Source organism: Amycolatopsis thermophila (assembly GCF_030814215.1).
In the GTDB taxonomy this organism is placed as follows: Bacteria; Actinomycetota; Actinomycetes; order Mycobacteriales; family Pseudonocardiaceae; genus Amycolatopsis_E; species Amycolatopsis_E thermophila.
In genome coordinates, this window is sequence record NZ_JAUSUT010000001.1 from 5,858,083 (window position 1) to 6,085,595 (window position 227,513).

The window sequence follows — 227,513 nt, forward strand, 5'->3', positions numbered from 1 at the left end:
CTCGACGGCGTCCGCCCCGGCCTCCAGGTAGCCGCGGTGGATGCCGCGCACCACGTCCGGCCGCGTCACGTTCAGGATCTCGTTGCAGCCCTCCAGGCCGGCGAAGTCGTCCAGCGACAGGTCGTGCGCCTGCAACGCGGTGCCCATCGCCCCGTCCGCCACGACCACACGGGCGGCGAGGGCGTCCAGCAGCGGTGACGAAGAGCGATCCGACATGACGTCCAGGCTACGGTCTCCCCGGTGCCCCGGGGGTCGTAGGCTGGGTGGGTGAGTGATCCAGCCGACGCGATTCCACAAGCGGAGCACCCCGATCCGGAGGGCACGACGTCCCGGGAACGGGTCATGGTCGTCGCCTTCGAAGGCTGGAACGACGCGGGCGACGCGGCCAGCACCGCCCTGGAGCACCTCCAGCTCAGCTGGGACGCCAAGCCGCTGGCCGAGCTCGAGCCGGACGACTACTACGACTTCCAGGTCAGCCGCCCGACGGTGCGGATGGTCGAGGGCGTCACCCGGCGCGTGGAGTGGCCCACGACCCGTCTGTCCATCTGCCACCCGCCCGGCTACGACCAGGACATCGTGCTGGTCACCGGCCCGGAGCCGAACATGCGGTGGCGCGCCTTCTGCGACGAGCTGCTCGGCCACATCGAGGAGCTCGCCGTGACCACCGTCGTCACGCTGGGCGCCCTGCTCGCCGACACCGCCCACACCCGCCCGGTCCCGGTCACCGGCACCGCCTACGACCCGGAGGCCGCCGCGCGGTTCGGGCTCGAGCGCAGCCGCTACCAGGGCCCGACCGGCATCGTCGGCATCCTGCAGGACGCGTGCGTGCAGGCGGGCATCCCGGCGATCTCCCTCTGGGCGGCGGTGCCGCACTACGTGTCCCACCCGCCCTCCCCGAAGGCGACCCTGGCGCTGCTGCACAAGCTCGAGGACGTCCTGGACGTCGAGGTGCCGCTGGGCGCACTGCCGGAGCAGGCCGAGGAGTGGCAGCAGACGGTCAGCGAGATGGCCGAGGAGGACGAGGAGATCGCCGAGTACGTCCGCTCGCTCGAGGAGCGCGGCGACGCCGAGATCGCGATCACGCTGGAGGAGTCCAGCGGCGAGAAGATCGCCGCCGAGTTCGAGCGCTACCTGCGCCGCCGCCGTCCGGGCGCGGAAGGACCGGGACCGGCCGGCCGGTGAGCGAGCGGCCTGCCCGGGCCGCGCTGTACGTCGGTGGCCTGCTCGGGGCCGGGGTGGTCTCCTCGATGCTGCCCGAACTATCGGCGAGCTTCGGTGTCTCGCCGGGCACCGCGGCGTCCTCGCTGACCGCGTACCTGCTGCCGTTCGCGCTGGTCATGCTCGTGTCCGGCACGTACGGGGCGCGCTGGGGCCCGGTGCGCACGATCCGGGTCGCCTACGCCGGCTACGTCCTGGCGGCGGCGCTGGCCGCGCTCGCACCGTGGTTCTGGCTGTTCCAGGTCACGCGGGGGCTGCAGGGCGTGGCCAACGCGTTCACCACGCCGCTGCTGCTGACCAAGCTGGCGTCGATCACCCCGTCCGACCGGCTGGGCCGCGCGCTGGGCGCGTTCGGCGCGATGCAGGCGCTCGGGCAGACCTCCGCGCCCCTGGTCGGCGGCCTGGCCGCGGAGGGCGACTGGCGCTGGGCGTTCGCCGGTATCGCGGCCGTCGCGCTGGTGCTCGCCCTGAGCCCGCTGCCGCCGGACGCCCCGTCCGGAGCCGTCGCCGAGCGGCTGCGGGACGCGTGGCGGCCGGTCGTGCTGTGGGCGGGCGCCGTGGTCTTCCTGGCCTGGGCGTGCCTGGCCGGGCTGCCGTTCCTGGTCGCCTTCCGGGTCGACGACCTGTTCGCCCTGCCCCCGGGCGTGCGCGGGCTGGTGCTCACCGCCTACGGCATCGCCGGGTTCGTCGCGGCGCGCCTGGTGGGTGCCGCGTCGGACCGGTTCGGGCCGCGCGTGGCGGTCGCCGCCGGGCTGCTGTTCGGCGCGGCGGCGATGGCCTCGATCGGGCTGTTCCCGGTCCTGCCGGCGGTGACCATCGCCTGGGCGGTGGGCGGGGTGTGCGGGCAGCTGATCCTGGTCGGGGTCAACGCGACGGTGCTCGGCGGGAACGGCAACGGGGGCGGTGGCGCGATCTCGGTGGTGACCGCGTTGCGGTTCCTCGGGATGTCCGCCTCGCCCGCCGTGTTCACCGGCCTCTACCACCGCAGCCCGGCGCTGGGGTTCCTCGTCGCGGCCGCGGCGCTGGCCCTGACGATCCCGCTGGTCGCGCTGAAACCCCGGTCAGAGGATGCGGCGTAGCGGGATCGGCCCGCGCTCGCGGCGGCGCCACTCGCGCGGGTAGCCCAGCGACACCTCTTCGAAGCGGACGCCGTCGGCCCAGGTGGTGCGCGGGATGTGCAGGTGGCCGAACACGGCGACCTCGGCGCGGTAGCGCAGGTGCCAGTCCTCGGTGCGGGTGGTGCCGCACCACAGCGCGAACTCCGGCCAGCGCAGCGGGCCGGTGGGATGCCGGTGCAACGGCCAGTGGGACATCAGCACCGTGCCGTGGCCGGAGGGGATCTGGTCCAGGCGCTGTTCGCTGACCTTGAGGCGGTGGGCGCACCAGTCCTGCCGGCTCGGGAACGGGTCGGGGTGCAGGTAGAACTCGTCGGTGCACACCACGTTCGCCTCGCGGGCCTGGTCGAGCGCCTCCGCCAGCGACGCGTTCTCCGCGCGCGGGGTGCGCCAGCTGTAGTCGTAGAGCAGGAACAGCGGGGCGATGGTGAGCGGGCGGTCCGCGTGGGTCCAGACCAGGTAGTCGTCCTCGGGGGTGCGGACGCCGATCTCGCGGCATCGCTGGACGAGGTGCTGGTAGCGGGCTTCGCCGCGCAGCTCGCCGCCGCCGCGCGGGATGGTCCACAGCTCGTGGTTGCCCGGCACCCACACCACCTCGGCGAAGCGGTCCTTGAGCGTGGCGAGGGTGCCGACGACGGCGTCGATCTTCTCGGCGACGTCGCCCGCCACGAGCAGCCAGTCCTCCGGCGAATCCGGGCGGATCTCGTCGATCAGCGGCGCGTTCCCGTTGTGGGTGACGTGGAGGTCGCTGGTGGCGTAGAGGAGGGGCACGGCTCCACCGTAGCCGGGCGGCGCACCAGCCAGACGACCCCGAGCAGCCCGGCGACGAGGTTGAGGCCGGCCTGGAAGTTCAGCAGTGCGGTCAGGCCGAACAGGCCGACGAGCGTGCCGGCGCCGAGCATGCCGGCGACCTGGGCCAGTGCCTGGACGGCGAACCCGGTGGCCAGGACCCGTCCGGTGGTGCCGGGCGAGCTGACCTCCTGCACGACCGACAGCAGACCGGCGCCCAGCACCACGACGGGGACGCCGATCGCGATGAACAGTCCGATGTAGACACCGAAGGCCGTGGTCAGGGCGGGCGCGTTCCAGATGACCGCGGCGGTGAGGCCGAACGCGACGGTGCCCCAGCTCAGCAGGCGCGCGGGTGCGGCGCGGCGGAGGGTGAGGACCAGGCCCGCGGCGAGCCCGCCGATCGCCTGGACACCGCGCAGCAGACCGGTTTCCGCCTCACCCCGGCCCAGCGGGCCGCTGACGAACAGGACGAACAGGACGACGAACATTCCCTGTCCCACCGACATGAGGGCCGTCATGGCCACGACGAGCCGGAGGCGCACGTCACGGCGGATCTCCGTGAACCCGTCGAGCCACGCCCGGAGCGCCGGGGCGTGCCGGGCCGGGCGGGGTTCGGCGAACCGCGGCAGCAGGACGGCGATCGCCGCGGCGAGGGCGCCCGCGTAGGCGGCGACGACGGCACCGAGTCCCGCGATCCCGAGGAGCACCCCGCCGGCCGCGCTGCCGCCCAGCCGCGCGACGCACGTGCCCACGCCGATCGCCCCGTTGGCCGCGGTGGTCTCCTCTGGTCCGGCGAGGGCCGGGACGAGCGCGCCGCGGGCGGGTTCGAACAGCGCCGCGAGACCGGACTGCAGGGCCATCACGAGGTAGACGAGCGGCAGTTCGCGTCCGGCGAACACCAGCGGCACGGCGACGAGCGCCTGGCCCGCGCACACCGCGGCGAGCAGGCGGCGGCGGTTCCACCGGTCGGCGAGCACACCGGCGACCGGACTGAGCGCGACGGCGGGCAGCACGCCGGCGACCATCGTCGCGGCGGTCGCCGCGGGCGAGCCGGTGAGCGCGAAGATGTGCAGGGGCAGTGCGACCTGCAACATCCACTCGGCGGTCTCGGCGAACAACCCGGCACCCCACAGCCGCGCGAAGGCCGGATTGCGGAGCGGACTAGGCATGAGTCCCCCGGTCCGGTGTGCCGGGTGCCGGGCGGGCATCACGCGCCCGGGTGCCCCAGATGGGAGCCGGTTCCCGGGAAGGGCTCCCCCGGCCCGGTGTGCCGGGTGCCGGGCGGGCACCGCGCGCCCGGGTGACCCAAGTGGGGGCCGGTTCCCGGGAAGGGCTCCCCCGGCCCGGTGTGCCGGGTGCCGGGCGGGCATCACGCGCCCGGGTGCCCCAGATGGGAGCCGGTTCCCGGGAAGGGCTCCCCCGGCCTGCAGCGCCGGGCGTCGGGCGGGCACCGCGCGCCCGGGTGACCCAAGTGGGGGCCGGTTCCCGGGAAGGGCTCCCCCGGCCCGGTGTGCCGGGTGCCGGGCGGGCATCACGCGCCCGGGTGCCCCAGATGGGAGCCGGTTCCCGGGAAGGGCTCCCCCGGCCTGCAGCGCCGGGCGTCGGGCGGGCACCGCGCGCCCGGGTGACCCAAGTGGGGGCGGGATTCCGGGAGCGGCTGGGTACGGTTCCCCGGCCTGGCTCGCCGGGCATCGGGCGAGCACCGGGCGCATGGGGGCCCGGCGCGGGGGCCGGTCCCCGGGAGGGGCTAGCCATGAGTCCCCCGGTCCGGCGTGCTGGGCGGGCGCCGTGCGCCCGGGTGCCGGGGGTGGCCGGATTCCGGGAGGGAATGGTCATGCTTCCCCGGGCTGGTTCGCCGAGGGCCGGGCGGGCACCGGGCGCCTGGGAGCCCGCCGCGGGGGCCGGTTCCCGGGAGGGACTGGGCGCGCTCCCCCGGCCTGGTTCGCCACGCTCCCACCGCACATCCGGCGCCGGCCGGCTGCCCGCACCGGGTGGCGCGCCACCGGGTCGCCGGGCGAAGTTCCGGATCCGCCCACGGCCGAGCCCGCTACCCCGGCCCGCCGGGCCGAGCGCCCTCCCCTGGCCCGTCGGGCGGAACGCCCGCACCCGGCTCGCGGGCCTGGACACCCGCCCGGCGGCGGGCGCCGCCGGGCCCGCGCTACTCACTGGGCCTCCCGCTCGCCTCGACGCGCGGGAACGCCCGCCAGCTGCCGTGGACCGGGCGGGCACCCTCCGGGGCGTCGGCGCGGAGGGTGGCCACGTAGGGGCGCACGAGCGCGTCGATCGCGTCGTTGAGGGCGGCCAGCTCCTCCGGGGTGATCCGCAGGGCGTAGGTGTTCAGCACCGACGCTTCCTGCCACGCCCGGTCGAACTCGCCGATCGTGTCCAGGAACCGCTGCCCCAGCACGCCGTCCTCGGTGAGGCGCGCGGCCGCCTCGGCCAGCTGAGCCGTCCGCACCGCGGGGTCGGTCGCGAACTCGCCGAAGTCCAGCCCGACCGGAACCGCCCGCCACGGGCGTTCCCGGCCGTCGGTGGCTTCGACCCGCTCGACCAGCCCCCACTGCGCCAGCTGCCGCAGGTGCCAGCTGCAGTTCGACGCCGACGACTCCACCGCCTCGGCACAGTCCGTCGCCGTGCGCGGCCCCACGGCCATCAGGTAGCTCAGCAACGCCGACCGCAGCGGATGCGCCAGCGCGCGCATCAGCTCCGCGTCCCGGACCCGCCGTCGCGGCGGCAGCTCGGCCATCACAGTCCCCGATCTGTGAAAGAATCCTTTCGAAACAACTCTTTCACGTCACCGCGGGGCCCGTCAACGGCAACGGCGCGGCCCCGCACCGGAGCCGCGCCGTATAGGTCGTTATACGCTGATCAGAGTTCGACGCCGAGCAACGCGTCGACCGCCACGCGGATCAGGCCCGGCGCGCCCGAATCGCGCCCGCCCTGCCGCAGCGCCTCGTCGGCCCACGCGTCGACCGCGCGCATGGCGTTGACGGTGTCCAGGTCGTCGGCCAGGTGGTCGCGCAGCCGGGCGACCGTGTCGTCGGCCTCGGGGCCGGTCGGCAGCGCCGCCGCCTCCCGCCACCGGGCCAGCCGGGCCTGCGCGGTGGTGAGCAGGTCGCCGGTCCACGAGCGGTCGCTGCGGTAGTGGCCGTCGAACAGGGCGAGCCGGATCGCGTTGGGGTCCACGCCGTCGGCCCGCAGCCGGGACACGAACACCAGGTTGCCGCGCGACTTGGACATCTTCTCGCCGTCCAGGCCGATCATGCCGGAGTGCACGTAGTGCCGGGCGAACGGGTGCTCCCCGGAGAGCGCCTCGGCGTGCGCGGCGCTGTACTCGTGGTGCGGGAAGATGAGGTCCGAGCCGCCGCCCTGCACGTCGAAGCCCATGCCGAGCCGGTTGACCGCGATGGCGCTGCACTCGATGTGCCAGCCGGGACGTCCCGCGCCCAGCTCCGACTCCCACGACGGTTCACCAGGCCGGGCGCAGCGCCACAGCAGGGCGTCCAGCGGGTCCCGCTTGCCGGGGCGGTCCGGGTCGCCGCCGCGCTCGGCGAAGAACTTCGCCATCGTCTCGGCGTCGTAGTTGGACTCGTAGCCGAAGCGGCCGGTGGCGGTGTGGTCGAAGTAGATGTCCGGGTACTCGGCGTCCTCGGCGCGGTAGGCCGCGCCGTGCGCCAGCAGCTTCGAGATGACCTCGACGATCTCCGGGATGCTCTCCACGGCGCCGACGAACTGCTTCGGCGGCAGCACCCGCAGGGCCTCCATGTCCTCGCGGAACAGGGCGGTTTCGCGCAGCCCCAGCACGACCCAGTCGTCGGAGTCCCGCTCGGCGCGCTCGAGCAGCGGGTCGTCGACGTCGGTCACGTTCTGCACGTAGTGGACCGTGTGGCCGCTGTCCCGCCACACCCGGTTGACCAGGTCGAACGCGAGGTAGGTCGCCGCGTGCCCGAGGTGCGTGGCGTCGTACGGGGTGATGCCGCAGACGTACATGCGCGCCGTCTTGCCCGGCGCGGTCGGGCGCACCTGACCGGTGGAGGTGTCGTACAACCGGAGTGCGCGTGGAGTGCCCGGCACGTAGGGCAGCGGCACCGAGGACCAAGTCTTCATACCCCAACCCTAGGTGGCGTCCCGCTGAACCGTCCCGCCCGGTGGGATCGGTTCGCCTCACGAAGCGGTCAGCGACCGCAGTTCGCCGGGGCCGCCGAAGAACGTGTCCTGGTTCCCGGGCAGCGGCCCGGCGACCGCCGACTGCCAGAACTTCGCCGTCCACCCGCCGGGCACCTCGCCCATCGACGTGTTGTAGCGGGCCAGCCAGAGGACGTGGTCGGCGGCGAAGGCGGTGCTGTTGCCGGTGCAGGCCCGCCACCACAGGTTCGTCGTGTAGATGATCGGGGTGTGGCCGGTGCGCCGCTGCAGTTCGGTGCTGAAGTCGCGGATCCAGGCGACCATGTCGGCGGGCGCGAGGCCGTAGCAGGGCGCCACGTTGGGCGTGTCCTCCAGGTCGAGCGCGGGCGGCAGCGTCATCCCGTCGGCGAACCACTTGCCGTCGTTGGTGTGGAGGTAGGCGGCCTGCTCGGCCCCGCCCGTCTTGTCCGGCCGCGCGTAGTGGTAGGCCGCCCGGTACAGGCCGGCGGCCTTGGCGGCCCGGAACTGCGCCAGGTAGTTCGGGTTGACGTACCCGACGCCGGCGGTGTCCTTGACGAACACGAACCCCGCGCCCGCCGCCTTGGCCGCGGCGAAGTCGGGCACGCCCTGCGAGGCGCTGATGTCGAACCCGGCGACCTGCGCCGCGGGCTGGGCGGACGCCGCGGGCGCGAAGCCGACCACCGCGGCGAGGGCGACGAGCACCGCCACCATCCGGAAGATCACTTTCTCGGCCACGTCCGGACCGTAAGTCCCGGTGTCCGCGAGCGCGCGGCGCGTGACCGCATCGGGTGACTCAGGCGCCGGGGAACGACGCGGCCCACATCGCGTCCAGCCCGGCCGTCAGCTGGTCCGACGTCGGCGCGCCGTCGGGGTCGAGCAGCCACTGCACGGCCAGCCCGTCGCAGATCGCGATCACGAAACTGGCCACCGCCCGGCAGCGCGGGTCGTCGGCCGGGGTGCCGTCGGCCAGCGACCGCGCGACCAGTTCGGCGACCTTCGCCCGGCAGCGGCGGTAGTGCTCGGCGAACTGCTCCCGCAGGTACTCGGTCCGCTCGGCCTGGGCCAGGGCCTCCACATAGGACAGCAGCAGCGCGCGGCTGGCGGGCAGGCTGTCCAGCATCGCCGCCCAGGCCCGGCGTCCCCGTTCGATCGGCGGCACGGCGGGCTCGGCCATCGCGATCCCGGCCAGCTTGTCGGTCCACTCCTCGAACACCTCGCCGATCGCGGCGTTGAGCAGCCCCGCCTTGGAGCCGAAGTGGTACCCGATCGAGTGCAGGTTCGTGTCCGACGCCGCGACCAGGTCGCGCGCCGTGATGTGCGCGTAGCCCTTCTCCTCGAGCAGCCGTCGCGCGGCGGCCAGCAGCTCTTCCCGGTGACCCACGGGAGCACCCTAGCTGGACACCGGTCTTACACGCCCGTATAAATGACAGGCCGGTCACGTCGAGGAGGTCGCGATGAGCGTCGAAGCCCCGTCCCGCACGTCCACCCTCCCGCTCCCGCCCGGCCCGCGGCTGCCCGCGGGTGTGCAGACGGTGCTGTTCGGCAACTTCCGGCACGTGCTGATGCCGTTGTTGCGGCGCCGCTACGGCGACGTGATCAGCCTCGACCTCTACCCGGAACGCCGCGTGGTGCAGCTGGCGAACCTCGACCACATCAGGGAGGTGTTCAGCGGCCCGGCGGAGGTCTTCCACGCCGGTGAGGGCAACGTGATCCTCAAGCCGCTGATGGGCGAGCACTCGGTGCTGCTCACCGACGAGGACGTGCACCTGCGGGCCCGCAAGCTGCTGATGCCGGCGTTCCACGGCGCGGCGCTGCGCGGCTACCGGGACATGATCACCACGCTGGCCGAGGCCGAGGTCGCCCGGTGGCGGCCCGGCCGGGTGTTCCCGTCGCACGAGCGGATGCAGGCGCTCACGCTGGAGATCATCCTGCGGGTGGTGTTCGGCGTCGCCGAGGGCCCGCGGCTGGACGAGCTGCGCGCGCTGCTCACCCGCATCGTCGACATCGGGATCCTCGAGCTGTTCGGTTGGCACAACACCAAGCTCCGCCGGATCGGCCCGTGGCGGCGGTACAGCCTGGCGCAGGACCGGGTGGACGAGCTGCTCTACGCCGAGATCGCCGACCGCCGCAAGGCCGGTGACCTGGACGGCCGCGGCGACGTGCTGTCCCGCCTGCTCACGGTGCCGGCGCACGACGACCGGCTCTCCGACGCGGAGCTGCGGGACCAGCTGATCACCCTGCTGCTGGCCGGGCACGAGACCACCGCGACGGCACTGGCCTGGTCGTTCCACGAGCTGGCACGGGACCCGGCGCGGCAGCGGCGGGCGATCGAAGCCGCCGACTCCGGCGACGAGAAGTACCTGGAGGCGGTCGCCAAGGAGGCGATGCGGCAGCACCCGGTGATCTCGGAGGTCGCCCGGCGGCTGACGAAGGACGTCGAGATCGGCGGCTACCGCATCCCGGCGGGCCACACCGTGATGCCCTCGATCGCCCTCGTCCAGGGCGACGCGCGGCACCACGAGTCGCCGGCGGCGTTCCGGCCCGAGCGGTTCCTCGACGGCGGCCCGGCCGCCGGAACCTGGTTCCCCTTCGGCGGCGGTGTGCGGCGCTGCCTGGGCGCTGGCTTTTCCCTGCTCGAGGCGACGATCGTGCTGCGCGCCGTGCTGACCCGGTTCGCGCTGGAGGCGGACCGCGCCCGCGGCGAGCGCGCGAAGCCGCGCCACATCACGATGGTCCCCGCCCGCGGGGCGCGGATCGCGGTCATCCCGCGGGCGTGAGGAGCAGGGCGGCCATCGCGACCAGCGCGAGCACCTTCACCGCCTCGAGCACGATGTAGGCCAGGTGCGCCCGTGACCGCGGCACCGTCTCCCCCGCCAGGACGCGGTCCGAGCGCCGGTTCAACGGCGGCCGGACCGCGACGAGCTGCGCGAGGAGCACGACCGCGGCGGCACCGCCGGCCAGGTACACCGGCCAGCGCACCGGCGACACCGCGATCCCGGCCGCGACCAGCACCGCCAGCACCACCTCGGCCCGGTTGAGCGCCCGGAACACCAGCCGCCCGATGCCGAGGCCGATCGGCACCGTCACGCCCGGCGCCCGGAACTTCAGCGGCGCCTCCAGGAACGAGATCGCGAGCACCATGCCCAGCCACAGGCAGGTGAGGCCACCGGCGAGCTCAGTCACGCACATCCTCCAGTTCGACCACGCACGCGTCGGGTTCGGCGAAGGGCAGCAGCGCACGGGCCCGCAGCGGCCCGCCCTCCAGCGCCCCGCTCACCATCCCCCGGTGCACCGAGCACACCGCGTCCCGGTGGCGGGCCGCCAGCTCCAGGAACGGGCAGTGCCGCAACCGGATCCGGTGCGGTTCCGCGGCCGGCTCCGGCGCGAAGCCCAGCTCGTCGAGCAGGCCCACCACCTCCCCGGCCGTTCCGGGACGGTCGGCCAGCCGGCGGCCCCACGCGACGCCCGCCGCGGCCGGATCACCGGGGCCGCCCAGCAGCACCTCGGCCAGCGCCTCGTAGCGCCGGTCGCGGCCGCGGGCCGTGCCCGGTGGCACCCGGTACTCCGCGGGGGGCCGTCCCGGGCCGGACGCCCGCCCGGGGACCCGCTCGACCAGCTCGTCGGCGACCAGCTGGTCGAGGTGGAACCGGACGCTGTTCGGGTGCAGCCCCACCTGCCGGGCCAGCTCCGCGACACCCACCGGTCCCGCCTCACGGACCGCCCGCAGCACCTGCTCGCGGCGCTGTGTCATCTCGCGGCCTCCCCTGCGGTTATGCTGGCCCCGAATTTATCCGAGAATTTCTCGTACTAACAGGGGGACGAGTGCACGACCACACCCCGAGCGAGGCCGTCCCGGCGAACCTGCGCGAACTGGCCACCGCGAACGGCGCGGACGGCATCCTGTGGCGGCTGCGCGAGGACGGCCGGCAGCTCGACGCGAACCTCGTCCGCCTGCCCGCCGGCGAGCGGATCGACACCCACGCCGAGCCCGACCTGGACGTCCTGCTGGTGGTCGTGGCCGGCACCGGCACCCTGACCACCGGCGACGGACCGCTCGAACTCGGCCCCGGCTCACTGGCGTGGCTGGCGCACGGCCAGGCCCGCGCGATCGACGCGGGGCCCGAGGGCCTGTCCTACCTGACCGTGCACCGGCGCCGCCCCGGCATGCGGATCGGGATCCGCTGACGCCGTCGCGCGCAGGTGGTCGTCGCTGCGCACCGGAGGTGCCACCCGCCGCGGCCGGGCCTGGGCTAACGCCGTCGCGTGCGCAGGTAGTCGCTGATCACCGCGGCGCCCAGGCCGTCCACCTCGGGCGCCACGACCCGTCCGCCGGACCGTCGCGCGATGAGGTCCACGAACACGGCCAGCCGCGGGTCGTCACCGAGCCGGAACACCGACACCGATGCCCCCATCTTCGCCAGCCGGTCCACTTCGGACAGGGTTTTGACCAGCGTGCGCGGCTGGGGCGGGTAGTCGAACTCCGCCGTGCCGTCCGGCTCCAGGTGCGCGGTCGGCTCGCCGTCGGTGACCATCAGCACCACCGGCTGCGCGTTGGGGTGCCGCCGCAGGTGCCGTCCGGCCAGCAGCAGCGCGTGGTGGGCGTTGGTGCCCTGCTCCCACACGCCCTCCAGGCCGACCAGCTCCGGCAGCTCGACCGACGTCGCGTAGCGGCCGAAGGTGATGAGCTGCAGCGCGTCGTTGCGGAACCGGGTGGAGATCAGCTGGTGCAGCGCCAGCGCGGTGCGCTTCATCGGCAGCCAGCGCCCCTCGGACACCATCGACCACGACGTGTCCACGCACAGCGCCACCGCGGCGCGTGACCGCAGCTCGGTCTCCACGACCTCCACATCGGACACGTCCAGCCGCACCGGCCCGCCGCCGGCCGAGGCCGTCCGCAGCACCGCGTTGCGCACGGTGCGGGAGACCTCCCACGGTTCCCGGTCGCCGAACTGCCAGGGCCGGCTCGCCCCGGTCGGCTCCCCCGCCGCGCCCGCGGATTCGGTCTGCCGCTCGCCGGTCTTGCCGCGCAGCGAGTGCACGATGTCCGACAACGCGGTCTCCCCCAGGCGCCGCAACGCCTTCGGGGTCAACCGCAGGGAACCGTCGGGCGCGCGTTCGAACAGACCCTGCGACCGCAGTTCACGCTCCAGTTCGGACAGCCGCCGCGCGTCGACCCCGGCGTCCGGCCCGAGCTGGCGCTCCAGCGTCTCGAGGTCGATGTCCTCCAGCCGCGCGCCCGGATAGGACTGGGCCAGCTGCTCGGCGAGCGCGTCCAGCTCGGCCAGGTCCTGCATCGCCTGCGCGCCTTCGCCCAGCCCCAGCGGGTCCTGCCCGCGGAACCGCGCCGAGGACGTCCAGTCCTCCCCCGGCCGCATCGCCTGCAGCCGGGCATCCAGGCCGGCCAGCTGCTGCCCGATGCGCGGGTCGCCGAACGCCTGCTGCGCCAGCTCGGCCAGTTCCGCCCGCTGCTCGGCCGACATCGAGTTGAGCATCCGCTGGGCCGCGGCGGCCCGCGCCGCGAGCGCGTCGATCAGCTCGTCCACGTTCCGCGGGTTCTCCGGGAAGAACTCGCCGTGGCGGCGCATGAACTCCGCGAACCGCTCGTCGATGTCGTCCACGCCGCGGGCGTGGGCGTCGAGCAGCGCGTTGAGGTCGGACAGCATCTGGTGAACGCGTTCGACGTCCTCCGGGCTGGTGCTCTGCAACGCCTCCTTCATGCCCTCGAACCGGGCGTCGAGCATCTCGCGGCCGAGCAGGTCGCGGATCTGGTCGTACTTCTCGCGGCCCTCCTCGGACCGCCACGGGTACTCGGACAGCTCCCGCACCGCGGCGGCCGTGCCCGGCGGCAGGGCGTCGAGCTGCGCCTCGGCGAACCGGGCGTCGTCGGAGGGGTCCGGGAACAGTGCCCGCCGCTCGGCGTCGAGCGCCTCGTCGAGCAGGCGCCGCACCTCCTGGAGGGTGCCGTCGAGCCGGTGCCGCCGCTGGATCTCCGCCCGGCGCTGCCACACGCGCCGCGTCATCTCGTCCAGGCCACGGGTGTTCGGCGTGCCGCGGCGCAGCAGCTCCTCCAGCGCCGACCGCGGCGAGGCCCCGTCCATCACCTCGCGGCCGATCTCGTCCAGCGCCTCACGCAGGTCGATCGGGGGTGCGAGCGGGTCCGGGCCCTCGTGCCAGGGGCCGTAGGACCAGCCGTCGGGTGCGGTGGTCACGGCCCGTACACCGTGGTCGCGTCGTCGGAGTCCTTGGCCAGCTGCCGGGCCAGGTAGAGCGACTCCAGTGCCAGCTCGACGGCCGCCGCGATGCGGCCGGGCTCGTCCGTGGCGGACGCCCCGGCCCGCTGGGCGACCTCGTGCAGCACCGGCAGTTCGGGCAGCGCGGCCAGCAGGTCGGCACCCGGCACGCGCTCACCGGTGGCGACCAGGTGCCCGTTCGAGACGGCCTCGACCAGCGGGCGCAGGTTGAGCCCGCCGAAGCGTTCCCGTGCGGTTTCGGCGACCGCGCGGCGCAGCAGGTGCACCAGGTGCTCGGTCTCGCGGCCCTCCTCGCCCGGCTCGAACTCGATCTTGCCGCGCAGCACGGCGGGCACGGCCTCCAGGTCGACCGGCCGGGCCACCGCGGGGTGCTCGCCGGTGAGGGCGGCCCGCCGCAACGCCGCCGCCGCAACGGTTTCCGCCGCCGCGACGGCGAACCGGGCCGACACGCCGGAACGCTGGTCGACCACGGTGGACTCGCGCAGGTTGCGCACGAACCGCGCCAGCACCTCCAGCAGCGGCTCGCCGACCTCGGCGACCAGGTGCGCCTCCTGGCGGACCACGTCGACCTCGGCCGCCACGGTCAGCGGGTAGTGCGTCCGGATCTCCGCGCCGAACCGGTCCTTGAGCGGGGTGATGATCCGGCCGCGGTTCGTGTAGTCCTCGGGGTTGGCGGTGGCGACGAGCAGCACGTCCAGCGGCAGCCGCAGGGTGTACCCGCGGATCTGGATGTCGCGCTCCTCCATCACGTTGAGCAGCGCGACCTGGATGCGCTCGGCGAGGTCGGGCAGCTCGTTGATGGCCACGATGCCGCGGTGCGCGCGCGGCACGAGTCCGAAGTGGATGGTCTCCGGGTCGCCCAGGCTGCGGCCCTCGGCGACCTTCACCGGGTCGACGTCACCGATGAGGTCGCCGACGGAGGTGTCCGGAGTGGCCAGCTTCTCCGTGTAGCGCTGGTCGCGGTGCAGCCAGGTCACGGGCAGCTCGTCGCCGAGTTCGGCGGCGCGGCGGCGCGAGGCCGGGGTGATCGGCTCCAGCGGGTGCTCGGCCAGCTCGGACCCCTCGATCACCGGGGTCCACTCGTCGAGCAGCCCGGCCAGGGTGCGCAGCAGGCGCGTCTTGCCCTGGCCGCGCTCGCCGAGCAGCACGACGTCGTGGCCGGCCAGCAGGGCGCGTTCGAACTGGGGCAGCACGGTCCGGCCGAACCCGACGATCCCCGGCCACGGGTTGCGGCCCTCGCGCAGCGCGGCGAGGAGGTTGTCGTGGATCTCCGTCTTGATGCTGCGCGGCAGGTACCCGGCGGCGCGCAGCTCCCCCGCGGTGCGCGGGAGGTTCTCGGGTGCGGGTGTCACGACTACGACGCTACGCACGTCTGGCGGTGCCGTCGACGTGGAGCAGCTCCAGCGGCCACGTGCCGTATTCTGGTTCGCCGTGTGCTGTCCCAGTGCGACCCTCACCGTGTGGGCCTCGGCGTGGCTGTCCGGTACCGCCGCGTCCGACGACGTCCTCGACGCCCTGCTGGCCTGGGGCGAGGCGCACGAGGTGGTGGCGGCCGACGCCGAAACCGCGGTGTCGCTGGACCTCCCGCTCGCCGGGGACTTCCCCGCCACGCCGGTCCAGCTGCTCGCCGCGCTGCGCGCCCACGGCGCCGGGCCGGCCCGGCTCGTGCTGCCCGCGCCCGGTGACGCGCGGGGCCTGGGCGGGGGCGGCTCGTTCACCGAGGCCGCGATGAAGGCCGGTGAGGCCGTGCTGCTGCCCGATCTCGGGTTCGGGCTGGTACCGGTGCCCATCGCCGAGGGGCTCGTGCGGTGGTCCGTGCACAAGATCCCGGTGGCCACGGGGCCCGACCACGTGGGCCTGAGCGAGGCCGAGCACGGACTGACCGACGCGATCCGCGACTCGGCGGGCGCGCTGCAGGCGCTGGACGTGGCACGGGACCGGCCGGGGGTGCGGGCCGAGCTGGCGGCGAAGCTGCGGGCGCGGCCGAACCTGCACTGGCCGGCCGGGACGCCCGGCCGCGCGCTGCGGGTGCTGCAGCGCGCCGACGAGGTGGGCGCGATCCTCGCGATCGCCGAGATCGACGACCCGGGCGGTGCCCTGTCGTCGTCGGCGGCCACCCGCCGCGCCGACGCCCTGCGGCCGCTGAACACCGCCGTCCGCACCGCCCGCTACGCCGCGGTCAACGAGGCGGTCCGGCAGCTCACCGAGCAGGCCGACCGGCAGCCCTGAACGGCGGCTCGATCACCGGTGAGGTCCGGAGCCGCGGCCGGGGCGTGCTGTTCGTCGCCACGGCCGGGTCGCCGGAGGCCGCGTCCCGAAGCGGCGGGCCGGCCCGTTCCGTGGTTTGATCTCCCGCGTCGTTTCCTGATCTCACGGGGGAGCTTCGTGGACTACCTGGACCCGGCCCGCAACCTGATCTCGTTCGGCACCGCCGCGGGGATCTTCGTGGAGTCCTCGCCCGCGCAGGCCGTCGACGCCTTCCGGCAGGCCTGGGAACGCGTCTCGGCCGAGCACGGCATCGAGGCCGGCCAGGTGACCCGCATCGAGGCGTACTGGCAGCCCTCGCACTGGGACGAGCGCTACCTGCGGCACACCTTCGGCGAGGTCGACCTGGAGTACGTCTTCGACCGGCCCGAGCCGGACGGCTGGCACGTCGCGCTCGACCGCGCGCGCGAGGTCCTCGACGAGGCGACCGCGATCGCCGACTGACCCGCACGCCGCCCGGGGTCAGGCGCGGGAGGGCCGCTTCGCCGGCTCGCAGCAGCCGATCGCGCACGGCGCGCCGTTCACCGTGCAGCCGCCGGCGGTGAACTCCGACAGCTTGCGCACCGGTGCACCGGTCAGGTGCTCGCGCACCAGCTCCACCACCAGCTCGGCGAACCGCGGGTCGCCGTTCGGGGTGGCGGCGCGGGCGAACCCCATGCCGTGCTCGGCGGCGCGGTCGGCCGCCTCGTTGTCCAGGTCCCAGATGACCTCGAGGTGGTCGGAGACGAACCCGACCGGGCACACCACGACCCCCTCGACCCCGCGCGCGTGCAGCGCGTCGAGGTGGTCGACGATGTCCGGCTCCAGCCACGGCACCTGCGGCGGGCCCGACCGCGACTGCCACACGACGTCGTACTCCGCCACCCCGGCCTGTTCGGCGACCAGGCGGGCGGCCTCGTGGATCTGCCGGGAGTAGCGGCGGCCGCCCTCCTCGGGCGGGCCGGCGGCCTGGTCCGCGCTCTCCGGCACCGAGTGCGCGGTGAACACGACCCGCGCACCGGGAACCTTGTCCAGACCGGCCCGCAGCGCGTCGGCGAACGCGCCGACGAACAGCGGGTGGTCGAAGAAGTGGCGCAGCTTCACCAGTTCCGGCGCGCCCTCGCCGACCGCGGCGCGGGCCCGCTCGATGTCCTCGTCGTACTGGCGGCAGGCCGAGTAGCCACCGTAGGCGCTGGTGGGGAACACCAGCGCGCGGCGCACCCCGTCGGCCGCCATGCGGCCGACGGTGTCCTCGACCATCGGCTCCCAGTTGCGGTTGCCGAAGTACACCGGCAGGTCGATGCCCTGCGCGGCCAGTTCCTTCTCCACCGCGGCGATCGCCTCGCGGTTGAGCCGGTTGATCGGCGACACGCCGCCGAAGTGCTGGTAGTGCTCGGCCACCTCGAGCAGGCGCTCGCGCGGCACCCCCCGCCCCCGCGTCACGTTCTCCAGGAACGGCATGACGTCGTCCGGTCCCTCCGGACCGCCGAAGGACAGCCACAGCAGCGCGTCGTAACCCACGGCGGTGATTCTGCCGTTGTGGCCGTCCCCACGCCTGGCCGGGTCACTCCCACCCGCCGGCCCGCCACCCCCCTCAACGGACACGCTTCGCGTGGCAGTCACAGTCCGAGGGCGTGCACCCCGCCGTCGACCATGATCATGGAACCGGTGGTGGCGGGCAGCCAGTCCGACAGCAGGGCGCACACGCTCTTGGCGACCGGCGTCGGGTCCTCGGCGTCCCAGCCCAGCGGCGCGCGGTCGCCCCAGCCGCCCTCCAGCTCACCGAAGCCCGGGATGGACTTGGCGGCCATGGTCTTGACCGGGCCCGCGGCCACGAGGTTGACGCGGATGCCCCGCGGGCCCAGCTCACGCGCCAGGTACCGGTTGACCGACTCCAGCGCCGCCTTCGCCACGCCCATCCAGTTGTAGGCCGGCCACGCCACGCGCGCGTCGAAATCCATGCCCACCACCGACGCGCCGGGAGAGAGCAGCGGCAGCGTGGCCTTGGCCAGCGACATGAACGAGTAGGCCGAGACCTCGACCGCGACCGAGACGTCCTCCTTGGGGGCGTCCAGGAACGGCGCGCCCAGGCAGGACTGCGGCGCGAAACCGATCGAGTGCAGCACGCCGTCGAGCCCGTCGACGTGTTCGCGCACCCGGTCGGCGAGCGTGTCCAGGTGCTCGGAGTTCTGCACGTCCAGCTCGATCACCGGCGCCTCCTGCGGCAGGCGCTTGGCGATGCGCTCGACCAGCGAGAGCCGGCCGAAACCGGTGAGCACGACCTTCGCGCCCTGTTCCTGGGCGACCTTCGCGGCGTGGAACGCCATCGACGCGTCGGTGATCACGCCGGTGATGAGCAGTCGCTTACCTTCCAGAAGTCCGGCCACGCCTGTCCTTTCGGTGTCTGTTGGGAGAAACTCAGTGACCCATGCCGAGGCCGCCGTCGACCGGCAGCACGGCGCCGTTGATGTAGCCCGCGTCGTCGGAGGCCAGGAAACGCACCGCGGCGGCGATGTCCGCGGTCTCGCCGTAGCGCCCGGCCGGGATCTGGGACAGCGCCGCGTTGCGCTGGTCCTCGGTGAGGGCGTTGGTCATGTCGGTGACGATGAACCCGGGTGCGACGACGTTGGCCGTGATGTTGCGCGACCCCAGTTCGCGCGTCAGCGAGCGCGCCATGCCGACCAGCCCGGCCTTGCTCGCCGCATAGTTGACCTGCCCCGCCCCGCCGGAGAGCCCGACGACCGACGAGATGAAGATGAACCGGCCCCACTTGCCGCGCAGCATGCCGCGGGAGGCGCGCTTGGCGACGCGGTAGGCGCCGGTGAGGTTGGCGTCCACGACCCGGGTGAACTGGTCCTCGCTCATCCGCATCAGGAGCGTGTCGTCGGTGATGCCGGCGTTGGAGACCACCACCTCGACCGGGCCCTGGTGCTCCTCGACCTGCTTGAACGCGGCGTCGATCTGCTCGCTGTCGGTGACGTCGGCCTGCACGCCGAACAGTCCCTCCGGCGCCCCGGACCCGCGGTGCGTGACCGCCACCTGGTGCCCGTGCTCGGCGAGGTCCCGGGCGATGGCCAGGCCGATGCCGCGGTTGCCGCCGGTGACCAGTACGGACCGTCCCACGTGACACTCCTCGTCGTGATTGCTCGCAGTTGCCCGGTGAGGTTATCCGGCGGCGCACCGGCCGGGCAGCACCGCCCGGCCGCTACCTCGAAGTAACCCGGTGAGCCCGGTCACGAGCACGTCCGGCTCGAGGATCGGCGGGCCGGGGGGTTCGCGGGCCACCGGCGGGTTCTCGCCGCCGTCGCCTGCCCGTGCGGTGCGCGATGACCGCGCGGTGGGCTCCGGCGTGTTGTCCGGCAGCGCCCGGCGAGCCCGCTCACGAGGCCTTCGGCTTAAGGGATTGTTAGCTCTCGGCCTCGGCTCTTGTCCGGGACCGGCCGCGCGCCCGAACGTGGTCGGCGGTCACGGACAAGGGAGTTTCGGATGACGACACGGATCGACACCGGCGGACAGCGGCGCGCGGGGCGCCGCGTGGTGAGCAACATCCTGCGCGGCTCGGTCGGCAACCTGATCGAGTGGTACGACTGGTACGCCTACACCGCGTTCAGCGTGTACTTCGCCGCCACCTTCTTCCCCAAGGGCGACTCGACCGCGCAGCTGCTCAACACCGCGGGCGTGTTCGCCGTCGGGTTCCTGATGCGGCCGCTGGGCGGCTGGCTGCTCGGCCGCTACGCCGACCGGTTCGGCCGCCGCGCGGCGCTGACCCTGTCGGTGAGCCTCATGGCGGCCGGGTCGCTGCTGATCGCGCTCACCCCCGGCTACGGCACGATCGGGATCGCCGCGCCGCTGCTGCTGGTGCTGGCGCGGCTGCTGCAGGGCATCTCGGTCGGCGGGGAGTACTCGACCTCGGCGACCTACATGTCGGAGGTCGCCACGCGCGGCAAGCGCGGCTACTACTCCAGCTACCAGTACGTCACCCTGATCGCGGGCCAGCTGGTCGCGCTCGCGGTGCAGATCCTGCTCCAGCAGGTGCTGACCACCGAGCAGTTGCACAGCTGGGGCTGGCGGATCGCGTTCGGCATCGGCGCGATCGGCGCGGTGATCGTGTTCTGGCTGCGGCGCGGGATGGACGAGTCGGCCGACTTCGAGGCCGCGAAGGCCGACCGCGACCACGCCGCGCACGGCACGCTGAAGGCGCTGGCGAAGCACCCGAAGGAGGTCGCCCTCGTGGTCGGCCTGACCATGGGCGGCACGCTGTTCTTCTACACCTACACCACCTACCTGCAGAAGTTCATGGTCAACACCAGCGGCATCAGCAAGCCGAACGCGGCGTGGATCAACTTCCTCGCGCTGGTGGTGTTCGTGCTGCTGCAGCCGCTCTTCGGCGCGCTGTCCGACCGGGTGGGCCGCCGTCCGCTGCTGATCGGGTTCGGCGTGCTGGGCACCCTGGTGACCGTGCCGTCGCTGACGCTGCTGGCGCACACCCGCAACCCGGTGTTCGCGTTCGTGCTGATGGTGGTGCCGCTGGCGGTCAGCGCGCTCTACACGTCGATCAGCGCGGTGGTGAAGGCCGAGCTGTTCCCGACCAACATCCGCGCGCTGGGCGTCGGGCTGCCGTACTCGGTGGCGGTCGCGGTGTTCGGCGGCACCGCCGAGTACATCGCGCTGTGGTGCAAGCAGGCCGGGCACGAGTCGCTGTTCTTCTGGTACGTCACGGTGGTCGTGTTCCTGTCGCTGATCATCTACGCGCGGATGCGCGACACCGGCAAGGATTCGGCGATCGACGCCTCCTAGAGTGAGGGCCGTGCGCGTGCTGCTGGTGGAGGACGACGACGGTGTCGCCGGCGCCCTCGTCGACTCCCTCGGCGCGCACGGCCACCGGCCCGTGCGGGTGCGGCGCGGTGCGGACGCCCTGCTGGCGCACCGCGACGCGGATCTGGCCCTGCTCGACCTCGGCCTGCCCGACCTGGACGGGCTGGAGGTGCTGCGGAAGCTGCGTGCGGTGACCGCGCTGCCGGTGATCGTCCTGACCGCGCGCGGCGACGAACGGTCGGTGGTGCGCGGGCTGCGGCTGGGCGCCGACGACTACCTCGTCAAACCTGTGCGGCTGAGCGAGCTGCTGGCCCGCATCGAGGCGGTGACCCGCCGGTCCGCCGCGGCCCGGCCGGAACCCCGGGTGGTGGTGGTCGGCGACATCGAGGTGGACCTGGATGCGCGGCGGGTCGTGGTGGGCGGCGCGGAGGTCGAGCTGACCGCGAAGGAGTTCGCGGTGCTGGCCGCGCTGGCCCGCCGGGCGGGCACGGCGGTGAGCCGGCAGCAGCTGATGGACGAGGTGTGGGGCGACGCGTACGTGGCGGTGTCGCGGTCGCTGGACGTGCACCTGACGCAGCTGCGCGCGAAGCTGCGGCGGCCGGAGCTGCTGACCACGATCCGCGGGTTCGGCTACCGGCTGGGCGCGTAGGTGCGCACCCGCGTCCTGGCCGTGCTGCTGGCCTTCGTCGTGCTCGCCACCGCGGGCTTCGCGCTGCCGCTGCTCACCGTGACCGCGACCGAGCGCACGCAGCAACTGCTGCTGGCCCGCACCGCGGATCTCGACCGGTTCGCGGCGCTGGCCGACCAGGCGGTGGCGGCGGGTGATCCGTCGGTGCTGCGGGCCGAGGTGAGCCGGTACACCGAGCTGTACGGCGAGGGGATCGTGGTGGTCACCGCGCGGCGAACACCGGTGGCCGAGACGGGCGGGCTGAGCGCGGCGGACCCGGCGATCGGCGCGCTGGTCGACGCCGCGCTGCGCAACCAGCCGAGCCAGCCGGCGGCGACGGTGCGGCCGTGGTCGCGGGCCCCGGTTCTGCTGGCCCGCCCGGCGGGGACGGGAACGAAGGTGTCCGGCGCGGTGGTGCTGCGGGCGTCGGTGACGGCGGCCGCCGAGGACGTGCGGCGCAGCTGGTTCGCGGTGCTGGCCGGGGCGGCGCTGGTGACGCTGGCCGGGGCGGGGCTCGCGCTCGGGGCGACGCGCTGGGTACTGGGGCCGATGCGCCGGCTGGACCGGGCCGTCGGGCGGCTGACCGCGGGGTTGCGCCCGGTGCACGCCGACCTGGCGGGACCGCCCGAGCTGCGGCAGCTGACCGCGGGGTTCAACCGGATGTCGGACGCGGTGACGGCGGCGCTGGACCAGCAGCGACGGCTGGTCGCGGACACCTCGCACCAGATGCGCAACCCGATGACGGCACTGCGGTTGCGCGTGGACGCGCTGCGGTCGTCGCTGCCCGCGTCGGCTTCGCGCACCTACGAGGGCGCGGTGGGCGAGCTGGATCGCCTGGAAGGACTGCTGGACGACCTGCTGACCCTGGCGACGGCCGAGCACCGGGCCGGTGAGCTGTCGTTGTCCGGCGACGGCGCCTGGTGCGACGCGGCCGCGGTCGCGGAGGCGCAGGTGCACCTGTGGCAGCCGGCGGCGGAGCGGGCCGGCGTGACGCTGCGGTTCTCCGGCCCGGCCGTGCGGGTGGCCGCGACCGCGGCGGAGGTGGCACAGATGCTGGACGTGCTGCTGGACAACGCGCTGAAGTACGCGCCGGGCGGGGAGGTGTCGGTGTCGTGCGGGGTTGCGCAGGCGTGGGCCGAGCTGGCGGTGCGGGACTTCGGGCCGGGCCTGTCGCCGGCGGAGCTGGCGCAGGCGCAGACCCGGTTCTGGCGCGCGGAGCGGCACCGCTCGCTGCCCGGGACCGGCCTGGGGCTGGCCATCGCCGAGCGCCTGGCGGCCGGACGGGGCGGGCGGATCGCACTGCAGGCGGCGGACCCGCAGGGCCTGCTGGTCCGAGTGCTGCTCCCCCGGGCGGCGGAGGTGCAGCGGTGAGCAGTGCTGTCGTGTCCCTCGCGGCCGGCGTCCGGACACCGCTCTCCCCTGGAGCCGTCATGACCCCCGAGCCGGCATGACCACCCGCCGCAGCATCCTCCGCGCCGGCGCGGCTCTCGTGGTGACCGGCGCCGCTCTCACCGCCGGTGCGCCACCGTCGGCCGGCGGGCCCGTCGGCCGCCTGCGGATCGCCACGGGCGAGGAGTCCGGGTTCTACCTCGCGTTCGGGCAGTTGCTCGCCGCGGAGACCGGCGCCGCCTACCCACGCCTGCGCACCGTCGCGATCCCCACCGAGGCCAGCGTCGCCAACCTGGAGATGCTCGCCGCGGGCAGCGCGGACCTCGCCCTCGCCCTCGCCGACATCGCGGCCGCCGCGGTCACCGGCACGGCCCCCTTCGGCCGCCGCATCGGGCTGACCGCTCTCGGCCGCGTGTACGAGAACTATTTGCAGCTCGCCGTGCGGGCCGACTCCCCCGTCGCCTCCGTCGCCGATCTCGCGGGTCGCACCGTGTCCCTCAGCGCCGCCCGCTCCGGCGCGGCCGTGCTCGGGGAACGGCTCCTCGCCGCCGCCGGGGTCAGCCCGGCCGTCCGCCACCTGCCGATGCTCGAGGCGGGCGAGGCGCTGAAGAACCGCACCATCGACGCCATGCTCGTCTCCGGCGGCGTTCCCCTCCCCGTGCTGTCCACACTGGACAGGGAGGTGGGCGTCCGGCTGCTGCCGCTGGCCCCCTACCTCCCGGCGCTGCACGGCTTCGGCTACGAGGCCGTCCAGGTGCCGGCCGGCGCGTACCGCTCCCCCGAGGTCGGCACCATCGGCGTCGCCAGCCTCCTCGTCTGCCGGCCGGACCTGCCCTCCGACGTCGCCGCCGCGGTCACGCGCGTGCTGGTCCAGCGCGCCGCCCAGCTGGTGCCCGCGCAGGCCGTCGCGACCCAGTTCCTCGATGTACGGTCGCTGATCGGAACCGGTAGCGTTCCCCTGCACCCCGGAGCCGTGGAGACGTATCGCGCACTGCACGGCTGAGCTGGAAGGAGCCGTGCCCGTGACCCAGGTCCGCCCGCCGGTGGTGGCGATGCCGCTGCGCGTCCGCTACCACGAGTGCGATCCGCAGGGCATCGTCTTCAACGCCCACTACCTGGCCTACTTCGACATGGCGTCGTTCGAGTTCTTCAAGGCGCTCTTCGGCTCCTACGACGACCTGCGCGACCGCGGCGTGGACTGCGTGGTGGCCGAGTCGAACCTGAAGTTCCGGGCGCCCAGCCGGTACGACGACGAACTGGTCGTCGAGGTCGCGATCGACCACCTCGGCACGACCTCGCTGATCCTGGCGTTCACGGTCCGCCGCGGCGACGACGTCGTCGCCGAGGGCACCAACCGCTACGTGTTCGTCGACGCGGCCGAGCTCACCAAGGCCGCCCCGCCGGAGGACGTGCGCGCCAAGCTGCTGGCCCACACCTGACGCGCACCTCCGCGGATCTCACGCCGGCTGGACGCCCGGACGGCCGTCCTCGACGACGTAGCTGGCGCGGGTGCTGACCGGCGCGCCCGGCTTCGTCACGTACGGCACCACGCGGAAGTCGCTCTGCCAGCGCTGCCGGTCGACGTTGACGCGCACGTAGCCGCGCTGCGAGTTGAAGAACTTCAGGTGCGGGTTGGCCGCGAGGAAGTTCTGCCCCTCGGCGGTCATGTCCGCGCCGTCGGCGCCGCTGGTGATCGAGGTGCCGACGAACTCGCTGCCGACGGTGGCCGAGGCCGGATCGGCGTAGTCGCGCTTGAGGTCCCACGCGTAGTTCTGGTGCCGGTCACCGGTGATCACCACGAGGTTGCGCACGTCGCGGTCCTGCGCCGCGGCGAGGACCTTGTTGCGCTCGGCCACGTAGCCGTCCCACGGGTCGAGGAACACGTTTACCGGGCCGCCCGGGTCGCGGTCGGTCTGGCCCATCGGCGCCTGGTTGCCCAGCACCTGCCAGCGCGCCCGCGAGTCCGCGAAGCCCTCGATCAGCCAGTCCCGCTGCGCGGGCCCGAGCAGGGTGCGTTCCGGGTCGAGCCGCTCGGTGCAGGTCGCCGAGCTGCCGTCGCCGCACGGCTGGTCGTCGCGGTACTGGCGGGTGTCGAGCATGGTGATCTCGGCGAGCGTGCCGAAGGACAGCCGCCGGTGCAGCCGGACGTCCGGGCCGGAGGGCATCTGCGTGTGCCGGTAGGGCAGGTTCTCGTAGTTGGCCTGGAACGCCTGCGCGCGGCGCTGGCGGAACACGGCCGGGTCCTGGTCGGGCTCGGTGTCGGCCTGCGAGATGTCGCCGGCCCAGTTGTTCTCCACCTCGTGGTCGTCGATGGTGTGGATCCACGGGAAGCGGGCGTGCGCGGCCTGCAGCGGCGCCTCGGCCTTGTAGAGCGCGTACTGCAGCCGGTAGCGGGCCAGGTCGAAGGTCTCGGTCGTGAACCTGTCGTCGACGGTGACCCCGCGCTTGTTGGTGCCCACGCCGGACTCGTAGAGGTAGTCGCCCAGGTGCACGACGAAGTCCAGGTCCTCGGCGGCCATGTGCTCGTAGGCGGTGTAGTAGCCGTCCTGCCAGGCCTGGCACGAGGCGAACGCGAAGTTCAGCTCCCGCGGCGAGGACCACCGCGCAGGCGCGGTACGGGTCCGGCCGGTCATCGAGATCTCGCCGCCGGCGCGGAACCGGTAGAAGTACTCGTGGCCGGGTGCCAGCCCGGAGATCTCCGGGTGCACCGAGTGGCCCAGCTCGGGCGTGGCGATCGCGCTGCCGCGGCGCACCACCGCGCGGAACCGCTCGTCCAGGGCGACCTCGTACTCGACGCGCACCGGCACGGCGGGCATACCGCCGGCACCGTCGGCGGCGAACGGGTCGGGCGCGAGCCGGGTCCACAGCACGACGCCGTCGGGCGCCGGGTCACCGGAGGCGATGCCGAGGGTGAAGGGGTTCGCCCCCTTCACCGGGCCGGCGTAGGCACCGGCTGCGGTCCAGGCGCCGGTGCCCAGCAGCACCGCCGCGGCTCCCGCCCCGCTGAAGCCGAGGAACCGGCGGCGGGACAGGTTGTTCGGGCGCACGACCATGCGAGGTCCTCCTGTGGTGGGATAGGGAGCACCAGGATGCTCGGCCCCGCAGGTGGCCGTCGGCAGCCGCACGGGCGAACCACACGTGAACGGAAACGATCAAAACCGATGTTCCGGATTCTCTTCTACCAACCGGAAATACCGCCGAACACGGGCAACGCGATCCGGCTCGCGGCCAACACCGGGTGCCAGCTGCACCTCGTCGAACCGCTCGGGTTCCGGTTCGAGGACAAGCACCTGCGCCGCGCCGGCCTGGACTACCACGACCTCGCCGACGTCCACGTGCACCCGGACCTGGGCAGCGCGTGGAAGGCTCTGCTGCCCGCGCGGGTCTTCGCCTTCAGCGCCGCCGCCACCCGCTGGTACACCGACGTGGCGTACCAGCCGGGCGACGTGCTGCTGTTCGGGCCCGAGTCGACGGGACTGCCGGCGGCGGTGCAGGAGGCCCCCGAGGTCACCGACCGCCTGCGCGTGCCGATGCGCCCCGGCGTCCGTTCCCTGAACCTCGCCAACACCGCCGCCGTGGCGGTGTTCGAGGCGTGGCGTCAGCACGGCTTCACCGACGGCGTCTAACGGTGCTCGGTCACCGGCGCCGTGGACAGCAGGTCGTCCCGGTACTCGGCGGGCAGCTGCTGGACCAGGTCGTCGAACTCGCCCTGGCTCACGCCGGCCTTGAGCGCCGCGACGACTGCGCGGGCGTGCTCGCGCGCACCGTCCTGGGTGCAGCCGCGACCTTCCTCGTCCATCACCCGGCGGTAGAACTCCTCGACACCGAAGCGGGCACCTTCACCGGTCGAGGGCAGTGCCTCCCGGATGCCGCCGGGCAGCTGCCCGGCGAGGTCGCCCGGCTCACCGCCGGCCAGCCGCTGTCCCAGCACGGTCAGCGTCGCCCGGGTGGCGGCCGCGGCGTGCTCGGCGTCCTCCAGACCCGCGGTCCGGCGCACGGCGGCGACGATCTCGTGTTCCTTCATCACACCTCCCGGTGACTCGTTCGTCCCGTGGGGCGCATACCCGGTCGCCGGGGACCTGACACGTCACCCGGCTTCCGGCGGCGGCACGGCGGGCAGCCCCCACGCCTCCCGGAACGCGCTGATCGTCAGCCAGGCGAGCCGGGCGTTCACGGCGAACAGCCGGCGCACCGAGGTCAGCGTGTCGAACGAGGCGTCACCGGCCTCGTCCCGGCCGCGGTCCAGGTCGCGCCGGGTGAAGCCGTCGCCGAAGACCTCCCGAATCGTGCCCAGGTAGTACAGGTATCCCAGGGTCTCCAGCTGGATCCGCCACAACGGGCCCCCGGCGTCGCCGATCGGCGGGTTGCCCGCGGCGCGCAGCAGGACCTGCGCGTCGGCGACCGCGTGCGCCTCGACGTGCCGCACCAGCTCACTGGCCTGCACGTGGTCGTAGGCCTCGCGCGCGACGACGGTGCGCAGCCCGGCGACCTTGCCCGCCAGATCGCCGGCGACCAGCTCGCGGGTGACCTCCCCGAGCGTGCCGCGGGCGGCGGTGACCAGCCGCGCGACGCGGACCAGCTCGCGCGGCAGCCCGCCGGACAGGCAGTGGCACAGGCACACGAACGGTTCGGGCAGCCCGAGCACGCGGGCGCCGAGCACCGCCTGCGCGTCCGGCAGGCTCAGGTACTCCAGCCGGAAGATCATGTCGAAGGCGCTGTCGAAGGCGTCGCGGACCGGCAGCCCGCGCCGTTCGAACGCGGCCAGGGCGTCCTCCGAAACCGACACCAGGAACAGGAACCCGGGCACGTCGAGGGTGAACAGCGCCTTGACCTCGTTGACGAAGTCCTGCGCCTCCTCCGGGGAGAGGATCTTGTCCAGCTCGTCGAGGATGATCACCAGGGACGGTACCGCGATGCCCGGCACCCGCTCGGCGCAGCCGATGGTGGCGCGGAGGAACTCGCCGAAGTCGTGCACGATCTGCGGGTAGCTGCGCGGCTGACGGGTCAGCTCCCGGGACCCGGTGAGCCCGGCTTCGGCGCCGAAGAGCAGCCCGACCTTGCCCGACCAGCCCGACGTGTGCTTCTGCTGGAACTCGATGCCCGCCAGCGTCTCCCGCGCCAGGTCCCGCAACTGCGCGAGATCCTCCGGGGCGCGGGCCGCGGCGGGTGCGGGCGCCGGCGCGAACCGCCACCGCCGGCTCAGGTACAGCACGCTGCCCGCGGCCAGGACGATCACGATCGGCCACCACATCGCCGACATCCAGTCGCCGAAGTCGCGGCGCTGCCCGGCCGCCGCCGCGCCCGCGAAACCGACCACCACCCACACCACGACGATGACCATCAGCGGCACGAACGGCCGCAAGCGGGCCAGGCGCGCCGTCCAGCGCGGTGGCGGGTCGCCGACGCGGTCGTCGCAGAACTCGATCACCGCGGCGCAGGTGCGGCCGAAGAGGTGCAGGACGAAGTCGCGCGCGTCGTAGCGGACCGGCACGCTCTCCAGGAGCGCGATGTGCTGGCGGCCGGGGCCGAGGAACCGGCCGGCCTGGTAGGCCTCCAGCAGCGTGGTCTTGCCCGCGCCGCGCGGGCCGGCGATACCGATCGCGCCGCCGGTGATCCCGCCGGTCAGGGCGCGCAGGCGGGCGAACGCGGCGGTGTCGACCATCCGGTCGCCGGCGCGCATCAGGCCCAGACCGCCGCGGTTGAGCCGCTCCGGCAGCGTGGTGGTGAACGCCGGGTGCACGGCCTCGTTGAGGTGCCGGGTCACGACCGGGCGCACCGCGGCCATCGCCGCGTCCCGCCAGCGGGCCTCGGCGGCCTCGACACCCGAGCGGAGCGCGCGGCGGTTCGCGGTCCACTTCGGGCTGCCGCGCCGGTCCGGGTCCGGCGACCACCGGGCCGGCACCAGCCCGGGCGAGAGCACCAGCGGCGCGGCACCCAGCATGACCAGCAGCGTCACCGCGTCGGCGAGCAGCCACACCTGCCAGTCCGCCCACGGCAGCGGCACCAGCCGCGACAGCAACACGTAGGCGGCCGCCCCCGCCACCACGACGGCCAGCAGGGTGCGCCGGGCGACCGCCCGCGGGATGCGCCGCCCGGGCTCCTCGTCCTTGCCCGCGTCCAGTGTCATCAGCCACACCGTCAGGAACACGAACGCGGCGGCCAGCACGGCCACACACCACACCACCGCCGACCAGATCTTGCCCATCGCCAGCTGGGAGCTGCCACCCAGGCGCCAGATCAGCAGCAGGAGGGTCACGGCCACCGCGATCATCACCGGCCACCCGGCGCCGGCCAGTGCCCGCTGCCCGGTGAACCGCTGCCCCGCCCGCGCCACCGCGAGGTAGGCCCACCGCAGCGCGACACCCGCGACCACCACGACAGCCGCGTAGACCCAGAACACGGCCGGGCCCGCCAGCGGGGTCTGGCCCAGCTGCCAGAACGCGAGCGGGAAGATCAGCCCCAGCCAGGCGGCGAAGCCGACCAGGGCGTGACCGGTGCGGTCCCGCGGCGAGGGCGGCCGCGAAGCCCGCGCGGTGCCGGCCCGTTCGTGGTCGGCGAGGACCCGGCGAGCCAGGCGCAGCGCGGAGATCTGCGGGTTGGTGACGCGCAGGATGTCCTCGCCGTCCCGCAGCGCCCGCGCCCGGACCTCGGCCCGCACCCGCTCCCGGTCGGCCTCGGCGACACCGCGTTCGGACTCGGCGATCTCCGGGGCGGCCAGGGCCTGGTCAACCAGGGCGGGCAGACGGCCGCGCAGCTCCTCGACCAGGTCGTCGGGCGCGGCACGGGTCGCCGGGGGGACGGACGTTTCCGGCAGGGCGGTCATGATCGGGAACTGTATCGGCGCACCCCCGGCGCCGTGCGCGTTTTCCGGATCAGGGCAGGCGCTGACCCACGAACAGGGACGTGCCCGCGGCCGCGACGAGGGCCAGGGTGCCGAGCAGCACCCAGGGGCGGCTGGCGTCGGCCTCCTTCATCTCGTAGCCGATCTGCTCGCCGAGGTCGGCGTAGACCTCCTTGAGCTGCTCGGCCGAGCCCGCCTGGTAGAACTGCCCATCGGACAGCCGCGCGACCTCCTGCAGCGAACCGTCGTCGACGTCCACCGGCACCTCGCGCCCGTCGATCTCGACCGTGCCGTGGCTGGTGCCGAAGGAGATCGTGGAGATCGGCACCCGCTGGTTACGGGCCTCCTGCGCGGCGGTGAACGCCCCGCGCGGCGCGTACAGGTCGTCCGGCACGGTCTGCTTCCCGTCGCTCATCAGCACGATGCGCGCGGGCGGCGGGCCCTCCGCGCCGCCGACGACGGCCGAGAACCCCTGGATCGACTGCAGCGCCGCGAAGATGCCCTCACCGGTGGCGGTGGACTGGGCCAGCTTGAGGTTGTCGATCGCGGTGACCACGCTCTGCCGCTGCGTCGTCGGCGCCACCAGCACCGTCGCCGTGCCGGCGAAGGACACCAGCCCCAGGTTGATGCCCGGGGTGAGGCCCTGCGCGAACTGGGTCGCCGCCTCCTGGGCCGCCTTGATCCGCGACGGCTTGACGTCGGTGGCCTCCATCGACAGCGACACGTCCACCACCAGCATCACCGTGGCGCGGTTGCGCGGCACCTTCTGCTCGGCGGTCGGCCCGGCCAGGCCCACGGTGAGCAGCAGCAGCGACACGATGATCAGCGCCGCCGGCACGTGCCGCGGCCACCCCTGCGAGCGGGGCGCGATGCGGTCGAGCAGCTCCAGGTTGGAAAAACGCATGGTGCGGCGCCGCCGGGCGCGCTGGGCCAGCACGTAGCCGACCACGACCGCGGCGACCACGAACAGCAGCAGGAACCACCACGGCGCGGCGAATCCGGACAGGCTCACGCCGCACCCCCGCTCCACCGCCGCTTGCGGGCCACCACGAACCGCACGGTGTCGGCGATCCAGTCGGAGTCGGTGCGCAGCACCAGGTGCGCCGCGCCCGCCTGGCGCAGGGCCCGCGCCACCTGGTCGCGGTGCGCCTGCGCGGCGGCGGCGAACTCGCGGCGCAGCAGCGCCGAGGCCCGCACCTCGCGTTGCTTGCCGGTCTCCGGGTCGGCCAGCACGATCGTGCCCACCTCGGGCAGGTCGACGTCGCGCGGGTCGATCACCTCGATGCCGATCAGGTCGTGCCGCGCGGACAGCGCCCGCAGCGGGCGCTGCCACTCGGTGCCGCCGAGGAAGTCCGACACCACGACGACGAGCCCGCGCCGGCGCGGCGGGCGGCGCAGCTGTTCGATCATCGCGACGAGGTCGCCGCGGGTGCCCTCGGCGGCGCGCGGCATCTCGGCGATCTTGCGCAGCAGGTTGCGGGCGTGGGCCCGGCCGCCGCGGGCCGGGATGCGCTCGGTCGCGTCGCCGTTGGAGAACACGGCGCCCAGCCGGTTGCCGCCCCCGCCGGTCAGGTGCGCGACGGCCGCGACCGCGCACACGACGAGGTCGCGTTTCTCGCACAGGGCGGTGCCGAAGTCGAGGCTCGCGGACAGGTCCGCCGCCACCCAGGTCTCCAGTTCGCGGTCGGCGACCGTCTCCCGGATGTGCGGCTCGGTGGTGCGCGCGGTGACCGCCCAGTCCATGCGGCGCACGTCGTCGCCCGGCTGGTAGGGCCGCGCCTCCCCCGGCTCCGAACCGGGGCCGGGCACCAGGCCGAGGTGGTTGCCCTGCAGCAGGCCGTCCAGCCGCCGCCGCACTTCGAGCTCGAGCATGCGCAGGCCGGCGTCGAGGCGCTCACCGCGCAGGACGGGCGGCGCCCACGCGGGCCGGGCGCTGCTCTCGCCGGTGTTTCCCGACTTGCCCACTACCGCCCCGGGGTCCCGTTCGGCAGCGGCTGGCCCGGGCCGCCCTGCGGCCGGGCGGACACCTGCGGCAGCGGCACGGTCTGCAGCACGCGGGTGATGATGTGGTCGAGCGGCACGGCGTCGGCCAACGCGTCGTAGGACAGCACGAGCCGGTGGCGCAGGACGTCCGGCACCACGTCGACGACGTCCTGGGGCAGCACGTAGTCCCGGCCGCGGACGAGCGCGAGGGCGCGGGCCGCGGCGATGGTGCCGAGGCTGGCGCGCGGGGAGGCGCCGTAGGACACCCAGCCGGCGACGTCGGTGAGGCCGTGCTCGGCCGGGGTGCGGGTGGCCAGGACCAGGCGCACGACGTAGTCGACCAGGGAGTGGTGCACGAACACCTTCGAGGCGGCCTCCTGCAGCCGGACCAGCTCGGCCGGGCTGAGGACCTCGTGCGGCTCCGGGGGCGTGACGCCCATCCGGTAGATGATCTCGCGCTCCTCCTCCGCGGAGGGGTAGTCGACGATGATCTTGAACAGGAACCGGTCGCGCTGCGCCTCGGGCAGCGGGTAGACGCCCTCGTTCTCGATCGGGTTCTGGGTGGCCAGCACGAGGAACGGGTCGGGCATCGGGAAGGTCTTGCCGCCGATCGAGACGTGCCGCTCGGCCATGACCTCGAGCATCGCGGACTGCACCTTGGCGGGCGCGCGGTTGATCTCGTCGGCGAGGACGAAGTTCGCGACCACCGGGCCGAGCTCGACGTCGAACTTCTCGCTGCCCTGCCGGTAGATGCGCGTGCCGAGGATGTCGGCGGGCACCAGGTCGGGGGTGAACTGCACGCGCGAGAACGAACCGCCGACCACGCGGGCGAGGGTCTCGACCGCGAGGGTCTTGGCGACGCCGGGCACGCCTTCCAGGAGGAGGTGACCCTTGGCCAGCAGACCCACCAGGAGCCGTTCGACGAGCCGGTCCTGCCCGACGATCACCCGCTTGACCTCGAACACGGTCCGCTCGAGCAGCTGGGCGTCCCGCGCCGGGGTCGCGGACTGCTGTTGCCCGTTCGCGCCCTCCGGGTAGCCGGGCTCGGTCACGATTCCCTCCTCGCTCGCGTCGACCTTGCGCTGCGACCGTACTAGCCGGCCGGGCACGGGAGGTCGCCACGGTAGTCAACTCGCTCAGCGGTGTGACGGCTGTGAACTCCACCCCCGGCGGTCCGGATCGTGCGGGGTGACGACGGCGCCGTCGCGTGGCCCGGCCAGGCGGTGCAGGTCCTCGGGCGTGTCGACGTCGGCGCACTCCCCCGGCGCGGCCGGAAGTCCGGCCACGACGAGGTGCCCGAGGACGCGCCGCAGCGCGGCACCGTGCGGGTCGGCGGGGAGCGCGCGGCGGAGGCTCGCGGTGCGCCAGACGCCGATGAGCCACTGCCGGCGGCCGTCCTCGTCGACGAGGACGGCACCGTCGGCACCGTCGGCACCGGACGTGGCCGCGCGCAGTCGCTCCACAGTGGACGGTGCGAGGCCGGCGAGATCGCCGGCCAGCACGGCGACGAGCGGTGTGTGAACGTGCCGGAGACCCGCGGCCAGCGCGGCGACCGGCCCGCCACCGGGCGGATCCTCCCGGGCCCACACCACCCCGGCGATGCCGTCCCGCTCCGGCCCGACCACGACAACCGGCGCGGCGCCGGCGACCGCGGCCAGCACGCGGTGCAGCAACGGCATCCCGCCGACGTCGAGCATGGGCTTGTCCACACCGGACAGGCGGCGCGCGGAACCCCCCGCCAGCACGACGGCGGCCAACTCGCTCACCGGCCCAGGCTAGCCCCGCCCGGCGGCACGCCGCGGACACCGGGAATCACCTTCCACAACATTACGCAAACATCCCTACCAACGAGCTGTTATGGTAAGAACATGGTCAAACAGCTCTACTCGGCGGAAGAGGTCGCCGAGCAGCTCGGACTCCACGTGCGCACCGTGCGCGGCTACGTCCGCGACGGACGGCTGCGCGCGGTCCGCATCGGCAAGCAGTACCGCATCACGCGCGAGGACCTCGAGGCGTTCGTCGGAGCACCGGTGACCGACCCGCCCGCGGCCCGCCGGAACCGGCACGTCGACGTCTCCAGCATCGTCGAGATCGACGCGGTCGCCCCGGAGACCGCGCACCGCGTCAGCACCCTCCTCACCGCCGTCCGCACCGGGCCGGGCGACCAGCCGCTGCACGTGAAGACCGCCTACGACGAGGCGCGGGGGCGCATGAAGGTGATCGTCCTCGGCGGCCTGGCCGACACCAAGCACGTGCTCGACCACCTGCAGGCGCTGCTGGAGTCGTGATCTTCAAGACCGACGAGGGCAGACGGGAGATCCTGCGCCGCTACCAGGAGACCCTCGCGCAGTGGCCCGTCCCGGCCGAGCACCTGCGCGTGCCGAGCGGCGAGGGCGACACCTTCGTCCTCCGCTGTGGCCCCGGGGACGCGCCGCCGCTGGTGCTGTTCCACGGCTCCGGCTCGAACGCCGCCATGTGGCTGGGCGACGTCGCGGCCTGGGCCCGGCACTTCCGCGTCCACGCGGTCGACCTGATCGGCGAACCCGGCCTGTCCGCCCCGTCCCGCCCGCCCCTGGATTCCGCGGCGCACGCGCGGTGGCTGGACGACGTCCTGGACCACCTCGGCCTCGATCGCGCCGCGATCGTGGGCGCCTCCCTCGGCGGATGGCTGGCGCTGGACTACGCGACCCGCCGGCCGGACCGGGTCACGAAGCTCGCACTGCTGTGCCCGGGCGGCGTCGGCCGCCAGAAGGCCGGTTTCCTCGTCAAGGCCCTGTTCTACCAACCGTTCGGCCGCTGGGGCACGTACCGGTCGATCAAGGCGGTCGCGGGCGTCGACGCGCGGCTCACCCCGGAGGTCGCCGACTACCTCGCGCTGACGTTCACGCACTTCCGGCCCCGCCGCGACCGGCTGCCGGTGTTCCCCGACGAGGCCCTGCGGCGGCTCACCATGCCGGTGCTGGCGATCGTCGGCGGTCGGGACGCGATCTTCGACTCCCACGCCACCGCCGAACGCCTTCGCCGCACGGCGCCGCGGGCCGATGTCGTCCTGCTGCCCGACGTCGCGCACTCGATCCCCGGCCAGACCCAGCCGGTTCTGGACTTCCTGCGACGCTAGCCGACCAGGCGCGTCGCGAACGGCAGGATGTCGCCGTAGCGCACCGGGGTCACCCGCACGACCATGCCGGACTGCGGCGCCTCGATCATCATCCCGTTGCCCAGGTAGAGCGCCACGTGGTGGATGCCGTCGCGACCCCAGAACAGCATGTCGCCACGGCGCATCTGCGCCAGCGGCACGCGGCGGCCCGAGGTGTACTGGTAGCCGCTGTAATGCGGCAGCGACGCGACCCCGGCGAAGGCGTAGATCATCAGCCCGGAGCAGTCGAACCCGACCTTGCGGTAGTCACCGTAGGCGTCGGCGACCCCGCCGTCCCGGATGCCCCGCGTCGGGCCGCCGGCGTTGCCGCCGCCCCACGCGTAGGGCATCCCGAGCTGCGCCATCGCCCGCGCGATGACCCGTTCGATGACCTGGGAGGACGAACCCGAGACCGCCGGCGCGGACGGCCGGTCGTGCCCGCCGCCACCGCCACCGCCGCTCGAGGAGTTCGCGGCCGCCAGTGCCGCCTGCCGCGCCTGTTCCTCGTCGTCGCGCTGCTTCTGCGCGAGCCAGTCGTCGTAGCGCTGCCGCTGGCCCTGCAGCCCGCTGACCCGCTGTTGCGCCTGGAACAGCTGCTGCTCGACGGTCGTCTTGTTCGCCTGCAGCTGCGCGGTCTGCGCGGCCTGGTTCTGCTGGGCCTGGACCGCCGCGGCCTGCGCGCCGTCGGCGGTGATCTTCGCCTGGGCGGCGCGGTCCTGCGCCTGCTGGGCGAGCTGCAGGGCCTGGCGCGCCGCCGCGTCCTTGTTGGACTTGTCGGTCTGGGCCTGCTGCATCATCTCCAGCGCGTTGAGCTGGCTGCCGCTGACGGCCTCGAGCAGCTGCGCGCGGGCGAGCAAGTCCTTCGGGCTGGACGCGCCCATGTAGGCCGAGATCGACCCGATGGTGCTGCCCTGCTGGTAACTGCTGGAGATGAACGCGTCGAGGTTGGCGCGGGCGGTGTCGATCTGGGCCTGCGCCGCGTCGGCCTCGCGCTTGGCCGCGTCGGCGTCGCGCTGCGCCTGGTCGGCCGCGTCCTGCGCGGTCTGCAGGTCGACCAGCGCCTTGTTGGCCTCCTCCATCCGCAGCTCGACCGTGCTCTGCAGCTCGTCCAGCCGCGACTCGGCCTCGGCGAGCTGGTTGGTGAGCTGCCCGACCTCGCCGGCCTTGGCGTCGGCCTCACGCCGGCTCGCGCTGATCTCGGAGTCGCTCGGGTTGGGCGGTGGCGGCGGCGTCGCGGCCGCCGGACCGGTCGCGATCGTCACGACGACGAGCGCCAGCGCGCCGATCCCCACCCAGCGGCGCGCCCTCCGGCCCTGGTCACCCACGCCCTCGACTCCCTCCAGGCAGACTTCCCCACTGCACCGAGGACTGTGCCACCGCAGTCACTCCCAGACCAGGTGTCACACGCTGCACATCCGAAACTTTCACCCCAACCGGGGATCCATCGGGCCCTCCGGCGCGTCGGAGGGGGCATGAACAGAGCCCGGATCGGCCCCCTCGTCGCGGCGCTGGGGGTCGCCCTGGTGGTGGCGGGGACGTTCCTGCCGTGGTTCCGGTCGGGGTCGGTGAGCCGGAGCAGCTACGCGGCCGCCGGGCTGGCCGACCGCCTGGCGCTGCTCGACGACCCGCTGGCGGGCACCGCGCTGCGCGCGTGGGTGGCGGTTCCGGCGCTGGCCGCGGTGTGCCTGGTGCTGCTCCTGTCCGGGCTGCCGCGCACCGGCGCAACGTTGACGGCACTTCTGGCGATTACCGGGGGAACCGTCGCGCTGCTCGCCACCGTCCAAGGGAGCGGAACCACGGGCGTGGTCGCCGTCTCCCCGAGCGGACCGGTGACCACGCTGTGCGGCTCCGCCCTCGCGCTGGCCGGCGCGGTCGGCACCTTCGTCACGGCGAGAGCAGGTAGGACACGGTGAGCATGCCACCGCAGGACGGCCAGTGGCCGTACCAGCAGAACCAGTACCCGCAACACCAGCAGCAGCCCTATCCGCAGCAGCAGTACCCCGGCCAGTACGGGCCGCCGCAGCAGCAGTGGACCCAGCCCTACCAGCAGGTACCGCCCCGGCCGCCGAAGCGGCGCAACCGCGGTCTGATCATCGGGCTGGTCGTCGCGCTGGTCCTGCTGCTGGGCGGCGGCGGGACGTGGTTCGCGCTGTCGCAGCGGGACTCCGTGGCCTCCGGCGCGGCCACACCCACCGAGGCGGCGCAGAACCTCGCGAAGGCGCTGAGCGGCAACGACGTCGTGGGCATGGTCGGCGCGCTCGCCCCGGCCGAGGCCAAGCTGCTCACCGAGCCGATCGGGCAGACCACCGACGAGCTCAAGCGCCTGGGCATCCTCAAGGCCGACGCCGACCCGAAGACCCTCACCGGCCTGCAGGTCAAGGCGGAGAACCTGGTCTTCGACGAGGCCGGGGCCGAGCGGGTCAACGACCACCTCACGATCACCAAGCTCACCGGCGGCACGATCACGGTGACCGGCGACCCCTCGAAGCTGCCGCTGGCGGATCGCTTCCGCGACCTGATGCCCGCGGACGAGGGCCCGCAAACCGAGACGATCGACATCGCCGACGAGGTCCGCGACTCCGGTGAGCCGATCCGCATCGCCACCGTCAAGGTCGACGGCGACTGGTACCCGAGCCTGCTCTACACGATCGCCGACTACGCCCTGCAGGACGAGCACGAGCCCTGGCCCACCACCTCGATCCCGGCTCGCGGCGCGAGCAGCCCGAACGAGGCGGTCAAGCAGCTGGTGCAGGCGGCACTCGACGAGGACGTGACGCGCGTGATCGAGCTGCTGCCGCCCGACGAGATGGCGGTCCTGCACGACGCGGGCCCGGCGCTGGTGGCCGCCGCCCGCGAGGACTCCGAGCCCAGCGGCGCGAAGCTGACCGACCTGCGCACCGAGACCAGCGCGGTCCCCGGCGGTACGCGCGCCACGATCACGCACGTCGAGTTCACCGACCCCAGCGGTGGGACGTACTCGGTCACCAAGAACGGCGACTGCTACGACGCCACCGGCGAGGGCCGCACGGAGCACCTGTGCGCCGACTACCTCGCGGACAACATCGAGAACGAGATCGGCTCGTCGGTGCCGGAGGAGGTCACGACCGTGCTGCAGCACCTGTCCACCGGTGTGCTGGACCAGGGGCTGGGCGTGGTCACCACCGAGGTCGGCGGCCTGCACTACGTCAGCCCGCTGCGCACCTTCAACGAACTGGGCCTGACCGTGCTGCGCAGCCTGCAGCCGGGGGACATCGACGCGCTGCTGCGGCTCGCCGAGTAGTCCCGGAGCCGGCCGGCGACGACGGCGCCCGCGACCCCACCGGTCGCGGGCGCCGTTTTCGCGTTCGGCCCACGTCACACCGCGCCCGCGGCGGGTCGCGTTGAACTCAAAAAAGGACAAGCGTACTGTTTGCCGTGTGGGAGCCTGCGCGCATCCCCGCGTCTGCGGGCGCGAGCCGTGTGCGCCAGACTCGCGATGACAACCCGAACCGAACTGACGGCGACGACCCTGCCCAGGGAGTTAGACGTGACCGCACCAGCCAGCAAGGACAGCTTCGGCGCCCGCGACACCTTGAAGGTCGGTGACGCCTCGTACGAGGTGTTCCGCCTGGACAAGGTCTCCGGCTCCGAGAAGCTGCCCTACAGCCTGAAGATCCTGCTCGAGAACCTCCTGCGCACGGAGGACGGCGCCAACATCACCGCCGACCACATCCGCGCGCTGGGCAACTGGGACCCGACCGCCGACCCGTCGATCGAGATCCAGTTCACCCCGGCCCGCGTGATCATGCAGGACTTCACCGGTGTCCCCTGTGTGGTCGACCTCGCGACCATGCGCGAGGCCGTGACCGACCTCGGCGGCGACCCGGACAAGGTCAACCCGCTCGCCCCGGCCGAGCTGGTCATCGACCACTCGGTGATCATCGACGTGTTCGGCCGCGCCGACGCCTTCGAGCGCAACGTCGAGATCGAGTACGAGCGCAACCGCGAGCGCTACCAGTTCCTGCGCTGGGGCCAGGGCGCCTTCGACGAGTTCAAGGTCGTCCCGCCGGGCACCGGCATCGTGCACCAGGTCAACATCGAGCACCTGGCCCGCACCGTCATGGCCCGGGGCGGCCAGGCCTACCCCGACTCGTGCGTCGGCACCGACTCCCACACCACGATGGTCAACGGCCTGGGCGTGCTGGGCTGGGGCGTCGGCGGCATCGAGGCCGAGGCCGCCATGCTCGGCCAGCCGGTGTCGATGCTGATCCCGCGCGTGGTCGGCTTCAAGCTGACCGGTGAGATCCCGGCCGGCGTGACCGCCACCGACGTGGTGCTGACGATCACCGAGATGCTGCGCCGCCACGGTGTGGTCGGCAAGTTCGTCGAGTTCTACGGCGAGAGCGTGGCCCAGGTTCCGCTCGCCAACCGCGCCACCATCGGCAACATGAGCCCGGAGTTCGGCTCGACCGCGGCGATCTTCCCGATCGACGACGAGACGATCCGCTACCTCAAGCTGACCGGCCGGTCCGCCGAGCAGGTCGCGCTGGTCGAGGCCTACGCCAAGGAGCAGGGCCTGTGGCACGACCCGAGCCGCGAGGCGTCCTACTCCGAGTACCTGGAGCTGGACCTGTCGACGGTGGTGCCCTCGATCGCCGGACCGAAGCGCCCGCAGGACCGCATCGAGCTGTCCGACGCGAAGTCGGCGTTCCGCAAGTCGGTGCACGACTACGTCGAGGAGCAGCACCCGACGCCGCACACCAAGGTCGACGAGAAGGTCGAGGAGTCCTTCCCGGCCAGTGACGCGCCGAGCCTGTCCTTCGCCGACGAGGACGCCGTCCCGGCCGTGGCCTCCGCCGCCAACGGCGCCTCGGGCCGCCCGTCCAAGCCGGTCACGGTGCGCTCGGCCGACCGCGGCGAGTTCGTGCTCGACCACGGCGCCGTGGTGATCGCCTCGATCACCTCGTGCACCAACACCTCCAACCCGTCGGTCATGCTGGGCGCCGCCCTGCTGGCCCGCAACGCGGTGGAGAAGGGCCTGTCGGTCAAGCCGTGGGTCAAGACGTCGATGGCGCCGGGCTCGCAGGTCGTCACCGACTACTACGAGAAGGCCGGCCTGTGGCCGTACCTGGAGAAGCTGGGCTACCACCTGGTCGGCTACGGCTGCACCACCTGCATCGGCAACTCCGGTCCGCTGCCCGAGGAGATCTCGGCCGCGGTGCAGGAGAACGACCTGACCGTGGTGTCGGTGCTGTCCGGCAACCGGAACTTCGAGGGCCGGATCAACCCGGACGTCAAGATGAACTACCTGGCGTCGCCGCCGCTGGTCATCGCCTACGCGCTGGCCGGCACGATGGACTTCGACTTCGAGACCCAGCCGCTCGGCCAGGACGGCGACGGCAACGACGTCTTCCTGCGCGACATCTGGCCCTCGCCGCAGGAGATCCAGCAGACCATCGACTCGGCGATCACGCAGGAGATGTTCTCCAAGGACTACGCCGACGTGTTCGACGGTGGTGAGCGCTGGAAGTCGCTGCCCACCCCGGAGGGCAAGACGTTCGCGTGGGACCCGGAGTCGACCTACGTGCGCAAGCCCCCGTACTTCGAGGGCATGCAGGCCGACCCGGAGCCGGTCACCGACATCAAGGGTGCCCGGGTGCTGGCCAAGCTGGGCGACTCGGTGACCACCGACCACATCTCCCCCGCCGGTGCCATCAAGGCGGACTCGCCGGCCGGCAAGTACCTGGCCGAGCACGGTGTGGACCGCAAGGACTTCAACTCCTACGGCTCCCGGCGCGGCAACCACGAGGTGATGATCCGCGGCACGTTCGCCAACATCCGGCTGCGCAACCAGCTGCTGGACGACGTGCAGGGCGGCTACACGCGCGACTTCACGCAGGAGGGCGCGCCGCAGGCGTTCATCTACGACGCCGCGCAGAACTACGCGAAGGCCGGCATCCCGCTGGTCGTGCTGGGCGGCAAGGAGTACGGCTCGGGTTCGTCGCGGGACTGGGCCGCCAAGGGCACCCGGCTGCTCGGGGTGCGCGCCGTGATCGCCGAGTCGTTCGAGCGGATCCACCGGTCGAACCTGATCGGCATGGGTGTCATCCCGCTGCAGTTCCCCGAGGGCGAGTCGGCCTCGTCGCTGGGGCTGGACGGCACCGAGACGTTCGACTTCGAGGGCATCACCAAGCTCAACGACGGTGAGACCCCGCGGACGATCAAGGTGACCGCCACGAAGGAGAACGGCGACAAGGTCTCCTTCGACGCGGTGGTCCGGATCGACACCCCGGGTGAGGCGGACTACTACCGCAACGGCGGCATCCTGCAGTACGTGCTGCGCAAGATGACCCGCGCCTGACGGTTCCGGACGAAAGCGCCGCGAGCCCCACGGGCTCGCGGCGCTTTTCGTTGGTAGGTCCGCGGCACGAGCCGCCGGTCAGAGCAGCGACTGGCGGACACGCCCCGCCGTATAGGTCGTTATACGGACTAGTGCCCGTGGTCGCCGGCCACGGCGCCGCTCACCGGGTCGAGCGTGACCGCCTTGGCCTTCGGACCGTGGAAGTCGAACAGGTTGTCCATCGTCCCGGCGCGGGTGTCGTAGGAACCGCCGCCGATGGTCCCGGTCGACCAGTTGTCCTCGATGAACTTCAGGATCGAGGTCTGGTCGGTGCGGGTGTGGTCGACGTAGTTCTCCTTGGCGTACGGCGAGATCACCAGCAGCGGCAGGCGCGGGCCGTACCCGCACCGGTCGGCGCCGCCGAGCCGGTTCGGCACGCCGGTGCAGATCGCGGAGTCCTGCGCGGCGTCGGACGACCCGTTGACCAGCGCGCTGACGTGGTCGTACCAGCCGTCGGAGTCGTCGTAGGCGAGCACGATCGCCGTCGAGTTCCACTCCTTGGACCGCTGGATCTTGTTGATCTCGTCCACCACGAACCGCTGCTCGTCGAGCGGGTCGGAGTTCGCCGCGTGCGCGTCCTGGTAGGCCGGGGCCTTGAGGAAGCTCACCGCGGGCATGCTGCCCGCCTGGAGCGCGGTGTCGAAGTCGGTGATGTCGTACTGGTGGTTGGCCTGGTCGGTCTGCCCGATCGCGGCGGGCGAGCTCGGCGGCAGGTGCTTCTCGTTGGCCGTCGACCGGTAGTACTGGAACGGCTCGTGGTGCGGGCTGTAGTCGGTGACGGTGACACCGCCGATGTTCTGGTGCGTCTGCCCGCACACCGCGTAGCCGCCCGCTTCGCCGGTGGGCCGGAACCCGCCCTGGAACCAGCCCCAGGTGACGCCGCGCGCGTTGAGCAGGTCACCGATGTTGGGGCCCTGCGCCTCGGCCAGGTTCGACGCGGCCTTGTGGTTGTTGTCGGAGCAGTCGTCGAAGGCGGGGTCGGGGTCGGCGATCACGGTGCCCAGCCCGGACGAGTCCGGCGAGACCGCGACGGAGGTGTCGGTGACCGGGTCGTGGGTCACCGAGGTGACCGGCTGGACGCCGTGGGTCTGGCCGGAGATCAGGTTGATCGCGCCGGGCGTCGACGGGCCGAACGTGGTGTTGAACGAGTTGTCGCTCATCGCGTAGTGCTGGGCGTAGTTCCACATCGCGGTGACCGTGTTGCCGTCGTAGTAGTCCATCACCAGGCCCGGCTCGCCGAACAGGATCGGCTGGCCGGTGCAGGTGTCCCTGCCGGTGTACTCGACGAACTTGTCCATGGCGCCGTTGTCGAACGCCTTCTGCTCGGCGCCGTAGCCGTGGTTCTGGTCGCAGGTCAGCGCCTGGTCCGGGCTCAGCCGCTTGGGGTTGTAGGCGTTGGGGTTGGCGGTCAGCAGCTGCGGCGACAGGCCGTCGACGGCCGGGGTGTTCCGGGCCGCCTGGAAGGGAGTTCCGTCGGTGTTGGCCGCGTGCGGGTAGGTGCCGAAGTAGTGGTCGAAGGAGATGTTCTCGCCGAAGATGACGACGACGTGCTTGATGGGTGTGGCGGTGTGCAGGCCGCCGGCCGGTTTGAGCGGCAGCGGCTGCGCCTGCGCGCCGCCCACCGCGGTGCTGACCGCGATCGCGACGCCGGCCGCGGTGACCAGCGCTCCCGCGCCGAGCAGCAGCGGTTTCCGCCGTCTCCGGGTGAACCTGGTGTCCACTGTGTCCTCCTGTGTGGTGGGAACCGGTCAGGCCAGCAGGGCCCGTCCGAAGTGGTCGCCTGGCCCGGTGACCCCGGGCAGGGCGAAGAAGTAGCCGCCGCCGAACGGCGAGATGTAGTCGGTCAGCGGTTCGTCGATCAGCCGCGTCTGCACGGCCTCGAACTGCCGCAGCGGGTCCTGCTGGTAGCAGGTGAAGATCAGGCCCATGTCGAGGTTGCCGTTGCCGTCGATACCGCGGTCGTAGTTGTAGGAGCGGCGCAGGATGCGGCTGCGGTCGGTGCCGGGGGTCCGCGGGTTGGCCAGCCGGATGTGGCTGGTCAGCGGGACCGCGGCGCCGGCCGGGTCGAGGGCGTAGTCCGGCTCGTCGTCCTCGCGGGAACCGTCCAGCGGCGCGCCCGAGTCGCGGCGGCGGCCGAAGATGTTCTCCTGTTCCGACAGCGAGACGCGGTCCCAGAACTCCACGAGCATCCGGATCAGGCGGATCACCTGGTAGCTGCCGCCCGCGGTCCACGCCGGTTCACCGCCGCCGGCCCAGACGAGTCCGGCCATTTCCGCGGGGTCGCCGGTGTCGGGATTGGCGGTGCCGTCCTTGAAACCCATCAGGTTGCGGGGCGTGCCGGAGGGCCGGGGCGGCGAGGTGAAGCCGGAGATCCGCCACCGCGGCTGCATCCCGCCGCGGGTGGCGCGGGCGAGGTCGCGGAGGGCGTGCAGCACGGTGTCGGCGTTGCCGGCGGTCAGCACCAGGCTGAGGTCGCCGTGGCACTGGGCGGGGTCGAGGGCGTCGTTGGGGAACATCCGCATCGGCGTCAGCCGTGCGGGTTTGCGGTCGGCGAGGCCGTAGCGGTCGTCGAACAACGACGCGCCGACGCCGACGGTGACGGTGAGCCGGTCGGCCGGGACGACGGGCCCACCGACGCCGGAGTCCGAGGGCGGACCGCTGATGCCGACGGTGTCCGGCGTGCCGCCGGCGGTCAGGAACCGGGCCCGGCCGGTGAGGGCCTGGAACAGTTCGGTGAGCTCGGCGCGGGTTTCGGCGATGACGTCGAAGGAGGCGACGACGGCCTGCCGGGCGCTCGGGAGCAGGATGCCGGCCTGGTGCGCGCCGTGGAACGGGACCGGGCCGTCGTCCTGCGCGGTCGCGGACGCGGCGAGCCCGGCGGTGGCTGCGGCGACCCCGGCACCCGCGATCGCGCCGCGCAGGAACGACCGCCGGGCGACGCTCACGACGTCCTCCGCGGCGCGGTGATGGCCGCGATGGGGGCGAGCTGTTCGGTCAGCTCGGCGACGGCGCCGTTGACGCGTTCGCGCTGGGCGGTCGTGAGCTGGGCGACCGGGACCCACGAGCCGTCGCGACGCTGTCCGGTGTGGAGCACCGTGCGGACGCGGGCGATCTGGGCGTCCACGTCGGACAGGGCAGGCATCCGGGTGGACAGCAGCGGCCGCAGGACGTCGAGGACGGCGACGGTGCCGTCGAGGTTGGCCAGTGTGGTCGCCAGGCCGGTGCCGCTGCCGTAGTCGGTGTGGCCGGTGAGTTCGGACTGCAGTGCGTTCTCCATGATCTCGTGGGCGCGCAGGCCCAGGTCGTGCTGGTCGATCTGGGTGTCCGGAAAGGACTCCCGGAGCCGGTGGACGGCGTCGTCGAGCTGCCGGGCCACGGCGGTGAGGGCGGCGGCCGGCTCGTCGTGCCAGAGGCCGTATTCGAGGCGGTGGAAGCCGGTGAAGCCCGGGTCGGCGATGCCGCCCGGGAGGCCGTCCGCGGTGCCGTTGATGGCGGAGTCCGCGTCGCCGAACGCGCCGTAGGCCGCGCCGAGCCGTTCGTAGGTGAGGTGGGCGGCCAGCCAGGCGGCGCGGGCGGCATCCCGGTTCCCGGTGCCGACGGCGGTGGCGAGGGCGTCGGTCTGCGCGGTGAGCGTGTCGAGGCCGGCGGTGGTGGCGTCGTGGTAGGCCTTGGCCGGGGCGATGAGGTCGGCGTAGGTGACCGGGATGACGGCCGGTGCCCGGCGGGCGGTGCCGCCGGTGAGGTGGACGACCGGGCCGGTGACTGCGTCGGCGTCGTCGGGGAGGCAGCGCAGGGCGTAGTCGCCGGCGTCGAGGGTGACGTCGAGCGCGCGGGTGGCCCCGGCGCCGAGGCCTTCCACCTCGCCGAAGACGGCGCCGGTGGCCGGGTCGACGACCTCGGCCTCGGCGATGACGGCCCCGGTGTTGCGCAGCAGGAGCGTCTGCGGCCCGGCCGGCGAGGGGCTCCAGCCGTGCCCGCAGGCGGACGCGGACACCTCGACGACGGTCTCCGGGGCGGCCGCGGGTCTCCCCCACAGCCACCAGCCGGCGCCGCCCAGAACCACCAGGGCGACCACCCCTGCGACGACCCAGCGCGACACGCCTCTCCTCACCCGGACGGTGGATCTTTGCCGAGCGGAGCGTAGGCACGACGGGTTCCGGCCCCGGTCCGATTTGCACGGTCCCGTCGAACGTTCACCGAGTGTTCGGGCGAGGTTTCGCCCAGATGAGCGAAAATGGGATATCGACACCTTTTCCACCGGCCGGCCCGGCCGCGTGCGGCTAGTTGTGGCGCCCTGTGAGGTTGTCCGCGCGGGTGAAGCGCTGAGCGGCACCGATCTCGGTGGCTCCGGCGCGGAAGGCGCGAGGGCGGCGGCAGGCCAGAGCGTTGTCGGTCATGACCCCTTCGACGGCCGGGATGCCGTGGGTGGCGAACACGGCGGCGGAGGAGGTCGGCGCAGGCGGCCGCGGTTTCTCGGGGTGGATCTCGGCGGGTGGGCGTGGTGTGCGGCCGGCTGGGCCGATCGGCCAGCCCGGCCCGGCCCTCCCCCCTGAACCGCGCACACCTTCACCCCACACGGAGGGCTTCCTCATGATCAACCGGACGCGCCGACCACACCGTCAACAACGCCCAGGGGCCACTACAGCTAGCGGCGGGTGAGCAGGAAGATCGGCAGCTCGCGGCCCGCGGCGAGGCGTTCCATCTCGTAGCCGGGCCAGAACTCGAGCAGGCGCTGCCACATTCGGTCGTAGTCCGCGCCCTTGACCGGCTGGGCGGTGACCGGGATTTCGCGGCCGCGCACGGCGACGCACGCGTCGGCGTGGGCGCGCAGGTTGTAGGTCCACCCCGGGTCGCGCGGGCGGCCCCAGTTCGAGCCCACCAGCACGAAGCCGTCCTGGTACGGGAAGTACAGCAGGTTCGTGCTGCGCGGCAGCCCGCTCTTGCGCCCGACCGTGGTCAGCCGCAGCGACGGCAGGCCCGCGATCCCCACCAGGCTCACCCGCCCGCCGAACAGGTGGTGCAGCCGCTTGTCGGACCAGATGATGACCTTGGCGAGCTTCATCAGCCACGGCCGGGTGCCCAGCCTGCGGGCCAGGAGGGGGAGCGGGTTCTTCACGAACCCCATTGGACCACCAGCCCGCTCCCCGCCCCGCCCAGGCCGTGCTGCGGTGCCGCTCACCCCACCTGGCTGACCGCCCGCGCCAGCGACACCCCGAACCGCCCCGCCGCATCGGTCCACCAGCGCTCCACCGCGAACCCGGCGTCGGCCATCTCCGCCGACACCCCGTCACGGCGGAACTTCGCCGAGATCTCCGTCCGGATGTACTCGCCGGCCTCGAACGACACCTCCATGCCCGCCCCCGGGATCGACACGCGCACCGCCTCGGGCGCGCGCAGCCGCATCTCGATCCACTCGTGGTCGGCGTCCCAGTGGGCCACGTGCTCGAAGGCGTCCGGGTCGAAGTCCGCACCCAGTACCTCGTTGATCACCCGCAGCACGTTGCGGTTGAACGCGGCCGTCACGCCGGCCGCGTCGTCGTAGGCGCGGACCAGCGTGCCGGCGTCCTTGACCAGGTCGGTGCCCAGCAGGAACCACTCGCCACCGGCCAGCACGTCCCGCACCGAGCGCAGGAACTTGCCGCGGTCGGCGGGCAGGAAGTTGCCGATCGTCCCGCCGAGGAACGCCACCAGCCGCGGCGGCTCGCCGGGCAGCAGGCCCAGGTGCTCGGTGAAGTCGCCGACCACACCCCGCACGTCCAGGCCGGGGTAGCCCGCCCGGATGGCCTCGACCGCCTCCGCCAGCGCCGACTCCGACACGTCCAGCGGGACGAACGTGCGCAGGCTCCCGTGGTCGCGCAGACCGTCGAGCAGCAGCCGGGTCTTCTCGCTCGACCCCGACCCGAGTTCCACCAGCGTGTGCGCGCCGGTGATCCGCGCGATCTCGCCGGCCTCCCGCGCGAGCACCTCGCGCTCCGACCGGGTCGGGTAGTACTCGGGCAGCGCGGTGATGTCTTCGAACAGCCTGCTGCCCGCCGCGTCGTAGAACCACTTGGACGGCAGCCACTTCTGCTCGGCCGACAGCCCCACCCGCACGTCCGCGCGCAGCGCTTCGGCCACGTCCACGGCGCTGCGGTGGATGTCCAGCTCGGACTCGGTCATGACACGACACTCCGATCGGCGTTGAGGGCGACGAGTTCGACGGCGCCGTGCCGGGCGGCCACCAGGTGCCGGTCCGGCACCTCCGACCAGCCCGGCGCGTCGTCGAGCGGTTCGGACGCGAAGAGGACGGCCTCGCCCTCGACCCGCGCCCACAGCGAGTGGGTCCAGGCCGTTCCGATGAGGACGGTCCCGTCGGTGAGCAGGAAGTTCAGCCGGGAACCGGGCGCGGCGCGCTCCACCCGGGTGATCAGGTCGGTGACGGCCGCGGCCGGCTCCTCCCCCGCGCGCAGCCGGTCGAGCAGCAACGCCCACAGCACGGCCGAATCGGTCGGCGCCGGCAGGGTCATCAGGTCGGTGACCGGCAGCTTGCCGGCGAGCTCGGCGAGGCTGTCCGGCCAGCCGCGCACCAGCCCGTTGTGGCTGAACAGCCACCGGCCACCGGTGAACGGCGCGCACGCGCCCTCGCCCGACGGCATCCCCGTGGTGCCGTTGCGCACCGCCGCGACGAACGCGCCGCTGCGGACCGACCGCGCCAGGCGCGGCAGGTCGGCGTCGCTCCACAGTGGAGCCGGACGCCGGTAGCGCACCGGCTCCGGCTCCCCGTCGTACCAGCCCAGCCCGAAGCCGTCGGCGTTCACCACGCCACCGCCGCGCATGTCGCGCGGTGCGTAGGTCTGGCGCAGCAACGAGTGCGGCGCCTCGAACAGCGGGTCCGCCGGCGTGCGCGGCGGACCCAGGTAACCGAGGTGGCGGCACATCTCAGGCCCGCTCACCCGGTGCGGCGTCGCGCGCGCACCGGAAGCCGGAGAAGATCTGCCGCCGGATCGGGTAGTCCCAGTTGCGGAACGTGCCGCGGATCGCGGCCGCGTCGGTGCCGAACGAGCCGCCGCGCAGCACCTTGTACTCCGGCCCGAAGAACACCTCCGAGTACTCGCGGTAGGGGAACGCGCGGAAGCCCGGGTACCCGGCGAAGTCGGTGCTGGTCCACTCCCACACGTCACCGATCAGCTGGTGCACCCCGAACGCCGAGGCGCCCTTCGGGTAGGCGCCGGCCGGGGCCGGCGAGAGGTGCCGCTGGCCGAGGTTGGCGTGCTCGGGCGTCGGGTCGTCGTTGCCCCACGGGTAGCGGCGGGACTCCCCCGTCGCCGGGTCGAAGCGGGCCGCCTTCTCCCACTCCGCCTCGGTGGGCAGCCGCTTGCCCGCCCACGCCGCGTAGGCCTCGGCCTCGTAGAACGAGACGTGCACGACCGGCTGGTCCACCGGGACGGGCTCGTGGACCCCGAACCGGACCCGCCACCAGCCGTCTCGCTCCCGGCGCCAGAACCGGGGCGCGGTGATGTCGTGCGCGCTGCGGTACTCCCAGCCCGCCGCGCTCCACCACTCCCGCCGGTCGTAGCCTCCGGACTCGAGGAACTCCAGGTACGCGCCGTTGGTGACCGGCACCGTGTCCAGGACGAACGCGTCCACCTCGACCTCGTGGGCCGGGCGCTCGTTGTCCAGCGCCCACGGCTCCAGCGACGTCCCCATCACGAACGAGCCCGCCGGGATGAACACCTCGCCCGGCAACTCCCCGGACCGGGCGGGCGGCGGCTCCGGCGCGTGCAGCACCGGGTCGCCCTGGCGCAGCTGGTGCGTGGCCAGCATGGTCTCGTCGTGCTGCTGCTCGTGCTGGGTGATCATGCCGAAGGCGAACCCGGCCTCGGTGAGCGGCCTGCCCGTCATCGGCGCGCGCTCCAGGACGTCGAACGCCTTGGCCCGCACTTCGGCCACGTACGCCCGCGCCTCGGCCGGGCCGAGCAACGGCAGCGACGGACGCGACGCGCGCGGGTGCTGGAAGGCGTCGTAGAGGTCGTCGATGTCGGGCCGCAGCGGCTCCCGGCCGCCCACGTCCCGCACCAGCCACAGCTCCTCCTGGCTGCCGATGTGCGCGAGGTCCCAGACCAGCGGTGACATCAGCTTCGAGTGCTGGCGCACCAGGTCGTCGTCGTCGACTACGCCGGTGAGCACCGTGCTGCGGGCCCGCGCCCGCTCCAGTGCCTCCGCCGCGCGGGAGCGCAGGCCCTCGGCGGGCAGGTCGCGCAGCGGGTTCGGCGCTTCGGTCGGTGAAGTGGGTGACACGTCGGTCATCTCATCCCCTCCCGGCGTGCGCGAGCCGCTGCACGCCTTCGCTGATCTGGTTGACGGTCTCCTCGGCCAGTCCGGTGCGGACCAGCTCGGCGCACCCGAGGTCGGCGACCGCGCGCGCCACCGCGGCGATCCGCGCGTCGGCCATGCCGGCGCGCGCGGCGCGCTCCCACTCGCCCGCGACCGGGGCGCACAGCTCGCGCACCCGGTCCACTGTGGACGGCCGGTCGAGCAGGGCGCTCAGCAGCGCCACCGGGTGCATCCAACGCTCCCGCGGCTGGGCGTCGAGGTAGCGGACCTCCAGGTAGCCGTGCGGCCGCACCGGGGTGAACATCGTGGTCAGGTGGTAGTCGAGATCGGCCAGCGTCGGAGGGCCCAGGACCCGGCCGGCGCCGCGGCCCGCCGCCCAGTCCGCGAAGGTCAGGTCCGGCGGCGCGTCCCACGGCCCGTCGCCGCGCCGCACGACCATGAGCGGGGTGTCCATGACCCGGCGCGCCCAGCTCGCGACCGGGTCGTCGTCGCACGCGGCGGCCGACGTCCGGCAGGTCTCGGTGTTCATCACCGCGAGCCACCGGGCCGACGCCGCGCCGGTGTCCCGGCCCGCGTGCCGGGGCGAGTTGGCGAACAGGGCCAGCAGGGGCGGCCCGAGTGCGTGCACCGCGGCCCACCGCGCGGCGAACTGGCCCGCTACCCCGGCGTCGACGCAGATCTGCAGGCCCGCGGTGCTGCACATCATCGTGACGCCACCGGTGCCCATCGGGGCGAACCGGCGTTCCATCGCCGCGTAGCGCGGGGTGCCCAGCAGCCGGGCGGGCGGGCGGTGGGCGTCGATGCCGTCGTCACGCAGGACGAACCCGTGGCGGGCGAGGAGACCGGAGAGGTACGACAGATCGGCGGCGACCACCGCGGCGAGATCGCGGAGCGAGGCCTGGGGCAGGGCGGAGATCTCGACCTGGCCGCCGGGTTCGAGAGTCAGGGGGGAGCCCGCCGGCAACGGCACGGCCGGGCTGTCGGGACGGAGGGTGCGCGGGGTGTGCGGACCGAGCGCACGGGCGAGGTCTTCGGCTTCGAGTGGTCTTCGCAGGTCTTCGGCGTAGTGCACGGTGTATTCGAGTTCCACGCCGAGCAGGCGCGGCGGGCCGTGCTTGAAGCACACGGACGCCACGTACGCCTCACCCTCGGCGCGGTCCGAGACCACCTTCGCCGCCACCGCCCCACCGGGGGCTGGGGACATGGGCCGGGCCGCTGTCATGTCGTGTCCAATCGCCGGGATCACTTGCTTTCGGACGCTACACGCGGGTACCGACAATTTCAGGTGTCCCGGCGGCCGTTCCGGCACGGCGCAAAAACCCGATCCTTGCAGTAAGTACGTACGGTTTGCGAGGCCCGGGCTCCGGATGTCAGGATCTAGCCATGCCCCGGGTCAGCCAGGACCACCTCGAAGCACGCAGGCGCCAGATCCTCGACGGGTCCCGTGTCTGTTTCGCCCGGTACGGCTACGAGGGTGCCACGGTGCGGCGGCTGGAGGAAGCCACCGGGCTCTCCCGCGGCGCGATCTTCCACCACTTCCGCGACAAGGAGTCCCTGTTCCTCGCCCTCGCGGAGGAGGACGCCGCGCGCATGGCCGACGTCGTCGCCGAACAGGGTCTGGTGCAGGTGATGCGCGACCTGCTCACCGAGGGCAGCGACCACCCCGCGGACTGGCTGGGCACCCGGCTGGAGGTCTCCCGGCGGCTGCGCACCGACCCGGAGTTCCGCGGCCGCTGGGCCGAGCGCTCGCAGCAGCTGACCGCCGCCACCCGCCAGCGCCTGCTGTGGCAGCGCCGGGCCGGCAACCTCCGCGACGACGTGGACGTCGACGTCCTCACCGCCTACCTGGAGCTGGTCCTGGAAGGACTGGTCTCGCACCTGGCGATGGGCCTGCCCGGCGACGACCTCGGCCCGGTGCTCGACCTCGTCGAGGAGAGCGTGCGCCGCCACCGGGCGCGCGCCGCCGTCGACTCCTGACACGCTCACCAGCGGCGACACCCTGGCCCGCCCGCGCGGGCAGGTATCATGGCGCACACGTTTCCAGCCACCTCCCAAGGAGTGACTTCTTTCGTGCGCGACGCGCAGTCACCTGGTGACAGTACGAAGCCGGGTGACGAACCCGGCGTTCCCGAGCACCTCCCCGGCGCGGCACAGGACCGTGACGGCCGATGATGGACGTGCTCCTCTCCGTTCTCGGAGTCCTGTTCTTCGTGTTGCTGACCGTCGGCACCGGTCTCGCGGTGGCCGCCGAGTTCTCGCTGACCGCGCTCGAGCGCAGCACGGTCGAGGCCAACGTCCGCCAGGTCGGTGACCGGCGCTCCCGCACCGTCCGCAAGGCGCATTCGACCCTGTCGTTCCAGCTCTCCGGCGCGCAGGTCGCGATCACGCTGACCACGCTGGTCACCGGGTACGTCGCCGAGCCGCTGATCGGCAACCTGGTCCGCCCGCTGCTGACCACCACCGGCCTGTCCGCGGGCGTCGCCGCCGGGGCCTCCGTCGTCGTCGCGCTGCTGCTGGCGACCATCCTGTCGATGGTGCTCGGTGAGATGGCGCCGAAGAACCTCGCCGTGGCCAAGCCGCTGGAGACCGCGCGCGCCGTGATGGGCTACCACTCGCGGTTCTCGGCGCTGTTCCGCTGGCTGATCACGCTGATGAACAACAGCGCCAACTTCCTGGTCCGCAAGTTCGGCATCGAGCCGCAGGAGGAACTGCGCTCGGCCCGCTCGCCGCAGGAGCTCGGCTCGATCGTGCGGTCCAGCGCCGAGAGCGGCACCCTGGACACCTCCACCGCGCAGCTGCTGGACAAGTCGCTGCGCTTCGGCGACCGCACCGCCGAGGAGCTGATGACCCCGCGCGTGCAGGTCCAGTCGCTGACCGTGGGCGACACGATCAACGACCTGGTGGAGCTGTCGCGGCGCACCGGGTTCTCCCGCTTCCCCGTCTACACCGAGGACCTGGACGACGTGCAGGGCGCGGTGCACGTCAAGCAGGCCTTCGCGGTGCCGGCCGCCGAGCGCGCGACGGTGAAGATCGGGTCGGTCATGCGGCCGGTGCCCACCGTGCCCGAGTCGCTGCCCGGCGACGCGCTGCTGTCGCGGCTGCGGGCCTCGCGCTTCCAGCTGGCGATGGTCGTCGACGAGTACGGCGGCACCGCGGGCCTGGTGACGCTGGAGGACGTGGTCGAGGAGATCATCGGCGACGTCCGGGACGAGCACGACACCGGCGAGGCCCCGTCGTCGCAGCGGGTCGGCACGGACGCCTGGCTGGTCTCCGGCCAGCTGCGCGCCGACGAGGTCACCGACATCACCGGGTTCCGGATGCCCGACGGGGACTACGAAACCATCGCCGGGCTGGTGCTGGAGCGGCTCGGCCGCATCCCCGGCCCGGGTGATTCCACCGTGGTCGACGGGTGGTGCCTGACGGTGTCCGAAATGGACCGCCACCGCATCGCCGAGGTGAGCCTGCGACCGCTCGATGACGCGCGGACCGGGGAGGTGGCGCGGTGAACGACTGGCTCGCCATCTTCCTGATCGTCGTCCTGCTGCTGCTCAACGCGTTCTTCGTGGGTGCGGAGTTCACCCTGATCTCGTCGCGCCGCGACCGCCTGGAGGCCCTGCTGGAACAGGGCAAGACGCGCGCCAAGATCGTGATCAACGCCAGCAGGCACGTGTCGCAGATGCTCGCCGGCGCCCAGCTGGGCATCACGATCAGCTCGCTGCTGCTGGGCCGCCTGGGCGAACCGGCGGTCGCGCACCGGCTCCAGGCGCTGTTCGAGCTGCTCGGCCTGCCGGACGTGGTGCTGCACGCGGTGTCGTTCGCGATCGCGCTGACCTTCATCACGATCCTGCACGTGCTGATCGGCGAGATGGTGCCGAAGAACCTCGCCATCGCCGAACCGGAGCGGCTCGCGCTGTGGCTGGTGCCGATCGCCGTCGGCTGGGTCAAGCTCACCAAGCCGTTCATCTGGCTGCTCAACGCGATGGCCAACTCGCTGCTGCGGCTGATCCGGGTGCAGCCCAAGGACGAGCTGGAGACCGCCTACACCTCCGATGAGCTGGCCGAACTGCTGTCGGAGTCCCGCCGCGAGGGCCTGCTCGAGCAGTCCGAGCACGAGCGGCTCAGCCAGACCCTGTCGTCGGTGGAGAAGACCGTCGGCGACGTCCTGGTGCCCACCGCCGAGCTCACCACGCTGTCCAGCACGCCGACGATGGGCGACGTCGAGGAGGCGGTGTCCTCGACCGGCTTCTCCCGCTACCCGCTGCGCTCCGAGGACGGCGAGCTGATCGGCTACCTGCACGTGAAGGACGTGCTCGACCAGATCGGCGACGCCCCGTCGAGCACCGTGCCGCGCGGCAAGACCCGGGCGCTCACCGACCTGCCGGTGCACGCCCGGCTCGACGAGGCGCTGTCCGCCATGCGGCGCGAGGGCAGCCACCTGGCCCGCGCGCGCGGCGACGACGGCACGGTGATCGGTGTCGTCGCGCTGGAGGACCTGGTCGAGGAGTACGTGGGCACGGTCCGCGACGGCACACACGTGACCGCGTGATGCAGGTCCTGGCCGAGGACGAGTGGCGGGCGCGCGAACGGCACCACGTCCCGCGCGTCCGCCGCTGGACCGCGCCCTACCAGCGGCGCCGGTCCCGCGGGGAGAAGCACCCCGTGCACGACTTCCTGTTCCAGTACTACCCGCACCGTCCGGCGCACCTCGAGCGGTGGAGCCCGGGACCGGGGGTGGTGCTGGCCGGTCCGGCGGCGCGGGAGTTCCTGGGGCGGCCGGAGTTCCGGGAGACGCGCGAGGGGGTGACGCTCGGGGACCTGCCGGTCAAGCGCGTCCCGGCGGTGCGGGCGCTGCTCGTGCTGCTGGAGGCGACGGCGTCGCGGCCGCCGCGGCTGAGCTGTTTCGGGCTGCACGAGTGGGCCATGGTGTACCGGCAGGCACCGGAGCAGGTGCGGCACAGCCAGCTGCCGCTGCGGCTCGGCCCGGCGGGCACCGACACGGTCGTCGAGTCGCTGGACCTGCGCTGCGGGCACTTCGACGCGTTCCGGTTCTTCACCGGGCCGGCGCGGCCGCGCAACGCGTGGCAGCCGACGCGGGAACGTCAGGCCGAGTTGGAGCAGCCCGGGTGCCTGCACGCCAACATGGACCTGTACCGGGCGGCGTTCAAGCTCGATCCGTTCGTGCCCTCCGAGCTCGTCGCGGACTGCTTCGAGCTCGCGGTGGAGATCCGCGAACTGGACATGCGCGCCAGCCCGTACGATTTGTCGGGGCTGGGCTACTCCCCCGTGCGGATCGAGACCGCCCGGGGGCGCGCGGAGTACGCGCGGGCCCAGGCGGCGTTCGCCGCCCGGGCGGAGCCGTTGCGCACTCGGCTGATCGAGCACTGCCGGACGCTCCTCGCGCAGCGGCAGTAACAGTCAGTCCTGCGATTTTCGTGGGTTCATCACGTTTCGCTAACGGCAAACCCCTGTTAGGGTGAACGTCGTTTGTCGGAGCGCACGGAGAGTTGAGGAAGAGCACGCATGGGGCGACACAGCAGGGGCGACGACCCCGCTCACGGCCGTCCTCAGGCTGGGGAGTCCACCGGGTACCGGCGTGCGGCCGCGCGGCCGGGCGAAGTCGTGGGTTCCTTCCCGGTGGATCGCGGCTCCGCCGGCGGTTACCAGCGCGTGCCGGGCAGCACTCCGGGCGAGACGACGGGCAGCCGCCGCGCCGTGGGCGAGTTCGCGGGCCCCGGCGAAGTGACCGGGAGCCGCACCGGGTCCCGGCCGGCGGGGCCGGGGTTGCGCGCTCCGGGCGAGACCACGGGCAGCCGCCGGGCGATCACGGCCGAGGCGGCCGACGGCCGCCGCGCGCCGGTGGGGGCGGGCGCCGCCGAGACCACGGGCAGCAGGCGTGCGATCGCGGGCGCCTCGGAGACCACCGGCAGCCGCCGCGCGGTGGGCGAGTCGACCGGCTACCGCCGGGCCGGGACGGGCGAAAGCACCGGCAGCAGCCGGATCCTCGGCGCGGACGGGCGTCCTCAGCTCGGGCGCCGCCGGGCCGGCGCGAGCGAGTCGACCGGCTCGCACCGCGTCACGCCGCCCGGGGAGGCCACCGGCTCGCACCGGGTGGTCGGCGAGACCAAACGCGGCATCGCGAAGTGGCCGCTCGTCGCCGGGGGCTTCGTCGTGCTCCTCGTCCTCGGGCTCCTCGCCTGGGGCTGGGCCGGCAACATCGTCAACAGCCGCGCCGAGGCCCAGGCCGCCGCCTGCCCCGAGGGCGACTCGAACCTCAGCGTGGCCACCGCCCCGTCCGTGGCGCCCGCTGTCACCGCGGCCGCCGAGCGGTGGAACCAGGCGAAGACCGTCGTGCACGCCCACTGCGTCCAGGTCCACGTGCAGGCCATCGACGACCAGCGCGTGCTGCTCGCCCTCACCGGGCGCGGCAACGTCGACTCGATCGGCGGGCAGCCCGCCGTGTGGATCCCGGAGACCACGGCGGCGATCACCGAGCTGACCACCGCCCGGCCCACCCTGCTGACCTCCCCGGCCGAGTCCGTGGCGACCACCGCCACCGCCGACTACCCGTGCGCGGTGCTCACCACCGACGACGTCGACGAGGTCCAGCAGCGCGCCGCCCAGGCGTTCCGCAACTACCTGCAGGAACCGGCGCAGAAGGCCGACTTCGCCCGGGTCCTCACACCCGGCGCGTAGCGGCGTTCCCGGCGTTCCCGGCCACCGGGCTACGCCCGCGCGCGGTCGCGGCCCGGGCTGCTCACTACCGCGGCCGCCCTGCCTGATGTGGTGAGCCTCGGTGCGCCTGGAACGCCCCGGTCACGCCGGTGCCGGGCCAGTGAGGACCGCGCGGGTGGCCGCGTCGGCCGGGTAGAACGACTCGATCACCAGCTCGGCGAGCGTGACGTCGAGCGCTGTGCCGAACGTCGCGACCGTGGACAGCAGCCTCAGCTCGCCGTCCCCGTGCCGCAGCCGCAGCGGGACGAACACCGAGCCCGGCGGCATCTCGCCCGCCGGCTGGTCGCACGGGTAGGCGCTCACTTCGGCCAGCAGGTCCGCCAGGTCCTGGTCGGCGGTGATCTCCACCTGCCGCCGCAGCCGTCCGAGCAGCTCCGCCCGCCACTGCCCCAGGTTCACCACGTGCGGCGCGAGACCGCGCGGGTGCAGGGCCACGCGCAGGACGTTCACCGGCGGTTCGAGCAGTTCCGGGGCGACCCGTGCGGTCAGCAGGGCGAGGCCGCTGTTGGATTCGACCAGGTCCCAGCCGCGGTCGACGACCAGCGCCGGGTACGGCTCGTGCCCGGCGAGCAGGTGCCGGACGGCCTCCAGCGCGGCACCCAGGTCGGTGAGCGCGTTCTCCGGGTAGACCGGGGCGTAACCGGCCGACAGCAGCATCCGGTTGCGTTCCCGCAGCGGCACGTCCAGCCGCTCCCCCAGGCGCAGCACCATGTCGCGGCTGGGCCGGGACCGGCCGTTTTCCAGGAAGCTCAGGTGGCGGGTGGAGATCTCCGCGGACAGGGCGAGGTCGAGCTGGCTGAGCCGGCGGCGTTCCCGCCAGTGCCGCAGTTGCTCCCCGACGGGGCGCTGCATGGTCGTCACCGCACCGAATCTACGGGCGGCCCGGCGGTGCTGCCATTACCTCCGGCGTAATCGACGGCACGCGCGATCCGGGCGATCGTGATCAGGTCACACCGACCGAGATCAGGAGGATCGCATGTCCGACTACACCACCCTCGCCCAGCGCTACATCGACGTGTGGAACGAGACCGACGCGGACAAGCGGCGGGCGCTCGTCGGCGAGGTGTTCACCCCGGAGGCCACCTACACGGACCCGCTGGGCGCGGTGCGCGGCGCCGACGGGGTGGACGGGTTCATCGCCGGGGCTCAGCAGCAGTTCGCCGGCCTGGAGTTCCAGCTGGGCGGCGCGGTCGACGGGCACCACGACCAGGCCCGCTTCACCTGGCACCTGGGCGTTCCGGGCTCGGACGAGCCGCTGGCGATCGGGTTCGACGTGGTCGTCATCGAGGACGGCCGCATCGCCCAGGTGCTGGGGTTCCTGGACAAGATGCCGGGCTGACACCGCCGGCCCGGACCCCCAGGTCCGGGCCCTCCCCACTCTGTCCGTGCCCCGTCAGGGCGCCTGAGAGGTTCACCCGAGAGTTAGCCGGGTTTGCACCTTCGGCGGGGCCGGACGGAGTTGTGCCCGTCGGCCCGCTTTCCAGAGGCGTCTCGTCCGCGCGGTCCGGGGTGCCTGAGAGGTTCCGGGGAGGATTTGCTCCTTCGGCGCCGGGCACGGTGGTGGTGGGCCCGGTCTCTCCCGCGCGGCTTCGGCGACCGCGTCGGTCAGCCTACTCCCCGGTATCGTGGGGCGATCAGCCGGTCCGGCGGGCGTTGCGGCGCTGGGTCAGTTCGTCCGGGACGACCGCTTCGACCTCGCCGCCGTCGGCGCGTTCGGCCGGGAACTCGTGGATGGTGCCGCTGATCTCCTGCATCGGGACCTTGACCGCGATGCCGAACACGCCCTGCCCGCCCTGGAGCAGATCCACGATCTCCTCCGGGGAGGTGCACTCGTAGACCGTCGTGCCGTCGGAAACCAGCGTGACCTTCGCCAGGTCACGGGCGCCGCGTTTGCGGAGGTGCTCGACGGCGACGCGGATGTTCTGCAGCGAGACACCGGTGTCGAGTAAACGCTTGACGATCTTGAGGGCGAGGATGTCCTTGAACGAGTACAGCCGCTGCGAACCCGACCCGTGGGCCGTGCGGATGCTCGGTGCGACGAGCCCGGTGCGCGCCCAGTAGTCCAGCTGCCGGTAGGTGATGCCGGCGATCTGACAGGCCGCGGGACCCCGGTATCCGACCAGCTCGTCAGGCAGGGACGAGTCCGGGAAGAGCTCACCCTGCTCTCCCGGCACGACCTGAACCGGCCTTTCGTCGACCACGCATGCCTCCCCTCGCCCGGCCGTGGTGGCCGGTCGAAACAAGCACCCGGGGCCCTGGAAGTAGGACCCGCGGCAGTGGCGAACCGCCGGTGTGCCCCAGTGACCGCGCCGCGGCCGAATCACACCGAAGCGATTTACCGCCATCGACGGTATGCGCGGGGAAGCGCCCGGTCAACGCGACGCGCGGCCCGCCTCGGACCTGTCTTGCGAGCGGCCCGGAAAATGCGTCCCGACCACGGTTACCCGGTCAGGTAATTTTCGCTGGTTCCCGGCCCCGGATGCGCCGAAGGGGCCCTCCCGGCCGGTGCTCGAGCCGGGAAGACCCCTTCGGCGCCGCCGGAGGCGGCCGGAACCACTCAGGTGTCCGCGCCGCGGAAATCCTCCGGCGAGACGGATTCGAGAAACTCGCGGAACTTCTCGACCTCGTCCTCCTGCTCGTCCGGGATGATCAGCCCGGCCTCGTCGAGCACCGCGTCCACGGCGTGGATCGGCACGCCGACGCGCAGCGCCAGCGCCACCGAGTCGCTCGGCCGCGCGGACACCCGCACGTCGCCGTCGAAGACCAGCTCGGCGAAGAACGTGCCCTCGCGCAGGTCGGTGATCACGACCTGCTCCAGCTCCCGGCCCAGTGCGCCGATGACCTCCTTGAGGAGGTCGTGGGTCAGTGGGCGGGCGGGGCGGACGCCCTGCTGCTCGAGCGCGATCGCGGTGGCTTCCACCGACCCGATCCAGATCGGGAGGTACCGCTCACCCTGCGCCTCCCGCAGCAACAAGATCGGCTGATTCGCGGGCAACTCGACCCGCACGCCGACGACGCGCATTTCGCTCATCGGGCTTCGCCTCCCTCTCGTGTGCGCGGGCCGCAGCGCTGGTCCGAGGGCCCCGCATCGACATCTCCGACGCTACCCCCCATCCCGACGCTGTGCTCGCTCTGGGAACCGCGTGGCGGTCGCATGGATCGTTCCGGCAAATCCATCACCAACGGTACGGCATCGGCGGCCCCGTGCGGAGACCTGAAACCATGTCATTACCGTCGTGTCCGGTGACCAGCGGTGATCGAGAGCGGCCGGACACGGTCACCCGCCCGTGAAGTCCCGGATGCCCGCTTTGACGAGCAGGGTGTGCAAGCTCACCGACAGCGCCGCGAACTGGCGGGCGATCTCGTCCGCGCGCACCTGGGCCTCCGCGTCGCGGTGCCGGGACACCGGCGTGACGATCTGCTGCAGCAGCCCGACCTCGCGGTCCGCCGACGCCCGGAACGCCCGCAGGTGCCGTGGCTCGATGCCGAACTCGGTCATCGCGCGGACGGTGCGGGCCACCTGCACCGCGTCCGGGTCGTAGAACCCGGCGGCGCCGGCCCGGATCAGCCCGTACTGCTCGAGCTCGGCGAGCAGCGCGGTGTCGATCCCGGCCTCGGCGAGCAGGTCCTCCCGCGTGAGGCGGACGTCGCGGCCCGGTGCGAAGTCGTCGGGACGGGGCAGCCCGTCCCCCGCGGCCGGCGCGGCCGGCAGCGACACGAGCTTGCGCGGCAGCCGCCCGCCGAGCCCCTGCCCGTCGGTCAGGCCGCGGTCGGCGGCGTCGAGCTGCTCCTTGATGACCTTGAGCGGGAGGTAGTGGTCCCGCTGCGCGGCCAGCACGAACCGCAGCCGCTCGACGTCCGCCGCGGAGAACTGCCGGTATCCGGACGCGGTCCGGCCCGGGCGGACCAGCCCCTCGGACTCGAGGAACCTGATCTTGGAGATGGTGACATCGGGGAAGTCCGGGCGCAGCTGCGCCAGCACCGCCCCGATGCTCAGTCCATCACGCTGTGGCCGCCCGGCAGCCGTCACCGCGCCCCCTGGCCCCCGTGCCCCGGGCCGGTCAGGAAGACCAGGCGGAACTTGCCGATCTGCACCTCGTCCCCGCCCGCGAGCACCGCCTGGTCGACCGGCTCGCGGTTGACGTAGGTGCCGTTGAGGCTGCCCACGTCGATGACGACGAACTCCCCGCCCTCGCGGCGGAACTCCGCGTGCCGGCGGGACACGGTGACGTCGTCGAGGAAGATGTCGCTGTCCGGATGACGCCCGGCGCTCGTGGTGTCCCGGTCGAGCAGGAAGCGCGAACCCGCGTTCGGGCCCCGCTTGACCACCAGCAACGCCGTGCCGGCCGGCAGCGCGTCGACGCCGGCGACCGAAGGCTCGGGCGTGGGCGCCTCCTGACCCTCCGCCTCCGCCAGGAAGTCGGCCCGGAAGACCGAGGTCCGCTCCGGAGACTGCTCCGGGGGAACGCCGGGCCCGTCGTTGGTGCTCACCTGAGCTCTCCTCACCACTGATGTGTCGCTGGCTGAAAACCTGTGGCTGTCAACGTACCGTGCCTGATCGATTCGGCCCGCGCGGCTCCCCCCAAAACGCGCCTCAGCCTGCGGTCAGCCGGTTGTAGGCGTCCGCGTCGAGCAGTCCGGCCACGGCCTCGGCGTCGGACACCCGGATCTCGACGAGCCAGCCCTCGCCGTAGGGGTCGCTGTTGATCAGCTCGGGCGAGTCGCTCACCGCGTCGTTGATCGCGACGACCTCACCGTCCACGGGCGCGAACAGCTCGGACACGCTCTTGGTCGACTCGACCTCGCCGAACGGCTCGCCCGCGGTGACCGCCTTGCCGGCCTCGGGCAGGTCGACGAACACCACGTCGCCCAGCTGGTCCTGCGCGTACTCGGTGATCCCCACGCGGACCACGTCCCCGTCACGGGTGGCGACCCACTCGTGCTCCTCGGTGTAGCGCAACTCTTCTGGCGCGGACACTCCACGTCCCCTTTCCTGCCTGCCCCGCTCGCGGGTCTGTCGCGATGCTCGCGCGCAGTCTTACATCCGCGCGGCGGCCCTGGCACGCCGGACCGCCCAGAAGGTCTGCAACAGGTACAGCGCGCCGGACCACACGTACAGCACGGTGCCCCAGGCGGTGAAGGCGTAGGCGATGGGCCGGGCCACCTCGGCCGCCGTCGACGCGCCCTGGGTGAGCAGCAGGAACGGGAACGCGTACATCAGCACGAACGTCGCGGCCTTGCCGATGTAGGTGACCTCGGGCGGGGCGTAACCGTGCCGGCGCAGCACGAGCAGCGCCACGCCGACCAGCAGTTCGCGCCCGATCAGGACCGCGACCAGCCACCACGGCACGATGCCGCGGACCAGGAACGCGATCAGCGTGGCGACGATGTAGAGCCGGTCGGCGGCCGGGTCGAGCAGCTGCCCGAGCCGGCTCGTCTGGTCCAGCCAGCGCGCCAGTTTCCCGTCGAGCCAGTCGGAGAGGCCGCTGAACACCAGCAGCGCCAGGGCCCAGCCGTCGGCCTTCGGGCCGAGCAGGAGCCACAGGAACACCGGGACGCCCGCCAGCCGCAGCAGCGACAGCAGGTTCGGCACGGTCCAGGCCTGCCGCAACAGGCTGGGCTCGGCCGGCTCGGCGCGGGGTTCGATCACGCTGTCACCCTATGCGGTGCCGGACGGCGGCGGCCGCTCGGCTCGGGCGGCCCGGCGGCTAGTTCGCGCGGCGGTGCGACCAGCCGCGGGAGCGCAGGTCGGCGCAGGTGAGAGCGAGGGGGCGGCCGAGGTGGTCGGTACCGACCCAGCGCAGCGAGCCGGCGGCGGATTCGAGGACGTAGGGGCGGCCCTGGCTCCACACGACGGAGCAGGGAGCGGTCGGGAGGGGGTCCGTCTCGGGCGCGGTTTCGGTGCTCAACACGACTGTGGTGTCGCGTCACGGGGCCGAAGTGTTAGCCGCGTGCCAACTGTTCACCCGTGCGGTGGACAATCGTCCACAGTGGATCCCAGCCGGGCGCGTCCTGCCAGGGGTTTCGCTGCGGGCGCGGTAGTTTCCCGGTCCGGGAGGGAACACCGATGACCGCACCGCGACGCGCCCTGGCGCTGCTGCTCCTGTCCGCCGGCGTCCTGGCCGGCTGTACCGATTCACCGGCGACCGCGCCGGACACGACCACGCCGCCACCGCCGTCGAGCGCCCCGGCGGCGTCGACCTCGCCGCCACCGTCGTCCTCGCCGTCACCGGGCACCACCGCCGGGGCGAAGTCGGACGAGTGCGGCACCGTGCGCGCCGCGAGCGGGCTGCTGTTGCAGGTCATGGAGACCACGACGAGCGGGCTGACCTGCGGGCAGGCCACGGACCTGGTGGCCCGGTTCCAGCAGGTGATCGCCGGGCGCCAGCCGGCCGGGTCCACCCGCCCGGTCGGGGAGACCGTCGACGGCTGGCTGTGCGTGTCCGGCCCGCCCGCCTCGCAGGGCGGCACGAGCTGCAGCCGCGGCGACGACACGGTCTTCGCCCGCGTCACCGAGGCGGAGTAGCCGCCCCGCCCCGGCGAGCCGGGGCGGGGCGGGCGCTCAGCCCTTCAGGCCGGGGAAGTCGTCCTCGCGGAACTCGCCCGCGGGACGCGACTCCGGTGCCGCCTGCTCCTTGCCGCGCAGTTCGACGCGGCGGATCTTGCCCGAGATCGTCTTGGGCAGCTCGGCGAACTCCAGGCGCCGGATCCGCTTGTAGGGCGCCAGGTGCTCGCGGCAGAACGCCAGGATGCTCTCCGCGGTGGCGGCGTCCGGCCGGTGACCGGCGGCGAGCACGACGTAGGCCTTGGGCACCGCCAGCCGGATGGGGTCCGGCGCCGGCACGACCGCCGCCTCGGCGACCGCCTCGTGCTCGAGCAGCACGCTTTCCAGCTCGAACGGCGAGATGCGGTAGTCGGAGGCCTTGAAGACGTCGTCGGTGCGGCCGACGTAGGTGATGTAGCCCTTCTCGTCGATCGACCCGACGTCGCCGGTGTGGTAGTAGCCGTCGCGGAACGCCTCCGCGGTGCGCTCGTCGTCGTCGGCGTAGCCGACCATCAGGCCCACCGGCCGCTCGGCGAGGTCGAGGCAGATCTCGCCCTCGTCGGCCGGCTCCCCGCTGACCGGGTCGACGAGCACGACCTTGAAGCCGGGCACCGGCCGCCCCATCGAGCCGGACTTGACCTCCTGACCGGGCGTGTTGGCGATCTGCACGCTGGTCTCGGTCTGGCCGAACCCGTCCCGGATGGTCACGCCCCACGCCTTGCGGACCTGCTCGATCACCTCCGGGTTGAGCGGCTCACCGGCCCCGACCACCTTCACCGGCGGGGTTTCCAGCGCCCCGAGGTCGGCCTGGATCAGCATCCGCCACACCGTCGGCGGCGCGCAGAAACTGGTGATCCCGCAGCGCTGCATCTGTCCCATCAGCGCGACGGCGTCGAAGCGCGAGTAGTTGTACAGGAACACCGTGGCCTCGGCGTTCCACGGCGCGAACACGTTGCTCCACGCGTGTTTCGCCCAGCCGGGCGAGGAGATGTTGAGGTGCACGTCGCCCGGCTCGAGGCCGATCCAGTACATCGTGGACAGATGCCCGACCGGATAGGACACGTGCGTGTGCTGCACGAGCTTCGGCTTGGCCGTGGTGCCCGAGGTGAAGTACAGCAGCAGCGGGTCGGCCGCGCGGGTGGGACCGTCCGGGGTGAACGATTCCTCCGCGGTGTAGGCGTCGGCGAAGGACAGCCAGCCGTCGGTGCGCCCGCCCACCGCGATGCGCGTGTAGTCGCCGGCGACGTCGGCGAACTTCTCCGCGTCGGCCGAGCGCACCACGACGTGCCTGGCGTTGCCGCGGTCCACGCGGTCACGCAGGTCCGCCGCGCCGAGCAGGGTCGAGGCGGGGATGATCACCGCGCCGAGCTTGATCGCGGCGAGGATCGTCTCCCACAGCTCGACCTGGTTGCCCAGCATCAGGATCAGCCGGTCGCCGCGGCGCACGCCGTGCCCGCGCAGCCAGTTGGCCACCTGGTTGGAGCGGCGGGACATCTCGGGGTAGGTCCAGCGGCCCTCGGTGCCGTCCTCCTCCACGATCCACAGCGCGTACTTCTCCGCGTTCGCCTCGTCGGCGGCGACCACGTCGAACCAGTCCAGCGCCCAGTTGAACTCGTCGAGGTCCGGCCAGCGGAAGTCGCGGTAGGCGGCGTCGTAGTCCTCGCGGTGCGCGACCAGGAAGTCGCGCGCCTCGCGGAACCGCTGGTGAGCGGCTGAATGGACACTGCTCATGGGGTCTCTCCTCACTCGCCCGTGAATTCCGGTGTCCGGCGTTCGAGGAACGCCTGCACCGCTTCCTGCAGGTCCTTGCTGGGCAGGAACGCCGCGTTCCAGGTGGAGACGTAGCGCAGCCCCTCGGCGGCCCGCCGCTCGACCTCCAGCGACAGCACCTCCTTGACGCCCTGCACGACCAGTGGCGGGTTGGCGGCGATCTCGCGCGCCAGCTCCTCGGCTGCCGCCAGCACCGCCTCCTGGTCGTCGTGGACGTCGTTGACCAGCCCGATCTTCTCCGCGCGGGCCGCGTCGATGTCCTTGCCGGTGTAGGCGAGCTCCCGCAGGTGGCCCTCGCCGATGATCCCGGCCAGCCGCTGCAGGCTGCCCAGGTCGGCCACGATCGCGACCTTCGCCTCGCGCACGCTGAACTTCGCGTCCGCGCTGGCCAGGCGGATGTCGGCGGCCGCGATCAGGTCCACGCCGCCGCCGATGCACCAGCCCGACACCGCGGCGATCACCGGTGTGCGGCACTGCGCCACGGCGGTGACGCTGTCCTGCAGGACGCGGATCTCGCGCAGGAACTCGGTGCGCGGGCCGGCCAGTGCGTCACCGGCCAGCAGCGGTGCCCAGGCGCCCATCATCGCCGGCAGGTCCAGTCCGTAGGAGAAGTTCCGGCCGCTGCCGGTCAGCACGATGGCGCGCACCGCGGGGTCGGCGTCCAGGGTGCGGAACACGATCGGCAGCTCGCGCCAGAAGTCCGGGCCCATCGCGTTGCCCTTCCCCGGCCCGAGCAGGGTCACCCGGGCGATCGGGCCGGTGCGCTCGACGGCGAGCGAAACCAGGTCCGGCAGCTTGTCGGCGGTCTCAGTCATGGCTGTCATCTTGACGCATCCGGACGCATACGCGCGCAGACGCCTGCGCGGGGCGTGCCGGGATGGTTTCCTGATCGTCATGTTGACCCGTCCCCTGGAGACCACCGGACTGGCCGCCGCGTTCACGTTCGAGGGCCATCGGCTCTGCTACACCGAGTTCGGCACCGGCGATGAAGTCGTCGTGCTCGCACACGGCCTGATGTTCACCCGGCGGATGCACGCCCCGCTCGCCCGCAGGCTCGCCGCGGACGGGTTCCGGGTGATCACCCTGGACCTGCTCGGGCACGGCGACTCGGACCGGCCGGGCGAGTCGTGGCACTACTCCATCCCCGCGTTCGGCGACCAGGTGGTGGCGCTGCTGGACCACCTGGACATCGACCGGGCGGTGGTCGGCGGGACGTCACTGGGCGCGAACGTGGCGCTGGAGGCCGCGGTGACGGCGCCGGAGCGGCTGCGCGGCATCGTGGTGGAGATGCCGGTGCTGGACAACGCGATCGTGGCCGGCCTGCTGGCCTTCACACCGCTGCTGTTCGCGGCCCGGTTCGTGCCGTTCGGCGTGCGGGCGGTCGCGAAGGCGGCCGCGCTGGTGCCGCACGGCAGCCAGTGGGTCGACGTCGTCACCGACACCCTCGACCAGCGCCCGGCGGCGATGGCCGCGCTGCTGCACGGCGTGTTCTTCGGCCGGATCGCGCCGCCGCGGTCGGTGCGCCGCCGGATCGCGGTGCCGGCACTGGTGATCGGCCACCAGGGCGACCCGATCCACCCGTTCGGCGACGCCGACACGCTGGCCGCCGACCTGCCCGACGCGGAGTTCGTGCAGGCCCGCAGCCCGGTCGAGCTGCGGTTCGACCCGCAACGCCTGACCGCGGCGATCCTGGACTTCGTGCGCCGCTGCTACCGGAGCTGATCCGGCAGCAGGCCCGCGACGGGGCCGATCACGATCACCGCGGGCGGCCGCACCCCGGCGGCCTTCGCGCTCTCGGCGGCGGTGTCCAGGGTGAAGCGGTGCACGCGCTGGGTGGGCATGGTGCCGTTCTCCACGATCGCGACCGGCGTGCCGGCCGGGCGGCCACCGTCGAGCAGCGCGCGGGCGAACTGGCCGAGTCGTTCCACGCCCATCATCAGCACGATCGTGCCGCGCAGCTTGGCCAGCGCCGCCCAGTCGGTCAGCGAGCTCTCGTGGTCCGGCGCGACGTGCCCGGACACGACGACCACCTCGTGCGCGACCCCGCGGTGGGTGACCGGCACGCCGGCGGCGGCGGGACCGGCGATCGAGCTGGTGATGCCCGGCACCACCGTGACCGGGACCCCGGCCTCGGCGCAGGCCAGCAGCTCCTCGAAGCCGCGGCCGAACACGTACGGGTCGCCGCCCTTGAGGCGGACCACGAACCGGCCGGCCTTGGCGTGCTCGATCAGGGTGGCGTTGATGAACTCCTGGCTCGCGGCGCGGCCGTAGGGGATCTTGGCGGCGTCGACGACCTCCACGTCGGGGGACAGCTCGTCGAGCAGCTCGCGCGGCGCGAGCCGGTCGGCCACCACGACGTCGGCGCGGGCGAGCAGGCGGCGGCCCTTGACGGTGATGAGTTCCGGATCGCCCGGGCCGCCGCCGACGAGCGCGACGCCGGGCAGCTCGGCGGCGTCCGGCGGGGCGATGTCGTCGGCGATCGCGCCGGTGTGCAGGGCCTCCACGATGTTGTCCCGCACCGCGGCCGACCGCAGCGGCTGGCCGCCGGACAGGACGCCGAGGACGAGGCCCTCGTGGCGGCCGACGGCGGCGGTGACGGCGCTGCCCTCGGTGCCGGCGTCGGCGCGGACGCAGAACACGCGGCGGCGCTCGGCCTCGGCGCACACGGCGGCGTTGACCTCGGGGTCGTCGGTGCAGGCCAGCGCGTACCAGGCGCCGTCGAGGTCGCCGTCGGCGTAGCGGCGCTGGTGCCAGACCACCTCGCCGGCGTCGATCATCCCGCTCACCGCCGGGGTGGTCGCCGGGGAGATCAGCTCGACCGCGGCGCCGGCGCTGATCAGGCGCGGCAGCCGGCGCTGGGCGACGGTCCCGCCGCCGACGAGCACCACGCGCCGCCCGGCGAGATCGAGGCCGACGAGGTAGTGCTGGTCTTCAGGCATGCGGACAAGCATGCCTGCCGGCAGCCCCGAAGACACCTCAGGGTTGCGGGAGTGTGAGCAACTCCGTATCGCCGGCACCCTTGAACGCCCGGCCCGAACCGCCCCACCTCGACGATCACGTGGCGGAACCGAGCACCGGGGAAACGGCGGCAGGGAACGGTTAGTCGGGGCGGTACAGCATGCCGAGGAACTCCCGCAGCAGCCGTTCCCGCAGGGCCGGACGCGCGGTGCCGAGCAGCGCGTTGATCTCCGCCATCCGGTCCGGCAGCCCCGCCCCGCCACCCATCCCGGCCGCGGTGAGCAGGCCGGCGAACTGGTCCGGGGTCAGGGCGTCCGGGTCGAGCGCGGCGACGAACGCGGCCACGTTCTCGTCCACGACGACCGGTCCCGCTTCCCGCGCCGCGCCGACCGACGCGCGCAGGTCGGCGAGGAATTCCGCTTCGCTGCCCCGGTTCGCGGCGGTCACCGTGAGGTGGAGGTTGACCGGCGAGGACTCGTGGGCGAACTGCGGCTGCACGTACCAGCCGCGCACGCGCATCTCGTCGGCGACGGTGAACAGGTCGAAACTGTCGTCGCCGGTGGTCAGGGCGACGAGCGTCGAGTCCGGTTCGGCGAGCAGGCGCAGGCCGTCGATCTCCGTGACGCCCTTGGCGAGTGCGGTCACGGCGGCGAGTGTCTGCCGGGCCAGCTCCAGGTAGCCGTCGTCGCCGAGGTGCTGGACGACCGCCCAGGCGGCGGCGAGCGGGCCGCCGGAGCGGGTGGACTGGAGTGTGCTGTTCAGCATCGTGTAGCCGGGCCAGCCGGCGCTGGCGAAGTAGTGACCGCGCCGCAGCTCCGCGTCGGCGTGCAGCAGCACCGACACGCCCTTGGGGCAGTAGGCGTACTTGTGCAGGTCGACCGAGACGCTGGTGACGCCCTCGACGGCGAACCCGAACTCCGGCACCGGACGCCCCAGGCGCCGCAGGAACGGCAGGATCCACCCGCCGATGCAGGCGTCGACGTGCATCCGCACCCCGCGCCGGGCGGCCGCGGCGGCGATCGGCGCGATCGGGTCGAGCACGCCGTGGGCGTAGGACGGGGCGCTGGCCACGACCAGCACGGTCGTGTCGTCGATCGCCGCGGCCATCGCGTCCGGGTCCGCGCGGAAGGTGACCGGGTCGGCCGGCACCACGACGGGCCGCACCCGGAACAGGTGCGCGGCCTTGTGGAACGCGGCGTGCGCGGTCGAGGGCAGCACCATGCTCGGCGCGGGCACGTCCGGGCGGCCCTCGCGGGCGGCGAGCACCGCGAGCAGGCAGGACTCGGTGCCGCCGGAGGTCACCGCACCCACGGTGGACGGGGTGCCGCCCACGAGCCCGGCGGCCGCGGCGACCAGGTCGTTCTCCAGGCGCCGCAGGCTCGGGAAGGCCGTCGGGTCGAGGCCGTTGGCGGACGAGGCCAGCGCGTGCGCCTGCGCCGCGAGGTCGTCCACTCCGGACAGGCCGCTGTCGTAGACGTAGGCCAGGGTGCGGCCGCCGTGGGTGGGCAGGTCGCCCGCGCGCAGCTCGCGCAGCTGGGCGAGGACCTCGCGGGCGGGCCTCATCGCGCCTCCAGCACCGAGCGGCGCAGCAGCGGCAGGCCGGCCAGGACCAGGATGCCCGGCAGCAGGGAGAACCCGAGCAGGATCGCGGTGACGGCAGTGCCCGGCTGGGTGGCCGAAGCGTCCACACTGGACACGTAGCCGCCCGCGGAGAGCACGAGCCCGAACAGGCCCGGCCCGAGCGCGAGGCCCAGGGTCTCCGACGCGGTCCACACCCCGGCTGCGATCCCGGCGCGGGTGGCGCCGGTGCGCTCCTCCTCGGCGCTGATCAGGTCCGGCAGGATCGCCAGCGGGAACACCTGGATGCCGGCGTAGCCGACGCCGGCGAGCGCGACGAACACGAACGAGACGCCGACCGGCAGCACCAGCGCCGCGCACAGGCCCGCGCTGCCCGCGCCGAAGGCGAGGCAGGCGAACCGGAAGCCCCACAGCTTGCCCCACCGCGCGCCGATGCGCGGCCACAGCGGCATGGTCAGCAGCGCCGGGAGCACGAACCCGACGAACAGGTAGGTCTGCAGGCCCGCGTCGCCGAACACGTAGCGGGACGCGTAGTTGACCCCGGCCAGGAGAGTGGCCAGGCCGAGCGACTGGACGAAGTAGACGCCGAGCAGCCAGCGGAACGGCCGCCACTGCCGCATGGTGGCCAGCAGCTCGCGCCGGCCCGGGGTGGTCGGGCGCAGGTTGCCGACCGGGGCGCCGCGGGTGCCCAGGTAGACCGCGATGGTGCCGAAGATCATGATCACGCCCATCGCGATGGCCATGACGCGGTAGCCGGTGATGCCGCCGACCTGGTTGGTGATCTCGGGCGCGCCACCGCCGGAGACCAGGATCGCGATCGCGAGCAGGCCGATGCGCCAGCTGGTGAGGCGGGTCCGCTCGTCGTAGGACTCGGTCAGTTCCGCGGGCAGCGCGTTGTAGGGCACCTGGAAGAACGCGAACGCGGTGGCGCACAGGAAGAAGGCGAGGACGACGTACCCGGCGTCGAGCGGTGTGCTGCCGAAACCGGGGTGGGCGAAGATCGCCGCGAACAGCACCGCGACGCCGATCCCGCCGAACAGCACGAACGGCCGCCTGCTGCCGCGTTTCGACAGGCTCGCGTCGGACAGCCGCCCGGCGACCGGGTTGAACACGACGTCCCACGCCTTGGGCACGAGCACGATCGCGCCGGCGGCCGCGCCCGGCACGGCCATCGTGTCGGTGAGGTAGGGCAGCAGCAACAGGCCGGGCACCGTGCCGAACGCGCCGGTGACGAACGACCCGGCGGAGTAGCCGAGCCTGGTCTTGGCCGGTAGGGCGACCATGGTCCTCCGATCGACACCCGATGATCGCCCGCATCGTGTCACCGCCGCGCCCCGGGCGCACGCACCGGGCGCGATTCGTTACGAGACGACGAAGGCGCGTGAGGTGCCGGTGAACGGGGTGATCGTGCCGTCGAGGCCTTTCGCGTCGCCGAAGTGGACGATGCGGTACTTGCCGACCGGGGTGCTCGCGGGGATGTCCCAGGTGACGGTCGCCGTGGACTCGGCCAGGAAGGTGCGCGTCCAGCGGTACCGGGTGGCCCAGTCGCCGTCGTCGGCGTGCCGCACCCAGGTGCCCTCCGCCAGGCGCTGCACCTCCAGGAAGGTCCCGTTCCGGTGCAGGTCGTTCTTCGGGTGGCCGGTCACGAACTCCACCCGTACCTGCTCGCCCCGCCGGTAGCCGCCGCGCGCCTCGGTGAGCACGTCGCCGAACCGCTTGAGCGGCGGCGGCGAGTCCACCACCACGCCGGGCTGGAAGTTCAGCTGGTCGTCCGACAGGTCCCGGGGCACCGGGCCGTGCGGCACGCTCGTGCCGGACGGCATCGCGGCGGCGAGCCGGGCGAACTCCTGCTGGTAGGCCGGCAGCGTGTAGCGGCCGAACAGCGTCGATGCGCCCTCGTACTGTTGCGCGTCGTACTCCTCCGGCGTGGTGACGTACTGGCTGTAGGCGTTCGCGTAGCCCTGCATGATCACGTTCTCCAACGGCACGCCCAGTTCGGCGGCGATCGTGCGGCGGATGCGCAGCCCGGCGACGATCGTGTACTCCGCGGGCCCGCCGACCAGGTACAGCTGCCCGAGCCGGAGGATCTGCAGCGGCAGCACCTCCGGCGCCCACGGGTACGGCTTCATCGCCCCGAACGGGACCGCGATCACCTTCGGCGCCTGCGCGTCGGCCAGGGCCTGCGGGATCGGCGCGTCCATCCCGGCGAGTGCGTCGAGGAACGGGTTGCGGACCCCTTCCGGCAGCGGCAGGCCGGGGCCGTCCTCGGTGCTGCCCGCGAGCATCGACACGCCGATCGCGGCGGTCGCGGTCGTGTGCCGGCGCCCGTCGGGTGTGTAGCGGCCGTCGACGGTCACCTTCGACATGTCCACGTAGCAGAAGCGGAAGTCCAGCTCCCCGGTGACCGGTTCGGTCGCGGAGTCGTAGGCGGCCTTGGCGGCGGTGAACTGGCGCTCGCCGATGATGCGGGTGTTGTCGAACTCGTTCTCCGTCGGTCCGGAGCCGGGCCCGAGGTTCAGGTTCGGGGACATGTCGCCGGAGTTGGTCTGCGGGAAGCAGGCGACGAACGCCGGATCGCCGTCGAGGTAGCGCGTGCCCTGCCCGTGTTCCCACGCGTAGGCGGCGTAGCCCTTGTTGTCGCCGCTGATCAGCTTGTTGGCGTTGGTCATGGACGTGCCGTGGGTGGCGAACCACGCGATCGCCCCCACGTCCCGGCCGCCCTGCCGGAAGCGCAGCACGGTCACCGCCGGGTCGATCGACAGCGGGAAGTGGTCCTTGTCCGCCCGCGGGTTCCGCTCGAACGCGGTGCGCGAGCGGTTGACGCTGGCGTCGGTCAGCTCGCCGCGGCCGAGCGTGATGGTGCCCGGCGCGAGGGTGCGGTGCGCCTGGTCGATCGCCTCGACGATGCCGTCCACCTGGGCGTCGTAGGCCTGCCGCTGGAACCCCAGGATCGACAGGTTGTAGGCGGCGTACCAGGACGACCCGCCGCAGCCCGCGTGCGTGTGGGTGGCGTTGAGCAGCACGTTGCGCTCGGTGTAGAGATCGCCGTAGTGCCCGGCGAGGCGGGCCAGGACGCCCTGGTGCACCGACTGGAACAACGCGCCCAGGTCGGCGTTGACGTAGACGATCCGGCGGCCGGTGGCGTCGGCGACGACGTAGGCCCGGGCGCGCGTGCGCTGGTGGATGCCGGCCGTCTGCTGCTGCGGCATCGAGTAGCCCATCATCCCGTACTCGGCGGCCGGGCCGGTGACGTCGGCGATGCCCACGCCGATCAGGTAGCGCCCGCCTGCCGTGGTCGTTGCTGCCGCGGCCGCCGCCGGTGCGGTCAGGGCGCCCACGGCGAGTGGGGCAGCGGCCGCTCCGGCCAGGACGCTCCTGCGGCTCACGGGCATCGGCGCCCCACCTCCGTCAGACATGAAGCCATTTCAGGTTTGACGGAGCTTAGAAGAGCGCGGGGCGATGTGCCAACCCCTCGATCGGAGGGCCGCGCCCGGACCGCCCTCGCCCCGCCTCATCCCAGCGCGGCCGCGATCCTCCGCAACGTGGGCGCGTCCCCGCGCAGCAGCAGCGTGGTCACCACGGTGTCCTCCCAGGCGGCCAGCTCCGCGCGGATCTTCTCCGGCGGGCCGATCAGCGAGGTGTCCTCCACGAGCGAGGTCGGGATCGCGGCCGCGGCCTCGTCCTTGCGGCCCGCCAGGTACAGCTCCTGCACCTTCTCGGCCACGTCGGCGTAGCCCAGGCGCGCGAAGACGTCCTTGTGGAAGTTCACCTGCCTGGCCCCCATGCCGCCGATGTAGAGCGCCAGCGACGGCTTGATGAGCCCGGCCGCGGCCTCGACGTCGTCGTGCACGACGACCGGCACCGAGGCGGCCACCTCGAAGTCCTCCTGCGTGTGACGGGCTCCCGGGCGCGCGAAGCCCTCCGCCAGCGCCGCCCGGTAGAACGCGTCGCTCTTCGGGGAGAAGAACAACGGCAGCCAGCCATCGCAGATCTCGGCCGCCAGCGCCACGTTCTTCGGCCCCTCGGCGGCCAGGTAGACCGGGATGTCCGGGCGCAGCGGGTGCACTGTGGACTTCAACGGCTTGCCCAGACCGGTCCCCCCGCGCAGCGGCAACTGGTAGGACTCACCCTCGAACGTCACCGGCTCGCGACGGGCGACCACGCGGCGCACGATCTCCACGTACTCGCGGGTCCGGGCCAGCGGCCGCGGGTACGGCTGCCCGTACCAGCCCTCCACGACCTGCGGCCCGGACGCGCCCAGGCCGAGGATGAACCGGCCGCCCGACAGGTGGTCGAGCGTCATCGCGGCCATCGCCGTCGCGGTCGGGGTGCGGGCCGACATCTGGATGATGTTCGTGCCGAGCTTGACCCGCGAGGTCGCCGCGCCCCACCAGGCCAGCGGGGTCAGCGCGTCCGAGCCGTACCCCTCGGCCGTCCACACCGAGTCGAACCCCAGCTCCTCCGCGGTCCGGATCGCCTCGAGCGCGCCCTCCGGCGGATGCGAGGACCAGTAACCGATGTGATAGCCGAGCTTCACGACACCTCCCGGGGTGCGTAGTGCGTGGGACTGTCCCGTTCGGACAGTGGCGGCAGGTTGCGCGCGGGCGTCTCCACGAGCGGGGCGTCCACGGGAACCTCACCGCGGACCCGGCGCCAGGCCGCGCGGGCGCGCGGGTGGTACCGGCGGTCGTGCGGCACGAACCGGAACGCCAACCCGATCCCGCGGCCGATCAGCCGGTGCAGCGCCTCCTCGCGCCGCGACCAGCGGAAGCCCAGCCGCGCCCGCACGGCCGGGTGGTACAGGCCGACGGTCCACCACACGAACGACCTCGCGATCACCACCCGCAGCACCCGCCACACCGCGTCGGGCATCCAGGACACCGCGGGCGGCTTCGCGATCCCCGTCAGGTCGAGCACGTCGCGGGTGGCCTTGTTGTCCTCGAGCACCTCGGTGCACATGTGGTCCCAGTACTCCCCGAACTCCTCCCAGGAGCCCGGGACCGGCCGCATGCTCATGCCGTAGAGCCGGTACCACTGGACGTGCTCGTCGAACAGCCGCCGCTTGTCCGCCTCGCTCAGCCCGCCCATCATCCGCTCCGCGGCGACCACGGTGAGCATGAAGAACGTCGAGTGCGCCCAGTAGAACGTGCCCGGGTTCAGGGCGTGGTAGCGGCGGCCGCGGGAGTCGACGCCGCCGATCGTGTCGTGGTAGCCGCGCACCGCGCGGGCGGTTTCGGCCGCCCGCGGGCCGTCGTAGACCACGCCGCCGATCGGGTAGAGCGAGCGGAACAGCCGCTCCCACCGCTCGGCGAAGAACCGCGAGTGCTGCTCCACCCCCGCGCCGAGCTCGGGGTGCATGTTCTGCATCGCCCCGGCCCACAGTGCCATGAGGAGGGTCCGCCAGTCGCCGAAGTACTTCCACGTCAGGGAATCGGGGCCCAGGGGCTGCGGTGCCATGATCCGAACGCTACAATTGACAACACCTGTAGTCAATTGTGAGGCCGGATGACCGAGAAGACCTGGGCGGGCACCACGCTGAGCGACCGCCGGGCGGCGCGGCGCGCCCAGCTGCTCGACGCGGGGCTCGACCTGCTCGGCACGGCGGGCAGCGCCGCGGTCACCGTGCGCGCCGTGTGCCGGCAGGCCAAGCTCACCGAGCGCTACTTCTACGAGAGCTTCGCCGACCGCGAGGAGCTGGTGGTCGCCGTCTACGAGCAGGTCGCCGCCGAAGCCCACCGGGCCCTGGTGGACGCGGTGCCGGACAGCGGGAGGGACCCGGCCGAGCGCGCCGAGGCGGCCGTCACCGCCTTCGTCGAGCTGCTGCTGGACGATCCGCGCAAGGGCCGGGTCCTGCTGCTCGCGCCGATCACCGACCCGGCCCTGTCCGCCCGCGGGGTGGCGCTGCTGCCCGCCTTCGCCGGCCTGGTCCGCGAGCAGCTGCCCGAGCGCATGGACGCCCTCGACCGGCAGCTGACCGCGATCGGCCTCGTCGGCGCGCTGACCCACCTGTTCACCGCCTATCTGTCCGGAACACCGGAGATGTCCCGCGAGCGCCTCGTCGAGCACTGCGTGCGCCTGCTGGCGCGTTCGTCCTAAACGGACTCGCGCTCCCGGGCGAGCTGGAGGGCGATGTCGATGATCATGTCCTCCTGCCCGCCGACGTAGCGGTTCTCCCCCACCCGGTACAGGATCTCGTGGGCGGGCACGCCGTACCGCTCCGCGGCGCGCTCGGCGTGCAGCAGGAAGCTCGAGTACACCCCGGCGAACCCCTGCACGATCGAGGAGCGGTCCATCACCGGCAGCCGCGTGATGAACGGCTTGACGACGTTCTGCGCCGCGTCCATCAGCACGTCCTTGTCCACACCGGTCCGCACCCCGAGCCGCTCGAACACCGCGGCCAGCACCTCGGTCGGCGAATTCCCGGCGCCCGCGCCGAGCGCGACGAGCGAGCCGTCGATCTGCTTCGCGCCCGCCCGGTGGGCCAGCACCGAGTTGGCCACGCCGAAGCTGAGGTTCTGGTGCCCGTGATAGCCCACCTGGGCCGCGTCGCCGAACTCGGCGACCAGCGCGGCCACGCGGTCCGACGCCTCCTCCAGGATCAGCGCGCCCGCGGAGTCGACCACGTACACGCACTGGCAGCCGGCGTCGACCATGATGCGGCCCTGCTTCGCCAGCGTCTCCGGCGTGGCCATGTGGGACAGCATCAGGAACCCGACGGTCTCCAGCCCGAGCTTGCGCGCCTCGGTGAAGTGCTGGACCGACACGTCCGCCTCGGTGCAGTGGGTGGCGATCCGCACCGCGCCGGCGCCCAGGTCGGCGGCGGCCTTGAGGTCGGTCACCGTGCCCAGTCCGGGCAGCAGCAGCACGGCGATGGTGGCCTGCTCGGCCTCGTCGACGGCGGCGGCGATCAGCTGCCGTTCGTCGACGAGCGAGAACCCGTAGTTGAAGGTCGACCCGCCCAGGCCGTCGCCGTGGGTCACCTCGATCAGCGAGATCCCGGCGGTGTCGAGAGCGCGGACCGTGTCGCGAACGTTGGCTTCGGTGAACTGGTGCGCCATCGCGTGGCTGCCGTCGCGCAGGCTCGTGTCGACCAGTCGCACCTCCGGCTCGGTCATGCCGGCACCTCCTGCGTGCGCTCGGCCGCGAGCAGTTCGCCCACGCGGGCCGCGGCGGCGGTCATGATGTCCAGGTTCCCGGCGTAGGGCGGCAGGTAGTCGCCGTTGCCCGCCACCTCCAGGAACACCGCCACCCGGGCCCGGCCCTGCCAGCCCGGCCGCGGGTCGTCGAACTGCGGCGCCGCCTTGAGCGTGTAGCCCGGCACGTAGACCTGCACGTCGGCGACCATCCGCTCGATGGACTCGGTGATCGCGTCCCGGTCCGCCTCCGGCGAGATCGCGCAGAACACGGTGTCGCGCATGATGAGCGGCGGTTCGACCGGGTTGATGATGATGATCGCCTTGCCCCGGGCCGCGCCGCCGACGACCTCCAGCCCCTTCGCGGTCGTCTCGGTGAACTCGTCGATGTTCGCGCGCGTGCCCGGGCCGGCCGAGCGGGACGACACCGACGCGACGATCTCGGCGTAGGGCACCTCGGTGACGCGGGAGACGGCGTGCACGATCGGGATCGTCGCCTGCCCGCCACAGGTGATCATGTTGAAGTTCGCCGCGCCGAGCTGGTCGGGCGGGGTCACCGCGGGGCACGTGAACGGGCCGACGGCGGCCGGCGTGAGGTCCACGGCCTGGATGCCGGCCTCGGCGTACCGCGGCGCGTGGGCGAGGTGGGCCTTGGCGGAGGTCGCCTCGAAAACGATCTCCGGGAGCTCGTCGCGCGCCAGCAGCCAGTCCACGCCCTCGGCGGAGGTCTCCACGTCCAGGGCGGCGGCGCGCTGGAGGCCCTCGGAAGCCGGATCGACGCCGACCATGTAGGCCACCTCGACGCGCTCGCTCCGGCGCAGCTTCGCGAGCAGGTCGGTGCCGATGTTGCCCGGCCCGACGATCGCGGCTCGTACCTTGCGGGTGCTCATGCGCCCACTCCTTTCGGGGTCGGCTCCACCGTGCTCGCCGCACTGGGGCACACTCAACGCATGTGTGCCGCTGAGCGGGACGACGGGATGACCGCGGCCCGGATCGCCGCGCTGCTCGGCGCGTTCCGCCCGGGCGACCGCGCGCTGGGCGCGTCCGAGCTCGCGCGCCGCACCGGCCTGCCCAAGTCGTCGGTGCACCGGCTCACCGGGCACCTCGTCACCAGCCGCCTGCTGGAACGTGACGGCACCGGCGTGCGGCTCGGGCTGCGCTTGTTCGAGATCGGGCAGCTGGCCGGCCGGGAGCGCGAACTCACCGACGCCGCCCGCCCCTACCTCGCCGACCTGCGGGAAGCCACCCGCAACACGGTGCACCTCGCGGTGCTCGAGGGAATCGAGGTGGTCTACCTCGACATCGTGCGCGGCCCGGACGCGCCGGCCCTGCCGTCACGGATCGGCGGCCGCTTCCCCGCCCACGCCACAGCCGTGGGCAAGGCGATCCTGGCGCACTCGCCGTCCTCCGTGCTGGACACCGTGCTCGCCGCGGGCCTGCCCAGGGTGGGGCCGCGCACGATCACCGCGCCGGGGCTGTTGCGGCGCCAGCTCGAGCGCGTCCGCACGGAGGGGGTCGCCTACGAACGAGAGGAATCGAGGGTGGGCGTAACCTGTGCAGCCAGTCCGTTGCTCGACGCGACCGGTCGGGCGCGGGCCGCGATTTCGATCTCGGGCTGGAGCAACCGGGTCCGGGTCGAACGCGTCTCTCCAGCGGTGCGCACGGCGGCTCTCGCTTTGTCGCGGGCCTTGCCGTAGGGTCGCGCACCACCGGGGAAGATCGACACGTACGGGGCTCGTGGCCGTATCGCCCAGGCCACGGGATGTTAGGGAGGATTGGCGTGACCACCGCGACCACCCAGGTTGACGACCTTCGGCTCGTGGCTGCACCGAGCGCTGTCAACTGCGCCGAGATGTTCGTCCGCTTCGCGCTCCTGGAGTGGAAGCTCAAGCCGCTGGCCGACGACGGCGCGACGGTCATCCGGCACCTGGTGCGGTCCTCGGTGGAGGGCGCCGACAAACGATCACCCCGGTTCCTGACCGTGCGGCTGCGCCTGCACCGCGACGTCGTGGTCGTCGAACTCGACGACGACCGCCCCGGCGAGCCCCCCGAGCTGCCCGGCTGGACCATCAACACCGTCGCCCTCCCCGGCGGGCACCGGACCGCGTGGTGCGAGCTGCCCCTGCCCACCGGCCTCACGGGCGCCCTCCCCACCCGGTCCCCGCACCGCCTGCCCAGCCCCGCCACCGAGTACCCGCCGCAGGAACCCCTGCCGGAGCCGGACTTCCTGGACTCGCAGATCCTGCAGCGGGTCCTGCACGGGCTCAACGGCTCCGCCCGCTGAGAGCGCTTTCACCACTTCCCCGGCACGCGGGGCCGGGCTCAGGCCAGGCCCCGCACCGCCTGGGCGGGCGGGCGCTCCCCCGCGATCGTCGCGACCATCTCCAGCACGCGGCGCGTCTGCTGCACCTCGTGCACCCGGAACACCTGCGCGCCGTCGCGTGCGGCCAGAGCCGTGGCGGCCAGGGTGCCGTCGAGGCGCTCGGTGATCCCCGCGCCCAGCGTCTCGCCCACGAAGTCCTTGTTGGACAGTGCCATCAGGACCGGCCAGCCGGTCGCGGTGAGCACGTCCGCGTGGCGCAGCAAGGCGAGGCTGTGCCAGGTGTTCTTGCCGAAGTCGTGCGTCGGGTCGATCAGGACGCCGCCGCGCGGCACCCCGAGCGCCACGACGGCCTCGGCGCGCTGGGTGAGTTCCTCGGTCACCTGCCCGACGATGTCGTCGTAGCGGACGCGGAACGGGCGCGTGCGCGGCACCGCTCCCCCGGTGTGCGAGCAGACGTAGCCCGCGCCGAACTCGGCCGCCACCTCCGCCAGCTCCGGATCGGCGCCGGCCCACGTGTCGTTGAGCAGGTCGGCGCCCGCCTCGCAGGCCAGCCGCCCGACCTCGTGCCGCCAGGTGTCCACGCTGATCACCAGGTCCGGGTGCCGTCGCCGGATCTCCTCGACGAACGGGACGACCCGGCGGATCTCCTCGGCCACGCCGACATCGCTGCCGGGGCCGGCCTTGACGCCGCCGATGTCCACGATGTCCGCCCCTTCGGCGACGGCCCGGCCCACGGCCGCCAGGGCATCGGGGTCGGCGAAGGCCGCACCCCGGTCGTAGAAGGAGTCGGGCGTGCGGTTCACGATCGCCATCACGAGCGCGCGGTCGGAGACGATGCGCCGTCCGCGGAAGACCAAGTCGACTGCCACGACCTCATCATGCCTGCCGTGGCGGGTGCGCGATAACGCGCGTTATGGCCTAAGTTGCTTCCAGGAGAGCGAAGGGGGTGCGCGCTGATGGCCACCCGACACGGTCCGGCGGGGCCTGCCGACAGCCACAGCAGGGAGAGGTTCCTGCAGGCCGCGCTGACCGTTCTCCTCAGGCAGGGCGTGTCCGGGCTGACCGTGCGCAGTGTCGCCGAAGCGGCCGGCACCTCGACCATCGGGGTCTACACGCGGTTCGGCGGCCGCAACGGCGTGCTGGACGCCTTGTACGAGCGCACTTTCGAGATGCTCGGCGAGGAGTTCGTGGCGGCGCCGCGGGTTCCCGGCGACCCGGTGGCGGGGATTCTGGCCCTGGCGCACGCCTACCGCCGGTTCGCGCTGGACAGCCCGGCGCGGTACGCGTTCATGTTCGAGCAGTCGGTGCCCGGCTTCGACCCGGACCCGGATCTGCGGGCGTACGCGCAGCGCAGCACCTTCGACCTGTTCGTGGACCGGATCATGCCGGTGATGCCGCCCGGGAAGGACCCGAACACCACCGGGTACCTGATCTGGACGACGATGCACGGGCTGGTGAGCGTCGAGCTGACGCAGCGCGCGCGGACCACGCCGCCGAAGTGGTTCATCGAAACCTCGGACGACGCCTACGACGACCTGTTCACGTCCGGCGTCCGCGCCATGCTCACCGGACTCGATCTCCGGCTGGGTTGACCCCGCCGCCCACGCCACCACCGGCCCGACGCCGGCGGCCGGCGGATCCCGCGGACACGACTGTGGCCCCCGGTCTCCGCGGAGACCGGGGGCCACGTGACGATCAGTCAGCCGGGGCTAGACGCTCACGCGCCGCCCGACAGCTTCTCGCGCAGAGCCGCGAGCTGCTCGTCGCTGGCGAGGGTGCCGCCGCTGCGCTGCTCCGCACCGCCGCCGGTCGAGCTGTAGTTCTGCTCGCCGCCGCCGACCGGGCCACCGGTGGCCTCCTCGGCCGCCGCCTGGGCGTTGGCCTCGGCAGCCTTGGCGATCTGCCGCATGTGGGCCTCGTAGCGGGCGTGCGCCTCGGCGTACTGGCGCTCCCACTCCTCACGCTGCTTGTCGTAGCCTTCCTGCCACTCCTGCGTGTCGGGGTCGAAGCCCTCGGGGTAGATGTAGTTGCCCTGGTCGTCGTACTCGGCGGCCATGCCGTACTGCGTCGGGTCGAACTCGCTGTCCGGGGTGAAGCCCTCGTTCGCCTGCTTCAGCGACAGCGAGATCCGGCGGCGCTCCAGGTCGATGTCGATGACCTTGACCATGACCTCGGTGCCGACCTGCACGACCTGCTCCGGGATCTCCACGTGGCGCTCGGCCAGCTCGGAGATGTGCACCAGGCCCTCGATGCCCTCCTCGACGCGGACGAACGCGCCGAACGGGACGAGCTTGGTGACCTTGCCCGGCACGATCTGGCCGATCGCGTGGGTACGGGCGAACTGGCGCCACGGGTCTTCCTGGGTGGCCTTCAGCGACAGGGACACGCGCTCGCGGTCCATGTCGACGTCGAGCACCTCGACGGTGACCTCCTGGCCGACCTCGACGACCTCGCTCGGGTGGTCGATGTGCTTCCAGGACAGCTCCGAGACGTGCACCAGACCGTCCACGCCGCCGAGGTCGACGAACGCACCGAAGTTGACGATCGAGGACACGACGCCCTTGCGGACCTGGCCCTTGGCGAGGTTGTTGAGGAACTCGCTGCGGACCTCGGACTGGGTCTGCTCGAGGTAGGCCCGGCGGGACAGGACCACGTTGTTGCGGTTCTTGTCCAGCTCGATGATCTTGGCCTCGAGCTCGCGGCCCACGTAGGGCTGCAGGTCGCGGACCCGGCGCATCTCCACGAGGGAGGCGGGGAGGAAGCCGCGCAGGCCGATGTCGAGGATCAGGCCGCCCTTGACGACCTCGATGACGGTGCCCTTGACGGGTTCGTCCTTCTCCTTGAGCTCCTCGATCGTGCCCCAGGCGCGCTCGTACTGGGCGCGCTTCTTGGACAGGATCAGCCGGCCCTCCTTGTCCTCCTTCTGGAGGACAAGGGCCTCGACCTCGTCACCGACGCTGACGACCTCGCCGGGATCGACATCGTGCTTGATGGACAGCTCACGCGAGGGGATGACGCCCTCGGTCTTGTAACCGATGTCGAGCAGCACCTCGTCGCGGTCGACCTTGACGATGGTGCCCTCAACGATATCGCCGTCGTTGAAGTACTTGATCGTCTTGTCGATCGCGGCGAGGAAGTCTTCCTCCGACCCGATGTCGTTGACGGCGACCTGGGCGGCGCCGGACGTCGGGGCGGTGGTGGTGTCGGTGGTCATTAGGTGGGTTGCTCCGGTTGGTTTACGGCTCGAGTAGGTTTGCAGTTTGCGCGCGCGGTGGGCGTGCGACGGCAACCATGAGCAAACGTTCACAACGGAACGGCCGCGGAGCATCACCGCCGACGGTGCGCGACCCGGAACCCGGCTCAGCTCGGCCGAGTGGAAGGTAGCGCGAACCCACTGCGCTAGAGATATCGTACGCGGCCGCCCGCGTGCCAGACAAACAGGGTCGCCCACCCGGACGTCCGGCCGCCCGCCGGTGAGAATACCGGTGTGACGACGGCGGACATCGACGACGACGGAAACGGCGGCGGGGAGCTCGACCCGGACCGGCACACCAGGGCCGAACACCGCCTGGGCACGGTCGGCGTGGCTCACCGCGACGTGGGCGCGCGGGAGGCGACGACGGCGAACCTGGCCTGGTGGGACGCCGACGCCGACGACTACCAGGCGGCCCACGGCGGCTTCCTCGGCGACGCGGACTTCGTGTGGTGCCCGGAAGGCCTGCGCGAGGCGGACGTGCACCTGCTGGGCGAGGTCGGCGGCCGCCGGGTGGTGGAGATCGGCTGCGGCCAGGCGGCCTGCTCGCGCTGGCTCGCCACCGCGGGCGCGCGGCCGGTCGGGCTCGACCTGTCGGCGGGCATGCTCCGGCACGCCCGCGAGGGCGCCGCCCGCACCGGCATCGACGTCCCGCTGGTCCAGGCGACCGCGGAGCGGCTGCCGCTGGCCGGCGGCAGCATGGACGCGGCGTGCTCGGCCTTCGGCGCACTGCCGTTCGTCGCCTCGATCGAGACCGTCTTCGCCGAGGTGCGCCGCGTGGTGCGGCCGGGAGCGCCCTGGGTGTTCGCGGTGACTCACCCGATGCGGTGGATCTTCCCGGACGACCCGGGCCCGGCCGGGCTGACCGCCAGTCAGCCCTACTTCGACCGCACCCCCTACGTGGAGATCGACGGGCAGGGCCGCGCGACCTACGTCGAGTACCACCGCACCGTGGGCGACTACGTGCGGGCGCTGACGGCCACCGGGTTCGTGCTCGAGGACCTGCTGGAGCCGGAGTGGCCGGAGGGGCACACGCGCGTGTGGGGGCAGTGGAGCCCGTTGCGCGGCAAGCTGTTCCCGGGCACCGCGATCTTCCGGGCCCGCGCGTGTCCGTGAGCGCGGCGCTGCTGTCCGCGCAGCGGGCCCGGTTCGCCGCCCTGGACCCGATGCTTCCGCCGGCCGCGCCGCCGCCGGAGGGCGACGTGCTCGTCGCGGCCACTGCCGACGGCACCCGGGTCAGCGGGGTTGTGCAGGTCCAGCGGCACGAGCCCGGCTCGTTCGACCTGCTCTGGTCGGCCGCGCAGGTGTGGCAGCTGTTCCCGGTCACCGGCGACACCGGCACCGAGGGCATGGACGCGCTGCTGCGGGCGTGGCGGCACCGCATGGACCGCGAGTCGCCCGGCCCGGACTCCTCCTGCACGGTGACGTGGCCGAGCCGGGACGCCGAGGCGGTGCGGGCGTTCCTCGACCACGGACTGATCCCGCTGTCCGTCCTCGCGGTGCGCACGGCTCCGCCGGCCGAGCACCCCCTCCCGCCCGGCGTGACCATCCGCCGCGCCGGCCCCGAGGACCTCGAGGAGGTCGTGGCGCTGTCGCTGGCCACGTTCCGCTACTCCAGCCTGGTCGCCGGGCCGTGGCGTGCGGGCACCGCGGAGATGATCACCCCGCGGCTGGCGCGCAACCTCGCCGCGGGCGCCCCGATCTGGCTGGCCGAACGGGACGGCGTCGCGGTCGCCCTCGCCGACTGCGGCTGGGTGGAGGCGCTGCCCGGCTCGTGGGCGGCCGAACTGCTGCCCGCCGGGCAGTGGGGCTACGTCAACAGCGTCGCGACCAGCGAGCACGTTCGCGGCGAAGGCATCGGGCGCGCGCTGATGGCGCGGGTGCACCGCGACTTCCACGAGCGCGGCGCCCGCGCGACCTACCTGTACTTCAACCCGGCCAACCCCTTGTCCTCGGTGTTCTGGCCGCGGCAGGGGTACCGCCCGGTGTGGTCGTACTGGGAGGTGCGGCCGGCGTCGGCGCTGCGCTGACCCCGAGTTGCCGTCCGCCGGGACCGGTCGTACTCTTTGAACTGACCAGTCAGTTCAAAGAAGGGGGTCCTGTGCGGGTGCACGCCGACCGGGTCACCGTCGAAGGGCCGCACGGCACAGTGCTGCCGGAGACCTCGCTCGCCGTCACCGAGGGCGAACTCGCCTTCGTGCACGGCGAGCCGGGTGCCGGGGTCACCGCCTTCGGCCTCGCCCTCACCGGGCGGATGCGGCCCACGACGGGGCTCGTCACCCTCGACGGCTCGGCCGACGCCGCGAAGTTGCGCGCCGCCGGCGCCGTGGTGGACGCGCCGGAGATCACCGCGCCGGAGGAGTCGCTGCCGGTGCGGATGGTCGTCGCCGAAGAGCTGGCCCTCGGCGGACTGCCCGCCGGGAAGGACGCGGTCGCGCGGTGGCTCGGCGAGCACGACCTGGCCGGCCGGGCCGGTACCCGCTTCGAGCACCTCGCCCCCGCCGAGCGCACCGGGCTGCTCACCGCGCTCGCCGCGGCGCGGCCCGGCGTGCGCCTGCTCGTGCTCGACACGCCCGACCGGCACACCAGCGACGTCGCGAGCTGGGCGGACCTCGCCCGCACCTACGCCGACCGCGGGTTCGCCGTCGTCGTGCTGACCGCCACCACCCCGCCCGGGGTGCTGCCCGCTCCCCCGGCCCGGCTCGGCCGCACCGAGCAGCCCGAACCCGAACTCGTGCAAGGAGATCCGCAGTGACCGGCCTCCGCCTCGCCGCCGGGGAACTGCGCCGCCTGACCTCCGGCAAGCTGCCCAAGCTCGCCGTGGCCGCGCTGGTGCTCGTCCCCCTGCTGTACGCGTCGTTCTACCTCTACGCCAACTTCGACCCCTACGGCCGCCTGGGCAAGCTGCCCGCGGCGATCGTCAACGAGGACGCGGGCGCCGCCGGGCGCGACATCGGCGCCGAAGTGACCTCCTCGGTCGTCGGCTCGGGCACGTTCGGCTGGCACGAGGTCACCGCCGCCGAGGCCGACTCCGGGGTGCGCGACGACCGGTACTCGTTCGCGATCACCATCCCCCGCGACTTCTCCGCCGCCCTGACCTCGAGCGGGGACTTCACCCCGCAGCGCGCCACCATCCAGCTGACCACCAACGACGCGAACAACTACCTGTCGCACACCATCGCCAACCAGGTGGCCGAGCAGATCCGCAGCACGATCGCGGAGAAGGTGGGCAGCGAGGCCGCCAACCGGTTCCTGATGGGCTTCTCCACGATCTACGGCAAGACGCAGGAGGCCGCCGACGGCGCCACCCAGCTGGCCGACGGCGCGAACCGGCTGCTGTCCGGCCAGCAGCAGCTCGCCGACGGCGCCCAGCAGCTGGCCGCCGGCAGCGCGCAGCTGTCGTCCGGGCTGGGGACCCTGAAGTCGAGCACCGCCACGCTGCCGCAGAGCACCCGGCAGCTGGCCGACGGCGCGCAGCAGGTCGCCGACGGCAACAGCCAGGTCGCCGCGGCCGGAGCCGCCGTCGCGAGCGGGTCGGCCCAGCTGGTCAGCAACCTCGACGACGTGCACAACCAGCTCACCGACCGGTTGCGGGCCGCCGGGCTGTCGGAGACCGACATCCAGCGGGTGCAGGGCGTCCTGGGTGATCTGCGGGCACCGGTCGACCAGGCCAACGCCAGGGTTCAGCAGACCTCCGCGCAGCTGAACCAGCTCGCCGACGGCGCGCGGCGGGTCGCCGCGGGCGCGAACACCCTGGCGAACTCCGCGCCGGCGCTGTCCGGGGGCATCGCGCAGGCGGCCGACGGCGCGAGCACGCTGTCCACGGGCGCGGCCCGGCTCGACGACGGCGAGAAGACCGCGCTGTCCGGTACCCAGCAGCTCGCGACCGGGGCCGGACAGCTGCGGGACGGGTTGGTCGCGGGCCTGCAGCAGATCCCCAACCCGGATGACCCGGCCCGCACCGCGACGGCCGACACCATCGCCGATCCGGTGACGGTGAACTCGGTGGGTGTCGCCTCGGCCGGCACCTACGGCGCCGGGCTCGCCCCGTTCTTCCTCGCCCTGGCCACCTGGATCGGTGCGTTCGTGCTGTTCCTGCTGGTCCGGCCGCTGTCGTCACGGGCGATCGCGGCCGGCACGGCGCCGCTGCGGGTCGCGCTCGGCGGGTGGCTGCCGTCGGCGCTGCTGGGCATCGCGCAGGTGGTCGTGCTGTTCGCGGCGGTCACCTGGTTCGTCGGCATCCACATCGCGCACCCGGTGGGCGCGCTGGCGTTCGCGATCCTGGCGTCGCTGACGTTCACCGCGATCGTGCACGCGCTCAACGCGTTCTTCGGGGCGGTCGGCAAGTTCCTCGGACTGGTGCTGCTGGTGCTGCAACTCGTCAGCGCGGGCGGCACGTTCCCGTGGCAGACCCTGCCCGACGCGCTCTACCCGCTGCACGTGGTGTTGCCGATGGGGTATGTGGTCGACGGGTTGCGGCACTTGATGTACACCGGCGCGTCGCTGCAGAACCTGCTCGACATCGGCGTCCTGGTCGCCTACCTCGCCGGGGCGCTGGCGGTGTCGGCGCTGGCCGCGCGCAAACAGCGGGTGTGGACGGTGTCGAAGTTGCAACCGGAGCTGGCGCTGTGAGCGCGCGCGGCGGGAGCACGAAGCAGAAGCTGTTCGAGGGGACCCTGCGTCTGGCCACCGCGAAGGGGCTGGCCGGGCTGACCGTCGACGAGATCGCGGCGGAGGCCGGGGTCGCCAAGGGCACGGTCTACTACAACTTCGGCAGCAAGGACGGGCTGATCGACGCGCTGCTGCGCTACGGCGTCGGCCAGCTCGCCGAGCGGCTGCGGGAGCACTCGGGCGAACCCGACCCGGTGGTCGCGCTGGAGTCGCTGGTGGACACCGGGCTCGAGTTCATCGCCGAGTACCGGGGCTTCTCGCAGATCCTGGTCAGCGAGCTGTGGCGGACGCCCGGCCAGTGGCACGAAACGCTGTCGCTGCTGCGCGAGGACATCGTCTCGATCGTGAAGGAGCAGCTGCAGCGGGTCGCCGACGCCGGGCGGCTGCCCGAGGGCGTCGACGTGCCCACCGCCGCGGCCGGGCTGTTCGGCACCCTGCTGGTGGTGGCGCTGGACTGGCAGGTGTTCCAGCCGCACCGCACCCGCGCCGAAGTGCGGGACGGCATCATGGTGCTGGTGCGCGGGATGGCTCGCCCGCGCTAGCTGCCGGTTCCCGACGTCGGCTACCGCACCAGCGGCCGCAGCTGGCCGACCTGGTGGGTGGAGGTCGCGTGCCCGGCCAGGGCGCGCCGGACCGCGTCGAGGACTCCCTCGGCGATCTCGGCTTCGGCCAGGGACCGGTGGGCGTCGTAGGCCGAGACCGTGCCGAGTTGCACCACCTGCGTCGGGTGGAGGGGCAGCAGCGGGTCGGGCGGCTCGTTGCCGCCCGGGCCGTTGCGGACCTCCACCACCGGTGCGTCGTCGGCGAGCAGGGTTTCCACCGCGCCCAGCACCGAGCGCCGGTACTGCTCGTGGACCCAGGCCACCAGCAGGTCCGCCGGCCCGTGCAGGGCCATTTCGGCCTTCGCCGCGAGTTCCCGCGGGCGGTCCCAGTGCGCCTCGACCCAGATCGCGCGCCCGCCACCCCACGATCGGCCGGTGAGACTGACGGGCCGGTGCCCGGGCGACCGCAGCGAGCGCAGCGCCGCCGCACCGGGGCGCACCTCGCAGTCGAGCGGACGGTACCTCCGGGACGGCAGCACCACGTGCCAGCCCTCCCGCGTCAAGACCTGGGCGACACCGGCCAGCATGCCCGTACCCGCCAGGATCAGCGCTTTCCTGCCAGCCATGGCCTCACGCTACCTGCTGCTCGCCGCCCCGGCAGCCCCTCGACGTGGCCTCTCCCCGGCGGCAACGCCCCGGACACCCCGGCCGCCGGGCAGGCTCGTCACACGCCGTCGACGGGTGGGCCGGGCTCGTGACGCTCGGTCAGGTTTTGCGCGGCCGTGCCCGCCGTGCCCCGGCGGACCCCGCGCTGGCGGCCGTCACGCCACAGCCGCTGCCACCAACCACCCTGGCGGAGCCCCGCCACGGCGCAGCCGTCCCACACGGCCGCCTCGCCACCACCCTGTAACCCCCGCGCCGGCGGCCGTCACGCCAACCGCGGCCACCGCTACCCCGGCGAAGCCCCGCCACCGCGCAGCCATCCCATACAGGGGTGTCGCCCCGGCAGACCCGCGCCGGCGGCGGCCCCGCCGCAGCCGGAGCCGCCGCACCCCCGGCCGAGCCCCGCGACAGCGCTGGCATCCCGCACAGCGGTGTCGCCCCCGGCGGACCCGCGCGCTCGCGGCCGTCACGCCACAACCGCGGCCGCCGCCACCCCGGCTAAGCCGCACCATGGCGCGGCCGTGCCCGCCGCACCCGGGGACCCACGACCCACGGCCGTCGCGCCACCCGCTGCCACCGCCACCCCCGGCGAAGCCCCGCCACGGCGCAGCCGTCCCAACACGGCGGCGTCGCCACCACCCGGCGGACCCCGCGCCGGCGGCCGTCACGCCACAGGGCCCCGCCACCACCGGGCGGCGTACCGGCACCGGCGCGGCCGTCACCCCCAGTCCTTGCTCGGGTCGAACGAGTGCGGCTGGGTGAGGCTGAACCAGTTCCCGGAGTCGTCGCGGAACACGGCTTCGATGCCGTACGGCCGTTCGGCCGGTTCCTGCAGGAACGTCACCCCGCGGGCCGCCAGCTCGGCGTGCGTCTGGCGGCAGTCGCGCGTCCTCCAGACGCCGCCGCCCAGCGCGCCCTTCGCGACCAGCTCCCGGATCTGCTTCTCGGTCTCCGCGTCGTGCTGCGGCGGGCCCGGCTTCATCAGGATGAAGTCCAGGTCCGGCTGCTCGGCCGGGCCCACCGTGAGCCAGCGGAAGTCCCCGATCCGCAGATCCTGCCGCACCTCGAAACCGAGCTTCTCGGTGTAGAACGCCTTCGCCGAGTCCTGGTCCAGCACGTAGACGCTGGAGTGGGACAGTCCCTTGATCATCACGAACCTCCTGTCGTCGATGACCGAACGCTACTGGCCGGGCGGCTCGGGCGGCTTCTCCGAATGTGCGCTTCCCGGCGCCGGGCGCGTCCACATCATCAGGTAGCACCCGGGCACCGGCGGCGGGCCGTCCGACCGCGCCCGCGCCCGGTACTCGCTCGGCGTCTGCCCGGTGATCTCGGCGAACCGGCGGCTGAACGTGCCCAGGCTGGTGAACCCGACGGCGAGGCAGACCTCGGTGACCGTCAGGTTCGCCGACCGCAGCAGGTCCTGCGCCCGCTCGATCCGCCGCCGCGTCAGGTAGGCCTTCGGGCTCTCCCCGTACGCGGCGGCGAACGAGCGGCTGAAGTGGTAACGCGAGCAGCAGGCGACGGCGGCGAGCGCGCCCACGTCGAGGGGTTCGGCGTAGTGGGCGTCCATCCAGTCCTTGGCGCGGCGCACCTGCGCCACCACCGCCGCCCTGTCGGTCATCGCGTCAGCGATTCGTCGGCGTCAATGCGCCGCCTCGTTCCAGGACCGGCCGAACCCGACCGACACCTCCAGCGGCACGGCCAGCTCGTAGGCGGCGCCCATCTCGCGGCGCACCAGCTCCTCGACCTGGTCGCGCTCGCCCTCGGTCACCTCCAGCACGAGCTCGTCGTGCACCTGCAGCAGCACCCGCGACGACAGCCCGGACTCCGTCAGCGCCCGGTGCACCCCGATCATCGCGACCTTGATGATGTCGGCCGCGCTGCCCTGGATCGGCGCGTTCAGCGCCATCCGCTCGGCCATCTCGCGGCGCTGCCGGTTGTCGCTGTTGAGGTCGGGCAGGTAGCGGCGGCGGCCGAAGATCGTCTCGGTGTAGCCGACCTTGCCCGCCTCGGTGACGACGCTCTGCAGGTAGTCGCGCACCCCGCCGAAACGGGCGAAGTACTCGGTCATCAGTTCGCGGGCCTCCTCGGTGGAGATCCGCAGCTGCTGCGACAGGCCGTAGGCCGACAGCCCGTACGCCAGGCCGTAGTTCATCGCCTTGATCTTCGCCCGCTGCGGGCCGGTGACCTCGGCCGGGTCGACACCGAACACGCGCGCGGCCGTCGCGGCGTGGAAGTCGAACCCGGACTGGAACGCCTCGATCAGCGCGGCGTCCTCGGACAGGTGCGCCATGATCCGCATCTCGATCTGGCTGTAGTCCGCGGTGAGCAGCTCCGCGTAGCCGTCGCCGACGACGAAGGCGTCGCGGATGCGGCGGCCTTCCTCGGTGCGGATCGGGATGTTCTGCAGGTTCGGGTCCACAGAGGACAGTCGTCCGGTGGCCGCGATGGTCTGGTGCAGGGTGGTGTGGATGCGCCCGTCGTCGGCGACCGACTTGAGCAGCCCCTCGACCGTGCTCTTCAGCCGCGTGGCGTCGCGGTGCTCCAGCAGGTGCTGCAGGAACGGGTGTTCGGTCTTCTCGAACAGCGTCTGCAGCGCCTCGGCGTCGGTGGTGTAGCCGGTCTTGGTGCGCTTGGTCTTCGGCATGCCCAGCTCGTCGAACAGCACGACCTGCAGCTGCTTGGGCGAACCGAGGTTGACCTGCTTGCCGATCACGCCGTAGGCGGCCTCGGCGGCCTGCTTCACGCGGGCGCCGTAGTGCGCCTCCAGCGCGGTCAGCTGCTCGATGTCGACCGCCACGCCCGCCGCCTCGACCTCGGCGATCACCTGCAGCAGCGGCAGCTCGATGTCACCCAGCAGCTTGGCGCCGCTGATCTTGTCCAGCTCACCGCTCAGCGCCCCGGCCAGCTCGGCGACCGCGCTGGCCCGGACCAGCTCGCCCTGCACCAGCGTCTGGTCACCGTCGTCGCCGTCGAGCAGGGACAGCTGCCCGTCGCCGGAGTCGCTGTCGTCGCGCAGCTCGCGCTGCAGGTAGCGCAGCACCAGGTCGTCCAGCTCGAACGAGCGCTGACCCGGCCGGACCAGGTACGCCGCCAGCTCGGTGTCCATCGCCAGACCGGCCAGCGTCCAGCCGCGCGCCCGCAGCGCGTGCAGCGGCACCTTCATCGCGTGCCCGGCCTTGGGGATCGCCGGATCGGCCAGCCACGCCGCCAGTGCCTGCTCGTCGGCCTCGTCCAGCGCCGTCACGTCCACGTACCCGGCCTCGCCGCCCGGCGCGGCCAGGGTGATCGACTGGACGTCGGAGCGCACCGACGAACCGGTGGTGCGGAACGACAGCCCGACCGTCTGCCCCGTCTTGGTGTGCTGCGACAGCCACGCGGCCAGCCCGCCGGCGGGCACCGCCGCGCCGGACACCTCGAACCCGGACTCGGCCTCCGGCTCGGCGCTGGACAAGGTCTGGAACAGCCGGTCGCGCAGCACCCGGAACTCCAGCTCGTCGAACAGCCGGTGCACCGCGTCCCGGTCCCACGGCCGCAGCGCGAGGTCGGCGGGCACCGCCTCCAGCGGCACGTCCCGGACCAGCTCGGTGAGCTGCCGGTTGAGCATCACCGAGTCGAGGTGGGCGCGCAGCGCGTCGCCGACCTTGCCCTTGACCTCGTCGACCCGGTCGATCAGCTGGGCCAGCGACCCGAACTGCTGGATCCACTTGGTCGCGGTCTTCTCCCCCACCCCCGGGATGCCGGGCAGGTTGTCCGACGGGTCGCCGCGCAGCGCCGCGAAGTCCGGGTACTGGGACGGGGTGAGCCCGTACTTCTCCGACACCCCGGCCGGGTCGTAGCGGACCAGGTCGGACACGCCCTTGCGCGGGTAGAGGACCGTCACCGAGTCGTCCACCAGCTGCAGCGCGTCCCGGTCACCGGTGCAGATCAGGACCTGGTAGCCCTCGGCCGTCGCCTGCGTGGTGAGTGTGGCGATGATGTCGTCGGCCTCGTAGTTCTCCTTGGTCAGGACCGGGACGCCGAGCACCCCGAGCACGTCCTTGACCAGGTCGACCTGCCCCTTGAACTCGTCCGGCGTGGACGTGCGCGTCGCCTTGTAGTCGGCGAAGGTCTCCGAGCGGAACGTCTGCCGCGACACGTCGAACGCCACCGCGAGGTGCGTGGGCTGCTCGTCGCGCAGCAGGTTGATGAGCATCGAGGTGAACCCGAACACCGCGTTGGTGACCTGGCCGGTCGAGGTCTTGAACCGGTCCGCCGGCACGGCGAAGAAGGCGCGGTAGGCCATCGAGTGGCCGTCGATCAGCAACAGCCGCGGTCGTCCTCCGGCGGGCGGCGTCGCTGTGGCGTTGGCTACTGGCTGCTTCTGACTGGGGCTCACGGGTGCGAGTCTAGGGTGGGGCACCGACAGAACCGCGCGAGCGGTCGCCCTGCCCTGCCGTTGCGTACCGAGGAGTTCCCGCCTTGACCGAGAACCTGACCGAAGCCATCCGCGAGCAGCTCGCGGGCATCGATCCGCGCGTCGCGGAGCAGCAGCTCAACGACAAGCTGGGCATCGAGTTCGTCGAGCTCACGGCGGAGCGGGTGGTCGGGACGATGCCGGTCGAGGGCAACCTGCAGCCCTACGGCCTGCTGCACGGCGGCGCCAACGCGGTGCTGGCCGAGGCGCTCGGCTCGACGGTGGCCGCCCTCAACGCAGGCCCGGACAAGGCCACGCTCGGGTTCGAGCTGTCCTGCACCCACCACCGCGCGGCACGGGAAGGCCTGGTCACGGGCGTGGCGACGCCGCTGCACGTGGGCCGCGGCACCATCACCGCCGAGATCGTGCTGACCGACGACCAGGGCCGCCGCACCTGCACCGCGCGGCTGAGCTGCCTGGTCCGCGACGCCGCGCCGGGCAGCCGCTGACCCGGCCCCCGGACACGACGAAGGGCCCCGGCGCCGCGGCGCCGGGGCCCTTCGCGCAGGTGAGTCCACCCGATCAGGCGACGCCCAGGTAGGCCTCCTTGATCGCGGAGTCGGCCAGCAGCTCCGGCCCGGTCCCGGTCTTGGTGATCCGGCCGGTCTCCAGCACGTAGGCGCGGTGGGCGCGGGAGAGCGCCTGCTGCGCGTTCTGCTCGACCAGCAGTACGGTCGTGCCCTGGTTGTTGATCTCCGTGACGATCCGGAAGATCTGCTGGATGAACTGCGGCGCGAGCCCCATCGACGGCTCGTCGAGCAGCAGCAGCCGGGGCTTGGCCATCAGCGCCCGGCCCATCGCCAGCATCTGCTGCTCACCGCCGGAGAGGGTGCCGCCGGCCTGGTTGCGCCGTTCGGCCAGGCGCGGGAACAGGTCGAACACCCGGTCCAGGTCGGGCTGCAGGTTGCGGCGGTCCTTGCGGGCGTAGGCACCCATGTCCAGGTTCTCCGCCACCGTCATGCCCGGGAACACCCCGCGCCCCTCGGGCACCTGCGAGATGCCGCGGACGACTCGCAGGTCGGCGCGCAGCTTCGTGATGTCCTCGCCGGCGAAGCTGATCCGGCCCGCGGACAGCGGGCGGATGCCGGAGATCGCGCGCATCGTGGTGCTCTTGCCCGCGCCGTTGGCGCCGATCAGGGCGACGATCTCGCCCTCGTCGACGGTCAGCGACAGCTCCGAGACCGCCTGGATCCGTCCGTAGTGGACGGACACACCGTCCAGCTCAAGCAGCGTCATCGTCGGGCACTCCCAGGTAGGCGGCGATCACAGCGGGGTTCTCCCTGATCTCGGCCGGCAGTCCGTCGGCGATCTTCTTGCCGAACTCCAGGACGACGATCCGGTCGGTCACGCCCATGACGAGCTTCATGTCGTGCTCGATCAGCAGCACGGTGAAGCCGTCGTCGCGGATCTTGCGGATCAGCCCCATGAGCTCTTCCTTCTCCGCCGGGTTGAACCCGGCGGCCGGCTCGTCGAGGCACAGCAGCTTCGGCTCGGTGGCCATCGCCCGCGCGATCTCCAGGCGGCGCTGGTAGCCGTAGGGCAGGTTCTTCGCCTTGTCCGCGGCCCGGTCGGCGATGCCGACGAACTCCAGCAGCGCCATCGCCCGCTCGACCGCGGTCTTCTCCTCGCGGTGGTGCCGCGGCAGGCGCAGCAGCGCACCGACGACGCTCGTGCGGTGGCGGGCATCGGTGCCCACCACCACGTTCTCCAGCGCGGTCATCTCGCCGAAGAGGCGGATGTTCTGGAAGGTGCGGGCGATGCCGCGGCGGGTGATCTCGTGCCGGGAGGCCTTGCCCAGCGGCTTGTCCTCCAGCAGCACCTGCCCCGACGTGGGCCGGTAGACGCCGGTCATCGCGTTGAAGCAGGTGGTCTTGCCGGCGCCGTTGGGCCCGATCAGGCCCAGGATCTCGCCGCGGCGGATGCCGAACGACACCGAGTCCAGCGCGGTCAGGCCGCCGAACTTGAGCGTGACGTCGCGCAGCTCCAGCAGGGTCTGGCCGACCTCGACCTGAATGTCCCGGTCGACGGCGACGGCCTCGGCGACCTCGGCCTCATGCTCGGCGAGCTCTGCGGCGTTCATCCGCGCGACCTCGGCGACCAGGCCGCCCTCGAACGGGGTGTCCTCGTGCGGATGGCTCATCGGGGACCTCCCTGCATGTCGGCGGACAGCGCACTGTCCCCGCTGATCTGCTCGCCGCGGCCCAGCAGGCGCTGGTAGGCCTGGCGGCCGCGGGCCAGCAGCCGCTGGCGGGCGCCGAGCAGGCCCTGCGGGCGGAAGATCATCAGGATGATCAGCGCGATGCCGAAGATCAGGTAGTTGTAGTCGGCCAGCTGCACGAACCGCAGCGGCAGGTAGGCCACCACGATCGCGCCGAGGAGGACGCCCACCTTGTTGCCCGCGCCGCCGAGCACCACCGCGGCCAGGAACAGCATCGAGGTGATGACGTCGAAGGACTGGTTGTTGACGAACCCGAGCTTGCCCGCGTAGAGGGCGCCGGACAGGCCGCCGATGGCGGCGCCGATGACGAACGCCCAGATCTTGAACCGGAACACGGCGACGCCCATGATCTCGGCGACGTCCTCGTCCTCCCGGATGGACACCCAGGCGCGGCCCACGCGGCTGCGTTCCAGGTTCCCCACCAGGAGCAGGATCGCGATGATGATCGTGATCGTCAGCCAGTACCACTGGGTGGCGTTGGCGAAGAACGGCTTGCCCGCGGAGTCGGTGCCGACGCCCTGGAAGCCGGACTGGCCGCGCAGCGGTCCGACGTTGTCCGCGACCAGCCGGATGATCTCGCCGAACCCGAGCGTCACGATCGCCAGGTAGTCGCCGCGCAGCCGCAGGGTCGGCGTGCCCAGCACGATCCCGAAGATCATCGTGATGACCATCGCCAGCGGCAGCGTCCACAGGTAGGGCAGGTGGTGCAGGCTGGAGTTCGGGCTGGTGAACAGTGCCGCGACGTAGGCGCCGACGGCGAAGAAGCCGACGTAGCCCAGGTCGAGCAGACCCGCCTGGCCGACCACGACGTTGAGGCCGATGGCGACCAGCGCGTAGCGGGCGACGTCGAACATCGCGTTCGGGAAGTCGGTGCCGGTGGTCGCGATCAGCGGCGGGTTGAGCACCGGCAGGAAGTAGATCAGCACCACGACCGGGATGAGGATCGCCCACTGGGCCGGCCGGGAGAGGTTGTTCCACTGCTCGCGGATCGAGCGCCGCTTGGGCGGCGCGCTCACGGTCTGGGTCGTCATACGCGTGCCTTCCCGAGGGATTCGCCGAGGATGCCGGTCGGCCGGAACATCAGCACGACGATCAGCACGACGAACGCCACGATGTCCTTCCACTCGCCACCGAACAGCGACTGCCCGTAGTTCTCCACCAGGCCGAGGATGAACCCGCCGAGCAGCGCGCCGCGCAGGTTGCCGATCCCGCCGAGCACGGCGGCGGTGAAGGCCTTGATGCCCAGCAGGAACCCGCCGTTGTAGATGGCGCCCTGCGGGATGCGCATCATGTAGAACAGCGCGGCGGCACCGGCCAGCAGGCCACCGACGAGGAACGTGATCACGATGACCCGTTCCTTGTTGACGCCCATCAGCGTGGCGGTGTCCGGATCCTGCGCCACGGCGCGGATGCCGCGGCCCAGCCGGGTGCGGTTGACGAAGTAGTCGGCCACGAACCACAGCAGGACGGCGGCCACGAACAGGATGACGTGGATGTTGGTGACCGCGGCGCCGAAGAGCCGGAACAGGGTCTCCGGCTGCAGCAGCCGGATCTGCGGCTGCTGGTTGAGGCCGAACACCAGGCGCAGGCCCTGCTGGATGGCGAACGACGCGCCGATCGCGGTGATCAGGAAGACCAGGCGCGGCGCGTTCCGCTTCCTCAGCGGCCGGTAGGCCACGCGTTCCAGCAGCACCGCGGTGCCGCCGGAGGCCGCCATCGCCGCGAGGCAGGCGATCGCGAGGAAGAGGATGATCTCGAACACCGACAGGACCGGTGTGGCGCCGGGTCGGAAACCGAGCCCGTAGAAGGTCAGCCAGGTGGCGAAGGCGCCGACGACGAAGACCTCGGAGTGCGCGAAGTTGATGAGCTTGAGCACGCCGTAGACCAACGTGTAGCCCAGGGCCACGAGGGCGTAGATGCCGCCGAGCGCGAGGCCGTCGACGGTGTTGTTCCAGAACTGTTGCGCCAGACCGTGGACGTCGAAGGAGATCCAGCTGCCGGTCTGCGCGAGGAATGGTGTCATCGCGGGGTACAAGGACTCACTCTATTCCCGGGTACGGATCGGGCATGCACGCGGCGGTCGGCCGCGTGCATGCCCGAGTGGTCTTCAGCGTCAGCTGATCTGGCCGTTGTTGACGATCTTGCCGTTTTCCACGCGGTAGCTCCAGACCGGGGTGTCGGAGAGCTCGCCCTTGTCGTTCCACTTGAACTTCTTGGTCAGGCCCTGACCGTCGTAGTTCTTGACGAAGTTGAGCAGGCCCGCGCGGTCCTTGACGCCGCTGTCGATGCCCTTGAGCAGGATGGTGGTGACGTCGTAGCCCTCGGGCGAGTACGTGCCCGGGTCGGTGCCCTCGACCTGCTTGAAGGCCGCCGTGAAGTCCTTGAAGTTGTCCTCCGGGACGCACGGGCAGGTGAAGTAGGCGTTGGTGGCACCGGCGCCGGCACCCTTGAGGAACTCGTTGTCCTTGACGCCGTCGGGGCCGACGAACTTGGCGGTGACGCCCTTGTCGTTGAGCTGCTGGGCGAACGGCCCGGCCTCCGGGTAGTAGCCGGCGTAGAAGACGGCGTCCGGGTTCTCGGTCGAGATCTTGTTGACCACGGCGGAGAAGTCGGTCTGGCCGGTCTTCACCTTGTCCGTGCAGGAGGCCTTGGACCCGAGCGCCTGGATGACCTGGCTGGCCAGGCCGGTGCCGTACTCGGAGTCGTCCTCGACGACGCAGACCTTGTTGGCCTTGAGCGTGTCGGTGAGGAACTTGGCCGCCGCCGGGCCCTGGACCGAGTCGTTGCCCATGCCGCGGAAGAAGGTCTTCCAGCCGTTCTGGGCCAGGCCGGGGTTGGTCGCCGAGGGGGTGATCGTCACCAGGCCGGCCTGGTTGAACAGGTTGCCCGCGGCCTTGGACTCACCGGAGAACGGCAGCCCGACCACGCCGAGGATGTCCGGCTCGTTGATGATCTGGGTGACCACACCGGGCGCCTTGTCCGGCTTGCCCTCCGTCTCGAACTGCTTCAGCGTGACCTGGCAGTTCGGGTTGGACTCGTTGTGCTGCTTCACGGCCAGGTCGGCGCCGCGCAGGATGTTCTGGCCGAGCGCCGCGCTGGTGCCGTTGATGGTGCCCGCGTAAGCGATCGAGACTCCCGAGCACACCGCCTTGCCGTCGCCACGCGGGTTCGCCGCATTGGCGGCCTGCGAAGGCGCCGCCGCCGAGCCGGTGGTGTTGCCCGACGAGCTCCCCTGGTCACGCGCCGCGCACGCACCCAGCGCCAGCGTTGCTGCCGCCGCCAGCACGAGAACTCGCGTGAGTCGTGCTCCTGACACTCGTTCCTCCAATATCCAGCCGGCCGCCGGAGCGGCCGTCCCTCGACAGGGACCTAACGGGCGCTGAACGTAACCGTCCGAGGTGGCGGTGCACAGCGGTACGCGCTGTCTTGTTTCCACATCGTGACGGGGGTCACTATAGTTCATGCATGATTTACACCCGGTTGCTGCATTGCAACAACCGGGTGCTCACCATCAGTGACCTCACGCTCAGATGAGCGGCGGCGGCGGCCGCTCAATGGAATGGCGTGGAGGTATTTGATCACCGGCGCGAACGCGCAGGGTTACTGCTTCTGCCCGATGCTCTCCACGACCGCCTGCGCGACGGCCTTCATCGTGGTGCGCCGGTCCATGGCGGTGCGCTGGATCCACCGGAACGCGTCCGGCTCGGTCAGCCCCTGGTGGGTCATGAGCAGGCCCTTGGCCCGGTCGATGACCTTGCGGGTCTCGAGCCGGTCGGAGAGGCTGGCGACCTCGGCCTCCAGAGCCTGCATCTCCGAGAACCGGCTGACGGCCAGCTCGATCGCGGGAACCAGGTCCCGCTTGTTGAACGGCTTGACCAGGTACGCCATCGTGCCCGCGTCGCGGGCCCTCTCGACCAGCTCGCGCTGGCTGAACGCGGTCAGGATGACCACGGGGGCGATGCGGTCGGTGGTGATCTGCGACGCCGCCTCGATGCCGTCCAGCTTGGGCATCTTGACGTCCAGGATCACCAGGTCCGGCTTGAGCTCGGCGGCCAGCTTGATGGCCTCTTCGCCGTCGCCCGCCTCGCCGACCACCTGGTATCCCTCTTCGCGCAACATCTCGACGAGGTCAAGCCGGATCAGTGCTTCGTCTTCGGCGACGAGCACCCGACGCTGCGGAGCGGTGGCGACACCGCCGGCCTCGGTAGCCTCTTCGGTCACCGGGGTCCTCCTGCGTGCTCGACGGAATGGGAATGCGGGTCAACCCGCAGCACGAGCCTACCCGGAACGATCCAGTTGGTGGATGGCGTACACCACCTGGCGGGCATGGTGTTCACCACGTCGGGGCGCTGGCGTGTCCGGTTGTGCGGCACCGGTCCGGCGTGTCCGAGGTGCGCGGCCGACCGGACGGTGTCGCTGTGCGCGTGCCCGTGGCGGACGGCTCGCCCACCACACCACCCGGTGTGGTCGGTGGTTCCAGGGTTACCTCCGCACCGGCCAGCAGGTCGTCGAGTTGCTCCATGGTGCGCGGCCCGAGGTTCGCCGCGGTGACGGCCGGGTGGGCGATCGCGAACGCCATCGCGAGGTGGGTCATCCGCAGGCCGGCCTTCCCGGCGAGCGGGACGAGTTGTTGTTTGCGCTCGTCGCTGACGTGCTGTGGGGTGTAGCCGGCCCGGTGGGTGCCGGTCCGCCGGCCCATGCGGTAGCGGCCGGTGAGGAGGCCCTGGCCGAGCGGGCCCCGGACCAATCGCCGCCCGCGGAGCGGAGCTGCGCGTGCGGGGCCACCACCCCGGCGGCCCCCGAACCCGAGGTCCGCGACCTGGTCGAGGACCTGACCACGATCATGATCGGTCACGAGCCGGTCAACGCCGGGGACCTGCGCGGCCTGTCCCCCGGATACAAGCCCTACCGGGAGCTGGCGAAGACCAAGCTGGCCGAACTCGGGATCAAGCCGCCCTCCACCGGCAACCTCTCCCGTCGATCCGGTCACTGTCCATCAACTCCACGCGGCGCGGGTCGCCCAGCTCGAACCGGGCGGCCCGACCGCCCGAGTTACGGCTGCCGCGGCGTCGCCGACCCCCGATTTCCCGGGGGTCGGCCACCGGTTCCCGTCACTCACCCGCACCGTAAGTGCGTAACTTTGCGCTGATCAGACCCGGGTTACGGGCCCGATCCAGGGGCGAGTTGGGTCCGTAACTCGCTTCCCGGGCCGTAACTCGTCTGGCTCACCCAGCGGGCACGCATCCGCCGCGCCCACGAGCACCTCAGCGTGCTGATGCTGCCGGGCTCGCGCGGCGGCGCGCCCCGTTCACCGTCACCGGCGCGCGCTGGCCACAAGCCGATCCAGGCCGACCAGGTCATGGGCAGCGGCTGCGCCAACAGGGACAAGCCCAGAGCCAGCCAGAACGCGAGCCGGACCTGCCCCGGTGTCAACCGCTCCGGCTGGGCGGCTTCTGCGGAAGCGGATCCAGGACACGACGGTGCCGGCCGACACCGCCAACGCGGCCCCCGGGCCCGTCCACGCCCTACCCATCAGCACACCGGCCACCACGAAGCCGACGACGGCAACGGTGCCGGCCACCGCCATCACCAACGCCGGGCGCCGTTGCTCCGGCGTCAGCCGCTCGGGCTCCCCACCCACGACGTCGCACCCCCTTCTGGAGAGTGATCGATGGACACCACGAATCCGCTACTGGACTGGGCGCTCTACCTCGCCGCGATGGACTGGCCGGTGTTCCCGTTGCGGCCGGGCACCAAGCGGCAGCCCGCGATCAAGAACTGGGAGAACCGCGCCACCACCGACCCGGCGCGACTCCGCCGGGCCTGGGCGGCCGACGCCTGGAACATCGCCGTCGCCACCGGACCCGCCCGCCTGGTGGTGATCGACCTGGACATGCCCAAAGGCGACGAGGCCGGCCCGGACGGCGCCACCGCTCTGGCCGCGCTCGCCGAGCAGCGCTGCGCGCCGCTGCCGAACACCTTCACCGTCGCCACACCCTCCGGCGGGCGCCACCTGTACTTCCAAGCCCCGCCCGGAGTACGGCTGCGCAACTCGCCAGGCCAGATCTGCCCGCGCGTGGACACCCGATCGGGAGGCGGGTACGTGGTGGGCCCCGGCTCGGTCACCGAGCAGGGCGGCTACGAACTGCTCGACGAACGCGACCCGGTCGAGCTAGCCGCCTGGCTCGTGCAGCTGTGCACCGAAAAGGCGACTCCTGCCGCCACCTCCAAACCCGTCGCGCTGCGCTCGGCCAACCCGACCGCCTACGGCGCCGCCGCGCTGCGCGGCGAGTGCGACCGCGTGCGCGCCGCCGACCCCGGCCGCCACAACGAAACGCTCGCCTCCGCGGCCTACACCATCGGCCGCAAGGTCGGTGCCGGACTGATCGACCACGCCACCGCCCGCGCCGAACTGATCGCCGCCGGCCAAACCCTCATCGGCTCCCAGCACTGGCCACCCAATGAGGCCGACGTCGCCCGCGTCGTCGATGCCGGGCTGACGGCCGGCGCCGCCAATCCCGTCCACAGAAGGGACGCCGCCCTGATGACCCGGTTCTACGTCGGTGCGCTTCATCCGCATTCTGGAGCGTCGACTTCCGCTGTTCGTGTCCGTGCGGCGCCTGATACGCCGTGCGCCGGTGCCGCGAAACTGGCGGCTGGCCGACTACTTTCTCCGGACTAGCGGGCGATCTGACGTGAGTCGGTTGTGGACTGGGTCAGCAGCAATGTTCGCCTTTCCAGGCTTCGCGTCCTTCCTTGACTGCGACGGCGGCGATCACGAGGGCGACGATGGGGTCTGCCCAGGACCAGCCGAAGAGGCTGTTGAGCAGCAAGCCGGCGAGCAGGACTCCGGACAGGTAAGTGCAGAGCAAGGTCTGTTTGGAGTCGGCGACGGCGGTCGCGGAACCGAGTTCACGCCCGGCGCGGCGTTGGGCGTAGGACAGACCGGGCATGACCAGCAGCGACGCGGCAGCGAGCACGATCCCGACCGTGGAGTGTTCGGCCGGCTCCGCGCCGAACAGGGAGCGGACCGACTCGACGGTGACGTAGGCGGCGAGTGCGAAGAACGAGACGGCGATGACTTTCAGCGCGCCGCGTTCGCGGGCCTCAGGATCAGCGCCGGAGAACTGCCACGCAACCGCGGCGGCCGAGGCGACCTCGACCACGGAGTCGAGCCCGAAGCCGATCAGCGCGGTCGACGAGGCGTTCGACCCGGCGATGATCGCGATGATCGCCTCGATGACGTTGTAGGTGATCGTCGCGCCGACGAGCCAGCGCACTCGCCGCGTCAGCACCGCCCGGCGGGTGCCATCCAGCGTTGCGGCAGGCGGCGTGGGCACGCAGCAGCCACCGGCGCAGGCATCCGTCTGCGACAAGTTGGACGCGGTCAGTGGCATAGGCGCGCCGTCGGCGGGCTTGTCGGTCATCGGATGGCCGCGGCGGTGTTCGCGGTGAGCTGCTCGGCGTCGCCGAGGCAAGGCTGGCCGGTGTCGACGGCAAGCACGACCTGGGCCAGCTCGTTGAGGGCCTCGGCCAGGTGCGGGTCGGCGAGGGCGTAGCGGACCTGACGGCCTTCGTAAGTGGCGATGACCAGGCCACAGCCCCGCAGGCAGGCCAGGTGGTTGGACACGTTCGACCGGGACAAGCCGAGTTCGGTAGCCATCGCGCCGGGGTAGCTGGTGCCGTCCAGCAGAGCGACCAGGATCCGGCAGCGTGTCGGATCCGCCAGGGCGCGACCCAGCCGCGCCAGTGCGTCACCCCGCGTCTCGCATTTCAGCACGCGCATGACTGTACATCATCGAATGAACTGTTTGAGTTGCGATGTTCCACCCGCGGACGGGAGTCCTGATCATGAGCAGCACCCCGGACAACGCCCCGACACCGCCAGCGACGGCGCCCCGGTAGCCCTGGAGGCCGTCGCCTGGGGTCGGCAGCGCACACACGGAGCGACCAGGCCCTCGGCGTCCACCCCGACCTGCGGGAACGTGGGGGCGAATAGGGGGAAGGGTCCGGGTCGAGCCGGGTCGGACCGGAGTCAGCCGGAGAAGACGCGATCGGCCCCTCACCCGGTTTGTGCAGGTGAGGGGCCGATCAGCGCAGGTCTGAGGTGGTGCCCCCGGTGAGATTCGAACTCACACTGGACGGGTTTTGAATCCGTTGCCTCTGCCAGTTGGGCTACGGGGGCGGCGCAGCCCGACTTTACGCGCCCCGGCCTGGCGCGCGGGAGCGGGGGTAGCCCTGCGTGACGACCGCTCACGCGACCGCCCGGCGGTGAGGCCTGGTCCCCGGCCGCACCCGGACGGACAATGACGCCGATCCGGCCATCCCGGGAGGAGTCATGAACCGAAGACCCGACGATCACCTCGACGAGGTGCGTGAGCAGGCGCGTGAGGCGCACGAGTCCATCGAGGACCGTTACCAGGAAGCGATTTCCTCGCTGGAGGAGATCATGCGCGGCAAGCCCACGGACACGCAGCGGGACGAAGACGAGTAGCCGGCCACCGCGCCCTCCGGGCCGGCTCGCGGCACGCTCGCGAGCACGGGGGCGAACAACCCGATGACCACCTACGACCGGCCGGCGACGGACCACACGCCGCCGACGGAGGTGCCCACCGCGCTGCTGGCCGCGCGCGCCGGCGAGTTCGACCGCGACATCCGGGCGCGGGAGACTCGTGCCCGGCGCTCCTCGAGGCCACGCCCGGCCGGGCGGCCCGGACGCGATCGCGTCCTGGCGGGACAAGGTGCGCGCGGCGTGGGAGATCCCGCGCGGGGCGGCACGGCGTGACCCTCGCGGGCGGTTGAGCGGGTGGGGCCCCGTGCGGACGGCCGGCCGCCCGCACGGGACGCCGCCCTCGCACGGCTTCCCGGGATCTACGCGCGGGCGTCGCGGTTACGCGACTCCGGCGCCGGACGACCGCTGATCGCCGAGCGGTTGCGGGTGGAACCGCAGGCGCTGGACGCGTTGTCCGCCATCGCGGAGGCGAAACTCGCCGCCCTGCCGGGCGAGGACGGCTGAGTCCGGTGCGGACCTCGCTACCCCGGTGCCGGCCGCAGGGCGAGCAGTTGCTTCGCGTGCCCGGGCAGGCTCCGCTTCGGCCAGGCCGGTGATCAGGTCGCGCAGCGGCAACGGCTGATCGACCAGCACCGCGCCGCCGGACAGCGACCGCGTGGGCACCACCGTGTCCACTTCGGACTCGCTCGGCGCCGGCACCAGTGCGCCCAGTGCCGCACCCTGCCCGCGGATCCGCTCCCGGAGCCCGGCGGCGTGGTGATCCGGGACAGCGACCAGTCGTCCTGCGCGATGCGGTTGTCGTAGGTGGTGTTCTCCCCCGCCGCGACGGCCGCGACCGCGGCGAGGGTGCGCGCCAGGATCTGCTCCGCGGTCCACTCACCGGGCGGCGGATCACCCGTGGCGGCGGTGGCGACGTCGAGCAGTGCGCGGTGGGCTTCCCCGAGTGCGGCCGTGTCCCTCGGAGCCCCTACGCGTGCGCGGCGCGCATCTCCCACGGCGCCTGCGGCAGCACGTCGCCGGTCTCCAGCAGGGACTTCAGGTTCGCCAGCACGGCGGGCCACCCGCTGGAGATCCCGTTCAGCATCTCCTGGTCGGGCAGCTTCTCGTGGGTCACGGTGAGGCGGACGATCTCCTCGTGCGGTTCGACGAGGAAGGTGACGACCGACGGTTCCCGCGTCTGTCCCGGTGAGTCCTCGAAGGTGATGACGAGCCGCGTCGGCGGATCGGACTCGAGGACCTCGCCGACCACGTCGGCCACCCCGGACCCGTCCGCCCGCCGGTGCTCCCAGCGCGAGCCGGGCTGCCAGTCCGACACGTTCTCGTGCCCCCAGTACCGCGCGGTCAGGTCCGCGTCGGTCAGTGCTTTCCACACCTGCTCCGCGCTCGCGCGGATGTAGGTGACGTAGACGTAGTCCGGGACGTTCATGGCGTACTCCTCTGCCTGGTTCTTGATGGCGCTGAGCGCTCGCAGCCGCGGCTTGTCGAACTCCGAGATCCAGCGCTGCTCGATCTCGTGGATCGGCCCGGGGTTCAGGTAGTGCAGCCGTTCCCGCCCACGCCGCACGACGGTCACGAGGTTGGCCCGCACCAGGACGTCCAGGTGCTGGGTCGCCGACTGGCGGGCCATGTCCAGGTGTTCGCACACCTGGCGCAGCGTCTGGCCGTTCTGCTCACGCAGCCGGTCGAGCAGCAGCCGCCGGGTCGGGTCGGCCAGTGCCTTGAAGACCGTGTCCATCGCTTCGGCGCTCACCGGTCCATTATGCAGGTATTTACCTGCATAATGTCAACCCCGCCGCCTCAGGCCGCCCTGCCCGCGGCGGGGCGCACCGTGGCCGACACCCGCGCGACGAACTCCGCGTTCGACTTCGTCGTGCGCAGCTGGTCCAGGAACTGCTCGGTGGCGCGTTTCGGGTCCTGGACCGCCAGCGCGCGCCGGACCTCGGTCATCACGGTCAGCTCGGGCGGGGTGAGCAGGAGCTCGTCCCGGCGGGTGCCGGACGCGAAGAGGTCGATCGCGGGGTAGACGCGATGGTCGGCGAGGGTTCGGTCCAGGCGCAGCTCGGAATTGCCGGTGCTCTTCAGTTCCTCGAAGAACACGGTGTCCGCGAGCGAACCGGTCCCCACCAGCGCCGTGGCGATGACGGTGAGCGAGCCGCCGCCCTCGATGTTGCGCGCAGCCCCGAGGATCTTCTTCATCGGGTGCAGCGCGCCGGCGTCGACACCGCCGGACAGGACGCGGCCCGAGGGGCGGGCGGCGAGGTTGTAGGCGCGGCCGAGGCGGGTGAGCGAGTCGAGCAGCAGCACGACGTCACGGCCGGTCTCCACCAGCCGTTTCGCGCGTTCCACCGCCAGCTCGGCGACGGCCGTGTGCTCGGCGGGTTTGCGGTCGAACGTCGAGGCGACCACTTCGCCGCGCACGGTGCGCCGGATCTCCGTCACCTCCTCCGGCCGCTCGTCGGCCAGCAGCACCATCAGGTGCACGGACGGGTGGTTCACCGCGACGGCGTGGGCGATCGCCTGCAGCACCGAGGTCTTGCCGGTCCGCGGCGGAGCCACGACGAGAGCGCGCTGCCCCTTGCCGATCGGGGCGACGAGGTCGAGCACGCGGGTGGTGAGCTGGTGGCGTTCCGTCTCCAGGACCAGACGCTCGTCCGGGTGCACGGGCGTGAGCCGGTCGAACTCGGGACGCGCACTGACCGGGGCGGAACCGTTGACGGACAACAGTTTCTCACCGTCCACCACGATCTCGTCGCCACGGCGCAGACCGTGCGCCCGGATCAGTCCACAGGGGACAGGCGAACCGCCGGGCCCGTAGCCGAGGGTGCCGGACCTGCCGTGCACATCGAGAATTCCGTGAAAAGACATGGTTGTACTCCAAGAAGGGAAGACCGGCGACAGCCGGACACGAGAACCCGAAACTGCATCGGGAGGGAGAGAGCGATGACCTCACCGGGCGGCCGAGCCGACATCCGGGAGTTCAGCGCAGTCTAACCGATGACGCGGCGAAGCCGCAACAGCCGAGGCCGAACGTCCGAACCGGACAGCGGCCGGACCGCGTCCCGGGCAGGTGCGGTGGAGACGTGGTGGCGGCTGGTCAGCCGGTGATGAACCACTGCCCGTGGAGGAACTCGAGCGTGCTGTCGCCGAGGTCGCCCTCGGTGAACGACACGCTCGCCTTGACGGCGCTCGCCGGGATCTCCACCGTCGTCGGCCCCTTCTCGGTGACCCGGGCCGGATCGACGGTCGCCGACTGCAGCGCGCGTTTCTGCGCGGGCGAGATCATCTGGAAGGTGATCGGGAACGTCTCCTCGCACGTCCCGATCCCCTCGTCCGCCGCCTTTTTCGCGGCGGGGCCGGCGATCTCGCAGACCTTCGCCAGATCCTCCCGGCCGAGGGCGTGCAGGAACTCCTCGTAGCGCTGGAGCGCGCCGGCGATCGTGGGTCCCGGCGCCGCGGGCGTCGAAGGCGGCGGCGCCTTCGGGTCCTGCGCCGCGCCCTTCGGGTACAGGGTGGCGGTGGCCCGGATCGATCCGGTCGTGGAGGTCATCCGCAGCACCTCGCCGTCGCGCACGAACCGGACCGTGGCGTCCCGGGCGCAGGCCAGCTTCGGATCGGAGCTGATGGTCTCGGCGAACTCGGCCACCTTGTCCTCGACGAGGGTCGGTTTCAGGACACCGGTGCACGAGAGGGCGGGGTCCTGCGTGGTCCAGTCACTGCGGTACTGCACAGTGCTCTGCGGCACGTCGAAGACCACGCGCATCTGGTACGGCGGCCGCGCCGGGTTCTGCTGCACCGGTTCCCGGGTTTCCCAGGTGCCGGTGAAGGAGGCCGGCAACTGCTTCGGCAGGCCGCACCGGTCCTGGGTGAACACGTCCGCGAGGAGGCGGCCGCTGTGCGGGCCCTTCGGACCGCTGAAGCCCGGTACGTCCGACTGCGGCCCCCACCAGCCCGCGTACTCGTACCAGGGCTCCTGCGCCACCGGCTTGGCGTGGTCCCACGTCGGCCACCCGGTGCCGGCGGAGGTCCGGTCGTAGATGTCGTGCCGGCCGGCATCCGGATAGGACGCGTGCGAGCCGACGGCCGAGTACACCACCGGGTGATCGTCGCGACGGTCGAGTTCCCGCCACGGCATCATGCACGGCGAGCCGCCGTGGCCGAAGAAGGTCACCGCAAGCGGTTCGTCGTCGCGCAACTGCACCGCGACCCGCTCCCAGTCGCCGTCGTGCCGGTTGCCCGGGTTCAGGGTGTTTCGCCCGTAGAAGAACCAGTACACCAGCGCGGTGCGGCCGTCGCCCTCGCGGTGGAACTCCCAGTAGGCCGGTGCGGTACCGGCCGCGTCGGGCTGGAGGTCCCCGGCGGGCTCGAGGTAGAACGGGGCCTTGTCGTCGTTCGTCGCGTGATCGGGCCCCTGGTGCTCGCCGCAGGGCGGGCCGGCCGCACCGAGCGGCGGCCGGGGCGCCATCGGGTCGGGCTGGGCGTCGGCGTGGTGGTAGTCGCCGTGGCCGAGCTTGCCGAGGTCGATCGTGGCGGCGACCGGGTCGCGGTCCACGCAGCCGCTCGGGTGCAGGTAGCGGAGCGCGGCCTGCCGCACGTACCTCGTGGCGTCCATGGGCGGGGAGTCCTCACCGTCGGCGAGCCACACCATGGGCGCGAACCGCTCGGCGAGCGCGACCGTGGCGGCCGATGCCGCCGAGGTCTCCGGCGCGGTGTACTGCTTGTCGTCCGGCTCGTCGCCACGGCAGCCCGCGAGCAACAGCACAGCCACGGCCGAGATCCCCACGATCGCGCGCAACGCCGCCCCCTCCGTCGAACCGGCTGGAACGGACCTTACGCGGCGAACCGGGCGGAGGTGACCGCTTTCGGTGAGACGTGCGGCAGATCGCCGCCCGCGACGCGGTCCCGGCCACTGCGCACGGGAGGGAAAACCACCTCTCCCCCACTTCAACGTATAACGCACCGGTGGGCTTGCGGCAAGCCCCGGGTCGTGCCGCAGAATTCGCGGCCGGACCTGCGAGATGGGGGATTGATGATCGACGTGATCATCGCCGGCGGCGGACCGTCCGGCATGATGCTGGCCGCCGAGTTGCGGCTGCACGGCGTGCGCACCGTGGTGCTGGAGAAGGACGCCGAGCCGCCCGCCCACGTCCGCGCGCTCGGGCTGCACGCGGGCAGCATCGAGCTGCTGGACCAGCGCGGGCTGCTGGACCGGTTCCTCGCCCACGGCCGGAAGCACCCGATCGCCGGGTTCTTCGGTGGCATCAGAAAACCCGCGCCCGAGGGGCTGGACACCGCGCACGGCTACGTCCTGGCGATTCCGCAGAACATCACCGACCGGCTGCTGGCCGAGCGGGCCGCCGAACTCGGCGCGGACATCCGGCGCGGCCACGAGCTCGCCGGGCTGGACCAGCACGATCACGGGGTGACCGCCGAGCTGGCCGACGGCACGCGGCTGCGGTCGCGGTACCTGGTCGGCTGCGACGGCGGGCGCAGCACCGTGCGCAGCCTGCTCGGGGTCGGGTTTCCCGGCGAGCCCAGCCGGGCCGACACGCTGCTGGGCGAGATGGCCGTGGACGCGCCCGCGGAGACGGTGGCCGCGGTGGTGGCCGAAGTCCGCCACACGCAGCACCGGTTCGGGGCGATTCCGCTCGGGGACGGCGTGTACCGGATCGGGGTGCCCGCCGGCCGGGTGGCCGACGACCGCGCGGTCCCGCCGGCCCTCGACGAGATCCGGGCCGCGCTGCGGAAGACCGCGGGCACCGATTTCGGCGTGCACTCGCCGCGCTGGCTCTCCCGCTTCGGCGACGCCACGCGGCTGGCCGAGCGCTACCGGGCCGGGCGGGTGCTGCTGGCCGGCGACGCGGCGCACATCCACCCGCCGATGGGTGGGCAGGGACTCGGTCTCGGCGTCGGCGACGCGGTCAACCTGGGCTGGAAGCTGGCCGGTGAGGTCGCGGGGTGGGCGCCGGACGGGCTGCTGGACAGCTACGCCGCCGAACGGCGCCCGGTGGCGGCCGCGGTGCTGGACAACACCCGCGCGCAGATGGAGCTGATCTCCCCGGAACCGGGTCCGCGGGCGGTGCGCGGGCTGCTGTCCGAGCTGATGGACTTCGACGAGGTCAACCGGTACCTGACCGAGAAGATCATCGGGACCGCCATCCGCTACGACTTCGGCGACGACCACCCGCTGGCCGGCCGCCGCCTGCGGGACATCGGGCTGACGCGGGGGCGGCTCTACGGGCTGATGCACGCCGGCCGTGGGCTGCTGCTCGACCAGACCGGGCGGCTCTCGGTGGCCGGGTGGGCGGACCGCGTGGACCACGTCGCCGACGTCAGCGACGAACTGGACGTGCCCGCGGTGCTGCTGCGGCCGGACGGCCACGTGGCGTGGGCCGGTGCGGACCAGCACGAACTGCCCGGCCGGCTGGCCCGGTGGTTCGGCGCCCCGGCCGGCTGAGGCCGGCCGGCGGGCGATCCACTGTGGACCGCCTACCGGCCGCGGGCCTGGCGAACGGCTCCTACGGCAGCTCCGGCCAGTCGAGGCTCAGGGTCTGCGGCTCGGTGAACTCGTGGAGACCCTCGTGGCTTCCTTCGCGCCCCAGGCCGCTCTGCTTGACGCCGCCGAAGGGCGCCGACGGGTCGGAGACGAGCCCGCGGTTGATGCCCACCATGCCGGCCTCGATGGATTCGCCCAGGCGCATCGCGTACTGGAGGTCACCCGCGAAGACGTAGGCGGCGAGCCCGGCCTCCGAGGCGTTCACGGCGGTGAGCATCTGCCGCGGGTCGCGCCAGGTGACGATCGGCGCGACCGGGCCGAAGATCTCCTCCCGCACGACGTCGGCGTCGGCGGGGACGTCCGCGAGCACCGTGGGGGCCACGAAGTACCCCCGCGTCCCGGCGGGCACGGCGGCGCGCGCGGCGATCCGGGCCCCGCGCGCCAGCGCGTCGTCGACCAGCGACGTGACCTTCTCGACCGCGCCGGGGCTGATCAGCGGACCGATCGCGTTGGCCGCGTCGGACGACGGGCCGACCCGCAGCGCCTCGACCTCCTTGCCGAAGCGCGCGACGAACTCGTCCACCACGTCGGCGTGCACGTAGAACCGGTTCGCGGCCACGCACACCTGCCCGCAGCCGCGGAACTTCGCGACCATCGCGCCCCGCACGGCCGCGTCGAGGTCGGCGTCGGCGGTCACGACGAACGGCGCGTTGCCGCCCAGCTCCATCGAGGCGTTGACCACGCGGTCGGCGGCCTGGCGCAGCAGGAGCTTGCCCACCCGGGTGGAGCCGGTGAACGAGATCTTGCGGACCCGCGGATCCTCCAGCCAGGTGGTCACCACCCCGGCGGCGTCGGTGGTGGGCACGACGTTGACGACCCCCGCGGGCAGGCCGGCCTCGGTGAGCAGCCGGGTGATCGCGAACGCGGTCAGCGGGGTTTCGGCCGCGGGCTTGAACACCACGGTGCACCCGGCCGCGAGCGCCGGCCCGACCTTGCGGGTGGCCATCGCCGCCGGGAAGTTCCACGGCGTCACCAGCGCGGCGACCCCGACGGGACGGTAGGTCACCACCGTGCGGCTGCCGCCGGCCGGCGCGACACCGTAGCGCCCTTCGACGCGCACGGCTTCCTCGCCGTACCACCGGAGGAACTCCGCGGCATAGGCCACTTCAGACAGTGCATCCGCCCTGGACTTGCCGTTCTCGGCGACGATCAGCGCGGCCAGGTCGTCCCGGTCGCGCATCATCAGCTCGTACGCGCGGTGCAGCACCTGCGAGCGTTCGCGAGGCGGTGTCGCGGCCCACGTGGCCGCGGCGGCGTCGGCCGCGTCGACGGCGGCGGTCGCGTCGGCGGGACCGCCGTTCGCGACGGTCGCGATCACCCGGCCGTCGGCGGGATCGTCCACATCGAACCGCCCGGCCGATCCGGTGGTCCACCGTCCACCGACGAAGAGGCCGCGGGCGGGGTCGAGCGTGTCGAGCAGGGACATGCGCAGGCCTTTCTCAGGACCGGGCGAACGCCGCGGCGAGGATGTCGAGGGCTTCGTGGAGGAGCGCGTCGCTGATCGGCAGCGGAGGCAGGAAGCGCAGCACGTTGCCGTGGGTGCCGCAGGTCAGGACGATCACGCCGGCCGCGTGTGCGGCGGCCGCGACCGACCGCGCCAGGTCGGCGTCCGGCTCGCGAGTACCCGGCTGGACGAGTTCGACGGCGATCATCGCACCGCGCCCGCGCACGTCACCGATCCGGGGATCGTCGCGCTGCAACCGCGACAGGCGCTCCGTCATGAGCGTCTCGATCCGCCGGGCGCGGTCGGTCAGGCGCCCAGCCTCGATCGTCTCGATCGTCGCCAGGGCGGCGGCGCACGCGAGCGGGTTGCCGCCGTAGGTGCCGCCGAGCCCGCCGGGGTGCGCCGCGTCCATGATCCCGGCGCGCCCGGTCACCGCGGCCAGCGGCAGGCCGCCGGCGATCCCCTTCGCGCTCACCAGCAGATCCGGCACGAGCCCCTCGTGCTCGCAGGCGAACATCGCGCCGGTGCGGGCGAACCCGGTCTGCACCTCGTCGGCGACGAAGACGATCCCCTTCGCCCGGCACCACTCCAGCAGGGCGGGCAGGAACCCGGGCGCGGGCACGATGAACCCGCCCTCGCCCTGGATCGGCTCGATCACGAGCGCGGCCACCCGGTCGGCGCCGACCTGCTCGTCGATCACCTCGATGGCCCGGCGGGCGGCGGTCTCGCCGTCGAGCCCGCCGTCGCGGAAGGGGTAGGACAGTGGCGCGCGGTGGACCTCCGGCGCGAACGGACCGAAACCGTGCTTGTAGGGCCGGACCTTCGCGGTCATCGCCATCGTCAGGTTCGTGCGGCCGTGGTAGGCGTGGTCGAACACCACGACCGCCGGCCTGCCGGTGTGGGCGCGGGCGATCTTCACCGCGTTCTCCACCGCCTCGGCGCCGGTGTTGAACAGCGCCGACCGCTTCTCGTGGGTGCCGGGCGTCAGCCGGTTGAGCTGCTCGGCCACGGCGACGTACCCCTCGTACGGGGTGACCATGAAACAGGTGTGCGTGAACGCCTCCACCTGGCGGCCCACCGCTTCCACCACGCGCGGCGCGCTCGATCCGACCGTCGTGACGGCGATGCCGGAGCCGAGGTCGATGAGCACGTTGCCGTCGACGTCCTCGACGACGCCGCCGGACGCGCGGACGGCGAACACGGGCATCGTGGTACCCACTCCGGCGGCCACGGCGTGGTGCTTGCGCGCCATCAGTTCCCGGGAGCGCGGGCCGGGGATCTCGGTGACGAGGGTGCGTTCCTGGCGGAGGGCCGCGGGAGCGACGTCGGCGAGGGTCATGCCGCCATCCTGGGAGCGCCCGGTCATGCCGTCCAGTGCCTGTTTGGCAAGAGACCTAGAACTGTGCGGCATACTTGCCGGTCATGGAGCTCCGGACGCTGCGCTACTTCGTGGCGGTCGCCGATTCGGGTTCGGTGAGCGCGGCCGCGCAGACCGTCCACGTGACCCAGCCCGCGCTGTCCCGGCAGATCCGCCAGCTGGAGCGGGAGCTGCAGGTCACCCTGTTCACGCGCCGCGGCGGCCGGCTCGAGCTGACCGCGGCGGGCCGGCAGTTCGTGCCGGTGGTCCGTGACCTGCTCCGGCGCGCGGAGGACGCCCGGTCCGCGGCCGAGGCCTTCGCCGCCGGACGGCTCGTGCACCTGACGATCGCCGCCACGACGACCACCCTCACCGACGTGATCGCCCCGTTCCTGGCGACCTTCGGCCCGGACGACCCGCTGCCGACCGTGCGCGAGGTCGGCGGTCCGGAGGCGGCGCTCGCCCTGCTGCACCGGGGCGCGGACCTCGCGGTCGTCACCCAGGTGCCGCCGCCGTCGTGGAGCACCCGCGCGCTGGCGGTGCTGCCGCTGTTCGCCTACGTGCGCGCCGACCACCCGTGGGCGGGGCGGGACACCGTGGACCTCGCCGAACTGGCCGCGCAGACACTGGTGGTGCTCGACCCGTCGTTCCGGCCGCGACAACTGCTGCAGGAAGCGCTGTCCGACCAGGGGCTCGCCGCGGCCGCCTACGTCGAGTGCGGCAATCCGCAGGTGGCGCAGGCACTCGCCGCGGCGGGCCGCGGGATCGCCGTCGTCTCCGACGACCCCCGGTTCGGCCTGCACGGCCTGCGGATCACGACCGCGGCCTGCGGGCCGCGCATCCGGCTGCACGCCGCGTGGGACCCCGGCCACCACGCGGGCCCCGCCCTCGCCGCGATCGCCGCCCGCATCCGGCGGTTCTGCGCCGACCGCTACGGCGACGACGTCCTCCCGCCCGCCCCGGGCTAGACGGGTAAGTCCTCAGTTTCTGGATGGTGTGTGGAGAGGGGCGAAGGGTGGTCAAGATCAGTTTGCTGCTGACGCTGGCGTTGGCGCAGGTGCTGTTGTGGTGCGGTCGGAGGCACGGTGGTTGCGGTTTGTGCCCCGTCATGTGCCGGGCGCCTGCCCTTACCCGCGCGGCCAGTTGGTTACAACAAGCGGCTGCGTGCCTCGGTCCCGCTGCTCGACCGGCGGACCCGGGTGCTGGCTCCCGACACCGATCTGTGGGCGGACACGACCTGGATCGTGGATTCCACCCCGGGAATGCGCACGGTCCCGCCCCAGAGTAAGCGGCCGAACCTGGCCGGCTGGGCCGGTTACGGCTACTGCGCGAGCCACTCCCACTTCTTCTGGGGCCAGCGCCTGCACCGCACCCCGGCCGGGCTGCCGATCACCTGGGCCCTGGCCGACCCCAAGCTCCACGAGCGTCAGGTGCTGATGGCCGTGCCGGACCAGGACCGCGCCCTGATGCACGACCGGCCAGGACTGCTGATTCTGGCCGACAAGGGCTGCGCCTCCCGGACCGTCGACGGCGTCGCCGCCCGCGTCGCCCACCGACTGCTCGCCCTTGCCGCCGCCATCTGGCACAACCACGCCACCGACCACCGGATCCCGGATCGCCTACGACCACCGACCGAGATCGGACTTACTCGGCTAGGCCGGCACGCGGTCCCCGGCGCGCTGTGCGCGCAACAGGACCAGCGCCTGGATCCCGGTGTAGGCGAGCAGGACCGCACCGGCCGCCGCGCTGATCTGCATGCCGTGCACGAACGCCTCCTTCGCCGTGGACAGCAGCGCTTCGGCCCGGCCGGCGGGCAGGGTGGCGGCCGTGGCGACCGCCCCGCCGAGGGTGTCGCGCGCGGCCTCCCCCGCCCCGGACGGCACCCCGGCGCGGTAGGCCGCCGACGCGATGCTGCCGAGCACCGCCGTGCCGAGGGCACCGCCCAGTTCGAACCCGGTCTCGGAGATCGCCGATGCCGCGCCGGCCCGTTCGGGTGGCGCGGCCGTGACGATCAGGTCGTTGGTGAGCGTCTCGGACAGCGACACCCCGAACCCGACGAGCGCCATGCCGGACACCAGCACCGCGAGTCCACTGTGGACGCCCAGCGCGACCAGGGACCCGAACCCGGCCGCCGCGACGAGCAGTCCCCCGCCGATCAGCCACCGAACCGGGAACCGCCGGGACAGGCGCGCCGCGGCGAACGCCCCCCCGACCCCGGCCACGGTGGCGGGCAGCAGCCACAACGCCGCTGCCAGCGGTCGCATCCCGAGGACGAGCTGCAGGTACTGCGGCACCAGGAACAGCAGCCCGACGAGGGCGAACACCCCGAGCGTGTTCGTCAGCACCGACGCGCTGAACCGCCGATCCCGGAACAGGGCAAGGTCCAGCATCGGGTCCGGCAGCGCGCGCTGCCGGCGCACGAACACCACGCCCAGCCCCACGCCGGCCAGCACGCTCAGGGCGGCGATCGGACCGGCGCCGTGCTCGGCGAACCGCTTGATGCCGTAGACCACGGGCAGCACCGCCGCCAGGGACAGCAGCGCCGAAGCCGGGTCGAAACGGCCCGGGTCCGGGTCGCGCGACTCGGGCAGCAGGACCGGTCCGGCGACCAGCAGCACCAGCATCACCGGCACGTTGATCAGGAACACCGAGCCCCACCAGAAGTGCTCGAGCAGCCAGCCGCCGAGCACCGGGCCCAGCGCCATGCCGCCGGAGAATCCGGCGCCCCACACCGCGATCGCGGTCCGCCACCGCACCGGGTCGGTGAAGAGGGTGCGGATCAGCGCCAGTGTCGAGGGCATCAGGGTCGCCCCGCCGACGCCGAGCAGCGCCCGCGCCGCGATGAGCATGAGCGGGCCGGCCGCGAACGCGGCGAGCACCGACGCGGCACCGAACGCGAACGCGCCCGCCAGCAGCAGCCGGCGCCGGCCGATCCGGTCCCCGAGCGTGCCCATCAACACCAGCAGCCCGCCGAGCACGAACGAGTAGATGTCGACGATCCACAGCTGCTCGGCGCCGCTGGGCGCGAGGTCCTCGCTCAGGTACGGCAGCGCGAACCCGAGCACCGTCATGTCCACGCTGATCAGCAGGACCGGCAGCACCAGCACCGCCAGCGCCACCCAGTCCCGGCGTCCCCCGACCATCACGATCCCAACCCTGTTCTGAACAGTCCAGACGGTACAGTTTGCCCCCCATCGAAAGTAAACCGTCTGGACGGTACAGTCAAGCGGTATGGGACGTCCTTCAGTGCGCGAGCAGGTCCTGGACGCCTACCAGGACATCCTCATCGAGAGCGGTTCGGCCGCGGTCACCCTCGACGCCGTCGCGGCACGGGCGAAGGTGTCGAAGGGCGGGTTGCTGTACCACTTCGGGTCGAAGGACGCCCTGCTCGACGGCCTGGTCGACCGCCTGCTGCGGCTGACCGCGGCCGACGTCGAGTACGCCCGCGCCGCCCCGGAAGGCGTCGTGCGCTACTTCCTGCTCTCCTCGGTCACCGACGCCGACCTGGCCAAACCCGCCCACCGCGCCGCGGTCGCCGCATTGCGCCTCGTCGGCAGCGAGCCGAAGGTGACCGACGCGATGACCGAGGTCGGCCGGCGCTGGTCGGACCTGCTCGCCCAGCACATCGAGGACCCCCTCACCGCCGAGATCGTCGGCCTCCTCGGCGACGGGCTCTACCTGCGAGCCACCCTCGGCGGCCCGGCGCCGCAACCGTTCCTCGACCGGCTCCCCGAAGCCCTCCGCCGGCTGGGCCTGTCCTGAGCCGGCGGCGCGGGGGTCAGCACCGGTCGTAGTGGGCGATGATCACGCCCTTCGTCGTGGTGACGCTGCCGGTGAGCGCGAACTCGGTGAGCGGCGCCGGGCCGTCGAACAGGCGCGCGCCGGAGCCGAGGGTCAGCGGGTGGATCAGCAGCGTGTAGCGGTCGATCAGGCCGGCGGCGTGCAGGGTGCGCACGAGCGAGACGCTGCCGATGATCGACAGGTCCTTGCCGGGCCGCGACTTCAGGTCGGCCACCGTCCGGACGGCGTCGCCCCGGAGCAGCACCGAGTTGGGCCAGGCGCCGGCGTCCTCCAGGGTCGTCGAGGCGACGTACTTGGTGGCGGCGTTCATGTGCGTGGTGAACGGGTTGCCGTCGGTGCGCCGTCCCCACGCGGCGATGAAGTCCTGCCAGGTGCGCCGTCCGAAGAGCATGTCCCCCGGCCGGTTCATGCCCTGGGCCATCTCCCCGGCCACGACCGCGTCCTGGTAGCGGGTGCCCCAACCGCCGTGGGCGAAGCCGCCGCGGGTGTCCTCGTCGGGACGGCCGAGCCCCTGCGCGACGCCGTCGAGGGTGATGCTCAGGGTGACGCTGATCGAACGCATCGGGATGTCCTTTCCGCTCGCGCGGCCGCCGTCGGCGGCCGTCACCAACTACACGAACGCCGAGCGCCCGGATCGACATCGCCGCGCCGGGAAACCGGTGTATCCCGGGCGTAGATCACGTAGATGTTCTCGCGCCGGATCGGGTTGCCGCCGCCCCGGTCGTCGTCGCGTTGCAGCACCGCCGCGACGGCGGTGATCCACACGGCCCGGTGCGTTCCGGCGCGGGGAGTTCACTGAGCCGGTTGTGCGAAAGCGCCTCGTTTTCCAGCGACGGCCGCTCCACCCCCGTGCACCATTCGACGTGCTGGACCATCGGGTGCGGCGGGATTTCGCAGCGTGTCCCACCTGCGCGTGCTTCGGGAAAGCGATTTCGCGCCCGCGCGCGAGACACCTCGGCGCCCTGAGCACGCCTGGACATTCACCCGAACTCGTGGTCCTGATGCGAAACCTCCCCGGCTCGGCCCCCGGAAACGGCCGCCGCTCGCTAGGGTGCCGCCCGTGGTCCCACCCCCTTCCGGCCTCCAGCGCCCTGAGCACGCCTGGACATTCACCCGAACTCGTGGTCCTGATGCGAAACCTCCCCGGCTCGGCCCCCGGAAACGGCCGCCGCTCGCTAGGGTGCCGCCCGTGGTCCCACCCCCTTCCGGCCTCCAGCGCCAGACCTGCTGGGCCGCGATCGCCGCACTCGCGCTCCTCTCCGGCCGGCTCGTGCTGGACGCGCCGGCACCCGGACCGGCCGCCGCGCCCGCGGCGCGGCCCGTCCCGCCACCACCGCTGGTCGGCACCGCCCCGCCCGCGCCCCGCACCGAACTGTGCCCGGACACCGCGCGGGTCTGCGTCGACGAGGAACGTCGGCTGAGCTGGCTCCAGCACGACGGCGAGATCACCTACGGCCCGGTGCCGATCATGCCCGGCACCGCCGCCGCGCCGGACTCGGTCGCCACGCCCCGCGGCGTCTTCCGGGTCGCGTGGAAGGACGCCGACCACACCAGCGCCGAGTTCGGCGACCCGATGAACCACGCCGTGTTCTTCGCGCCCGGGGGCATCGCCTTCCACGAGGGCAGCCTCGACAGCCCGTCGCACGGCTGCGTCCACCTCTCCGCCCGCGACGCGGCGCTGTTCTTCGACGCGCTCCCGGTCGGCTCCGAGGTCGCCGTGTTCTGAGCCGCGGTGCTGGTGGTCGACCTGTCCTGGGCCTCGCCGCGCCGTGAGCGCTCACAGCCAGTCGCGCCGCTTGAACATCACGTACAGCGCGGCCGACAGCACCACGATCACCGCCGTCGAGAGCCAGAATCCCCACGGCTGGTCGAATCCCGGGTACGGGACGTTCTGCCCGTAGAACCCGGTGATCGCCGTCGGCACCGCGATGATCGCCGCCCAGCTGGTGACCTTCTTCATGATCATGTTGAGCCGGTTGCCCTGCAGGCTCAGCTGCGTCTCGCGGATCGTGGTGACCAGGTCCCGCAACGACTCCGTCCACTCCGTCGCCCGCAGCACGTGGTCGTACACGTCCTGGTAGTACGGGGTGAGCGTCTCGTCGACGAGGTGGTGGTCGCGCCGCATGAGGGCGTTCACCACCTCGCGCATCGGCAGCACGACCCGCCGCAGCGACACCAGGCTCTTGCGCAGCCGCAGCGAGCGGCGCTGCATCGCGGTGTGGTCGACCTGTTCGGCGAACACACCGTCCTCGAGCCCCTCGATCTTGTCGTCCATCGCCTGCACCGCCGCGAAGTGGCTGTCCACGATGTAGTCGAGCAGACCGTGCACGAGGTAGCCGACGCCGCTCTTGGCGAGGTCGGCCGACTCGTCCCAGCGCCGCACGACCTCCTCGATGTCGAAGTGCTCGTCCTTGCGCACGGTCACCAGGGCGCGGTCGGTGAGGAACGCGGCCAGCTCGCTGGTGGTCAGCTCGCCGGTGCCGGGGTCGAGCCGGACCGAGTAGGCGGTGAGGAAGCAATGGCTTTCGTAGCGGTCCAGTTTGGGCCGCTGGTGCTCGTGCACCGCGTCCTCGACGGCGAGGCGGTGCAGGCCGAGCTCCTCGCTGATGGTGGCCAGATCGTCCTCGGTCGGCATGACGAGGTCGAGCCACACCACCGTCGCCGGATCCTCGAGATATTCGGACATTTCAGCCGCCGGGAAGTTCTCGGACTCCAGAACGCCGTGGCGGTAGACGCGGGTGCGGGCCATACGCCAACGCTAGGCTGTGCCGCGGACGAGCGCATCGAAGAGCTGGGGGTCGCGGTGGAGCCACTACGCATCGGCATCCTGGGGGCCGCCCGCATCGCCGGGACCGCGATCGCCGCGCCCGCCCGCGAGACCGGGCACCGGCTGGTCGCGGTCGCCGCGCGGGACCGGCAGCGCGCCGAGGCGTTCGCCGCGGCGCACGGCGTCGAGCGCGTGACCGGCTCCTACGAGGCCCTGCTGGCCGACGATGAGATCGACGTCGTCTACAACCCGCTGCCCAACGGGCTGCACGGCCGGTGGAACCTCGCCGCGGTGCGCGCGGGCAAGCACGTGCTGACCGAGAAACCGTTCGCCGCCAACGCGGACGAGGCCCGCGAGGTCGCCGGCGCGGCCGCACGCGCCGGGGTGCGGATCATGGAGGCCTTCCACTACGTCTACCACCCGGTTCTGCTGCGGCTGCACGAAATCCTGGCCACCGGTGAGCTGGGCGAGCTGCGCGCTGCCCAGACGCGGCTGCTCATCCCGGCTCCCGGCGACGACGATCCGCGGTGGTCGTTCGAGCTGGCCGGCGGTGCGCTGATGGACGTCGGGTGTTACGGGCTGCACGCGCTGCGCGGCCTCGCGCCGTGGGCCGGTGGCGCGCCGGCCCTGCGGTCGGCCCACGGGACCGCGCGGGCCGGGCGTCCGGGCGTGGACGAGACGATGGAGGCCCGGCTGGAGTTCCCCGGCGGCGCTCGCGCGACCATGCGGTGCGACATGGCGGCCGACGAGGTGACCTTCGCCCTGAACGTGACCGGCACGCGCGGCGAGGCCACCGCCGTCAACTACGTGCGCCCGGACTCCGACGACCGGATCCTGGTGCGCACACCGGACGGCGACCGCGTGGAGCACCCCGGGCGACGGCCGTCGTACTCGTTCCAGCTGGAGGCCTTCGCCGCGCACGTGCGCGAGGGCGCGCCGCTGCGCAACGACCCCGCCGACGCGGTCGCGACGATGACCCTCATCGACGAGTGCTACCGCGCCGCGGGGTTCCCGGTGCGCCCGCGGGCGTAGGCGAGGGCAGCGCTCAGGCCTCCGGCTGCCGCCCGGACGCCCAAGCGGCCTCAGCGGTCTTCTGGATGTCCAGCAGCTGCCGGACCGCGTCCTGGGTGCCCTTCACCGGCCAGGACCAGTACTCCTTGATGTTGTCGGAGTCGGCGATCCACTGCTTGAAGATCGTGTACGACTCCGGGTGCTCGTCGCGCAGCCAGTTCTCGATCTTCTTGTACTGGCCCCATTGCTCGGGCATCTTGGCCTTGAGCCACTCCTCGTGCGCCTTGGTCCACGGGCCCTTCGGCGGCGTCAGGTCGCCGGCCGCGGTGTGGTAGGAGCCGGAGCTGCTGCCACTGTGGACACTCGCGCCGTCCTCGGCCGTGTGGTAGCTCGATGCTCCACTGTGGACGCTCGCACCGTCGTCGGCGGTGTGGTAGGAGCTGGCCGGGCTGCCCGGCCGGGTGGGCAGCTCGATCTGCCGCCCGGGGTTCGGCCGGCTCTTCAGCAGGTTCACCAGCTGCTGGGTCCGCGCCCCCGAGCGGGTGGCCTGCGCGACGACGGCCGCGAGCTTGCTCGCCATCGACGTGGCGGTCAGCGCGGCCTGGGTGACGCTGTAGGCGACGGCCGCGACCACCGATGCGCCGAACGTGATCACCGCGGTGGCCATCGCGATCAGCACCGCGGAGATGATGTCGCCCAGCACCGTGGTGATCAGGTCGCGGAACAACCCGCGCACGGCCGAGATGATCGCCATGTTGGTGTGGATCAGGTAACCGACGATGTCGGTGCCGTGCGCCTTCGACTCCAGGTCCGCGGCCAGCTCCCGCATCCGCGCGGTGAAGGCGTCCGCGCCGGATCCGGTCCAGCCCGCGACCGCGCCGTCCAGGGACTTGGTCTGATCCTCGCCGATCTTGCGGAGCGACTCGGCGATCCGGTGGACCTCCTCCCCCAGTTTCTGGATCTCGTCCGGGTCGCCCATGAGCATGTCCAGGGGCTCGCGCAGGAAGCTCACGTGCTCGATCAGCCAGCCCAGGCCGGCCGAGATCAGGCTGCCCAGCGGGTTGATGGCGAGCTTGACCGTGTCGACGGCGGAGGCGATCACGCCGAGACCGATCGCCGCGCCGAGCGCGGCCTTGTCCGCCTCGTCGGCGGTCCTGATGTCGTCGCAGCTGCGGATGAGGAACGTGTACGAGTCGAGGAAACCGGCGCCGGAGAACTGGTTGGTGCTCGTGATCACGACCCCGGCACCGAAGTCCGGCTCGGCGCTCGGGTCGAACCCGGTGGTCATGACCGCCCCTCCGTCTTCAGGATGTCCGCGTGGACCGCGTCGGTCCCGCGGTAGGCCTCAGCCGCAGCACGCACGTTCTCGGCCTCGGCGGTGCAGACCTCGGCCGCGGACGCCACCTGGCCGGCGAGCACCCCGAGCGCGATGCGGGTGGGGATGCCGAGAACCTGGCCGACCGCGACGCCGAACGCGTTGATGTCGCCGCCGTTGACCTCGCGGACCCGCTCGGCCTCGGCGTGCACGCGGCCGGCCCGGTCGCCCAGCCCGCCGGCGTAGGTGTCCAGGACCTCGGGGTCGACCTCGTAGCCGCCGCTCACCACGGGCGGCCGTCCGCTTCGTCGTCCTCGGCCGCTTCGGCGCGGGACTCGGTCCCGGCCGCGGGTTCGTCCTCCGCGGCCCCCTCGGGGACGGGCGGCAGGAACGACCGCACGACCTCCATCACCTCGGTGTCGCCGGCCAGCGGTTCGAGCGCGCCGGCGACCTCGTGCGCGACCTTCGCCTGCGCCTGACCGAAGGTCCGCATGATCGTGTCGGTGAGCCGCGACGCGGTCCCGGACATGGCGCGCTCGTCGATGTGCAGCGACCGGAGCGCACCGCCCGGGCCCGCGGTCACCCGGACCAGCCCGTCCGGAGAGGTGACCGTGCCGGCGGCCTCGGTCAGCTGTTCCCGCAACCGCAGGCTCTTGCCGCGCAGGTCGTCGACGCGGCGCTGGAAGTCCGCGAGCCACTGTTCGGTGTCCACCGCGCCACGGTAGTGATCTTGGCGCACAACGGGACGAGCCTCACGTGAACGCCCGGTGGCCGCGGGGTGACCGGTAACGTCGTGGCGTGGCTCTTCCCCTGTTGTCCCCCTTGGACAATCCCGCGCACGCCGCCCTGACCGGTCCGCACGCGCACTTCGCCCAGTCGCACGGCCGCGCCGTCCGCTACGACCCGGCCGTCTCGCCGTGGGCGGCCATGCCGGACGAAGCGGACGAAAGCATCTGGGCCGACCTGGCCGCGCTCGCCGGGCCGGGTGGCACGCTGTCCCTGCCCGGGCCCGCGCTGCCCCCGCCGCCGGGCTGGACCGTCGAGATGGACGTCCCGGGCGTGCAGATGGTGGCCGAGACCGTCGAGACCGCCCCGGACGACGAAGCGGTACAGCTGACCGCGGCCGACGTGCCCGACATGCTCGCACTGGCCGAGCGGACGCGGCCGGGCCCGTTCCTGCCGCGCACGGTCGAACTCGGCACGTACCTGGGCTTCCGCCACGAGGGACGCCTGATCGCGATGGCCGGGGAACGCATGCACCCGCCCGGGTGGACCGAGATCAGCGCCGTGTGCACCGACGCCGGGTTCCGCGGGCGTGGACTGGGCACGCGGCTGGTGCTGGCGGTGGCGCACGGCATCGCGGCCCGCGGCGAAACCCCGTTCCTGCACGCGGCCGCGGCGAACACGAGCGCGATCCGCCTCTACGCCGCGCTCGGTTTCCGGCTGCGCCGGGACATCGACTTCGTGTCGGTGCGCGTGCCGCGGGCCTGAGACTCGCCCGATCGGGTTCCCGCGGCGGGGCGGGAGTGTCCCTTCCGGACCGCGGTTTCCCTGGCCCAGCGGCATTTCCCCCAGCCGCGTCACCGCCGGTGAACTGGTGCGACCCGTGTGACCTTGATTACCCTACGGGCAGAGACCAGGCCAGAAGGGCTGTCGGGGAGGAGAGTCATGAGCCACCAGGCGCGCAACTCCACCGGTGCCGTGAGCACGGCCGTCCAGCGCGGGCCCCGGGTTCCCGTGCCGCGGGCCGCGCCGGGGGCCCTGCGCGTCGAGGTCTTCTGGCCGCTGCCCGGGATCGCCGTGCTGAAGGTCGCCGGCGACGTCGACGTGGCCACCGCCGCACCGCTGACACGCGCCCTGGACGAGCTGACCGCCCACCGGCCACGGGTCGCGGTGGTCGACCTGACCGGGGTGAGTTTCCTCGGGTCCGCGGGCCTGGCCGCGCTGGCGGGGGCGAGCGAGCGCACGGACGTGCGCGTGGTGGCGCCGACCCGGCACACGGCACGGCCGCTGTCGATCACCGGTCTCGACCAGCGCATGCCGGTCTACGGCAGCCGCGACGAGGCCCTCAGCTCCTGCTGATCGCCCGCAGGTCGCGCTCCGCCCACAGGGTCCCGTCCGCGGTGTGCCCCCAGCGCGTGCTCACCGAGTCGAGCACCCGGGCGCCCAGGCCGAGATCCAGCCGTGGCGGCACGCCGGTGACCTCCACCCGCAGCACGCCGGCCGCGAACCGGAACAGCCGCACCTCGAACGGCGCGGTCCCGTGCTCGCAGGCCGCGCCGGCCAGCCCGTCGGCCAGCAGGAGCACGTCGACCACGACCGGCGGGGCGGCACCCGCCACCAGCTCGCGGACCCGCCGCCGCAGCGGCGCGAGCCCGCCCGGGCCGTCGAGCCGCACCCTCGTCGCCGGGGTGGTCGCGTCCAGTGCGTCCGACAAGGGGCCTCCGCTGTGTGGTCAACGGCCGTCCAGGGTCGTGTTCGATCACACCCTGAACCGAATGAAATCACGCGGACGGGCCGCGCACAGCACCCGCTCGGGTTCATCGCACCACCCGGATGGCGGAAGATCGGAGGTCAGGCGGGGGCGGGCGGCTCCGGATCGGGCGGCCCGAGCGCGGCGTCGATCGCGGCCTCGACGATCGACTCCATCGTCGCCAGGTAGGTCGCGCCGACGTGGTTGTCGTCGAGGTAGACCAGCACGTTGCCGATCACCGGCGGGCACACCGCCTCGTCGCAGTAGTAGTCGCTGAAGTCCAGGAACGACACGTTGGGCGGGACGTCGTCGAGGAAGCGGTACGGCGGGTCGTCCGGGTAGAAGTCGGCGCGCGGCGGGTTGCACTCCGGGGCGTCGGCGCCGCGCAGCTCGGCGCATTCGGAGGGCGCGTAGTCGTAGCGGGGGTTGTCGCGCGCCGCGAGCACCGGGATGCCGGCCGACTCGATCTTGCGCCACTGCTCGACGTACCCGGGCGGCGTCCGCTCGGTGAGGCCGGCGCGGACGTCGCGGGTGGCCATGGTGAACACCGCGTCCGGCCGCAGGTCCAGGATCTCGTCCAGGGCGGCGGCGTTCCAGTCGCGGCAGGCCTGGTCGTCCGGGTCGATCTCGGACTCGGTGGAGAACGGGCAGCTGCCGCGCGACATGACGACCAGCTGCCAGTTGCGCCGCTGCGCGATCGGTTCGAGCGCCGCGACGAACTGCGTGGGGTGCGAGTCGCCGACGACGACGAGGGTCTTCTCCGGCGGGCCGTCCGGTGTCGTGGTGCACACCTTCAGTTCCGCGCCGCGCGGTGACTCGGTGCAGTTGTCGATCCAGGCCCAGTCGGCGGGCAGCGCGACCGGTGACGGCACCGGGGTCACCTCGTCCGCGCCGCGGTAGACGAACCCGGGCGTGCGGGCCAGCGCGCCGGGGTGGTCGCGGTCGCCCGCCGCGGTCACCTCCGTCCGCGAGACGCCCGCGATCCGCCAGGCGCCCGCGGCGGCGAGCACCGGGATCATCGCGAGCACGGCGAACCGGTAGGCGCCGCGCACCGGTAGTCCCGACCGGCGGACCGGGGACTCGATCAGGTGGTGGGTCGCCACGGACAGCGCCAGCGCGATCGCGATGACGGCGGCGCCGCCGAGGGGCCCGACCTCGCCGCGGCCGCGGTGGACGAGGTAGAGCACCAGCACGGGCCAGTGCCACAGGTAGAGGGAGAAGCTGAGCCTGCCCAGGTAGGCCAGCGGCCGGGTGGTCAGCAGCCGGTCGGCGGCCACCGCGCTGCCGGTCGTGCCGGCCAGCAGCCCCATCGCGGCCGAGGCGACCGGCCACAGCGCGGCGTAACCGGGGAACACCGTGCCGACCTGCAGGACGAGCCCGCACGCGACCAGCCCGGCGACGCCGAGCCAGCCGAGCGCGATCCGCAGCGCGCGCGGCAGCGTGACCGCGTCGATCACGAGGGCGAGCAGGCCGCCGAGCGCGAACTCCCACACCCTGGTGAGCGACGAGAAGTAGGCCAGCGGCTGGTTCTCGGCGGTCAGCCACACCGAGTACGTCAGCGACGCCGCGGCGACGACCGCCAGCGTGCCGGTGAGCGCCACGCGCAGGCGTCCCCGCGCCAGGGCCGCCACCGCGGCCACCAGGAGCGGCCAGACGACGTAGAACTGGCCCTGGATGGCGAGCGACCAGAAGTGCTGCACCAGGCTGGCGTCGGCGTGCCGGGCGAAGTAGTCGGCCGAGTCCGCCGCCAGCTGCCAGTTCTCCAGGTACAGCGCGGCGGCGAAGACCTCGCGGATGGTGCCGGGCCAGCGGCTCTGCGGCAGCACGAGCGCGCCGGCGACGACCACCACCAGCAGCACCGTGAGCGTGGCCGGGAACAGCCTCGTGATCATCCGCGCCCACAGCGGCCTGAACTCGACGCGCCCGCGCAGGCCCGCGCGGAAGAGCTGGCCGGTGATGAGGAACCCGGTGAGGAAGAAGAACACGTCGACGCCGCCGGAGATCCGGCCGAGCCACACGTGGTAGACGACGACCAGGACGCAGGCGAGGGCGCGCAGGCCTTCGATCTCGGGGCGGAACCGGGTGCGCGGTGGCGTCTGGCTCATCGTCACCTTTCCCGATCGGCGTTCCCGGCGGGATCGAGATTACCGATCGTCCCCGCGGGGTCCGGTTAGGGTCGGGAGGATGGACATCGATCTCCGGGATTTCGAGCGGGTCGCGATCCCGCTCGACGGGCGGCGCGCCGCGGCCGTCGCCATCGTCGTGTCCGGCGCGGATCCGGCGATCTGGCTGACCCGGCGGGCGAGCGGCATGCGGGCCCATCCGGGGCAGTTCGCGCTGCCCGGGGGCCGCCTGGACGCGGGCGAGGACGCGGTCGCCGCCGCCCTGCGCGAACTGGCGGAGGAACTGGGCGTGACCGCGAGCCGCGATGAGTGCGTCGGCCTGCTCGACGACTACCCGACGCGGTCCGGCTACGTGATCACGCCGGTGGTGGTGCGGCTCGGCGGGACACCGCGGCTGCGGCCCAACCCGGCGGAGGTCGCGCACGTGGACGTGATCCCGGTGCGGGACCTCGCGGTGGAGCCGCGGTTCCTGACGATCCCCGAGTCGGACCGGCCGGTGATCCAGCTGCCGCTGGTCGGGCATCTCGTGCACGCCCCGACCGCGGCCGTGCTGTACCAGTTCCGCGAGGCGGCGCTCTACGGCCGCACGACGCGCGTCGCGCACCTCGAGCAGCCGGTCTTCGCGTGGCGGTGAGCTCCTCGATGGCCCGGGGGCCGCTCGGCTGCCCTGCGGTCCCCCGTCGCGTTACGGCCGTGGGGGTGGCGAGGCCGTGCCCAGGTGGGGTGGGCGGTCGGCCCCGACGCCGGGCGCTCACCTGGCGGGGCCGGAGCCGGGCGCGGTACCCGCCCGACCGTCGGACCTCAGCCGCGCTGGGCCGATTGCCCCGCCGCGCTGGGGCCGTACGGGTGCCCCGGCCTCTGACGTCGCGGGTGCGTGCCCACGCCGCCCACCGAGCCGATCCACGGAACACTTCCCCACCGGGGGAACCTGACAGAGTCCACGCGCTCCCCTGATGAGGCCCGAGCCGGGCGGAGTGTCCACCGGCCGCCGGACCTCAGCCGCGCCGGGCCGGTGGCGCCGGGACCGCACGGGTGCCCCCGCCCTCTGGCGTCGCGGGCGGGGTGCGTGCCCACGCCGCCCACCGAGCCGACCCACCGAGCCGATCCACGGAACACTTCCCCACCAGGGGAACCCGAGAGTCCGCGCGCTCACCTGGCGAGGCGGGCGCGATACCCGCTCGGCCGCCGGACCTCAGCCGCGCTGGGCTGATTGCCCCGCGGCGTCCGGTGTCTCCGCGCCGGCCTCGCGCACTCGCCACTTGTCCAGGCCCCCGCCGAGCCGGTCGGCGTAGTGCTCGGCCGCCGCCTGCGTCGGGAACCGGATCTCCTGTGCGCGCGAGACGTGCGTGATCTTGTAGGCCATCGCCACTCCCCTGCCCCTGTCGTACTCAATCGCGGCCCGTCACTCCCCGACCGGCCGCGTCGAACACTAGAACACCTGTTCGAGGGCACGCAAGGCGACACGCCGGGGATCACCGGGGAATTTTCAGAAGTCCATTGTGGACAGCCGGATCGGGTGACGTGGCACGGGGTGTCACCCCGGGCCGGACCGGGCGGCGGCACGGCCGTGCGCGGGCCGCGGAACGAACCTCGGCGCGGGCACAGCATCAACCACCGTCGACCCGGACCGGCACCAGATGCGCCCGGAACCAGTCCCGGGCCGCGCACGCCGCCTCCGCCAGCACCCCGGGCTCCTCGAACAGCCCCGTCGCCCCGGGCACCGCCACCAGGTGCGCCTCCCCGCGCAGCTGCGCCCGCGCCTTCCGGTTCACCTCCAGCACCTCGGAGTCGCGCGCGCCCGCGATGAGCATCGTCGGCGCCCGCACCCATCCGAGCCGTTTCGCCGCCAGGTCCGGCCGCCCACCGCGCGCGACGACCGCCGCCACCTCGACCCGGTAGTCCGTCGCCGCCCACAGCGCGGCCGCGGCTCCCGTCCCGGTGCCGAAGTAGCCGACCGGCAGCCCGGTGCGCCGCCGCACCCAGCGGGTCACCTCGACGAGCCGGTTGGCCAGCAGTTCGACGGCGAACACGCGTGCCCGGTCGGCCTCCTCGCTCGGGGTCAGCAGGTCCACCAGGAGGGTGGCGATGCCGGCCTGGTGCAGGACGTCGGCGGCCGAGCGGGCGCGCGCGCTGTACCGCCCGCTGCTGCCGCCGTGCGCGAACACGACGATCCCGGCCGGCCGCTCCGGCATGGTGAGCCGCCCGGCCAGCGGCACGGCACCGGCGAACACGGTGACCTCCTCGTCGCCGGAGCCCGGGTCGGGTTCCCCGGCCTCACCCGCGAGCAGCCGTGCCACCTCCTCGTCCGGGGTCTGCGCGAAGTCGTCGTACCACTGGCCCACGGCGGTGAACGCCGACGGACACTCCAGGCACACCAGCTCGTCGGCGTCCTGCCGCAGCGCTTCGAGCGCCTGCCGCGACCCGACCGGCACCGCGAGCACGACGTGCGCCGCCCCGTCCGCCCGCGCAGCCTCCACCGCGACGCGCGCGCTGGCCCCGGTCGCGGCGCCGTCGTCGACGACGATCGCGGTCCGGCCGGCCAGCGGCAGCCGCGTCCCCCGCGCCCGGAACCGCGCCGCGCGACGGTCCAATTCGGACCGTTCCACGGACTCGATGCGCGCCAGCTCGGCCTCGTCGATCCCGAAACGCCGCACCAGGTCCCGGTCGACCACGCGCAGCCCGCCCTCGCCGACGGCGCCCAGGCCGAGTTCCGGCTGGAACGGCACCCCGAGCTTGCGCACCAGGATCACGTCCAGCGGCGCCCCGAGCGCGCGGGCCACCTCGTAGGCCACCGGCACACCCCCGCGCGGCAGCCCGAGCACGACGACGTCCCTGCCTCGCCACCGGTCCAGTCGCGCCCCGAGGCGGCGACCGGCGTCCCTCCGGTCGGTGAACGGCATCGGAGTACCTCCTCCGCGAAGTTCTCCGGCGACCGTATCCGCGGCACCGGCCCGCGGCGAGGGTCATTGGGCCTCACTGGGCCGAACGGCCCCACGATGACGGCCGGGCACCGAGCGTGGCCGCGGTGAGATCCGCACCGCGATCATGCGCCGGTTCGGCCGTTAGAGTGGTGGTGTGGACACGGTTGTGGCCGCCGGTGGCGGCAAGCTCCGGGGATTCGTCACCGGCGACGGCCTGGCGGAGTTCCGGGGCATCCCGTTCGCCCGCGCGGCACGGTTCGCCCCGCCGGAGCCGGCCGAGCCGTGGACGGGAGTCCGCGACGCCACCCGGCACGGTCCGGTCAGCCCGCAGCCGCCGGTGCGGCCGGACGGCGTCATGGGCGTGCCGCGGGACGTGCCCGGCCAGGACGAGGACTGTCTCAACCTGACGGTGCTCACGCCCGCGGCGGACGACCGGCGCCGGCCGGTCCTGGTGTGGCTGCACGGTGGCGCCTACGTCACGGGGGCCGGGTCGTTCGGGTTCTACGGCGGACACCGGCTGGCCCGCGAGGGCGACGTGGTGTTCGTGGCCCCCAACTACCGGCTCGGCGCGCTCGGGTACCTGCGCCTGCCCGGGGTCTCACCCGGCAACCTGGGCCTGCTCGACCAGCTCGCCGCGTTGCGGTGGGTGCGGGACAACGCCGCGGCCTTCGGCGGCGATCCGGACGACGTCACCGTGTTCGGCCAGTCGGCCGGGGCGCACTCCATCGCATGCCTGATGGCACTTCCGCAGGCGCGCGGGCTGTTCCGCCGCGCGATCCTGCAGAGCGCACCGCTCGGGCTGCGGCTGGCCGGCGCGCGCACGACGGCTCGCACCGCGCGGCTGTTCACCACGTCACTGGGCCGCGATCCGCGGACGGCGCCGGTGGCGGACATCCTCCGCGCGCAGGCCGAGACCATCGTGAAGGCGGGCGGGCCGGGCGGGTTGTACTCGGTGCCGCCGTTCAGCCCCGCCGCCGACGCCCCTCCCCTGCCGGGCGTCGCGCAGTGGCTGTCGCAGCGGGCCCGGTTCGCGCCGGAGGTCGACGTGATGATCGGGACGACCGCGGCGGAGATGAACTCGTTCCTCACCGGCAAGCCCGGGATCGCCCAGCTGGAGCGGTTCCCGGTCACGGCGCGCGGGATGGACGCGGTGAAGGCCGGCATCACGCGGTGGATGTTCGGCGGGCCGTCCCGCGCGTTCGCCGACCAGCTCGCGGCGCGGGGCGGGCGCGTGTACAGCTACGTGTTCGACTGGGGCGCGCCGGAATCCCCGTACGGGGCGGGGCACTGCGTGGACCTGCCGTTCCTCCTCGGGGACGAGTCCGCCTGGCGCGAGGCCCCGATGCTGGCCGGCGCGGACTGGACATCGCTGGACGAGATGGGCCGGGAACTGCGGGCGGCCTGGCTGTCGTTCGCCCGCACGGGCACGCCGTCACCCGAATGGCCGCACCACGCCCCCAAGCTGGCGCCGCACCGCCTGCCCTGATCCTGGGTGCCGGCGCCCTGCCCCCAGGTGCCGGACGCGGCTCACGCGCCCGGCGGCCCGCAGCCGGGTGGCCTACGTCAGTCCCGGCGGTCTTGCTCCGCCAGGAACCGCTCGAACTCCGCACCCAGTTCCTCCGCAGTCGGCATCGAGCCGTCGTCCGCCAGCAGCGTCTTCTTCTCGTCCATCGCCTCGACGAACAGGTCGTACTGCCGCTCCAGCGCGTGCACCACCTCGGCCACCTCGTCGGATTCCGCGACCTGCCGGGCGATCTCCGCGTCGGTGCGGCGCGAGGCCAACCGCAGCGCCTCGTCCGGCAGGGACAGGCCCGCGAGGCGCGTGATGGAGCCCAGCACGGTCAGCGCCGCCGCCGGGTAGCGGGACTGCGCGAGGTAGTGCGGGACGTGCGCGGCGAACCCGACGGCGTCGTGCCCGGCCTCGCCGAGCCGGAACTCCGTCAGGTTCAGCGCGCTGCCCGGCACCTCCAGCCGGTTGAGCACCGGCTCGTAGTCGCCGATCAGGTCGCGCCGCGTCGCGTGCGCGGTCACCCCCAGCGGGCGTGTGTGCGGCGCACCCATCGGGATCCCGTGGAACGACACGGTCATCCGCACGTCCCACCGCTCGGCCAGCGACCGCACCGCGGCCGCGTACCGCTCCCACATCGCATCCGGCTCCGGGCCGCTCAGCAACAGGAACGGCGTGCCGGCCTCGTCGTGGAACAGGCGCACGTCCAGCTCCGGTGTGGCGTAGCTCTCCCAGTGGTCGGTGTCGAACGTCATCACCGGCCGCCGCGCCCGGTAGTCGATCAGCCGGTCCACGTCGAACCGCGCGATCACCCGGTTGTCCCAGTTCGCCTTGAGGTGCTCCGTGACGAGCGCCCCCGCCTGGCCGGCGTCCATGAAGCCGTCGAGCTGGTGCAGCAGCACCGCCCCGCTCAACTCCGGGAGCTCCGAGTCCACCTCGTAGAGATCCGTCGGATCGAACACCACAGCCTCCTGCCTGTCCTGGCACCTCTTCCCAGCACTCAACGTAGCGAGGGCGGCGATCCATCCCGCCGAGAGGCCCGGATCCGCCGGGCTACTGGGCCAGTCGGGCGAAACCGCCCCATAACGCTGTTCAGCGGTGTTAGTTTGGATCTCGCAACGTAACGGCCGATCCACCGAGCGTGATCATCCCGGCCGCTGGACCCCGGGGGACCGCCTATGAACGCCGACCTCGCCGAACCGGCACGGCAACTCGTGCACGCCATGGCCACCGACCCGCACGGGGACTTCTCGCCCTCGGTGTACGAGACCGCCCGCCTCGTCGCCCTCGTCCCGCACCTGGCGGGGCACGCGAACCGCGTCGCGTTCCTGCTGGCCGAGCAGGCACCGGACGGCGGCTGGGGCGGCCCGGAGGGGTACGGGCTGCTGCCCACGCTCAGCGCCGTCGACGCGCTGCTGGCGGAGTCCGGCCGCACCGGCGCGCCCGCGCCGGCGGCCGCGGCCCGTCGCGGCCTGGAAGCGCTGTCCACGCGGTGGGGCCCGCGCCTGCGCGCCGCTCTCCCGGACACCGTGGCCGTCGAGATCCTGGTGCCGGCACTCGTGTCGGCCGTCAACGCCCGTCTCGGGGCCGTCCTGCCGCACCCGGACGGGACCAGCCCGGAGTTGCTGGACGGGTTGCGCCGGATGGTGGACCGGGGCGCGGCGCCGCCGGACAAGATCCTGCATTCGCTGGAGGCGCTGGGGGCGGCCGCACGGCGCGTCCCGTCCGCCCGGCCCGGCGCCGACGGTCTCGGGTGCTCCCCCGCCGCGACGGCGGCCTGGCTGGGCCCAGGCGGCAGCGGCCCCGGCCTGAAGTACCTGGAGGACCTCCAGGCCCGCCACCGCGGCCCGGTGCCGGTAGCCGCGCCGCTGGCGCTGTTCGAGCGGTCGTGGGTGCTGTCCGCCTTCGCCGGCGCGGGCGTGCCGGTCGCGGTCCCGGACGGCGTGCTCGACGGCCTGGCGGCCGGGATCGGACCGCACGGGGCCGCGGGCGGCGCCGGCCTGCCCCCGGACGCCGACGACACCGCGACGGTGCTGCACGCGCTCGCCGCGCACGGCCGGGCCCACCCGTGCGACTGCCTGCGCGAGTACCTCGCCGGCGACCACTTCTGCACCTACCCGGACGAGCGCACGCCGTCGGTGACGACCAACGCCCACGTCCTGCAGGCCTTGCGAGCGCGGGGACCGTCCGAAGTGGCCGATGGGGTCGCCGGGTGGATCGCGGAGCGGCAGCACCCCGACGGCAGCTGGACCGACAAGTGGCACGCCTCCCCGTACTACGCCACCGCGCGGTGCGTGATCGCACTGGCCGCCGGCGGGTACGCCGAGACGGCCCGAGCCCGGGCGTTGCGGTGGCTGCTGGACACCCAGCGGCCGGACGGTTCGTGGGGCCGGTGGTCGGGCACGTTCGAGGAGACCGCCTACGCGGTGCAGGTCCTGGCGCGGGCGGGCGAGCGCCGCGCCGACGAGGCCGCCGCGCGCGGGTGCGCGTTCCTGCTGTCCTGGCCGGATGCCGGGCATCCGCCGCTGTGGCACGACAAGGACCTGTACACGCCGGGCCGGATCGTGCGGGCCGAGGGGATCGCCGCGCTGCACCTGGCACTCGCCCGGCCCCGCATCGGCGCAGTGCTGGCCCGGTGGTGCCCCGGGCCGGCCGGGCGGACGGCGTGAATGAACCGCACCGAACTCGCGCTCGCCGTCGCGCCCCTGTCGTTCCTGCACGCGCACGCCGACGACCCGGCGGCGACGCTGGACGTCCGCGGCGGTCCCGCGCCGAAGATCCTGGTGTGGCACCACGACGTGCTCACCTCGCTGTTCCGGCAGGACGCGCACCTGCGGCATCCCGGCAGCCGTTCCCTGTCCCCGCTGCTGGGCCCGAGGTCCGTGCTCTGGGCGGACGGTGCGCGCCACGCCCACTACCGGAAGGTGTTCGGGGCACCGCTGCGGGGGCGCCGGCTCGAGGCGTACCACGGGGTCATCGCCGAATCGGCCGGCGCGGCCGTCGACGCGCTGCCCGCCGGCACGGTGTTCGGCCTGGCCGGGTGGACGCGGCGGCTCGCGCTCACCATTGTCGGGCGGATCATCCTCGGCGCGGCCGATCCGGTGCTGCTCGGCGACGTGACCGCGTGGCTCGACCGGGCGCTGGGCTCACGCCACCGCCTGCTGGCCGACCGCCTGCTGCGGGGCGGTCCGCCCTCGTCCGGCCCGGAGCTGGACGCCCGGCTGGTGGCCGCGGCGCGGTCGGGGCGGGACCGGACGAGCCTGATGGCGGCTCTGCTGACCGGCGACCCCGCCGTGCCCGACGCCGAACTGCGCGACCAGGTGGTGTCACTGCTGTTCGCCGGCCACGAGACGACAGCGTCGGCGACCGCGTGGACGCTGTACTGGCTCACCCGCCGCCCGGACCTGCTCGACGCCGTGCTGTCCGAAGTGGACAACGGCGGGGACGGCTCCGATCCGGCGGGCTTCCCGGTCCTGCAGGCGGTGATCTCCGAGGCGCTGCGGTTGCACCCGCCGGTCGAGGTCGCCGGCAACCGGATGCTGACCGAGCCGATGGAGCTGCCCGGCCGGACGCTGCCCGCCGGAACGGTCCTCACACCCGGGATCTACCTGGCGCACCACCGAGCCGAGTACTTCCCCTCGCCGCACACCTTCGACCCGGGGCGGTTCCTGGACCGGCGTGGCACCCCGGAGGGTTTCCTGCCCTTCGGCGGCGGCAGCCGGTACTGCCTGGGCAGCCAACTCGGCCTGCTGGAGATCCGGATGATCACGGTGGCCGTGCTGCGCCGCCGCGTGCTGCGGTGCGTCAACCCGCGTGCCGGCGTGGTGCGGTTGCGGGGCCACGCGATGGCGCCGTCCGCGCGGCTGCGCATGGAAGTCGTGTCGTGCCGGGACTGACCGGGTGGCGGGCGGTGCTCCTCGTGCACCGGCTGCACTTCCCGTTGCCGTTGAGCTACCTGGCCTACGCGTGGTGGGGGGCGGCGTTCGCGGCCGCGGAACCGCGCGACCTCATCGGCGGGCCGGTCCTGGTGACCGTGGCGGCCACGGTGTTGTCGCTGCTGGCCGGGCTGGCGCTGAACACCGCCGCCGACGTGCGCACGGACCGGCACGACCGGGACAAGACCGCGCTGACGGGTGCGGCCGGACGGTTCGGCAGCAGGCGGATCTTCGGCTGGGCCGCGGCCGAAGCGATCGCGGCCATGGTGCTCGCGGCGGTGGTGGCGCTGCGGCTGGGGCGGTGGGCGGTGCCGGTGGTGCTCGCCGCCGCGCTCGCCGCGCACCTGTCGTACAACCTGGAACCGGTGCGGTTGAAGCGGCGCGGGCTGGCCGGGCCGGCGGTGTTCGGTGCCGGGTTCCTGGCGGTGCCGGGGATGGCGTCGTACTTCGCGGTGCGGCCGGCGCTGGAGGCGTCGATGGTGCCCGTGCTGGCGGGGCTGTGCGTGCTCGCGTTCGGCCGGACGACGTGGTTCTCGGTCCCGGACCACGAAGCCGACGCGCGGACGGGCATCGGCACGCCCGGCGCGCGCTACGGCCCCTGGCGGACGTTGCTGGTCTCGTGCGGGCTCGTCGCGGCCGGGCTCCTCCTGCTGGGGGCCGGGCTCTGGTGGCGCTACGGGGCGGCGTGGGCGATCACCGGAGCGGTGACCGAAGGGGCGTTCCTGGCCGGGATGACCGCGCTCGCCGGACCCCGGCGCTCGTTGTCCCGCATGCGGGAACTCGCCACGCCGATCGTGCTCCTCGGCGATCTCAGCCTGGTGGCGATCCCGCTGCTGGCGGGCTGACGACGGCTGCCAGCGCGGCGATGTCCCCCGGCCCCACGCGGCAGCAGCCGCCCACCCAGGACGCCCCCGCGTCCAGCCAGTCGCGCACCAGTGCCGGCGCGAACCGGGACGAGCCGGCCCACCGGCGGGCTCGCGCGTCCCAGTTCTCGCCGCTGTTGGGGTAGGCGATCACCGGTTTCCCGCTCGCCTCGCGGGCGATCGTGACCGCCGCGGCGACGTCGCGCGGGTCGCAGCAGTTGACCCCGACCGCGACGACCTGGTCGTTGCCCCGCGCCACGGCGAACGCCTCGGTCAGCGGCTGCCCGCCGCGCGTGGCCTCGCCGTCGATGGTGTAGGACAGCCACGCCGGCACGCCGAGGCCTTCGATCGCCAGCAGCATCGCCTCGGCTTCGTCCACATCGGGCACCGTCTCGCACGCCAGCAGGTCCGGACCGGCCGCGGCCAGGACCTCCGCGCGGGGACGGTGGAAGGCCGCCAGCTCCGCCACGGACAAACCGTAGTGGCCGCGGTACTCCGAACCGTCGGCCAGCGTCGCGCCGTACGGGCCGATCGACGCCGCGACCAGCTGACCGGGATCGGTGCGCGCCTCCCGCGCGAGTTCGACGCTCACCTCCAGCAGCCGGACGGCCTCCCCGCGGTCCAGGCCGGCCTCGGCGAAGCCGGCGAAACTGGCCTGGTAGCTGGCCGTCGTCGCGACCCGCGCCCCGGCGCGGAAGAAGGCCCGGTGGGCCGCGACGATCTCCGCCGGGTCGTCGGCGAGGAGCCGGGCCGACCACAGCGCGTCGGACAGGTCGTGGCCGCGCGCCTCCAGTTCGGTGGCCAGGCCACCGTCCAGGACGACGGTCACGGCCCGGCGCGCAGGAAGGTCAGCTCGCGCCACCACACGTCGGCGAGCACGTCCAGCACGAGCCGGCGGTCGTGGCCGACGCCGCGGATCAGCCAGTGGTAGCAGGCCTGTTCCAGTTGCAGCACCAGCAGCAGCGCGCGGGTGAGCCCGGCCTGCTCGTGCTCACCGGTCCACAGTGTCAGGTACGGGCCCAGCTCGCGGGCCGCGTCCACGCCCCACTGGTAGTGCCGCGCCGCGACGCGCGGATCGTCGGCGACGGCCTGGGTGAGCACGTCGATCTCCACGGCGTAGCGCGACCAGAACGCCAGCACCTCTTCGTCCAGCCACGCGCGCACGCGGTCCTTGGTCAGCTCGGGGAACCGCGCGAGCCTGCGGTAGAGCGCCGCGGTGTCGGCGAGGATCCGCTCGAACAGCGCGGCCGCGATGTCGGCCTTGTCGCGGAAGTGCGCGTAGAACGTGGCCCGGCTGCCGTTGGCCGCGGCCACGATGTCGGCGACCGTGGCGGCGTGGTACCCGAGGTGGGCGAAGACCTCCCGGGCGCACTCGAGGTAGCGGTCGTGTGCTTCCCGCCACTGCTGCTCGCGGAACGTGTTCCGGGCAGGCGTGGAGATGCCGGTCATCACCCCATCGTAGTGCGCCGTGCGGGCAACGACATCTCCGCGGCACCGGTTTTTCCCTGCCGTGCCGGAGGATCGGCGCCGCGGTCCGGACCACCGGCGCCGGGAGGCGCGCGTCCCGCGGGCGAGGGGACGCGCGCCGGGCCGGCTCGGCGGGGAGGGTGGAGCGGCACCCGGCGCCGGGGATCGGCCCGGGACAAAGGAGTCAACCCGGCGACGAGTGCCTGGCTCTAGACTGAACGAGCGAACTCGTGACGGAAACGAACCACCGTTGCACTTTCGGTGTACTTGCCGGCGCTCGATGTGGTTACCCTGATCGCGTGGCCGGGACGAACCCTCCGGGAGCGGCGACCGCCCAGCAGTGGACGGGGCGGGAGGCGCGGCTGCTGCGGCACGCCCTCCGCCAGTCGGTGCGGGGGTTCGCCGCCTATCTCGGCGTCGCCGCGCGCACGGTCGCGAAATGGGAGAGCGGCGGCGCTTCCACGGTGCCGCGGCCGGATACCCAGGCCATCCTCGACACGGCACTGGCCAGGGCCGACGCCGCCGCCCGCACCCGATTCGAGGTGCTGGTGACCGAGGCGCGCGACACCGACCGCGCGACGCTTCCGGCTCCCCGCTACGACTACGAGTCCTGGACCGACGACCTGGACCGGACGGTGGCGTGCCTGGGGCGCCAGGAGTTCCGGCTCGCCCGCGCGCTGCTGGACCGGTGGCTGGGGCGGTTCGAGCCGAACAGCTCCGACCGGCAGGGCATGTACCTCTACGGCCGGTCGCTGCGGCTGCTCGGCGAGGTGCGGCAGGACCAGGGCGCGCTGCGCGGGCCGCTGTCCGCCGAGCACGTCTACCGCCAGGCGCTGCGGGTGTTCACCGAACTGGAGTCGCCGCGCCGCGTGGCGCAGCTGGAACTGCAGCTGGTGGTGATCGAGGAGATGTCCGGGCAGCTGGAGTCGGCCGCCGCGCGGTACGCGAGCCTGACCGCCGACGAACGGCTCTCGGCGCACGACCGCACGCGCGCCCGGCTGTGGGTGGGTACGGCGCTGAGCAAGCGCGGGCTGCACGAGTCGGCCACCGCGCACATCGTGCCGGCGATCCGGGAGTTCGAGGCGCTGGAGGAACCCGCGGACTGGTCGATCGCGCACCAGAAACTGGCGCTGGCGCACCGCGGCGCGGGCGATCTGGCCGCGGCCGGCCGGGCGATCGAGGTGGCGCTGTCCCACCGCGTCGACGACACCCCGCTGCAGCAGGTGCGGCTGGACACCGCGCACGCGCACATCCTGCTCTCCGACCGCGCCACCGCCGATTCCGGTCTCGCCATTCTCGACCGCACCGCGGAGATTTCCACCCGCTACGGCCTGATGCACCAAGTGCGCAGCATCGACGGCATCCGCCGCGGATTCGGGTGCCGGTAAGAACGACGATGCGGAAAGCACTGCTCGACCGGGTGTGGGCCGACGCCGAACTCGTCTGGGAGTTCCACCGCCTGCGGCACCACCCGAAGCCGTGCTCGGCGGCGGTGGCCTTGGGCTGCAACGATCTCGGCGTCGCCGCGCACGCCGCGGAGCTCTACCACCGCGGCTTCTTCCCCGTCGTGGTGTTCAGCGGGGGCAACAGCCGCGAGACCGCCCGCGCCTTCCCGCGCGGTGAGGGGGTGCACTACCGCGAGCGCGCGCTCGAACTCGGCGTGCCCGACGAAGCGATCCTGGTGGAACCGCGCGCCACCAACACCGGCGAGAACATCACGCTCTCGCGCGAGGTCCTTTCCGCCGCGGGGATCGCGGTGTCGACGGTGATGCTGGTCTCCATGCCCTACATGGAACGCCGGGCGTTCGCCACCACTCGCAAGGTGTGGCCGGAGGTCGAGCCGGTGTGCGCGTCGGCGCCGGTGTCGCTGACCGAATACGCGTTGCGGACGCGGCACGGGACCGAGCTGATCGACATGATCGTGGGCGATTTCCAACGGCTGATCGAGTATCCCCGAAAGGGATTCGCGATTCCGCAGAAAATTCCCCCGATCGTGTATTCGGCGTATCGGCGGCTGGTGGCCGCCGGATTCTCGAGCCGCATGCTGTGATTCCATACGGCCCGTGCCCGAGACGCTTTCCTGCGCCGTCCATCAACCGAATCTCTTTCCGCGACTGTCCACACTGGCCAAGTTGTTCCGCGCCGACGTGTGGGTCGTGCTCGACGACGTCCAGTTCAACGCCCGCGACTACCAGCACCGCGCCCGGCTGGCCGCGCCCGGCGACCCGGAGTCGCAGCGCTGGCTGACCCTGCCGGTGCACCGGCCGCGCGGCCGGGACAGCCGCATCGACGAACTGACCCTGGCCGACCCGCACGGCACGCATCGGACCGTGTCCCGGCTGGTACGCCAGTACTACGGCCGCTGCACCCACTGGGGCGGCACCGCCGGGATCGTCGACGAGGTCCTGACCGCGCTGGCGCTCAACGAACGCCTGGCCGTCGTCGCCGAGGTGTCGGTGCGGGCGATGCTGGTCCGACTCGGGTGGCGCGGCGCGGTGGTGCGCAGCAGCGACCTGCCCTCGCGCGACGGGCGGTCCGAGCGGCTGGCCGATCTCACCGCCGCCGTGGGCGCCGGCACCTACCTGTGCGGGCGGGGTGGGGCGAAGTACCTGAGCGAGCACCCGTTCCTGGAGCGGGGCCTGCGGGTGCGCTACCCGCCGCCGCCCCCGTTGAGCCACGAGCGGGGCCTGCGCACCGCGAGCGCGCTGTGGGCGTTCGCCGAGCGGGGCGCCGAGGGTGTGCGCGATGCGCTGGCCGTGGAGTGCGTACCGGCGCGCTGAGGTCAAGACCGGTTCTACACAAGGTAAAGACGATTCCGGCAACCGGGCCTTCACCCCCGCCCGGTTACCCTCCGGCGAGTGCGTCTGTCTCGTGGTGTGCCCAGGTTCCTCGCGTGCTGCGCGGTCGCGGGAGTTCTCGTCGCCGGGGTGGTGGCGCCGGTCGCGCTCGGCGCGGGTGTGCTGTCCAACCAGGTCGCCGACGCGGTCGACGGCATCTCCGCGTCGCTGGCCGCGAGCCAGCAGCCGCTGGTGACCACGGTGACCGATCGCGATGGCACTCCGATCGCGACGCTGTTCGACCAGTACCGCCTCCCGGTGACCGCCGAGGGCATCTCCCCCGCGATGAAGGCCGCGATCGTGTCGATCGAGGACCGGCGCTTCTACGACGAGGGCGGCGTCGACGTCAAGGGCATGGTGCGCGCCGCGCTGCACGACTCCTCCGGCGGCAGCACCCAGGGCGGGTCGACGATCACCCAGCAGTACGTCAAGAACTACCTCATCAACGTGGTCGACCGCGGCGACCGCGCGGCGCAGCTGGCCGACCAGGCCGACACCCTCGCGCGGAAGCTGCGCGAGGCCAAGATCGCCGTCCAGCTCGGACAGACCGAATCCAAAGAGGACATCCTCACCGGCTACCTGGACGTGGTCGAGTTCACCGGCAACATCTACGGCGTCGGCGCGGCCGCGCACGCGTATTTCGGGACCACACCGGACAAACTGACCGTGCCGCAGGCCGCGCTGCTGGCCGGGATGGTCAACAACCCCAGCGTCTACAACCCCTACACCCATCCCGACCAGGCGCTGCGGAGGCGGAACCTGGTGATCGACGCGATGGTCAGCACGAGGACGCTCACCGAGGCCGACGCCGCCACGGCCAAGGCCGCGCCCCTGGGCGTGCTGCCGGACGGGCCGGACGTGCCCGCCAGCACCTGCCTGGGCGCCGCACCCGACGCCGGGTTCTTCTGCCAGTACGCCGAGAGCTACCTGATCCAGGCCGGGTTCACCGCCGACCAGCTGGAGACCGGCGGCTACGTCATCCGCACGACCCTGGACCCGCGGGTGAGCCGGATCGCGAAGGACGCCGTGGACGCCAACGTGCCGACCACCCAGGACGGTGTCGCCAACACCTTCGCGGTGATCCGGCCCGGCACGAGCACGCACGAGGTGCTGGCCATGGTCGCCAACCGCAACTACGGCACGGACCCGGCCGCGGGCGAGACGTCGACGAACATCATCGCCGGCACGGGCAACGTGTTCGGCGCCGGGTCGTCGTTCAAGATCTTCACCTCGGCCGCGGCGCTGGAGTCCGGGAAGGCGGGACTGGACACGCCGCTGCCCAACCAGGCGGGACAGTGCTTCACCCAGCCCGGCGCGAACCGGTACACGCCGCCGTACTGCGTGCAGAACGACGGGGTCAACTACCCGGACCCGATCTCGCTGCGGGACGGGCTGGCCACCTCGCCGAACGTCGCCTTCGTCAACCTCGAGCAGCAGGTCGGCATGCCGGCGGTCCTGGACATGGCACGTCGGCTGGGCCTGCGCACCACGCTCAACACCAGCGACGCGGGCGCCAAGCCGGATCCGTCGTCGTCGAACACCCAGTACAGCGAGCCGCAGTCGCAGTACTTCCAGGACAAGCTGTCGTTCACGCTCGGCAACAGCCCGGTCAGCCCGCTGGAGATGGCCAACGTGTCGGCGACCCTGATGAGCGGCGGCACGTGGTGCCCGCCGAACCCGATCCTGTCGGTCACCGACCGGTACGGCCACGCCGTGCCGGTGAAGCAGCAGGCGTGCGAACAGGCGGTGCCGCCGGGGCTGGCGAACTCGCTGCTGTCCGGGCTGAGCCAGGACACCGTGTCGGGCACCTCCGCGGCGGCCGCCGCCGCGGCCGGGTGGCACCACGCGGACTTCGGCAAGACCGGCACCACGCAGCAGAGCGAGTCGGTGGCGTTCGTCGGCGGCGTCGACGACTACGCCGTGTCGTCCATGGTGTTCGCCGACGGGCCGCACCCGCAGGAGATCTGCCCCGGCACGCCGGTCCACCTGGGCTCGTGCGGGCACGGCGCGTTCGGCGGCACGGTCGCCGCGCCACCGTACTTCCACGCGATGAGCCAGATCCTCGGCGACCGCCCGGACGTCCCGATCCCCGCCCCGGACCCGGCCTACCTGCGCGCCCGCTCCTAGCCACGCACCGGGGCCGTGTCGTAACCTGTGGTGAGTGGGCTTCGAGGAAGAGCCACCAGAGCCAGGCAGCGCGCTCGGGCCCGGCGAGCTGGTCGCCGGGCAGTACGAGGTCCTCACGTGCTTCGCGCGCGGCGCGTTCGGGTTCGTGCACCTCGCCCGTGACCGCAACCTCGACGGCAAGCAGGTCGTGCTCAAGGGCCTGACCCGCCCGCACGACACCGCCGCGATCAAGCTCGCCGAGCACGAGAGCCGGGTGCTGACGGCGCTGGAACACCCCAACATCGTCCGCATCTTCAACGTCGTGAGCCACCGGGGACAGCGGTACCTGGTGATGGACCACGTCGACGGGCCCTCGCTGCGCACGGTCCGCGAGTCCGGCGGCCTTTCGATCGCCGACGCGCTGGCCGCCGCCGTGCAGATCCTGGGCGCGCTGGACTACCTGCACCGGCAGGGCCTGCTGTACTGCGACATGAAGCCGGACAACGTGATCCGCACCGGCGACACCGTCAAGCTGATCGACTTCGGCGCGATCCGCCGCACCGGCGACCGGGACAGCGTCGTCCTGGGCACTCCGCCCTACCTGGTCGGGCGCACCGAGATCCGCGAGCACGGGCTGACCGAGCGCGCCGACATCCACGCCGTCGGGGTGATGCTCGACGAGCTCGTCGAGTGCGGCGCCGGCGATCCGGGCGCCGAATCGTTCCGCCGGCTCGTGGCGCGCGCGCGGACCGACTACGACCGGCGGTTCGCCGACGTGCCGGAGATGCTGCGGCAGGTGCGCGGCGTGCTGCGGGAGGTCCGGTGCCTGGCCGACGGGCGGCCGCGCCCGGCCCGTTCGGAGGTGTTCGCCGAGTCGGCCGCGCTCCTGGACGACGGGCTGAGCCTGGCCCCGCCGCTGACCGCGTGGACCACCGGCGGGACGGCCACCCTCGGCGACGGGCGCCCGGCCCCGGCCGCGGTCGCGACCGGCCTGCCGGTCCCCCACCCCGACCCGGCCGATCCGCAGACCCCGCTGCTGCGCACCGTCCGCGCGCCGGACCCCGCGCGGCTGCTCACCAAGCTGGCCGTCCTGCCGGCGTCGGTCGAGGTGGACTTCCACCGCGCCCGCGCGCACCTGGAGGCCGGGAACGAGAGCGCGGCCGCGCACTGCCTCGCCGCCGCGGAACGGAACCTGGGCTGGCGGGCCCACCACGACTGGCGCACCAGCTGGCACCGCGGGCTGCTGGCACTGGCCGAGGACCGGGTGAGCGAGGCCGCCGACCTGTTCGACGACGTCTACCGGTCCACGCCGGGTGAGCCGGCACCCAAGCTGGCGCTGGGGTTCTGCGCCGAGCACCTGGCGCGACCGGACACCGCCGCCCGCTTCTACGAGTCGGTGTGGGTGTGCGACCGGTTGTACGTCAGCGCCGCGTTCGGGCTGGCCCGCGTCCGGCTGCGGGCCGGTGAACGGGCCGCGGCCGTCGCGATCCTGGACGAGGTTCCGGAGATCTCGCTGCACCGCCACGGGGCGGAGGTGGCCGCGGTCCGGATCCTGGCCGGCCACCTGCCCGGTGGCCCGCGGCCGTCGGCGGAGGACATCGCCACGGCGGCGGACCGGCTGCGAACGCTCACGCTGGACGGCGAGGAGACGTGGCAGCGCCTGGCGACCACCGTGCAGGAGAGCGCTTTCCGGTATGTCCTCGAGCACGGCGACGGTGCGCTCCCGCCGGGGCCGGTGCTCGGGGATCCGGTGTCGGAGAAGGGTTTGCGGGACCGCCTCGAGGCGTCCTATCGCGCACTGTCCCGCCAGGCCCGCACCGCGAACGAGCACGCCGTGCTGATCGACCGGGCGAATGCCGTGCGGGCGAGGTCGCTGTGGTGACGTCGACGACGCGGCGCGTGCTGGTCCGGTTGCGGCTGGCCCTGCTGGTGAGCACGGTCGCCGTGCTGGCCACCTCGTTCGCGACGGTGCGCGGCGTGCAGGTGGCCGCCGAGACCGTGCGCGACCGCACCGCCCAGGCCGTGATCGAGGTGACGGCGGCGAAATCGGCGCTGATCCGGGCCGACCGCGCCGCGGTGCACAGCTTCTCCTCCGGCGAGGTCCGGCTCGCCGGAGCCGGTACCGAGTACGCGACGCAGACCGCGCTGGCCGGCCAGAGCCTGACCCGCGTCGCGGAGCTGAACGAGGCCGGCGAGAGCGGGAGCCGGATCCTGCGTCTGGTCGAGGGACTGCTCGCGGCCTACCGGGCGGCGGTTGCGCAGGCCGACGCGCACTACCGCCAGGGTGGTGGCGAAGTCGTCGGCACCGCCGATCTGTGGGACGCCTCGTCCCAGCTGCTGCACTCCTCCGACGGGGTGCTCGAGCAGCTCGACGAACTGCGGTCGGTGCAGGAGCAGGCCCTGGCGAGTCAGCTGACCAGCGGCTGGCTGCACCCGGCTACACCCGCGCTGTGGGCGGGCCCCGTCGCGCTGCTGCTCGCGCTGCTGTGCGTCACGCAGCTCTACCTCGGGAAGCGCTTTCAGCGCATCCTGAACCCGCAGCTGCTGGCCGCCACCGCGCTGCTGCTCGGGCTGTGCGCGAGCATGATGTTCACCCTCGTCGCGGCGCACCGGCTGGACACCGCGCGCGACCGGCTCACCACCGTCCTCGCCGGCTGGGACCGCCGGATGGCCTTCACCGACGCCGACGGCCAGGACGACCTGCTCCGGCTGGTCGCCGCGCACTGCCGGGACGGGCGCTGCGGGGCGACCGTCGACGCGGCGGGACCGGCGCCGGCCGGCGTCACCGGCTCGATCCCCGACGAGGCGACCACCGCCGCGGGCACTCGCGAGGTCAACGACCGGCTGGACGCCGCCGCCGCGACCAACCAGCTGCCCCTGGTCGTGCCCGCCGTGACGCTCGCCATCGCCGTCCTCGCCGGGTGGGGCCTGCACCCCCGGCTCGACGAATACCGGTTCCGCTCATGAGACACCTGCTCGGCGCCCTGCTGCTGCTCACCGCGTGCCTGGCCGGCTGCGCACCCGCCACCGGCGCCGGCACCATCACCGTGCTCGCGTCGTGGACCGGTGCCGAAGGCGCGGCGTTCGAACAGGTGCTGGCCGGGTTCACCGCCCAGACCGGCGTCCGCGTCCGGTACCAGGGCACGCGCGCGGTGTCGCAGGTGCTCGCCTCCGACGTGCAGAACGGCAACCCGCCGGACATCGCGGTCGTGCCGAACCCGGGCGAGCTGGTCACCTACGTGCGCTCGCACAACCTGTACCCGCTGGACGACGTGCTCGGCGGCGCGCCCGCGGACATCTACGGTCCACAGTGGCTCCAGCTGCAGACGGCCGGGCAGGCGCACCTGTACGGCATCGCGGTCAAGGTCGACCTCAAGAGCATCGTGTGGTTCAACCCGGCGCTGCACGCCCTGACGCAGCCGCGCACCTGGGACGAGTTCGCGGCGGCCACCAGCGCGCTGCCGTGGTGCCTCGGGCTGAGCGCGCCGCCGGTGTCCGGGTGGCCGGGCACCGACTGGATCGAGGACGTCCTGCTGCACCAGGCCGGCCCGGACAGCTACCGGCAGTGGGCGGCCGGGCAGCTGGCCTGGACCTCGCCGGTCGTGCGGCGGGCGTGGCAGACGTGGGGCGCGCTGATGGCCCGCACCGTCGGGGACAACCCGGCCCGCGTGCTGCTCACCAACTTCGCCGACGCCGCCACGGGCATGCTGAACAGCCCGCAGAGCTGCGGTTTCGACCACGACGGGTCGTTCATGCTGGCCCGCTACCCCGCCACCGGGCGGGCGCTGGACTTCGTCGCCGTCCCGCCCGCCGGACCCGACGTGGCGCCGGGGACGTCCGAGGTGTCGGCGGACCTCGCCGGGATGTTCACCGACAACCCGTCGTCGCGGGCGCTGATCCGCTACCTCGCGAGCCCGGCCGGGCAGGAGGTCTGGCCGCGGGTCAGCGGTGGCAGCGCGTTCTCGGCGACCCGCTCGGTGGACCTGCGGGTGTACGAGGGCAACCCGACGGCGCGCAAGGTCGCCGAGACGCTCCGCTCGGGCGGCACGCTGTGCTTCGACGCCTCCGACCTGATGCCCGCCACCATGACGAACGCCTTCTACCGGGCGGCGCTGGAGTTCCTGGCCGACCCCGGCCGCCTGGACACACTGCTGACGCAACTCGACCAGATCCGCCTGGGCGTGCCGCCGCAGGAGTGGCTGAGCGTCCCCTGTGGACGGTGACCGGCTCCGGCGGACCGGCACGCCGGGTGCCGTCCGCACGCGGGGTACCCGGCGAGCGAGTTCTTCCCGTGATCAACCTGAGCTGATCAGCTCGGGAGATCAGGATGAGGCGGCCACCACTGCCGCGTCGATGAGGGTGGCTGCGGCGTCCCGGGCCACGCGTCCGGCGCGCTGACTTCGATCCATGCGCGCCGACTGGGCGACCCCGTCCCAGAGCAGGTGCAGTTGCTGCCCCAGGGCGTCCGGATCCGCAGCTCCGGCCTGTGAAGCGAGCGTTGAGAAGGTGTTGCGCAACCACGCGCGATAGGCGTCGGCCGCGGCGGCCGCGCTCTCGGCATGAGCCTCAGCGGTCGCGTTGGCGAAGGCGCAGCCTCGGTAGCCGGGCTCGCCCGCGAGCTCGATCAGGACGTCGAAGATCGCGAGCAGCCCGTCCCGCGGGGAAGACCGGCGACCGATCGCCCGCTCGACGCGCTCTCGCAGAGCACGATGGCGGTCCTCGAGGTACGCGGCGATCAACCCGTCCTTCGAGCCGAACGCGCTGTACAGGGTCGCCTTGGCGACTCCGGCCTCGGCGATCACCCGGTCGATCCCGACCGTGTGCACACCCTCTTGGTAAAACAGCTCGCCGGCGGTGGCCAGCAGCCGTTCACGGGGAGTTGCGGAGGCGTCGGTGGACACGGAGCTCAGCCTAACGGCCGGCCGGCACAGCGCGACGCCCCTGGCGATCGCGGCGGCATGCCGGTGCCTACCAGCGGTTCCAATGGCTGAAGTTCCTGTCGTCGGCCCGCGGCGCCGGCTTGAAGTCGGTGCCGATCGTGTAGGCGATGGGGATCAACGCGACCTGGACGGTCGTGTCGAACGGGATACCGAGGAGATCAGCCATCTCCCGCTCGTAGTTCAGGTGGCCGGCGGTCCACGCCGTGCCCAGGCCGCGTTCCCGCGCGGCGAGCATGAAGCTCCAGACCGCGGGAAGGACCGAGCCCCAGTTGTGCGCTTGCCCGCGGGTCGTGGCGAGTTCCTCGCGGCATGCGACGCGCACCACCGGGATCATCAGCACCGGCACCTCGTGCAGATGCCGGACCAAGTGGCCGAGGCTTCCGCGGATCCGTCCCCATTCCGCCGACGCGAAGCTCATCCGGCTCGGGAGTGGCGCACCGTGGTGCTCGTCCGGCGAGCCGGCCATCAGGCCGGCCCGCCAGAGGTCGGCGACCTCCGCCTTCGTCGCCGGGTCGTCGACGAAGACGAAGTCCCACTGCTGCTGGTTGCGGCCGGTCGGGGCCTGGGTGGCGACCTTCACCGCCTCCTGGATCAGCTCTCGCGGAACCGGCCGGGTCAGATCGAGGCGCCGGCGAACTGCGCGCGTGGTCGTCAGGACCTCGTCGGCGGTCAGTCCCAGAGTGTCGAACGCCGAACCTGTGCCAGTCATGGTGTCACTCCCTCGAAGAGCGGGCTGAGCGGCGAGCAGTGAAGGTCGGCAGACAGACCTGTCTGTTCGCCACGGCGAGGCTAGCAGAAACCACGATCACCGAGGAACTGCGTCGCCGGGCCGAAAGTGGGTGCCACTCAGTGGCACTCGGTTGTGGTGCCTCGACGGGTGCGGCGATGACAATCCCGGCACAGGAACCGCACGGACCGGGAGGCCTCCGTTCATGGCACGACAAGACGCGCAGCGCTGCAGGGTGGGGTTGATCGGGGCCGGCACGTTCGGCCTGCGGCACAGCCGCTTCATCGCGCGCTCGGACCGGGCCGGCCTGGTGGCCGTGGCCGATCCCACGTTCGGTTCGGACCGGCCCGTGCCGGACGAGCTGCGGGAGGTCGCCCGCTACGCCGACCACCGGGAGATGCTGGCGCGCGGAGACCTCGACGGCGTCATCGTGGCGAGCCCGAGCGAGATGCACGTCGCCCACGCCCTCGACTGCCTCGACGCCGGCGTCGCGGTCCTCGTCGAGAAGCCGGTGGCCGTCGACCGTGAGCAGGCGCGCCCGTTGCTCGACCGGGTCGCCGAGGACCCGCGGGCGCGGGTTCTCGTCGGACACCACCGGCGCCACCACCCCGCGGTGGCCGCGGCCCGGTCCCTGATCGAGGAGGGGCGGCTCGGCGAGATCCGCGCCGTCGCCGCGGTCTGGGCCACCCACAAGACGGACGCCTACTTCGAGATCGAGTGGCGACGGCGGCGCCCCGGCGGCGGGATGCTGCTGATCAATCTGATCCACGAGGTCGACCTCCTCCGTCATCTGGTGGGTGAGATCACCTCGGTGCAGGCGATCGCCTCGAACAAGGCCCGCGGGCTCGAGGTCGAGGACACCGCCGGGCTCGCCCTGCGGTTCGAGAACGGCGCGATCGGCACCCTGGTCGGCTCCGACTCCGCGGTGTCGCCGTGGGGCTGGGACCAGGCCACCGACGACGATCCCGCCTTCCCGTACCACCCGGGGCAGCCCTGCCTGCTGATCGCGGGCTCGCGAGGGTCCGTCTCGGTGCCGGACATGACGGTGTTCACGCAGCCGGAGCCGTCCTGGCTCGAACCGGTCGCGCAGAGCCGTGTCCCGGTCCAGGGCGCGGACGCCTTCGCGCGGCAGCTGGCGCATTTCGCGGACGTCGCGGCCGGCCGGGCCCGGCCGCTCGTCACGGCCGAGGATGCGCTGCGCAGTTTCGAGGTGGTACGCACCGCGGCCCAGTCGCTGGCGGGTTGATCCTTTCCGGCGAGCCGTGCGGGCAACGTCGATTGCTGAACGTGGAGAAGTCCGGCCGGAGGTGCGGGAGTGATGGCCGGTAATTCCTCCAGTCCGGGGCAGAGCGTCTCCGGGCGGCTCCTCGCGGTGCTGGACTGCTTCGACGTGGCGCACCCCTCGCTCACCCTCACCGAGATCGCGGCCCGGGCCGATCTGCCGCTCTCCACGGCCCGGCGGCTGATCGGCGAGCTGGTCGCCTGGGGCGGACTCGAACGCCTGCCCGACGGCCGTCACTTCCGGATCGGGATCCGGCTGTGGCGGATCGGCTCGCTGGCGCCGCGGCAACGGGTGTTCAGCGAGGCGGCCTTTCCGTTCATGCAGGACCTCTGCGAGGCCACTCGGGAGAACGTCCAGCTCGCGGTGCTCGACGACGGTGAGGCGCTGTGCGTCGAGAAGATCTCGAGCCGGCGGGCCGTGCCGACCGCCACCCTCGTCGGCGGCCGCTTGCCGCTGCACGCTACCGCCGTCGGCAAGGTGCTGCTCGCCTTCTCCCCGCCGCAGGTGTGGCGCGACCTCGCCGCGGCCGGGCTGGCCGCCCTCACCCGCAACACGATCGTCCAACCGGGACGGCTGGCGGCCGCACTGGACGCGGCGGTGGAGCACGGCGTCGCCTACTCGTACGAGGAGATGACCCTGGGTGCGGTGTCGGTGGCCGCACCCATCCACGACGGCTCCGGCAGGTTGCAGGGTGCCCTGGGCATCGTGACGCACTCGCACCTGCGGGTGGACGCGCTCGGGCCGGCAGTGCGCACGGCGGCCCTCGGGATCTCCCGGCGGCTCAGCTGACGACCGAACTCCTTCGGCCCGGCAGTGCCGAGATCGCCTGCAGGTGCCCGGAACAGTCTCGGCGCCCCGGTCTCGCGTCCGTGGAGCAGCGCCGTGCCCGCCGGGTGCGGCAGCCGTCCGCCGGATCCCGCCGCAGTGCGTCGACCACGCCGGCGCGTCGACGCCGTTGGCCTGGACGAGGTCGCTCCACACAGGCGGCACCTGGACGACCGGGCCGCCCACGATTCCCGGCAGCCGGGTGGTCCCCGTCGCCGTGCCGCTCAGCGGCAGCTGCCACTGGATGGCAGTCGAGGCTGGCGGCCGCCGCGCGGGACCGGCGACCATCCCTTCGCCGCCCCGACGGGCACCATCCGAGTCCCCCACAGATGCGAGGTCTCAATGTCTGCGACTGGCACAGTCGACGTACGCGCCGTCATCGATCGAAATCCGCTGGGCAGGTTCCAGCTCGCAGCCCTGTTCGCCTGCCTGCTCTGCATCGTCGTCGACGGCCTCGAGGTCACGGTCGCCGGCTTCCTCGCCACGCAGCTCAAGGCGGACTGGGGAGTCACCACCGCCCAGCTCGCCCCGGCGGTGACCAGTGGCCTGGCCGGGCTGGGCCTCGGCTCGTTCGTGGCCGGCCCGCTCGGGGACCGGTTCGGTCGCAGAACCGTGATCGCGTGGTCGATCGCGGTGTTCGCCGCCGCGACCCTGCTCACCGCCCTGACCACCGGTGTCCTCGCCTTCAGTCTGCTGCGCCTGGTGACCGGGCTGGGCCTCGGCGCGTCCATGCCGAACGTCGCGGCGCTGGTCACCGAGACGGTCCCCACCCGGCGCAGGCGGACCACCGTCGCGATCATCTGGGCGGGGTTCCCCGCCGGGGCGGCCATCGGCGCTCTCGCGATCCCGTTCGTGGTGGCCGGGGCGGGGTGGCGGACGGCGATCGTGCTGTGTGGTCTGGTGGGGGTGGCGATCCTGGTCGTGGTGCTGGTGCGGCTTCCCGAATCTCCGCGGTTCCTGGCCAACTCGGGTCGTGACCACGAGCGGCTCGTCCGCTTCTGCACCCGCATCGAGCCCGGCAGCGCCCATTCCGGAACCGTCTTCGCCCGCGAGACCACGGCGCGGACCCGCGCCTACCCGATCGCGCTGCTGCTCAAGCGGCCGCTGCGGACCGGGACGCTCACGCTCTGGCTGGGCTACATGGCCGTGATGTTCACGGTGTACCTCACCAACACCTGGCTGCCGTACCTGTTCACCGCGGCGGGTTTCAGCACCGGCGAGATCTCCCTGCTCACCACCCTGCTCCAGGTCGGCGGGGTGATCGGCTGCGCGGTGATCGGACTGCTGCAGGAACGGACCGGCCCGCACCGGACGCTCGTCCTCACCTCGATCCTCGGCGCGGCGATGGCGCTGCTCATCGCCGTGTCGCCGCGGTCGACCCTGCTGCTCGCCGTCCTGATCTTCGTACTGGGCATGTGCACCAACTCGATCTCGACCGGGTACACCGTCATCTCGACGACCTTCTACCCCACCACCATCCGTTCGACGGGCACCAGCTGGACAGCGGGGATGTCGCGGGCCGGTGCCGTCGCGGGTGGCGGTGCCGGCACCGCGCTGGCGAGCATCGGGCTCGGGTTCCAGCAGGTCTTCCTGCTGCTCCTCGTCCCGATCGCGATCGGCGCGCTGTGCATGGTCGTCAAGGGACGGGTCTACCGGGATCGCGTCCCGGTTCCGCACTCCCCCGCCCTGCTGGGGGACGGCCCGGCTCCGCTCACCACCACGAAGGAAGGCTGACCAGATGTCCGATTCTCCCGTGGAGTTCGACCACGTGACGAAAGAGGTGGCCGACGGCGTACGTCTGCACGCCGTGGTCGCCGGTTCCGGGCCCGCGCTCGTGCTCGTGCACGGCTGGCCGCAGACCTGGTACGAATGGCGGCACGTCATTCCCGGGCTGGCACGCACCCACACCGTCATCGCGGTGGATCTCAAGGGCGCGGGGCAGTCGTCGAAGCCCCTGACCGGCTACGACAAGGTCACCATGGCCCACGAACTCGACGAACTGCGCAAGCTGCTGGGCTTCGACCGGGTGAAGGTCGTCGGTCACGACATCGGGGCGATGGTGGCCTACGCCTGGGCGGCCACGCACCGCGACACGGTCACCCACCTCGGGTTCCTCGACGCGCCACTGCCCGGCGCTTCGCTCTGGGAGGGCATCTTCGCGGACCCGAAGGTGTGGCACTTCCCGTTCCACATGCACCGCGACATGCCGGAGTTCCTGATCCAGGGCCGGGAATACGGCTACGTCGAGGCGTTCTTCCGCGACCGCGGTACCAACCACGCGGCGTTCACGGACGAGGAGATCGGCCTCTACGCCCGAGCGCTGGCCCAACCTGGCGCCACCCGCGGCTCACTCGAGTGGTACCGCGCGTTCCCCCAGGACGCCGAGGACAACCGCCGGCTCGCCCAGGAACCCCTCACCATCCCCGTGCTCGCCCTCGGCGGCGCGGACCGATGGGGACCCCGCATCGTGGACATGCTCCGGGAATTCGCCACGAACGTCACCGGAGGATCCATCCCGGACTGCGGGCACTGGGTCGTCGAGGAACGCCCCGCCGCCGTCCTGGCCGCCCTCGACACCTTCCTGGCCGCGTGATGGCCACGCCGGCTCCGGCCGAGGACCGGACCGCGATCCGCCAGCTGGTCGAGAACTGGGCGATCTGGCGGGACGCCGGTGACTGGGATCGCTTCGCCACCGTCTGGCACCCCGTCGACGGGTGGATGACCGCGACGTGGTTCCAGGGCCCCGCCCGGGACTTCATCGCCGTCTCGCGTGAGGGCTTCGACCGCGGCGTCTCGATCCTGCACTTCCTCGGCGGGCACAGCGCCGACGTCGCGGGCGACCGGGCCATCGCCCAGACGAAGATGACGATCAACCAGCGCGCGGAGGTCGACGGGGTGCTGGTTGACGTGGTGTGCACCGGACGGTTCTACGACTTCTGCGCCCGGCACGAGGGGGCGTGGACGATCGTGCGCAGGCAGCCGATCTACGAGAAGGACCGGCTCGACGTCGTGGACCCCGGCGCTTCGCTCGCGCTCGATCCCGAGCTGCTCGGCCGGTTCCCGGCCGGCTACCGCCATCTCGCCTACCTGCAGACGAAGGCGGGTTTCACGGTGAAGGCCGGTCTCCCCGGCCTCACCGGGCCGGCGGTGCAACAGCTCTACGACGAGGGCGCGAAATGGCTCGCAGGTTCGGCAACAGCCGGTGACCCACACGCCGGGGAATGAGGAATTCGATGACAGACCTACACCTGACCTGCAGCGCGAGCACGCTGCGCTGGGCCGACCTGCACACGCGCGTGTCGGCCGTGGCCGCGGCGGGGTTCGCGGGGATCGGCTTGCGCATCTCCGACTACCTGGACTCCGGGCTGTCCGACGGCGAGATCCGCGGCCTGCTGGACCGCCACGGTCTGCGGGTGCTCGAGCTCGAGCACCTCTGGGACTGGGCGCCGGGCCCGGACCCCGTGGAGGAGGCGATCTTCCGATTCGCCGACCGGATCGGGGCGCGCCAGCTCAACGTGCCGATGTTCGGCGAGTACCCGCTGGCGGACCTGGTGGAGCCCTTCGGTGCGCTCTGCGACCGGGCGGCCGATCACGGCCTGCTCGTCGGGTTCGAGTTCCTTCCCTACAGCGGGGTCCGGACCCTCGGCGAGGTGTGGCAGATCGTGGCCGCCGCGGGCCGTCCGAACGGCGGAGTGATCATCGACCTCTGGCACTGGTTCCGCTCCGGGGCGCGGGTCGCCGACCTCGCGGACATCCCGGCCCCGGCGTTCACCTCGCTGCAGCTGTGCGACGTCGCGGCCGAACCCGGTCCGCAGATGGCCGAGGAGTCCCGCCACGGGCGTCTCCTGCCCGGTGAAGGCGCCGGGGACACCCAGGGTCTGCTGCAGGCGTTGCGGGAGCGCGGGATCACCGTGCCGGTGTCGGTGGAGGTCTTCTCCGACGACCTCGACGCCCGGCCCGCGACCGAGTCGGCGCGGATGGCCTACGACGCCTCCGCGGCCGTGCTGCGGCAGGCGGACCTGGACGCGCCCGGCTGGGCCACGACACGGGATCGGGAGGACGTGCGATGACGGCCGAGGAGTCAGCGAGGCCGGGGACCGGCTCCGGGTTCAGCGAGGAGGACTCCGCCGGGGTCGTCGTCGAGAGCCTGCGGAACACCCCGGACCAGCGCCTCAAGGAGGTGCTGACCAGCCTGGTCGAGCACCTGCACGCGTTCGTCAAGGACGTCGAACCCTCCCACGCCGAGTGGCAGGCCGGCATCGACTTCCTCACCGCGGTCGGCCACATGTGCGACGACACCAGGCAGGAGTTCGTGCTGCTGTCGGACGTGCTCGGCGTCTCGATGCTGGTCGACGCCATCAACAACCGAAGGTCGGCCGCGGCCACGGACACCACCGTCCTCGGGCCCTTCCACATGGTGGAGTCCCCGCCCCGCGAGCTGGGGGCGACCATCTCCCTCGACGGGAACGGCGAGCCGTGCGTGTTCGCCGGGCAGGTCACCTCGAGCGACGGGACGCCGCTGCCCGGGGCCGTGGTCGACGTGTGGCAGGCCAACGGCGCCGGGTTCTACGACGTCCAGCAGCCGGACGTGCAGCCCGAACGCAACCTCCGCGGCCTGTTCACCACCGACGAGCACGGGCGGTTCTGGCTGCGCACGGTGGTCCCCCGCTACTACCCGATCCCGGACGACGGGCCTGTGGGACAGCTGCTGGCGGCCACCCGGCGGCACCCGAACCGGCCCGCGCACATCCACCTGATCGCCGAAGCCGCCGGGCACGCCTCGCTGACCACGCACGTGTTCGTCGAGGGCAGCCCCTACCTGGACTCCGACACCGTGTTCGGCGTGAAGGAGTCGCTGATCCGCCCGGTCACCGTCGTCGACGACCCCGCCCGGGCCGAGCACTACGGCGTCGGGAACCCGTTCCGCCTGCTCGAATTCGACGTCGTCCTCGACCCCCTCGGGGAGGCCGGGCGATGACGCGCGACTTCGTCCACGAGAGCAGGCCCGGACGCGTCGTCTTCGGCGTCGGCGCGCGTGACCGGCTGACCGACGAGGTCGAGCGGCTGGGACTGAAGCGGCTGCTGGTCGTGTCCACACCGCCGCAGGCCGGCCTCGCGGCAGCACTCGCGAAACCGCTCGGCGAGCGCGTCGCCGGGCTCCACCCGCACGCCGAGATGCACGTGCCGGTCGCAACCGCCGCGGCGGCCGTGGACCGGGCCCGCGACAGCGGCGCCGACGGATGCCTGGCGGTCGGCGGCGGGTCCGCGGTGGGGCTCGCCAAAGCCATCGCGAAGGAGACCGGCCTGCCGATCGTCGCCGTCCCCACCACCTACGCCGGGTCGGAGATGACCTCCGTGTGGGGCCTGACCGACTCCCTGGGCAAGACCACGGGCCGGGATCCGCGGGTGCTCCCGGCGCTGGTGATCTACGACCCGTCCCTCACGGTCACCTTGCCCGCGGCGATGTCGTTGACCAGCGGCATCAACGCGCTGGCGCACTCCGCGGAAGCCCTCTACGCACCGGACGCATCTCCGATCACCACGCTCATGGCGGCGGAGTCCGTCCGGGCTCTGGCGAGCGCGCTGCCGCGGGTCGTCGCCGCCACCGACGACCTCGGCGCCCGCGCGGACGCCCTCTACGGCGCGTGGCTCGCCGGGTCGGCCCTCGGGGCGACGACGATGTCCCTGCACCACAAGCTGTGTCACGTGCTCGGCGGCGCATTCGACCTGCCGCATGCCGAGATCCACACCGCGGTCCTGCCGCACGTGCTCGCCGTGAACCTCGCCGCCGCCCCGCAGGCACTCACAGCCCTGCAAAAAGCACTCGACGCCGAGGACCCCGCGGCGCACCTGTACAGCCTCGCCCGGAACCTCGGCGCCGAAATGTCGCTCGCTCGGCTGGGCATGCCGCAGGCCGGAGTGGACACCGTCGTCACCCGCGTCCTCGCCGCCCCCTACGCCAACCCTGCGCCCGTCACGGAGACCACCCTGCGCCGGCTGCTCACCTCAGCGATGGCAGGCACCCCGCCTCCCGCGTGGACGCGCCCGCCGGCTTGACTCCCGGGCGACGACCGCGTTCCGGCAGCTGCCTGGCGACGAGAGCCGGACCGCCGGGCACCGTGGGTGTCCGGCGCAGGTCCTCGAACCCGGAGCCGCCCAGCATCTCGATCATCCGGCGCGAGGTCAGGGCGCTGCCACCGTTGCGCGCCGCTGTCCAGCTCGCGACGGCCGCGAGCAACGGCTCGCCCGGTGCTGGGTTGGTGCCGGCCCCCTTCGGTGAGGGCGGCCGCCACGTGCGGGAGACACGCCCGCAACCGCCTCGTCCGAGAGGAACGGCGCGGGCAGCCAGATCAGGTCGTCGCGATCCCGTTCGCGCAGATCGACCGCGTCCTGATGGCGCAGTTCGATCCGGTCGGCGCCGGGGCCTGCGCCGTCCAGTTCCCGGCGGCCCAGCCGGATCGCCCGCTCGAAGCTGTCGATCCCGGTCACGTGGACGTGCGGAAGATCCCGGGCCAGCGCCCCGGTCCCGGTGCCGATGTCCAGAACGCGGCTTCCCGGGGTGGCGAGGCGGTCGGCCAGCCCCGGCAGGGAGGGCACGAGACGGGTGGCGAGCGCGTGTCCGGTTCCCGCGGAGGCACGTCCCTGATCGAGCAGAACGTCGTCGCTCTGCGCGTCCCACCCCGCCGGGGCTTCGCCGGCGGCGGCCGCGACCGCCTGCCACATGGAGCTCAGCCGTGCGGACGCCATGGTGGAGGAGGCGGGACCGTCCTGCAACGCGGGGACGGCGACCACGTCACTCCCCTCGCGGCGCACCACACCTGCGTCCTCCAGTACCGCGGTCCGCGCCGGATTCGCCGCCAGGGCATTCTCCAGCGAGCCCGTCCCGGCCCCCGCAAGGTCGAGCAGGCGGCCTCCCCGGCACCCAAGCCGGACTCCACAATAGTCACCGGCGTCAGATCTCGTCGCGGGCGAGGTCGACCCCGCCGTTCCACGGGGTCCTTTGTGGACGAGGAAGACCCGGGCGGCTGTGTGTGGATCCGCCGGTTCGAGGAGGAACAGGAACGAGCGGCCCTGGCCCCAGGGGGCAGAGCTTCCTGCTCGTCGACGGGATCAAGGTGACCCACGCCCCACTCGGAACTGCAGTAACCCTGCGGGCCTCGGCTCTCCGTCCCCAACGCCCGACAGCTGGGGTTCCCGATTCCACAGCGGAAGGGGCGGCGGCGGGGCCGCACCGTCGCCCTCTCCACTGCCGAGCGAGCCGCCGGACCTCGGACGCTCGGCCGTCACCGATGCAGTGGTGGCCCCCGCGGCCCTTAGCGGACGAACACCTCGATTCCGTTGGCCGCCGGCGGCCCGGCACCGTCTGAGGGCGTATTGCGCACCGTCGCCGGGGTGCCCCCGCCCGGCGGTCACCAGCGTCGTCGATTCGCCGCCGTGCGCGGCGCCCGCGAGGCGTCCAGTTTGGGCAGTACGACCCCGTCGTCGAGCATCGGGAACGGTGATCAGACCTTGGTGATCGCGGCGATGAACCCGTCCACGTCGACGAAGGCGCTTTCCGCTCCCAGGGGCACCAGCGTGTGCGTGGAGGCGACGAACCGGGCGGCCGCCTCGCGGCCGAACTCGACCACGGCGTACCCGTCCGGCGATTCCAGCTCCATCAGCATCTGGTCGGGGTCCGGGGACAGGTCCGGACGGATCCGCACGTCACCCTCACCGGCCGGCCCGCTCAGCCCGGCGACGAGGAGATCCCGCGCGAAGCACCACTCGACCCAGCTGCCGCGGTCGGCGCGGAAGGACAGGGTGACGGCGTAGGGGTCGGCCGTGGTGTAGCTCCACCGCGAGAAGACCGGGATGTCGTATCCGTCCAGGCTGACGAACTGGTGCTCCTCGACCATTTCCGCGTCCATGATCGGCCTCCCTCACATCCCGGGGTCTTCGCTTGGAGGACGCGGCAGGGCGGGCGCTGTTACGCGGTTTCGCCGAAGATTTTCGCGACCCACCCGCCGGAGTGATCCGGCCGGGCGGCACGATGATCCGGTGCAGCACGACAACGCCGACGCGGACACCGGCCCCATCCGCCGCGTCCCCGCCTCGCCGCCTGCTGCCGACCCCGCGCACCGCCGCGCGCGACGGGCGCGCGGCTACGCCGGGGACGCACCCGCCTGGCCCACCCACGGCGACGACACCGGCCGGCACAGCGCCGGCACCGATCCGGCGGGCCGGGGCGGCCCTCCCCCGTCACGGCGCCGCACCGCGGGAACCGGGGAACACGCCGCACCCGGCGCACGGCCCGCGACCGGAAGCCGCCCAGCCCGGGAACCGGCACGCCCGGACGGCGAACTCGGCAACCCGGACGGCGAAACCGGCCGCCGGCACCGAGGCACCCCGGCGCCCGCCGCCCACCGCCGTCGCGACGAGGCCGCGGGCGCCCCGGAGACCCCGGACCCACCGGGCAGCACGCGACGGGACAGCACCCCCCGCCGGGCAGCACGCCCGGCTCAGGGTGACCGCGACGCCACCGCGGGCGCGGCAGGTCCCGGCGCCGCGCGCCCCCGGCGCGCCGGAACAGCCCACGGGCACGGACACGGCCCCGCAGCCCCGGCGTCCCGCCGCGTGAAGCTGCTCCTCGCCTGGCTGCTCGGCCCGATCGCGGTCGCCACCGTGGCCGGGGTGCTCCTGCTCTACCCGTGGGGGCGGGACGCACCGACCTCGGCGATCTCCTCCGGCACCCCGGTGCACGGCACCATCACCACCGCGACCTCGGGACCGTGCCTGGCCGCCGGGCAGGTGCAGGTCGGCGACCAGCCCGATCCCGGCGCCAAACCGTGCCTGAGCGCGCGGGTCGAACTCACCGACGGACCGGGCAGCGGGCGGACCGTGGAGCTCACGGTCCCGATCGAGCCGAGCACCCCGCGCTTCAGCGCCGGCGACCACGTCGTCCTCGCCTACAACGGGGGTGACGCCGCCGACCCCGCCTCCTACCAGCTGATCGACTTCCAGCGCGGTCTCCCGCTCGCGGTGCTGGCCGCGCTGTTCGCGATCGCCGTGGTGGTGCTCGGCCGCTGGCACGGCCTGGCCGCGCTGGGTGCGCTGGTGCTGAGCTTCGTGGTGCTCGTGGCGTTCGTCCTGCCCGCGATCCTCGCCGGGGAGAACCCGCTGCTGGTGGCGATCGTGGGCGCCGGGCTCATCATGTTCATCGCCCTGTACCTGACCCACGGGCTGTCCGCGCGCACCTCGGTGGCCGTGCTGGGCACGCTGGCCAGCCTGGCGCTGATCGGCGCGCTGTCGGCGATCTTCTCCGCGGCGGCCTCGCTGACCGGCCTGGACGACAGCACCTCCACGCTCATCGCGTCGCTGGGCCACGGCATCGACGCCCGCGGCCTGCTGCTGGCCGGCATCGTAATCGGCGCGCTCGGGGTGCTCGACGACATCACCGTCACCCAGACCAGCGCGGTGTGGGAGCTGCGCCGCGCCAACCCGGCCCTGACGCGGCGCGAACTGTACTCGGCCGGGCTGCGGATCGGCCGCGACCACGTCGGCTCGGCGGTGAACACCCTGGTCATGGCCTACGCCGGGGCGGCGCTGCCGGTGATGCTGTACTCGTCGATCTCCGGGGTCGGGCTGGGGGCGATCCTCGGTTCCCAGGACGTCGCGCAGGAGATCGTGCGCACGCTCGCGGGCAGTGTCGGCATCGTCGCGGCGGTCCCGGTGACCACGGTGCTCGCCGCGGTCATCGCCAGCCGGGAACCCGTCAGTCACATCAGCCCCACTAGTGCTCATGAGCCCCAGCCCACGACCCCGGCCCGGTCAGCGCCACCGTGATGGGGTACGAAGGCCGGGCACACGGTTGGCATCCCGTGGGGAGGGGTCTTGGTCGTCCACGCACTGCCGGGGCAGGTGTCCCGGGCCGCCGCCCGCGCCGCCCGCGCGCTCACCAGCCTGCCGCGCATCGCCATCGTGCTCACCGAACTCCGCGACGCCGCCGGGCACCTCGAACGGCTCGCGACCTTCGCCGCCGAGGAGCTGCCGGAGATCGTCTACCAGCTGGAGGGCATCCGCGAGCAGCTGACCGCGATCGAGAACCGGCTCGGCGGCCGCGACGGGCGGCAAGCGGGCCTCACCCCAGCCGCGCGACGAACCGGCTCACCGCCTCCATCGTGAACCGCTGGGCGATCTTGCCCGACGGCGCCGCGGACGCCAGCTGGTACAACGGCCGCTCCGGCACACCCGCGCCGCGCGCCTCCGCCCGCAGCTGCGCGACGAGCAGCTCGGCGAACACCAGCCCGTTGGACTCGATGTTGTCCGCCAGCGCGTCGGCCAGCCGCCGCAGCGTGAGGATGGGCAGCTCGCGGCCGCCGGTACCGGCGTAGACGGCGACGTCGATCTTCACCACCTGGCCGCGCTGCCCGGAGTTGAACAGCAGGCTCACCGTGCGCGCGCCCCGGACGTCGGTGACCAGCAGGTCGATCCGCCGCGCCGTGGTCAGGTCCACGCGGCGCGTGCGCCAGGTCCGCACCAGCACCGCGGTGCCCTCGAGCCACAGCTTGCGCCGCACGTTCCACAGCACGACGTAGAGCAGCGGCAGGCCCACCACGAGCGCGGCGACCAGCCCCGCGACGCGCCCCCCGATCAGCCCGGCGACGCCGCCGAACGCCGCGGCCATGATCAGCACGCCCACCAGGCCCGAGACCAGCCGCTTGCGGGCCAGGCCCGGGTCCTCCTGGTGCAGCGGCAGCCGCTGCGGTTCCGCCGGCTTCCTCGGCTCCCCGGTCACGTTCTCCCCCATCACGGCACCGGAACGACGCTGCGCGCCCCGCTCAGGAACGGATTGCCGGCCCGCTCGCGGCCGATCGTCGTGGCCGGACCGTGCCCGGGCAGCACCACCGTGTCGTCGGGCAGCGGCAGCAGCACGTCACGCAGCGACTCCCCCAGCCGCCGGTGGTCGCCGCGGCCGATCGAGCCCGCGAAGAGCGTGTCGCCGGTCAGGGCGAGCCGCCCGCCCTCCGGCGTGGCCACGCGGAACACGACCGATCCGGCGGTGTGGCCGGGCGCCGGGTCGACCTCGATCACCAGGTCCGCCAGTTCCAGCGGGGCACCGGTCAGCTCGCGGACGTCGGCGGGTTCTCCGCCGTCGTACAGGCCGCGGTCGGCCGGGTGGATCCACATCGGAACGTCGTGGGCCGCGGTCAGCAGCGCGGCGTCGGCGACGTGGTCGGGGTGGCCGTGCGTGGCCAGCACGGCCACCGGCGTCAGGCGGTGTTCGGCGAGGGCGCCGGCGACGGCGCCGGCCGAGTCCTGCCCGGGGTCCACCACCACGCAGGCGGTGTCCGCTCCGGGCGCGAGCAGGTAGCAGTTGGCCTGCAGCGCGCCGGCTCCGAACCCGACGACGAGCACGAAAATCCACCTCCGCGTCCACGCGTTCCCCGCGCCCGGGATGTCCGGCACACCACCCTAACCGGGGCTGTACAGGGTCCTTACAGGCTGTGCCCATAGACTGCCGCCACCCGGTCGGTGACGTCGAGTGGATTCTGGAGGGCAGGTGGCGACCAACCAGCAGCGCCGTGAGGCCGCGAAGCGCAAGCTCGAGCGGCAGATGGCCCGCCGGGCCGAGCAGGCGCGGCGCCGGAAGATCGTCGGCGTCGGCGCGACCGTCGGCGCGGTGGTGGTGGTCGCCGGGCTGGTGGTGTTCTTCGCGACCCAGGGCGGCGACGACGGCGGCGCGGCGGCGTCCCCGACGACGGCCCCGTCCGCCACCGAGCTGAACATCCCGACGCAGCGCGCGGCGGTGCCGCAGCGTCCGAAACCACTGGCGAACCCGGTGCAGTGCGAGTACCCGGCCACGCCGGACCAGCCCGCCGCCAAGCCGAACACCCCGCCGCAGGGCAAGAACATCCCGTCCACGGGGACGGTGAACGTCACGTTCAAGACCACCGCCGGGGACATCCCGCTGACGCTGGACCGCGCGCTCGCGCCGTGCACCGTGAACAGCTTCCTCAGCCTGGCGCAGCAGGGTTTCTACACCGACACCGCGTGCGCGCGTCTGGGCACGGACGCGAGCCTGATGATGCTGCAGTGCGGTGACCCGACGGGCACCGGCAGCGGCGGCCCGGGCTACTCGTTCGCCGACGAGACGTTCCCCGAACTGAAGTACGGCCGCGGGCTGCTGGCGATGGCCAACGCCGGCCCGAACACCAACGGCAGCCAGTTCTTCATGGTCTACGGTGCCGCCGAGCTGAGCCCCGACTACACGGTGTTCGGCTCGATCTCCGACGCCGGCCTCGCGGTGCTCGACAAGGTCGCCCGCGCCGGGCACGACGGCAGCTTCGACCCGAGCCCGGGTGGCGGCAAGCCGAACATGGAGGTCAAGTTCACCGCGGTGCAGATCGGCTGACGCGTCCGGTGGCCTCCGTCCGGTTCGGACGGAGGCCGCGATGCGTCAGGAGGCGGTGAACCTGGGCGGGCGGCGGTCCAGGAAGGCGGCGACGCCCTCCGCGTAGTCCTCGCCGTGGATGGCGGCCAGCCGGATCGCCTCGACCTCGTCGTCGGTCTCGGACCGCCCGTCGAGGATCTTGCCGATGATCCGGTTCATGCCGCGGATCGAGGCCTGGGAACGGGAGCAGAGGGTGGCGGTGAACTGCTCCACGGTGGTGTCGAGGTCGTCGGAGACGTCGTTGACGAGGCCGATCTCGCGGGCCCGGGTGGCGTCGATCAGCTGACCGGACAGCAGGAAGTACCGCGCGTGGGCGGGCCCGATCAGCGACACGAGCTGGTGGGTGGAGCGGAAGTCGTAGACGATGCCCAGTTTCGCCGGGGTGATCCCGAAACGGGCGCCGGGGTCGGCGAAGCGGAAGTCGCAGGCGACCGAGATCTGGCAGCCGCCGCCGATGCAGTTGCCGCGGATCTTCGCCACGGTCGGCTTGGTCATGCCGGCGAGCGCGGTCACGGCGCCCTCGACGACCTTGTCGTAGGCCGCCGCGCCGTCCGCTGTGGAGCGCAGGCTGCCGAACTCGCTGATGTCCGCACCGGCCGAGAAGTCCGCCCCCGCGCCGGTCAGCACGAGCACCTTCAGCGCCGGATCACCCTCGACCTCCCCCACGACGTCCGGGATCGCCGCCCACATGTCGTGCGTGATCGCGTTCTTCTTCTCCGGCCGCGCGAAGGTCAGCGTGGCCACTGCCCCGTCGCGGGCGAACTCCAGCCCAGATGCCATGCGCCGACAGTAGAGGGCACCGCCGGGCCGGCGCCGTGAGGCACGCCACCGGAGCCGCGCGCCGCGGCGGGCCGGGCCTTGGACCTCACTCCCGCAGGCCGAAGCCGCCACCCTCGGCTGCGCCCTCGCCCTGGCTGACTACGAGGCCGACGTGACGCGGTAGACGTCGTAGACGCCCTCGACGCCCCGGACCACCTTCAGCACGTGGCCCAGGTGCTTGGGGTCGCCCATCTCGAAGGTGAACCGGCTGACCGCGACCCGGTCCCGGGAGGTCTGCACCGACGCGGACAGGATGTTGACCTTCTCGTCCGCCAGCACCTTCGTCACGTCGGACAGCAGCCGGTGCCGGTCGAGCGCCTCGACCTGGATGGACACCAGGAACACCGAGTTCGCCGACGGCGCCCACTCCACCTCGACCAGCCGCTCGGGCTGGGCGCGCAGGTCCTCGGCGTTCGTGCAGTCCGTGCGGTGCACGCTGACGCCACCGCCGCGGGTGACGAAACCCAGGATCTCGTCGCCGGGCACCGGGGTGCAGCAGCGCGCCAGCTTCGTCCACACGTCGGTCGCGTCCTTGACCACCACGCCGACGTCGTTGGCCGCCCGGCGCCGGGTGACCGTCGACGGCGTGGACCGGGCCGCGAGCTCGTCCTCGGCCTCCTCGACACCGCCGATCAACGCCACCAGCCGCTGCACGACGTGCCGCGCGCTGACGTGCCCTTCGCCGACCGCGGCGTACAGCGAGCTGATGTCGGAGTGATGCAGCTCGGCCGCCAGCGCGCCCATCGCCTCCGCCGACACCAGCCGCTGCAGCGGCAGCCCGACCTTGCGGACCTCCTTGGTGATCGCGTCCTTGCCCGCGTCGATGGCCTCGTCGCGGCGTTCCTTCGCGAACCACTGGCGGATCTTGGCGCGCGCCTTGGGCGACTTGGCGAAGGTCAGCCAGTCGCGGCTGGGCCCGGAGTTCTCCGCCTTGGAGGTGAAGATCTCGACGACGTCGCCGTTCTCCAGCTTGCGTTCCAGCGCGACGAGCCGGCCGTTGACGCGTGCGCCGATGCAGCGGTGCCCCACCTCGGTGTGCACGGCGTAGGCGAAGTCGACCGGTGTGCCGCCGACCGGCAACGTCACGACGTCGCCCTTGGGCGTGAAGACGAAGATCTCGCGGGCGGCGAGCTCGTAGCGCAGCGAGTCGAGGAACTCCCCCGGGTCCGCCGCCTCGCGCTGCCAGTCGAGCAGCTGCCGCATCCACGCCATCTCGTCGATGTCGACGGCGGTGCCGTGAGAACTGCTGTGGGTGCCTCGGGTTTCCTTGTACCGCCAGTGCGCGGCGATGCCGTACTCGGCCGTGTGGTGCATCTCGTAGGTGCGGATCTGCACCTCGAGCGGCTTGCCGTCGGGACCGATGACGGTGGTGTGCAGCGACTGGTACACACCGAAGCGCGGCTGGGCGATGTAGTCCTTGAACCGGCCGGGCATCGGCTGCCACAGCGCGTGCACGACACCCATGGCCGCGTAGCAGTCCCGCACGTCCTCGACGAGGATGCGCACGCCCACCAGGTCGTGGATGTCGTCCAGGTCGCGGCCGCGGACGATCATCTTCTGGTGGATCGAGTAGTAGTGCTTCGGCCTGCCCTCGACCTTCGCGGTGATGCGGGAGCCGCCGAGCGCGCCGGTCAGCTCGTCGATCACCTTGCGCAGGTAGATGTCCCGCGACGGGGCGCGGTCGGCGACGAGCCGGACGATCTCGTCGTACTTCTTGGGCTGCAGGATGGCGAACGCCAGGTCCTCCAGCTCCCACTTGACCGTCGCCATGCCCAGGCGGTGCGCCAGCGGCGCCAGGACCTCGAGGGTTTCCTTGGCCTTGCGGACCTGCTTCTCCGGCGGCAGGAACCGCATGGTGCGCATGTTGTGCAGGCGGTCGGCGAGCTTGATGACGAGGACGCGCGGGTCGCGGGCCATCGCGATGACCATCTTGCGGATGGTCTCGGCCTCGGCCGCGGTGCCCAGCTTGACCTTGTCCAGCTTGGTGACGCCGTCGACGAGCTGGGCGACCTTGTCGCCGAAGTCGGCGGTCAGCTGTTCCACCGAGTAGCCGGTGTCCTCGACCGTGTCGTGCAGCAGCGCCGCGACGAGGGTCGTGGTGTCCATGCCCAGCTCGGCGAGGATCGTCGCCACCGCGAGCGGGTGGGTGATGTAGGGGTCGCCGGACTTGCGCCGCTGGTGCCGGTGCAGCTCCTCGGCCACGTCGTAGGCGCGCTGCAGCAGGCTCAGGTCCGCGTTCGGGTGCAGGTCGCGGTGGATCGCGGCGAGCGGTTCGAGGACCTGCTTGACCGGGGCGGCGCGCTGCGCGGTGATGCGGCGCGCGAGCCGGGCGCGGACGCGCCGCGTCGCGGACGGGGCCCTGGTGACGCCCTGCGGCTGGGCGCCGCGGTTCTCGGCGGTCTCCCGAGCGGGTGCGGGGCTCCCGAGCTCCTGGCTCAAGCCCACCTCCTGCTGATCGCGCGGCCTGTAGACCACCAAGCGTAACCCCGGGGGTGGCCTCGTTGTTCCCAGCCGCGCCGAAGGACCACCGGACGCGCCCAACGGTCACCTCGGCAGCCCGAACGACCCGAAGCGCCAAAGGCGCACGCCACCGGAAGCAGCCCCGACCAGGCCACGCCGGGCACGAGAACCAGCGTCAGGGCGCCCGTGTGTTCCCCGGCCGGTGGCCGGGCGCACCGGCCGGTCAGACCGCGAGCAGCGAGCGCACTGTGCGGCCGCTCAGCACCGACCGCCCCGCCAGGGCCGCCAGCTCCAACACCACCGACACCCCGGCCACCTCGGCACCGGCCTTCTCCAGCAGCTCACACGCCGCCGCCACGGTGCCACCGGTCGCGAGCACGTCGTCGATCACCACCGCGCGACGGCCGGGCTCCACGACGCCCGCGGGCAGCTCCAGCGTCGCGGTTCCGTACTCCAGCGCGTAGTCCACCCGGCCCGCCACGCTCGGCAGTTTGCCGGGCTTGCGCACCAGCACCACGCCGAGCCCGCGCGCGTAGCCGACCGCCGCGGCAAGCAGGAACCCGCGCGCTTCCACCGCGGCCAGCAGGTCCACCGCGGGGTCGACCGTCGCGGCCAGTGCGTCGACCACCGCGCGGAACCCGTCGGCGTCGGCGAACAGCGGGGACAGGTCGCGGAACAGCACGCCGGGCTCGGGGAAGTCCGGCACCTCGGCGATCAGGCCGAGAGCACGCTCCAGCTCCACCCCGCTCAGCGCTTCCGCTTGCCCGAGGGCCGCCCGCGCCGCGGCTGCGCCTTCGGCGTCCGCGCCGGGACGCTCGCCGCCGCCGCGTACGCCTTCTCCTTGCGCAGCTCGGCGTCCAGCGCCTCGTCGTCGGCCGCGTCGAAGTCGGCGTCCCGCTCGGCGGCCTTGCGGGCCTGGTTCGCGCGGCGCGCCCGCACCCGCTCGGCCTGCTGCTTGTACTTCGGGTCCCGCATCTTGAGGTCCACCAGCAGCGGCGTGGCCAGGAACAGCGACGACAGCACACCGGCGAGCATGCCGGTCAGCTGCACGAGCGCCAGGTCCTGCAGCGTGCCCGAGCCGAGCAGGATGTAACCGACGATCAGCAGGCCGAGCACCGGCAGCAGCGCGATGACCGACGTGTTGATCGACCGCATCAGCGTCTGGTTCAGCGCCAGGTTCGCCGTCTCGCCGTAGGTGCGCCGCGTCAGGCCGAGGATGCCGCGGGTGTTCTCCTTGACCTTGTCGAACACCACCACGGTGTCGTACAGCGAGAAGCCGAGGATCGTCAGCAGGCCGATCACCGTCGCCGGGGTCACCTCGAACCCGACCAGCGAGTAGATGCCCGCGGTGACGAGGATGTCGTGCACCAGCGCGATGAGCGCGGTGATCGCCATCCACCGCTCGAAGTAGATCGCCAGGAACACGGTCACCAGGACCATGAACACCCCGAGCGCGATGAGCGCCTGCCGCGAGATCTCCTGCCCCCAGGACGCGCTCACCGCGCTGTCGCTGATGGCCTGCGCGCTCGGCTGGCCGTTGCTGCCCAGCGGCTTGAGCTCGTCGAACAGGGACTGCTTGACCTTGCCGACCTGGTCGGCGTCCAGCGTGCTGGACCGCAGCTGGACGGTGGCGGCGTTGCCGACACCGACCGTCTGGGCCGACTCGGCCTGCTCGCCCAGCGCGTCGGCGAACGCCCGCTTCGCGTCGTCGGCGGTGATCGGGCCGTTCGCACCCTGGGCCGGCATCTGGATCTGCGTGCCGCCCTCGAACTCGATGCCGAGGTTGAAGCCCTTGATGCCGATCGAGGCGAGGCAGACCAGCACGAGCACGGCGAAGAACACGTACCAGCGCTTGCGCTTGCCGACGATGTCGAACGCGCCCGTGCCGACGTAGAGCCGGTGGAACACGCTCTCCCGACGGGCCGGCTTCGCGGCCGGCGTGGCGCCGGCGGTCTCGGTGTTCAGCTCGTCAGCCACCTCAGGACTCCTTCGCGCCCGCGCCGGCGGGCACCTTGCGCGCGGACCGGCGCTGCGCGGCCAGCGTCTGCACGCCGCCAAGGCCGGTGAGTTTCGGCTGGGACAGGAACTTCGACTGCGACGCCAGCGCGACCAGCGGGTGCGTCACCAGGAACACCACGATCAGGTCGAGGACGGTCGACATGCCCAGGGTGAAGGCGAAGCCCTGCACGTCGCCGACCGCGATGGCGTACAGCACCGCGGACGCGAGGAACATGACCGCGTCCGAGGCGAGGATCGTGCGCCGGGCGCGCACCCAGCCGCGTGGCACCGCGGAGCGGAAGCTGCGCCCGCCCTCGCGTATCTCGTCCTTGAGCCGTTCGAAGAACACCACGAACGAGTCCGCGGTGACACCGATGGCGATGATGAACCCGGCGACGCCGGCGAGGTCGAGCGTGAAGTTGATCCACCGCCCGAGCAGCACCAGCACCGCGTAGACGATGAGACCGGACAGGGCCAGCGACACGATGGTCAGCAGGCCGAGCAGGCGGTAGTACACCAGGCAGTAGATGAACACCAGCGCCAGGCCGATGCCGCCGGCGATGAGGCCCGCCTCGAGCGAGGCCAGGCCGAGCGTGGCGGACACGGTGGTGGCGTCGGAGGAGGTGAACGACAGCGGCAGTGAGCCGTACTTGAGGATGTCGGCGAGGTCCTTGCTGGACTGCTGCGTGAAGTTGCCCGTGATCTGCGTCTGGCCGTCGAGGATCGCGCTCTGGATCGTCGGCGCGGACACGACCTGGGTGTCCAGCACGAACGCCGCGTTCTGGCCGATGTTCTTGGTGGTGAAGTCGCCCCACACCTTGCGGCCCTCGGACTTGAACGTCAGGTCCACGGTCCACTGGGGCTTGTTCTGCGCCGGCGGGGAGGACACCGCGTTGTCGATCTCGGTGCCCTTGAGGAACACCGGGCCGAGCAGGTACTTCGCCGTGCCGTTCTGGTCGCACGCCAGCAGCGGCAGGTTCGGGTCGTCGTTGCCGCGCAGCGGGTCCTGCGTCGAGCAGGTGAACGCGCTCAGCGCCGCGGAGGCGTTCGGGCCCGCGGCGAGGGTGTCGCCGCTGCCGGTGACCAGGTCCGCCGCCTGGCGGGTCGCCTTGGCGGCCTGGATCGCGGCCGGGTCCTCGGCCTGACCGGGCGGCGGCGCGGCCGGCGGCGCGGTCGCCTGCTGCATGTCGAGGACCTTGCGGAAGCCCAGCTGGGCGGTCTGGCCCAGCTTCTTGGCCTGGTCGCCCTGCTCGCCCGGTACCGTGATCACGATGTTGCTGCCGTCGAGGACGACCTCGGTGCCACTGACACCGATGCCGTTCACGCGGGTCTCGATGATCTGGCGGGCCTGGTTGAGCGACTCGCGTGAGGGCGCCGAACCGTCCGGCGTGCGCGCGCTCAGCGTCACCCGGGTGCCGCCCTGCAGGTCGATGCCCAGCTTCGGGGTCGCCTTGCCGCCGCCGGTGAAGAACACCAGGGCGTAGAGCACGACCACGATCAGGATGAACAGGCCGAGATAGCGTCCCGGGCGGATCCGCCCGGCCGGTGGTGCCACGGTGGTGGTTCTCCTCGACGGTCAACTGTGCGGACTACCGCCTACGCGGCGGTACGCAGACACTACTCGCCGCGTTGTGAACGCGGCGTCGACCCCGGCGCCTCCGCCGGACGCCGGGGTTGCCCTGGACCGGGCTACTTCTTCTCGTGCTCCAGCGGCGGCGCGATCTGCGGGCCGGGCTTCGCGTCGGCCTCGGCCACCGAAGCCCCGGTGGTCTCCTCGGCCGGCTCGACGACAGCCTCGTCCTCGTCGGCGCCGGTCTCGTCGACCTCGGGCGCGACCTTCTCACGCACCGCCTGGCGCAGCCACGTCGTGACGACACCGGGCGCGATCTCGATGTCGATCGTGGTGTCGCTGCTGGTGTCGGCCACCGTGCCGTACAGGCCGGAGGTCGTCATCACCCGGTCGCCGTCGGACAGGCTGCTCTGCAGCTTCTGCTGCTCCTGCGCGGCACGCTTCTGCTTCCGGGTGCCCATCACCAGCGGGATCGCCACGACGAGCATGAGCAGCAACGGCAGGAAAAGCTGTTCCATGATTCTCCATTCGGCGCCACGACCGCGGCCGGCGCGCCAATTTTGTCCGGATGTGCTCTTTCGAGTGTGCCAGGCACCACCGCCCGGGCGAGCACCCGGTTAGTCGAACAGGGTAGGCCCTGCCTGGTCCGGGCGGGAGGGCGGGCGCAGCCCCAGGTGCTCCCAGGCACTCGCCGTCGCCACCCGGCCACGCGGAGTCCGGGCGAGCATACCCGCGCGCACCAGGTAGGGCTCGCACACTTCCTCGACCGTCGTCGGTTCCTCACCGACCGCCACCGCGAGGGTGGCCACGCCGACCGGGCCGCCACCGAAGGAGTGCACCAGTGCCGACAGCACCGCGCGGTCGAGCCGGTCCAGCCCCAGCTCGTCGACGTCGTAGACCGCCAGCGCGGCGCGGGCGACCTCCAGCGTGACCCGGCCGTCCACGCGCACCTCGGCGTAGTCGCGGACCCGGCGCAGCAGGCGGTTGGCGATGCGGGGCGTGCCGCGCGAGCGGCGCGCGATCTCCGCGCTGCCCTCGGCGTCGATCTCGATGTCCAGGATCTTCGCCGACCGGCGGACCACCTGGTCGAGCTCGTGGTCGGCGTAGAACTCCATCTGGCCGGTGAACCCGAAGCGGTCGCGCAGGGGACCGGTCAGCGCGCCCGACCGGGTGGTGGCGCCGACCAGGGTGAACGGCGCGATCTCCAGCGGGATGCTGGTGGCGCCGGGACCCTTCCCGACCACGACGTCGACGCGGAAGTCCTCCATCGCCAGGTACAGCATCTCCTCGGCCGGACGGGCGATGCGGTGGATCTCGTCGATGAACAGCACGTCGCCCTCGGCCAGGTTGGACAGCATCGCGGCGAGGTCGCCCGCGCGTTCCAGGGCCGGGCCGGAGGTGATGCGGATCGAGGCGTCCAGCTCGGCCGCGACGATCATCGCCAGGCTCGTCTTGCCCAGGCCGGGCGGGCCGGACAGCAGCACGTGGTCCGGCGGCACACCGCGGCGGCGGGCGCTCTCCAGCACCAGTTCCAGCTGCTCGCGCACCCGCGGCTGGCCGATGAACTCGCTCAGCCTGCTCGGGCGCAGTGTCGTCTCCATCTCGCGCTCGCCCAGCTGGGGCAGCGCGGAGAGGGTCTCGTCCGCCGGCTGTCCGGTCACGTCCTCATCGTGCACGCGTCACCAGCCTCACTTGCGGCCGAGGGTGCTCAGTGCGGCGCGGAGCACGGCCGGAGTGGTGTCGGCCCCGCCGGCGGCCAGGACCTTCTCCACGGCCTGCTCGGCCTGCTTGGCCGGGAACCCGAGGCCGGTGAGGGCCTCGACGACCTCGGCGCGCACCGCGCCGGCGGCCGGGACCGCGGCCGGCTCACCGGCGCCGGCGACCGCGGTGACCTTGTCGCGCAGTTCGAGCGTGAGCCGCTCGGCGCCCTTGCGCCCGATGCCCGGGACCTGGGTGAGCACGGTGATGTTGCCTTCGGCCAGCGCCGTGCGCAGCTTGTCCGGCTCGAGCACCGCCAGCGCGGCCAGCGCCAGCCGCGGGCCGATGCCGGAGACGGTCTGCAACAGCCCGAACAGCTCGCGAGCCTCGGCGTCGGCGAACCCGAACAGGGTCAGCGAGTCCTCACGCACCACCAGCGAGGTGTGCAACCGGGTCTGCTCGCCGCGGCGCAGCGTGGCCAGCGTCGCCGGCGTCGCCTGCACCGCGAGGCCGACCCCGCCGACCTCCACCACCACGTGGTCGAGACCGACCGAGAGGACCTCGCCCCGCACCGAGGAGATCATCCCCGCACTCCCTTCCCTCGTGTCCGCGTGTTCAGCCGCGTCACGGCCGTCCGGGACACGGTATTGGCCGACTTCGCCGCCGCGGCCAGCCGGGCCTGGTGCGCCCGGGCCAGCTCGGCGGCGCGTGCCTCGGCCTCGGCGAGCCGGTCGCGCATCGGCTGGCGCCACAGGTGGCAGATGGCCAGCGCGAGCGCGTCCGCGGCGTCGGCGGGGCGGGGCGCCTGCGCGAGCCCCAGCAGCCGGGTCACCATCCCGGTGACCTGCGCCTTGTCGGCGCGGCCGGACCCGGTGACGGCGGCCTTGACCTCGCTCGGGGTGTGGAACACGACCGGCAGCCCGCGGCGGGCGGCGGCCAGTGCCACCACTCCCCCGGCCTGGGCGGTGCCCATCGCGGTGCGCACGTTGTGCTGGCTGAAGACCCGCTCGACGGCCACCGCCTGCGGGCGGTAGGTGTCCAGCCAGTGCTCGACGGCGTCGGCGACCGCGAGCAGGCGGCGCTCCAGCGGGTCGCCGACCGGGGTGCGCACGACGTCCACCGCCACACAGCTGACGGTGCGGCCCGTGCCGCCGTCCACCACGCCGAGCCCGCACCGGGTCAGCCCGGGGTCCACGCCGAGCACTCGCACCGATCACCCTCCCTGCCGAACACGCGTTCGAGGTGAGGCTACCGCGCTGCGGGGCGACGGCCCGGCAGGACGCGCCGGGGCGGATGATCGTCCTTTATGGACCGTCCACGCCGGGGGTCCAGCTCTCCGGGTCGCCGCTCTCGGTCAGCACCGGCTGCCACTGCGCGAACCCCTCGGGCGCACCCTCGCTCCACGGCCAGTGGCCGTCGGGGGTGGCGACGATGATCTGCAGCGCCGGGAAGTCGCCGTCGGGGTAGACCAGGAAAGCGCTGCCGAGGTACTCGAGGTAGTGGCCCTTCGCGACGCGCTCGAAGGTGACCGGCACGCCGTCGAAGAAGTCGTCGTAGACCTTGCCCGGCTCGAACTTCTCCCCGTTGGCGGCGCGGTCGACGTAGGCGTCGAGCAGCACCGGCGCCATCTGCTCGGGCAGCCCGACCACGACCGCCTCCGGCACCTGGTGCAGCGCCCACACGCACGCGGTGAACGCGTAACCCGCTCCTTCGTCGTCCGCGGCCACCGAGATCACCGCGTTGCCACGGGTTTCGGCCTGGTTGACGATCCACTCGAGGAGGTCGGATTCTTCGGGAGCGAGGGTCTCGGTCACGGGCGGCATTCTGCCGTACCGGCCCGGGCGCGGCACAGCCCCCGTGGGTGGAAAATTCCCGTTGCACGCCAAGGGCCCTCCGGCGCGGCGCACCGGAGGGCCCTTGTGGGTGAAGGCGTTACGCGCCGACCTCTTCGAGCACCTCGTCGGAAACGCGGAATCGGACGCAGGGCGTAGACGTTCCCGTCACGCGCCGACTTCCTCGAGCACCTCGTCGGAAACGTCGAAGTTGGCGTAGACGTTCTGCACGTCGTCGCAGTCCTCGAGCGCGTCGATCAGCCGGAAGACCTTCTTGGCGCCCTCGGCGTCGAGCGGGACGCTCACCGACGGCAGGAAGGTCGGGTCAGCCGACTCGTAGTCGTAGCCGGCCTCCTGCAGCGCCTTGCGGACGCCGATCAGGTCGGTGGCCTCGGAGACGATCTCGAAGTTGTCGCCGAGGTCGTTGACCTCCTCGGCGCCCGCGTCGAGGACGGCCATCAGGACGTCGTCCTCGGTGAGGTCGTTCTTCGGCATGATCACGACGCCCTTGCGGTTGAACAGGTACGCCACCGAGCCCGGGTCGGCGAGCGAGCCGCCGTTGCGGGTCAGGGCGGTGCGCACCTCGCCGGCCGCGCGGTTGCGGTTGTCGGTCAGGCACTCGATCAGCACCGCGACGCCGTTGGGGCCGTAGCCCTCGTAGTTGATCGTCTGCCAGTCGGCGCCGCCCGCTTCCTCACCGGCGCCGCGCTTGCGCGCACGCTCGATGTTGTCCTGCGGGACCGAGTTCTTCTTCGCCTTCTGGATGGCGTCGTACAGCGTCGGGTTGCCCTCGGGATCGCCCCCGCCGGTCCGCGCGGCGACCTCGATGTTCTTGATGAGTCTCGCGAACAGCTTGCCACGCTTGGCGTCGAGGGCGGCCTTCTTGTGCTTCGTGGTGGCCCACTTGGAGTGGCCGCTCATCTCTCCTCCGTCTCGCTCGTCGTCGCCGCGTCCCGCACCATCTCCACGAACAGGCGATGGACCCGATCGTCCCCGGTCAGCTCCGGGTGGAAGGCCGTGGCGAGCACCGGCCCCTGCCGGACCGCGACGATCCTAGCGCCGGTGCTTCCGGTCGCGGGCACCGTGGCCAGGACCTCGACCCCGTCGCCGGTTTTCTCCACCCACGGGGCGCGGATGAAGACGGCGTGCAGCGGGCCCGCCGGGGTGAGCTCCGCGAAGTCCAGGTCCTCCTCGAAGGAGTCCACCTGGCGCCCGAACGCGTTGCGGCGCACGATCACGTCGAGCGCGCCGAGCTGGTGCTGGTCGGGGCGGCCGTCCAGGGCCTGCTTGGCGAGCAGGATCATGCCCGCGCACGAGCCGAAGGCCGGCATCCCCGCGGCGAGGCGCTCGCGGAGCGGGTCGAGGAGGTCGAAGGTCTCGAGCAGGCGGGACACGGTCGTGGACTCCCCGCCCGGCAGGACGAGACCGTCCACGCGGGCGAGCTCGGACGCGCGACGGACGGTGACGGTTCTCGCGCCGGCCCGCTCGAGCATCGCGGAGTGCTCCCGCACGTCCCCCTGCAGGGCGAGCACCCCGATCACCGGTACCGCGGACACGTTGACCTCCTGAAACCTGTTCGATGACTACTTTATGCGCGTGGTGGGTCTGGGGGTGGTGAGGCCTCATCGCCGGGTGGGGATGAGGCCTCCGGGCCGGGTTGGCGGTGGTGAGGCCTCCCGGGCCCGGGTTGGGGCGAAGCCGCGGGGCGGGGTGGGCGGTGGTGAGGCCTACGGGCCGGGTTGGGGGTGAGGTCTCGGGGCCGGGTGGCTTGGAGTCGCGTGGACCCGGGTCCGGGTGGCGCGGCCGGGTGGGCCGGGGCGGGAGCGGCCTCGGCCGGGTGGCCTGAGTGCTCGCCGTTTGCACTCGCCTTGGTGCCGTTGCCCCTTTCAGGTAGGCGCCGCAGGTCCGTGCGTGAACCCACCGGCGGCCCGTTCCTGCACGCCCCGCTGGTCCATCCGCCCGGGCACCGGCGGTCCGTTCGTGGGGGCACCGGCGGTCCGCTCGTGGGGGCACCGGCGGTCCGCTCGTGGGGGCACCACTGGCATCCACGCGAAGGGCATTTTCGCTCGTGTACGGGTGGGCCACCCGCCCGGATGTGCCTGGTCCGTTCGCGGCGGCGCCACTGGCGCGCGCACGAACGGACCTCTCGCACACCCACCAGCGGTCCACCCACCTCGGCAGGACGTGCCCAGTCGCGCGGGCGCATCGGCACCTCACGACTGGCACCCTCGCGCGCCAACCGCTGGTCCGACCGTGCGGGAGCCACTGACACCCGCACGAACGGAAGCTTGGTGGCGCCGTCACTGGAGCAGGGCCCGGACCGCCATCGGCCAACCAGCCGGTGCGCACCCCGCCAGCCACCGGTCACAGGTGCACACCCGGCCGACCGCCGCTCGACAACCAGCCGCTCCGCGCCCCGCCGACCACCGACCGCTCCGCACCCCGCTGGCCGCCAGCCCGTGAGGACCCGGCCGCCGAACGACCGTCACTCGGGACCGCCACCCGGCCGGCCACCCAACAACCGCCACCCGGCGCCGGACACCCAAACGACCGCCGGCCGACCGGTCCGCACCCACCGGCCCGCCGAAACGACCTACCAGCCCCGCTCCGCGAGCCGGTGCGGTTCGGGCACGTCGTCGACGTTGATGCCGACCATGGCCTCCCCCAGGCCGCGCGACACCTTGGCGATCACGTCGGGGTCGTCGTGGAACGTGGTCGCCTTCACGATCGCCTCCGCGCGCTTCGCGGGGTCACCCGACTTGAAGATGCCGGACCCGACGAACACGCCCTCGGCGCCGAGCTGCATCATCATCGCCGCGTCGGCGGGGGTCGCGATGCCCCCGGCGGTGAACAGCACCACCGGCAGCTTGCCCTTCTCGGCCACCTCGCGCACCAGCTCGTACGGCGCCTGCATCTCCTTGGCGGCCACGTACAGCTCGTCCTCGGGCAGCGACGTCAGCCGCCGGATCTCCGCCCTGATCTTGCGCATGTGGGTGGTCGCGTTGGAGACGTCACCGGTACCGGCCTCGCCCTTCGACCGGATCATCGCCGCGCCCTCGTTGATCCGCCGCAACGCCTCCCCGAGGTTCGTGGCCCCGCACACGAACGGCACGGTGAACGCCCACTTGTCGATGTGGTTGGCGTAGTCGGCGGGGGTCAGCACCTCGGACTCGTCGATGTAGTCCACGCCGAGCGACTGCAGCACCTGCGCCTCGACGAAATGACCGATGCGCGCCTTCGCCATCACCGGGATGGACACCGCGCTGATGATGCCGTCGATCAGGTCCGGGTCGCTCATCCGCGCCACGCCACCCTGCGCGCGGATGTCGGCCGGCACCCGCTCCAGCGCCATCACGGCCACGGCACCCGCGTCCTCGGCGATCTTCGCCTGGTCGGGGGTGACGACGTCCATGATCACGCCGCCCTTGAGCATCTCGGCCATACCACGCTTGACACGCGCGGTGCCCCGCTCGGGCGCGGCGGAACTGCTGGACTGAACTTCGGACACGACAGGACGCCTTTCAGGGAGAACCAACAACAACCTCCAGCGTATGAGCCGGTGGACCGCTCTCCCAGGCCAGTTCGGCCCTATCTCGGCAGGCCACTTTCGCTCCGTGGGCGCAACCTCACCGCACCGGGGTTGCCGGACCATGCTCGCCGGGTGTGTGATCGGAGACACACCTTCGACAGCGTTGTTCCCGGGAGCCTGCCATGGCCGACAAACAAGCCCGCACCGTCGATGCCGGAGCCGCGGTCGCTGTAGACGACCCGGTCAACGTCCGCAACGTGGTCCTGGTCGGCCCCTCCGGATCCGGCAAGACCACCCTCACCGAGGCCCTGCTCGCGGTGTCCGGCACCGTGAGCAGGGCCGGTTCCGTTGTGGAGGGCACCACGGTCTGCGACCACGACCCGGCGGCGGTGCGCCAGCAGCGCTCGGTCGGGCTGTCGGTGGCGCCGGTGATGCACAACGGCTACAAGATCAACCTGATCGACACCCCCGGCTACGCCGACTTCGTGGGCGAACTGCGGGCCGGGCTGCGCGCCGCCGACGCCGCCCTGTTCGTCGTGTCCGCCGCCGAGGGCGTGGACCCGGCGACGGTGGCCATCTGGGAGGAGTGCGCCGCGGTGGGCATGCCGCGCGCCGTGATCGTCTCCCGCCTCGACCACCACCGCGCCGACGCCGAGACCGAGATCGCCGCGTGCCAGGAGGTCTTCGGCGCGGGCGTGCTGCCGCTGTACCTGCCGGCGAGCGGATCGGGCACCGGCCTGATCGGGCTCATCACCCGCCGGTTCTTCGACTACTCCGAGGGCTACCCGCCGCGCGTCGGCGAACCGTCGCCGGAGGACTTGGAGCGCCTCACCGAGGCGCGCAACGAGCTGATCGAGGGCGTGATCTCCGAGAGCGAGGACGAGACGCTCATGGACCGCTACCTCGCGGGCGAGGAGATCGGCGAGGACACCCTCATCGCCGACCTGGAGACCGCGGTCGCCCGCGGCTCGTTCCACCCGGTCATCCCGGTGTGCGCGACCACCGGCGTGGGCCTGGCCGAGGTGCTGGACGGGATCGTGCGCGCGTTCCCGTCCCCGCTGGAGCACGCGCTGCCGCCGGTGACCACCCCCGACGGCGCCGCCCACCCCGAGCTGAGCACAGACCCGGACGGGCCGCTGGCCGCTGAGGTGGTGCGCACCGCCGTGGACTCCTACGTGGGGCGCGTGTCGCTGGTGCGGGTGTTCTCCGGGACGCTGCGCCCGGAACGCCCGGTGCACGTCTCCGGCCACGGCCTGGCCGAGCGCGGGCACGAGGACCACGACACCGACGAACGGGTCGCGCACCTGTACTCGCCGCTGGGCGCCAACCTGCGCGAGGTGCCCTACTGCGTGGCCGGTGACCTGTGCGCGCTGACGAAGGTCGGCTCCGCCGAGACCGGCGACACCGTCTCCTCCCCCGACCACCCGCTCCTGATGCGTCCCTGGCCGATGCCCGAGCCGCTGCTGCCGGTCGCCGTGGTGGCCCGCAACCGCAGCGACGAGGACGCCCTGGCGCGCAACCTGTCGCGGCTCGTGGCCGGCGACCCGACGCTGCGGCTGGAACGCAACCCCGAGACCGCGCAGCTGGTCCTGTGGTGCATGGGCGAGGCGCACGCGGACGTGGTCCTGTCCCGGCTCCGGGCCGGCGGGGCCGAAGTGGACACCGAGCCGGTGAAGACGAGCCTGCGGGAAACGTTCGCCGGCCCGGCGAAGGGGCACGGGCGGCACGTCAAGCAGTCCGGCGGGCACGGCCAGTACGCCGTGTGCGACATCGAGGTCGAGCCGCTGCCGCGCGGCAGCGGGTTCGAGTTCGTCGACCGGATCGTCGGCGGCGCGATCCCGCACCAGTTCATCCCCAGCGTGGAGAAGGGAGTGCGGGCGCAGCTGCAACGCGGGCTGACCGCCGGGTACCCGGTGGTCGACGTGCGCGTGACGCTGGTCGACGGCAAGGCGCACAGCGTGGACTCCTCCGACGCGGCGTTCCAGACGGCCGGGTCGCTGGCGCTGAAGGAGGCGGCCGCCAACGGGCGGGTCGTGCTGCTCGAACCGCTCGACGAGGTCGCGGTGTCGCTGCCCGACGAGTACCTGGGCACGGTGCTCGGGGACCTGTCGTCGCGGCGCGGCCGCGTGCTGGGCACCGAGTCCGGGGAGGGTGGCCGCACCGTCATCCGCGCCGAGGTGCCCGCCACGGAGCTGCTGCGCTACACCACCGAGCTGCGGTCACTGAGTTCCGGGACGGCGACCTTCACCCGGCGGCACGCGCGGTACGACCCGCTGCCGGAGAACCTGGCGGCCTCACAGGCCTGACCCGGAAACCGCGGGCGCCCGGTGATCATCGCCGCTATGCTCGGCGCATGACCAGCCAGTACGCCCGCTACCGGGAGGACGCCGACGTTCTCGCGGCGATCGGCGCCGCCGTCGGTGAGCAGGCCGGCCGGATCACGGTGCGGCTGCCGCGGGCGCTCGCCGACGCCGCGGTCGCGGCCTGGGAACGGGACGAGATCGAGCCGTTGCCGGCCGAGACACCGGAGCAGCGGGTGCTGCGGGACCGGGCCGCCGAGCTGGCGCTGATCGGCCTGGCGGTGAGCGAACGCGGCCGGCGCGAGGGCGACGTGGTGGAGGTCGACCTCGACGCGGGGGCGGTGGGGGCCGCCGTGCGCGCCGCGCCGCGCTGACCGCCCGGTCCGCGCAGACCTCGGCACGGGACCACACGCTCGCCACCCGGCGGGCCGGCCGATGCGTCAGCGGGTGAAGAAGCCGCCCGGGCGGGAATTGCGGTCGGCGATCAGGCCGGCCAGCGTGGCGATCGCGATCTCGGCCGGGCGGCGGGACCCGATGTCCAGTCCGATGGGCCGGTGCACGCGGTCGATGTCCGCCTGGGGCACGCCCAGCGAGCGCAGCGCCTCGACGTGCGGGCCCTCGTGCCGCGGGTTGCCCATCACCCCCACCCAGCGCACCGGCCGCGCCAGCACGTCCCGCAGCGCCGGACCCAGCTCGGGCCGGTGGTGGTCGGTCACCACGACGTCGGTGTCCTCGTCCAGGTCCGGCAGCACGCTCGTGACCTTGACCGCGACATCGATCGACCGGGACGGGTCCGGGTCGAACAGCACCGGGCGGTAACCGAGGTCCTGCCCGTACCGCAGCAGGAAACTCGCGACCGGTGACGCGAACACGGCCACCAGCGTCCGCGTCTCCTGCTCAGCTGCACCTTCGCCGTGCGCCACCGCGCACGCGGCGTCTGTTTCCGAAGCCATCCCCCGATCCTAGGCGCCCGGAACCGGCGGCTCCGCGATCTCGAAGTACTCCGGCTGCCGCGCGGTGCCGGCGAGCTTGAAGTACCGCACCTTCCGTCGCCGCCGCAGCGCCAGCGTGTCCCGGACCGCGTCGTTGTGCACGCGCCGCGCGATCACCACCCGGTGCTCGGCGTCGGCCAGCTCCCCCGCCAGCTCGGCGGGCAGCCGGGAACGGTCGATGGACGCCAGCAGCCGCGTCAGCTCGTTCTCCGCGACCTCGCGCTCGGCGCGCGGCGCCTTCTCCGCGATGTCCGCCGCCTCGCGCAGACCCGGCGCCGCACCGTCCACCGCGGCCACCGCGCGGGCCACCACCGCCCGCCGGGCCAGCGCCGCGTCCAGCGCCGCCCACCCCGCGTCAAGCCGGACGTGCAGCCGGTCCAGCCGGTTGGCGGTGGCCACCAGGAACAGCCCGCCGAGCACGACCACCGCGGCCACGATCGACACGACCAGCACGAAAACGCTCACTGCGGTACTTCCTCCGCGCTGACCCGGCGCGGGTCGGCGGCGATCGCCGTCTCGTACACCCGCAGGACCTGCGTCACCACCACCGGCCAGTCGTAGATCGCGACCCGCTCCCCCGCCGCCGCGGCCAGCGACGCCCGCCGCGCCGGATCGCCGAGCAGCTCACGCAGGCACTCCGCCAGCGCCGCGGGGTCACCGGTGGTGAACAGCGCCCCGGCGCGGCCGTCGTCGAGCACACGGCGGAAGGAGTCCAGGTTGGACGCGGCGACCGCGGTGCCGGCCGCCATCGCCTCGGTGAGGATCATCCCGAAGCTCTCCCCGCCGGTGTTGGGCGCGCAGTAGACGTCGGCACTGCGCAGCGCCCGCGCCTTCGTCGCGTCGTCGACCTGGCCGAGCAACTCCAGGTGCGGAGCCAGCTGGGGGCCCGCCATGCGGCGCAGCGCCTCCGGCTCCCCGCGGCCGACCACGAGCAGGCGCAGGTCCGGAAACTCCGGCACGAGGCGCCGGGCGGCGTCGAGCAGGACCTCCATCCCCTTGCGCGGCTCGGTGAACCGGCCCACGAACCCGATCGTGCCGCCGGCCCGCGGATACCCGTCGAGGGGCTTCGCACGGGAGAAGAACTCCACGTCCACGCCGTTGGGGATTTCCACGGCGTCGCCCCCGGCGTGCTCGACCTGCACCCGCCGCGCCAGCGCGGACACCGCGATCCGCGCGGTGATCTTCTCCAGCAGCGGCCGCAGCACCGGCTGGAACGCCGACAGGGTCCGCGACCGCGGCGTGGACGTGTGGAAGGTGGCGACGATCGGCCCGTCGGCGACCTTCAGCGCCAGCAGCGACAGGCTCGGCGCGGCCGGCTCGTGCAGGTGCAGCACGTCGAACGCCCCGTCGCGCAGCCACCGCCGGACCCGGGCGTAGGACACCGGGCCGAACTGCAGCCGCGCCACCGACCCGTTGTACGGGATGCCGAGCGCCTTGCCCGCGGGGTGCACGAAGTCCGGCAGGTCGGCGTCCTCGTCGGCGGGAGCCAGCACCGACACCTCGTGCCCGCGATCCAGGAGCGCCCGCGCCAGATCGGTGACGTGCCCCTGGACACCGCCGGGGACGTCGAAGGAGTACGGGCACACGATCCCGACCTTCACGCCGCTTCCTCCCGCGCGGGAACGCCGTCCTCCTCGAAATCGGCAGTCCACAACTTCTGCATCATGTGCCAGTCCGCCGGGTGCGCCGCGATGTCCCCGGCGAAGATGTCGGCCAGCGCCTGGGTCGCGGCGGGCACCTCGGTGCGGTGGGCCACGCGGATCCGCGGGTGGATCCGCAGACCCCAGCCGTCCTCGGTGAACCAGCTGCCCACCGGCAGCAACGCGGCCCCGGTGCTCGCGGCCAGCCGCGCGGGACCGCCCGGCATGCTCGTCTTCTCCCCCAGGAACGACACCGGGATGCCGCCGCCGGACAGGTCGCGGTCGGCGATCAGGCACACCACCCGGTTCTCCCGCAGCCGCTGCAGCAGCAGCCGGAACGAGCCGGTGCCGCCGTCGGCGGACAGAATCTCGAAGCCCAGCGACTCGCGGTAGGCCACGAACCGCTGGAACAGCGACTCCGGCTTCAGGCGCTCGACGACGGTGGTGAACGGGCCGTAGCGGCCGACGGCCCAGATCCCCGGCACGTCCCAGTTCCCGCTGTGCGGCAGGGCGACCACGGCCCCGTTGCCCTCGGCGAGCGCCGCGTCGAGGTACTCCACGCCGCTGATGGTGGCGTCCACCCTGGCCCGGATGTCCTTCGGATCGAGGCTGGGCAGCCGGAACGCTTCGTGCCAGTAGCGCGCGTAGGACCGCACCGCCTGCCGGGTCAGCTCGTCGAGCTCGGCCTCGCCGGCCTGCGGCACCACGCGAGCCAGGTTGCGGCGCAGCTGCCGCACCCCCGGGCCCTTGCGCCACGCGGCGAAGTCGGCGGCCAGCCCGAAACCGGCCTTGGCCAGCGGCACCGGCAGGCGGCGCACCACGTTCCAGCCCGCCGCGTAGCCCAGGTCCGCCATCCGCTCGCCGAACCGGCCCATCAGCCCGCCTCCCGGGCGGAGGCGGCCACGGCCAGCATCCGCTGGACCGTGGTGATGATCGACCCGGCCGCGAGCAGCCACAGGGTGCCCTCGACCGCGAACGGCACGCCCAGCCCCTCCAGGCCGGTGCCGACGAGCGCGATGATCAGCCGCTCGGCGCGCTCGACCAGACCACCGTCGGCCTTGAGGCCCTCCGCCTCGGCACGCGCCTTGATGTAGGAGATCACCTGCGCCAGCACCAGGCAGATCAGGCACGCGGCGGCGGCGCGCAGGTTGTGCTCGACCGCGAAGCACCACCAGGCGATGCCGGCGAACAGGGCGCCGTCGGCGAGGCGGTCGCAGGTCGCGTCCAGGGTGGCGCCGAACGGGGTGCCGTACCCGCGGGCGCGGGCCATCGCGCCGTCGAGCAGGTCGAGCATCGCGAAGCCCCACACGGTGAACGTGCCGGCCAGCAGCATCCCGTTCGGGAAGAACACCAGTGCGCAGGCGATCGCGCCCGCCGTGCCGATCAGGGTCATCGCGTTCGGGGTGAGCCCGGCCCGCATCAGCGCGTGGCCGAGCGGGTCCAGGGCTCGCGAGACGGACGCTCGCGCGAAGATGTTCAGCATCAGATCGTCGGTAGGGCGGTATCGGCGGGCATGTCCATCGCTCTCGGCGTCCACCTGGGCTGCGGGGTCGGTTTGCTGACCGCAGCCTATCCACCCGGTACGACGATCCGGTGACGTGGCGCGCCCAACCCGCGGCGGGTGCTCAGGCGAGCTGGTCCAGACGCGCGTCCGCGGCCTCCAGCGCCGCCGCGCACTGCGGCCGGAGCCGGTTGCGGATGGCGTCGGCGATCTCGCCCAGCGCCTCGACCTGATCCGGTGTCAGCGCGTCGAACAGGGCCTCGCGCACCGCTTCGACGTGCCCCGGGGCGGCGGCCTCCAGCGCGGCGAACCCGCGGTCGGTGAGGCGGGCGAACGAGCCGCGCTTGTCCGTGCCGCAGGTGTCGCGGCGCACCCAGCCGTTGGCCTCCAGCCGGGCCACGGCGTGCGAGAGCCGGCTGCGTGACGAATGGCACTTCTCCGCCAGCTCGCTCATCCGCAGCGTGCGGCCGGGCGCCTCGGACAGGACCACGAGCACCTCGTAGTAGGTCTGCGGCATCCCCGCCTCACGCTGGAGCTGGGATTCCACGTGGCCGCGGAGCATCGTCACGGCGGCCGTGAACGCGCGCCACACACGCTGCTCGTCGTCGCTGAGCCATCGTGGTTCGGACATGCGGTACATCCTACCCCTGGTTGAGAGCTCAACCAGTCTTTCGCTACTGTGTGGTTGAGGGCTCAACCAAGCACGTACTTCGCAAGGAGATCACAGATGACCGCTTCGACGACCGAGATCCCCGGCTACATCGCCGGCACCTGGACCATCGACTCGACGCACTCCGACGTCGACTTCGTCGTCCGCCACCTGGGCGTGTCGAAGGTCCGCGGCCGCTTCGCCGAGGTCGAGGGCGAGATCGTGACCGGTGCCGACCTCGCCGACTCGAAGGTGACCGCGACCATCAAGGCCGCCAGCATCGACACCAAGAACGCCGACCGCGACGCCCACGTGCGCGGTGCGGACTTCCTGGACGTCGAGCAGTTCCCCACCCTGACGTTCACCTCCACCGGCATCCGCGCCGAGGACGGCGAGTACTTCATCGACGGTGACCTCACCATCCACGGCGTCACCAAGCCGGTCACGCTGACCGCCGAGGTCGGCGGCTTCGCCGACGGCATGAGCGAGGGCAGCAAGGTCTTCGGCATCTCCGCCACCACCGAGATCAAGCGCAGCGACTTCGGCGTCGGCGCCACCATCCCGACCGCCGTGCTCAGCGACAAGGTCAAGATCGAGCTGAACATCGAGGCCGGCCTGCAGGCCTGACACCCCTTTCTGGACGGGCCCGGGCGGAACTGCCGTCCGGGCCCGTTCGCGTCAGTCCACGCGCTGCCAGGCCTTGGACAGCAGTTCCCGCGTCTCGCCCAGCAGCTGGGGCAGCACCTTCGTCTGACCGATCACCGGCATGAAGTTCGCGTCGCCGCCCCAGCGGGGCACCAGGTGCTGGTGCAGGTGCGCGGCGATGCCCGCGCCGGCGATCACGCCCTGGTTCATGCCGATGTTGAACCCGTGCGCCCCGGACACCGACCGCACGACCTTCATGGCGTGCTGGGTGAACTCGGCCAGCTCGCGGGTCTCGTCCGCGGTCAGGTCCGGGTAGTCGGCCACGTGCCGGTACGGCAGGACCATCAGGTGACCCGGGTTGTACGGGTAGAGGTTCAGCACCGCCCACACGTGCTCGCCGCGGGCCACGATCAGCGCGTCCGCGTCGTCCATGCCCAGCAGGCGGCAGAACGGGCAGCCCTCGGCCTCGTCGCCCTCCGGCTTGTCCTGGCCCTGCACGTAGGCGAGCCGGTGCGGGGTCCACAGCCGCTGCAGCGCGTCCGGCACGCCGACCCCGTCCTGGCCCACCAGCTCCGGCTCGGTCAAGGCAGGACCGCCTTCAGCGCCTCCGCGCTCGGCGACCCGTTCTCCCTCCGCTCGACCCAGCCGGCGATGGCCTCGACCGCGTCGGCGACCGCGACACCGTTGATCTGGCTGCCGTCGCGGAACCGGAACGACACCGCGCCCGCCTCGACGTCCTTGCCGCCCGCCAGCACCATGAACGGCACCTTCTGGGTGGTGTGCGTGCGGATCTTCTTCTGCATCCGGTCGTCGCTGGTGTCCACCTCGACGCGGATCCCCTTGGCGCGCAACGCCTTCTCCACCCCGCGCAGGTGCTCGACGTGCTCGTCGGCGATCGGGATGCCGACCACCTGCACCGGCGCCAGCCACGCCGGGAACGCGCCCGCGTAGTGCTCGGTGAGCACCCCGAAGAACCGTTCGATCGAGCCGAACAGCGCGCGGTGGATCATCACCGGACGCCGGCGGGACCCGTCCGCGGCGGTGTACTCGAGCTTGAACAGCTCGGGCAGGTTGAAGTCCAGCTGGATGGTCGACATCTGCCACGACCGGCCCAGCGCGTCCTTGGCCTGCACCGAGATCTTCGGCCCGTAGAACGCCGCGCCACCCGGGTCCGGCACCAGCTCCAGGCCGGAGGCCTCGGCGGTCTGCCGCAGCACCTCGGTGGCCTCGGCCCACACCTCGTCGGAGCCGACGTACTTCTCGTCGTTGCGGGTGGACAGCTCGAGGTAGAAGTCGTCCAGACCGTAGTCGCGCAACAGGTTCAGCACGAAGTCCAGCAGCGACCGCAGCTCGTCGGCCACCTGCTCCTGGGTGCAGAAGATGTGCGCGTCGTCCTGGGTGAAGCCGCGGGCGCGGGTCAGGCCGTGCACCACACCGGACTTCTCGTACCGGTAGACCGTGCCGAACTCGAACAGCCGCATCGGCAGGTCGCGGTAGGACCGGCCGCGCGAGGCGAAGATCAGGTCGTGGAACGGGCAGTTCATCGGCTTGAGGTAGTAGTCCTGCCCGGGCTTGCGGACCTTGCCCTCGTCGTCGTACTCGGCGTCGAGGTGCATCGCCGGGAACATGCCGTCGCGGTACCAGTCCAGGTGACCGGAGACCTCGAACAGCGTGCCCTTGGTGATGTGCGGCGAATAGACGAACTCGTAGCCGGCCTCGACGTGGCGCTGCCGGGAGTAGTTCTCCATCTCCTGCCGGATGATGCCGCCCTTGGGGTGGAACACCGGCAGGCCCGAGCCGATCTCGTCGGGGAAGGAGAACAGGTCCAGCTCGGCGCCCAGCTTGCGGTGGTCGCGCCGCTCGGCCTCGGCCAGCCGCTCCAGGTAGGCCTCCTGCGCCTCGGCCGACTCCCAGGCGGTGCCGTAGATGCGCTGCAGCTGCGGGTTCTTCTCACTGCCGCGCCAGTAGGCGGCGGCGACGCGGGTCAGCTTGAACGCCGGGATGAACTTGGTGGTCGGCACGTGCGGGCCGCGGCACAGGTCGCTCCACACGCGCTCCTTGGTGCGCGGGTCGAGGTTGTCGTAGATGGTCAGCTCGCCGCCGCCGACCTCCATGACCTCGGAAGTGTCCACATCGGACTTGAGGTCGATGAGCTCGAGCTTGAACGGCTCGTTCGCCAGCTCCTCGCGGGCCTGCTCGGGCGAGTCGAAGCGGCGGCGGGAGAACTGCTGCGCCCCCTTGACGATCTGCTTCATGCGCTTTTCCAGCGCCTGCAGGTCTTCCGGGGTGAACGGCTTGTCGACGAGGAAGTCGTAGTAGAAGCCATCCTTGACGGGAGGGCCGATGCCGAGCTTGGCCTCCGGGAACTGCTGCTGCACGGCCTGGGCGAGGACGTGCGCCGCGGAGTGCCGGATGACGCTGCGGCCGTCCTCGGTGTTCGCCGCGACGGCCTCGACCGGGGTGTTCGCCTCGGGCGCCCACGCCAGGTCGCGCAGGCGCCCGTCGGCGTCGCGGACGACGACGATCGCGTCCGGGCCCTTGGTCGGCAGGCCCGCCTCCCGGATCGCGGTGCCGGCCGTGGTCCCGGCCGGCACCACCACGCTGACGGCGGGTGCGGCTGCGGCGGACGACGGCTGGTTCACGATGGGCTCCTTCGGATGCGAAGTGGTGACCCACCGATGCTATCCGCCGCCCGCCAGCGGCTTTTCAGCGAGGGAGGTCAGACGGTCTCGACGACCTCGTCGTAGTCCAGCCGCGGCAGCCGGTCGAACCACGGGTTGTCGCCCGGCTTGCCGACGTTGATCACGACCAGCGACTTCCAGTTGCGGTCGGCGAAGAACTCCTTGTCCACACCGGCGGCGTCGAAGCCGGTCATCGGGCCGGCGGCCAGGCCCGCGGCGCGCACGCCGATGATGAAGTAGCCGACCTGCAGCAGCGAGTTCAGGCGCGCGAACCCCTCGCGGCCGGACTCGTCGCCGGCGAAGAGGTCCTTGGCGTCGGGCTTGTGCGGGAAGGTCTTGGGCAGGTTCTCGTGGAAGTCGGTGTCGGCGGCCAGCACCACGGTCACCGGGGCGCTCGCCGTCTTGGCGCGGTTGCCCTCCGACATGTGCGGCAGCAGCCGCTGCTTGCCCTCCTCGGAGCGGATGACCAGCGCCCGCAGGGGCTGGGTGTTCATCGAGGTCGGGGCCCACTTGACCAGGTCGTAGATCGCCTGGATCTGCTCCTCGCCGACTGGCTCGTCGGAGAACGAGTTGGCCGTCCGCGCCTCGCGGAACAGCAGGTCCTGGACCTCCTGCGGCAGCTGGAGGGTCTCGGCGAGGCTGCTGGTCGAAGTCATCGACGTACTCCCGTTGTCGGTAGTTGAACTGTCACCGACTCCAACCTGGTTGAGCGCTTGACTATTTCCGGTGTGCCGGTCGTCACTCGTACAGGCGAACCCGGTCGACCTCCGCGGTGCTGCGGAGGGGCGGCTGCGGCTTGTGCCGGTTGTGGTTCTGCTGGATGACCAGGTGCATCGGCTGGTCCGGGATGGTCCCCGGCATGCCGTAGGTCGCCCAGGCGACGCCGTCGATGTAGCAGGTGACGTGGTCGGGCTGCCATTCGACGGCGTAGTTGTGCCACCCGGTGATGTCGAACGGGTCCTTCCTGGTGTGGCCGGCGTCGGTGTTGCCCTTGCCGTGCAGCCAGCTCTCCACGAACTGGCGCGCCGGGTCGTAGATCTCGGCGAAATCGATCTCGCCGTCGGCGTTGGTGTCGCTCTCCGGCCACAGCAGCAGCACCGGGTTGAAGTCGTGGTCGGCGGGCGCCGGGAACCGCGCCCGCACCTCCCACCGACCGTAGGTGCGATCGTCGTGCCAGGCGATGCCGCAGGTGGCAGCGGTGTCGTCGCCGTTGCCGACCAGGGTGAGGACGCCGCCGCGGACCACGCACTGGTCCTTGCTCAGCGTTTCCCCCGAGACCGTGTTGAACCCCTGGTAGACCTCCCACTTGGAGGTGTCCACCCGGCGGCCGTCGAAGTCGTCGGAGTCGGTGAGCCGCCATCCGTAGTTGACCGCGGCCTCGTCCGACCGGTCCGGGGTCACCACGGCCGTGCTCGGTGGCGCCGTCACCACCGTCGGCGTGTCGCCATCCGACTCGAAGCGATCCGACGTCACTCGCACGGCGATGATCGCGACACCCGCCAGGACTACGCAGGCGATCAGGATGACTACGCGACGCACCACGGGCGACAACCTATCGTCCCCCGAACGGGTGGGAGATCTACCCCCGCTCGCCCTGCCGCTTCGCGACCAGGAACAGCGCCTGCCTGCGCAGACGGGCACCCGGCGCCATCGCCGCACCGACCAGGCGGTCGACCGGCCGCACGCCCCACCCCGGATCGCTGGCCAGCCCCTCCGACAGCGCCCGCTGCTCGGCGTACTCCGCGCGCTGCGCCCGCGCCGACAACGAGCTCCGCCGGACCCGGAACGCGGCCAGCGACTCCCGCTGGCCGACGAAGTCGCCGTGGCCGAGCAGGCCGATCCACAGCGCCAGGTCCATCGGGAACTTCCAGCGGGCGTCGAACCCGCCGACCGCGTCGAACTGCTCCCGCCGGAACAAGGCGCCGCCGGGCTCCCCGAGCGGGTTGCCGCCGTGGCGGACGATCTTGCGGATCACCGTGCCCGCCGGCTGGCGGCCCACCAGCCCGCGCAGGCCGCGGTTGGCGGCCAGCACCTCGCCGGCCTCGTTGATCATGTCGCGGCGGGCGCACACCAGGGCGATCGCGGGGTCGCTCGCGAGCACCTCGTACTGCCTGCGCACGCAGTCCGGGTGCAGCAGGTCGTCGGCGCACACCAGCTTGACGAACCGGCCGCGGGACTCGGCGACGACGCGGTTCCAGTTCTCCGCCAGCGGCAGCACCCGGTCGTTGCGGAGCACCCGCAGCCGGGGATCGGTGAACCCCCGCAGGATGTCCGGGGTCTCGTCGGTGGAGGCGTTGTCCAGCACGACGACCTCGACGTCGTCGAGGGTCTGCGCCAGGACGCTCCGGACCGTGTCGGCGAGGTAGCGCCCGGCCTGGTAGGCCGGGATGCACACGGAGACCGCGGCCGCGCTCACTCCGTTTCCCCCTTCCGGGTGTAGCTCTGAACAGGCACGACGATGTTCGGTCGCTCATGCTGGCACGCGTGGGGATCTTCGCGATCGTCGCCCTGCTCGTGGCGGGGCTGTTCAGCTGGGCTCCGGGGGACCGGGACGAGCCCCCGGCTCCACCCGCGGTGGCGCTGCGACCCGGCGCCGGGGGCGGGCTCGTACTGGGCGTGACGCACGCACAGTACAGCCTCGACTCGTGGCTCACACCCGGACAGCGGGAGAGCGGCGAGCAGATCCTGGGCGCCACGCCGATGCTGCAGAACCAGCACATCATGGGCTTCGGCGTGGGCAACCCGGAACCGGTACCCGGCCGCTACGACTGGTCCCGCCTGGACGAGCGGATGGACCTGATCGGGCGTACCGGCGGCACCCCGGTGATCACGTTGTGCTGCGCACCCGACTGGATGAAGGGCGGCGCGACGGGCACGACGAACTGGGACGACCTGGCCGCCGCCCCGCTGCGCGCGCACTTCGCCGACTTCGCCCGCCTGTCGGCCGTGGTCGCCCAGCGCTATCCGCAGGTGCGCTACTTCCAGGTGTGGAACGAGCTCAAGGGGTTCTGGGACTCCGCGAAGGGCCGCTGGGACCAGGAGGGCTACACCGACCTCTACAACCAGGTCTACGACGCGGTGAAGAAGGTGCGGCCGGACGCGCTGATCGGCGGCCCGTACGTGGTGATCAACACCTGGTCGTCGGCGGAGGCCACGGACCACCCGTCCGAGTTGCGCGGTCCCTACGGCGTGGTCGACCAGCGGTCGCTGGACGTCGTGGAGTACTGGAACGAGCACAAGCACGGCGCGGACTTCGTGGCGCTGGACGCCTCCACCGCGACCCGCGACAAGGGCCTGATCACCACACCCGACCGGGCGAGCCAGATCTACTCCGACGCCACCCGCTGGGCGCGCGGCGTCACGGGCCTGCCCGTGTGGTGGTCGGAGTTCTACCCGGACGCCGCTCCCCCGGCCGACCAGCCCGGCGCCCCCGCGAAGAGCAGCCCACCGGCCACGAGCACGGCACCCGCGGCGAGCAGCACGCCCACCACGACCACAGCACCCACCCCGTCCGGCGGACCCACGCCCTCCGGCGAACCCACCCGCGCCGGTGAGCCCACGAGCACCACGCCCACCACGACCGGCGAGCCCACCACGACCACCGCACCCGCGGCCACGACCGGGACCCCGAAGCCCGCCACCGCCACGAAGTCCAGCGCGCCCACCACCACGAAGACCAGCCCGCCCACCACCACACCGTCCGGGCAGGCCCCGGACAACGCGGTGCCGGTGGACCAGGCTCGCGCGGTGGCCACGCTCGACGCGGTGGCCCGCGCCGCCGACGCGGGCGCGGCGGCGATGCTGCTGTGGCAACCCGAGGCCAGCGACGACCTGCCCTACGCCGCGCTCTGGTCGCAGGCCAGGGCCGGTTCGGACGTGCTGCGGCCGACCAGCCTGACCGCGGCGTGGACGTGGCTCGCCCCGCGTCTGCGCGACGGCCTGGTCGACGTGCACCGCAAGCCGGCCGACCTGGTGCAGTTCGTCGCGCCACAGGGGAACGTGACCATCAACCCGCAGCCGCGGGCCGCGCCGCTGCGCCGGGGCGGACTGTCGGTGACGGTGCCACCGCTGGCGATCCTGCTGCCGGGGTGACCGGCTCACAGGGTCAGTCCCACCACGATCCGCCAGATCGCGCCGATCGCCGTCAGCACCGTCAGCCCGACCGCGACCAGGTCCAGGGTGCGGATCCGCTCGGTGCGGGCCGACGCCGTGTCGGTCGAGCGGCGCCCGACCGCCCGCTCCTTGAGGACGGTCCGCCACACCAGCACGACGAGCAGGGCCAGCCCGAGCAGCGCCGTGACCAGGGTGAGGAAGTCGGCCTGGCTCACGCCGGCTGTCCCGCCACGGTCGTCTCGCGCACCAGCCGGGCCGGCACGCCGGCGTAGACGCCGGGCACCGGGCAGTCCCGCGCGACGACGGCGCCGGCCGCGATCACCACGTCGTCGGCGATGCGCACGCCGGGCAGGATCTGCGCCCGCGCACCGACCCACACCCGGTCCCCGATCACCACCGGCCGCGCCTGCGCGACGCGGGAGACCCTGCCGTCGGGCAGCGTCGGGTGGTGCGAGGTGACGATCATGACCTGCGGCCCGAACTGGCAGGCCTCGCCGATCCTGATCGGGCCGACCGACTCCAGGTAGCACTCGGCGTTGAGGAAGGTGCGGCGGCCGATCTCGATGTTGCGCAGGGCGCCGTAGATGCGCAGCCCGGCGAAGATGTTGCCGGACCGGATGCGCGCGCCGAACGCGCGGTAGCCGAGCAGCCGCAGCGGGCGCGGCACCACGGCGCTGCCGAGCACGCCGTTGACGACCGCACCGACGGTCATCGACCACAGCTCGATGCGCACCTGGTCTCTCAGCCGCCGGGAAAGGGACCGGATCTCGCTCAACTCGTTCCTCCGCCACTGCCCTGCACGAACCGCTCGGCGGGCGTCGTCCGGCCGAGCACGAGCGACCCGCGATCGTCGAACACCACGTGGTACACCCCGGTCGCCTCGAGCTCGCGCACGAGGTCGGCGCCGTAGGTGGCGGGCACCTGGTCGAAGATCTTCAGGTAGGCCCACTGCGGCTCCGTGAGCACAAGATAATCGGGGCCCTTCAGGCGAAGGCAGCCGACCAGCGCGGGCACGTCGGCCAGCTCCTTCTCGCAATAGCCGTCGACCTCGTACTGGGACACCTCGCCCACGCGCGCGAACGACAGCGGCACCGAGTTGACCAGCGAGTCCACCCGCTGCCCCGGCTCCGCCTGGTGCACCGCCCACGAGGCGGCGGCGATGTCGCTGTCGTGGAAGCTGGTGTAGGCGTCGTTGCCGCCGCGGGCGGTGACGGTCGAGGCGAGCAGCCCGGTGAGCACGACCCACGGCACCGCGGCCATCAGCACGGTCCGCGCCGGCCGGTTGCGCCAGCGCAGCCGCCGCGCCGAGGTGACCGCCCGTTCCAGCGCGAGCGAGGCCGGCAGCGCCATGACCGGCAGCGAGAACAGGAAGCAGCGCATGAAGACCTCGCCGCCGTAGGGCTGGGCCACGGCGAGCCCGAACGGCGCCACGCACAGCGCGGGCAGCAGCCACGACCGCAGCGAGTCCCGCCACATGCGCCAGATGCCGTACCCGGCCATCGCCGCCACGAACAGCGTGATCGCGATGCGCACGGTCAGCACGACGAGCCGGCCGGGACTGCCGGCGAACCGGGCCACGATGCCCTCATCCACAGAGGACCCGACGTCGCCGAGCGGGCTGAGGATCATCTGGACCAGCTGCCCGCTCCAGAACTCCGACGCGCCCAGCGAGAACCACACCACGGCGCCGCCGAGGACCACGAACGGCATCCACGCCGGCCACAACCGGCCGAACACCAGCAGCAGCAACAGCAGGACGCCGAGCACGAACGGCGTCAGCTGGTGGGTCGGCGCGAGCGCGAGCCCGATGAGCACGACCGCGCCCTGGGCGACCAGCCGCGCCTTGGGGCTCGACCGCGGCGCGAGCCGGGCCCGCAGCCGCGCTTTCACCGGTTCGGTGAGGCGGGGCCGCACCAGGTGCCGGAAGGTCAGGGTCAGCGCGGCCAGCAGCAGCACCATCGCGGTGCCCTGCGGGGAGAAGTAGTCCTGCTCGGTCCAGTTGGCGACCAGGTAGAGCCACGGGGCGATCCACGCGGCGCGCCGGTTGCCCAGCGCCGACACGGCCAGCGCGCGCACGCCCAGGACCGCGAGGCCGGACAGCAGGACCGGCGCCCAGTTCAGGAACGGGATCGCGTCGCCCAGCCCCGCGGCGCGGGTGATCATCGCGACCAGGGAGAAGAACCCGGCCCAGGAGAACCGCGCGTCGTAGTCGTGCAGGATGTCGCCGTGCGTGGCGATGTAGTCGGCGAAGCCGGCGTGCAGCCACGCCACCGGCAGGCGCGCGACCTCCTCGACCGCGGGCTGCAGCCCGTACACCCCGAGCACGCCGACGAGCGTGTAGAGCGACAGCAGCCAGGTGCGCGGCCGGTAGCGCAGCAGTTCCAGCACCACCGCGGCGACCAGCAGCGGGTAGGACAGCAGCGTCGGGACCGACAGTTCGGCCACCAGGCCGAGACCGCCGATCTCCTCGGGCGGGATCGGGTGCAGCCCGATGATCCACAGCACCACCGCGACCGCGGCGAGGCCGGGGCCGAAGAACGGGTCGGCGAGGAACGCCGGCCGCCCGGCGCCGGTGCCCAGCCGGGGACGCGAGTCGACGGCGCGGGCGGGCGGCTTCTCCGACGGTGCGCCGAGCCGACCGGAGGCCGGGATGTAACGGGTCGGCGTGCCGGGCGGGGGCGGCTGGGTGAACCGCATCGGCTCGCGCGGGCGGGGCGAGGGGCGGATGGGCCGGTCCGGGCGTAGCGGGCGCAGGAACCGGGTGGGCGGCTCGGTCACGGACGCGCCGCCCGGGACAGCCGCCGCCGCAGGTCGATCAGCACCGCCGCGGCGATGACGGTCTGGGCGACCAGCATTCCGGTCCCGAAGCCGAACGCGGTCGGCACGAGCAGCGCCAGCACCACCGCGGAGGCGGCGGTCGCGGCCTGCAACAGCGCCACACCCGCCCCGCGCCCGGCGGCGAGGTGCACGGCGACGCCGAGCACGACGGCCAGCCGGGGCACCTGGGCGGCCAGCAGGACCCGCAACAGGTCGGTGCCCTGGGTGTACTCCGGGCCGAAGATCGCCAGCATCACCCAGGCCAGCAGCGCGCCGGCCGCGAGCAGCGGGACGAACACCATCACCAGCCGCTTGCCCGCGCCGGTGACCAGCGACCGGGCGTGATCCGGTTCGGCGGACAGGCGCACCACCAGCGGGTTGACGAACGCGGTGGCCGCGACGTCGAGCGCGTTGATCGCGGTCCACACCACGAAGAAGACGGCGTTGGCCTCGGCGCCGAACCGGTGCAGCACGATCAGCGGCACCAGGTTGTAGAGCACCACCACGCACACCATGGCGGGGTAGGAGGGGGCCAGCAGGCGCAGGATCTCGCGCCGGTCGGGCAGCACGCCCGGCTCCCGCGCAGCCGCGGTGCGCCGCACCGACCGCCGGATCAGGATCGTCACGACCACGACGCCGATCAGCGTCGGCACCGCCCAGGACAGCACCAGCCCGAGCGCGCCGGCGACCGGCCCGAGCCCGGCCAGCAGGCCCAGGCGCGCGACGCTGAACGAGGTGTTCTCCACCGGCACCCAGCGGGCCAGCCCGAGCCCGGTCAGCACCTCGTCCTGGAACTGGAACAGGGTCCAGCCGATGCCGGCGACGAGGAACCAGGCCACCCCGGCCGGCACCCGGTGCACGACGTCCGCGCCGGCGGGCACGAGCACGAACGCGACCGAGCCGACGACACCGCCGGCCAGCACGACCAGGTAGGTGCGCAGCAGCAGCTTCGGCTGCCGGGAACCGGCGCGGGGCAGCCAGCGCAGCACCGCCGGGCCCAGGCCGAGCTCGGCGATCCCGGCGATGAGCAGGAAACCCGACACGAACGCGGAGGTGTCGCCGACCTCGGCGGCCGGCAGCAGGCGCGCGGCCAGCACCCAGCCGATCATCCCGGCGAGCGCGGTGATCGCGGCCGACGCCGACAGCGCCAGCCCGTCGGCCACCATGCCCTTCCCGGGTGCGGTCTCCTTCTCCAGCGTCATCGGCCCTCACCGGTGCGGCTGCGCTGGACGTGGTGCGCCAGCGGGATCGCGGTGACGAACGCCAGCACCACGACCGCCGCCTCCGGATACCAGGCGTGCGTGAGCACCAGGACCTGCGCCAGGATCAGCGTGATCGACAGCGAGAGGCCGACCGCGCTGATCCAGGTGACCGACAGGTGCCGGACGTTGACGTAGGAGATCAGGGCCCAGCCGGGCGCGGTCAGCACGAACACCAGCACCGCGACCGGCCGCAGCGCGAAGTCCAGCCCGGACCAGACGAGCACGATCGTCACCAGGCAAACCGCGAGCAGCCCGCAGGCGGTGTACCGCCGGATCCTCAGCTGCTGCTCGACCACACGTGCCCCTCCTGCCCGTCGCCCACCATCTTCACCGGTGGCCGGACCCGCCCTCACCCCGGGCCCGCACCAGGGCCGCGGCGCCGCCGAGCAGGCCCAGGCGCTCGTCGCGGCGCAGCTGCCGCAGGCGCGAGCGGGCCGCGCGGTCGGACAGCGGCAGTTCGGGCGTGCGCGCGGCCAGGCGGGCGGCCCCGCGCGGCACCCGGCGCAGGATGGAGAACGCGGTGACCGGGCGGCGGCGCACGGACAGCAGGAGCATCGCGGCCAGTCCCACGCCGTAGCCGCGCATCCGCTCGCGCAGCTCGAGCCAGTCGGCGCGGTGGATGTGCCGGGCCACGGCGTGCGGGGTGTGGACCACCGCGCCGCCGGCGTAGGCCAGCCGCACGAACAGGTCCAGGTCCTCCCCCGCCATCGTCGGCGTGCCGGCGCCGAGCAGCGGGTCGAACCCGCCGAGGTCCTCGAACACCGCGCGGCGCCAGGTCGCGCAGCTGCCCGGGCCGTAACGCGCCATGGACAGCGGGTACAGCGGGTCCTCGCGGGCGGTGTCGCGGTCGATCCGCTGCCACCGCACGGAGTTGCTGTAGCCCTTGAGCCGTTCGAACAGGACCTCGGCGTCGGTCTCCAGGCTGGCCGGGAGCACCAGCGAGGTCACGCACGCGACCGCGGGGTCCGCGGCGAACTCCTCGGCCACCGCGTCGAACCAGCCCGGCTCGACGGTGATGTTCTCGTCCACGAACGCGATCAGGTCGTGGCTCGCCGCGCGGGCCCCGGTGTTGCGCGCGGTGCTGACACCCTTGCGCGGCTCGACGAGGTAACGCGCGCCGAGGGCCTCGACCTCGCCGCGCAACCAGGCGTCCCCCTCGGGCAGCCGCGGCAGGTTGTCGACCACGATCACCTCGAGATCGGGGTACCCGGCCTCGAGCGCGGCGCGGGCGCTCGCGACGGCCTCCCGCTTGCGGTACGCGGTCGGGATGACGACGCTGACCGGCGGTCTGGTGAACTCCGGGCGCCGGCGCGGGGCGGGCGGGGCGGCCAGGTTCGGCAGCCGCACCACGCCGTGCTCGACCGGGAGCAGCAGGACGTCGACCGTGCGGTCGCCGTCGCGGACCAGCACCTGCGCCGCCCGGTAGTGCCCCACCCGCCGGTGCGGGACGGGCAGCACCTCCGGCGCGGTGCGCGCCTCGACGGTGGCGATGTGGATCGGGCCGTGCACCAGCGACGGCGACGGGCCGGGCCGCGGGGTGCGGATCTGCGCCTTGCCCCGCAGGTAGCCGGCCGCGGTCGAGGACACCACGGTCACCAGGCCGAGCACACCGGAGGCACCGCTCACGCGGCCCACTGCCAGGCGCCCGAACTCGCGCACGACCGCGGCCGGGATGGCCCGGCTGAGGTAGTCCCGCTCGGTGGACAGCGCCGCCTCCCTGCCGACGAGGCGGGAGACGTAGGCCTTGGACAGGCCCTCGCCCCAGCCGCGGCGGCGCAGGTACGCCCAGGTGACCCGGTCCGGCGTCACGCGGTGGTGCACCACGGCCTCGGGCCGGAAGACGATCCGCGCGTCCGGCGCCGCCTGGCGCAGCCGGATGCACAGCTCGGTCTCCTCGCAGCCCAGCGGGGTGCGCCCGATGCGGCCGAGGTCCTCGGAGAACACCCCGGCCAGCGCGAAGGCCTCGCGGCGGAAGGACATGTTGCAGCCCATGAGGTTGCGCACCGGCGTCTCGGCGGTGGGCTGCCCGGTGTAGGTGCAGCCGACGACCCAGTCCAGCTCGCCGGTGAGCGAGCCGCGGCCCGCCGGCAGCTTCGCGGGCCGCCGCCCGGCGGGCCAGCGCGGCCGGGCGGAGCCGCCGACGGCCAGCACGTCCCGGTCGCGGTAGCCGGCCAGCAGCTGCTCCAGCCAGTCCGGCGCGGCCTCGGCGTCGTCGTCGAGGAACGCGATCACGTCGCCCTTGGCGATGCCGAGCGCGGTGTTGCGGGCGCCGGACAGTCCGCGCCGCCCGGCGTTGGGCACCACCGTCACGCCGTCGAACTCCGCGGCGGCCCGGCGCTCCAGCTCCGGGTTGTGGTCGACGACCACGATGATCTCGCGCGGCGGCACCGACTGCCCGCGGGCCGAGGCCACCGCCGCGGCCAGGTCCGCCCAGCGCCGTTCGGTGTAGGCGCAGATCACCACGCTGGTGTCGAACGAGGTCATGCTTCGGGAACCTTCGTGTCCAGCGCGAGCGGCGCGGGGACCTCGGCGGCGGGCTCGGGGGTGAACAGGCCGAAGCGCCGGCTGCGGCGCTGACGGCCGACCCGCTGCCACTCGGCCACCAGCGTGCGCAGCACCCGCCCGCCGTCGGAGAAGGTGCGCAGGTTGGTCTCACCGTGCAGGCGGGCCCGCTCGACGCTGGGCACCTCCGTGATCCACAGGCCCAGCGCGGCCATCCGGCAGTTGATCACGGTCTCGATCTCGAAGCCGTCGCCCCACAGCATCTCCTCGCCGGCCGGCGCGAACACCGGCGGCAGGTTCAGCAGGGGAACCAGGTCGCGCCAGAACGCGTTGTACCCGTAGCACAGGTCGGTGAAGCCGGCGCTGAAGAGCGTGTTCGACAGCCGGTTGAGGCCGGAGTTGCCGGCCGCGCGCAGGTGTGTGATGTCGTGGCTGCCGCCACCGGGGGCGAACCGGGTGCCCTTGGCGAAGTCGGCGCCGCCGGTGAGCGCTTCCACGAACCGCGGGATCTCCGCCGGATCGGCCGAGCCGTCGGCGTCGAACATGACGATGACGTCGCCGGAGGCGGCGAGGAAGCCGCAGGCCAGCGCGTTGCCCTTGCCCCGGCGGGTCTGCCGGATCACGCGCGTGCCGGGACGGGCGGCGCGGGCGACCTCGGGCGTGCCGTCGCCGGAGTCGGCGTCGACCACCAGCACCTCGTGCACCGGCGGCAGCTCGGGCAGGACCTCGCGCAGGTTCGGCGCCTCGTTCTTGGCCGGGACCACGATGGTGACGCGCGGATCGGGGCCGCGGCGGGGCGGGTGCGCGGCGGCGAAGGCGAACGCGTCGCCGAGGTTCTCGTAGTCGGTGACGGGACTGGGGGAATCCATGATCGTCAACGCCGTGCTGTCCTTGCTGGCGGGCACACCCTGGGGGTGGTGTGCGGGTCGGGGGTGGCGGGGCTGCTGGTGCTGCTGTCTGGGACGCGCGGCCCTGCGGTCAGGTTCGGTCTCTTCGCAGATCCGCCGCGAGCGCGCCGCGGGCCTGTTCGGACTTCAGCCACGCCAGGCGCGTGTAGCGCCCGGTGAAGGCCTCCATGGTCAGGCCGTGACGGGTGTAGTGCCCGGCCAGTTCCCTGGCGCCGTCGGCGACGGTCCAGACGGCGTCGTAGCCGGGAAGCGCTTCCCGGATCCGGGAGAAGTCGACCCGGTAGGAGCGCGGGTCCGGGCCCGCCTCGCCGGTGATCAGCAGCTCCGAGCCGGGCACCGCGGTGACCACGGACTCGGCGATCTGGCGGACGGTGAGGTTGTTGGCCTCGGTGCCCACGTTGAACGCCCGGTCGTGCACGGCTTCGGCGGGCGCGGTCAGCGCCGCCGCGAAGGCCCGGGCGATGTCGAGCGCGTGCACCAGCGGCCGCCACGGAGTGCCGTCGGAGAGCACCCGCACCTGGCCGGTGAGCACGGCGTGGCCCACCAGGTTGTTCAGGACGATGTCCGCGCGCAGCCGCGGCGAGAACCCGAAGGCGGTGGCGTTGCGCAGGTACACCGGGCTGAAGCCGGCGTCGGCGAGGTCGTGCAGGTCGTCCTCGACCCGGACCTTGGACTCGGCGTACGGGGTGACCGGGCGCAGCGGCGCGTCCTCGGTCACCAGCTCCTCCCCCGCCGCGCCGTAGACCGAGCACGTGGAGGCGTAGAGGAACCGCCGCACCCCGGCGTCCTTGGCGAGCTTGGCCAGCTGGACCGACGCGGTGTGGTTGATCTCGTAGGTCAGTTCGGGCGCGAGGGCGCCGAGCGGGTCGTTGGACAGCGCGGCCAGGTGGATCACGGCGTCCACTCCGGACAGCCGGTCGGCGGTGACGTCGCGCAGGTCCGCCGGCTCGCCCGGCGGGTCGTCCGGCCGCGGCCCGAGCACGCAGGCCGCGAACAGGCCGGAGTCCAGCCCGAGCACCTCGTGCCCGGCCTCGCGCAGCACCGGCGCCATCACCGAGCCCAGGTACCCCTGGTGACCGGTCAGCAGAACGCGCATCACCGCACCCCCGCCGGGATCGTGGACGGGCGCTCCCACAGCATCCAGGGTCGCGCGCCGCTCTCGTAGGCCGCGTCGAGCGCCGCCCGTTCCTTGAACGTGTCCGCGGGCTGCCAGAACCCGCGGTAGGGGTAGGCGATCAGGCGGTCCTTTTCGGCCAGTGCGGCGCAGCCGTCCTCGACCAGGTCGCCGTTCTCCGGCAGGTGGTCGAAGATCTCCTGGCGGAGCACGAAGTAGCCGGCGTTCTCCCACAGCGGCAGGCGGCTGGCCGAGCTGATCGAGGAGACCCGGTTGCCGTCGCCGGCGAACTGGACGCAGTGGAACGACGACTGCGGCGGAACCACCATCATCGAGGCGCCCGCGTCGGCGGCGGCGAGGTTGTCGACCATGACGTCGAGCGGGGCGTCGGTGAGCACGTCGGCGTAGTTGGCCAGGAACATCTCCTCGCCCTCGACGTGCTCGCGCACGCGCCGCAGCCGCTCGCCGATCGGCGATTCGACACCGGTGTGCACGAACGTGATCGTCCAGTCGCTGATGTCGGTGGACAGCAGCTCGACCTCGCCACCGCGCAGCACGAAGTCGTTGGACGCGGTCTCGGTGTAGGACAGGAAGAAGTCCTTGATGTGCCGGGCGCCGTAGCCCAGGCACAGGACGAACTCGGTGTGCCCGAAGTGCGCGTAGTAGCGCATCACGTGCCACAGCAGCGGCCGCGGGCCGACCATCTGCATCGGCTTCGGGACGTCGTCCGCGGGGCCGTTGCGCATGCGCATCCCGTAGCCACCGCAGAAGAGCACCACCTTCATTCAGTTCACCTCGACAGCCTGCAGCGCGGGGATTTCCGGGACTTCCGGGGAGACGATCTCGAGTTCCGGGATCGCGAACACCAGCCGGCCGCCCCAGTCCGCGATGTGGCGCAGCTGCTCGGTCAGCTCGGCGCGCAGGTTCCACGGCAGCACGAGCACGTAGTCGGGGCGGTCCGCCTCGATCCGGTCCGGTTCGAGGATCGGGATGCGCGTACCGGGGGTGAACCGGCCGTGCTTGTACGGATTCCGGTCCACAGTGTACTCGAGCAGGTCGGGCCGGATCCCGCAGTGGTTGAGCAGCGTGTTGCCCTTGCCCGGCGCGCCGTAGCCGACCACGCGCTCGCCGCGGCGCTTCGCCCCGATCAGGAACTCCAGCAGGGACAACCGGACCTCGCCGACACGGCGGGCGAAACCGGCGTACCCGGACAGCTCGTGCAGGCCCGCGGCCCGCTCGCGCTCCAGCACACCGGTGACGCGCGCCGACGGCTCGCCCGCGACCTCGGCCGGCCGCGCCCACACGCGGATCGAGCCGCCGTGGGTGTCCAGCAGCTCGACGTCGGCCACGGCCAAGCCGGCGGTCGCGAGGGCGCGGCGGGCCGAGGCGAGCGTGTAGTACTGGAAGTGCTCGTGGTAGATCGTGTCGTACTGGGTCAGCTCGATGAGGCTGAGCAGGTGCTGCACCTCGATCGAGACCCAGCCGTCGTCGGCGACGAGCGCGCGCAGGCCGCGCGTGAACCCGAGGACGTCGGGGATGTGGGCGTAGACGTTGTTGGCCACCACCAGGTCCGCCGGGCCGTGCTCGCGCCGCACGCGCTCGCCGGTCTCCGGGGTCAGGAACTCGGTCAGGGTCGGCACGCCGGCCTCCCGGGCGGCCGCGCCGACGTTGACCGACGGCTCGATGCCCAGGCAGCGCACGCCGCGCGCGACGACGTTGCGCAGCAGGTACCCGTCGTTGCTGGCGACCTCGACGACGAAGGAGTCCGGGCCCAGGCCCAGGCGGGCGGCCGCGGAGTCGACGAACCGTTCCGCGTGCGCGAGCCAGGAGGAGGAAAATGACGAGAAGTAAGCGTATTCGGTGAAAGTCTCGACGGGATCGATCAGGGGCGGCAGCTGGGCCAGCAGGCAGTCCGGGCAGATCCGCAGGTGCAGGGGGTACGCCGGCTCGGGCGCGTCGAGCTGGTCCGGCGCGAGGAACGATTCGCACGGCGGACTGGCGCCGAGGTCGACCACGCTCCGCAGGTCCGGCGAACCGCACAGGCGGCAGGACAGCGGCTCGGCTGGCATGTGGCAGTTACTCCCCTGTGGTCAGATCACCCCGCCCGCAGCGGGGCCTCATCACCGTGACTATAGGGATGGCGCGGAGCGGCGTTACGAGCAACTGGGTGATCAATTCACCCCAATCGGGTGATCGATAACACGCACTGTGTCGCCCGGTCTCACGAGAAGCCACCAGAAGAGATCAACTTCGCGGTCCGACCGGATTTCCCGAAGACGCGTCAGGCCAGGATCCACTCGCAGTGGCCCCCGTCGAGCTGCGGGAAAGCCGTGCGCACCTCGGCTTCAAGATCGGGGACGAACAGCAGGACGGCGTGCGGGATCGGGTGGGTGAGGTTCTCCGGACCGACCACCGGTATCCGGGTACCGGGCATACGCCGGCCGTGCTTCGCCGGGGAGATGTCGACGATCGCGGGCAACAGATCGATATCGATTCCCGCGCGGCGAAGCAAGACGACGGCACGGGAGGCCGCACCGTAGCCCACCACGCCGCGGCCGGCGTAGTCGCGCAGCCGCGCCAGCACGCGGTCGCACCCCTGCCCGACCGCCCGGCCCAGTCCCGCCACCACGCCGATGTCCTCGATGCCGGCGGCGCGTTCGGCGGCCACCAGCGCGGCGGTCGCCTCGTCCGGCGCCGGCTCGCGGCGCAGCTCCAGCAGCACGGTGCCGCCGTAGAGGTCGAAGCTCCAGCTGCGCCCCGGCCCGAGCCCGGCGGAGGCGGCCAGTGTGATCGCCGCCGGTGCCGAGTAGTACGCGAAATGCCCGTGCCGCAAGGCGTTCCACTGTCCCTGACGGACGATCGAGGCCAGCGAGTGGAACTGCATGAGCAGTGCGCCGCCGGGAGCCAGCCGCGCGGCCCGGCGCGCCATCGCCGCGCGCTGGTCCGGTTCGTGCATCAGGCCGAAGCAGTCGACCACGACGTCGGCGGGCTCGTCCGCGGCGGCCTCCCGCATGCCGGCGGCGCGCAGCAACGGCAGCCACGACCCGCCGTGCGGGCTGCCGAACTCGGCCACGGTCGCACCCGGCCGCACCAGCCCGGCCCGCGTCAGCCGGGCGACCGCGTCGGCGGCCTGGTCGGTCAGCGCCCTCGGTTCCACCCCCGCCGGCTCCTCGGCCGTGCCGGGGTCCTCGGCCAGCTGCGCCAGCGCGCACCGCGCGCACATCCACATCCGCAGCGGCCACACCGGGTCGGGGCCGGGATCGGTGGCGGGCGGGAACAGGTCGCACGGCGGTTGCTCCCCCAGGTCGAGCACGAGCTCCCCGTCGGCCGTGCCGCACGCCCGGCAAGATGGCACCGTTTCCCCTTCCCCAACACCGATCGGACAGGAGCAACATACGGTGCAGGTGACCGAGACCGCGCTGGCGGGCGTGCTGCTCATGCGCCCGCGGCCCCACCACGACGAACGGGGCCTGTTCACCCGGACCTTCGACGCCGCGATCGCCCGCGAGCACGGGGTCGACCTCGGCCCGCTCGCGCAGGACTCGCAGTCCCGGTCGCGCCGGGGTGTCGTGCGCGGGCTGCACGGGCGGTCCGGGCGCGGCGAAGGCAAGCTCGTGCGGTGCGCGCACGGCGCCGTGCTGGACGTCGTGGTCGACATCCGGCCGGGGTCGGCGACCTTCGGGCGGTCCCTGGCGGTGCGGCTGGACGACGAGGAGTTCGTCTCGCTGTGGGTACCGCCCGGGATGCTGCACGGCTTCCAGTCGCTGACCGCGACCGCCGACGTCTGCTACCGCATCGACACACCGCACGATCCGGCGCAGGACCTGGCGGTCCGCTACGACGACCCCGATCTGGCGATCGAGTGGCCGCTGCCGGTGTCGGCGGTCAGCCCGCGCGACGCGTCGGCGCCGTCGTGGCGGGAGCTGCTGGCGACGCTGCGAGCGTGAGCGCGAGCTTGTCCACGTAGAAGGCCTCGGCGTAGCGGGTGTGCTGCTGCACCCCGCGCAGCCGGGCCAGGCCGAGGAACGCGTCACGGGTGTACCAGTCCCGGCCGTGCTGCGAGGGGTAGTGCTTGGCCAGCAGGTCGGCCTTCGCCTCGGCGGTCTCGGCGGTGAGCTCCTGGTACACCGCCGGCTGCCCGAGGTCGCCGTCCCACTTGAGGATCTCGTAGCCGAGCACGGGCTGGTCGCGGAACACGGTCGGCACGATCTCGGCGAGCAGGCGGTGGTCCTGGTGCCGGTCGTGGCGCTGCGGCGCGAACACCAGGTCCGGCGTGACGCGGCCGCGCAGCGCGGTGACCGCGTCCTTGACCGCGTCCCAGTGCGCGGGCATCCGCCCGTCGGGCAGGTCCAGGACGGTCAGCTCGACGCGCGCCGGGGCGCAGAACTCGTCCAGCGCGGCGCGTTCCTCCGCGGCACGCTCGGTGGAGCCGCCGGACAGGACGAGCGCGTGCACGTCGAGGCCGGGCCGCCCGGCGCACAGCGTGAGCAGCGCGCCGCCGGCGCCGATGGCGATGTCGTCGCAGTGGGCGCCCAGCAGCGCGACGGAACGGAGTTCGGGGAAGGAGACAGCCTGCACGCCGGGCAAGGGTGCCAGAGGCCGTGTCAGTAGGCGCCGCGGCCTCCCGTGACCGCCCGGAACGTCTTCCACAGGATCGCCATGTCCAGGGCCAGCGACCAGTCCTCGACGTACCGCAGGTCCAGCCGGACGCTCTCCTCCCAGGACAGGTCACTGCGGCCGCTGACCTGCCACAGGCCGGTCATGCCGGGCTTGACGAGCAGCTTGCGGCGCGCGGCGCGCTCGTAGTTCTCGGTCTCGGCGGGCAGCGGGGGCCGGGGCCCGACGAGCGACATCGTGCCGCCCAGGACGTTGAACAGCTGGGGCAGCTCGTCCAGGGAGTAGCGGCGCAGCACGGCGCCCACCCGGGTGATGCGCGGGTCGCGGCGGAGCTTGAACAACGGGCCGGACCCCTCGTTGTCGCCGAGCAGGCCGCTGCGCATCCGGTCGGCGCCGGTGACCATGGTGCGGAACTTGACCATCGTGAAGGCGCGGCCGTCGCGGCCCACCCGCAGCTGGCGGTAGAACACCGGGCCGCGGTCGTTGAGCTTGATCAGCGTCGCGATGGCGGCCAGCAGCGGCGCGGCCAGCGCGAGGATCGCGGCGGCGCCCAGGCGGTCGACGACGTCCTTGACGATGCGGCGGCCGCCGGTGAACGTGGGCGCGGAGACCCGTAGCAGGGGCATGCCCAGTACCCCGGAGACGTTCAGCCGCGGCCCCGCGATGTCCATCAGGACCGGCGCGACCACGAGTTCCGCCCCGGTGCCCTCGAGGTCCCAGGCCAGCTGCTGCAGGCGCTCGGGTGTCCAATACGGATCGGAGGTGATCGCGACGACGCGGTAGCCGCCGCGGCGGACCTGCTCGGCGAGCTCGTGCAGGCGCCCCGCCACGGCGATCCCGCCGATCTCGCCGCCGGCCCGCTCACCCTGCCCGGTGGCGGTGCACACGGCCGACACCTGCCAGCCGACGTGCGATTCGGCGCGGGTGCGCTCGATGAGGTCCCGCAGCGTCTGCGGCGACCCCGCGGCGATGACCGAGTGCATGCACTGCCCGGCGCGGCGGGCCCGGTGCAGCACCTGGCGCAGCGCGTACCGCAGCGGGAAGGCGATCACCGCGACGGCCGGGACCGCGAAGAAGACCCACGGCTGCACGTCGAGGGCGCCGAAGAGCAACCCCGCGAGCGCGACGACCACGGCGGCCATCAGGAGGCTGCGGCCCAGGCGGCGGAACTCCTCGGTGCCTTCGCCGAGGACGTGCTGGCTCCACGCCCGGTTGATCGGCAGGGAGCACAGGATCGCGAACGCCGTGCCCGACGCGTGCAGGAAGTAGGGCCGTCCGGTGATGTCCAGGATCAGCAGCGCGCCGGTGACGATGACCAGCATCGTGGCCACCACGTCCGCGAGGATCACGTACCCGCGGTACCGGGTCTCCCACGGCTGGACGGCGGCGCGCGGGGTGGCCGTCTCCCCCGGGTCGACGGCGTGCAGCCGCGCGTGACCCGGCAGGCCTCGCGTCTCGGAACCCCGTCCGGTGTCCGCCACCGGGATGGGCTTCCGCACCGGCTCTTCCATCCGACCTCCCGCGACGTCCGGCTGGTACCGGCGCGTCCCGAACCACGCCGACGATTACGTCGAGTAACCGTGCTCTCCGCTCCGCCACACCCGAAAGGGGCGGCATCTGCCCTGGAATCGGTGACGTTCAGGGCGGTGTTACAGGCCACTTCAGGGAAATTCGGGGGAAAATCAGCCGCTTCGCGGCCTCGATCGGGCGACGGCGAGGCCACGGAGAGCGCTCGTTGCTCAGCCGCACACCACTACTGCTGGTAGCCGGTTATTTGACCACCTCCGCCGGTGTTTCATCCACTGGAACACAGAAGCTGAAATTGCCCCCGTTTGGGCATTGTCCGGGGTTGACGCGGAGGCGGACATCGCTCCCGCCGCGCGGCGTTTCCGCACCGCAGCGGCAGCCCGCCCGCAGCGCCACAGCCGTTGACGCCCGGCCCGGCCGGCCCGGACAGGGGAACCCCCGGCGCACGTCACGATCCCGCCCTCCCTCGTGCACCGGGGTTCCCTGCCCGGGCATCAAGCAGCCAACCCACACCCGCGGGGCCGCGACAGCACGCAACCAACACGCGCCGGCTCACACCGGAGGGGAGGGCCTGGTGCTCGCCTTCACCGCCGCCCCCACGTCCCGGTGCGGGAACCGCTCGATGATGCCGGTGCAGATGGCCGAGGTGCCGGACGACACTCGCACCGCGCGCCGGCACGGTCAGGGCTCGATTCCCGCGGCCCGGAGCCAGACCACCCGGCAGGTCTCGGCGGCCTGGTCGAGCGCCTCGGGAGAAATCGCCGACGCGTGGTAGAACGTCCGCTCGATCATCCAGCACACCGCGCGCGCGAGAGCCGGTGCGCCGTCGGGCCCGTCGTGGGAGGCGACGCCGGCGCGCACCAGGATCGCCGTGATGGCTTCGATGAAGATCTCCGCCGTCTCCGTCCACAACGCTCCGATCTCCGGGATCGTGGACGCCTGGTCGATGGTGACGCGCATGATCAGGCCGTGCTCACGCCAGTGGTCGCGGGTGCGCCGCAGGGCCGTCGCGATCGCGTCCCGGGGTGCCGCGGGATCATCAGCCGCGGCGCGAGATTTCTCGCGCAGCGCCTCGACGGTCTTGGCGAAGAGGGCGACCAGCGCCTCCTGTTTGGAGCTGAAGTAGAAGTACATCGACGCGCGGGAGAGCCCGGCGCGTTCGGCGATGTCGTTGGTCGTGAGCGCATCGAAGCTCTTGACCGCCAAGAGGTCGCCGAGGACTTCGAGGATCTTCTGTTCGCGCAGGTCGCCCTTGGACGGCGCACCGGATCGCCGTCGCCCCGCCTTGACCGGATCAGGCATCGCCTGCCCACCTCCCCTTTCGCCGGCACCACGATCGTCCGCGCACACGATGGCACGGCCCGGCTGCCGGAGGTCCGGCAGCCGGGCCACCGGCGCTCAGTTCGCCGCGATCTGGTGCCCGTCCGGGAAATCCGTGGACCGCGACAGCTCTTCCCACGCTTCGATGTCCGCGGCCACCGCGGCCCGGCCGCTCGCCACGAGCCGCAACGCGTCCGAACCGAGCACGAGGTGCACCGGCGGCGACTCCGCCTCGATCACCTCGAGCACGGCCTCGGCGGCCTTGGCCGGATTGCCCAGCTGGTTGCCGCTGGCGGCCCGCCGGGCCGCGCGGATCGGCTCGAAGAGCTCGTCGTAGTCCGGGATCGACCGGTCACTGCGGACCATCGAGCGGCCCGCCCAGTCCGTCCGGAACGAACCGGGCTCGATGATGGTCACCCGCACCCCGAAACCCGCGACCTCCTTGGCCAGGGTTTCGAGCATGCCCACCACCGCGTATTTGCTGCCGCAGTAGTACGCCAGCCCGGGCACGGTCATCAACCCGCCCATCGAACTCACGGCGAAGATGTGTCCCGAGCGCCGCTTCCGCATCCCCGGCAGGACCGCGTGGACGGTGGCCGCCACGCCGAAAACGTTGACGTCGAACTGCGCGCGCAGCTCGGCCATCGACGACTCCTCGAACACGCCCTCGTGCCCGTAACCGGCGTTCGCGATCAGCACGTCGACCGGGCCCACGCTGCGCTCGACCTCGCCGACCACGTCGAACACCGCCTCGTCGTCGGTCACGTCGAGCAGCCGGGCGTGGGCCCGTCCAGGCGCGAGCGCCTCGAACTTCGCCAGGTCCTCGGACTTGCGCACAGTGCCGACGACAGTGTGGCCGGCCGCCAGCGCACCCTGAGCGAAGGCGCGGCCGAGGCCGCTGCTCGCGCCCGTGATCAGAAACGTTCGCTTCGTCATGGCACCGACTCTACACTTCGTCTATAAAAATCGACACTGTGTCGACCAACTCGGGTGCACTGCTGCCCCACGCCGTGTCAGCCACCTCGGCGACGAGACGAGATCACCCGGCCGGCACAGGACGCCTACACGGGCTACGTATCGGTTGCGGGCCATTCTGGCCGGTCTAGAGCACCGCAGGTCCGAGTTGGGCGATCTTGGCCGAGTCCCACCCGGTCTTGTGGGCTTGTTCCGGGTATCAACCCACTACCACCGGAATCTGGTTTCCCCGCACGGCCAAGCTGCGGTGAGGAACACGCGCTAGCACGGAGCCATGACGGGACACCAACGCAGCCCTCCGGTGACTCCGCGCCGGCGGTCATCTCGAGCACGACGCAACAGTGACTTACACGGAAACCGTGACAAACCGCGAGTGTTGCACGGTCACTGCCGTAGCTCGCCCCGTTGGCCATCGGGTGCCGCATCGAAGACGCCGAGGCGTACGCGGCTGACATGACCACGGATCGGCGGCGAGGCATCTGGGGCGACCCCACGGCCGGCAGGACCACCCTGACGGCGTGGGTCGCGCCAGCTTCCCGGATGGTTGATGACGATCTGCCTGAGCGGGCGAAGGAGGAGGACGCGCGTCATGGCTGCACGTGGCGATGGCCCGGGCTGACTCGCCAGGGCGATCAGCCCCGGACGAGATGACGGCCCAGGCCGGAATCTCGCGCTCAGCGAGTAGGTGAATCGATTGCTACACCGGATTGTGGTCGCTGGGAACGCGCAGGCCGGCGAGGGTGACGGCGACGAGCCGGTCGACTGCAGCTTGGGCTGGCAGGCTGCCGGCGGCGTTGAGCGCGTGCAGGCAGTAGGCGGCGAGTTCGCCTGCCGGTGTGTCAGCGCGGAGGTCGCCGGCCTGGGCTGCGTCGGCGATCAGGCTGGAGACGAGGTCGTGGAGTTGCTGCTGCGCGTCGGCGAGGTGTTCGTCGCGGTGGAGGAACCGTCCGATCTCGGTGTTGTGGTGGCTACGTGTTTGGTGGGCGATGCGCGCGTACGCCTGCAACACGGCCTCCAACCGCTGCCCGGGGTCGTTCACAGTGTCCCGGGCCTCGGTCAGCTGCGTCAGGTGCGTGGTGATCTGGCGGTGGTGCCAGGCATGCAGGATGGCGTCGACGTCGGGGAAGTACTTGTAGAGCGTGGCGCGGCCGATGCCGGCCTTCTCGGCTATTTGCGCCATCGTCACTGACCGCAGTCCGTGCTCGAACACCAGCGCCGCCGTGGCGTCGAGGATTGCGTCGCGCACCTGGTGGCGGTGCGCCTCGATCGTCTCGTTCCACAGCTTCGGCACGCGCCAACTATACGCAACGCCGTCACTGCAGACATCAAGAATTGACTATAGACACCATGTCTCGATAAATTCGAGTAGCCACCATCCAGCCGCCGCCGCGGCGGCACGAGCCGAGGACACGCTGATGACGCGACCTTCCCGCCCGTATCCGGGAACGCACAGGCCAGCCGGACCGGACGATCTGTACGCCAGTCCGCCGCCGTGGGACATCGGCCGGCCACAACTCGCGTTCCAGGCGCTCGCCGAGGACGGTGCGCTGTCGGGCCGGGTGCTGGACGTTGGCTGCGGGACCGGCGAGCACACGCTCATGGCCGCTGCGCTCGGCCTGGACGTCACCGGCGTCGACCTGGCGAGCAATGCCCTGGACAAGGCCGGGCACAAGGCGCGTGACCGGGGACTGACGGTGCGGTTCCTGCGCCACGACGCCCGCCGGCTCGGCGAGCTGGGCGAGGTGTTCGACACTGCCCTCGACTGCGGGTTGTTCCACATCTTCGCCGACGCCGACCGTACCGCCTATGTGGACAGCCTCCGGTCCGTGCTGGCTTCGGGCGGCCGGTACTTCATGCTCGGCTTCAGCGACCAGCAGCCCGGCGACTGGGGACCGCACCGGCTGACCCGCTCGGACATCACCACCGCGTTCACCGGCGGATGGCGAATCGACATCTTGGAACCGGCCACGATCGAGATCACCACCGACCCACAGGGCGTTCGCGCCTGGTTCGCGGCCGTTACCCGACTCTGACCATCCACCGGACTTCACCGGCCCCAGGAGGGCTTCCATGCCGACCGCCGACGCGACGATCTCGACCAACCGGGCCAGCCGCTACCTCACCCAGCTCTGCCGGCATCTCAACCAAATGAGCCGGATGCGACACCGCCCGGCCGCGAGCCACAGCGGTCAGGCGCCGCCCGCAGTGGACAACGTGGACTGGTCCGACACCGCAGGCACCATCCGCTTCTCGACCGGCACCTGCACGCTGCAGGCGACGCCCGACACGCTGACGCTGCGCGTCGACGCCGACGACGAGGACGCCCTGAACCGGCTGCAGCAGAGTATTGCCCGCCGGCTGGAGACGATCGGCAGGCGCGACCGCCTGACCGTCCACTGGGGACAGCCGGATTCGACATCCGGCCGTCCGGCCGAGGAGGCCGCCGCCGCAGCAATCCCAGGGCGACGTCGCCGGCTCGGCAGCACGCTCGTCCTCCTCGGACTCGTTGTGTTGGCAGTCGTCGTCCATCTCGGGTTGCTGGGTGGCGCGCTGGCGGCTTCACCGTGGGCAAGTTGGGGGACCACCATCGTGGTGGCGATCATCCTGGTGAAAGTCATCGCAGTTGGCGTACACGTGATCCTGGGACGAATGGCGTTTCGTCATCGCGGGACCTTCCTACGCCGTCGACATGGCCGCGTCGGGGTGCCCGCAGCGACGGCAGACCGCCACGAGCACCCGTCCTGACCAGACGGCGGGCTGGGGATCCTGCCGCGGCGAGATCCCCAGTCCGATTACGCAGCCGTGTGCTCGCGGCCGGTGGGCGGATCGTGTTGCACTGTCCGGCCTCGCCCACGCCGCCTGCGAAGCCGGCGCCATCCGCCGCGAACAGGCCGACACCTGGATCGCCGAACATACGTGCCGTGCGCAGGCGGACCGTCTGTTCGCCGCCCTGCCGCGGGTTCTCGCCGCGGCCGCGCGTTCCGGACGCCCACACTCAGGTGATCACCGTGACGGCCAAGGCGACCCATCACACCGTCGTCCCGGTGAACACGGCCGCGGCAAGCAGACGGAACGCTCGTGTTCGGACGAGGTGCGGTCGCAGCGCCAGCGGCAGGAAACCCAGCGGCTGTGCGACCGCACCGAACGCGATCAGCAGCGCGATCCACCCGGCCAGGGGCGGCACGGCGGCGCCGACCGCCCCCCTGCGCCACCCAGCCCGATAGCACCGCGATGGCCAGTTCGGCGACGCGCACGACCACGAGCAGCGGCACGACGACCTCCGGGTCACAGTTCGAGGATCAGGTCGGCGACCCGGCGCGGATCGTCGGACATCGGAACGTGGCCGCTGCCGGAAAGCCGGACGTGCCGTGCGCTCGGCACCCGCGCGGGCCGCCCGGCCTGACCGCCGATCAGCAGCCGGTCCTTCGCACCCCAGGCGATCATGACCGGCACATCCGCAGCGGTTTCGCCAAGTACAGGCCCAGCACCGCAGCGCGCACCGCAGGTATCCGCGGCAGCGAAGGCAACACGGGCCGCAGCAGCCGGGCCAGGGCGCGCGAGCCGCGGAGCACCGCGACCACGTAACCGACCTCGGGGCGCCGCCATGCCGGCGGTGCAGGAACCCCTCGCGGTCGGCGGACCGCGAACGGACAGCGGCCGGCCGCTCGTCATGTCCGGGTCAGGCTCGACAGCAGCGTGGCGGTGAGCACCTCCGGGACGTCGGCGGCGGCGAGCTGTCCTTCCTCGACCTCGTCGGCGGCGGCGTGGATGAGCGCGTAGCAGGTGGTGACCAGCCACCGGCGCGGGAGATCACCGCGGAACGCGCCGTCGGCCTGCCCCCGGGCGATCAGGCGGTCGACGTGCTGGAACGCCCGGTCGTGCTGCCGGCGCAGGCCCTCCGGGCCCAGCACGGTCACGGCGACCGAGTGGAGCCTGCGATGGCGGTCCAGAACCGACCAGGACGTGCGCACCAGCCGCGCGAGCGCATCCGGCGGTGACGCCTCCTCCAGGCGCAAGCCGGTCAGCGCCTCGTCGGTCTCGGTCATGGCCCGCTCGATGACCGCCTCGAGCAGGACCTCCCGGCTCGGGAAGTGGCTGTAGAGGGTGACCCTGCCGATGCCCGCGGCCTGCGCGATCTCGATCATCGAGGGGTTGAGACCCCGGCTGAACAGGTCGCGGGCGGCGGCGAGGATTCCTTCGATGTTGCGTTCGGCGTCGGCTCTCCGGCGCGGTGGGGTAGCGGCCACGGCGGCCAGGGTACGGCGGGTCAGTGCCCGTGCCCGGCCACGGCCCGCGGCTTGCCCGCCGGCACGAGGACGGCTGCGACCACCGCCGCCACCGGGGCCGCGATCGCGCAGAGCAGGTAGGCCGCGGTGAAACCGCCGACGCCGGCATCGCCGGCGATCGACCCCGCCGCCACGGTGGACACCACCGCCACACCGATGCTGCCGCCGAGTTCGTGGAAGGTGTTGATCACGCCGGAGGCGACTCCGGACTCGGTGTGCCCGACGTTGGCCAGTGTCGTGCTGGTCGCGGTGACGAACAGCGGACCGAGGCCGAGCGCGGCGATCAGGAACCCGGGGAGCACGCCGGTGTAGACGCTGCCGGCCGGATCGATCCGGGTGAGCAGGCTGGCGCCCACCGCGGTGAGCACGAACGCTCCGACGGCGACGGGACGGCCGCCGACCTTGCCGAGCAGGTGCGCCGCGAGCTGTGCGCCGAGAGTGATCGCGAGGGCGACGGGCAGGAACAGCAGCCCGGTCTTCAGGGCGCTGAAGCCGAGGACGTGCTGGAAGTACAGCGAGGTGAGGAAGAACAAGCCGAGCAGCACGCCGGTGGCGATCAGCATGAGGAAGGTGCCGGACAGCACCGGGCGCCGGGCGAACGCGCTCGGCGTCATCAGCGGGTGGCGCGTCCGCGATTCGATCCAGCCGAACGCGGCGTAGGCCAGCACCGATCCGCCCAGGCCGAGGACTGTGCCGGCGGACCCCCACCCGGCATCCCCGGCGTGCACCAGCGCGTAGATCAGCAGGCCGGTGGCCAGCGTGACGGCGATCGCGCCGGGCAGGTCGACGCCGGCTCGCCGGGCCTGGCCGCCGTTCGCCGGCACCACCGAGGGCAGGACGAGCACGACGAGAACCCCGATCGGCACGTTCACGAAGAACACCCACTCCCAGCCGGGCCCGGCGGTGAGCAGTCCCGACAGCAGCACTCCGGCGGCGGCGCCGCTGCCGCCGATGGCCGCCCAGACGCCCAGGGCGCGGTTCCGCTCCCGCCCGGTGAAGGTGCTGGTGATGATCGACAAGGCCGACGGCGACAGCAGGGCCGCGCCGATGCCCTGGAGGGCCCGGCCCGTGATCAACACGCCACCGGTGTTCGCCAGCCCGCACAGCAACGACGCGAGCGTGAACAGGACCAGTCCGGTGAGCAGCGTCCGGCGTGCGCCGAAGGCGTCGGCGAGGCGGCCCCCGAAGACCATCAGGCCCCCGAACGCGAGGGTGTAGGTGGTGACGACCCAGGTCAGCGCATCCCGGCCGAGGGCCAGGTCGGTGCCGATGGTCGGCAACGCCACCTGCACCACCGTGATGTCCACGATCAGCATGAACTGGGCCAGGCACAGCAGTACGAGGGCGGTCCAGCGGCGCGGGTGCGGTGGTGCACCAGCCGCCGCTTCCGGTGCGTGATGGGCATGAGACATGGCGAGCCTCCGAGGATAAGTTGAACACCAGTGTTCGACTTAGTACGCTACCGGGGTACCGAATGTCAACCGGCTATCCCACCGACCGTGGTTCTGGTGCACGGCGGTGGCGCGGACATGCGGTCGTGGCACCACCTGACATCGAGGCCTCCTCCGGAGGCCGGGGTCTTCGCGCCCGACGTCCCCGGGCACGGAACCGAACGCGGGTTCACCTACAGGCCGGATGTGGTCGCCGACTTGGCGGAACACCTGGTCGACAGCCTCGAACGCGCCGAGATCAGGTCACCAGGTTTGGTCGGACACTCACTCGGAGGCGCGATGCCCTGAAAATCGCTCAACGGATCCGGGTGGCAGCAGTGATCGCACTGGCGCCGACCGGGGTTCTGACACCCCCGCACGGACCTGATGCGGGCGTATTCCGCGTTTCCGTCCAGCTCGGGCGATCGGTCTCGACGCTGCCGCCGCAAGGGCCTCCGTGCTGCCGGACTTCTGGCCTCCGACGCACCGGACCAGGTCGCTCAGATCGTCACGCACACGACCCGTCTCCACACCCCGGTCCGGTCCTACTAAGATTCCTAGTACTAACCACCCCCAGGAAACGTCCGCATGACCTCACGTCCGCGCCGGATGTTGCTACTTGCGCTCGCGGCCTTGGCCCTCTCGGCGTGCGGGGCGTCGCCGACCGGACCCGAGCCAGACTCCCGCGAAGCCACGCTCGCGCACATCCACGGCCTTGGCGTCGACCCCTCGGACGGCTCGCTGTACGCCGGCAGTCACTACGGCCTGTTCCGGCTACCAGCGGAGGCTCGCCGGAACGCCTCGGACCGGTCCAGGACGTCATGGGTTCACCGTCGTCGGGCCACGCCATTTCCTCGCGAGCGGCCATCCCGGCGAGGCGGCCAGGGCACACCCACCTCGGCCTGATCGAAACGCGCGACGCGGGGCAGGCCGTGGAACGAGCTCTCACTGGGCGGAACGGCTGATTTCCACGCGATGGAAGCCAAGCACGACCGGGCCGACGTGCTGATCGCGAACACCGCCGACAGGCTGGCCGGCAGTACGGACGGTGGTGTCACCTTCACCCCGCTGCCCGATGCGCCGGACCTGGTGTCCGTGGAATGGCCGGCACCGGACGTGTTCTTCGGGTCCGACCCGAACAACACCGTCTACCTCAGCACGGACGGTGGCGGCACCTGGAGGCGCCAAGGCCAGGCTCCCGGTCCGCCCGCAGCCTTCGCTGCCACGAGTGCCACCGAGGTCTACGTCGCCACGGACTCGGCCATCCACCACTCGACGGACGGCGGCCGGACCCTCCGGCAGACCTTGAGCTGACCGGCCGGAATATACAGTTACCCGGTAATGGTATATAGCCTCATCAGGCTGATCCGGGCCTGCGCCTCTAGGCTCTGAGTAGATCGACGTCGACTGCGGGAGGACGCTGTGCTCGGTGCGGTGGCGGCGCTTGTCGCTGTGGTCGCGCTCATCGCCGCGGTGTACGGCATCTCCCTCCTTGCCCGGTTCACGCGCACGGCGCGCGACGTGCACCCGTTCCTGTCCGGCGGCGCGCCCTCCGAGCACGCGGTGTCGCGGTACCACGTCCGCTGGTACACGGTGACGATGATCTTCCTGGCGTTCGACATGGAGATGGTGTTCATGTACCCGTGGACGCTCGTCGTGCCGGAGGTCGGCGTCGCGGCGGTCGTGGAGATGTTCCTCTTCCTGGCCCTGCTCTTCGCGGGTGTCTGGTACGCGTGGCGAGAGGGCGTGTTCCGGTGGACCTGACGTCCTGGCTGCTGCGCCGGACACCGGTGCGGCCGCTGATCGCCGCCACGCCTGGAGGCGCCGGCGCCCGTCTCGCCGCCGAGCGCGAGGCGCGGATCCGTGGGTGGCGCCTCGCGCTCAGCCCGGCCGAAGCCACCATGCTGATCGTCGCTGGGCCGCAGGACGAGAGCATGGCCGCGGCTGTTGAGACGGTGTGGCGGCAGATGCCGTTTCCTCGCAGCCGGGCGGAGTTCGCGGAGGCGGCGGACGTGGTCACCGCCCTGGCCGAGGCCGAAGCGCGCCTACGCTCTGCCGAGCATCAGCGCCGGGAAGCTGCCCGGGGTGGCGACGCGCAGCACGGCAGCCATCACCAGGATGCGAGCGGTTCGCCGGAGCATGCCCACCACGGCAGCGGCGAAGCGGGTGGTGGTCAGTCGGCTCCCCCATCCCATCACGAGCACATGTATGCGCCGCCGGAGGATCACGACCGCGGTCACCGGCCGCACGACGAGCACGCGCACCATGATCACGACAGCGAAGACATGCGCGAACAGCACGATCACCACGCAGACGAGCACCCCGGCGACCACACGGCGCTGGAGCATGACCACGGCGGCCACATGCAGCACGGCGGCCACGCCGGGCACGACATGGGCGGCATGGAGATGCCCGGCGACATCCCCATGGCCGACCGGGCGCCGGACCGCGACGGTCTCCAGCTCGATCGGCTGACGGTGCAGCTCGGGCCCATCCTGCCGGCGTGGCCGGATGGACTGGTGGTCCGCGTCGCGCTCCAGGGTGACGTCATCCAGGAGGCGGCGGTCGAGACGAACGGGAGCCAAGACGTCGCGGAACCGTTCTGGCAGTCGCTCGAGGACGGTGTTCCTCGCGACGCCGCCAGGCGGCTCGACAGCTGCTACCGGCTGCTCACGGTCGCCGGCTGGGAGCAGGCGGCGGACACGGCGGCCCGGATGCGTGACCTCGTTCTGGCAGGTGAACGGATCTCCGCCGAGTTCCACCGGTGGGCCCGGAGGGTCCGCCGGTCACGGATCTTGCGGTGGTCGTTGTCCGGTCTCGGCGAGATCGACTGGGTGGACTCCCCCGCCACCGGTGACGCACTGGACCGGTTGACCCGGTGGATCGACGACGCGGAGGCGGAGCTGGGCTCGGGCGAACCCGTCCCCGACGAGGACCCTGCCCGGATTCTCGAAGCGCTGCCGGAGTTGCTCATCGGTACCGAGTTCGCGGGGGCGCGGTTGATCGTAGCGAGCCTGGACCCGGACCTCGAGCGAGCACGGGTGGCCCATGGTTGAGCAGCTCCCCTTCTGGGGCGGACTGGTCCTGCCGGTCGTGCTGGTATCGCTCGTCGCCGCCGCCGCGGCCTGGGACTCGGCGCTCGCCTCCCGAGCGTCCGGCGGCCCGGCGAGCGCACTGGTTGCGCCCTTCCACGCCGTGGCCGGGCTGCTGGTGCAACAGCGGCGGCGCACCCTCGCCGCCGACCTCCTGCTCTGGCGAGGTGGCGCGCTCGCCCTGGTGGGCGCGGGTGTCCTGGCATCCCTGGTGACCCCGCTCGGCCGCTGGGTGGTCGCCGACTTCTCCATCGGGATCGTGTGGTTCAACGCGATGGAGGTCGTCGCCTGGGCCGCGGTCTGGCTCGTCGGCTGGGGCGCCAACTCGGCCTATGGACTCATCGGCGGGTACCGCTTCGTCGCCCTGGGGCTGGCCTACGAGCTGCCGCACATGTTCGCGCTGATCACGACGGCTCTGGGGGCCGAGTCGCTCCGGGTCGGCGACGTGGTCGCGGCACAGGATGCGGTGTGGTTCGTCGTGTGGATGCCGGTCGCCTTCGTGGTCTACCTGCTGTCGGTCCTCGCGATGGCGTTCTGGGGACCGTTCGGCCAAGCGGTCGCCGCGGATCTGGCCGGCGGCGCGGCCGCCGAGCTATCCGGTGTGGACCGTCTGCTGTTCGAGGCGGGACGGTGGCTCCTTCTGGTGTCGGGAGCGGCGTTCGCGGTACCGCTGTTCCTCGGCGGCGGCTCCGGCCCCCTGCTTCCGGACTGGCTGTGGTCGCTGCTGAAGACCCTCGCCGTGCTGGCCTCGCTCGTGTGGGTGCGGCGGTGGGTGCCGACCGTGCGCATGGAGCGCTACCAGGAGATCGCGTGGATCGTGCTGATCCCGCTGACGTTGCTGCAAGCGCTCGTGGTGGCTCTCGTGGTCCTCGCCCGGTGAGAAAGGAGCGCACCTGATGTGGGCACAGATCGCCTTCTGGGTCTGCGCCGTCGGCTCCGTCGTCACCGGAGTCGCGGTGTTCCGGGTGGACTCGATGGCGCGCGCGACGTTCGCGCTCCTGGCGTCGTTCGTCTTCGCCGCCGGGACCGTGCTGCTGCTGAACCTGGCCTACCTGGGCATTCTCGTGGTCCTCATGATGATCATGGAGATGGTCGTCATGGTGGTCTTCATGATCATGTACATGATGAACCCGGCCGGGTTGATGCCGATGACCATGGTGCACAACCAGAAGGGTTCGCTGGCGATCGCCGGCGGGGTGTTCGCCGCACTGGTCGCGGGCATCTTCCTGATCCCCTGGCCCACGTCGGGCGATCCCCGGCCGGCCGACCCCACGCGGGCGCTCGGTGAGGCCCTGATGGGGTCGAAGATGCTGGTGATGATGGTGCTGGGGCTGTGCCTGTTCGCCACCATGGTGGCCACCGTCGTCCTGGCGACACACCGGGGCCGTTACGACCGTTATGGCGACCGGCTCGACGCCAAGCATCCCGACGACCCGGTGCGAGGGGGCTTGAACCGGTGATCCTGCAACAGTTCCTGCTCCTGGCCGCGGCGCTGTTCAGCGTCGGCCTCTACGGCGCGCTCTCCCAGCAGTCCATCGTGATGATCATGATGGGGCTGGAGCTGATGGCCAACGCGGTCATCGTGGCGGCGTCGGCGTACTGGTACTTCGCCTCGCCCAGCCGCCCCGACGGCCAGGTCGTGGTGGTCGTCGCGCTCGTGCTGATGGCGGTGGACATGGCGATCGGGTTCGCCGTCACGACCGCGATCTTCCGGCGCCGGGACGTGGACATGACCGACTCCGCGGCGGACCTCAAGGGCTGAACCGATGACCCTGTGGCTGCTCATCGCGCTCCCCGTCGTGGCCGGAGGCGCCCTCCTGCTGTCGGGCCACCGCGCCGACCGGCTCGCTGCCTGGGCCGGCATCGGCGCGGCAGCCGTGACGACGGTGCTGGCGATCATCGCCGCCGCCGGACGGCCGGAGGTCTCGATGCCGTTCCTGGCCGGCCTGCGGATCGGGCTCGGCGTCGACGGGCTGTCGGCCGTCATAGTGGTGACCGTCGCGGTCATCCTGCTCGCGGTGCTCGTCTTCGCGGGTGGGGAGTTCGGGGCCGACGAATCCCGTGCGCGCTTCCACGGCCTGATGCTGGTCTTCGCCGCGGCGATGCTGGTGACGGTCACCGCGCGCGACCTGGTCGTGCTGCTCATGGCCTGGGAAGTCATGGGCGCCTGCTCGTACGCCCTCATCGGGTTCTGGTGGCGGGAAGAGCGCCGGGCGGGCTCGGGTGTGGTCGCGTTCCTCACCACCCGGACGGCCGACTTGGGGCTGTACCTCGCGGCCGGGGCGGCGCTCGCAGGTGGGGTCGGTGGTCTCACCCTGGCCGGGCTGCCCGGGGCGGCGGGCGGATGGCGGGACGCCGTCGCGGCCGGGCTGGTGCTCGCCGCGATCGGCAAATCCGCCCAGTTGCCGTTCAGCTTCTGGCTTTCCCGGGCCATGGACGGCCCGAGCCCGGTCTCGGCGCTGCTGCACTCGGCGACGATGGTGGCGGCCGGTGCGTATCTGTTGCTGCGGTCCGAGCCGCTGCTGGCCGCGACCGGGTGGGCGGCCACCACGGTCGCGTGGATCGGGGTGCTCACCGCGCTGGCGCTCGGCGCCGTCGCGGTGGCGCAGCGCGACCTCAAGCAGGTGCTGGCCGCGTCGACCTGCTCCCAGATCGGGTTCATGGTGCTCGCGGCCGGCACTGGCGGTGTGGCGGCCGGGACGGGTCAGCTCGTGGCGCACGCGGCGACGAAGAGCCTGCTGTTCCTCGGGGCCGGTGCGTGGCTCGTCGCGCTGGACACCAAGGACCTCGCGCGGCTGAAGGGTGCCGCGCGGCGTTTCCCGCTGCTCGGTGCGGTGTTCACGATCGGTGCGCTGAGCCTGGCGGGCGTGCCCCCGCTGTCGATCTGGGTGACCAAGGACGCGGTCCTCGCCGCCGCGCTGGCCGATTCCCCCGCCCTCCACGTGGCCGGGCTGGCGGCCGCACTGCTCAGCGGCGCCTACGTGGGCCGGGTGCTGGCCATCGTCTGGCAGCCCGGCGACACCATTGGGGCCCGGCCGCCGAACTCGTTGCTCATCGGCCCGCTGCCGGTCCTCGCCCTCGCCGCCGCGGTACTCGGGATTGTCGGTCTGCCCAGGCCCGCTCGCTGGTTCGCCTCGCTTCTCGGCGCCCCCGAGAACACCGGGGTCACCTGGTTCGAGCAGGCCATTTCCGGGTTGATCGCGCTCGCCGGCGCCGTGGCCGCCGCCTCGTGGACCCGTTCGCGGCCGCTCGCCGCACCGTCCTTGCCGGCCGGCTGGCTCGGGCTCGAGCGGCTCGCACGACTGCTCGTCGTGACGCCTGCCCTGCGCTTGGCGGACGGGCTGGCCCGCTTCGACGACCGGGTGGTGGATGGCGGGGTCCGCGCCGCCGCCGCGACCGCGGGCGCCCTCGGCCGGCTGGTCGACCTGCGTGTCGAGTGGTCGATCGACGGCGCTGTACGTGGCCTGACCAGGGCGGCCCGGTCCCTGGGGCGGCAGGCACCGCGGCCGCAGACCGGTCAGCTGCACCACTACTACGCCCAGGCCGCGGTCGCGCTGGGTGTCCTGGCTCTGTTGTTGATCGTCCTGTGACGAACGTGAGGTGAACGTGCTCAGCGTGGTGGTGTTCCTGCCGCTGGTGGCGGCGGTGGTGCTGTTCGCGGTGCCGCGCGTGCCCGACCGGTTCGTCCGGTGGTGGTGGCTCGCGGTGGCGGCAGCCGATTTCGCGCTGGTCATCGCGTTGTGGGTGGGGTATCCGGGTGGGGACGGTTACGCCTACGAAGTGAACCTGCGGTGGATCCCGAGCGTGAGTTCCGGCTACCACCTGGGCGTGGACGGTCTCAGCCTGCCGCTGGTCGCGCTCACCGCGGGTCTGTTCCTCGCGTGCGCGGTGTACTCGCTGCGGCAGGACAAGCGGGTGCGCTCCTTCGCCGCATTGTTCCTGTTCCTGGAGACGGTGAGCCTCGGGCTGTTCGTCGCCCTGGACCTGATCCTGTTCTTCGTCTTCTTCGATCTGTCGATCGTCGGGATGTACTTCGTGATCGCGGGCTGGGGTCACCGCGACGCGGCTCGGGCGGCGGTGAAGTTCTTCCTGTACACCTTCGTCGGCTCCCTCGCCCTGCTGGTCGGGTTCATCGCCCTCTACCTCGCCGCCTCGCCGCACACGTTCGACATCGTCGAGCTGACGCGGCAGATGCCGCTGGCCGGTGGCGGATGGGTCGCCGGGCTCGTGCTGCTCGCCCTGGGTGTGGGTTTCGCGATCAAGACGCCGACCGTGCCGTTCCACACCTGGCTGCCGCCCGCGCACACGGAGGCGCCCGCGGCCGGGTCGGCGATCCTGGCGGGAGTGCTGCTGAAGATGGGCACGTACGGGTTCGTGCGCATCATGATGCCGATCCTGCCCGACACCTGGCGGCGCTACGCCGCGGTCTTCGTCGTGATCGGCGTGATCAGCGTCCTCTATGGAGCGTTCGTGGCGCTGGCGCAGCGGGACTTCAAGCGGATGATCGCCTACACCTCGGTCAATCACATGGGCTACATCATCCTCGCGGTCGGCGCCGCCGGACTGGTTGCCGATTCAGCTGCCGAAGCGCGTCAGCTCGCGGTGACCGGGGCGGTGACGCAGATGGTCAGCCACGGCCTGATCACCGGCGCGCTGTTCCTGCTGGCCGGAGTGCTCTACGACCGGGGCGGCACCTACGACATGTCCCGCTACGGCGGGATGGCGGCCAGTGCGCCCAGGTTCGCGGGGCTCGCCGCGGTGGCGGCGTTCGCCTCGCTCGGCCTGCCCGGGTTCTCCGGGTTCATCGCCGAGTTCCAGATCTTCACCGGGTCACTCGGGGCGACGCCGGTCGCCACGGTGCTGGCGTTCCTCGGCATCCTCGTGACGGCGGCGCTGTTCCTGCGCGCCTTCCAACGGATCTTCCTCGGCCCCGCGCGCTCGGCCGAACCGGCGGCGGACCTCACGGTGACCGAGGGCGTCTCGATCGCGCCGCTCCTGGTGCTCGCCGTCGTCATCGGCGTGTTCCCGCGGTTCCTGCTCGACCTGATCGAGCCGGCGTCGCGCGCGGTCCTCGACCTGATGGCCCGGTGATCCCGCCGTGGAGATGATGAACGAAGACCCCTCCGCGCTGCTGCCCGAGATCTTCCTCGCGGTGGCGGCCGTGGTCGCCGTGCTGCTCGGGTCCTACCTCCCGCGGCAGCGTCAGTGGCCCGTCCGGCTGGTCACCGCACTCGCCTGCCTGGCCGGCCTGGTCGCGGCCGTGGTGGCCTGGGGGCAGGACGAGACGGTGTTCGGCGGCAGTTACGCGATCGATGTCGCCACCAACGCCGGCCGGGCCATCGTGCTGGCCGCCGTGCTCATCACCCTCGGGGTCAGTGCCGGGGAGTTCCGCGGCGCCCCACGGGAGAGCGAGCTGTACGTCCTCATGCTGCTCGCCGCCCTGGGGACGGTGCTGCTGACCGGGGCGAATGACTTGATGCTGCTGGTCGCCGCGTACCTGCTCGCCAGCATCCCGCTGTACGCGCTCGCGGGGTTCGCGAAGGACGACACCGGCACCGAGGCGTCGCTGAAGTTCTACCTGCTCGGGGCCCTGCTCGGCATCGTCATGCTCTCCGGTGCGACCGTCCTGTTCGGAGTCGGCGGGGCCAGTGGGTACGCCCCGCTCCGCGAATCGCTGGGTGGGGCACCGGTCGCCGCGGTGGCCGTTGGATTCGTCGGCGTGCTCGGCGGGCTGCTGTTCAAGGTGGGCGCGGTGCCGGCGCATTTCTGGGTACCGGACGTCACCGAGGGCACCAGACCGCCGGTCGCGGCGTTCCTCACCACGGTGCCCAAGATCGGCGGGGTGATCGCCGCCTACCGGCTCGTGTCCTCGGCTCTGGCGGTCTCGCCCGTCGACTGGGCGCTGCTGCTGGCGATCGTCGCCGCGGTCACCATGACACTGGGCAACCTCGCCGCGTTCTTCCAGCAGAACGTGCGCAGGCTGCTCGCGTACTCGACCATCAGCCAGGTCGGATACCTGCTCATGGCCGTCGCCGTCGCCCTGCGCAGCGACCTGGCCTTGCCCAGCCTGCTGCTGTACGTCGCCGCCTACGCGGTCACCAACCTCGGGGCGTTCGCCGTGGTGTGCGCGCTGCCCAAGACCGCGGTGATCGAGGACTACAGCGGCCTGGTCCGCCACCGCCCCGGGCTCGCCATCGCGCTGGCGGTGTGCCTGCTCGGGCTCGTCGGCACCCCGCCGACCGGGGTGTTCGTCGGCAAGCTGACCGTGTTCACCGCCGCGTTCGACGGCGGCTTCGCCTGGCTCGTCGTGGTGGCGGCGGTCAACACTGTGGCCAGCCTGTTCTACTACGTGCGCTGGATCGCCCCCGCGGCTCGCGCGACCGACGTGCCCGCAGCGGCGGTGGTCGACCGCTGGTCCGCGGGTACCGCCTACGCCGCGGCCACTACCTCGGTTGCGTTGGGCCCGCTCGCCGGCCTGTTGCTGGCGACCTTCGGTGGCGGGCTTGTCCTCATGTGACCGTCATCGGCGGCCTGGCAAACGGGTCAGACCGGTCGACGAGCAAGGTCGGCGACCCGGTCATGCCCGCGGTCGTGGCCTCCGAGTGCCCGGTGATCACGCGGATGGTGACGACGACGTCGGAACCGCGCGAGCCGGGCGTGTGCAAGCGCGCTCGCCGCTTCGCAGTCCTCCGGGCCACCAGCGGCCACGCGCAGCAGGTCCCGCATCTCGTCCAAGGTGACGCCCAGCTCCCGGATTCACTCCCGCCTCGGCCGCGACCTCGCTGCTGCGCATACCCCCATGATCCAGCGCCGCCTCAACCCGTCAACCGACGATGCGGCGCGCTCCGATGTAGTGGCCGTCGCCGCGGACGGAGCGGACGTCGACCAGCTGACCCTCGGTCGGGGCGTCCACCATCTTGCCGTCGCCGACGTACATGCCGACGTGGTGGATCGCGGCCGGGTTGCCGGTGCCGTCGTCGTAGAAGACGAGGTCGCCCGGCTGGAGCTCGCTCTGCGCGACCGGACGGCCCAGCGTGTACTGCGAGCGGCTGGAGTGCGGCAGCGAGATGCCCGCCGCGCGGTAGGCCCACATCGTCAGCCCCGAGCAGTCGAATTCGCTCGGGCCGTCCGCGCCCCACTCGTACTCCGAGCCCCGCTTGGCCAGGGCGGCCTGCAGCGCGGTGTTCGCGGCACCGGGCGGGCCCAGGTAGGACCCGGTGTCCTTGACGGTGCCCATCGCCTGCCTGGTTGCCGGACTCAGCCGCTGGAGCGCCTGCCGGACCTGCGCGACGCGCGCGTTGAGCGTCGTCTTGTGCTGCCGGATGTCCTCGGTCAGCTTCGCCGCCGCGTCGCGGGCGGCGGCGGCGCGTTCCTGCGCGCCCTGCATGTCGGCGCGGACCAGATCGGCCTGGGCCAGCGCGGCGTTCAACGCGTTCAGCGCGCCGTTCTGCTGCTCGGCCAGGACACCCAGGGCGGACATGCGGTCCAGGAAGTTCTGCACCGACCCGCTGGACATCACAGCCGACATCCGGCTCGAGGTCGCGCCTCCCTGGAACGCTTCCGCGGCGACTCGGTCCACCTCGACCCGGGCCTGTTCGACAGCCGCGGCAGCCTGTTGCTGGCTTGCCGTGGCCGCGGCGAGGTCCGCGTTGGCCTGGTCGAGTTCGGCGTTGCGCCGCTCCAGATCGTCCTGCGCCTTGAGCAGATCCTCGTCGGCCTTGGCGGCTTCCTCCGACAGCTGCTCGTACTGCGCCTGCGGATCCGCGGGTGGTTGCGCGTTGGCCACGGGAATCGCGGTGCCGATGGCGAGTGCCACGCCTGCCGCAAGTGCACTCCGGAACACGCGCTTGCGTTGATGGACCGCCACGTGGCTGTACCTCCGTCTGCTCGCCTCCGGAAACACCGGCGGCGATACTAACGACGGTAGTAGATCATCATCCGAAAGGGTGACAAGAGCCACCGCATTCGGAGACGCTCAGCCCACCACGCAGGCGACGAGAGCGACCATCACCATCAGGGCCGCGCCGGCCAGAAATGGCAGCACCACCGCGGTGAAACCGGCCAGACCGCAAGCCAGTGCCCGGCGAGTACCGGCGGGAGGCAGGCTGCCCTGTTCGAGCCGGGCCAGGCGCACATCGACCGCGTCGCGCGCCATGGCGAGCGCGATCTCGGGCGCGCCGACACCGGACACGCCCAGCAGTGCCGCGCGCACCGCCCGCTTCCCGCACCGGCGCGCGGCGGCGACGTCAGCTGCGAGCTCCACCAGCTCGCGCAACGCTTTCGGCGCCTGCCGGAACAGCGGCAGGATCGGCAACACGGCGCGCAGGGCGTCTGCGAGGGCGATCAGCTGGTGGTGCCGGCCGGCGAGGTGAGCACGTTCGTGCGCGAGCACCGCCGCGACAGCACCGTCGTCCAGGTAACGGCTCAGCCCTTCGGTGGCGACGACGACTCCGCGCCTGCCGCCCACGCTGAACGCCAAGGGCCGGTCGTGTGCCAGCCACAGCGTGGCCGGCACCGCACCGTCCGAGCGTCCCGCGAGCCGAAGCGTGGCCAAGTGGCGTCGGCGGGCCCTGGCGCGGCGCTGGATCCCCCGGCTGCCGACGACCATCAACCGCAGAGCCAGCGCGATCAGCACGACCCCGCCCAGCGTGCCGCCCATCTGCTCGACGGCGGGTGGCGAGCCGTGCTCGATCGCGTCCCAGCAGTCGTGCACCGCCGTGGCCAGGGAACCGAGCGAACCGTGCGTGGGATGAAGCAGGAGCACCACGCTCGCAACCGCGGCGAGCGCGACACCCAGCATGGACAGCAGCCAGCACACGATCAGCAACACCGGGTCACGGCGGCGCAGATCCATGGCTCGCAGCCAACCCGGCATCAGCCAGGCAGCCGCGACCGCACCGGCGAGCACGGACAGGCCGACGATCATCGCCGACGGGGCTTCCGGCGCAGTCCTTTGCGGAGCACGTCGACTTCCTCTTCGGACACCGACTGCGCGAAGTGCAACAGCACGCCTTCCGGATTGCCGGAGGAGTTCACGATGTCGCGCAACGCCCGGGCAGCCGCTTCCTCCCGTCCGATCGCCGGCTGGTAGAGGTAGGCCCGACCATCCAGCTGCCGCTCGACCCAGCCCTTGCGGTGCAGGTTGTCGAGGACGGTCATGACCGTGGTGTAGGCGAGCTGCTTCGGCGTGTTCAGCTGCTCGAGCACGGCGCGGACCTTGACCGGCTCGGGCGTGTTCCACAGCACGTCCATGACCGCGGATTCGAGGTCCCCGAGACCGAACATCCCACTCCCCGACTCCGAATTGCCCAGCAAACCGTTGTTCCAGAATATCGTCCGGCGCCCGCGGACAGTGCCCGGGTTTCGCGGGGCACCCTTGCCAAGATCTACTATCTTCCCTAGTATCCGGCGCGGTGATCGCGCCCTCGGCGCGGCCCCGCGCGTGCGGGCCCCCCCTCCCAGCACGCGCCCAGCGGGTGCGGGACCTCTTCGTGAGGCCCCGCACCCGTCTTCCCTCAAGCAGCCACCGATCGGTCCGTCAACCTGCGGTCCCTGTCCAGACGCCGCACGGCCAGCGCGCCGAGCAGTACCAGGCGGAGCCACGGGATCTCGGCCACCCCGCGGCCCGCGCCAGATCTCCCACGCCGACGATGGTGTTGTAGAACCCGTAGCGCGGCGCGACCAGCCCTCGCCGGACAACCGCACGGCGGTGTCCATCTCGAAGGGGAAGACCAGGTCCCCGCCGGAAAGCGCGCCTTGAACCAGCTCGTGATGCGGATCTGACCGGCTGTCGCCACGACGCCGGACACCGCGGGCCCGGCGACCAGCGCATCACTGGCAGTCGCCGATCCGGCCACCCGGCGCGCTTCCATCGGCAACGCGAGGTAGGTCTGGCGATCCTCAGCACGCGAAGCGGATGGTCGCAGGCGCGCCGCGGGCATGCGTTGCTGGGGCAGGACGTTATCGATCCTTCGATCTCTCGCAGACGGGCTGAGGCAGGTCGCTCCGTCGCCGGCGACTCCGGACGGCGGTCGGCGGTTCCCGCTCAGATGCGCGTCACGCCGGGATCGAGGAGACGTTGCCAGCCGTCCACTCGCGGCGGCCCGGGCGAGGTGGTCCGCCCGGGCAGGACGACCGCAGACCGCGCTCGGCAGCCTCAGGCGCACCCAGCGCGGTCACCGGCCGCACCTACTGCTCATGGCTGCCGCGGTGGCACCTGTCGTGCTGAGCGGATCCGCTTGCCCGGACATCGCGCCACGCTCGGCGCCGGCAAGGGCGCAAGCACCGGGATGCACGCCGGCCCCGACCAGGAGTCCACAGAGGATCAGGAAACCCGCCGAGCAACGCAGGTTGCGGGTGCCGGTAAGCACGTGGGCAAAACTAACAGCACCCGTTCACACGGAGCCAGCTTTCACGGTGCCCACCCCTCGAAGGTGCGACATCGCGGTCCATCGGACCATTCTACTATGTCTGGTAGTACAAGGTCCGGGTAGGGGCGGGAAACCGATGAAGGGTTCCCCACCCCTACGTCAGCACCTTCGTCAGAGCGTGGTCAGCAGTTGCTGCATCTCGGTGATCTCAGCCGTCTGGGCATCGATGATGGCCTGCGCCAGCGCCTTGGCGTCAGCGTTGGCCCCGTTGGCCAGTTCGGTCCGCGCCATCTCGACCGCACCCTGGTGGTGTTCGACCATCATCTGCAGCCACATCTTGTCGAACTCCGCACCACTGGCGTGCTCGAGCATCTGCATGTCCGCGTCGCTCATCATGCCGGGCATCGAGGAGGTCGACGGCATGTGCATCCCCGACATGGAGGGCATCGTGCTCATGGCCGCATTCCACTGCGTGAGCCAACCCTGCATCTGCTGGATCTCGGGATCCTGGGCGCGCTCGATCCGGCTGGCCAGGTCCTTGACCTGGTTGTTGGTGCTGCGCGTGGGCACCAGCTTCGCCATGTCGAGAGCCTGCTGGTGGTGCTGGATCATCTCCTGGGCGAAGGTGACGTCGGCGTCGTTGTGCGTCGCGGACTGCGCGGGAGCCGACGAGGTGACGGGAGCGCTGCTGTTGCCCATGTCCATGCCGCCGTGGTCGTCGCCGCCGCTGCACGCGGCCAGGACGAGCCCGGCAACGGCCACAGCGATGCCGGTACCCACAAATGTCTTCTTCATGATTCTTCCTTCGGTCACGAGTTGTTCACCTGCCGCTGATGGCGCGAAAACGCCACCGGCCGGTCACAGGCGCAACACGCAGACCGAAGTGAGGATGACTCTGCCACTGCCCCTGACAGGCGGATCCGGGCCACTGGCACCGGACGCCGGCGCACCGGTCCGCCAGCTCCCGAACAGGTGAGCCAGCGCCGCGCCGAGGAGCAGGACGAGAATCCAGGCCGCGAACTGGCCGACCACGGCCAGGCACTGGTGGAGCATGTCGGCCATGGGGTGGCCGTCCGAGACCGGTTGCACCGCGGGCCCCGACGTGGCGGCCATCGCCACCATGGCGGGGCCGGTTCCGTGTGTGGTACCGCCGCCGTGCTCGGCCGGCACGTGATGCATGAGCACCAGCGCCAGGGCAACCACGGCGAGCAGCAGCCACCTGGCCGGCAGGCTGCGCGTCACCGTGGTCATGCACCAACGGTAACCGCCCGCTCGCACAATCAACCAGTGACGTGCCACTCGGCCCGCGCCAGCAGCTCGTCCAAGGTGATGACCTCGGGCTCGTCAAGGTTGCGGCGGTAGAGCTCGATCGACTGGTACCGGCCGCGGTGGACACCACCGGCTCGTCGAGGTGGCCGATGATCAGGAACGAGCGCGGACGCACCAGGAAGGTGCGAGGGCGACCAGCATCCCGGACGGTACTCGCGCGCCAGGAGCGGGGTCTGGTGGTGCTTGATCTCGGCGAAGACCATCGACGGAT

The 227,513-nt window shown here is 72.6% G+C and carries 225 protein-coding genes, 1 tRNA gene, 1 pseudogene and 1 riboswitch (2 of these 228 only partly in view); of the genes and pseudogenes, 87 read left to right on the forward strand and 140 right to left on the reverse strand.

All coding sequences use genetic code 11. The annotated features are described in order from the left end of the window. Positions 1-216, reverse strand: the beginning of a protein-coding gene (gene metH / locus FB470_RS28775; protein ID WP_306996539.1) for a methionine synthase. Its footprint begins 3,336 nt before the window's first position; only the first 216 of its 3,552 coding nucleotides appear in the window; the start codon lies at positions 214-216; the stop codon falls past the left edge of the window. Positions 217-267: 51 nt separating this feature from the next. Here metH and FB470_RS28780 point away from each other — a divergent pair, with 51 nt between their 5' ends. Both FB470_RS28780 and FB470_RS28785 read left to right on the forward strand, forming a co-directional pair. Beyond that, positions 268-1,182: a PAC2 family protein gene (locus FB470_RS28780; protein ID WP_306996540.1), complete on the forward strand. Its 915-nt coding sequence runs from the start codon at positions 268-270 to the stop codon at positions 1,180-1,182. Further along, entirely contained in the window at positions 1,179-2,297 is a 1,119-nt protein-coding gene (locus FB470_RS28785) for an MFS transporter (RefSeq protein ID WP_306996541.1), read from the forward strand. Before FB470_RS28780 ends, FB470_RS28785 begins: the two co-directional genes overlap by 4 nt. Here the strand turns inward: FB470_RS28785 and FB470_RS28790 are convergent. The 6 genes from FB470_RS28790 to FB470_RS28815 form a co-directional block, all read right to left on the reverse strand. Continuing rightward, positions 2,280-3,104 carry a metallophosphoesterase family protein gene (locus tag FB470_RS28790; RefSeq protein WP_306996542.1) on the reverse strand — a complete coding sequence of 275 codons (825 nt, stop codon included), beginning with the start codon at positions 3,102-3,104 and terminating at the stop codon, positions 2,280-2,282. The genes FB470_RS28785 and FB470_RS28790 overlap by 18 nt on opposite strands. Continuing rightward, positions 3,044-4,294 (reverse strand): MFS transporter, encoded by a 1,251-nt coding sequence (locus FB470_RS28795; RefSeq protein WP_306996543.1) that lies wholly within the window; start codon positions 4,292-4,294, stop codon positions 3,044-3,046. Before FB470_RS28795 ends, FB470_RS28790 begins: the two co-directional genes overlap by 61 nt. Before the next feature lie 989 nt (positions 4,295-5,283). After that, the gene (locus tag FB470_RS28800) at positions 5,284-5,871 is read right to left on the reverse strand and encodes an ArsR/SmtB family transcription factor (RefSeq protein ID WP_306996544.1); all 588 of its coding nucleotides are present in this window, start codon (positions 5,869-5,871) and stop codon (positions 5,284-5,286) included. A gap of 122 nt (positions 5,872-5,993) precedes the next feature. Then, entirely contained in the window at positions 5,994-7,232 is a 1,239-nt protein-coding gene (mshC, locus tag FB470_RS28805) for a cysteine--1-D-myo-inosityl 2-amino-2-deoxy-alpha-D-glucopyranoside ligase (protein WP_306996545.1), read from the reverse strand. A 57-nt stretch (positions 7,233-7,289) separates the two neighbouring features. Further along, a complete protein-coding gene (locus FB470_RS28810; protein WP_306996546.1) occupies positions 7,290-8,006 on the reverse strand; it encodes a GH25 family lysozyme in 717 nt (238 codons plus the stop codon). A 58-nt stretch (positions 8,007-8,064) separates the two neighbouring features. After that, positions 8,065-8,652: a TetR/AcrR family transcriptional regulator gene (locus tag FB470_RS28815; protein ID WP_306996547.1), complete on the reverse strand. Its 588-nt coding sequence runs from the start codon at positions 8,650-8,652 to the stop codon at positions 8,065-8,067. A gap of 73 nt (positions 8,653-8,725) precedes the next feature. Between FB470_RS28815 and FB470_RS28820 the strand changes: the two genes are divergently transcribed. After that, positions 8,726-10,048 (forward strand): cytochrome P450, encoded by a 1,323-nt coding sequence (locus FB470_RS28820; RefSeq protein ID WP_306996548.1) that lies wholly within the window; start codon positions 8,726-8,728, stop codon positions 10,046-10,048. Here FB470_RS28820 and FB470_RS28825 read toward each other — a convergent pair. Together FB470_RS28825 and FB470_RS28830 are read right to left on the reverse strand one after the other, a co-directional pair. Further along, positions 10,032-10,454 carry a hypothetical protein gene (locus FB470_RS28825; RefSeq protein WP_306996549.1) on the reverse strand — a complete coding sequence of 141 codons (423 nt, stop codon included), beginning with the start codon at positions 10,452-10,454 and terminating at the stop codon, positions 10,032-10,034. The genes FB470_RS28820 and FB470_RS28825 overlap by 17 nt on opposite strands. Then, the gene (locus tag FB470_RS28830; RefSeq protein ID WP_306996550.1) at positions 10,447-11,022 is read right to left on the reverse strand and encodes a helix-turn-helix transcriptional regulator; all 576 of its coding nucleotides are present in this window, start codon (positions 11,020-11,022) and stop codon (positions 10,447-10,449) included. The genes FB470_RS28825 and FB470_RS28830 overlap by 8 nt, the downstream gene beginning before the upstream one ends. 71 nt (positions 11,023-11,093) lie before the next feature. Between FB470_RS28830 and FB470_RS28835 the strand changes: the two genes are divergently transcribed. Beyond that, positions 11,094-11,456, forward strand: coding sequence for a hypothetical protein (locus FB470_RS28835; protein WP_306996551.1), 363 nt, complete (start codon positions 11,094-11,096; stop codon positions 11,454-11,456). A gap of 65 nt (positions 11,457-11,521) precedes the next feature. Here FB470_RS28835 and FB470_RS28840 read toward each other — a convergent pair whose 3' ends face one another. Together FB470_RS28840 and FB470_RS28845 are read right to left on the reverse strand one after the other, a co-directional pair. Then, the gene (locus tag FB470_RS28840; protein ID WP_306996552.1) at positions 11,522-13,480 is read right to left on the reverse strand and encodes a VWA domain-containing protein; all 1,959 of its coding nucleotides are present in this window, start codon (positions 13,478-13,480) and stop codon (positions 11,522-11,524) included. Beyond that, entirely contained in the window at positions 13,477-14,874 is a 1,398-nt protein-coding gene (locus tag FB470_RS28845) for an ATP-binding protein (RefSeq protein ID WP_306996553.1), read from the reverse strand. The genes FB470_RS28840 and FB470_RS28845 overlap by 4 nt, the downstream gene beginning before the upstream one ends. A gap of 79 nt (positions 14,875-14,953) precedes the next feature. On the opposite strand from FB470_RS28845, the gene FB470_RS28850 reads away from it, so the two are divergent. Together FB470_RS28850 and FB470_RS28855 are read left to right on the forward strand one after the other, a co-directional pair. Then, on the forward strand, positions 14,954-15,751 hold the full coding sequence (locus FB470_RS28850; RefSeq protein ID WP_306999523.1) for a hypothetical protein: 798 nt from the start codon (positions 14,954-14,956) through the stop codon (positions 15,749-15,751). A 156-nt stretch (positions 15,752-15,907) separates the two neighbouring features. Further along, a complete protein-coding gene (locus tag FB470_RS28855) occupies positions 15,908-16,231 on the forward strand; it encodes a hypothetical protein (RefSeq protein ID WP_306996554.1) in 324 nt (107 codons plus the stop codon). 18 nt (positions 16,232-16,249) lie between these two features. On the opposite strand, the gene FB470_RS28860 is transcribed toward FB470_RS28855, so the two are convergent. From FB470_RS28860 to fabG, 3 genes are all read right to left on the reverse strand, one after another. Continuing rightward, positions 16,250-17,287, reverse strand: a complete 1,038-nt coding sequence (locus FB470_RS28860) for a ferrochelatase (protein WP_306996555.1) — start codon at positions 17,285-17,287, stop codon at positions 16,250-16,252. Positions 17,288-17,385: 98 nt separating this feature from the next. Further along, complete coding sequence (gene fabI / locus FB470_RS28865; RefSeq protein WP_306996556.1) at positions 17,386-18,153, reverse strand: enoyl-ACP reductase FabI; 768 nt, start codon at positions 18,151-18,153, stop codon at positions 17,386-17,388. Positions 18,154-18,184: 31 nt separating this feature from the next. Then, entirely contained in the window at positions 18,185-18,889 is a 705-nt protein-coding gene (fabG, locus tag FB470_RS28870; RefSeq protein ID WP_306996557.1) for a beta-ketoacyl-ACP reductase, read from the reverse strand. A 363-nt stretch (positions 18,890-19,252) separates the two neighbouring features. Here fabG and FB470_RS28875 point away from each other — a divergent pair, with 363 nt between their 5' ends. The 5 genes from FB470_RS28875 to FB470_RS28895 all read left to right on the forward strand — a co-directional run bounded on the left by FB470_RS28875 (position 19,253) and on the right by FB470_RS28895 (position 24,076). Next, on the forward strand, positions 19,253-20,563 hold the full coding sequence (locus tag FB470_RS28875) for an MFS transporter (RefSeq protein WP_306996558.1): 1,311 nt from the start codon (positions 19,253-19,255) through the stop codon (positions 20,561-20,563). 10 nt (positions 20,564-20,573) lie between these two features. Beyond that, positions 20,574-21,230: a response regulator transcription factor gene (locus tag FB470_RS28880; protein WP_306996559.1), complete on the forward strand. Its 657-nt coding sequence runs from the start codon at positions 20,574-20,576 to the stop codon at positions 21,228-21,230. Continuing rightward, positions 21,231-22,619 carry a sensor histidine kinase gene (locus tag FB470_RS28885; RefSeq protein WP_306996560.1) on the forward strand — a complete coding sequence of 463 codons (1,389 nt, stop codon included), beginning with the start codon at positions 21,231-21,233 and terminating at the stop codon, positions 22,617-22,619. It begins immediately after the preceding gene. Positions 22,620-22,695: 76 nt separating this feature from the next. Continuing rightward, entirely contained in the window at positions 22,696-23,640 is a 945-nt protein-coding gene (locus FB470_RS28890) for a TAXI family TRAP transporter solute-binding subunit (protein ID WP_306996561.1), read from the forward strand. Positions 23,641-23,659: 19 nt separating this feature from the next. Beyond that, on the forward strand, positions 23,660-24,076 hold the full coding sequence (locus tag FB470_RS28895) for an acyl-CoA thioesterase (protein WP_306996562.1): 417 nt from the start codon (positions 23,660-23,662) through the stop codon (positions 24,074-24,076). An 18-nt stretch (positions 24,077-24,094) separates the two neighbouring features. Here FB470_RS28895 and FB470_RS28900 read toward each other — a convergent pair whose 3' ends face one another. Continuing rightward, positions 24,095-25,690, reverse strand: coding sequence for an alkaline phosphatase D family protein (locus FB470_RS28900; RefSeq protein WP_306996563.1), 1,596 nt, complete (start codon positions 25,688-25,690; stop codon positions 24,095-24,097). 108 nt (positions 25,691-25,798) lie between these two features. Between FB470_RS28900 and FB470_RS28905 the strand changes: the two genes are divergently transcribed. Then, the gene (locus FB470_RS28905; protein WP_306996564.1) at positions 25,799-26,263 is read left to right on the forward strand and encodes a tRNA (cytidine(34)-2'-O)-methyltransferase; all 465 of its coding nucleotides are present in this window, start codon (positions 25,799-25,801) and stop codon (positions 26,261-26,263) included. Here FB470_RS28905 and FB470_RS28910 read toward each other — a convergent pair. The 6 genes from FB470_RS28910 to mobA form a co-directional block, all read right to left on the reverse strand. Next, the gene (locus FB470_RS28910; RefSeq protein WP_306996565.1) at positions 26,260-26,661 is read right to left on the reverse strand and encodes a DUF2267 domain-containing protein; all 402 of its coding nucleotides are present in this window, start codon (positions 26,659-26,661) and stop codon (positions 26,260-26,262) included. The genes FB470_RS28905 and FB470_RS28910 overlap by 4 nt on opposite strands. A 63-nt stretch (positions 26,662-26,724) precedes the next feature. Next, a complete protein-coding gene (locus FB470_RS28915; protein WP_306996566.1) occupies positions 26,725-29,460 on the reverse strand; it encodes a transcriptional regulator in 2,736 nt (911 codons plus the stop codon). Positions 29,461-29,509: 49 nt separating this feature from the next. Further along, entirely contained in the window at positions 29,510-30,490 is a 981-nt protein-coding gene (locus FB470_RS28920) for a VWA domain-containing protein (protein WP_306996567.1), read from the reverse strand. Beyond that, the gene (locus tag FB470_RS28925) at positions 30,487-31,443 is read right to left on the reverse strand and encodes a DUF58 domain-containing protein (RefSeq protein ID WP_306996568.1); all 957 of its coding nucleotides are present in this window, start codon (positions 31,441-31,443) and stop codon (positions 30,487-30,489) included. The genes FB470_RS28920 and FB470_RS28925 overlap by 4 nt, the downstream gene beginning before the upstream one ends. After that, positions 31,443-32,513, reverse strand: coding sequence for an AAA family ATPase (locus FB470_RS28930; RefSeq protein ID WP_306996569.1), 1,071 nt, complete (start codon positions 32,511-32,513; stop codon positions 31,443-31,445). Before FB470_RS28930 ends, FB470_RS28925 begins: the two co-directional genes overlap by 1 nt. 84 nt (positions 32,514-32,597) lie before the next feature. Continuing rightward, the gene (mobA, locus tag FB470_RS28935; RefSeq protein ID WP_306999525.1) at positions 32,598-33,158 is read right to left on the reverse strand and encodes a molybdenum cofactor guanylyltransferase; all 561 of its coding nucleotides are present in this window, start codon (positions 33,156-33,158) and stop codon (positions 32,598-32,600) included. 171 nt (positions 33,159-33,329) lie between these two features. On the opposite strand from mobA, the gene FB470_RS28940 reads away from it, so the two are divergent. Together FB470_RS28940 and FB470_RS28945 are read left to right on the forward strand one after the other, a co-directional pair. Beyond that, a complete protein-coding gene (locus FB470_RS28940) occupies positions 33,330-33,749 on the forward strand; it encodes a helix-turn-helix domain-containing protein (RefSeq protein WP_306996570.1) in 420 nt (139 codons plus the stop codon). Further along, on the forward strand, positions 33,746-34,579 hold the full coding sequence (locus FB470_RS28945) for an alpha/beta fold hydrolase (RefSeq protein ID WP_306996571.1): 834 nt from the start codon (positions 33,746-33,748) through the stop codon (positions 34,577-34,579). Before FB470_RS28940 ends, FB470_RS28945 begins: the two co-directional genes overlap by 4 nt. On the opposite strand, the gene FB470_RS28950 is transcribed toward FB470_RS28945, so the two are convergent. After that, a complete protein-coding gene (locus FB470_RS28950) occupies positions 34,576-35,922 on the reverse strand; it encodes an NlpC/P60 family protein (protein ID WP_306996572.1) in 1,347 nt (448 codons plus the stop codon). The genes FB470_RS28945 and FB470_RS28950 overlap by 4 nt on opposite strands. A gap of 147 nt (positions 35,923-36,069) precedes the next feature. On the opposite strand from FB470_RS28950, the gene FB470_RS28955 reads away from it, so the two are divergent. The 3 genes from FB470_RS28955 (at position 36,070) to FB470_RS28965 (ending at position 40,937) form a co-directional block, all read left to right on the forward strand. Continuing rightward, positions 36,070-36,510, forward strand: a complete 441-nt coding sequence (locus FB470_RS28955) for a hypothetical protein (RefSeq protein ID WP_306996573.1) — start codon at positions 36,070-36,072, stop codon at positions 36,508-36,510. Between the two features lie 2 nt (positions 36,511-36,512). Next, positions 36,513-37,877, forward strand: coding sequence for a flagellar basal body protein FliL (locus FB470_RS28960; protein ID WP_306999527.1), 1,365 nt, complete (start codon positions 36,513-36,515; stop codon positions 37,875-37,877). Between the two features lie 246 nt (positions 37,878-38,123). Further along, a complete protein-coding gene (locus FB470_RS28965; RefSeq protein ID WP_306996574.1) occupies positions 38,124-40,937 on the forward strand; it encodes an aconitate hydratase in 2,814 nt (937 codons plus the stop codon). Between the two features lie 128 nt (positions 40,938-41,065). Here the strand turns inward: FB470_RS28965 and FB470_RS28970 are convergent, their stop codons facing one another. The 8 genes from FB470_RS28970 to FB470_RS29005 form a co-directional block, all read right to left on the reverse strand. After that, positions 41,066-42,697, reverse strand: a complete 1,632-nt coding sequence (locus tag FB470_RS28970) for a phospholipase C (protein ID WP_306996575.1) — start codon at positions 42,695-42,697, stop codon at positions 41,066-41,068. A 27-nt stretch (positions 42,698-42,724) separates the two neighbouring features. Next, positions 42,725-43,921: an iron uptake transporter deferrochelatase/peroxidase subunit gene (gene efeB, locus FB470_RS28975; RefSeq protein ID WP_306996576.1), complete on the reverse strand. Its 1,197-nt coding sequence runs from the start codon at positions 43,919-43,921 to the stop codon at positions 42,725-42,727. Next, positions 43,918-45,075, reverse strand: a complete 1,158-nt coding sequence (locus tag FB470_RS28980; RefSeq protein ID WP_306996577.1) for a peptidase M75 family protein — start codon at positions 45,073-45,075, stop codon at positions 43,918-43,920. The genes efeB and FB470_RS28980 overlap by 4 nt, the downstream gene beginning before the upstream one ends. A 546-nt stretch (positions 45,076-45,621) precedes the next feature. After that, positions 45,622-46,092, reverse strand: coding sequence for a nitroreductase family deazaflavin-dependent oxidoreductase (locus FB470_RS28985; protein WP_306996578.1), 471 nt, complete (start codon positions 46,090-46,092; stop codon positions 45,622-45,624). A gap of 59 nt (positions 46,093-46,151) precedes the next feature. Next, a complete protein-coding gene (gene egtD / locus FB470_RS28990; protein WP_306996579.1) occupies positions 46,152-47,135 on the reverse strand; it encodes an L-histidine N(alpha)-methyltransferase in 984 nt (327 codons plus the stop codon). Continuing rightward, positions 47,132-47,893 (reverse strand): ergothioneine biosynthesis protein EgtC, encoded by a 762-nt coding sequence (gene egtC, locus FB470_RS28995; RefSeq protein ID WP_306999529.1) that lies wholly within the window; start codon positions 47,891-47,893, stop codon positions 47,132-47,134. The genes egtD and egtC overlap by 4 nt, the downstream gene beginning before the upstream one ends. A gap of 1 nt (position 47,894) precedes the next feature. Further along, positions 47,895-49,262: an ergothioneine biosynthesis protein EgtB gene (gene egtB, locus FB470_RS29000; protein WP_306996580.1), complete on the reverse strand. Its 1,368-nt coding sequence runs from the start codon at positions 49,260-49,262 to the stop codon at positions 47,895-47,897. Position 49,263: 1 nt separating this feature from the next. Continuing rightward, complete coding sequence (locus FB470_RS29005; RefSeq protein WP_370876599.1) at positions 49,264-50,511, reverse strand: glutamate-cysteine ligase family protein; 1,248 nt, start codon at positions 50,509-50,511, stop codon at positions 49,264-49,266. Between the two features lie 161 nt (positions 50,512-50,672). Here FB470_RS29005 and FB470_RS29010 point away from each other — a divergent pair, with 161 nt between their 5' ends. The 5 genes from FB470_RS29010 to FB470_RS29030 all read left to right on the forward strand — a co-directional run bounded on the left by FB470_RS29010 (position 50,673) and on the right by FB470_RS29030 (position 55,982). Then, positions 50,673-51,266, forward strand: coding sequence for a TetR/AcrR family transcriptional regulator (locus FB470_RS29010; protein WP_306996582.1), 594 nt, complete (start codon positions 50,673-50,675; stop codon positions 51,264-51,266). A gap of 191 nt (positions 51,267-51,457) precedes the next feature. Further along, positions 51,458-52,795, forward strand: coding sequence for a hemolysin family protein (locus FB470_RS29015; protein WP_306996583.1), 1,338 nt, complete (start codon positions 51,458-51,460; stop codon positions 52,793-52,795). Further along, a complete protein-coding gene (locus tag FB470_RS29020) occupies positions 52,792-53,835 on the forward strand; it encodes a hemolysin family protein (protein WP_306996584.1) in 1,044 nt (347 codons plus the stop codon). The genes FB470_RS29015 and FB470_RS29020 overlap by 4 nt, the downstream gene beginning before the upstream one ends. Then, positions 53,835-54,701 carry a 3-methyladenine DNA glycosylase gene (locus FB470_RS29025; protein ID WP_306999531.1) on the forward strand — a complete coding sequence of 289 codons (867 nt, stop codon included), beginning with the start codon at positions 53,835-53,837 and terminating at the stop codon, positions 54,699-54,701. Before FB470_RS29020 ends, FB470_RS29025 begins: the two co-directional genes overlap by 1 nt. Positions 54,702-54,923: 222 nt before the next feature. Continuing rightward, on the forward strand, positions 54,924-55,982 hold the full coding sequence (locus FB470_RS29030; RefSeq protein WP_306996585.1) for a substrate-binding domain-containing protein: 1,059 nt from the start codon (positions 54,924-54,926) through the stop codon (positions 55,980-55,982). Positions 55,983-56,102: 120 nt separating this feature from the next. Here the strand turns inward: FB470_RS29030 and FB470_RS29035 are convergent, their stop codons facing one another. Next, entirely contained in the window at positions 56,103-56,873 is a 771-nt protein-coding gene (locus FB470_RS29035; RefSeq protein WP_306999533.1) for a helix-turn-helix transcriptional regulator, read from the reverse strand. 124 nt (positions 56,874-56,997) lie between these two features. On the opposite strand from FB470_RS29035, the gene FB470_RS29040 reads away from it, so the two are divergent. Beyond that, positions 56,998-57,360 (forward strand): nuclear transport factor 2 family protein, encoded by a 363-nt coding sequence (locus tag FB470_RS29040; RefSeq protein WP_306996586.1) that lies wholly within the window; start codon positions 56,998-57,000, stop codon positions 57,358-57,360. A 151-nt stretch (positions 57,361-57,511) separates the two neighbouring features. After that, positions 57,512-57,613, reverse strand: a riboswitch (glycine riboswitch). Between the two features lie 42 nt (positions 57,614-57,655). Here FB470_RS29040 and FB470_RS29045 read toward each other — a convergent pair. From FB470_RS29045 to FB470_RS29075, 7 genes are all read right to left on the reverse strand, one after another. Next, complete coding sequence (locus FB470_RS29045) at positions 57,656-58,222, reverse strand: MerR family transcriptional regulator (protein ID WP_306996587.1); 567 nt, start codon at positions 58,220-58,222, stop codon at positions 57,656-57,658. A gap of 356 nt (positions 58,223-58,578) precedes the next feature. Continuing rightward, positions 58,579-59,052 carry a bifunctional nuclease family protein gene (locus tag FB470_RS29050; protein ID WP_179776442.1) on the reverse strand — a complete coding sequence of 158 codons (474 nt, stop codon included), beginning with the start codon at positions 59,050-59,052 and terminating at the stop codon, positions 58,579-58,581. Between the two features lie 246 nt (positions 59,053-59,298). Continuing rightward, on the reverse strand, positions 59,299-60,051 hold the full coding sequence (gene ftsR, locus FB470_RS29055; RefSeq protein WP_306996588.1) for a transcriptional regulator FtsR: 753 nt from the start codon (positions 60,049-60,051) through the stop codon (positions 59,299-59,301). Further along, on the reverse strand, positions 60,048-60,512 hold the full coding sequence (gene garA / locus FB470_RS29060) for a glycogen accumulation regulator GarA (RefSeq protein ID WP_179776444.1): 465 nt from the start codon (positions 60,510-60,512) through the stop codon (positions 60,048-60,050). Before garA ends, ftsR begins: the two co-directional genes overlap by 4 nt. 103 nt (positions 60,513-60,615) lie before the next feature. Continuing rightward, the gene (gcvH, locus tag FB470_RS29065; RefSeq protein WP_306996589.1) at positions 60,616-60,999 is read right to left on the reverse strand and encodes a glycine cleavage system protein GcvH; all 384 of its coding nucleotides are present in this window, start codon (positions 60,997-60,999) and stop codon (positions 60,616-60,618) included. 60 nt (positions 61,000-61,059) lie between these two features. Further along, a complete protein-coding gene (locus FB470_RS29070) occupies positions 61,060-61,671 on the reverse strand; it encodes a CDP-alcohol phosphatidyltransferase family protein (RefSeq protein ID WP_306996590.1) in 612 nt (203 codons plus the stop codon). A 58-nt stretch (positions 61,672-61,729) separates the two neighbouring features. Further along, the gene (locus tag FB470_RS29075) at positions 61,730-61,933 is read right to left on the reverse strand and encodes a hypothetical protein (protein WP_306996591.1); all 204 of its coding nucleotides are present in this window, start codon (positions 61,931-61,933) and stop codon (positions 61,730-61,732) included. Between the two features lie 155 nt (positions 61,934-62,088). Between FB470_RS29075 and FB470_RS29080 the strand changes: the two genes are divergently transcribed. Further along, a complete protein-coding gene (locus FB470_RS29080; protein ID WP_306996592.1) occupies positions 62,089-62,547 on the forward strand; it encodes a hypothetical protein in 459 nt (152 codons plus the stop codon). A gap of 36 nt (positions 62,548-62,583) precedes the next feature. Here the strand turns inward: FB470_RS29080 and FB470_RS29085 are convergent, their stop codons facing one another. Continuing rightward, positions 62,584-64,296, reverse strand: coding sequence for an AMP-binding protein (locus tag FB470_RS29085; protein WP_306996593.1), 1,713 nt, complete (start codon positions 64,294-64,296; stop codon positions 62,584-62,586). A gap of 11 nt (positions 64,297-64,307) precedes the next feature. Next, on the reverse strand, positions 64,308-65,150 hold the full coding sequence (locus tag FB470_RS29090) for a crotonase/enoyl-CoA hydratase family protein (protein WP_306996594.1): 843 nt from the start codon (positions 65,148-65,150) through the stop codon (positions 64,308-64,310). Between the two features lie 79 nt (positions 65,151-65,229). Between FB470_RS29090 and FB470_RS29095 the strand changes: the two genes are divergently transcribed. Further along, positions 65,230-66,057: an alpha/beta fold hydrolase gene (locus FB470_RS29095; RefSeq protein WP_306996595.1), complete on the forward strand. Its 828-nt coding sequence runs from the start codon at positions 65,230-65,232 to the stop codon at positions 66,055-66,057. On the opposite strand, the gene cobA is transcribed toward FB470_RS29095, so the two are convergent. The 6 genes from cobA to FB470_RS29125 all read right to left on the reverse strand — a co-directional run bounded on the left by cobA (position 66,045) and on the right by FB470_RS29125 (position 74,328). Continuing rightward, a complete protein-coding gene (gene cobA / locus FB470_RS29100; RefSeq protein ID WP_306996596.1) occupies positions 66,045-67,274 on the reverse strand; it encodes a uroporphyrinogen-III C-methyltransferase in 1,230 nt (409 codons plus the stop codon). The two genes, FB470_RS29095 and cobA, sit on opposite strands and share 13 nt — an antisense overlap. 160 nt (positions 67,275-67,434) lie before the next feature. Then, the gene (locus FB470_RS29105) at positions 67,435-68,856 is read right to left on the reverse strand and encodes a pyridoxal phosphate-dependent decarboxylase family protein (RefSeq protein WP_306996597.1); all 1,422 of its coding nucleotides are present in this window, start codon (positions 68,854-68,856) and stop codon (positions 67,435-67,437) included. Further along, complete coding sequence (locus FB470_RS29110; RefSeq protein ID WP_306996598.1) at positions 68,853-70,154, reverse strand: MFS transporter; 1,302 nt, start codon at positions 70,152-70,154, stop codon at positions 68,853-68,855. The genes FB470_RS29105 and FB470_RS29110 overlap by 4 nt, the downstream gene beginning before the upstream one ends. A gap of 78 nt (positions 70,155-70,232) precedes the next feature. Beyond that, positions 70,233-72,263, reverse strand: coding sequence for a neutral/alkaline ceramidase (locus FB470_RS29115; protein WP_306999535.1), 2,031 nt, complete (start codon positions 72,261-72,263; stop codon positions 70,233-70,235). A 119-nt stretch (positions 72,264-72,382) separates the two neighbouring features. After that, positions 72,383-73,408, reverse strand: a complete 1,026-nt coding sequence (locus FB470_RS29120; protein ID WP_306996599.1) for an LLM class F420-dependent oxidoreductase — start codon at positions 73,406-73,408, stop codon at positions 72,383-72,385. Then, positions 73,405-74,328, reverse strand: a complete 924-nt coding sequence (locus FB470_RS29125) for an oxygenase MpaB family protein (RefSeq protein ID WP_306996600.1) — start codon at positions 74,326-74,328, stop codon at positions 73,405-73,407. Before FB470_RS29125 ends, FB470_RS29120 begins: the two co-directional genes overlap by 4 nt. A gap of 48 nt (positions 74,329-74,376) precedes the next feature. Here FB470_RS29125 and FB470_RS29130 point away from each other — a divergent pair, with 48 nt between their 5' ends. Further along, complete coding sequence (locus tag FB470_RS29130) at positions 74,377-74,967, forward strand: TetR/AcrR family transcriptional regulator (protein ID WP_306996601.1); 591 nt, start codon at positions 74,377-74,379, stop codon at positions 74,965-74,967. Here FB470_RS29130 and dmpG read toward each other — a convergent pair. Continuing rightward, a complete protein-coding gene (gene dmpG, locus FB470_RS29135; protein ID WP_306996602.1) occupies positions 74,964-75,986 on the reverse strand; it encodes a 4-hydroxy-2-oxovalerate aldolase in 1,023 nt (340 codons plus the stop codon). The two genes, FB470_RS29130 and dmpG, sit on opposite strands and share 4 nt — an antisense overlap. After that, positions 75,983-76,894: an acetaldehyde dehydrogenase (acetylating) gene (locus FB470_RS29140; RefSeq protein ID WP_306996603.1), complete on the reverse strand. Its 912-nt coding sequence runs from the start codon at positions 76,892-76,894 to the stop codon at positions 75,983-75,985. The genes dmpG and FB470_RS29140 overlap by 4 nt, the downstream gene beginning before the upstream one ends. Positions 76,895-76,954: 60 nt before the next feature. On the opposite strand from FB470_RS29140, the gene FB470_RS29145 reads away from it, so the two are divergent. After that, complete coding sequence (locus tag FB470_RS29145) at positions 76,955-77,701, forward strand: IclR family transcriptional regulator (protein WP_306996604.1); 747 nt, start codon at positions 76,955-76,957, stop codon at positions 77,699-77,701. Positions 77,702-77,823: 122 nt separating this feature from the next. Further along, positions 77,824-78,288: a hypothetical protein gene (locus FB470_RS29150; protein ID WP_306996605.1), complete on the forward strand. Its 465-nt coding sequence runs from the start codon at positions 77,824-77,826 to the stop codon at positions 78,286-78,288. 38 nt (positions 78,289-78,326) lie between these two features. On the opposite strand, the gene folP is transcribed toward FB470_RS29150, so the two are convergent. After that, the gene (gene folP, locus FB470_RS29155) at positions 78,327-79,139 is read right to left on the reverse strand and encodes a dihydropteroate synthase (RefSeq protein ID WP_306999537.1); all 813 of its coding nucleotides are present in this window, start codon (positions 79,137-79,139) and stop codon (positions 78,327-78,329) included. Positions 79,140-79,283: 144 nt separating this feature from the next. On the opposite strand from folP, the gene FB470_RS29160 reads away from it, so the two are divergent. Beyond that, entirely contained in the window at positions 79,284-79,919 is a 636-nt protein-coding gene (locus FB470_RS29160; RefSeq protein ID WP_306996606.1) for a TetR/AcrR family transcriptional regulator, read from the forward strand. Positions 79,920-80,044: 125 nt separating this feature from the next. Here FB470_RS29160 and rpsA read toward each other — a convergent pair whose 3' ends face one another. Next, a complete protein-coding gene (rpsA, locus tag FB470_RS29165) occupies positions 80,045-81,541 on the reverse strand; it encodes a 30S ribosomal protein S1 (RefSeq protein WP_306996607.1) in 1,497 nt (498 codons plus the stop codon). A 273-nt stretch (positions 81,542-81,814) separates the two neighbouring features. Between rpsA and FB470_RS29170 the strand changes: the two genes are divergently transcribed. The 5 genes from FB470_RS29170 (at position 81,815) to FB470_RS29190 (ending at position 86,793) form a co-directional block, all read left to right on the forward strand. Then, complete coding sequence (locus FB470_RS29170; RefSeq protein WP_306996608.1) at positions 81,815-82,696, forward strand: class I SAM-dependent methyltransferase; 882 nt, start codon at positions 81,815-81,817, stop codon at positions 82,694-82,696. Continuing rightward, positions 82,687-83,610, forward strand: coding sequence for a GNAT family N-acetyltransferase (locus tag FB470_RS29175; protein ID WP_306996609.1), 924 nt, complete (start codon positions 82,687-82,689; stop codon positions 83,608-83,610). The genes FB470_RS29170 and FB470_RS29175 overlap by 10 nt, the downstream gene beginning before the upstream one ends. Positions 83,611-83,681: 71 nt before the next feature. Continuing rightward, positions 83,682-84,335 (forward strand): ATP-binding cassette domain-containing protein, encoded by a 654-nt coding sequence (locus FB470_RS29180; protein ID WP_306996610.1) that lies wholly within the window; start codon positions 83,682-83,684, stop codon positions 84,333-84,335. Next, positions 84,332-86,212: a YhgE/Pip family protein gene (locus FB470_RS29185; RefSeq protein WP_306996611.1), complete on the forward strand. Its 1,881-nt coding sequence runs from the start codon at positions 84,332-84,334 to the stop codon at positions 86,210-86,212. Before FB470_RS29180 ends, FB470_RS29185 begins: the two co-directional genes overlap by 4 nt. After that, positions 86,209-86,793: a TetR/AcrR family transcriptional regulator gene (locus tag FB470_RS29190; RefSeq protein WP_306996612.1), complete on the forward strand. Its 585-nt coding sequence runs from the start codon at positions 86,209-86,211 to the stop codon at positions 86,791-86,793. The genes FB470_RS29185 and FB470_RS29190 overlap by 4 nt, the downstream gene beginning before the upstream one ends. A 20-nt stretch (positions 86,794-86,813) precedes the next feature. Here FB470_RS29190 and FB470_RS29195 read toward each other — a convergent pair whose 3' ends face one another. From FB470_RS29195 to polA, 4 genes are all read right to left on the reverse strand, one after another. Then, complete coding sequence (locus tag FB470_RS29195; RefSeq protein WP_306996613.1) at positions 86,814-87,419, reverse strand: Rossmann-fold NAD(P)-binding domain-containing protein; 606 nt, start codon at positions 87,417-87,419, stop codon at positions 86,814-86,816. Positions 87,420-88,174: 755 nt separating this feature from the next. Further along, a complete protein-coding gene (locus FB470_RS29200; RefSeq protein WP_306996614.1) occupies positions 88,175-88,606 on the reverse strand; it encodes a VOC family protein in 432 nt (143 codons plus the stop codon). A gap of 30 nt (positions 88,607-88,636) precedes the next feature. Continuing rightward, complete coding sequence (locus tag FB470_RS29205) at positions 88,637-89,077, reverse strand: helix-turn-helix domain-containing protein (protein WP_306996615.1); 441 nt, start codon at positions 89,075-89,077, stop codon at positions 88,637-88,639. Positions 89,078-89,098: 21 nt separating this feature from the next. After that, a complete protein-coding gene (gene polA / locus FB470_RS29210; RefSeq protein ID WP_306996616.1) occupies positions 89,099-91,834 on the reverse strand; it encodes a DNA polymerase I in 2,736 nt (911 codons plus the stop codon). Positions 91,835-91,917: 83 nt separating this feature from the next. Between polA and FB470_RS29215 the strand changes: the two genes are divergently transcribed. After that, positions 91,918-92,361, forward strand: coding sequence for a hotdog fold thioesterase (locus FB470_RS29215; protein ID WP_306996617.1), 444 nt, complete (start codon positions 91,918-91,920; stop codon positions 92,359-92,361). A 73-nt stretch (positions 92,362-92,434) separates the two neighbouring features. Here the strand turns inward: FB470_RS29215 and FB470_RS29220 are convergent, their stop codons facing one another. From FB470_RS29220 to FB470_RS29250, 7 genes are all read right to left on the reverse strand, one after another. Next, on the reverse strand, positions 92,435-93,148 hold the full coding sequence (locus FB470_RS29220) for an ABC transporter ATP-binding protein (RefSeq protein WP_306996618.1): 714 nt from the start codon (positions 93,146-93,148) through the stop codon (positions 92,435-92,437). Then, on the reverse strand, positions 93,135-94,052 hold the full coding sequence (locus tag FB470_RS29225) for an ABC transporter ATP-binding protein (protein ID WP_306996619.1): 918 nt from the start codon (positions 94,050-94,052) through the stop codon (positions 93,135-93,137). The genes FB470_RS29220 and FB470_RS29225 overlap by 14 nt, the downstream gene beginning before the upstream one ends. Beyond that, positions 94,049-95,161, reverse strand: a complete 1,113-nt coding sequence (locus tag FB470_RS29230; protein WP_306996620.1) for a branched-chain amino acid ABC transporter permease — start codon at positions 95,159-95,161, stop codon at positions 94,049-94,051. Before FB470_RS29230 ends, FB470_RS29225 begins: the two co-directional genes overlap by 4 nt. Next, complete coding sequence (locus tag FB470_RS29235; RefSeq protein WP_306996621.1) at positions 95,158-96,153, reverse strand: branched-chain amino acid ABC transporter permease; 996 nt, start codon at positions 96,151-96,153, stop codon at positions 95,158-95,160. Before FB470_RS29235 ends, FB470_RS29230 begins: the two co-directional genes overlap by 4 nt. Positions 96,154-96,243: 90 nt before the next feature. Continuing rightward, a complete protein-coding gene (locus tag FB470_RS29240) occupies positions 96,244-97,416 on the reverse strand; it encodes a branched-chain amino acid ABC transporter substrate-binding protein (RefSeq protein WP_306999539.1) in 1,173 nt (390 codons plus the stop codon). A 314-nt stretch (positions 97,417-97,730) separates the two neighbouring features. Continuing rightward, positions 97,731-98,351 carry an ANTAR domain-containing response regulator gene (locus FB470_RS29245; RefSeq protein ID WP_306996622.1) on the reverse strand — a complete coding sequence of 207 codons (621 nt, stop codon included), beginning with the start codon at positions 98,349-98,351 and terminating at the stop codon, positions 97,731-97,733. A 112-nt stretch (positions 98,352-98,463) separates the two neighbouring features. Next, on the reverse strand, positions 98,464-98,985 hold the full coding sequence (locus tag FB470_RS29250; protein WP_306996623.1) for an aldo/keto reductase: 522 nt from the start codon (positions 98,983-98,985) through the stop codon (positions 98,464-98,466). A gap of 816 nt (positions 98,986-99,801) precedes the next feature. Here FB470_RS29250 and FB470_RS29255 point away from each other — a divergent pair. After that, the gene (locus FB470_RS29255) at positions 99,802-100,812 is read left to right on the forward strand and encodes a bifunctional DNA primase/polymerase (protein ID WP_306996624.1); all 1,011 of its coding nucleotides are present in this window, start codon (positions 99,802-99,804) and stop codon (positions 100,810-100,812) included. 34 nt (positions 100,813-100,846) lie between these two features. Here FB470_RS29255 and FB470_RS29260 read toward each other — a convergent pair whose 3' ends face one another. The 3 genes from FB470_RS29260 to FB470_RS29270 all read right to left on the reverse strand — a co-directional run bounded on the left by FB470_RS29260 (position 100,847) and on the right by FB470_RS29270 (position 102,315). Continuing rightward, entirely contained in the window at positions 100,847-101,557 is a 711-nt protein-coding gene (locus tag FB470_RS29260) for a cation transporter (protein ID WP_306996625.1), read from the reverse strand. Further along, positions 101,554-101,910, reverse strand: a complete 357-nt coding sequence (cmtR, locus tag FB470_RS29265; RefSeq protein ID WP_306999541.1) for a Cd(II)/Pb(II)-sensing metalloregulatory transcriptional regulator CmtR — start codon at positions 101,908-101,910, stop codon at positions 101,554-101,556. Before cmtR ends, FB470_RS29260 begins: the two co-directional genes overlap by 4 nt. Before the next feature lie 328 nt (positions 101,911-102,238). Further along, positions 102,239-102,315 (reverse strand) — tRNA-Leu (locus FB470_RS29270). A gap of 153 nt (positions 102,316-102,468) precedes the next feature. On the opposite strand from FB470_RS29270, the gene FB470_RS29275 reads away from it, so the two are divergent. From FB470_RS29275 to FB470_RS29285, 3 genes are all read left to right on the forward strand, one after another. After that, positions 102,469-102,624 (forward strand): hypothetical protein, encoded by a 156-nt coding sequence (locus tag FB470_RS29275; RefSeq protein ID WP_306996626.1) that lies wholly within the window; start codon positions 102,469-102,471, stop codon positions 102,622-102,624. Between the two features lie 63 nt (positions 102,625-102,687). Next, positions 102,688-102,915 carry a hypothetical protein gene (locus tag FB470_RS29280; RefSeq protein WP_306996627.1) on the forward strand — a complete coding sequence of 76 codons (228 nt, stop codon included), beginning with the start codon at positions 102,688-102,690 and terminating at the stop codon, positions 102,913-102,915. 21 nt (positions 102,916-102,936) lie between these two features. Further along, complete coding sequence (locus tag FB470_RS29285; protein ID WP_306996628.1) at positions 102,937-103,146, forward strand: hypothetical protein; 210 nt, start codon at positions 102,937-102,939, stop codon at positions 103,144-103,146. Between the two features lie 463 nt (positions 103,147-103,609). On the opposite strand, the gene FB470_RS29290 is transcribed toward FB470_RS29285, so the two are convergent. The 3 genes from FB470_RS29290 to FB470_RS29300 all read right to left on the reverse strand — a co-directional run bounded on the left by FB470_RS29290 (position 103,610) and on the right by FB470_RS29300 (position 107,407). Beyond that, the gene (locus FB470_RS29290) at positions 103,610-104,377 is read right to left on the reverse strand and encodes an ArsR/SmtB family transcription factor (protein WP_306999543.1); all 768 of its coding nucleotides are present in this window, start codon (positions 104,375-104,377) and stop codon (positions 103,610-103,612) included. Between the two features lie 62 nt (positions 104,378-104,439). After that, on the reverse strand, positions 104,440-105,507 hold the full coding sequence (gene rho / locus FB470_RS29295; RefSeq protein ID WP_306996629.1) for a transcription termination factor Rho: 1,068 nt from the start codon (positions 105,505-105,507) through the stop codon (positions 104,440-104,442). Between the two features lie 229 nt (positions 105,508-105,736). Continuing rightward, positions 105,737-107,407 (reverse strand): hypothetical protein, encoded by a 1,671-nt coding sequence (locus FB470_RS29300; RefSeq protein WP_306996630.1) that lies wholly within the window; start codon positions 107,405-107,407, stop codon positions 105,737-105,739. Positions 107,408-107,668: 261 nt separating this feature from the next. Between FB470_RS29300 and rox the strand changes: the two genes are divergently transcribed. Further along, on the forward strand, positions 107,669-109,096 hold the full coding sequence (gene rox, locus FB470_RS29305; protein ID WP_306996631.1) for a rifampin monooxygenase: 1,428 nt from the start codon (positions 107,669-107,671) through the stop codon (positions 109,094-109,096). Positions 109,097-109,157: 61 nt separating this feature from the next. On the opposite strand, the gene FB470_RS29310 is transcribed toward rox, so the two are convergent. Together FB470_RS29310 and gabT are read right to left on the reverse strand one after the other, a co-directional pair. Then, the gene (locus tag FB470_RS29310; RefSeq protein ID WP_306996632.1) at positions 109,158-110,621 is read right to left on the reverse strand and encodes an NAD-dependent succinate-semialdehyde dehydrogenase; all 1,464 of its coding nucleotides are present in this window, start codon (positions 110,619-110,621) and stop codon (positions 109,158-109,160) included. Between the two features lie 13 nt (positions 110,622-110,634). Beyond that, entirely contained in the window at positions 110,635-111,978 is a 1,344-nt protein-coding gene (gabT, locus tag FB470_RS29315) for a 4-aminobutyrate--2-oxoglutarate transaminase (protein WP_306996633.1), read from the reverse strand. Between the two features lie 83 nt (positions 111,979-112,061). Between gabT and FB470_RS29320 the strand changes: the two genes are divergently transcribed. Then, positions 112,062-112,964, forward strand: coding sequence for a LysR family transcriptional regulator (locus tag FB470_RS29320; protein ID WP_306996634.1), 903 nt, complete (start codon positions 112,062-112,064; stop codon positions 112,962-112,964). A gap of 65 nt (positions 112,965-113,029) precedes the next feature. Beyond that, positions 113,030-113,652: pseudogene (locus FB470_RS36025) on the forward strand (transposase family protein); the annotation flags it as partial. On the opposite strand, the gene FB470_RS29325 reads toward FB470_RS36025, so the two are convergent. Further along, the gene (locus tag FB470_RS29325) at positions 113,649-115,139 is read right to left on the reverse strand and encodes an MFS transporter (RefSeq protein WP_306999545.1); all 1,491 of its coding nucleotides are present in this window, start codon (positions 115,137-115,139) and stop codon (positions 113,649-113,651) included. The pseudogene FB470_RS36025 and the gene FB470_RS29325 sit on opposite strands and share 4 nt — an antisense overlap. An 88-nt stretch (positions 115,140-115,227) precedes the next feature. On the opposite strand from FB470_RS29325, the gene FB470_RS29330 reads away from it, so the two are divergent. Next, complete coding sequence (locus FB470_RS29330) at positions 115,228-115,758, forward strand: TetR/AcrR family transcriptional regulator (protein ID WP_306996635.1); 531 nt, start codon at positions 115,228-115,230, stop codon at positions 115,756-115,758. A gap of 16 nt (positions 115,759-115,774) precedes the next feature. Here the strand turns inward: FB470_RS29330 and FB470_RS29335 are convergent, their stop codons facing one another. Further along, entirely contained in the window at positions 115,775-116,359 is a 585-nt protein-coding gene (locus FB470_RS29335) for a dihydrofolate reductase family protein (protein ID WP_306996636.1), read from the reverse strand. 41 nt (positions 116,360-116,400) lie between these two features. Then, complete coding sequence (locus tag FB470_RS29340) at positions 116,401-116,562, reverse strand: hypothetical protein (RefSeq protein ID WP_306996637.1); 162 nt, start codon at positions 116,560-116,562, stop codon at positions 116,401-116,403. A gap of 424 nt (positions 116,563-116,986) precedes the next feature. Here FB470_RS29340 and FB470_RS29345 point away from each other — a divergent pair, with 424 nt between their 5' ends. Continuing rightward, positions 116,987-117,523 carry a L,D-transpeptidase gene (locus FB470_RS29345; protein WP_306996638.1) on the forward strand — a complete coding sequence of 179 codons (537 nt, stop codon included), beginning with the start codon at positions 116,987-116,989 and terminating at the stop codon, positions 117,521-117,523. Between the two features lie 51 nt (positions 117,524-117,574). On the opposite strand, the gene corA is transcribed toward FB470_RS29345, so the two are convergent. Then, positions 117,575-118,546 carry a magnesium/cobalt transporter CorA gene (corA, locus tag FB470_RS29350; protein ID WP_306996639.1) on the reverse strand — a complete coding sequence of 324 codons (972 nt, stop codon included), beginning with the start codon at positions 118,544-118,546 and terminating at the stop codon, positions 117,575-117,577. 54 nt (positions 118,547-118,600) lie between these two features. On the opposite strand from corA, the gene FB470_RS29355 reads away from it, so the two are divergent. Further along, the gene (locus FB470_RS29355) at positions 118,601-119,596 is read left to right on the forward strand and encodes a Gfo/Idh/MocA family protein (protein WP_306996641.1); all 996 of its coding nucleotides are present in this window, start codon (positions 118,601-118,603) and stop codon (positions 119,594-119,596) included. Positions 119,597-119,609: 13 nt separating this feature from the next. On the opposite strand, the gene FB470_RS29360 is transcribed toward FB470_RS29355, so the two are convergent. From FB470_RS29360 to FB470_RS29370, 3 genes are read right to left on the reverse strand one after another with little or no spacing between them, the layout of a single operon-like run. After that, positions 119,610-120,863, reverse strand: coding sequence for a WXG100 family type VII secretion target (locus tag FB470_RS29360; RefSeq protein WP_306996643.1), 1,254 nt, complete (start codon positions 120,861-120,863; stop codon positions 119,610-119,612). Beyond that, complete coding sequence (locus FB470_RS29365; protein WP_306996645.1) at positions 120,860-121,177, reverse strand: hypothetical protein; 318 nt, start codon at positions 121,175-121,177, stop codon at positions 120,860-120,862. Before FB470_RS29365 ends, FB470_RS29360 begins: the two co-directional genes overlap by 4 nt. Further along, entirely contained in the window at positions 121,174-121,602 is a 429-nt protein-coding gene (locus FB470_RS29370) for a YbaB/EbfC family nucleoid-associated protein (protein WP_306996647.1), read from the reverse strand. The genes FB470_RS29365 and FB470_RS29370 overlap by 4 nt, the downstream gene beginning before the upstream one ends. 98 nt (positions 121,603-121,700) lie before the next feature. On the opposite strand from FB470_RS29370, the gene FB470_RS29375 reads away from it, so the two are divergent. Further along, positions 121,701-122,381: a GNAT family N-acetyltransferase gene (locus FB470_RS29375; RefSeq protein WP_306999547.1), complete on the forward strand. Its 681-nt coding sequence runs from the start codon at positions 121,701-121,703 to the stop codon at positions 122,379-122,381. A gap of 177 nt (positions 122,382-122,558) precedes the next feature. Continuing rightward, positions 122,559-122,972: an STAS domain-containing protein gene (locus FB470_RS29380; RefSeq protein WP_306996649.1), complete on the forward strand. Its 414-nt coding sequence runs from the start codon at positions 122,559-122,561 to the stop codon at positions 122,970-122,972. Here the strand turns inward: FB470_RS29380 and FB470_RS29385 are convergent. Both FB470_RS29385 and FB470_RS29390 read right to left on the reverse strand, forming a co-directional pair. Beyond that, positions 122,959-123,327 carry a hypothetical protein gene (locus FB470_RS29385; RefSeq protein ID WP_306996651.1) on the reverse strand — a complete coding sequence of 123 codons (369 nt, stop codon included), beginning with the start codon at positions 123,325-123,327 and terminating at the stop codon, positions 122,959-122,961. The genes FB470_RS29380 and FB470_RS29385 overlap by 14 nt on opposite strands. Before the next feature lie 137 nt (positions 123,328-123,464). Beyond that, positions 123,465-125,468 (reverse strand): acyltransferase family protein, encoded by a 2,004-nt coding sequence (locus tag FB470_RS29390; RefSeq protein ID WP_306996653.1) that lies wholly within the window; start codon positions 125,466-125,468, stop codon positions 123,465-123,467. 79 nt (positions 125,469-125,547) lie between these two features. Between FB470_RS29390 and FB470_RS29395 the strand changes: the two genes are divergently transcribed. After that, positions 125,548-126,120: an NUDIX hydrolase gene (locus FB470_RS29395; protein ID WP_306996655.1), complete on the forward strand. Its 573-nt coding sequence runs from the start codon at positions 125,548-125,550 to the stop codon at positions 126,118-126,120. 558 nt (positions 126,121-126,678) lie between these two features. Here FB470_RS29395 and FB470_RS29400 read toward each other — a convergent pair. After that, entirely contained in the window at positions 126,679-126,849 is a 171-nt protein-coding gene (locus FB470_RS29400; RefSeq protein ID WP_306996657.1) for a hypothetical protein, read from the reverse strand. 244 nt (positions 126,850-127,093) lie between these two features. Next, on the reverse strand, positions 127,094-128,386 hold the full coding sequence (locus FB470_RS29405; protein ID WP_306996659.1) for a phosphoribosyltransferase family protein: 1,293 nt from the start codon (positions 128,384-128,386) through the stop codon (positions 127,094-127,096). Positions 128,387-128,561: 175 nt separating this feature from the next. On the opposite strand from FB470_RS29405, the gene FB470_RS29410 reads away from it, so the two are divergent. Then, a complete protein-coding gene (locus FB470_RS29410; RefSeq protein WP_306996661.1) occupies positions 128,562-129,893 on the forward strand; it encodes a carboxylesterase/lipase family protein in 1,332 nt (443 codons plus the stop codon). Positions 129,894-129,970: 77 nt separating this feature from the next. Here the strand turns inward: FB470_RS29410 and FB470_RS29415 are convergent, their stop codons facing one another. Continuing rightward, entirely contained in the window at positions 129,971-130,879 is a 909-nt protein-coding gene (locus FB470_RS29415) for a proteasome assembly chaperone family protein (protein WP_306996663.1), read from the reverse strand. Between the two features lie 213 nt (positions 130,880-131,092). Here FB470_RS29415 and FB470_RS29420 point away from each other — a divergent pair, with 213 nt between their 5' ends. From FB470_RS29420 to FB470_RS29430, 3 genes are read left to right on the forward strand one after another with little or no spacing between them, the layout of a single operon-like run. After that, positions 131,093-132,583 (forward strand): prenyltransferase/squalene oxidase repeat-containing protein, encoded by a 1,491-nt coding sequence (locus FB470_RS29420; RefSeq protein ID WP_306996665.1) that lies wholly within the window; start codon positions 131,093-131,095, stop codon positions 132,581-132,583. Continuing rightward, entirely contained in the window at positions 132,584-133,810 is a 1,227-nt protein-coding gene (locus FB470_RS29425; RefSeq protein WP_306996667.1) for a cytochrome P450, read from the forward strand. It abuts the gene before it with no gap. After that, entirely contained in the window at positions 133,798-134,694 is an 897-nt protein-coding gene (locus FB470_RS29430; RefSeq protein ID WP_306996669.1) for a UbiA family prenyltransferase, read from the forward strand. Before FB470_RS29425 ends, FB470_RS29430 begins: the two co-directional genes overlap by 13 nt. Here the strand turns inward: FB470_RS29430 and mmuM are convergent. Then, positions 134,660-135,541 (reverse strand): homocysteine S-methyltransferase, encoded by an 882-nt coding sequence (gene mmuM, locus FB470_RS29435; protein ID WP_306996670.1) that lies wholly within the window; start codon positions 135,539-135,541, stop codon positions 134,660-134,662. The two genes, FB470_RS29430 and mmuM, sit on opposite strands and share 35 nt — an antisense overlap. Beyond that, complete coding sequence (locus FB470_RS29440) at positions 135,538-136,161, reverse strand: TetR/AcrR family transcriptional regulator (RefSeq protein WP_306996674.1); 624 nt, start codon at positions 136,159-136,161, stop codon at positions 135,538-135,540. Before FB470_RS29440 ends, mmuM begins: the two co-directional genes overlap by 4 nt. Positions 136,162-136,478: 317 nt before the next feature. Here FB470_RS29440 and FB470_RS29445 point away from each other — a divergent pair, with 317 nt between their 5' ends. The 7 genes from FB470_RS29445 to FB470_RS29475 all read left to right on the forward strand — a co-directional run bounded on the left by FB470_RS29445 (position 136,479) and on the right by FB470_RS29475 (position 145,345). After that, a complete protein-coding gene (locus FB470_RS29445) occupies positions 136,479-137,567 on the forward strand; it encodes a helix-turn-helix domain-containing protein (RefSeq protein ID WP_306996676.1) in 1,089 nt (362 codons plus the stop codon). A gap of 8 nt (positions 137,568-137,575) precedes the next feature. Beyond that, positions 137,576-138,229 (forward strand): YdcF family protein, encoded by a 654-nt coding sequence (locus FB470_RS29450; RefSeq protein WP_306996678.1) that lies wholly within the window; start codon positions 137,576-137,578, stop codon positions 138,227-138,229. A gap of 13 nt (positions 138,230-138,242) precedes the next feature. Further along, complete coding sequence (locus tag FB470_RS29455; RefSeq protein ID WP_306996679.1) at positions 138,243-138,959, forward strand: WbqC family protein; 717 nt, start codon at positions 138,243-138,245, stop codon at positions 138,957-138,959. A 78-nt stretch (positions 138,960-139,037) separates the two neighbouring features. Further along, positions 139,038-141,143, forward strand: coding sequence for a transglycosylase domain-containing protein (locus tag FB470_RS29460; RefSeq protein ID WP_306996681.1), 2,106 nt, complete (start codon positions 139,038-139,040; stop codon positions 141,141-141,143). Positions 141,144-141,177: 34 nt separating this feature from the next. Beyond that, positions 141,178-143,004 carry a serine/threonine protein kinase gene (locus FB470_RS29465; protein ID WP_306996683.1) on the forward strand — a complete coding sequence of 609 codons (1,827 nt, stop codon included), beginning with the start codon at positions 141,178-141,180 and terminating at the stop codon, positions 143,002-143,004. Continuing rightward, positions 143,001-144,089: a hypothetical protein gene (locus FB470_RS29470; RefSeq protein WP_306996685.1), complete on the forward strand. Its 1,089-nt coding sequence runs from the start codon at positions 143,001-143,003 to the stop codon at positions 144,087-144,089. The genes FB470_RS29465 and FB470_RS29470 overlap by 4 nt, the downstream gene beginning before the upstream one ends. Beyond that, positions 144,086-145,345 carry an ABC transporter substrate-binding protein gene (locus FB470_RS29475; RefSeq protein ID WP_306996687.1) on the forward strand — a complete coding sequence of 420 codons (1,260 nt, stop codon included), beginning with the start codon at positions 144,086-144,088 and terminating at the stop codon, positions 145,343-145,345. The genes FB470_RS29470 and FB470_RS29475 overlap by 4 nt, the downstream gene beginning before the upstream one ends. Positions 145,346-145,444: 99 nt before the next feature. Here the strand turns inward: FB470_RS29475 and FB470_RS29480 are convergent, their stop codons facing one another. Both FB470_RS29480 and FB470_RS29485 read right to left on the reverse strand, forming a co-directional pair. Then, positions 145,445-146,023, reverse strand: coding sequence for a TetR/AcrR family transcriptional regulator (locus tag FB470_RS29480; RefSeq protein WP_306996689.1), 579 nt, complete (start codon positions 146,021-146,023; stop codon positions 145,445-145,447). 67 nt (positions 146,024-146,090) lie between these two features. Beyond that, a complete protein-coding gene (locus FB470_RS29485) occupies positions 146,091-146,771 on the reverse strand; it encodes a nitroreductase family protein (protein ID WP_306996690.1) in 681 nt (226 codons plus the stop codon). 223 nt (positions 146,772-146,994) lie between these two features. Between FB470_RS29485 and FB470_RS29490 the strand changes: the two genes are divergently transcribed. The 8 genes from FB470_RS29490 (at position 146,995) to FB470_RS29525 (ending at position 154,953) form a co-directional block, all read left to right on the forward strand. Beyond that, entirely contained in the window at positions 146,995-148,035 is a 1,041-nt protein-coding gene (locus tag FB470_RS29490; RefSeq protein WP_306996693.1) for a Gfo/Idh/MocA family protein, read from the forward strand. 72 nt (positions 148,036-148,107) lie between these two features. Then, positions 148,108-148,860: an IclR family transcriptional regulator gene (locus FB470_RS29495; RefSeq protein ID WP_306996695.1), complete on the forward strand. Its 753-nt coding sequence runs from the start codon at positions 148,108-148,110 to the stop codon at positions 148,858-148,860. Positions 148,861-149,238: 378 nt separating this feature from the next. After that, complete coding sequence (locus tag FB470_RS29500; protein WP_306996697.1) at positions 149,239-150,630, forward strand: MFS transporter; 1,392 nt, start codon at positions 149,239-149,241, stop codon at positions 150,628-150,630. 4 nt (positions 150,631-150,634) lie between these two features. Further along, positions 150,635-151,489 (forward strand): alpha/beta fold hydrolase, encoded by an 855-nt coding sequence (locus tag FB470_RS29505; protein ID WP_306996699.1) that lies wholly within the window; start codon positions 150,635-150,637, stop codon positions 151,487-151,489. Beyond that, on the forward strand, positions 151,489-152,121 hold the full coding sequence (locus tag FB470_RS29510; RefSeq protein ID WP_306999549.1) for a nuclear transport factor 2 family protein: 633 nt from the start codon (positions 151,489-151,491) through the stop codon (positions 152,119-152,121). Before FB470_RS29505 ends, FB470_RS29510 begins: the two co-directional genes overlap by 1 nt. Positions 152,122-152,129: 8 nt before the next feature. Next, positions 152,130-152,966: a sugar phosphate isomerase/epimerase family protein gene (locus FB470_RS29515; protein ID WP_306996701.1), complete on the forward strand. Its 837-nt coding sequence runs from the start codon at positions 152,130-152,132 to the stop codon at positions 152,964-152,966. Then, positions 152,963-153,874 carry a dioxygenase family protein gene (locus FB470_RS29520; protein WP_306996703.1) on the forward strand — a complete coding sequence of 304 codons (912 nt, stop codon included), beginning with the start codon at positions 152,963-152,965 and terminating at the stop codon, positions 153,872-153,874. Before FB470_RS29515 ends, FB470_RS29520 begins: the two co-directional genes overlap by 4 nt. After that, positions 153,871-154,953: a maleylacetate reductase gene (locus FB470_RS29525; RefSeq protein WP_306996704.1), complete on the forward strand. Its 1,083-nt coding sequence runs from the start codon at positions 153,871-153,873 to the stop codon at positions 154,951-154,953. Before FB470_RS29520 ends, FB470_RS29525 begins: the two co-directional genes overlap by 4 nt. Before the next feature lie 126 nt (positions 154,954-155,079). On the opposite strand, the gene FB470_RS29530 is transcribed toward FB470_RS29525, so the two are convergent. After that, positions 155,080-155,712, reverse strand: a complete 633-nt coding sequence (locus FB470_RS29530; protein ID WP_306996706.1) for an SAM-dependent methyltransferase — start codon at positions 155,710-155,712, stop codon at positions 155,080-155,082. A gap of 686 nt (positions 155,713-156,398) precedes the next feature. Further along, positions 156,399-156,803 carry an SsgA family sporulation/cell division regulator gene (locus tag FB470_RS29535; RefSeq protein ID WP_306996708.1) on the reverse strand — a complete coding sequence of 135 codons (405 nt, stop codon included), beginning with the start codon at positions 156,801-156,803 and terminating at the stop codon, positions 156,399-156,401. Between the two features lie 706 nt (positions 156,804-157,509). Between FB470_RS29535 and FB470_RS29540 the strand changes: the two genes are divergently transcribed. Together FB470_RS29540 and FB470_RS29545 are read left to right on the forward strand one after the other, a co-directional pair. Then, positions 157,510-158,718, forward strand: coding sequence for a YibE/F family protein (locus FB470_RS29540; RefSeq protein WP_306996710.1), 1,209 nt, complete (start codon positions 157,510-157,512; stop codon positions 158,716-158,718). Between the two features lie 48 nt (positions 158,719-158,766). Continuing rightward, positions 158,767-159,057, forward strand: coding sequence for a hypothetical protein (locus tag FB470_RS29545; protein ID WP_306996712.1), 291 nt, complete (start codon positions 158,767-158,769; stop codon positions 159,055-159,057). Here FB470_RS29545 and FB470_RS29550 read toward each other — a convergent pair. Both FB470_RS29550 and FB470_RS29555 read right to left on the reverse strand, forming a co-directional pair. Beyond that, a complete protein-coding gene (locus FB470_RS29550; RefSeq protein WP_306996714.1) occupies positions 159,014-159,682 on the reverse strand; it encodes a hypothetical protein in 669 nt (222 codons plus the stop codon). The genes FB470_RS29545 and FB470_RS29550 overlap by 44 nt on opposite strands. Further along, entirely contained in the window at positions 159,682-160,290 is a 609-nt protein-coding gene (locus FB470_RS29555) for an MBL fold metallo-hydrolase (RefSeq protein ID WP_306996716.1), read from the reverse strand. Before FB470_RS29555 ends, FB470_RS29550 begins: the two co-directional genes overlap by 1 nt. Before the next feature lie 145 nt (positions 160,291-160,435). On the opposite strand from FB470_RS29555, the gene FB470_RS29560 reads away from it, so the two are divergent. Next, a complete protein-coding gene (locus FB470_RS29560; protein ID WP_306996718.1) occupies positions 160,436-161,287 on the forward strand; it encodes a peptidylprolyl isomerase in 852 nt (283 codons plus the stop codon). A gap of 45 nt (positions 161,288-161,332) precedes the next feature. On the opposite strand, the gene FB470_RS29565 is transcribed toward FB470_RS29560, so the two are convergent. The 13 genes from FB470_RS29565 to pdxS form a co-directional block, all read right to left on the reverse strand. After that, positions 161,333-162,106 (reverse strand): enoyl-CoA hydratase/isomerase family protein, encoded by a 774-nt coding sequence (locus FB470_RS29565; protein ID WP_306996720.1) that lies wholly within the window; start codon positions 162,104-162,106, stop codon positions 161,333-161,335. 138 nt (positions 162,107-162,244) lie between these two features. Next, complete coding sequence (locus FB470_RS29570; RefSeq protein WP_306996722.1) at positions 162,245-164,584, reverse strand: RelA/SpoT family protein; 2,340 nt, start codon at positions 164,582-164,584, stop codon at positions 162,245-162,247. 244 nt (positions 164,585-164,828) lie between these two features. Then, positions 164,829-165,347 carry an adenine phosphoribosyltransferase gene (locus tag FB470_RS29575; RefSeq protein ID WP_306996724.1) on the reverse strand — a complete coding sequence of 173 codons (519 nt, stop codon included), beginning with the start codon at positions 165,345-165,347 and terminating at the stop codon, positions 164,829-164,831. A 5-nt stretch (positions 165,348-165,352) separates the two neighbouring features. After that, positions 165,353-166,582, reverse strand: a complete 1,230-nt coding sequence (gene secF / locus FB470_RS29580; RefSeq protein ID WP_306996726.1) for a protein translocase subunit SecF — start codon at positions 166,580-166,582, stop codon at positions 165,353-165,355. A 1-nt stretch (position 166,583) separates the two neighbouring features. Then, entirely contained in the window at positions 166,584-168,158 is a 1,575-nt protein-coding gene (gene secD, locus FB470_RS29585; protein WP_306996728.1) for a protein translocase subunit SecD, read from the reverse strand. Between the two features lie 134 nt (positions 168,159-168,292). Then, entirely contained in the window at positions 168,293-168,691 is a 399-nt protein-coding gene (gene yajC, locus FB470_RS29590; protein WP_306996730.1) for a preprotein translocase subunit YajC, read from the reverse strand. Between the two features lie 99 nt (positions 168,692-168,790). After that, complete coding sequence (gene ruvB, locus FB470_RS29595; RefSeq protein WP_306999550.1) at positions 168,791-169,774, reverse strand: Holliday junction branch migration DNA helicase RuvB; 984 nt, start codon at positions 169,772-169,774, stop codon at positions 168,791-168,793. Positions 169,775-169,861: 87 nt separating this feature from the next. After that, a complete protein-coding gene (gene ruvA, locus FB470_RS29600) occupies positions 169,862-170,455 on the reverse strand; it encodes a Holliday junction branch migration protein RuvA (protein WP_306996732.1) in 594 nt (197 codons plus the stop codon). Then, on the reverse strand, positions 170,452-171,081 hold the full coding sequence (ruvC, locus tag FB470_RS29605) for a crossover junction endodeoxyribonuclease RuvC (RefSeq protein WP_306996734.1): 630 nt from the start codon (positions 171,079-171,081) through the stop codon (positions 170,452-170,454). The genes ruvA and ruvC overlap by 4 nt, the downstream gene beginning before the upstream one ends. 94 nt (positions 171,082-171,175) lie before the next feature. Beyond that, positions 171,176-171,694, reverse strand: a complete 519-nt coding sequence (locus FB470_RS29610; RefSeq protein WP_306996737.1) for a DUF4262 domain-containing protein — start codon at positions 171,692-171,694, stop codon at positions 171,176-171,178. 177 nt (positions 171,695-171,871) lie between these two features. After that, the gene (locus FB470_RS29615; protein ID WP_306996739.1) at positions 171,872-172,624 is read right to left on the reverse strand and encodes a YebC/PmpR family DNA-binding transcriptional regulator; all 753 of its coding nucleotides are present in this window, start codon (positions 172,622-172,624) and stop codon (positions 171,872-171,874) included. After that, a complete protein-coding gene (gene pdxT, locus FB470_RS29620; RefSeq protein WP_306996742.1) occupies positions 172,621-173,259 on the reverse strand; it encodes a pyridoxal 5'-phosphate synthase glutaminase subunit PdxT in 639 nt (212 codons plus the stop codon). The genes FB470_RS29615 and pdxT overlap by 4 nt, the downstream gene beginning before the upstream one ends. Positions 173,260-174,296: 1,037 nt before the next feature. After that, entirely contained in the window at positions 174,297-175,211 is a 915-nt protein-coding gene (pdxS, locus tag FB470_RS29625; protein WP_306996744.1) for a pyridoxal 5'-phosphate synthase lyase subunit PdxS, read from the reverse strand. 203 nt (positions 175,212-175,414) lie between these two features. Between pdxS and FB470_RS29630 the strand changes: the two genes are divergently transcribed. Further along, complete coding sequence (locus FB470_RS29630) at positions 175,415-177,538, forward strand: elongation factor G-like protein EF-G2 (protein ID WP_306996746.1); 2,124 nt, start codon at positions 175,415-175,417, stop codon at positions 177,536-177,538. A gap of 47 nt (positions 177,539-177,585) precedes the next feature. After that, on the forward strand, positions 177,586-177,906 hold the full coding sequence (locus tag FB470_RS29635; protein ID WP_306996748.1) for a hypothetical protein: 321 nt from the start codon (positions 177,586-177,588) through the stop codon (positions 177,904-177,906). A gap of 66 nt (positions 177,907-177,972) precedes the next feature. Here the strand turns inward: FB470_RS29635 and FB470_RS29640 are convergent, their stop codons facing one another. From FB470_RS29640 to FB470_RS29665, 6 genes are all read right to left on the reverse strand, one after another. After that, entirely contained in the window at positions 177,973-178,485 is a 513-nt protein-coding gene (locus FB470_RS29640) for an XdhC family protein (RefSeq protein ID WP_306996750.1), read from the reverse strand. A gap of 9 nt (positions 178,486-178,494) precedes the next feature. Further along, complete coding sequence (locus FB470_RS29645; RefSeq protein WP_306996752.1) at positions 178,495-178,989, reverse strand: LemA family protein; 495 nt, start codon at positions 178,987-178,989, stop codon at positions 178,495-178,497. Next, entirely contained in the window at positions 178,986-180,125 is a 1,140-nt protein-coding gene (locus FB470_RS29650) for a glycosyltransferase family 4 protein (protein ID WP_306996754.1), read from the reverse strand. The genes FB470_RS29645 and FB470_RS29650 overlap by 4 nt, the downstream gene beginning before the upstream one ends. Beyond that, positions 180,122-181,039, reverse strand: a complete 918-nt coding sequence (locus tag FB470_RS29655) for a phosphatidylinositol mannoside acyltransferase (protein ID WP_306996756.1) — start codon at positions 181,037-181,039, stop codon at positions 180,122-180,124. Before FB470_RS29655 ends, FB470_RS29650 begins: the two co-directional genes overlap by 4 nt. Then, a complete protein-coding gene (gene pgsA / locus FB470_RS29660; RefSeq protein WP_306996758.1) occupies positions 181,039-181,647 on the reverse strand; it encodes a phosphatidylinositol phosphate synthase in 609 nt (202 codons plus the stop codon). The genes FB470_RS29655 and pgsA overlap by 1 nt, the downstream gene beginning before the upstream one ends. A 142-nt stretch (positions 181,648-181,789) precedes the next feature. Then, positions 181,790-182,296, reverse strand: coding sequence for a MarR family winged helix-turn-helix transcriptional regulator (locus tag FB470_RS29665; protein ID WP_306996762.1), 507 nt, complete (start codon positions 182,294-182,296; stop codon positions 181,790-181,792). Positions 182,297-182,392: 96 nt separating this feature from the next. Between FB470_RS29665 and FB470_RS29670 the strand changes: the two genes are divergently transcribed. Further along, positions 182,393-182,941: a YceI family protein gene (locus FB470_RS29670; RefSeq protein WP_306996764.1), complete on the forward strand. Its 549-nt coding sequence runs from the start codon at positions 182,393-182,395 to the stop codon at positions 182,939-182,941. A 51-nt stretch (positions 182,942-182,992) separates the two neighbouring features. On the opposite strand, the gene FB470_RS29675 is transcribed toward FB470_RS29670, so the two are convergent. The 5 genes from FB470_RS29675 to FB470_RS29695 form a co-directional block, all read right to left on the reverse strand. After that, positions 182,993-183,544: an HIT family protein gene (locus FB470_RS29675; RefSeq protein ID WP_306996766.1), complete on the reverse strand. Its 552-nt coding sequence runs from the start codon at positions 183,542-183,544 to the stop codon at positions 182,993-182,995. Next, complete coding sequence (gene thrS, locus FB470_RS29680) at positions 183,541-185,601, reverse strand: threonine--tRNA ligase (protein ID WP_306996768.1); 2,061 nt, start codon at positions 185,599-185,601, stop codon at positions 183,541-183,543. Before thrS ends, FB470_RS29675 begins: the two co-directional genes overlap by 4 nt. A 77-nt stretch (positions 185,602-185,678) precedes the next feature. Continuing rightward, entirely contained in the window at positions 185,679-186,296 is a 618-nt protein-coding gene (locus FB470_RS29685; RefSeq protein ID WP_306996770.1) for a malonic semialdehyde reductase, read from the reverse strand. A gap of 82 nt (positions 186,297-186,378) precedes the next feature. Continuing rightward, the gene (locus FB470_RS29690; RefSeq protein ID WP_306996773.1) at positions 186,379-187,182 is read right to left on the reverse strand and encodes a glycoside hydrolase family 16 protein; all 804 of its coding nucleotides are present in this window, start codon (positions 187,180-187,182) and stop codon (positions 186,379-186,381) included. Between the two features lie 37 nt (positions 187,183-187,219). Continuing rightward, entirely contained in the window at positions 187,220-188,056 is an 837-nt protein-coding gene (locus tag FB470_RS29695; RefSeq protein ID WP_306996775.1) for a glycosyltransferase family 2 protein, read from the reverse strand. A 68-nt stretch (positions 188,057-188,124) separates the two neighbouring features. Between FB470_RS29695 and FB470_RS29700 the strand changes: the two genes are divergently transcribed. Further along, positions 188,125-189,732 carry a glycoside hydrolase family protein gene (locus FB470_RS29700; RefSeq protein ID WP_306996777.1) on the forward strand — a complete coding sequence of 536 codons (1,608 nt, stop codon included), beginning with the start codon at positions 188,125-188,127 and terminating at the stop codon, positions 189,730-189,732. 5 nt (positions 189,733-189,737) lie between these two features. Here FB470_RS29700 and FB470_RS29705 read toward each other — a convergent pair whose 3' ends face one another. From FB470_RS29705 to FB470_RS29755, 11 genes are all read right to left on the reverse strand, one after another. Continuing rightward, positions 189,738-189,968 carry a hypothetical protein gene (locus FB470_RS29705; RefSeq protein ID WP_306996779.1) on the reverse strand — a complete coding sequence of 77 codons (231 nt, stop codon included), beginning with the start codon at positions 189,966-189,968 and terminating at the stop codon, positions 189,738-189,740. Next, positions 189,965-190,486, reverse strand: a complete 522-nt coding sequence (locus FB470_RS29710) for a DapH/DapD/GlmU-related protein (protein ID WP_306996781.1) — start codon at positions 190,484-190,486, stop codon at positions 189,965-189,967. The genes FB470_RS29705 and FB470_RS29710 overlap by 4 nt, the downstream gene beginning before the upstream one ends. Before the next feature lie 38 nt (positions 190,487-190,524). After that, positions 190,525-192,531, reverse strand: coding sequence for a hypothetical protein (locus FB470_RS29715; protein ID WP_306996783.1), 2,007 nt, complete (start codon positions 192,529-192,531; stop codon positions 190,525-190,527). Beyond that, a complete protein-coding gene (locus FB470_RS29720; protein ID WP_306996786.1) occupies positions 192,528-193,772 on the reverse strand; it encodes a lipopolysaccharide biosynthesis protein in 1,245 nt (414 codons plus the stop codon). The genes FB470_RS29715 and FB470_RS29720 overlap by 4 nt, the downstream gene beginning before the upstream one ends. Continuing rightward, positions 193,769-194,128 (reverse strand): hypothetical protein, encoded by a 360-nt coding sequence (locus FB470_RS29725; protein ID WP_306996788.1) that lies wholly within the window; start codon positions 194,126-194,128, stop codon positions 193,769-193,771. The genes FB470_RS29720 and FB470_RS29725 overlap by 4 nt, the downstream gene beginning before the upstream one ends. Before the next feature lie 31 nt (positions 194,129-194,159). Continuing rightward, the gene (locus tag FB470_RS29730; RefSeq protein WP_306996790.1) at positions 194,160-196,316 is read right to left on the reverse strand and encodes a glycosyltransferase; all 2,157 of its coding nucleotides are present in this window, start codon (positions 196,314-196,316) and stop codon (positions 194,160-194,162) included. Then, the gene (locus FB470_RS29735; RefSeq protein WP_306996792.1) at positions 196,313-197,239 is read right to left on the reverse strand and encodes a glycosyltransferase family 2 protein; all 927 of its coding nucleotides are present in this window, start codon (positions 197,237-197,239) and stop codon (positions 196,313-196,315) included. Before FB470_RS29735 ends, FB470_RS29730 begins: the two co-directional genes overlap by 4 nt. Positions 197,240-197,312: 73 nt before the next feature. Next, positions 197,313-198,338 (reverse strand): NAD-dependent epimerase/dehydratase family protein, encoded by a 1,026-nt coding sequence (locus FB470_RS29740; RefSeq protein ID WP_306996794.1) that lies wholly within the window; start codon positions 198,336-198,338, stop codon positions 197,313-197,315. Continuing rightward, positions 198,338-199,141, reverse strand: a complete 804-nt coding sequence (locus FB470_RS29745; protein WP_306996796.1) for a glycosyltransferase family protein — start codon at positions 199,139-199,141, stop codon at positions 198,338-198,340. The genes FB470_RS29740 and FB470_RS29745 overlap by 1 nt, the downstream gene beginning before the upstream one ends. Continuing rightward, a complete protein-coding gene (locus tag FB470_RS29750; protein WP_306996798.1) occupies positions 199,142-200,425 on the reverse strand; it encodes a class I SAM-dependent methyltransferase in 1,284 nt (427 codons plus the stop codon). It abuts the gene before it with no gap. Between the two features lie 212 nt (positions 200,426-200,637). After that, positions 200,638-201,711 carry a class I SAM-dependent methyltransferase gene (locus tag FB470_RS29755; protein WP_306996799.1) on the reverse strand — a complete coding sequence of 358 codons (1,074 nt, stop codon included), beginning with the start codon at positions 201,709-201,711 and terminating at the stop codon, positions 200,638-200,640. Between the two features lie 82 nt (positions 201,712-201,793). Here FB470_RS29755 and FB470_RS29760 point away from each other — a divergent pair, with 82 nt between their 5' ends. Continuing rightward, on the forward strand, positions 201,794-202,303 hold the full coding sequence (locus tag FB470_RS29760; RefSeq protein WP_306999552.1) for a dTDP-4-dehydrorhamnose 3,5-epimerase family protein: 510 nt from the start codon (positions 201,794-201,796) through the stop codon (positions 202,301-202,303). Here FB470_RS29760 and FB470_RS29765 read toward each other — a convergent pair. The 5 genes from FB470_RS29765 to FB470_RS29785 form a co-directional block, all read right to left on the reverse strand. Then, positions 202,242-202,943 (reverse strand): PIG-L deacetylase family protein, encoded by a 702-nt coding sequence (locus FB470_RS29765; RefSeq protein ID WP_306996801.1) that lies wholly within the window; start codon positions 202,941-202,943, stop codon positions 202,242-202,244. The two genes, FB470_RS29760 and FB470_RS29765, sit on opposite strands and share 62 nt — an antisense overlap. 17 nt (positions 202,944-202,960) lie before the next feature. Next, complete coding sequence (locus FB470_RS29770; protein WP_306996803.1) at positions 202,961-204,484, reverse strand: sugar transferase; 1,524 nt, start codon at positions 204,482-204,484, stop codon at positions 202,961-202,963. 697 nt (positions 204,485-205,181) lie between these two features. Further along, positions 205,182-205,802 (reverse strand): TetR/AcrR family transcriptional regulator, encoded by a 621-nt coding sequence (locus tag FB470_RS29775; protein WP_306996805.1) that lies wholly within the window; start codon positions 205,800-205,802, stop codon positions 205,182-205,184. A gap of 96 nt (positions 205,803-205,898) precedes the next feature. Next, a complete protein-coding gene (locus tag FB470_RS29780) occupies positions 205,899-206,756 on the reverse strand; it encodes an oxidoreductase (RefSeq protein ID WP_306996807.1) in 858 nt (285 codons plus the stop codon). Between the two features lie 736 nt (positions 206,757-207,492). Then, positions 207,493-208,086 carry a TetR/AcrR family transcriptional regulator gene (locus FB470_RS29785; protein ID WP_306996809.1) on the reverse strand — a complete coding sequence of 198 codons (594 nt, stop codon included), beginning with the start codon at positions 208,084-208,086 and terminating at the stop codon, positions 207,493-207,495. Positions 208,087-208,210: 124 nt separating this feature from the next. Here FB470_RS29785 and FB470_RS29790 point away from each other — a divergent pair, with 124 nt between their 5' ends. Both FB470_RS29790 and FB470_RS29795 read left to right on the forward strand, forming a co-directional pair. Further along, a complete protein-coding gene (locus FB470_RS29790) occupies positions 208,211-208,828 on the forward strand; it encodes a class I SAM-dependent methyltransferase (RefSeq protein ID WP_306996811.1) in 618 nt (205 codons plus the stop codon). Between the two features lie 37 nt (positions 208,829-208,865). Further along, positions 208,866-209,540, forward strand: coding sequence for a DUF2218 domain-containing protein (locus FB470_RS29795; protein WP_306996814.1), 675 nt, complete (start codon positions 208,866-208,868; stop codon positions 209,538-209,540). Positions 209,541-209,823: 283 nt separating this feature from the next. Here FB470_RS29795 and FB470_RS29800 read toward each other — a convergent pair whose 3' ends face one another. From FB470_RS29800 to FB470_RS29815, 4 genes are all read right to left on the reverse strand, one after another. Further along, a complete protein-coding gene (locus FB470_RS29800; protein WP_306996817.1) occupies positions 209,824-209,979 on the reverse strand; it encodes a hypothetical protein in 156 nt (51 codons plus the stop codon). Between the two features lie 101 nt (positions 209,980-210,080). After that, positions 210,081-210,239, reverse strand: coding sequence for an alpha/beta fold hydrolase (locus tag FB470_RS29805; RefSeq protein WP_306996818.1), 159 nt, complete (start codon positions 210,237-210,239; stop codon positions 210,081-210,083). Between the two features lie 224 nt (positions 210,240-210,463). Continuing rightward, complete coding sequence (locus FB470_RS29810) at positions 210,464-211,042, reverse strand: TetR/AcrR family transcriptional regulator (protein ID WP_306996820.1); 579 nt, start codon at positions 211,040-211,042, stop codon at positions 210,464-210,466. 20 nt (positions 211,043-211,062) lie between these two features. Further along, positions 211,063-212,493, reverse strand: a complete 1,431-nt coding sequence (locus tag FB470_RS29815) for an MFS transporter (protein ID WP_306996821.1) — start codon at positions 212,491-212,493, stop codon at positions 211,063-211,065. Between the two features lie 87 nt (positions 212,494-212,580). Here FB470_RS29815 and FB470_RS35845 point away from each other — a divergent pair, with 87 nt between their 5' ends. The 10 genes from FB470_RS35845 to FB470_RS29860 all read left to right on the forward strand — a co-directional run bounded on the left by FB470_RS35845 (position 212,581) and on the right by FB470_RS29860 (position 222,120). Beyond that, complete coding sequence (locus FB470_RS35845) at positions 212,581-212,820, forward strand: alpha/beta fold hydrolase (protein WP_370876604.1); 240 nt, start codon at positions 212,581-212,583, stop codon at positions 212,818-212,820. Positions 212,821-213,486: 666 nt separating this feature from the next. After that, positions 213,487-213,825 carry a WD40/YVTN/BNR-like repeat-containing protein gene (locus FB470_RS29820; RefSeq protein ID WP_306996823.1) on the forward strand — a complete coding sequence of 113 codons (339 nt, stop codon included), beginning with the start codon at positions 213,487-213,489 and terminating at the stop codon, positions 213,823-213,825. A gap of 120 nt (positions 213,826-213,945) precedes the next feature. Further along, entirely contained in the window at positions 213,946-214,275 is a 330-nt protein-coding gene (locus FB470_RS29825) for an NADH-quinone oxidoreductase subunit A (protein WP_306996825.1), read from the forward strand. Next, positions 214,266-215,567 (forward strand): hypothetical protein, encoded by a 1,302-nt coding sequence (locus FB470_RS29830; protein WP_306996827.1) that lies wholly within the window; start codon positions 214,266-214,268, stop codon positions 215,565-215,567. The genes FB470_RS29825 and FB470_RS29830 overlap by 10 nt, the downstream gene beginning before the upstream one ends. Beyond that, on the forward strand, positions 215,560-216,483 hold the full coding sequence (locus FB470_RS29835; RefSeq protein ID WP_306996828.1) for a complex I subunit 1 family protein: 924 nt from the start codon (positions 215,560-215,562) through the stop codon (positions 216,481-216,483). Before FB470_RS29830 ends, FB470_RS29835 begins: the two co-directional genes overlap by 8 nt. Positions 216,484-216,499: 16 nt before the next feature. Further along, entirely contained in the window at positions 216,500-217,063 is a 564-nt protein-coding gene (locus FB470_RS29840) for an NADH-quinone oxidoreductase subunit J (RefSeq protein ID WP_306996830.1), read from the forward strand. Then, positions 217,060-217,365 carry an NADH-quinone oxidoreductase subunit NuoK gene (nuoK, locus tag FB470_RS29845; RefSeq protein WP_306996831.1) on the forward strand — a complete coding sequence of 102 codons (306 nt, stop codon included), beginning with the start codon at positions 217,060-217,062 and terminating at the stop codon, positions 217,363-217,365. Before FB470_RS29840 ends, nuoK begins: the two co-directional genes overlap by 4 nt. A gap of 4 nt (positions 217,366-217,369) precedes the next feature. After that, positions 217,370-219,193, forward strand: a complete 1,824-nt coding sequence (locus FB470_RS29850) for an NADH-quinone oxidoreductase subunit 5 family protein (RefSeq protein ID WP_306996834.1) — start codon at positions 217,370-217,372, stop codon at positions 219,191-219,193. A gap of 16 nt (positions 219,194-219,209) precedes the next feature. Then, positions 219,210-220,694: a complex I subunit 4 family protein gene (locus FB470_RS29855; RefSeq protein WP_306999554.1), complete on the forward strand. Its 1,485-nt coding sequence runs from the start codon at positions 219,210-219,212 to the stop codon at positions 220,692-220,694. Between the two features lie 16 nt (positions 220,695-220,710). Continuing rightward, a complete protein-coding gene (locus tag FB470_RS29860) occupies positions 220,711-222,120 on the forward strand; it encodes an NADH-quinone oxidoreductase subunit N (RefSeq protein ID WP_306996836.1) in 1,410 nt (469 codons plus the stop codon). A 26-nt stretch (positions 222,121-222,146) separates the two neighbouring features. On the opposite strand, the gene FB470_RS35850 is transcribed toward FB470_RS29860, so the two are convergent. From FB470_RS35850 to FB470_RS29890, 7 genes are all read right to left on the reverse strand, one after another. Beyond that, a complete protein-coding gene (locus FB470_RS35850) occupies positions 222,147-222,359 on the reverse strand; it encodes a MerR family DNA-binding protein (RefSeq protein WP_370876709.1) in 213 nt (70 codons plus the stop codon). A 67-nt stretch (positions 222,360-222,426) separates the two neighbouring features. Then, positions 222,427-223,419, reverse strand: coding sequence for a C40 family peptidase (locus tag FB470_RS29865; RefSeq protein WP_306996838.1), 993 nt, complete (start codon positions 223,417-223,419; stop codon positions 222,427-222,429). A 159-nt stretch (positions 223,420-223,578) separates the two neighbouring features. Further along, entirely contained in the window at positions 223,579-224,529 is a 951-nt protein-coding gene (locus tag FB470_RS29870) for a M56 family metallopeptidase (RefSeq protein ID WP_306996840.1), read from the reverse strand. Continuing rightward, a complete protein-coding gene (locus tag FB470_RS29875) occupies positions 224,526-224,888 on the reverse strand; it encodes a BlaI/MecI/CopY family transcriptional regulator (RefSeq protein WP_306996843.1) in 363 nt (120 codons plus the stop codon). Before FB470_RS29875 ends, FB470_RS29870 begins: the two co-directional genes overlap by 4 nt. Positions 224,889-226,144: 1,256 nt before the next feature. Next, positions 226,145-226,768, reverse strand: a complete 624-nt coding sequence (locus FB470_RS29880) for a DUF305 domain-containing protein (protein WP_306996845.1) — start codon at positions 226,766-226,768, stop codon at positions 226,145-226,147. A 63-nt stretch (positions 226,769-226,831) separates the two neighbouring features. Beyond that, positions 226,832-227,224: a hypothetical protein gene (locus tag FB470_RS29885; RefSeq protein WP_306996847.1), complete on the reverse strand. Its 393-nt coding sequence runs from the start codon at positions 227,222-227,224 to the stop codon at positions 226,832-226,834. Between the two features lie 29 nt (positions 227,225-227,253). Then, positions 227,254-227,513 carry the 3' end of a Shedu anti-phage system protein SduA domain-containing protein gene (locus FB470_RS29890; protein WP_306996849.1) on the reverse strand. Its footprint extends 472 nt past the window's final position, so the window shows 260 of its 732 coding nt (coding positions 473-732); its start codon lies beyond the right edge, outside the window; the stop codon is at positions 227,254-227,256.

Bases quoted from the DNA above. Each gene is read 5' to 3' on its own strand.
- FB470_RS29110 (WP_306996598.1), bottom strand. From the start codon at position 70,154: ATGGTCGCCCTACCGGCCAAGACCAGGCTCGGCTACTCCGCCGGGTCG.
- FB470_RS28820 (WP_306996548.1), top strand. From the start codon at position 8,726: ATGAGCGTCGAAGCCCCGTCCCGCACGTCCACCCTCCCGCTCCCGCCC.
- FB470_RS29565 (WP_306996720.1), bottom strand. From the start codon at position 162,106: ATGGCATCTGGGCTGGAGTTCGCCCGCGACGGGGCAGTGGCCACGCTG.
- FB470_RS29145 (WP_306996604.1), top strand. From the start codon at position 76,955: ATGTGTGCCGCTGAGCGGGACGACGGGATGACCGCGGCCCGGATCGCC.
- egtB (WP_306996580.1), bottom strand. From the start codon at position 49,262: ATGACCGACGTGTCACCCACTTCACCGACCGAAGCGCCGAACCCGCTG.
- FB470_RS29635 (WP_306996748.1), top strand. From the start codon at position 177,586: ATGACCAGCCAGTACGCCCGCTACCGGGAGGACGCCGACGTTCTCGCG.
- FB470_RS29085 (WP_306996593.1), bottom strand. From the start codon at position 64,296: ATGAGCAGTGTCCATTCAGCCGCTCACCAGCGGTTCCGCGAGGCGCGC.
- FB470_RS29835 (WP_306996828.1), top strand. From the start codon at position 215,560: ATGGTTGAGCAGCTCCCCTTCTGGGGCGGACTGGTCCTGCCGGTCGTG.
- FB470_RS29665 (WP_306996762.1), bottom strand. From the start codon at position 182,296: ATGTCCGAACCACGATGGCTCAGCGACGACGAGCAGCGTGTGTGGCGC.
- FB470_RS29335 (WP_306996636.1), bottom strand. From the start codon at position 116,359: ATGCGTTCGATCAGCGTCACCCTGAGCATCACCCTCGACGGCGTCGCG.
- FB470_RS29875 (WP_306996843.1), bottom strand. From the start codon at position 224,888: ATGTTCGGTCTCGGGGACCTCGAATCCGCGGTCATGGACGTGCTGTGG.
- FB470_RS29015 (WP_306996583.1), top strand. From the start codon at position 51,458: ATGATGGACGTGCTCCTCTCCGTTCTCGGAGTCCTGTTCTTCGTGTTG.
- FB470_RS28800 (WP_306996544.1), bottom strand. From the start codon at position 5,871: ATGGCCGAGCTGCCGCCGCGACGGCGGGTCCGGGACGCGGAGCTGATG.
- FB470_RS28940 (WP_306996570.1), top strand. From the start codon at position 33,330: ATGGTCAAACAGCTCTACTCGGCGGAAGAGGTCGCCGAGCAGCTCGGA.
- FB470_RS29670 (WP_306996764.1), top strand. From the start codon at position 182,393: ATGACCGCTTCGACGACCGAGATCCCCGGCTACATCGCCGGCACCTGG.
- FB470_RS29475 (WP_306996687.1), top strand. From the start codon at position 144,086: ATGAGACACCTGCTCGGCGCCCTGCTGCTGCTCACCGCGTGCCTGGCC.
- FB470_RS29200 (WP_306996614.1), bottom strand. From the start codon at position 88,606: ATGATCAAGGGACTGTCCCACTCCAGCGTCTACGTGCTGGACCAGGAC.
- FB470_RS29280 (WP_306996627.1), top strand. From the start codon at position 102,688: ATGACCACCTACGACCGGCCGGCGACGGACCACACGCCGCCGACGGAG.
- FB470_RS29360 (WP_306996643.1), bottom strand. From the start codon at position 120,863: ATGACCACCGGGTTCGACCCGAGCGCCGAGCCGGACTTCGGTGCCGGG.
- FB470_RS29880 (WP_306996845.1), bottom strand. From the start codon at position 226,768: ATGAAGAAGACATTTGTGGGTACCGGCATCGCTGTGGCCGTTGCCGGG.
- FB470_RS29525 (WP_306996704.1), top strand. From the start codon at position 153,871: ATGACGCGCGACTTCGTCCACGAGAGCAGGCCCGGACGCGTCGTCTTC.
- FB470_RS29885 (WP_306996847.1), bottom strand. From the start codon at position 227,224: ATGACCACGGTGACGCGCAGCCTGCCGGCCAGGTGGCTGCTGCTCGCC.
- FB470_RS29325 (WP_306999545.1), bottom strand. From the start codon at position 115,139: ATGGTCGGGGGACGCCGGGACTGGGTGGCGCTGGCGGTGCTGGTGCTG.
- FB470_RS29505 (WP_306996699.1), top strand. From the start codon at position 150,635: ATGTCCGATTCTCCCGTGGAGTTCGACCACGTGACGAAAGAGGTGGCC.
- FB470_RS29005 (WP_370876599.1), bottom strand. From the start codon at position 50,511: ATGACAGCGGCCCGGCCCATGTCCCCAGCCCCCGGTGGGGCGGTGGCG.
- FB470_RS29615 (WP_306996739.1), bottom strand. From the start codon at position 172,624: ATGAGCGGCCACTCCAAGTGGGCCACCACGAAGCACAAGAAGGCCGCC.
- FB470_RS29230 (WP_306996620.1), bottom strand. From the start codon at position 95,161: ATGACGACCCAGACCGTGAGCGCGCCGCCCAAGCGGCGCTCGATCCGC.
- FB470_RS29490 (WP_306996693.1), top strand. From the start codon at position 146,995: ATGGCACGACAAGACGCGCAGCGCTGCAGGGTGGGGTTGATCGGGGCC.
- FB470_RS28905 (WP_306996564.1), top strand. From the start codon at position 25,799: ATGTTCCGGATTCTCTTCTACCAACCGGAAATACCGCCGAACACGGGC.
- FB470_RS29140 (WP_306996603.1), bottom strand. From the start codon at position 76,894: ATGAGCACCCGCAAGGTACGAGCCGCGATCGTCGGGCCGGGCAACATC.
- FB470_RS29080 (WP_306996592.1), top strand. From the start codon at position 62,089: ATGACCGCACCGCGACGCGCCCTGGCGCTGCTGCTCCTGTCCGCCGGC.
- FB470_RS29685 (WP_306996770.1), bottom strand. From the start codon at position 186,296: ATGACTTCGACCAGCAGCCTCGCCGAGACCCTCCAGCTGCCGCAGGAG.
- FB470_RS29260 (WP_306996625.1), bottom strand. From the start codon at position 101,557: ATGACCGACAAGCCCGCCGACGGCGCGCCTATGCCACTGACCGCGTCC.
- FB470_RS29750 (WP_306996798.1), bottom strand. From the start codon at position 200,425: ATGCCAGCCGAGCCGCTGTCCTGCCGCCTGTGCGGTTCGCCGGACCTG.
- FB470_RS29420 (WP_306996665.1), top strand. From the start codon at position 131,093: ATGAACGCCGACCTCGCCGAACCGGCACGGCAACTCGTGCACGCCATG.
- FB470_RS29535 (WP_306996708.1), bottom strand. From the start codon at position 156,803: ATGGACGCGGAAATGGTCGAGGAGCACCAGTTCGTCAGCCTGGACGGA.
- FB470_RS29035 (WP_306999533.1), bottom strand. From the start codon at position 56,873: ATGCAGCGCCCCGTCGGGGAGCAACTGCGGCACTGGCGGGAACGCCGC.
- FB470_RS29795 (WP_306996814.1), top strand. From the start codon at position 208,866: ATGCCGACCGCCGACGCGACGATCTCGACCAACCGGGCCAGCCGCTAC.
- FB470_RS28830 (WP_306996550.1), bottom strand. From the start codon at position 11,022: ATGACACAGCGCCGCGAGCAGGTGCTGCGGGCGGTCCGTGAGGCGGGA.
- FB470_RS29220 (WP_306996618.1), bottom strand. From the start codon at position 93,148: ATGACGCTGCTTGAGCTGGACGGTGTGTCCGTCCACTACGGACGGATC.
- FB470_RS29275 (WP_306996626.1), top strand. From the start codon at position 102,469: ATGAACCGAAGACCCGACGATCACCTCGACGAGGTGCGTGAGCAGGCG.
- FB470_RS29225 (WP_306996619.1), bottom strand. From the start codon at position 94,052: ATGAGCCATCCGCACGAGGACACCCCGTTCGAGGGCGGCCTGGTCGCC.
- FB470_RS29820 (WP_306996823.1), top strand. From the start codon at position 213,487: ATGGAAGCCAAGCACGACCGGGCCGACGTGCTGATCGCGAACACCGCC.
- FB470_RS29095 (WP_306996595.1), top strand. From the start codon at position 65,230: ATGTTGACCCGTCCCCTGGAGACCACCGGACTGGCCGCCGCGTTCACG.
- FB470_RS29780 (WP_306996807.1), bottom strand. From the start codon at position 206,756: ATGACGAAGCGAACGTTTCTGATCACGGGCGCGAGCAGCGGCCTCGGC.
- cobA (WP_306996596.1), bottom strand. From the start codon at position 67,274: ATGCCTGAAGACCAGCACTACCTCGTCGGCCTCGATCTCGCCGGGCGG.
- FB470_RS29805 (WP_306996818.1), bottom strand. From the start codon at position 210,239: ATGATCGCCTGGGGTGCGAAGGACCGGCTGCTGATCGGCGGTCAGGCC.
- FB470_RS29760 (WP_306999552.1), top strand. From the start codon at position 201,794: ATGCGCCCGCGGCCCCACCACGACGAACGGGGCCTGTTCACCCGGACC.
- FB470_RS29775 (WP_306996805.1), bottom strand. From the start codon at position 205,802: ATGCCTGATCCGGTCAAGGCGGGGCGACGGCGATCCGGTGCGCCGTCC.
- FB470_RS29290 (WP_306999543.1), bottom strand. From the start codon at position 104,377: ATGGACACGGTCTTCAAGGCACTGGCCGACCCGACCCGGCGGCTGCTG.
- FB470_RS29770 (WP_306996803.1), bottom strand. From the start codon at position 204,484: ATGGAAGAGCCGGTGCGGAAGCCCATCCCGGTGGCGGACACCGGACGG.
- FB470_RS29090 (WP_306996594.1), bottom strand. From the start codon at position 65,150: ATGACTGAGACCGCCGACAAGCTGCCGGACCTGGTTTCGCTCGCCGTC.
- FB470_RS29330 (WP_306996635.1), top strand. From the start codon at position 115,228: ATGGGACGTCCTTCAGTGCGCGAGCAGGTCCTGGACGCCTACCAGGAC.
- FB470_RS29130 (WP_306996601.1), top strand. From the start codon at position 74,377: ATGACCGAGAAGACCTGGGCGGGCACCACGCTGAGCGACCGCCGGGCG.
- ruvB (WP_306999550.1), bottom strand. From the start codon at position 169,774: ATGGAGACGACACTGCGCCCGAGCAGGCTGAGCGAGTTCATCGGCCAG.
- FB470_RS28890 (WP_306996561.1), top strand. From the start codon at position 22,696: ATGACCACCCGCCGCAGCATCCTCCGCGCCGGCGCGGCTCTCGTGGTG.
- FB470_RS29320 (WP_306996634.1), top strand. From the start codon at position 112,062: ATGGAGCTCCGGACGCTGCGCTACTTCGTGGCGGTCGCCGATTCGGGT.
- FB470_RS29395 (WP_306996655.1), top strand. From the start codon at position 125,548: ATGGACATCGATCTCCGGGATTTCGAGCGGGTCGCGATCCCGCTCGAC.
- FB470_RS29640 (WP_306996750.1), bottom strand. From the start codon at position 178,485: ATGGCTTCGGAAACAGACGCCGCGTGCGCGGTGGCGCACGGCGAAGGT.
- FB470_RS29515 (WP_306996701.1), top strand. From the start codon at position 152,130: ATGACAGACCTACACCTGACCTGCAGCGCGAGCACGCTGCGCTGGGCC.
- FB470_RS29550 (WP_306996714.1), bottom strand. From the start codon at position 159,682: ATGGGGGAGAACGTGACCGGGGAGCCGAGGAAGCCGGCGGAACCGCAG.
- FB470_RS29205 (WP_306996615.1), bottom strand. From the start codon at position 89,077: ATGACCGACAGGGCGGCGGTGGTGGCGCAGGTGCGCCGCGCCAAGGAC.
- egtC (WP_306999529.1), bottom strand. From the start codon at position 47,893: ATGTGCCGCCACCTCGGTTACCTGGGTCCGCCGCGCACGCCGGCGGAC.
- FB470_RS29195 (WP_306996613.1), bottom strand. From the start codon at position 87,419: ATGGCTGGCAGGAAAGCGCTGATCCTGGCGGGTACGGGCATGCTGGCC.
- FB470_RS29500 (WP_306996697.1), top strand. From the start codon at position 149,239: ATGTCTGCGACTGGCACAGTCGACGTACGCGCCGTCATCGATCGAAAT.
- FB470_RS29050 (WP_179776442.1), bottom strand. From the start codon at position 59,052: ATGAGCGAAATGCGCGTCGTCGGCGTGCGGGTCGAGTTGCCCGCGAAT.
- gabT (WP_306996633.1), bottom strand. From the start codon at position 111,978: ATGACCCTCGCCGACGTCGCTCCCGCGGCCCTCCGCCAGGAACGCACC.
- FB470_RS29740 (WP_306996794.1), bottom strand. From the start codon at position 198,338: ATGCGCGTTCTGCTGACCGGTCACCAGGGGTACCTGGGCTCGGTGATG.
- FB470_RS29850 (WP_306996834.1), top strand. From the start codon at position 217,370: ATGACCCTGTGGCTGCTCATCGCGCTCCCCGTCGTGGCCGGAGGCGCC.
- FB470_RS29405 (WP_306996659.1), bottom strand. From the start codon at position 128,386: ATGCCGTTCACCGACCGGAGGGACGCCGGTCGCCGCCTCGGGGCGCGA.
- FB470_RS28960 (WP_306999527.1), top strand. From the start codon at position 36,513: ATGCCACCGCAGGACGGCCAGTGGCCGTACCAGCAGAACCAGTACCCG.
- FB470_RS29495 (WP_306996695.1), top strand. From the start codon at position 148,108: ATGGCCGGTAATTCCTCCAGTCCGGGGCAGAGCGTCTCCGGGCGGCTC.
- yajC (WP_306996730.1), bottom strand. From the start codon at position 168,691: ATGGAACAGCTTTTCCTGCCGTTGCTGCTCATGCTCGTCGTGGCGATC.
- FB470_RS29040 (WP_306996586.1), top strand. From the start codon at position 56,998: ATGTCCGACTACACCACCCTCGCCCAGCGCTACATCGACGTGTGGAAC.
- FB470_RS29815 (WP_306996821.1), bottom strand. From the start codon at position 212,493: ATGTCTCATGCCCATCACGCACCGGAAGCGGCGGCTGGTGCACCACCG.
- egtD (WP_306996579.1), bottom strand. From the start codon at position 47,135: ATGACCGAGTCCGAGCTGGACATCCACCGCAGCGCCGTGGACGTGGCC.
- FB470_RS29160 (WP_306996606.1), top strand. From the start codon at position 79,284: ATGGCCACCCGACACGGTCCGGCGGGGCCTGCCGACAGCCACAGCAGG.
- FB470_RS29310 (WP_306996632.1), bottom strand. From the start codon at position 110,621: ATGTCCCTGCTCGACACGCTCGACCCCGCCCGCGGCCTCTTCGTCGGT.
- rho (WP_306996629.1), bottom strand. From the start codon at position 105,507: ATGTCTTTTCACGGAATTCTCGATGTGCACGGCAGGTCCGGCACCCTC.
- FB470_RS28795 (WP_306996543.1), bottom strand. From the start codon at position 4,294: ATGCCTAGTCCGCTCCGCAATCCGGCCTTCGCGCGGCTGTGGGGTGCC.
- FB470_RS29380 (WP_306996649.1), top strand. From the start codon at position 122,559: ATGAGCCACCAGGCGCGCAACTCCACCGGTGCCGTGAGCACGGCCGTC.
- rpsA (WP_306996607.1), bottom strand. From the start codon at position 81,541: ATGACCACCGACACCACCACCGCCCCGACGTCCGGCGCCGCCCAGGTC.
- FB470_RS29425 (WP_306996667.1), top strand. From the start codon at position 132,584: ATGAACCGCACCGAACTCGCGCTCGCCGTCGCGCCCCTGTCGTTCCTG.
- FB470_RS28915 (WP_306996566.1), bottom strand. From the start codon at position 29,460: ATGACCGCCCTGCCGGAAACGTCCGTCCCCCCGGCGACCCGTGCCGCG.
- FB470_RS28875 (WP_306996558.1), top strand. From the start codon at position 19,253: ATGACGACACGGATCGACACCGGCGGACAGCGGCGCGCGGGGCGCCGC.
- FB470_RS29730 (WP_306996790.1), bottom strand. From the start codon at position 196,316: ATGACCTCGTTCGACACCAGCGTGGTGATCTGCGCCTACACCGAACGG.
- FB470_RS28910 (WP_306996565.1), bottom strand. From the start codon at position 26,661: ATGAAGGAACACGAGATCGTCGCCGCCGTGCGCCGGACCGCGGGTCTG.
- FB470_RS29840 (WP_306996830.1), top strand. From the start codon at position 216,500: ATGTGGGCACAGATCGCCTTCTGGGTCTGCGCCGTCGGCTCCGTCGTC.
- mobA (WP_306999525.1), bottom strand. From the start codon at position 33,158: ATGCTCGACGTCGGCGGGATGCCGTTGCTGCACCGCGTGCTGGCCGCG.
- pgsA (WP_306996758.1), bottom strand. From the start codon at position 181,647: ATGCTGAACATCTTCGCGCGAGCGTCCGTCTCGCGAGCCCTGGACCCG.
- FB470_RS29655 (WP_306996756.1), bottom strand. From the start codon at position 181,039: ATGGGCCGGTTCGGCGAGCGGATGGCGGACCTGGGCTACGCGGCGGGC.
- dmpG (WP_306996602.1), bottom strand. From the start codon at position 75,986: ATGACCGAGCCGGAGGTGCGACTGGTCGACACGAGCCTGCGCGACGGC.
- FB470_RS29485 (WP_306996690.1), bottom strand. From the start codon at position 146,771: ATGACTGGCACAGGTTCGGCGTTCGACACTCTGGGACTGACCGCCGAC.
- ruvA (WP_306996732.1), bottom strand. From the start codon at position 170,455: ATGATCTCCTCGGTGCGGGGCGAGGTCCTCTCGGTCGGTCTCGACCAC.
- rox (WP_306996631.1), top strand. From the start codon at position 107,669: ATGATCGACGTGATCATCGCCGGCGGCGGACCGTCCGGCATGATGCTG.
- corA (WP_306996639.1), bottom strand. From the start codon at position 118,546: ATGGCCCGCACCCGCGTCTACCGCCACGGCGTTCTGGAGTCCGAGAAC.
- FB470_RS29870 (WP_306996840.1), bottom strand. From the start codon at position 224,529: ATGATCGTCGGCCTGTCCGTGCTCGCCGGTGCGGTCGCGGCTGCCTGG.
- FB470_RS29720 (WP_306996786.1), bottom strand. From the start codon at position 193,772: ATGACGCTGGAGAAGGAGACCGCACCCGGGAAGGGCATGGTGGCCGAC.
- FB470_RS29630 (WP_306996746.1), top strand. From the start codon at position 175,415: ATGGCCGACAAACAAGCCCGCACCGTCGATGCCGGAGCCGCGGTCGCT.
- FB470_RS29610 (WP_306996737.1), bottom strand. From the start codon at position 171,694: ATGCCGCCCGTGACCGAGACCCTCGCTCCCGAAGAATCCGACCTCCTC.
- FB470_RS29010 (WP_306996582.1), top strand. From the start codon at position 50,673: ATGCCCCGGGTCAGCCAGGACCACCTCGAAGCACGCAGGCGCCAGATC.
- FB470_RS29255 (WP_306996624.1), top strand. From the start codon at position 99,802: ATGGACACCACGAATCCGCTACTGGACTGGGCGCTCTACCTCGCCGCG.
- FB470_RS29125 (WP_306996600.1), bottom strand. From the start codon at position 74,328: ATGGCACCGCAGCCCCTGGGCCCCGATTCCCTGACGTGGAAGTACTTC.
- FB470_RS29440 (WP_306996674.1), bottom strand. From the start codon at position 136,161: ATGACCGGCATCTCCACGCCTGCCCGGAACACGTTCCGCGAGCAGCAG.
- FB470_RS29400 (WP_306996657.1), bottom strand. From the start codon at position 126,849: ATGGCCTACAAGATCACGCACGTCTCGCGCGCACAGGAGATCCGGTTC.
- FB470_RS29115 (WP_306999535.1), bottom strand. From the start codon at position 72,263: ATGCCCGTGAGCCGCAGGAGCGTCCTGGCCGGAGCGGCCGCTGCCCCA.
- FB470_RS28955 (WP_306996573.1), top strand. From the start codon at position 36,070: ATGAACAGAGCCCGGATCGGCCCCCTCGTCGCGGCGCTGGGGGTCGCC.
- FB470_RS29105 (WP_306996597.1), bottom strand. From the start codon at position 68,856: ATGAGGCCCGCCCGCGAGGTCCTCGCCCAGCTGCGCGAGCTGCGCGCG.
- folP (WP_306999537.1), bottom strand. From the start codon at position 79,139: ATGGCGATCGTGAACCGCACGCCCGACTCCTTCTACGACCGGGGTGCG.
- FB470_RS29235 (WP_306996621.1), bottom strand. From the start codon at position 96,153: ATGACACCATTCCTCGCGCAGACCGGCAGCTGGATCTCCTTCGACGTC.
- FB470_RS28900 (WP_306996563.1), bottom strand. From the start codon at position 25,690: ATGGTCGTGCGCCCGAACAACCTGTCCCGCCGCCGGTTCCTCGGCTTC.
- FB470_RS29745 (WP_306996796.1), bottom strand. From the start codon at position 199,141: ATGAAGGTGGTGCTCTTCTGCGGTGGCTACGGGATGCGCATGCGCAAC.
- FB470_RS29860 (WP_306996836.1), top strand. From the start codon at position 220,711: ATGAACGAAGACCCCTCCGCGCTGCTGCCCGAGATCTTCCTCGCGGTG.
- FB470_RS29390 (WP_306996653.1), bottom strand. From the start codon at position 125,468: ATGAGCCAGACGCCACCGCGCACCCGGTTCCGCCCCGAGATCGAAGGC.
- mshC (WP_306996545.1), bottom strand. From the start codon at position 7,232: ATGAAGACTTGGTCCTCGGTGCCGCTGCCCTACGTGCCGGGCACTCCA.
- FB470_RS29510 (WP_306999549.1), top strand. From the start codon at position 151,489: ATGGCCACGCCGGCTCCGGCCGAGGACCGGACCGCGATCCGCCAGCTG.
- FB470_RS29450 (WP_306996678.1), top strand. From the start codon at position 137,576: ATGCGGAAAGCACTGCTCGACCGGGTGTGGGCCGACGCCGAACTCGTC.
- FB470_RS29520 (WP_306996703.1), top strand. From the start codon at position 152,963: ATGACGGCCGAGGAGTCAGCGAGGCCGGGGACCGGCTCCGGGTTCAGC.
- FB470_RS29790 (WP_306996811.1), top strand. From the start codon at position 208,211: ATGACGCGACCTTCCCGCCCGTATCCGGGAACGCACAGGCCAGCCGGA.
- FB470_RS29025 (WP_306999531.1), top strand. From the start codon at position 53,835: ATGCAGGTCCTGGCCGAGGACGAGTGGCGGGCGCGCGAACGGCACCAC.